The following is a 228,447-nucleotide window of genomic DNA, read 5'->3' as shown; positions in this document are numbered from 1 at the left end:
GCAGGTCCTGAACTTCTCCATCGGCAGCGACCTCGGCGACTGGGAGGCCAACACCCCCATCGGCGTCGCCTTCCTCAACGCCACGCTGTCCGGCGTCTTCGTGGCGGCGTCGGCGGGCAACACCGGCATCGTGAGCGGGGCCATCAGCAACGCGGCGCCCTGGGTCACCACGGTGGGCGCGGCGGTGACCAACCCCAACGAGGCGACGGTCAAGCTGGGTGACGGCACGAAGCTGGTCGGCGGCTCGCTGGACGTCCTGCCCGGGGACACCTCGCGGCCGATGGTCTTCGGCGACCAGGCCGGCTCTCTGGAGCAGGGGTCGGCGTACTGCGAGCCGGGCAGCCTGGACCCGGCCAAGATCAAGGGCAAGGTGGTCGCCTGCGCGCTGTCGAGCCCCTTCTACTCCGCGCTGGAGGTGCAGGAGAAGGGCGGATTGGCGATGGTGGTGTTCGACCCGGCCGGCAACTACCGCGTCAACTCCATCTACAACTTCCCGGTGGTCTACCTGAACACCGAGAAGCAGGCCGGCACGCTGTTCAACTACCTGATGCGCCACCCCACCGACGCCAAGGTGTCGCTGCGCACCGGTGGCGACGGCTCCAGCGTCCCGGGAGTCCCGAGCGTGGCGGACTTCTCGTCCACCGGCCCGGACAAGGTGACCTTCGGCGTCTTCAAGCCGGACCTGGTCGCGCCGGGTGCGGACATCATCGCCGCGGTCTCGCCGGCGGGCAACTTCGGGCGGGACTACGACGCGTACTCCGGCACCTCGATGGCGTCGCCCTACGTGGCCGGCGCGGCGGCGATCCTGCGCGCCACGCACCCGACCTGGTCGCCGGGATCGGTCGCCTCGGCCCTGCGGACCACCGCCACCGACACCCGGGGCACCAGCAACCCGCTGGACCAGGGCAGCGGTTTCATCAACCTGGCCGGGGCCAAGGACCCGGGCCTGGTGATCGAACCGACCGCCGCCGACCTGGTGAAGTTCAGCGAGACGGCCGAGCCCGACGGCAAGGAACTCAACCTGCCGGCCATCTCGCTGCGCGAGTACGACGGCACCCGCTCGGTGACCATCAAGCGCACCCTGACGAACGTGGGTACGACGCGGGAGACCTACCGGTCGTCGGTGTCCGGCCTGCCCGGTATGAAGGTCACGGTGTCGCCCGCGTCGGTGACGCTCGCGCCCGGCAAGTCCGCGACGGTGACCATCACGTTGCGCCGGGGCAGCGCCCCCTGGGACCGGTACGTCACCGGGTCGATCACCTGGCGCGGCAAGGTCCACAGCGCCCGCGTCCCGGTCGCCGCCCGCCCGTGGGGAATCACCCCCCGGCCGTACGGTGACGACGGCGAGGAGTTCGGCCGCAAGACCAGCGGCTCGTTCGGCTACGCCCAGCCGGGCTTCACCGGACCGGTCACCGGTCGCAGCACCGGCTACACGCCGATGCGCCGGGAGTCGTACTCGATGCCGGCCGGCGTGTACGGCGGCGTGTTCGACCCGAGCGCGTCCGGCGTGAAGAAGGTCGACTTCACGGTGCCGGCGAACACCGCCGCCATCCTGGTCGAGGCCAACACCGAGGATCCGAACACCAACCTCGACCTGTACCTGTACAAGGGCGACACCCTCGTCTACAGCAGCGACAGGTACTGGACCAGCCTGGAGGAGGCGTACAAGTTCCTGCCCGAACCGGGGCGCTACACCGCGTACGTGTTCGCGCAGGTGCCCGGTGGTCCGGTCGTGGACTTCCAGTTGAGCCACGCCATCGTCGGCCGCAACGCCACGTACGCGCCGGCCACGCTGGCGTTGCCGTCGACGGCCGAGCGCGGTAAGAGCCTCAACTTCACGTTGAAGCCCGACCGGCCGCTGCCCGAGGGCGACTTCTGGGCGTACACCGAGTACCGCACCAACGGCACGGTCGTACCCGGCAACCTCGTCTGGACCCAGCAGAGCGCCTGGGAGGAGTAGCCGTACCGAATTCGTGGGGCGGCGCCGTCGTGCGCCGCCCCACTGTTCTTCCTAGCGCTGCCAGGCGTCGATGGCGCGGACGCCCTCCCGCATGGTCCGGTCCAGGGTGGCCGGGTTGCCGCTGGCGCCCTCCCAGCCCTCGTCGTCGAGGACCGTGACCACACCGTCGACCCGCGCCACGGCGATCTGGCTGGTGGTCTCGCCGCGGGTGCGTTCGCCGTTCAGACTCGCGGCGGGCCACGTCCGGGTCACCAGCAACGCCTCGTCCCCGACTCCGGGCACCGCCTTGCTCTCGACCGTGACCTTGTTACCGCCCTGGTCGTACGACGGGCACGCCTGTACCGCGGCGCGGAGGCGTCGCAGGTAGTCCGAAGCGCCGTCCCCCGCGAAGGTGAAGATGGTCTGGTGGATCATGCCCTGGGGCACGTTGGTGTCGGGCTCGCCGGCCTTCTTGTACGTCACCGTCATGGCCGCGCTCGCGGTGACCTGACGACCCCCGGTGCCGAACTCGTTGCCGCACAGCTTCGGCAGGGCCTCGGCGACGGGCGTCGGACGGCGCGGAGACTTCCGCAGCTCGGACGGTAGCTCCACGAAGGCCGACGTCGGGATGGTCGTCGGCGCGCTGGCGCTCACGGACGGCTGGTCGGACGGACTGGGCGCGGCTGTCGGTGTCGACGTCGTCGACGCGACCGACGGCGTGGGATCGGACCCGCCCGCGCCGGCCGTGCAGGCGGTGCTGAACGCGACGGTGCCCAGCAGCGGCAGGATCAGCGCTCGCGTGGTCGGCGTCAGCGCGTACCGGCTCATGTTCCCCCCTCACCTCGACCGGCACAGTTCCCTGCCATGGTCGACCGGAAACGATCGGCACCGGTGTCGGCGCGCCGGCTACGGCCGGGTCGCGTCAATGACAATCACGGTGACGTTGTCGTGTCCACCCTGGTCGATCGCCAAGGCCACGAGTTGGTCAGCGATGTTTCCTGGGCTGTCGTCGGAGTCGAGCGCAGCTCGAATCTGCTCGTGCGGCACGTACGAACTCAGTCCATCCGAGCACAACAGGACGCGGTCGCCGGGCTGAAGCTGGAGAGGCCTCAGGTCGGCCGACCGGCCATCGGCCCGTCCGTCGAGGAAACGGGCCAGCCTCCCGGGGAGATTGGGCACCTCCTCGGCGTCGGCGAGGAGGTATTCGTAGGTGTGGTCCTCGCTGACCTGAACCAGGGCGTTGTCGCCGGAGCCGTAGCGTCGGATCAGATAGGCCCGGGAGTCCCCAACGTTTGCCACGATCGCATGACTGCCCGAATGCAGCAGAGCGACGAACGTGGTGCCCATCCCCGCCAGTTCCGGATTCTCGCGGATCTTTCTCCGTAACTCGTCGCTCGCTTCGTTGATGGCCCGTCCCAAGAATTCAGCAAGAACCTCCGGATCCACCGGGCGGTCGTACGCCTGAATGGCAGCGACGACTGTGCTGCTCGCGACGTCACCGGCGACGTGACCGCCGAGACCGTCTGCGACCACGTACAGCCACTGTCCTTGGCTGTGGGCGTCCTCGTTTCGTCTGCGGACGAGGCCCTGGTGCGTCCGGCTGGCCGCCACGAGACTGAGGGTCACGGTCATGACCTCCTACTCGGTCCGCCGTCAGGCCACGGCTCCTTCGCGCTCGCGTCGCGGTGCAGGACGTGGACTGTTTCTACTCGGTCGCTCGCCACGACGTACTCGGTTACTTCCACCGGCTTCTGGTCGCCTCCCGAGGTGCCGACCCGCACGATCTCCAGTACGGGCAGGTTGGTGGGGATCTCCAAGAGACTCGCTTCGTCTCTGCTGGGCATCCGGGCGCGGTGAATCTCCATCCACCTGATCGGCCAGTGGCCAGCGTTCTCGATGTGGTGCAGCCATTCGCCTGCCGCCGGGCTCGCGTCCATGTCGGCGACGATGTGAGCGACGCGTGGGTGAATCCACGAGATGTTGATCTGAAACGGAGCCTCGGAAGCTGGCCCGGTAACCCGAAATCGGCGAAGGACTTCGGTGCCCGGGTCTACTCCCAGAAGCTTGGCGACGCGGGGATCGTCCAGTCGGGCCGGCGCGTTGACGGCCTTGCCGTGGCTAACCCACACCTCCTGGCTGCTTGCCGAAGGGAACGAGTATCCAGTTGCCTGCACGTTGCGCTTGACGAGATCACCGCGGGGCCGACGTGGACGTATCGTGCCGTATCGAACGGCGATGCCCCGCCCCTGGACGGCCCACACGTAGCCCTCGGTCTCCAGTAGGGCAATGGCCCGGCCGACGGTGTCGCGGTTGGCGTCGTACTCGGCTGCGAGATCGTTGAGGGTCGGCAGCCGCGCACCCGGCTCCCATTCTCCGGCTTCGATCCGCTCGCGGATCATGGACGCGATGTTCAGGTAGCGCGAGTGCAGCGGCACGTCCACGCCCTTCCCGGTTGTCCATAGACAAGCCTTGACGCTGAGGCAGATTGTCCCCACACTATCTCCGTAGATTGTCCCAAGACAATCTGGTGCCCACGAGGTCCGGGGTCAGTCGACCGTCGAGACCGGCGCGCGGGGAGCCCTCAGGAGGGAGATGCCCATGACGGGAAATTGTGGCGAGCCAGAAGCGTTGCCCGCGAGCAGTCCAGCGAGGCCGGAGAGGCCGACGGTTGTCGTGGCAGAAGTGCCGCAGGTCTTCGTTCTCATCAGGGACGAGAAGACTGTCGGTTACCTCTTCGACCTTCCCTCGGGCGCGGTGGCCATCCTGGATGGTGCGAGGGAGATCTTCCGATCGGACTCCCTGGACGACTTCGCCAGGTTCTTCGGCCCGTTGCTGGATCTTCACATCGCAAAGGTCCGGCAAGACCCCTAGACGAATACTTTCTGACCTCGTGGGGGCGGATGCCGTCGTAAGCGGTATACCTCAGAGTCATATTGATGCCTCTGAGGTATACCGCTTACCAGTACATCGACACGGCGGGCAGCCGAAGCGGATGGCTAGCGCCACCCGCCGTGGGCGGTGGCGGGCGGGGTGCCCCGCCCGCCACCGGGCCATCGATCAGGTGACCGTGACGGTCAGGTTGAGCGAGCGGGTCTCCCCACCGGTGTAGGTGATCGTCACCCGGGCGGTGAAGCTGCCCTTGCGGGGGTAGGCGTGACTCGTCGACCGCAGCGTCGCGCCGTGCGCATCGGCGCTGTTGTCGCCGAAGTCCCACGCGTAGTCGGTGATGCTCTGCCCGGACGGCGCGGTCGCGGTGGCGGTCAACGTGGTGGTCAGCGGCGCGGCACCGCCGGTCGGGTTGGCCACGATGGCGAGGCTTCCGCCCGGTTCCTGTTTGACGCCGGCGCCGTTGAACCGCATCCAGTCCAGCGACATCAGGTCCGGGGTTCCGCCGACCTGGGCGGCGTTGACGAACTTCGCGTACAGGGTGGTGGTGCCGGTCGGTTTGTTGGTCAGCGCGACCGTGGGCGACACCAGGTTGTCCCACCCTCCGGTCGAGCCGATGGTGGCCGTACCGATCAGGGTGCCGGTGGGCGAGCCGGTCCGCAGTTCGATGGTGCCACCGAGGCCGCCGTTGGTCACCCCGAGCGTGACCGAGCCGATGTTGCGCAGGTCCACCGGTCCGTACGCCGCCCAGTCGTTGTGGTCGACGTCGCCGAGCCGCTTGCCGGCGCGGGCGGTGGTCCGGTCGTTGACGATCAGGCCGGACTGGGCGGTGAAGTGCTCGGCCTCCTTGCTCTTGGGTTGCAACTGGACCCGGGTCGAGCCGGTCAGCGCCGGCACGCCCCCGGCCGCACCACCGTCGGTGTACTGGGCGGTGATCAGGGTGTACAGGTTCTGCCCCGGCCCGTGTCCGTCACCGGCGTCCGCCTCGGTGGCCAGCAGCCCGGAGCAGCCGGTGTAGACGTCGAGTGGGTGGGCGTGCGTGTCGTGGCCGAGCTGCGTCTGCACGGTCACCTTGGCGCAGTCGATGGTGGTGTCCTCCGGGTCGGTGACCGTCACCGTGTACGGGATCTTGTCGCCGAAGTCGAAGAACCCGCCGTCGGGCACGGTGATGGTGACCGTCGGCCGGGTGTTGCCGACCACGACGTCGGTGACGGCGGTGGCGGTCAGCCCGTTGCCGCTGTTGCGGACGGTCAGCCGGGCGGTGAACCTCCCGGCCGCCGCGTACGTGAAGCTCGGGTTGGCGGCGGTGGAGTCGGTGGTGCCGTCGTTGGTGAAGTCCCACGCGTAGCTGAGCGCCGTGCCGTCACCGGCCGTCGTGCCGGCCGAGGAGAAGCCGACCGTCAGCGGCGTACGTCCGCTGTCCGGAGTGGCGGTGACCTTCGCGGTGGGTGGTCGGCCGTTGGCCACGTAGTCGATCCGGTAGATGCCGGCGCCGGCGTTGCTGCCGCCCCGACCGCTGCCGGTGCCCTCGCCGAAGTCGATGACGTAGAGCGAGCCGTCCGGGCCGAACTCCGCCTCGAAGGGCTGGATCCAGCTCATGTTCTCGAAGATCCCGTTGATCGACTGGAGGTCACCGACGGCGGTGGGCGCGAAGCGCGAGTTGCTGAACGTCTGCGCCGTCCTGTGGATCGAGAGCGTCTTGAACCACTTGCGGGTGAACTCGTAGGTGATCCACTTGCCCTCGAAGTACTCGGGGAACTTGGTGGTACGGGTGTTCGCCGGGTCGAAGTCGTAGACCGGGCCGCTCATCGGGCCACCACCGCCGGTGCCCACCTCGGGGAACTGGGTGGAGGCGGAGTACGCGTACCAGACCAGCGCCGGCTTCGCCGCCGGCAGGGTGGTCAGGCCGGTGTTGTTGGGGGAGTTGTTCACGGGCGCCGCGCAGTTGAACTTCGCGCCGGAGGTGCTGGTGGCGAAGTTGTAGTCGTTGAAGGGGATGTTGTTGCCCACGCAGTACGGCCAGCCGTAGTTGCCGGCGGTCGTGATGCGGTTGAACTCGACGGTCCCCTCCGGTCCCCGATTCGCATCCGCCGCGCGGGCGTCCGGGCCGTAGTCACCGACGAGCACGGCGTTCGTCCCCGGCTCGATGGTGATCCGGAACGGGTTGCGCATGCCCATGGCGTAGATCTCCGGCCGGGTCCGCGCGGTGCCGGCCGGGAAGAGGTTGCCACTGGGCACGGTGTACGTGCCGTCGGCCTGTGGGGTGATCCGCAGGATCTTGCCGCGCAGGTCGTTGGTGTTGCCGGCGGTGCCCTGGGCGTCCCAGGCGGCCCGGCCGGACTGCTCGTCGATGGGGGTGTAGCCGCTGGACGCGAAGGGGTCGGTGTTGTCGCCGATCGCGGCGTACAGCCGGCCGGCCGCGTCCATGGCCAGTGACCCGCCCATGTGCGAGTTGGCCCGACCCACGCCCCGGTACGTCGGGACGGTCAGCAGCCGCTTCTCCGAGGAGAGCGCCACGCTGTTGTTGGCGACGGTGAACCGGGACAGGTTGAGCTGTTTGAGGGTCTTGTCGGACCAGAGCAGGTAGACCCAGCCGTTGCTGGCGAAGTTGCGGTCCAGGGTCATCCCGAGCAGTCCGTCGGACTGGTCGGTCATCGCCGAGGTGTACGCGAAGTCGAGCAGCGTGGTGACCTGGAGCGTGTCGGAGTCGACCACCTTGAGCGCTCCGGTGCGCTGGATGTAGTAGACCCTGCGGTCGGGCGCGACGGCCAGCTCGAACGGGTCGGCCAGGTTCTCGGTGACCAGTCCCACCCGCTCGAAGGTGCCGGTCTCGGTGGCCGAGCAGTCACCGGCGACCGCGCCGGCGGCCCACTCGATGCCGTAGCGCAGGTGCTCCAGGAAGGCCGGTTCGCTGAACCGTGCGCTGGCGTGCCCACCGGCGGTGAACCAGGACCGGCCGCCGTCGTAGCGCTGACACCAGGAGTACGCGTGGTCGACACCCTCGTCCAGGCCGCTGATCCCGTCGCGCACCTTGATCTGCGCGAGGGTGTGCACGTTGCCGGTGGGGTTGGTGCGCCAGTTGTACCACTCCTCGCTCTGCTCCCACAGCTCCGGCAGGTTGCGGGTGGAGGGGTGGGCGCGGTCGAGGACCTTGACCCGACCCGGGTACGTGCCGCCGGTGGCCGAGAAGTCGGGGTGGTAGTCGAAGATGGTGCCGACCAGGCCCTCGTACCAGGGCCAGTCCCGTTCACTCGCCGAGGCGGCGTGCACGCCGGCCCACCCGCCGCCGTTGCGGATGAACGTCTGCAGCGCCGCGCGCTGGCTGGCGTTGAGCAGGTCACCCGAGGCGGGGGTGGAGTTGGTGTTGTTGAAGACCAGGGCGTCGAAGGTGGCGAGGTTGGCGTCGGTGAAGGCGGCCGCGTCGGTCGTGGCGACGACCTCGAAGTTGTGTGCGGTCCCGAGCTGCTGGATCGCGGCGACGCCGGCCGGGATCGAGTCGTGGTAGAAGTTCGTGATCTTCGAGAAGACCAGCACCCGGAAGCGCGGGGCGGCCTCGGCGGGCAGGGCGGTGGTGGTGCTCAGGACGGTGGCGATGGCGAGCAGGATCAGGCAGAACGCGCGCAGGTGTTTGGGCATGGGGCGCTCCCTGTCGGACGGTGAGGGTCGGAAAGCGCTTTCTCGCTGCCCGCATCACGGTACTGACGCGCAGTTACGATCGTCAATAGAGCCTAGGTAAGCGGTTTCCTGGTGGGTGGCCGATCCGCCGCGGCAGTGTCCTCGCGTAGACCAGAGCCGAGGAGTCGATAGGTGCACATCACGTTGGCGACGAGCGCCGGTAGGGCCGGCAGGCCGAACGAGGACTTCGTGGGGGCGGTCCCCGGCGCCGTCGTACTGCTCGACGGCGCCGGCATTCCGGGGGCCGAGGCGCTCTGCGCGCACGGGGTCGCCTGGTACACCCACCGTCTCGGCGGCACGCTGCTCGGCGGTCTCTCGCGGGCCGACGGGCGGGACCTCGCGGCGATCCTCGCCGACGCCATCGGTGCGACGGCCACCGCCCATCGCGCCACCTGCGACATCGCCGATCCCAGCAGTCCCCAGGCGACGGTCCTGATGGTCCGCGCCCACCGGGGACGGCTGGAGCACCTCCTGCTCGCGGACTCGTACCTCGTGCTCGACCAGGTCGGCGGCGGCGTGCGGATGATCACCGACGGGCGCGAGGTGGTCGCCAGGCGGGAGTGCGCGGCGCCCCTGGCCGGCGTCACACCCGCAACCCCGGAGTACGACCTCGTCCGCGCCTCCTGCGCCGCGGCACTGCGCGCTCGTCGGAACCAGCCGGGCGGTTACTGGATCGCCAAGGACGACCCGCAGGCGGCATGGGAGGCGGCGACCGGCAGCCACCCCCTCGACGAGCTGAACGGCGTCGCGGTGCTCAGCAACGGCGCCAGCCGGATCGTCAGCCCGTACGCCCTGACCGACTGGCCGGGTGTGCGGGATCTGCTCGTCGCCGACGGTCCGTCCGGTGTCATCCGCCGCGTCCGTGAGTTCGAAGACCAGATGCGCGACGGCCCCGACGCGCTCGTCCCGGACGATGCCACGGTGGCCCACTACCGTCTGATGCCGTGATGGAGTACGAGTTCGAAGGTGCCGTCTGGGAGTGGCGCGGGCCGTCGCCGTACCACTTCGTGACGATCCCACCCGAGTGCGTCGACATGGTGCGGCAGGTGGCCTCGGCGGTCACCTACGGCTGGGGCATGATCCCGGTGGAGGTCCGGCTCGGGCGAAGCCGCTGGCGCACCTCCCTGTTCCCGAAGGACGAGGGCTATGTCCTTCCGCTGCGGGACTCGGTGCGCAACAAGGAGAACATCGCCCTCGACGACGTGGTGCACATCCGCCTTGCCGTCCGGCCGCGGTAGCGCGGCTCGCCCGCACGCCCCGGTCGGACGCTGAGCCACGGCGTCCGACCAGGGGCGGCTGCTAGAGGTACGGGCGCGTGATGAGTTCGATCGCGTGTCCGGCCGGGTCCTTGAAGTAGAACCCTCGGCCACCGTGCTCGCTGTTGGTCTCGCCGGGCCTCTTCATCTGCGGGTCCGCCCAGTACGTGATGCCTCGTTCCTCGATGTACGCGAGGCATCGCGCGAACAACTCGTCGTCGACGAGGAACGCGTAGTGCTGCATCTGGATGTCCACCGGCGGCTCGGCGAACTGGAGCAGTACGCCGTCGTCCAGCAGAACGTTGACGAACAGCCCCCACGAGGGCGCCTCCGGGAGTCCGAACAGTTCCCGGTAGAAGGCCGCCGACGCGTGCCTGTCCGTCGCGGCGATGATGGTGTGGTTGAACGTGACTGTCACGCGTACCGTCTTTCGGTCGATCCGAAGACCCGACCGGAAGCACACGGCGTCCAGCAGCCGTACTGATTGACAGACCCCGAAGGCGGGAACGCCCCGGACCCATGCGGACGACGCGTACGCGTCGATCTCGGCATGGCGGCTGAAGTAGCCAGAACCTCCGGGGGTAGGCCCATCTGGGGCGCAGAAGGAGGTTAACACGACGTCCTTTCACGTGCATGACCACCACGTGCCGCCACGCGAACTCCAAGCTCGGCGCTTGGCTATCGTTCTCAGATGGCGTCTGATCTCTCGGACGCCGTCGGCGCGGCCTTCCTCGCGGACGGCCCGGCCGACGGTGTCGACCTCAGCCTCTTCGGCCAGTTCGCGGGCTCCTGGACGCTGGACTGCACCGAGTACGAACCCGACGGTTCCACGACCGTCCGCCGGGGCGAGTGGCACTTCGGCTACGCGCTCGGCGGGCGGGCGACCACCGACGTCTGGATCCTGCCCGGCGTCGAACACGGCGTCAGCGTGCGGTTCCCGGACCCCACGGCGGGGGCGGGGGTCTGGCGCTCGACGTGGGTGGGCCCGGGCCGGCGGCGGACGCACACCTTCCTGGCGTCGCGCGTCGGTGACGAGATCGTGCTCGACGGTGGCGACCTACGGTGGACCTTCTCCGACATCGGCGTCGACGAGTTCCGCTGGCGCAACGAGGCGCGGCAGCCCGACGGGGCATGGCGAATCCAGCAGACGTTCCGGGTGTGGAGGCGGGCCTGAGCGGTCCGGCGGCGCCGAGGTCGACCCCGAACAGGCCGCCCAGAGGAGATGGGTTCCGGGACCGCCCGACCGCCCCGCCCTACGGCCGCGCTGGTGGCAGGAGCAGCGCCTCCGCGCCGACCGGGCGGAACCCGGCCGCCTGGAAGGCGCGCACGCTGCGGGCGTTGCCGGCGGCCTGCTGAGCCCAGACCGGTTGCCCGTCGGGTACGAGGTGCCGGGCGGCCGTGGCCAGCGTCCGCCCCAGGCCGCGGTGGCGGCAGTCCTCGTCGACCTCGATCGCCGTCTCCCAGCGGCCCGCCACGCCTCGACCCAGGACGACCACCCCGCCGTCGGCGGCCCAGACCCGGACGTCGTCACGACGCCGCCGCGCTCGGCCGGCGCGGGCGTGCCCGGCGTCCGGGACCTCGGTCAGCCGCAGCGGGGGCGGGCCGGGAAGAGGACGCGCGACCGTCAGGAGGTCGATGGTGTCGGTGGCTCGCCCGGTGCGGTCGAGCAGCGCGGCGAGGAAGCGCGGGTTCATCGTGGCCGCCAGACCGTCGCAGTCGAGGGTCGCCAGTGTGTGGCGTACCCATTCGGGGTCTTCGTCGGTGAACACCACGGAGTGCGCGGTGAACGCGATGACGCCGGCGTCGCGGTGGCACGGCTGCGGTACGACGGTGGTCCCGCCGTCTGCGGGCGGGAAGTGCCCCTCCGCCGCCGCTCGCAGGATGTCGGCCAACGTGCTGCCGGCGATCGTCGTCTCCTCTGTTCGGTGGAACGCGCTCGGCGGCCGGCGCGTGACGCGCCGACCGCCGAGGTGGTTCGGTGTCAGCTTCCGGTGCAGGTGGCGGTGGCGCCGCTGCCGGTACCGGTGCCCTGGAATCCGAAACTGGTGGTCTGGCCCGCGGCCAGCCGTCCATTGTAGCTCTGGTTGGCGACGGTGACGGTGCCGCTGCTTCCGGTCGCGACGCCGTTCCAGAGCGAGGTGACCGTGGCGCCGCTGGGCAGGGTGAGGGTGACCCGCCAACCGCTGAGGGCGGTGGTTCCGGCGGTGACGGTGACGTTGGCGACGAATCCGCCGTTCCACTGGTCCTGCACGGCGTAGGTCGCGGTGCAGACGGCGCCCGTGGGCGGTGGCGTGGTGGGCGGCGGCGTCGTGGGCGGGGGCGTGGTCGGAGGGGGAGTGGTGGGCGGTGGAGTCGTCGGCGGGGGCGTGGTCGGCGGCGTGCCGTCGTCAAGAGTCAGGTTCTTCTGTTGGACCGTCCACTGCGTACGGCACAGACCGCAGTTGGGTCCGACGAAGTTCGCGCCGGCGGTGGTGTCGCCCTTGAGCCGCCACTTGAGGTAGAGGACGGCGACGCGACCGAACTCGCCGCCGTTGGTCTGGTCGTACGTGCCGCCGTGCCCGACGTTGAGGTTGCCCATGAAGGCGGGCAGCGTGGACGGCAGCTTGCCCCAGTCGTCGATGGCGTTCGGGTAGGCGATGTCGCTGGGCCCGCCGATGAAGTAGGCGATCGGCTTGGTCAGTCTCCTGAGTTGGTAGTCGTCGGCGTCGTTGAGCAGGCCGCTGCTGAAGATGCCGGTCGTGGTGACGCGCGGGTCGTTGGAGACGGCGTACGCCTCCAGCCCGCCGCAGGAGAAGCCCGCGACCGCGACCTTCGTCGTGTCGATCTTGTTGAAGTACTTGCTGCCCTGCCGGGAGTTCTCCGCGATGGCCCAGTCGATGGACTGGGTGAGCATCTGGGAGTTGGTGGAGCCGGAGCCGTTCGGCGCGCCGTTGGCGATGGCGAGGAAGCCGTGCGAGGCGATCTCGCGCAGGAAGTTGCCCTGGGAGAGGCCGTTGGCCGAGCACCCGCCGTTGCCCCAGACGAAGATGGGCAGGCGCTCGGACGGGAGCGTCTGCGGCCGGAAGATGGTGTGGTTGGCCAGGCTGGCCGAGGTCTCGTAGTCGGCGGGATAGGGGCCGGAGCCGCCCACGGCGGCATCGGCCGGTGTCGCGCCGAGCGTAATGATCATCGAGGCGATCGGGACGACGGCGGCCGCCAACCCCGCGTAGATCTTCGATCTTCTTCTCATGCGCGCCTCCAACGGATGTCACGGTGGGGCTCCCGGCGGCGGTGGCGGCTGTACGTTCGCGCGCGACCAGGGTCGGCGCAGGCCACGGGCCAGGTCGATGGATACGCGTCGACCACCCGGCGGGGTCCCCACAGGCGATCCGATGGGAGCGGTGTGCAGTTACTATCACTGTCGCAACGAAATGTGTCAATATCTCGGCTGTTTGGTCGCCGGGCTCAGCCGCCCTGGCTGTTGCCGCCCGGTCCGATCGCCCAGAGGTCGTCCGATGCCTCGAAGTGGGTGATCCACGCCGCGGCGTCCGGCCAGTGCGGTGTCGCCACCTCCACCAGCCGCGCCTGCGCGAGCGCGCCGAGCGCGGAGTGGATCTCCAGGAAGGTGTCCCTGGCCTCCTGTCGGGGCCAGGGCGTCGGCAGCAGGTGCTCGGGCAGGTCCGGGTCGATGTCGGCGAACCTCCGCCAGGAGTCCATGGCCGAGGTCCGGGCCACCAGCGCCTGAGCCGCGCCCACCTCGTTGTCGCGTACGGCCGTCCGCAGCGGCGTGTACCGCTGGATGAAGGTCGAGTACCCGGACGCGAGCGTGGCCAGGTCGTACGCGGCGGCCGGCCCGTGTGGCCCGGACTCCTCGTCGAACCGGACGTGCATGACCGACCACCGGGCGCCCTCGACGTGGCGGAGCAGTTCGTCCAGCACCGTCGTCGCCGGCGCGGCGTCGGTTCCCGGTCGGATCCACACGCTGTCGTAGAGGCTGGCAAAGCGCAGCGCGCCCAGCGCCCGGCGCACCGCGTGCCGCGCCGCCTGCCCTGCGGTCGGGGCCGAGAAGGAGGCCAGCACCCAGTCGCCGGTCCACTGCGGCGGGTGGGCGCCGAAGGTCAGGAAGTGCCGCATCCGGGCGCGATGCCGGGCGATCGCTCCCGGCGTCAGGTGGTAGACCGGGGGCCGCCGGCTCGCCCGCATCGCGATGAGACCACGCTTGACCAGCCGGGACAGCGCGGCACGGGCACTGGACTCGCTGACCCCGAACTCGCCCAGGATCGCGATGACCGCCGCCGAGGGCAGGTCCGCGTCGGTGGAGTCGAGATACTCGCCGAGCACGGTCGCCAACAGATGCTGCGGGCTGGACCCGGCCTGGGCCCGGGGTGCTCGTACGTCGTCACCGTCCACGCCACCAGACTGCCGCACCCGATGGCGTACGCCAGCAGCCCCTCATGTCAGGGCGGCCGCCTTACGCAGCAGCACCGAGCGTTCGCGCTGGTTGCCGCAGAGCCTCGCCGCCATCTCCAGTTCGGCGCGTGCCTCGGCCCGCCGGCCGAGCCGGGACAGCAGTTCGCCGCGGACGGTGGGCAGCAAGTGCGATCCGGCGAGCCGACCCGCGGCGACGATCTCGTCCACCATGGCCAGCGCCCGCGCCGGGCCGGAGGCCATGGCCACGGCGACGGCGCGGTTGAGTTCGACCACCGGCGACGGCGCGAGCCGGCCGAGCGCGTCGTAGAGCGTTACGATCCGATCCCAGTCGGTCGCCTCGACGGACGGTGCTGACGCGTGGGTGGCGGCGATCGCGGCCTGTAGGCCATAGCGACCGAGGCCGCCGCGCGATGCCTCCGCCAGTGCGGTCAGCCCTCGGCGTATCGCGGACACGTCCCACCGTCGCCGGTCCTGGTCGTCGAGCAGGACCGGAGTACCGTCCGGGGCGGTCCGGGCGGGGAACCGCGCGGCCGTCAGCTCGCAGAGCGCGAGCAGGCCGTGCACCTCCGGCTCGTCGGGTTGGAGCGTCGCCAGCGTACGAGTCAGTCGGATCGCCTCGTACGCGACGTCCGGGCGCAGCAGGCGGTCGCCCGAGGTGGCCGTCGACCCCTCGGTGAAGATCAGGTACAGGACGTGCAGCACACCGCCCAGCCGTGTCCGGCGCTCGCCGGCCGGGGGCAGCTCGAACCGCACCCCGGCCGCCGCGATCGTCTTCTTGGCGCGGGTGATGCGGGCCTGCACGGTCGGCACGGGCACGAGGAACGCGCGGGCGATCTCCTCGCTGGACAGCCCGCCGACGACCCGCAGCGTCAGCGCCACGCGCGCCTCGGGGGAGAGCACCGGGTGGCAGCTGATGAACATCAGGGCGAGGATGTCGTCGTCGATGTGGTCGGGGTCGACGGGCTCGTCCAGGTCTTCGCCCGCCGCCGCGTCGACCGCCAGCAGCGCGTACCGCTCCCGCAGGGCGGTCCGGCGGCGGATCGTGTCGATGGCGCGCCGTCGCGCGGTGGCCATGAGCCAGCCGGCCGGATTGGCGGGGGAGGCGCGCGGCCACGACACCAGCGCCTCGGCCACCGCCTCCTGGGTGGCGTCCTCGGCCAGCCCGATGTCGCCGGTCAGCCGGGTCACCGTGGCCACGATCCGCGCCGACTCGACCCGCCAGACGGCCTCGACGTCCGCCGTACCCATTCAGAGCTGACCGCTGGTCGTGCTGCCCGGTGGGACCTCGTCGGCCTCGGCCACCCGCCGCACCTCGATCTTGGAGCCGGGGACCGCCGGGACCCGCCGGGCCCACTCGACGGCCTCCTGCTTCGAGGCGACGTCGAGCAGGAAGTAGCCACCGAACAGCTCCCTGGTCTCGCCGTACGGGCCGTCCGTCACCACGGGCGCGTCGCCGCCGAAGTCCACCACGACGCCCTGGCCCGGATCGTCCAGCCCTTCGGCCGCGAGGAGGACGCCGGCCTTCAGCATCTCCTCGATGAACCGGCCGGTCGCGGCCATCGCCTCGTCGATCGACGCCATCATGGCCGCGTTCGACTCGTCGGTGCCTCGCATGATCAGCATGTACTTCGCCATCGTCTTCTTCTCCTCCTTCGGCGGGGTCGCCGCTCGCCCTCGCGCCTCTTCGTCGAACGAGCGGACCGCGCATCGACACCGTCGCAGAGAATTCTCCGGCGGTGCGATGCTCACGACGCACCGGCTCGCGGCGGCGTCACCAGCGAGCCGCTGGACCGTGGTCTGTACCGCCCGATCGCGCCGGGCGTGGTTGACAGACCTGCCGCACGGGCGGATCGTTGAATCGACAACCATCGCTACGTCAACGATGCTGGTCCGTGGCCCCCGGACGCCGTCGCGAAAGGACAGCCATGCGCACATCCGTTCACCGCGTCGCCGGGATTCTCGCCGCCGTCGCGATCATCCCCCTCACCCTGACCGTACCGGCGTCGCCCGCGTCCGCCGGTGAGCCGTTCCAGAGCCCGGACAGCGGCCTGGTCTTCTACTCGGCGTACCCCACCGAGGTGGTCGGCCGGCAGGCCGCCCCCGACGGCGTCTGCCGCCGCGTTCCGGCCGACGCGCGGTGGCTGCTCACCTGGAGTGGCGGCTTCGGCAGCGTCCCCGGGTACCGGACCGCCGACTGCACCGGCCCGGCGGCCGAATTGAACAACTTCCACAGTTGGTCGAGCGGCTTCTACCTCTCCTACCGAGCGAGCTGACCGTGTCGACACGTCGCGAAGAACAGGGGCCGATGATGAGGTTCCCCCGCGTAGCCCGACGGATCGCCGCGACCGTGCTGGCGGTGACCCTGCTCGCCCTCGTCGGCGGCGTCCCGGCCGCCGCGGCGCCCGCCGGGCCGGCCAGCGCACCGTCGAGCTGGACGCTGGTCGACCTGCCGCAGCGCATCTGCGCCGCGCCCGACGACCCGCGCACCCTGTACTACTTCGTCGTCCTCGACGGGACCTGGTCGACGTCGATCGCCGTCGACTACACCGGCATGCCGGCCGGCGTCGAGGTGTACAGCCCGCTGGCCGCCCTACCCGGCTCCGGGGACGGCCACGTCGTCCAGGTCCTGGCCGCGTTCCGCCTCGGCGGTGTCGCGCCCGGTCGGTACGTCCCGCAGCTTCGGGCCACCGACGGTAGCGTCACGCAGAGCGTCCCGGTCGTCCTCGACATCCGGACTTCCTGCTAGCGCCCTGCCCAGCTCGGACGCCAGGTCGTCGCGGGTGACGACGTCAGGCCCGCGCAGTGGTCGAGCACCGCCCGTAGCCCCGGGTGCGGATTCGTGCGGCGCAGGAGAAGCGCGAGCGGGTACGCGAGCGTCGGGCGCGCGATCGGGATGCGGCGCAGGTCGTGGCCCGTCGGCCAGAGGTACCGGTCGCGCGCGCCGACGAGGGTGGCCACGTCGGCGGACTCCGCGAGGATGTCGAGCAGCACCTCGTCGCCGAAGTGCGGGCCGGCGGCGTCGATCCGCAGGTCGAAGGCAGTGGTGAGCTGGTCGTAGAAGTCCGCCCACTCGCTGCGCGGCGCGATGCCGGGCACCCAGATCCGGTGCCCCCGGAGCTGGGCCGGCGTCAGCGTGCGCGCGGAGGCGAGCGGGTGCCGTGGGCCGACGAGCAGCTCCAGCGCCGAGTCGAAGGCGTGCACCATCCGCACCTCGCGCGGCAGCGTCGCCGGGTCGGTGACCGACCGGAACGAGGCGTCGACGTCACCCGCCCGGACGGCGGCGACCGCCTCGCGCGGGTCGTTGACCCGCAGCGTCACGACGTCGAGGTCGAGCTCCGGATGTGCGCGCCAGTAGTCGTGCAGGACCACGGCCTGCGCGGAGCGCAGGCCGAGAACGTCGATCCGCAGGGCCCGCGAGCCCGGCCTGATCGCGGCGACCGCGCGGTCCACCCCGGTCACGATGCCCCGGGCGTGCGGGAGGAACGCCTGGCCGTCGAGCGTCAGCTCGACCCCTCGGGGGGTACGCGTGAACAACCGGACGTCGAGCGCGCGTTCGAGGGCGGCGATCCGTTTCGACACGGCCTGCTGCGTTACCCCCAGCTCGTCGGCGGCGTGCTGCAACTGCCCGACCTCGGCTGCCCGCACGAACGATCGCACCGCCTCGGTATCCACCGCCTGATTATGCACCCTCACAACCGATGGTTGTGACGAGACCTTGGTCGGTTGTTTGCTTCCAGGCCGGCGGCCACGATCTCCTTCCCCGGACCCGCACATCGGTTGTCACGGGGAGTCGTATGCGCGATCGGTTGGGACCTGACTTCGGATGGCTGTGGTCGGCCTACGCCGTGAGCACGTACGGCACGTGGATCGCCTTCGGCGCATTCGGGCTGATCGCGGTCCGCGTACTGCACTCGTCGGCGTTCGCGGTGTCGCTGCTGGAGGCGGCCGGGCCCGCGGTCGCGGCGGTCGTGGCGTTCGCCCTCGGGCCCTGGGTCGAACACCGGGCGAAACGGCCGGTGCTGGTCGCCATGGACCTGATCCGGTTCGCGGCGATGGCGAGCGTCCCGGTCACGTACGCCCTCGGTCTGCTGTCGTACGGCCAGTTGCTGGTCGTCTCGGTCGTCTGTGGCGCCGCGGGCATCGCGTTCGCCGCGGCGTCCGGCGCGTACCTCAAGCATCTCCTTCGTGGCGATCACCTGCTGGTCGCCAACGGCCGGTTCGAGGGCACGGCCTGGGCGGCGACGGCGGCCGGGCCGCCGCTCGGCGGCGCCCTGGTCGGACTGCTCGGCCCGGTCGTCACCGTCGGGGTCGACGCCGTCAGTTACCTGCTGTCGGCGCTCGCGGTCCTGCGCGTGCGCGGCGGCGACGTCGCGTCACCGCGCGACCGCGCGAGCGGGCTGCGGCCCGCGGACCTCCGGTACGGGTGGCGGATCATCCTCGGTGACGGGGTGCTGCGGAGGTTGTTCCTCAACTCGGTCCTGGTCGGCGGTCTCATCATGGCCACCGCCCCGCTGCTGGCCGTGCTCCTGCTGGGTCGGTACCACCTTCCGGCGTGGCAGTACGGTCTCGCCTTCGGCGTTCCGGCGCTCGGCGGCCTGGTGGGCGCCCGCCTGTCCCCGCGCCTCGTGGCCCGCCACGGCCGGCACCAGGTCATGATCGTGTCCGGGTGGTTGCGCTCGGTCTTTCCCCTCGGTCTCGCGTTCGTGCAGCCGGGCGTTCCCGGGCTCCTCACCGTGATCGTCGTCGAGGGCCTGCTGATCACCTGCATGGGCGTCTTCAACCCGATCTACGCGACCGAGCGGCTCTCCCGCATACCGCTCAGCCACACCGCCCGCGTCCTCACCACGTGGAGTGCGGTCAGCAGAATCGTCCAGGCGGCCCTGGTCGTGATCTGGGGCGGCCTCGCGACCCTCACCGGTCCGCTCGCGGCGATCACGGTCTCCGGCGTTCTCCTGCTCGCCACCCCGCTCCTACTGCCCGGTCGTCGGCTTCATATTCCCAATCGTCGATGTTAACGTTCACGTAACAGCGTCGTCTGCCGGTCGACATCACCGTCGGCAGTGGCCCGGGGATCGGAGAACGCTTATGACCACATCCGGCAGGGCTCGTCCCGTGCGCGCGGTGGCGGTGCTGACGGTGTGCGCTCTCGCCGCCGCAGTCTCGACGGCCTCGGCCGCGTCGGCGTCCGCAACCATCACCGTGGCCGCCGACGGCAGCGGCACCTACACGACCGTGCAGGCGGCGATCGACAGTGTCGCGGCGAACAACGGCGTCCCGGTCACCATCACCATCAAACCCGGCACCTACCGGGGCGTGGTCACCATTCCGGCCAACAAGCCCTACCTCACCCTGGTCGGCGCCGGCAGCTCCGCCGCCCAGGTGGTGATCGTCGAAGGCCATGCCTCCGGCCAGACCAAGCCCGGTGGCGGTACGTACGGCACGTCCGGCAGCGCCTCCGTCTTCGTCAACGCCAACGACACCACGATCAGGAACCTGACCATGTCGAACGACTTCGACGAGGCCGCCAACACCCTCGACGCCGAGCAGGCCGTCGCCGTCAACACCTCCGGCGACCGGGTGCAGTTCGACAACGTCCGCATCCTCGGCAACCAGGACACCCTGCTGGTCAACGCGCCAAGTGTCAGCGCGGTCCGGCGTCTCTACGTCCGGAACTCCTACGTGGAGGGTGACGTCGACTTCATCTTCGGCCGGGGCACCATGGTCTTCCAGAACGGCACCGTGCACTCGCTCACCAGGGGCTCCTCGTCGAACAACGGCTACATCACCGCCGCGGCCACCGACATCAACAACAGGTTCGGCTACCTGTTCTGGGGAACCACCCTGACCAGCAACGCTCCCGCGAGGACCGTCTACCTGGGCCGGCCGTGGCACCCCAGCGGCGACGTCAACGCCCGCGGTCAGGTCCTCTACCGGGGCGTCGCGATGGGCGCACACATCCGCACCGACCCCTGGACCGACATGTCCGGCTTCTCGTGGCGGAACGCCCGGTTCGCCGAGTACGGCAGCACCGGGCCGGGCGCCGCCGTCAACGCCAACCGGCCCCAGATGAGCGCCTCCACCGCCACCCAGTACACGCCCACCGCCTACCTGGCGGGCACCGACGGCTGGAACCCCATCCGATGACGACGATTCGTTCCCTGCGTACCGCGGCCGTCATCGCGGTCGCCGCCGGGGTGCTCGCCGCCGGTCTGCCGATGCTCAGCGCCGAGGCCGCCGCCGGCGACGGCACGCCGGCCGACACGAACATCAGCTTCGTCGGCCGGTGGAACAGGACGAACCCCTCGGCCTACGTGCCCTACTGGGCCGGCGCGTACCTGCGGGTCGGGTTCACCGGCAGAACGGTGAAGCTCCGGCAGCGCAACACCATCCAGTTGTGGGCCAGCATCGACGGAGGGCCGTTCACGTCCTTCACCGGGTCCGGCACGATCAACCTGACGCCGGGCGCGCTCGCCGCCGGCAACCACACGCTGCTCGTCACCTACCGGCAGGTGGCCGGCTCCTACACGGGGGACGCGGTCTTCCAGGGGCTGGTCCTCGACTCGGGCGCGGGCACCTTCAGGCCACCGGCCCGCCCCAAACTGGTCGAGTTCGTCGGTGACTCCATCACCGCGGGTGCCACGAGCAGCCAGCTCGCCGTGACGGACTACGCCTTCAAGGTCGGTGAGAGGCTCGGTTACGACCACACCCAGATCGCGATCGGTGGCATGTGTCTGGCCGAGACGACCGATGGATGCTGGGCGCAGTCCACGCGCTACTGGATGTCCTCCGGTGGCCAGGCCGGCACCGACCCGTGGGACTTCTCCCGCTACACCGCCGACGGCGTGGTGATCAACCTGGGGACCAACGACAAGAGCCACGGCGTGAGCGCCGCGTCCTTCCAGGCGACGTACACCAGCTTCCTGGCGAAGGTCCGGGCCAAATTCCCGAACGCCGCGCTGTTCGCTATGCGGACGTTCATCGGTCGGTACGCGGCGGAGACGGAGGCGGCGGTGCGGGCGCGCAACGCCGCGGGTGACGCCAACGTGTTCTACGTGGACACCACCGGCTGGCTGCCGTCGGGAGGGCTGAGCGACTCGGTGCACCCGAACGACGCGGGCCACCAGGCCATCACCGACCGGCTGGCCCCGGTCCTCAGCGCGCGCCTGACCACGACCCCGCCGCCGACGACCCCCGCGCCGACGACCCCGCCTCCGACGACCCCGGCCCCGACGACCCCGGCCCCGACGACCCCGGCCCCGACGACCCCCGCGCCGACCACTCCCGGGACCGGGGCCTGCACGGTCGCCTACCGCAAGACCGGTGACTGGGGTACGGGCGCCCAGTTCGACGTCACGCTCAGCAACACCTCCACCGTCGCAGTCAACGGTTGGACACTGACCTGGTCCCTGCCGGGCGGTCAGCGGATCACGCAGTCCTGGAATGCCACCGTCACCCAGGCCGGCGCCGCGGCCACAGCGGTGAACGTCGCCTGGAACGCGGTGATCCCGGTCGCCGGTTCGACCAGCTTCGGAATCATCACCGACAGCCCGCTCGGCGGAGCGGCAGGCTTCGCCCTCAACGGCTCCCCGTGCGCCGCCGTCACGTGATGGCCAGCGTCTTTCGATCGAGGCAGGAGTAACCCGATGACGGTTCGCCGATCGCGTCTCGTGGTTCTGGCGGCAACGGTCCTGACCGTCGTGGCCGGCGGGCTCGGCATCGCCACCGCCCAGGCGGCCACCCCGGCGTGCGCTGTCGACTACCGGGTCACCAGCCAGTGGACCGGCGGGTTCGGCGCCGATGTCGTCGTCACCAACCTCGGTGACGCGGTGAGCAGCTGGCGCGTGGCGTGGAGTCTCGCCCCCGGGCAGGGCGTGACGCAGGCATGGAACGCCACCGTCACGGTCACCGGCTCGACGGTGACCGCCACCAACGTGAGCTACAACGGTGCCGTCGGCGCCGGCGCATCCGTCAACTTCGGTTTCACCGGCTCGTGGAGCGGCAGCAACCCGGTGCCGTCGTCGTTCTCGTTCAACGGCGTCACCTGCGCCGGCCCGCCGGCAGCGACCCCCACCGCGCCGACGCCGTCGCCCACCGCACCGACGCCGACATCGACGCCATCGCCGGCGCCGACACCCTGCACCGGCCCGAGCACACCGCCGGCCAGCCCTTCCACGTCACCGACACCCGCGCCGGTCAAGGTGTGGATGGCCGGCGATTCCACGATGATGAACGCCAGTTCCTGTCCGATCGGCTGGGGCAGCCAGTTCGCGTCCTACCTCACGTCGAACGTCACCGTGCAGAACAGTGCCGTCGGTGGTCGCAGCATCCAGACGTGGCTGTACGAGGGCAACGTGACCTCCACCAAGAACTCGGCAGGCGAGTGCACGCTCAGCTCGACCGCCTACAGCGCGCGGTGGTCGGCGATGCTCGACAGCGGCAGTGGCTTCAAGGCCGGCGACTATCTGATCATCCAGTTCGGCATCAACGACGGTGACTCGGCCTGCCCGCGACACGTCGGCACCAATCGCTTCAAGGAACTGCTCGGTGTCATGGCGACGGCTGCCAAGGCCAGAGGTGTGAAGCCGATCTTCGTCACCCCGGTCGCGGCGATCACGTGCAGCGGCAACACCGCCGTCGGCAATCGCGGTTTCGTCACCGAGACGACGGCTGCGGCCGCCGCCAACGGCGTACCGGTCATCGACCTGCACGCCAAGAGCGTGGCGCTCTACAACTCGCTCAGACTGTGCCCGAACAACGGTGACTACTCGACGGGCGCGGTCGGTGCGTTCTTCTGCAACGACCACACCCACTTCGAGACCGCCGGCGCCCGACAGATCGCCGGCCTGATCGCCACCGCCCTCCGGGCGCAGAACATCCCGCTCGCCGCCTACCTCAGGTGACAGCCGCCCCTCGGCGCTGCCGCATCACTCCTTGTCGCGCTCGCCCGCCTCGCGATCGCCGGCGCCACGGTCGTCCGCCTCGCGGCGCTCCTCCTGGAGCTTCACGAGGGCCTTGACGATCTCGGCGATGTCAGCCTCGTCGGCGCCCTCGACCCGCAGCGTCCTGCCGTCCATCGTCACCTCGACGGTGTTCCTGGCCGGCTGGTCACGGCGAGCCCGCAGCACGGCCGAGAGGGTGTTGGCGACCGCGCCGGCAGCGGTCAACCCGCCGATCGCGATCAGCAGCGCCTCGAACACGGTCACCACCTCTCCGAGAGCACGACGTTGGCCACGCTGGTCACGATCGCGAAGATCAGCACCCACACGGAGACCTGGGTGATGCGGTTGCGGCGGTCCTCGGCCGTCTCGGCGGCGGCCGTCAGTTGCGCCTGCGGCGATTCCGGTGGCGTCCCGAACTCCTCCGGCGCGCTGCCAATGGTCGCCGGAGCGCCGCCGATCACGTCGGGTACCTCGGCCGGCTGAGTGCCGACGGACTTCGGCAGGGGCGTGGCGCTCGGTGACGCGGCGACGGCGACGGCTGGACCGGACATCTCGTCCACGGTCTTGGCCGCCCCGTAACCGACCGCCGCCAGCGTGATGATGATGAGCGCCGAGGCGATGGCGAGGCCGTGGGCGATGTCCGCGTGCCCGTGGATCCTGCGGTCGAACACGAGATCGCCCACGGCTGCCGTGGACAGGCCCACGGCCAGGAAGAACAACTCGCCGTCACCGAAGACGTCGATCGCCTCGGACGTGTTCCCCTGTAGCCACAGGACGCCGGTCTGGCACACGATGGGCAGGACGCCGAGGAGCAGACCGAAGAACAGCCACTTGCAGAGCTTGCGGACCATCCGCTGACTCGTGGTCAGTCCTGTGTGGATGGAGACCTGCGTGGACGTCATGAACCCTCCCGGCCGCCGGGTTGTCCCGACACCCTACTGGGTGGCCTGGACGAGTAAGTCCCAACCCAAGACGGGGCTGGGCCCGCGGCGAAGGGCGCTGATCATCCGCTGCGGCTGCCCGCCGTGTCGATGTGCTGGCGATCGCTTCCGCCCCCACGAAGACGACCGAGGATCACCCCTGGCCGCGTCCGTTCAGCACTCGGACCGGTCGTGCCGGTAGAGCTGCCACAGCCGATACAGCAGGAGAAGGTCATCGGGCAGGATCGACCGCACGGTGACGTTCAGCATGCCCTCATTCTTACGGATCGGCGGGTTCGTCAGACCAACGGCGCCTGCGCGGATCGACCGCCCTCACCCGCCGTGCGGGCACTCTCGGGAACGGTGATCGGCGCGCTGATGATCCGGCTCGGCAGGACCGGCGCGTCCCGGCCCGTGCCCCGCCGCGCGCCGCCGTCGGTCGACTGTTCGTGGTAGTCCTGCTCCACATTGACCGACCAGACGTCGTGCGTGCTGCCGGTGACGATGTTCTCCACGGTCAGCATCGCGGTGAGCATCGAGTGGTCCTGGTTGTTGTAGCGGTGCATGCCGTTGCGTCCCACCGGGTGCACGTTCGGGACGGCCTCGGCCAGCCACGCCCGGATCACGTCCACGTTGTGCTGGTAGCGCTCGTCGTACACCGGATAGGCCTTCGGCATGCGCACGACGTAGCCGGCCCCGACCACCCCCGGCCGGACCAGGCCCAACCGCTCCAGCTCCGCGGTGGCCAGGGCCACCAGGTCCTCATCCGGGGTACGCCACATCTCGTCGTCCTCGAAGACGAAGTACTCCAGGCCCAGGCAGGTGCGACCGTCCTTGACGAGGTACGGCGACCAGGAGCCGAAGTTCTGGATCCGGCCCACCCGCACCGCCGGATCGTGCACGTAGATCCAGTTGTCCGGGAACGAGAACTCGGCCGGCACCACCAGGGCGACGGTCAGGAAGTCGCGGTAGCGCAGGTCGGCGGCGCACGCCAGCACCTCCGGGGGCGCGGGCGGGCGAAGCGCGGCGACCAACTCCGAGATCGGCATCGACGAGATCACGTCGTCGGCGGGCTCGGTACGCTGCCCGCCCGCGCCGCTGAGGGTCACGCTGATCGCCCGACGTCGTTTCGGGTCGCGGTGCACGGCGGTCACCCACGTGCCGGTCGACACCTCCCCGCCGCCCCGGCGTACCTGGTCGGCGCAGCGCTCCCACATCATCCCCGGCCCGTACTTGGGGTACTGGAACTCCTCGATCAGGCTGGTCACGTCGGTGCGGCGGCGTCCGGGCAGCACCGCGTTGCGGATCGCCGTGGCCAGCGACAGGTTCTTGATCCGCTGTGCGGCCCAGTCGGCCCGCAGTCGGTCCGCCGGCATACCCCAGACCTTCTCGGTGTACGTCTTGAAGAAGATCGAGTACAGCCGCCATCCGAACCGGGCCGACACCCAGCCCTCGAAGTGCGACTGGTCGCGCGGTGGGCGCAGCCGGGCCCGGGCGTACGAGGCGAGGCAGCGCACCGCCTCCGGCAGGCCCAGGTTGCGCAGCGCGTTCGTGGCGCTCAGCGGATAGTTGAACAGGGCGCCCCGGTAGAAGATCCGGCTCATCCGGGGTCGGGTCAGGAAGTCCTCGTCGGGCAGGATCTCGTGCCAGAACGCCTCCACCCTTGGGACCTTGGTGAAGAACCGGTGCCCGCCGATGTCGAAGCGCCACCCGTCGCGTTCCACGGTCCGGCTGATTCCACCGACCACCTCGTCGGCCTCGAAGACCCGGACCGGCCGCCCGTGGCGGAGCAACTCGTACGCCGCCGTGAGCCCCGCCGGCCCCGCGCCGATGACCACCGTCCCGTGCTGCTCGCTCATGCCGCCGTACTCCCTGTTGCTGGTTGAGACGGTGCGCGTACCCGTTATGCCCGGGATGTCACCTTCGGGTCCTGGCGGGTTTCTCCTCCGGCGGGGCCGGTCGGGGCGTACAACGGGGAGGGCGGCGGGCGGTTCGGCGGACCGGGGGAGCGGGGCGGATGCACCGGTGGCGAGGCGGCCGGCGGCGCGCGGCGGCGCTGGCCGCGGCGGGCGCGCGACTGGTCCACCGGGTGCCGCCGCCCTGGCCGTACCTGATCGGGCTCTTCCTCGGCGCGAAGCTGCTGCTCACGCTGCTCGGCCTGGTGGTCCTGCACGCCTGGGACGGCATCCCCGGCGCGCCGCCGCCGGACGAGACGCTGATGTGGGCGCAGCAGCGCGAGATCTCCGGGCACCGGTGGATCTCCTTCTGGTTCGCCTGGGACGCGCTGCTCTACCTGCGGCTGAGCGAGCTGCCGCTGACCGGGCGACCGTGGGGGGACTTCGGCTTTCCGCTGCTCTACCCCTTCCTCGCCCGGCCGGTCGGCGCACTGCTGGGCGGCGACAACGCGCTGGCCCTGCTGGTGATCAGCAACGTCGCGTTCCTGGGCGCCCTCGTGTACGGCTACCGGCTGGCCGAGCTGCTGCTCGGTGGCGCCGACGCGGCCCGTCGCTTCACCCGTTACCTGGTGCTCCTGCCGACGGCCTTCCTGTTCCAGGCCGCGCTGACCGAGTCGCTGTTCATCTGCCTCGCGCTGGCCGCCTTCTCCTACGCCGAGCGCCGCCGGTGGCTGCTGGTCGGCGTGCTCGGCTACTTCCTGGCGATGAGCCGGTCTCTCGGACTGCTCGTCGCCCTGCCGTTGGCGCTGGTGCTGCTGCGCCAGCACGACTGGCGGCTCGGTCCGCGTGCCCTGCTCGGATACCTGCGCACCGGCTGGCCGTTGCTGCTGCTGCCCGCCGGATGGTTCACCTTCATGGTGTTCTGCCGGTGGCGGGGCGGGGACTGGTTCGCCTACCAGCACGCCCAGAAGGCCGGCTGGGGGATCGAGGCGCAGAACCCGGTTCCGGTGGTGCTGGGCGGGCTCACCAGCGAGCCGCGCGACGCCGTCCGGGTCCTGTTCGCCCTGGTGGTGCTGGCCGTCCTGGCCGCCGGGTTCCGCCGACGGGAGCTGCCCTACCTGGTGTACGGCGTCCTCATGGTGCTGGTGCCCCTGTCGCTGGGCCCCGCCGTCTACAAGAGCCTGCTGCGCTACCTGCTGGCCGCGTTCCCGGTGGCCCTGGTGCTGGCCCGCTGGGCGCGGCGGGCGAGCGTCGACGTGTGGCTGACGGCGGCGCTCGCCCTCGTGCAGGGCGCGCTGTTCGTGCTCTGGCTCACCTACTGGACCCACATGATCATCTGATTGGCCGGACGTCGGTCAGGGCAGGAAGAGGCGATGACCGAGCCACGGGTACGCCTCGACGACCTGGGCGCCTGGCTGATCAAGGGCAACGCGGACACCGTCGACCTCGCCGCCCGCTTCGCCCACGAACCGCTGGTGACGAGCTGGTGCGTACGCCCCGGCTACCGGACCCGCCTGATGCGGGCCGGCCGGTCGTCTTCTGGGCCAGCGGCAGCCGCGCCCGCCTGCCCTACGGCGTGTGGGGCGTCGGGCGGGTCACCGGGCCGGCCGAGCCGGGGCCACCGGGTGCGCCCTGGTCGGTGCCCGTGGACCTGCCCATCCTGCCCGAGCGGGACCGGGTGCCCCGAGGAGCGCTGCGCGCCGACGACCGCCTCGCCGCGTTGGAGGTGTTCCGTCAGCCGCAGGCGGCCAACCCCTCGTACCTGACGGTGGCCCAGTTCGCCGCCCTGCGGACGCATCTGCCAGCCTGAGACCCGGCGCGCCCGCCACCCGTCGTACCCCCCCGAATGGAGGCCCGGTGTTCGCCCTGCCGCTGAGCGAGGACGTTGAGCTGCGCGCGTTGAACCCCTGGCAGGCCGAGGAGTTCCTCGCCCACCTGGACCGGGCCCGCGAGCACATCCGCCCCTGGGTGTCGCCGACCTTCGTCGCCACCGACCTGCCGGCGGCCCGCGCCGTGTTGCAGCGCTACGCCGACCGCTGGGCGGCCGACGCCGGTGGCATCTGGGGCCTGTGGTGGCGCGGCACGCTGGTCGGCGGCGTGATGTTCGTGTCGTTCGACGTCACGCTGGGCCTGTGCGAGGTCGGCTGCTGGCTGGAGCCGTCCGCGCAGGGCCGGGGCGTCGTCGCCCCCGCGATCCGCCGGATCGTCGACTGGGCGGTGCGGGAGCGCGGCATCCAGCGCGTCGAGTGGCGGACGAACGCCGCCAACGTCCGCAGCATCGCCCTGGCCCGGCGACTCGGCCTGCGCCACGACGGCACCCTGCGCCAGGTCTACCCGGGCCCACACGGTCGCATCGACCTGGAGATCTGGTCGGTGCTGGCCGACGAGTGGCGGCCCGCGTCCGCGCCGCCGCCACCCACGGTCCACTGACGACGGCGGATTTCTGTCGTACCCCGGCGGCAGCATGCATCCATGGCCGTCCCCGCGCTCACCCCCCGCCCCGACCCGCCGCGTTCCGTGCCGCTGCGTGAGGCGCGCACCCGGTTCAGCCAGCTCGTCGCGTTGGCCGAGCTGACCGACGCGGTCACCGTCGTCACCCGCGACGGCGACCCCCGTCCGGTCGCCGCGATCGTCCCCGCCGCCGCGGCTCGCAGCGCCGCCCAGGCCCGCGCCGACGCCGACCGACTCGCCGCGGTCACCGCCGGGTGGGCCCGCCGCCTCGACGAGCAGCACCGCCGCAGCAGCCAGCGGCACGCCGCCGAGCTGGGCGCGGTCCGCGCCGCGCTGGCCGAGGTCTGGGCCGAGCTGGACCGCCGCGTCGTCCCGGGCAGCGCCCCGACCCTGGCCCGGCTGCGTGCCGCGCACGCCGACCTGCTCGCTGACTGACCACCGCACACCGGGCCGGCGGCTGCTCGCGCACGCCCCGGCCTACGCGCCGGGTAGCGGTGGCCGCACGCCGTCCGGCGTCGGCCTGGTGTACCGAGGCCGACAGCGACGGATGCGGCCCGCTCGTTCCGCGACGGCCCGCGTCAGGTCGTGGCCGGGTAGGCGTGGGTCTCGGTCGCCTTCACCGCCACCCAGATCCGTTGGCCCGGGATCAGCCGGAGCTGGGCCGCCGCGGCCGGCGTGACGTCGGCGGCCACGCCAATCGGCCCGTCCACCTGCACCCGCACGTTGTCGCCGTGGCGCTGGACGCCGGTCACCGTGCCCGCCCACGTGTTGCGGGGACTGCCGTCGGGCCGCGAGGGGTGCAGGGCCACCGCCGCCGGACGGAACGCCACGAACGCGTCGCCGTCGAGCCGGTCGGCCACGCTCAGGGTCAACTCCGGCGCGACGCGTACGCCCTGGCCCTCGGCCCGACCCCGGTAGAGGTTCAGCCCGACCAGACGCGCCACGTAGTCGGTGCGCGGGCGTGCCGTCACGCTCGGGCCGTCGCCCTCCTGGACGACGTGCCCGCCCTCGACGATGACCAGGCGGTCGGCCAGCGCCAACGCGTCCAGCGGATCGTGGGTGACCAGCACCGTGGCGCCCGGATGCGCGGCCAGGTGGCGGTGCAGCTGCGCGCGGGTCTCCAGGCGGGTACGGGCGTCCAGGGCGGCCAGCGGCTCGTCGAGCAGCAGCAGCGACGGACCGACCGCCAGCGCGCGGGCCAGCGCCACGCGCTGCGCCTGCCCGCCGGAGAGTTGGCGGGGCTTGCGGTGCGCCTGGCCGGCGAGGCCCACCCGGTCGAGCCAGCTCCGCGCGGTGGCCCGTGCGGTCCGCCGGTCGGCGCCGTGCCGGCGCGGCCCGAACGCCACGTTGTCCAACGCGTCGAGGTGCGGGAACAGCAGATAGTCCTGGAAGACCACGCCGATCGACCGGCGCTCGGTGGGCACCCAGCCCCGGGTCGCCGGCCGATCCAGGTCGACACCGTCGAGGGTGACGTGCCCGGCGGTGAGCGGGTGCAGCCCGGCCAGGGCGCGCAGCGCGGTGGTCTTGCCGGCCCCGTTCGGCCCGAGCAGCGCGACGACCTCTCCCGCCGCGACCCGCAGCGGCACGTCCAACCGGAAGGCGCCCCGGTCGACGACCAGCCGGGCGTCCAACAGCGGCGCGCTCGCGGCCCTGTCGTCGGGCGGCGGCGCGCTCCCGGGCCGGTCGTCGGGCGGCGGCCCGGTCACGGGGTCGCCATCCAGCGGTCGCGCAGCGCGGCCAGGATGCCCACCGAGACGATCAGCAGCACCAGGCTGAGCACGATCGCGGATTCCAGATCCGTCTCCAACGCCAGGTAGACGGCCAGCGGCATCGTCTGCGTACGCCCGGGATAGTTGCCGGCGAAGGTGATGGTGGCACCGAACTCGCCGAGCGCTCGCGCCCAGCACAGCACCGCGCCGGCGGCGAGCCCGGGTGCCGCGAGCGGCAACGTGACATGGGTGAAGGTGGTCCACCGGCTGGCGCCCAGTGTCGCGGCGGCCTCCTCGAAGCGGTGGTCGGCGGCGCGGAGCGCACCCTCGACGGCGATGACGAGGAACGGCATGGCGACGAACGCTTCGGCCAGGACCACACCCCCGGTCGTGAACGGCAGGGTGACGCCGAACGTGGCGTCGAGCCAACCGCCGAGTAGCCCGCGTCGGCCGAAGACCAGCAGCAGCGCCACGCCGCCGACCACCGGCGGCAGCACCAGCGGCACGGTGACCAGGGCGCGGACCAGTCGGCGACCGGGGAACTCGACCCGGGCCAGCACCCACGCCAGGGGTACCCCGAGCAGCAGGCAGAGCAGCGTGGCCAGGGTCGCGGTCTGTACCGACAGGCGCAGCGCCGTCAGCGCGCCCGGCGCGGTGAGCCGCTGCGGCAGCGTCGTCCAGGGTGCCCGGACCACCAGCCCGGCCAGCGGCAGGACCAGGAACAGCAGGCCCAGCCCGGCGGGGATCAGCAGTGCCGCCGGCACCCGTGGACGACGTCGGGAAGTGGCGTGCTCGCGGACCAGGTTCACGGAGCCGCCTGGAACCCCGCCTCGGCGAGGACGGCCTGTGCCGGCGTCGAGCGGACGTACGCGACGAAGGCCCGCGCACCGGACGGGTTCGGCGCGTCCCGCAACGCGACGATCGGATAGTCGTTGATCGCCCGCGCCGACTCGGGGAACTCGACACCTGACACGTCGGCGCTCGCGGCGCGGGCGTCGGTGCGGTAGACCAGGGCCGCGTCGACCTCGCCGAGCTTCACCTTGGCCAGCGCGCCCTTGACGTCCTGTTCGAGGGTGACGGGCGTCAGCGTGACGCCGGCCGCGGCCACAGTGGTACGCGCCGCCGCGCCGCAGGGCACCTGGTCGGCGCAGAGCGCCACCTTCACCCCCGGACGGGCCAGGTCGGCCAGACCGGACACGCCCTTCGGGTTGCCGCTGGGCACCGCGATCACCAGCTGGTTGCGGGCGAAGATGAACGGGGTGCCGTCGGCGTCGCCGGCCTCCGTCACGGTCGCCATGTTCCTCGGCGCGGCCGAGGCGAAGACGTCCGCCGGAGCGCCCTGGGTGATCTGGTTGGCCAGGGCCGAACTGCCGGCCAGGTTGAGGGTGACGGTGACGCCCGGGTTGGCGGCCTCGAAGTCCCTGGCGATGCGGGTGAACGACTCGGTCAGCGAGGCGGCGGCGAACACGGTCACCGTGCCGCTGACCCGACCGTCCCGGGTGCCACCCCCCGCCGTCGGGTCGCCGGTGCGGTCGCAGCCGGCCGTCGCCAGCACGGCAACCGCCAGTGCCACCGCGACGGATCGGCCCGGACGCCTCATCCGGTCCCCCTCGCTCCGGCCGGGGCGCTGGGCGCGGCCCGTTCCACCACCACCGTGGTCGACTTGATCACGGCCACGGCGACCGAGCCGACGCGCAGGTCGAGGTCGTCGACCGCCTCCCGGCTCATCAGCGACACCACCCGGAACGGGCCGGCCTGGATGTCGACCTGAGCCATCACCGTGTCCTTGCGGACGTCGACGACGATGCCGCGCAGCCGGTTGCGCGCCGAGGAGAACTCGGCGCCCGCGTCGGGGTCGGCGGCCTGCGCCCGGGCGAACGCCGCGAGGTCGACGCCCTCGATGATCCGGTGGCCGTGCTCGTCGCGCCCGGCGGCCAGCCGCCCGGCGTCCACCCAGCGGCGGATCGTGTCGGCGCTGACGCCGAGCAGGTCGGCCGCCGCGCCGATCCGGAAGGTCGTCACCGCATCAGACTAACCTCCGCATCTGCGAGGGGAAAGAGCGGATCGGGGTGGGATCTGCGTGTTGGGGAGACGATATCGGTCGCGGTTGCGAGGCGCTGTCAGGCCCGACTGTCGTACGCCGCGCGGTTGGTGAACACGTCGTCCATGTGCGTCTCGGCCCAGCTCTTCAGGCTCCGCACCACCTCGTGGAGGGAGAGGCCCAGGTCGGTGAGCGCGTAGGTGACCGTGACGGGCACGGTCGGCTCCACGGTCCGCGTGATCAAGCCGTCCCGCTCCAGCGCGCGCAGCGTCTGCGTGAGCATCTTCTGGCTGACGCCGGCGAGCAGGCGCGACAGCTCCGAGTAGCGCATCGGCCGGGGCTCCCCGGAGCAGTCGGCACCGGCTTGCGGCGAGCCTCCACCGCGCAGCGCTGCCAGCACCAGTGTCACCCACTTGTCCGCGATCCGGTCGAGCAGCTTGCGGCTCGGACACTGCGCCAGGAACGTGTCGTATTCCGACTTGGCCTGCGCCCTCTTCTGGGCCGCCGTCGTCGTCGCCATCGCTCTCCTTCTGCACGGGGGTGAGTTACGCACTTCCAGGTGCCTACTTCCCGAAAGGAAGCTACACGCTGATAGTGGGTCCCGGTAACAGCGATGCACGCACCGGGACCACGCGGTGCGATACGAAAGTCAGAGGTACGACCATGGCTTCCCACTCCCTTCCCGGCGGCACCTGGACGCTGGGAGACCTGAACGTCACCCGGTTCGGCTACGGCGCCATGCAGCTCGCCGGCCCCTGGGTCATGGGGCCGCCGGCCGACCGGGACGGCGCACTCGCCGTCCTGCGCGAGGCCGTCGAACTCGGTGTCACCCACATCGACACCGCCGAGGCGTACGGGCCGCACGTCACCAACGAGCTGATCCGCGAGGCGCTGCATCCGTACCCCGAGTCACTGCACCTCGTGACCAAGGTCGGCGCGATCCGCGACCAGCAGGGCGGGTGGCCCACGGCCCGCGACCCGCAGAGCCTGCGCCGGGCCGTCCACGAGAACCTTCAGACGCTCCGCCTCGATGCGCTCGACGTGGTCAACCTGCGGCTCGGCAATGCCGAGGGGCCCGAACCCGGGTCCGTGGCGGAGGCGCTCGAGGCGCTCGTCGACCTCCAGCGGCAGGGCCTGATCCGGCACCTCGGGGTGAGTAACGCGACGCCGGAGCAGGTCGCCGAGGCGCAGTCGATCGCGCCGATCGTGTGCGTGCAGAACATGTACAACCTCGCGCACCGCCAGGACGACAAGATGATCGACGCGCTCGCCGACCAGGGCGTCGCCTACGTGCCGTTCTTTCCGTTGGGCGGCTTCAGCCCGTTGCAGTCCTCGGTCCTCTCGGCCGTCGCCGCGCGGCTGGGGTCGACACCGATGTCCGTCGCCCTCGCCTGGCTGCTACAGCGGTCGCCGAACATTCTGCTGATCCCCGGCACGTCGTCCGTGGCGCACCTGCGCGAGAACATCGCCGGCGCGGCACTCGATCTCTCCGACGACGACCTCGTCGAGCTGGACACGATCGGACGCTGACCCGGCGTCGAGCAGGGCGGCCCAGAAAGCCGGTCAGGGGCGGCGGGGGTGGCCCTTGAGGTGTCGGCCCAGCTCGCGGGCGATCTCGCGGTTGGCGTCGCGTTCGGCGAGGGTCTGCCGCTTGTCGTACGTGCGCTTGCCCTTGGCCAGGGCCAGCTCGACCTTGGCCCACCCGTTGTCGAAGTACATCGACAGCGGCACCAGTGTCACCCCGCCCTCGCGGACCTCCTGGAGGATCTTGCCGATCTCGGAGCGGTGCAGCAGCAGCTTGCGGTTGCGGCGGGGCGCGTGGTTGGTCCACGTGCCGTAGCTGTACTCGGCGATGTGCAGCCCGTACAGCATGATCTCGCCGTCACGCTCGTGCGCGAACGCGTCCACCAGCGACGCCCGCCCCTCGCGCAGCGACTTCACCTCGGTGCCCATCAGCACGATGCCCGCCTCGTACGTGCGCAGCACGGTGTACTCGTGCCGCGCCTTCTTGTTCGACGCGATCAGTCGGCGTTCGGGCTGTCGGGACGGGCTCACCCGGCGACGATAGCCGGCCGCCGCCTCAGTCGGTCGTCCGGCGCTCCGCGCGCAGCCGGGCGGCCAGGTCCCGTACCGCCTGCCCGAACTCCTCCTGCGACTCGCACGGCCAGTGGCCGAGGATGGGCGGGGGCACGCTGTCGCTCGGTGGAGGCACCACCCCCTGCGGGTCGGTCAGGCGGCGGTCCACCGCCGCCTCCGGCCCGGCCGTCGTCGCGGTGTCGCCGGCTCGGTGCGGTGCGAAGATCCACCCACCGATCGGGTCGGTGTCGCGCCACAGGTTCACCCAGCGCCAACCGACGCGCCCGCCGATGTTGCGCAGCGTCGACCTGTCGACGTAGGCGGGGAACAGCCGCGAGTACAGCCGGCTCAACGGCGACCCGTACGTGAGCAGGGCGACCCGGTCGGTCACCCGCTTCGGCAGTTGCAGCAGCGTGGCCGCGAGCAGCACCGAACCGTGGCTGTGCCCGGCCAGCAGCACCCCCTCGCCCTGGTCCACGAGGTAGGTGATCCGCTTGGCCAGCTCCGGCACCGCCCGCTCGGCGTAGCAGGGCGGCGCGAACGGGTGCGCCCCCCGGGGCCAGAAGGTGCCCAGGTCCCACAGGACGCCCACGTAGCGACGGAACCCGGCGGTCCGGTAGGCGAAGATGCCGCCGATCACGAGCCCGACCAGGATCGCGGCGATCGCGTAGTTGCCCGCCCCGATGAAGAAGTTGACGAAGCTGTCGGGCACGCCGAGGTACTCCTGGAACAGGTCACCGGGGTAGAGCTGCAGCAGGCCGAGCAGGCTGGTGGCCAGCCCGAGAGCGGCGAGTCCGGCGTAGACCACGGCGAGGGGCTCCAGGCGTTCGGTGAAGCGGGCCCGCGCCACGGCCTGCTCGACCCGGCGCAGCCGCGCCCGGGCGTCGGGCGGCGCGTCCGGGAAGTCGGCGGCGACGATCGCCCGAGCGGCCCGCCACCGGCCGGGACGGGTCGCGACCGTGACGAGCACGCCCACCAGCACCGCCGTCAGCACCGCCAGGAAAAACCCCAAGATCGCCCATTTGTACGCCAGCGGCGGGCCGAACGCGAACCGATCCGTGTGCCCACCGTCGCGGTCCAACACGTCCGCCACCCGGTAGACCAGCTCGGCGGAGAACGCGACCGCGAGCCCGGCGGCGACCGTGACGAAGACCGGCGCGCCCAGCGCACGCAGACGGGGGAGCCGCTCGCCGTCCGCACGCCGCCGGCCGCCGCGCGCCCAGAGCACCACCGCCGCGAGCATCACCAGCAGCACGGTCTGGCTGACGAACAACCAGGCCACGGTGGCGCTGTAGCCGGGCAGCATCCTGCTCTGCGGCCACGGCTCACCACTGGTCAGGGTGTACGCGATCACCAGGATCGTCAGGCCGCAGGCGATCGTGCGGAGCCCGCGGGTGACGCCCTCCAGCCCGGGCACGGTGCTGGTCCGGTCCATGCCGCTCACCTGGGTCAGCAGGATCAGGCAGGCGAGCAGCACGACGCCCGTCGCCACCACGAGGGCCAGCCGCACCCACGAGGAGTTGTCGCTGTCCCAGGCGGCCAGCAGGCTGCCGTCCAGCGTGGCGAACGCGGCCGCGACGTGCACCGAGCGCAGCCGTCCCACCACCGGGGTGCCGTCCCACTGGCCGACCGCGCTCAACTGCGACACGGACGTCTCCTGGACCGCGCCGGTGCGGAAGGCGTCGAACGAGTGGCTCGGTCGAGCGGACAGCCACCACACGATCCCGATGGCGGCGACCGGCACGAGGGCCGAGATGCCCAGGCGTACGCCGGGCGGACGCTCGCCGAGCCAGGACAGCCAGTTGCGTCCGGCCACGCAGTTGGGGGAGCCCATGCACCGCCAGGCGATGAGGTCCACCGCCGTTCCGACGATGGAGAGCACGTAGAGCATCGTGAGGCTGAGCGCGAGCACCCGGCCCAACGCGACGACGGCGTGCTTGGCCGACTCGTTCGCCGGGCGCATCCAGAGCGCCACGTTGCAGAGCATGAACGGCAGCAGGAACACCAGCGACAGCGTCCGTACGGCCGTCCCGGACGGCAGGTCGTTCCAGCGGTACGCCTCCAGCGTCACCCCGTCCGTGCCCGTCGAGTCCGGGTAGCCCGGGCGGGGCCGGTAGAACCCGCCGCTGCGGTCGCCGGCCACCTGGTGCACGAACGGCCGGTTGAGCACCCGGTCGGCGCCCGCGCCCGAGACGCCGTGCACCCGCAGCTCGACGACCCGACCCGTCGTCGGTTCGGTCGGCGACGCGTGCGCCATGGGCCCTCCGCGGGGTGTGCGACAGCGGGCGGTCGCCGGCGCCGGCCGCCGACGGCGGTGCCGCTTACCCGTCCCGCACCGTGTCACGCCTCGCGTCGCTGCCCACCGGTGGTGCGATCCGGCCCCGCGAGGTGGTTCTATTGGCGCCATGGCAAATCCGGTGATCCTGACCGTCGACGACGATCCCGCGGTGTCCCGGGCGGTCGCCCGGGACATCCGGCGCCGCTACGGCGACCGCTACCGGGTGCTGCGCGCCGCCTCCGGGCCGGAGGCGCTGGACGCGCTGCGGGAGGTCAAGCTGCGCGGCGAGCAGGTGGCGCTGCTGCTGGCCGACCACCGGATGCCGGAGATGACCGGCGTCGAGTTCCTCGAGGCCGCCATGGACATCTTCCCGGCGGCCCGTCGGGTGCTGCTCACCGCGTACGCGGACACCGACGCGGCCATCGAGGCGATCAACGTGGTGGACCTGGACCACTACCTGCTCAAGCCGTGGCACCCGCCGGAGGAGAAGCTGTACCCGGTCGTCGACGGGCTGCTGGAGGCCTGGTCGGTCACCCCGGACGCCACGAGCACCGAGATCCGGGTGGTCGGGCACCGCTGGTCGGCGCCGTCGTTCAAGGTCCGCGACTTCCTGGCCCGCAACCTCGTGCCGTACCGCTGGTTGCTCTCCGACGACCCGGAGGGTGCCCGGCTGCTCGACGCGGCCGGGGCCACCGAGGCGGACGTACCCCTGGTGGTGACCGCCGAGGGCAAGGCGCTGGTGGCCCCCAGCGAGGCCGAGTTGGCCGCGCTGGCCGGGTTGACCGTGGTGCCGGCGTCCGACTTCTACGACCTCGTGGTGATCGGTGGCGGTCCGGCGGGCCTGGGCTCGGCGGTCTACGGCGCGTCCGAGGGGCTGCGGACCGTGCTCGTCGAGCGGCGGGCGACCGGCGGGCAGGCCGGGCAGAGCAGCCGGATCGAGAACTACCTGGGCTTCCCGGACGGCGTCTCCGGCGCCCAGTTGACCGACCGGGCCCGCCGGCAGGCGGTGAAGTTCGGCGCGGAGCTGCTCAGCGCCCGCGAGGTGGTCGGCCTGAGCGAGGCCGGCGGCGCACGGCTGCTGCGCTTCGGTGACGGCAGCGAGATCGCCGCGCACACGGTGGTGCTGGCGACGGGCGTGTCGTACCGGGTGCTCGACGCCCCCGGGCTGGCCGACTTCACCGGTCGGGGGGTGTTCTACGGCGCGGCCGCCACCGAGGCGCCGAGCTGCGTCGACCAGGACGTCTACATCGTGGGCGGGGCCAACTCGGCCGGCCAGGCGGCCGTGCACTTCTCCCGGTACGCCGCCCGCGTCCATCTGCTGATCCGCGGCGCGGACCTGACGGCGTCGATGTCCCGGTACCTCATCGACCAGCTGGAGCGCATCGACCAGATCACCGTGCACCCGCACACCGCCGTGGTCGGCGCGACCGGCGACGACCACCTGGAACGGCTGACCCTCTGCGACACCCGCACCGGGGAGAGCCGCACGGTCGACACGTCGTGGCTGTTCATCTTCATCGGCGCCGAACCCCGCACCGACTGGCTGGACGGGGTGCTCGTCCGGGACCGGCGCGGCTTCATCGTCACCGGCCCGGACCTGCTGGCCGGTGGACGACGCCCGGCCGGCTGGTCGTTGTCCCGCGACCCGTACCACCTGGAGACCAGCCTGCCGGGGGTGTTCGCCGCCGGTGACGTCCGCGCCGAGTCGGTCAAGCGGGTCGCCTCGGCCGTCGGCGAGGGCGCGATGGCCGTGTCGCTCGTGCACCGTTACCTGGAGGCACAGTGAGCGCGAGGAGTGAGCCGGTTTTGCGAGCCCCACAGTCGCGAACAAAGGAGGATCTGTGACGACCCCGTCCGATCGGCTGACCCCGGCAGAGCTTCGTGACCTGTTCCTCTTCGAGGCGCTCGACGACGCGCAGCTCGACTGGCTGAGCGAGCACGGCCGCGTGGAGCAGCGCGCCGGCGGCACCCTCGTGTACGGCGAGGGGGAGGCCGCCACCTGCTTCTTCGTGCTGCTGCGCGGCGCGGTGGCGCTGAGCCGTCAGGTCCGGGGCGACGACGTCGAGGTCAGCCGCACCGACCAGCGCGGCGTGTACGGCGGGGCCACCCAGGCGTACCTGGGCGATCAGGTCGAGCAGACGTACCGCAACAGCCTGCGCGCGCTCGTCGACGCCGAGTTCTTCGTGCTGCCGGCGGAGGACTTCGCGCACGCCCTGCGGTCCTGGTTCCCCATGCCGATGCACCTGTTGGAGGGGCTGTTCTTCGGCATGCGCGACAGCCAGACCATCGTGGGCGAGCGGGAGCGGCTGCTGGCGCTCGGCTCGCTTTCGGCGGGGCTGACCCACGAGCTGAACAACCCGGCGGCCGCGGCGGTGCGGGCCACGTCGGTGCTACGTGACCGGGTCGCGGGGATGCGGCACAAGCTCGCGATGATCGCCGACGGGCGGCTCGACGGCCGGGCGCTGCACGGGCTGGTCGCTCTCCAGGAGGAGGCGGTCGCCCGGGTGGCGACCGCGCCGAAGCTGACGCCGGTCGCCACCGCCGACGCCGAGGACACCCTCACCGACTGGCTGGAGGACCACGGCGTGGGCGGCGCGTGGGACCTGGCACCCATCCTGGTCGCCGGGGGTCTGGACGCGGCGTGGCTCGGTCAGGTGAAGGCCGCCGTCGGGCCGGCGGACCTGGAGGCCGCGGTGCGGTGGCTGTCGTACACGGTCGACACCGAACTGTTGATGCGCGAGATCGGCGACGCGGTGACCCGGATCTCGGGCCTGGTGGGCGCGGCCAAGCAGTACTCCCAGCTCGACCGCGCGCCGCACCGGGTGGTGGACGTGCACGACCTGCTCGACGCGACGCTCGTCATGTTCAAGGGCAAGATCCCCGCCGAGGTCAAGCTCGTCCGCGAGTACGACCGGAGCCTGCCGCCGATCCCGGCGTACGCGGCGGAGCTGAACCAGGTGTGGACCAACCTCGTCGACAACGCCCTGGGCGCGATGGGGGAGAAGGGGGTGCTGACCGTCCGCACCGGACGCGCCGGCGACCTGCTGGCCGTGGAGATCACCGACACCGGTCCCGGTATCCCGCCGGAGGTGCGCCCGCGCATCTTCGAGCCGTTCTTCACGACCAAGCCGGTCGGGGCGGGCACCGGGCTGGGGCTGGACATCTCGTACCGGATCGTGGTCAACAAGCACCACGGCGACATCCGGGTGGAGACGGAGCCCGGGCACACCACCTTCCGGGTCCTGCTGCCGATCACGGAGGAAGCGGCCGCGTTGCCCTGACACGCCCACTACCTAGAGACATCAGGCGGTTGCGGGCAGTAGTGTCGGGCGGCGTCCGTGCTTCCCGCCCCCCGAGGAGCCTCCGTGGACTCGATGGCCCGCCCGCGTACCGCGACCCACGATGACCAGCCGATCGATCCCGATGACAGCTCGGTACTGCCGGAGCTGGAGGACGCCGCCTGGATGCACCACGCCCACACGTTCGCGCACACCAGCTTCTGGTCGGTGGCCCGCCGGCTGCCGAGACTGGTCCGTGAGGCGGTGGCCCTGGCCTGGGCCACCAACCGTACGGACACGGTCGCCTCCATCGGCCTGAACGTCGCCGCCGGAGTGATGACCACCTTCGGCCTGCTCGCCACGACCGGCGTCCTGCGGGAACTCTTCGCCGCCGGCCCCACCCCGGACCGGGTGCGCTCCGCCCTGCCGGCGCTGATCGTGGCGGCGACGGCGGTCTCGGCGCGCGGCGGCCTGACGATCGCCGCAGGATGGGCCCAGGCCCGGCTCACCCCACAGATCAACTACCAGGTGGAGCTGCGGCTGTTCGAGGCCACCACGGCGGTGGACCTCGCCGCGTTCGACGACGCCGGGTTCGCCGAGGAGATGGACCGCGTCCGCGACCGGGGGATGGGCGAGGCGGCCTGGATCGTCGACCACACCGTCAACCTGGTCACCGGAGTGGTCGGGATGCTCGCCACGGCCGTCGCGGTGACCGTCATCCAGCCGCTGCTGCTGCCGTGCCTGCTGCTCGCGGCGGTGCCCCAGGCGGTCACGGCCGTGCGGATGGCCCGCCGGGAGTACCTGGCGATGCTGGCCCGGATCACCCGTCGGCGGCGCATGTGGATGCTCGCCCACCTGATGGCCAACCGGCACACCGCCGCCGAGGTGCGCGCGTACCAGATGCGCGAGTTCCTGCTCGCCGAGTACCGGGGTGTGATGGCCGTTGAGACCCGCGCCCAACTGCGGCTGGTCCGCTCGCAGACCGGCACCCGCGTGGCCGGCGCGACCGTGGCGGGCCTGGCCACCTTCGGCGTGTACGCGGTGCTCGGCGGCCTGCTGCTCGCCGGCATGGTCGCCCTCGCCGCCGCGGCCACCGCCCTGCTCGCCCTCCAGTCCGCACGGACCAGCCTGGGCGTCGCGGTCGTCGCCACCAACTCGCTGTACGAGGACGCCCTCTACTACCAGGACTACCGGGACTTCCTCACCCGGGCGCAGGGCCGGGTGCCCGTCGGCGGCAGCCGGACCGCCGACGGTGTCGAGGCGATCGACCTGCACGAGGTGAGCCTGCGCTACCCCGACACCGACGCGCCCGCCGTGGACCGGGTCAGCCTGACGATCCGGCGCGGCGAGGTGGTCGCGCTGGTCGGCGAGAACGGCTCCGGAAAGACCACCCTCGCCAAGCTGATCGCCGGGCTCTACCAGCCGACCGGTGGGACGATCCGCTGGGACGGCGTCGACGCCGCCGAACTGGATCCGCGTGCGCTCGGCGCGCAGGTCGCGGTGATGACGCAGGAGTACTGGAAGTTCCCGTTCACCGCGGGGCAGAACATCCGCGTGGGCCGGCACGACCGTACGCCCGACCGGCCCGGCCCCAGCGTGCAGGAGGCGGCCGACGCGGCCGCCGCCCACGACATGATCGTGGGTCTGCCGCACGGCTACGACACCCTGCTCGACCGGGAGTTCAAGAACGGCCACGAGCTGTCCGGCGGGCAGTGGCAGCGGCTGGTCGCCGCTCGCGGCCTCTACCGCGACGCCGCCCTGCTGATCTGCGACGAGCCGTCGGCGGCCCTGGACGCCCGCGCCGAACACGCCCTGTTCCAGCACCTGCGGCGCCGGCCCGACCGTGCGGTCGTCCTGATCACCCACCGGCTGGCCAACGTCCGGCACGCCGACCGGATCTTCGTCATGGACGAGGGGCGCCTCGTGCAGCAGGGCAACCACGACGAACTGATGGCGGCCGGCGGCCTCTACCGCGAGTTGTTCGAGCTACAGGCCAGCGGCTACCGCGCCCACACCAGCGAAGCCCACCGCCCCTGATCCCCGCCCCGGCCCCCCGCGATCTTGCACTTTCGGTTGTCGAATTGGCTAGGGATGCGCCCTGTATCGCCGCTCGGGTTCAGGGAATCCGGGGTGTCTCGCCGCCGAGGACGGCCCGACATCACCGAACCCGAGTGGATCATCGCGCCTGGGTGCGGTGATCCACTTCAGGTCGCCGATGCGGGGGCATCGCGGCGGTGGGATACCCCCACCTCGGCGATCTGGAGTCGATCAGGCGGCGGGGGCCGGGCCTCGGGGGGCCGTGGTCAGGGTTGGTGGGGTGCGGCGAGGACGTCGGCCAGGACGCGGGTGTGGGTGGAGAACGCCAACTGGACCGGCTCGGTGAGGACCAACCACTCGGTCGCCTCCTCGGTGGGCCGCGACGGCGGCAGGTCCTCGACGGCACGCTCCGGCAGCACCCCGAAGATCATCATGGTGCCGCCCTGCGGTGCGCCCCGCACGGCGAGGAGCCGGGCGTCGCGGGCGTCCGCGACCAACCCGGTCTCCTCCCACAGCTCACGCACCAGCGCGTCGGACCACTCCTCGCCGTACTCGATGAAACCGCCGGGCAGCGCGAGCAGCCCGCGGGCCGGTTCGATGGCCCGGCGGACGACCACCACGCCCAGGCCCACGGCCGTGCGGACCGGGAGCACCGCCACCGCGACGGGCAGTGGATTGCGCCAGACGGTCTCGCCGCAGACCGCGCACACCCGCGGCCATCCGGCCGCCGCCGGGTAGGCGGCGCCGCAGTAGGAGCAGTGCGAGTACGGCGTACCGGTCATGCCGCAGCACGTTACCCGCCGGCTGCGCTCAGGCGGCCGGCGTGCCCGTGTAGAAGGCGGTGGTGCGTTCGGCGGCGGCCTTGGCCTCGTCGGGGTCGGTGCCGGCGGCGATGCTCGCCTCGCTCCACAGCTGGCTGCTCAGCTCCATGGCCCGTCGCCCCTCGGCCGAGGCGACCCACTCGGCGCTGTCCTCCGGTCGGACGCCGACGCCGCCGGACAGGTACGTGGCGAGGCCGAGCAGGCCCAGGTCCCAGCCGACACCGACGGCCCCCGGTCCGAACTGGGCCCACCGCTCCTGGTCGACGTGCGCGATGTGGTCCAGGTCGAGGCGGGCCCGATCGTCGCCCACCGGCGTGACCCGCACCTCGATCCAGCTCACCTCGCCGCCCATCTCCCAGGTGGCGGTGAAGCGGTGCGGGGGCTCGCACGTCTCGACGGTGCCGCCGGCGTTGCCCTGGAGCTGGTACGTGCCGCCCAGCCGCAGGTCGCCGCTGATCGGCAGGAACCAGCGGGGGATGCGCTCGGCGTTGGTGCAGGCGTCCCACAGGTCCTCGGCCGTTGCCTGGTAGGTCTGGCTGATCGTGGTCACCCGGGCCTCGCCGGCGGCCAGGGTGCGGCTGCCGACCTGCCGCTGGACGGCGTTGATCTGCTCGGTGGCGTCGAACATCAGGTGTTCCTCTCGTCGGATGGGTCGGCGGGCCCGCGCAGACGACGTTCGCGTCGGCCCCGGGCCAGTTCGGTGGCGAGCGCCGCCAGGGGTGGCGCCCAGAACCGGCGGAAGTGCTCCAGCCAGCCGTCCACCTCCCGTAACGGGCGCGGGTCGACCGCGTAGAGCCGCCGGGCGCCGTCCGGGCGCACGGTGGCGAAGCCGTTGTCCCGCAACACCTTGAGGTGCTGGGACACGGCGGGTTGGGAGATGCCGAACTCGTCGCGGATGACCGCGCTGACCGCGCCGGCGCTCTGCTCGCCGTCGGCGAGCAGTTCCAGGATGCGGCGCCGGACCGGATCGCCCAGCACGTCGAAGGCGTGCACGGCGACAGTTGTATCACTGATGGCTTATTTAAGCCAAATCTGATACGCCGATGAGCTTGTCGAGCTGGATCGGCAGGTCACGAATCCGGACGCCGGTGGCGTGGTACACCGCGTTGGCGACAGCCGCCGCCGCGCCCACGATCCCGATCTCCCCGATGCCCTTCACCCCGGCGAGGTTCAGTTCGTCGTCGCGCTCGTCCACCCAGTACGCCTCGATGGACTCCACGTCCGGGCAGGCCGTGATGTGGTACTGGGCCAGGTCGTGGTTGACCCAGTCGCCGTAGCGCTCGTCGAGCAGGCCCCCCTCGTGCAGCGCCATCGACAGGCCCATCGTCATACCGCCGATGAGCTGGCTGCGCGCCGTCGTCGGGTTGACGATCCGGCCGGCCGCGAACACCCCGAGCATCCGGTTGAGCCGGATCTCCCCGGTGGTGGTGTCCACCCGGACCTCGACGAACTGCGCCCCGTACGCGTACCGGGGGAGCGCGGCCTGGGCGCTCACCTCGTCGGAGGTGTCCGCCTCGGCGCTCACCTCGGCGGCCGGCGGTGTGCCGTCGCGCAGCTTCCCGCGCAGCGCGGCACACGCCCGGATCACCGCCCAGGTCCAACTCGACGTCCCCATCGAGCCACCGGCCACCGGCGCGGTGGGCAGGTCACTGTCACCGATCCTGATCTCGACGCGCTCCGGCGGCACCCCCAGGGCGTCGGCGGCGACCAGCCAGAGCGCCGTACGCGAACCGGTGCCGATGTCGGTGGCGTTGATCTCGACCAGGAAACCGCCGTCCGGGCGGGCGGTGGCCCGCGCCGAGGACGGGCGGGCCCGGGTCGGGTAGGCCGATCCGGCCACGCCGGAGCCGACCAGGAAGCGTCCCTCGCGCCGGGACCGGGGCGTCGGATTCCGGTCGGCCCAGCCGAACCGCCGCGCGCCCTCGCGCAGGCAGGCCACCAGGTTGCGGCTGGTGAACGGCGCTCCCTGATCGGGGTCGACCGCGGGGTCGTTGCGGATGCGCAGCTCCACCGGGTCGATGCCGACGGCCACGGCCAACTCGTCCATCGCCGACTCCAGGGCGTACGCGCCGGGACACTCGCCCGGCGCCCGCATCCAGAACGGAGTGGGCACGTCGAGGCGGGTCACCCGGTGCGTCGTACGGCGGTGCGGCGCGGCGTACATGCTGCGGGTGTAGACGGCGGTCTGCTCGGTGAACTCGTGGATCGTGGAGCTCTGGCTGATCGCGTCGTGGCTGATCGCGGTGAGTCGCCCATCGGTGTCAGCGGCGAGGCGGACCCGCTGGATGGTGGGCGTGCGGTAGCCGATCGGCCCGAAGATCTGCTGGCGGGTCAGCGCCAGTTTCACCGGCCGGTCCACGTGCCGGGCGGCCAGGACCGTCAACACGACGCTGGCCTTGGCGTACCCCTTGCTACCGAAGCCCCCACCGACGTGCTCGGCGATCACCCGGACCGACTCGCGGGGCAGGTCGAACAGCTCGCAGAGGGTGGCCTGCACCGAGGTGGCGCCCTGGTTGGAGTCGTGCACGAGCAGCCGCCCGTCGGTCCACTGCGCCGTCGTGGCGTGCGGCTCCATGGGGTTGTTGTGGTAGGCCGGGGTCCGGTAGGTGGCGTCCACCCGGACCGGCGCGGCCGCGTACCCCGCGTCGAAGTCCCCCTCCGCCGTGTCGGTCGGGTAGTGGGGATTGACGTGGTCCGGCTTGTACAGGCCGGGGTGGTCGTCGGTGAGCACCGTGCTGTGCGGGCCCGCGTCGTAGTCCACGCGTACCAGCCGGGCGCCCTCGCGGGCCGCCTCCAGGCTGGTCGCCACCACCACCGCGACGTACTGCCCCCGGTAGTGCACCGCCGGGTCCTGAAGCAGCCACAGGTCCGCCTCCGCGCTGCTCGCCAGCCGGGGCGCGTTGCCGTGGTGCACGACCGCCAGCACGCCGGGCGACGCCAGCGCCTCGGCCGTGTCGATCCGGGTGATCCGACCGCGCACCACGGCCGCGGGCACCACCCAGCCGTAGGTGACGCCGTCGACCGGGTACTCCACCGCGTACCGTGCCGCGCCGGTGACCTTCTCGCGGCCCTCCAGCCGGGGGTGCGCCTGCCCCACCGCCCCGGCGCTCACGACGCCGCCAGTTCGCTGAGCACCCGTACCGTGATGGACCGCGTCAGGGGCAGCTTGAAGCCGTTGTCGCTCAGCGGGCGTGCCTCCGCCAGCTCCGCGTCGGCGGCCCGCGCCGCCAGCTCGGGGCTGAACGTCTGACCGCGCAGCTCCTGTTCGGCCCGGTACGCGCGCCACGGTCGGTGGGCCACCGCCCCGTAGGCCAGCCGCACGTCGCGGACGACGTCGCCGTCGAGGTCCAGCACCGCGGCGACCGAGCCGACCGCGAAGGCGAACGACGCGCGGTCGCGCGCCTTGAGGTACGTCGAGCGGCGTGCGGCCGGCAGCGCCGGCAACCGTACGGCCGTGATCAGCGCGCCACGGGCCAGAGTGGTCTCCCGTTCCGGATGCGCGCCCGGCGAGCGGTGCAGGTCGACCATGGGGACGTCGCGGACGCCCTCGGTGTCGTGCACCTCCACCACGGCGTCCAGCGCGGCGAGGGCGACGGCCAGGTCCGACGGGTGGGTGGCCACGCACTGCTCGGACCAGTCCAGCACCGCGAGGTCGCGGTTCTCGCCGTGCAGTGCGGCGCACCCGCTGCCCGGGTCGCGCTTGTTGCACGCCTTGCCGATGTCCTGGAAGTACGGGCAACGGGTGCGCTGCAACAGGTTGCCGCCCGTGGTGGCCATGTTGCGGAGTTGCCCGGAGGCGGCGGCCAGCAGGGCGCGGGTCAGCACCGGGTAGTCGCGGCGGACCGTCGGGTGCGCGGCCAGGTCGCTGTTGCGTACCGTCGCGCCGATCCGTAGGCCGCCGTCGGGCAGCTCCTCGACGGCGTCCAGGGGCAGCCGGTTGACGTCCACCAGCACGTCGGGGAGCTGCACGCCGAGCTTCATGAGGTCCACCAGGTTCGTCCCGCCGGCGAGGTACGCCGCGTGCGGCTCGGCGGCCAGCACGGCGACGGCGTCGGCCACGTCGCTCGGCCGGTGGTAGCGGAACGGCCTCATCGCGCCGCCGCCGTCTCGCGGACGGCCGCCACGATGTGTGGGTACGCGGCGCAGCGGCACAGGTTGCCGGCCATCCGCTCGCGGATCTCGGCGTCGGTGAGGTCGGGCGCGGCGGTGATGTCCTGGGTGACCGCGCTGGGCCAGCCGCGCTGGACCTCGTCGAGCATTCCGCGCGCCGAGCAGAGCTGCCCGGGGGTGCAGTAGCCACACTGGAAGGCGTCGTTGGCGATGAAGGCGGCCTGCAACGGCGACAGGTCCTCCCCGTCGGCCAACCCCTCCACGGTGACCACCGAGTGGCCGTCCAGGGTGACGGCGAGGAGCAGGCAGCTCTTCACCCGGCGACCGTCGAGCAGCACCGTGCAGGAGCCGCACTGGCCGTGGTCGCAGCCCTTCTTGGCGCCGGTGAGGCCGAGATGCTCGCGTAGGGTGTCGAGCAGCGTGGTGCGGTTGTCCAGCGTCACCTCGCGTGGGACGCCGTTGACCTCGAACGCCACCCGCGATGCGTGCTGCGCGTCGACGACCGTCTGACTTTCTGCTCCTGCGGACACCGCCCCAGGTTAGCCGCGCGGGGGACAAATCCGGGCGAATAACGCGAAGACCCCTTCGTTGATCCTCGCCATCGGGGCGTCCGCCCCGCGAACGGCGACGGCCGCCCGGGTACGCGCCGCAGCGCCACCCGGACGGCCGTTCGCCCCGCCCCCCGTCTCAGGCCACGTCGGTGGTGGCCCGGGCGAGGTTCCGATGCGTGCGGATCAGGTCCGCGTAACGCAGACCGCTGGCCTTCACCGTCCGCCGCTGGGTGGCGTAGTCGACGTGCACCAGCCCGAAGCGCTTGTCGTAGCCGTACGCCCACTCGAAGTTGTCCAGCAGCGACCACACGAAGTAGCCCTCCAGCGGCACACCCCGTGCCACCGCCGACGCGCACGCCGCCAGGTGCTGCTCCAGGTGGTCGGTGCGCTCCTTGTCCTCCACCGTGCCCTCGGCGGTGACCTCGTCGTGCCACGCCGAGCCGCTCTCGGTGACGATGATCCGAGCCGGCCCGTACTGCTCGTGCACGTCGACGAGCAGGCGCTCCAGGCCCGCCGGGTACATCTCCCAGCCCATCGCCGTCTCCACCGAGCCGGGGACCGGGACCTGCTTCGCGTACGGCGCCGGACCGGTCGGGTCGTCGACCACCAACTGGCGGAAGTAGTAGTTCACCCCGAGGAAGTCGGTGGGCGTGGCGATCACCGCGAGGTCGTCGTCGCGTACCGGCGGCTCGACGCCGTACGTCTCGACCATGTCGGCGGGGTAGCCGCGCCCGTGGATCGGGTCCAGCCACCAGCGGTTGACGTGACCGTCCGCCCGCCGCGCCGCCGCGACGTCCTCGGGCCGGTCGGTCGCCGGCTCGATCGGGCTGAGGTTCACGACCAGGCCCACCGAGGCGGGCCGGGCGGCGTTCGCCCGGATCGCCTGGGTGGCGAGGCCGTGCCCGAGCAGCACGTGGTGCGACGCGCGCACCGCGCGGGTGAGGTCCCGCTCGCCGGGGGCCATGTTCCCGTCCAGGTGCCCGATCCAGCACACGCAGAGCGGCTCGTTGACCGTGCACCAGTCGGCCACCCGGTCGCCGAGGCGGCCGGCGACCACCGCCGCGTACTCGGCGAACGCCTCGGCGGTGGCGCGCTCCGGCCAGCCGCCGGCGTCCTGTAGAGCCTGCGGCAGGTCCCAGTGGTAGAGCGTGACGAACGGTCGGACCCCGTCGGCGAGCAGCGTGTCGACGAGCCGGTCGTAGAAGTCCAGTCCGGCAGGGTTGACCCGGCCCACGCCCTGGGGGATCACCCGGGGCCAGGCCACCGAGAACCGGTACGCGTCCACGCCGAGGCGGCGCAGCAGCGCCACGTCCTCCGGCCACCGGTGGTAGTGGTCGCAGGCCACCGCCCCGGTGTCGCCGTTCTCGACGTTGCCGGGAGCGGCCGAGAAGGTGTCCCAGATGGACGGCGCCCGGCCGTCGACGTCGACGGCCCCCTCGATCTGGTACGCCGCCGTGGCGACGCCCCAGAGGAAGTCGGGTGGCAACTTGGACAGGTCCGGCACGGGAAGGCTCTCCTCTGGGTTGGGGTGACTCACTTGACCGCGCCGGCGGTGAGGCCGGCGACGAAGTACCGCTGCAGGGCCAGGAACCCGGCGACGACCGGGATGCTCACCACCAGCGACGCGGCCATGATCTGGTTCCAGTAGACGTTGAACTGGGTCGAGTAACCCTGCAGGCCGACGGCCAGGGTGCGGCTGCCCTCGTCGGTCATCACCGAGGCGAACAGCACCTCACCCCAGGCGGTCATGAACGCGTACACGGTCACCGCGACGACGCCGGGCACGGCGGCCGGCAGGATGACCTGGAAAAGGGTGCGCAGCGGCCCCGCGCCGTCGACCTGCGCCGCCTCGTCCAGCCCCCGGGGGATCGAGTCGAAGTAGCCGACAAGCATCCAGATCGAGAACGGCAGCGAGAAGGTCAGGTACGTGATGATCAGGCCGGTCCGGCTGGCGTACAGCTCGATGCCGGTGGCGTTGCCCAGGTTGACGTAGATGAGGAACAGCGGCAGCAGGAACAGGATGCCGGGGAACATCTGCGTGGACAGCACCGTCACCGTGAAGACGCCCCGGCCCCGGAACCGGTACCGGCTGACCGCGAACGCGGCGAAGATGGCGATCGCGACGGAGCAGACCGCCGCGACGCTCGACACCACGAGGCTGTTCACCAGGTAGCGCGCCAGCGGCACGGTGCTCCACATGTCGACGAACGGTTGCAGGGTGGGCCGGCTGGGCCACCAGGTGAACCCGTTCTGCACGTCCCGCAACGGCTTCGCCGCGGAGGTGACCATCACGTAGAGCGGGATGACGACGAAGAGGGTGAGCAGGGTCAGCACGATGCGTCGGCCCCAGCGCTCACCGGCGGTCTCACGCATGGTCGTCCCTCCGGCGGTTGGTGATCAGCAGGTACGCGGCCGAGACGACCAGCAGGAACAGCAGCAGCGCCACCGACATCGCCGAGCCCGACCCGAAGTCCCAGGTCTTGAAGGAGCTGCGGTAGATGTGGATGGAGATCAGGTCCGCCTGCGCGGGCGCGGAGCCCCCGAAGAGCACGAACGGGGTGTTGAAGTCGTTGAACGTCCAGAGGAACAGCACCAGCAGCAGCACCAGGTTCACCGGGCGCAGCATGGGCAGGGTGACCGAGCGCAGCCGACGCCAGAACCCGGCGCCGTCGATCGCGGCGGCCTCGTACAGCTCGGTGGGCACGTTCTGCAGGCCGGCCATCAGGCAGAGGAACGCGAACGGCCAGTTGCGCCAGACCGACACCACGAGCAGCGACCAGAAGCTGTTGTCGCCGATCAGCCAGAACGGCCGCTCGTTCAGCAGGCCGAGCTGGTCGACGAGCACGTGGTTGACCAGGCCGGTGTCGCGCTGGAGCAGGAAGCTCCAGGTGATCACGGCGGCGTAGACCGGCAGCGCGTACGGCGTGAGGAACAGCGCCCGCAGGATGGCCCGTCCGCGGAACGGCTTCTGCAACACGACGGCCGCCGCGATGCCGAGCAGCCAGGCGAACCCGACCGAGAGCACGCTGTAGGCGAGCGTGATCCAGAACGAGTGCAGCAGTTCCTTGCCGGCGGCGCTGTTGAAGTCGAGGGTGGCCCGGTAGTTCTCCAGACCGACGAAGGGCGCGGTGGACCAGTCGCGGATGTGGAACTGGGTCAGCTCCAGCAGGCTCATCCAGACCCCGACGATCATCGGGATCACGTGGATGGCGAGTTCCAGCACGATGGCCGGCGCGAGCAGCAGGTACGGCAGGGGGGATCGGCGGGGGCCGCGCGGCCGGCGGGCGGCCCCCCGGGCGGGCGACCCGGCCCGGGGTGCGCGCCGGTCGGCGTCCGGCGCGGTGGTGCTGGTTGCCATCGGGGTCCTCTCGGAGGCGGTGGCCGTGGTCAGGCGACGAGCCCGACCACGGCCACCGGCGCTGCGTGGGTCAGCGCATCTTCTGCTGCGCGTCGGTCAGCTTCGCCTTCACCGATGCCTCGGTGACCGGCTTGCCGCTCGCCGCGTCGGCGAACAACTCCTTCATCGCGGTGCCGACCAGGGTCTCGAAGGTGCTCTCCTCGGGCACCTGCGGCAGCGGGGCCGCGGTGGTGACCAGGGTCTCCTGGATGCTCTTCTGCTCCGGGGCGCTGAACGCCGGGTCGGCGCCGGCGGTCTTGACGGCCGGCAGCGATCCGTACGTCTTGTTGAGGATCGTCTGCTCCTCGTCGCTGGTCATGAACTTGACGAAGCTCAGCGCGCCGTCCTTGTTCTTGGTGTGCTTGAAGACGGCCATGTTGATGCCGGCCACCATGCTGTTGACCTTCTTGCCGCCGGCCGGCGGGTTGGCCAGGAACGGCACCGGGGCCACGCCGTACGCGTCGGCGGCCATGTTCTGCGTCTTCAGGTTCGAGCCGGCGGACTGCCACAGCAGCATGGCGGCCTTGCCGTTGGCGAAGTCCGAGACCGACTGGTTCTGCGCGTACTCGGCGTTGCTCGGGTTGGTGATCTTGTCGGCGGCCATGAAGTCGATGTAGCGCTTGATGGCCGAGACGTTCTGCGGGGTGTCGAAGGTCGGCTTGCCGGCCGAGTCGAACCACTCGCCGCCGTACTGCTGGCTGAAGGTGAACGCGTGGTGGGCGTTCTCCGACGGGTTGGCGCCCTCGATCGCCAAGCCCCACTTGCCACCGGTGCTGAGCTTCTTGCCGTACTCGACGACCTGCTCCCAGGTCGTCGGCGGAGCGGTGATGCCCGCGTCGGCGAACATCTTCTTGTTGTAGTACAGGCTGTACGCCATGGAGTAGAGCGGCACGGCGGCCGGCGGCTTGCCGGGCGCGCCGGCGGCGGCGAGCGCGGCGGGCACGATCCGGTCCTTGCCGCCGACGGCCTGCAGGGTGGCGTCGTCGAACTCGACGAGCGCGCCGGTGGCCTGCAGCGACGCCGACCAGGTGTTGCCGATGTTCACCACGTCCGGGCCCTTGCCCGAGGTCGCGGCGGCGAGCAGCCGGTTGAGCAGGTCCGACCAGGGGACCACCTCGACGTTGACCTTGATGCCGGTCTGCTTCTCGAACTTGTCCAGCTCGGGCTGGAGGGTGGTCTTGTCGGCCTCCAGGCTGGCGCCCTGGTTGCTGGCCCAGTAGGTGAGGGTCTTGGGCGATGAGGCGGAGTCGTCGCCGGAGCCGCCGCAGGCGGTCAGCGATGCGGCAGCCACTACGGCGGCAGCGAATATCCCGAGGTGTCGTCTCGACACGGTCAGCCCTTCCGGTGCGTGGTGGGGGTCCGCCGACCGTCGTCGTCGATAGGGGTCTGGCGACGGCGGTCGGCTGCGGACGGGGTCTCTCCGGACGCGCCGTCGGAGGTCCGTCGGCGTTTCCCGGGAGTTACATCACGGCTTAATGAATGTCGTCATTAAAGTGGTTGGCCGGTGGGTCGTCAAGCACGGTGCGGTTACAGTCGCCACCTACGGCCGACGGGAACGAGGTGACGAGTGGAGCTGGCGCGTGCCACCAACCGGAGCGTCCGGCTGCGCAACCGGTCCGCCCTGCTGACGAAGCTCTTCCTCGATGCCCCGCTCACCCGGCAGGACCTGGTGCGCAGCACCGGGTTGAGCCAGCCGGCGGTGAGCAACGTGGTGACCGACCTGATCGACGAGGGTGTCGTCGTCGAGGCCGGGGCCGCCGAGTCCGACGGCGGCCGACCCAGCATGCTGCTGCGGGTCGCCCCCCGGTACGCCTTCGTGATCGGCGTGGACGTCGGCGAGACCCGGGTCCGGGTCGAGTTGTTCGACTTCGCGATGACGCTGCTCGCCAGCGTCGAGTACCCGCTCGACCCGGCGCGCACCGAGCCGGACGTGGTGGCCGGGCACGTGCTGGCCGGCATCGAGGCGGTCACCGGCTCGGCCGGGGTCGCCACCGCCGACGTGCTGGGCGTCGGCATCGGCGTCTCCGGCGTGGTCGAGCAGGGCGACGAGGCCGTCGTGCACGCCCAGGCGCTCGGTTGGGACCGGGTGCCGCTGGAACGCCTCATCGGGGCCGGCACCGACCTGCCGCTGCACATCGACAACGGCGCGAAGACCCTCGGCCAGGCCGAGATGTGGTTCGGCGCCGGGCGTGGAGCCCGGCACGCGGTCTTCGCGCTGGTCGGCTCGGGTGTCGGCGCGGCCGTGGTAACCAACGGCGCCACGTACCGGGGCGCGTCCAGCAGCGCGGGGGAGTGGGGCCACACCACCCTCGTGTACGGCGGCCGGACCTGCCGCTGCGGCGCGCGCGGCTGTCTTGAGGCGTACGTGGGCGCGGAGGCGATCATCGACCGTTACCGGGAGGCACGCCGGGGTCGCGCCGTTCCCGGCGAGGACGAGGAGTCCCAGCTCGCCGCCCTGGTCGCGGCCGGAGACAGCTCGACCACCGCCCGACAGGTGCTGGACGACACGGCCGGCTACCTGGGCGCGGGAGTGGCCAACCTGATCAACCTGTTCAACCCGGAGCGGGTGGTCCTCGGCGGGTGGGCGGCGATGGCGCTGGGTGACCTGCTGCCGGCGGTGCGCGAGGCCGCCGGCCGGCAGGCGCTGCGCCAGCCGTACGAGCAGGCGTCGATCGAGCTGTGCCGCCTCGGCGTCGACGCGGTGGCCCTCGGCGCGGCCACCCTCCCGATAGCCCGCTTCCTCACCGCCGGCGGCGTCCGCCCCACCTGACCCTGACCCTCACCCCCTTCGTGCGGTGATCAAGAGGTTCGCGTCATCCCGAGCGCGATTTCTGACGCCAACCTCTTGATCACCGGGGGCGGTGGGGGCCGGTGGGGGCGCGCGGGGACCGTGGGGGAGGGGGCGGAATTACACAAAATCTCATCCTCGGGATAAATAACGAAGTTATAGATCGATGTCTTGACGCCGCCGCAATCTCGCCGCAACACTCCTACGAGAGCGCTCTCCTCCCCGCGGCGTCGCATCGGCGGCACCACCCACGGCACCACGGGCGAAAACCGACCCCCACCCGCACGGCGTCCGTAACGCCCTATCGACAGGCGATGTCATGACATCTCGTGCTACATCCGTACGCCCGCGTCCCCGGCGGCGGACCGTTCGGCACCTCCTCACCGGAGTCGCGGTGGCCCTGGTGGCGGCCCTGACCCCGGCGGTGGCCACGGCGCCGGCGCAGGCCGCGCCCACCCTGCTCTCGCAGGGCCGCCCGGCGACGGCCTCGTCGACCGAGAACGCCGGCACCCCCGCGTCGGCCGCGGTCGACGGCAACACCGGCACCCGCTGGGCCAGCGCCTTCAGCGATCCCCAGTGGCTCCAGGTCGACCTCGGCGCGCGGGCCACCATCAGCCAGGTCAACCTGCTCTGGGAGGGCGCCTACGGCCGCGCCTTCCAGATCCAGACGTCCGACGACGCCGCCACCTGGACGACGATCTACTCGACCACCACCGGCGCCGGCGGCACGCAGAACCTCACCGTCACGGGCGCCGGCCGGTACGTGCGGATGTACGGCACCGCCCGGGGCACCGCCTACGGCTACTCCCTGTGGGAGTTCCAGGTCTACGGCGAGACCGGCGGCGACACGTCCACCTGCGGCAGCGCCAACGTCGCGCAGGGCAGCCCGGTGACCGCCTCGTCCACCGAGAACGCCGGCACCCCCGCGTCTGCGGCCGTCGACGGCAACACCGGTACCCGCTGGGCCAGCGCCGCCAGCGACCCGCAGTGGCTGCGCGTCGACCTCGGCAGCAGCCGCACGATCTGCCGGGTCACGTTGACCTGGGAGGCCGCGTACGCCCGGGCCTTCCAGCTCCAGACCTCGGCCGACGGCTCCACCTGGACCACGATCTACTCCACCACCACGGCCACCGGTGGCACGCAGAGCCTCACCGTCACCGGCACCGGACGCTACCTGCGCGTGTACGGCACCGCCCGGGGCACCGCCTACGGCTACTCGCTCTGGGAGGTGGCGGTCAACACGACCGGCGGCGGCACCAGCGAACCTCCGGTCGGCACGACCGACCCGTACAACCCCAACCTCGGCGCGAACACGTACGTCTTCGACCCGAGCACCCCGACGTCGACGATCCAGAGTCGACTCAACACCATCTTCACCCAGCAGGAGACCAACCAGTTCGGCGCGCAGCGCTACGCCGTGCTGTTCAAGCCGGGCACCTACACCGCCGACGTCAACCTCGGCTTCTTCACCCAGGTCGCCGGCCTCGGCATGAGCCCCGACGACGTCAACCTGAACGGCCACGTCCGGGCCGAGGCGACCTGGTTCGGCGGCAACGCCACCCAGAACTTCTGGCGGTCCGCGGAGAACCTCTCGGTGACCCTGCCCGCCGGCGTCAGTGTGGAGCGCTGGGCGGTGTCGCAGGCCGCGCCGTACCGGCGGATGCACCTGCGCGGCGCGCAGAACCAGATCCAGCTCTGGAACGGCGGCGACGGCTGGTCCAGCGGCGGTCTGCTGGCCGACACCCGCATCGACGGCCTGGTCGTCTCCGGCTCGCAGCAGCAGTGGTACTCGCGCAACAGCGAGTTCGGCAACGGCTGGACCGGCTCGGTGTGGAACATGGTCTTCCAGGGGGTCAACGGCGCTCCGCCGCCGAGCTTCCCCAACCCGTCGCACACCGTCATCGCGCAGACCCCGCAGGTCCGCGAGAAGCCGTTCCTCTACGTGACGAGCAGCGGTGAGTACCGGGTCTTCGTGCCCGCCGTGCGCACCAACTCCACCGGCACGAGCTGGTACAACAAGACTCCGGCCGGCTCGTCGATCTCGCTGTCGCAGTTCTTCGTCGTCCAGCCCGGCACCAGCGCGGCCACCATCAACGCCGCCCTCGCCCAGGGCAAGCACCTGCTCTTCACCCCGGGCGTGCACCACGTCACCGAGCCGATCCAGGTCAACCGGGCCGACACGGTCGTCCTCGGCCTCGGCCTGGCCACCATCCAGGCCGACAACGGCAGCGTCGGCATGCGGGTCGCCGACGTGGACGGCGTCAAGGTCGCCGGCATCATGTTCGAGGCCGGCACCACCAACTCGCCGGTGCTGATGGAGGTCGGACCGTCCGGCTCGTCCGCGAGCCACGCCAGCAACCCGACCTCGCTGCACGACGTGTTCTTTCGCATCGGCGGCCCGCTCGTCGGCAAGGCCACCAACACGCTGACCGTCAACAGCGACAACGTCATCGGTGACCACATGTGGCTGTGGCGGGCCGACCACGCCGCCCAGGGCGTGCCCACCGGGTGGACGCTGAACACCGCCGACACCGGGCTCACCGTCAACGGCGACGACGTCACCATGTACGGCCTCTTCGTCGAGCACTACCAGAAGTACCAGACCATCTGGAACGGCAACGGTGGGCGGACGTACTTCTACCAGAACGAGCTGCCGTACGACGTGCCGAACCAGGCGGCCTGGATGAACGGGTCGACCCGGGGCTACGCCGCCTACAAGGTGGCCGACTCGGTGACCAGCCACGGGGCGTGGGGGCTGGGTAGCTACAGCTACTTCAACGTCAACCCCGCGGTGGTCGAGGAGCACTCCTTCGAGGTGCCGGTCAACCCGAACGTGCGCTTCACCAACATGGTCACCGTCTCGCTCGGTGGTGTCGGCACCATCAACCGGGTGATCAACAACGCCGGTGGCACCGCGAACGCGGCCAACCAGACGGTGTACCTGACGAACTACCCCTGACCGGGGCGCCCGCGCCGATCCGGTCGACTCATCTGACCGGGCCGGCGCGGGTCGTACCCAGGGCCGAGGCCGGCCCGGTCCCGCCGAAGACCGGGCCGGCCACGGTCATGTCCGGAGTTCCGCCAGCACCTCGGCCGCCGCGCGCTCACCGGCGCGCACCGCGCCCTCCAGGTAGCCGGCCCAGCGGGTCGCCGTCTCGGTGCCCGCCCAGTACACCCGTCCGACCGGCGTCCGCAGCCGCGACCCGTACGCGCGCCACGCACCGGGCGTGAGCACACCGCCGAAGCAACCCCGCGTCCACTCGTCGGCCGACCAGTCGTACTCGACGAGCGCGATCGGATCGGACGCCCGCGGCCCGACCACGGCGGCGAACCCGTCCAGTACGCACCGGCGTCGCCCGTCGGGTGGCAACTCCCGCATCGCGGCGGCGTCCGCGCCGTAGCTGAACCCGGTGAGCACGCCGCGCGGCGAGGTCGGCGTGGAGTTGTCCACGGTCTCGGTGAGCGGGCCGACGCTGCTGGTGGACACCCCGGAGAGACCGTCGGCGCGCCAGAACGGCTCGGGGTAGACGGCGTGCACCTTCCACGCCGACCCCATCGGCATCCGCTGCGTCAGGCCGTCGCGCAACGGCGGCAGCGGTGGGTCGTACCGGATCCGGCCGGCCAGCGCCGGCGCCAGCGCGACCACCACGGCGTCGCCCTCGACGCGCCCGGCGTCGGTGCACACCGTCACGCCGTGTACGTCCTGCGCGATGGTGTGCACGGCGGTGCCCAGCCGGAGCGTCCCCGGCGGTAGTCCGGCCGCCATCCGCTCGGCCAGCGCCGGCGGGCCGCCCACGATCCGGTCCTGCTGCGCGCCTCCGGCCATGCCCAGCAGGGGCCCGGTGCCGCCCGCGCCTCGCAGGTAGAACAGCAGGTGCAGCAGGGACACCTCGTCCGCTCCGGTGGCCAGCAGCCCACCGGCGAGCAGCCGCCCCAGGTAGTCGGCGGTGTCGGTGCCGCCGGCCGTGGCGCGCAGCCAGCCGCCGAGCGTCGTCGCGTCCCACCGCGCCGCCTCCGGCGCCTCCCACGGCGCGACCGGGTCCACTGTGGCGGCGTACTCGTCGAGCAGGCCGAGCACCCGCGCGACCCGCGCCGGCGGGTCGGGCCGCCGCGTGCCGGCCCAGAGCAGGGTGGACGTCCCGACGGCCGCCGAGGCGAAGGTGACCAGGCCGTGCTCGGCGACCAGCGCGTACATCCGGTCCTGGGTCGGGCCGATCCACTGCGCGCCCAGGTCGAGCTGGGTGCCGTCGGGCAGCCACCGGGTCAGCGCCCGCCCGCCGACGCGGTCACGGGCCTCTAACACCTGTACCCGCGCGCCGGCTCGGCACAGCGCCACGGCGGCGGCGAGACCGGACATGCCGGCACCGACCACGACCACCCGGATTCCGTCGGACACGGCCCCGACTACCCGAAAGCGTCGGGCATATGACTCTCCGCGCGCCCGCGCCGATGATCGCGGCTCGGGTGGGCTGGCATCGACGGTCCTATACTGTGCCTACCGGTCGTGGAACCCGTGAGCGGAGGCGGGCGTGCCACTCTTCTTCCTGAGCTACGCCCAAGAGGACAACCGCAACGGTCAGATTCAGAAGTTCTTCGGCGATCTCAGTGACGCGGTGGCCGGGCTGGCCGCTGTCCGCTGGGACGAGGCGGGATTCATCGACGGGCAGATCCTGCTCGGCAGCACCTGGACGGACACGCTGTCCGACGCGTTGACCACCAGCGCCTGCCTGATCGCGCTCACCTCGCCCCGGTACGTCGTCAGCGACTACTGCGGTCGGGAGTTCCGGGTCTTCGCCGACCGCATTGACGAGCACGAGCGTCTGTTCAACGTCCGTCCACCCGCGATCGTGCCGGTGCAGTGGATCCCGTGCGACCGGCTGCCCAAGGCGGTCGCCGGCTTCCAGTACCGCAACTTCCCGACCGGCACCGCGTACGCCCAGGACGGCCTGCTCACCCTCAAGCAGCGCAAGCGGCACGAGGACGACTACGAGGACTTCGTCGACGCGCTCGCCAAGCACATCGTGCAGACCGCCCGAGACCACACGCTCTACCGGCCCGCGCAGCGTCCGGTGCTGTCCAAGGTGACGAGTGCCTTCGACCTGCCGCCGCGTCCGCAGGCGCACTACGGCGCCGCCGTGGCGACGGCGGTGCAGCGGGCCACCAGCGCCCGGCACGTGCACATCGTCCTGGTCGCCGGCAGCTCCGCCGAACTCGCCGCCAGTCGCCCCGGCGCGGAGGACCGCTACGGCGCGGTCTCCCGGGACTGGCGTCCGTACCAGCCCGAGCTGGAGGTGCCGATCGGCAGTTGGGCCGGTGCCATCGCCACCACCAAGAGCTACGGCTGGACCGTGGAGGACGCCGAGGAGTTGGCGGCCGTACGGGAGTGGGCACGGGCGCACAACCAGATCGTCGTGCTGGTGGTCGACGTCTGGTCCGCCGACCTGCCGCGCTACCAGCAGAGCCTGATGCGTCACGACCGCGACGTGACCGCGCCGCGGGCGCCGGTGCTGGTGCCGTGGACGGCCGCCGACGACGCGGCCGCGGGCGGCAACCGCAAGATGTGGGACACCCTGGCCCGGGTGCTCCCGTACCACGTGCTGCACAGCACCCGCGACGTGTGGCGCACCGAGATCGCGACCTCCGCACGCTTTCAGGAGGAGCTGGAGGACGTGCTGGTCGTCGAACAGGGCCGGATCTACCGCACGGGCACGGTCTACCAGGAGCCGCCCACCGACGGCCCGGGAATCCGCCCGATCCTCGAAGGTCCCTAGGGGAGACACGTCATGGCGCTGAACGAGACGGCACGCGGCCAGATCGTGACCTTCTACTCGTACAAGGGTGGCACCGGCCGCACGATGGCGCTGGCCAACGTGGCCTGGATCCTGGCGAGTCAGGGCCTCCAGGTGCTGGTCGTCGACTGGGATCTGGAGTCTCCGGGTCTGCACCGCTACTTCCACCCGTTCCTGCGGGACAAGGAACTGCGGGCCACCCCGGGCGTCATCGAGATGATCTGGGATTACTCGATCGCCACGATGCAGCGCAACCGGGACGAGGACTCGCAGGAGCTGCTCACCGGCCACGCCAAGATCCAACGTCGTGCGGTCTCGCTGAACTGGGACTTCGACCACGGTGGCGTGATCGACTTCGTGGCCGCCGGGCAGCAGGACTCCGCGTACTCCCGGTTGGTGAGCACCTTCGACTGGGCCAACTTCTACGAGCGCCAGGGCGGCGCGTCGTTCATCGACGCGGTCCGGGCGCAGATGCGCGCCGAGTACGACGTGGTGCTGATCGACAGTCGCACCGGCCTCAGCGACGTGGCCGGCATCTGCACCGTGCAACTGCCCGACCTGGTGGTCAACTGCTTCACCATGTCCACCCAGAGCATCCTGGGCGCGGCGGCGGTGGCCCGCTCGATCCGCAGCCAGCGCCCCGACGATCCGCCGCTGCTGCTGCCGGTGCCGATGCGCGTGGAGGACGCCGAGCTGCGCAAGCTGGAGACCGGCCGCGATCTGGTACGGGCCGAGTTCGCGCCGTTCCTCGAGCACCTCTCGGACGCGGCGGCCGCCCGCTACTGGAACACCATCGAGGTGCCCTACCGCACCTTCTACGCCTACGAGGAGATCCTCGCCGCGTTCGGTGACCGACCCGAGCAGGTCGGTACCCTGCTCGCCGCGTACGAGCAACTCGCCTCGGTGATCACCGACGGCCGCGTCACCCGGTTGCACCCGATCGGCGAGACGGAGCGACGCCGCTCGCTTGTCGAGTTCGAACGCAGCCGCCTCACCGCCGAGCAGGCGGTGCTGCTCAGCTACGCCTCCGCCGACCGGCTCTGGGCCGAGTGGATCACCGACCAGTTGGAGGATGCCGGGCTGCGGGTGGATCGTCGCGCGCTGGACGTGCCGGTGCTCGCCGGCGGGCGGGCCGAGTTCGACCGGGCCGTCAGTGGCGCGAGCCGGGTGCTGGCCGTCCTCACCCGGCACTACGCCGGCACACCGCTCGCGGGCGAGGTGTGGAAGAACGCCACCGGCCGGGACCAGCTCGGCGGCGCGGGCGTGCTGGTCCCGCTGCGCGTCGACGAGTCGCGGCTGACCATGCCGTACAGCGACCACAGCCCGGTGGACCTCACCGACGTCGACCCGTCCACCGCCCGGAGCCGCGTGCTGGAGGCCGCCGGAGCGACGGTCACGGCCGGCGGTCGTGCGGTCGGCCGGTTCCCCGGACCGTTCCCGACGATCTCCAACGTCCGCCAGCACGGCACCCCGTTCGTCGGGCGTGCCGCCCAACTCGAAGCCCTGCGCGATCGGCTCACCACCTCGCCGGACTCGGCCCTGCAGGTCGTGCACGGCCTCGGCGGTGTCGGCAAGACCCAGCTCGCGGCCGAGTACGCGCTGCGCTTCGGCCGCGACTACGACCTCATCTGGTGGATCCCGGCGGACAGCGAGGACCGCATCCGCGGCGGCCTCGGCGACCTCGGGCAGGCGATGGGCCTCGGCACCGGCGGCGGCGCCGAGGCGGCCCGCCGGGTGCTCGACGCGCTGCGCCGCGCCGGGCCCGACCAGCGCTGGCTGATCGTCCTGGACAACGTCGACAAGCCCACCCACGCCACCCGCGCGCTGCTGCCGCAGGGGCCCGGCCACGTCCTGCTCACGACCCGCGACCAGAGCTGGAGTGAGTACGCCACCGCGACCGAGCTGACCGTCTTCGACCGGACCGAGAGCGTCCAACTGCTGCGTGACCGGGTCCGCGGGCTCAGCGAGGCCGAGGCGGCCCAGGTGGCCGAGAAACTCGGCGACCTGCCGCTCGCGGTCGAGCAGGGCGCGGCGTACCTGCGGGCCAGCGCCATGCAGGTCGAGAAGTACCTGAACTCGCTGGACACGCCCGGTCTGCTGCGCATCCTCGACGGCCGGCAGTCCGCCGGCTACTCCAAGGCGCTCGCCGCCACCTGGCTGTTCACCCTCGGCCAGTTGCGCGAGGAGAAGCCGGCGGCGGCCCGGCTGCTGGAGCTGTGCTCGTTCTACGCGCCGGAGCCGATCCCGGTCGCCATGCTCACCGGTGACCGCTTCGCCAGCTTCATGGCGCCGATCGACCCGACGCTCACCGACCCGATCCTGCAGGGCCTGGTCACCGCCGAGCTGGGCCGCTACGGCCTGGCCCAGGTCGACGCCGAGAACAACACGGTACGGATCCACCGGCTGGTCCAGTTGGTCATCCAGGACCAGCTCGGCGATCCGGACGAGGCCCGCCGGCAAGCCCAACTGCTGCTCGCCGCCGCCAACCCCCGCGATCCCGACAAGCCGGTCAACTGGCCCGAGTACGCCGAGCTGTGGCCGCACGTACGCCCCAGCGGGCTGCACCTGTCCGCCATGGACGAGGCGCGTCAGCTCGTCGTGGACATCGTGCGCTACCTCTACCGGCGGGGCGACTACGACACCAGCCGCACCCTCGCCGAGGAGGCGCTGACCGGCTGGCGCGACACCGACGAGGACGACCCCACCCGACTGCGCATGCGCTTCCACCTGGCGAACGTGTTGCGCGCGCAGAGCCACTTCGACCGGGCGTACGAGATCGACCGGGACGTCTACGACCGGCAGCGGCGGATCTTCGGCGAGGAGCACCTCTACACGCTGATGACGGCCCGCAGCCTCGGCGCGGACCTGCGCGCCCAGGGCCTCTACCACGAGGCCGAGGCGCAGGACCGGCGCACGCTGGAGTTGAGCGTCCGCAGCTTCGGCGACGACAGCGGCCGGACGTTGACCGCCGAGAACAACCTCGCCGTGTCACTGCGCCTGGTCGGTGACTTCCGTGGCGCGGCCGCGCTCGACCAGCACATCCACGAGCGGCGGCGGGACCGTTTCGGCGAGGACGATCCGTCCACCCTGGCGTCGGCCAGCAACTACGGGCGCGGCCTGCGCGACACCGGCGAGCTGTGGCGCTCGCACAGCGTCCTGCAACGCACGTACACCACCCAGCAGAAGGTGAACGGCCCGGACCATCCGGAGACCCTGCGGACGGCCAAGGAGTTGGCGCTGACGCTGCGTCAGCTCGGGCGTTTCACCGACGCGCACCGGCTGATCGAGCGGACCGTGGTCCGGTACCAGCGCACCCTCGGCGCCGAGCACGCCGACACGCTCTCGGCCGAGATGGCCCTGGCCACCACCTGGTCGGCCGTGGGTGACAACCAGACCGCCCTGCGGGTGGCGCGCCGCCTGCGCGACGGCTACAACGACGTGCTCGGTGAGTCGCACGCCATCACCCTGGCCTGCCTGAACAACCTCGGCGTGCTGCTGCGCAAGCAGGGCGACCATGCCCAGGCCCGGGAGCTGTCCCAGCGGGTCCGCGACCAGTTGCTGGCCAACCTCGGCGAGCGGCACCCGCACACCCTGCTGGCCACCCTCAACCTGGCCAACGACCTGTTCGCCCTCGGTGACCGGGAGAACGCGTTGCTGCTGGACACCACCGCGTACGTGGAGCTGACCCGGGCGTTGGGCGCCGAGCACCCGGACACCCTCTCGGCGTCGGTCAACCTCGCGTTGAGCCGCCAGGCCACCGAGAGCGAGGCGGACGCCGGTCGGGCGCTCTACGACGAGGCGTTCGGTCAACTCGTGCAGCTCTTCGGCGGCGACAATCCCCGGGTGGTGCAGGCCCGCCAGCGGGAACGCTCCAACGCCTACATCGAGCCGGCGCTGCTCTAGGGTCGGTCAGCTGGCCGCCGCCAGCCAGGCCGCGAGGGCGAGCGGGTCCGCGTCCGCGAGGGCCTGGCTGAGCGCGCGCACCAGCTCGGGCCGGCGGGTCAGCACCCGCGCCGCCGCCGGTTGCCCGGTGCGGTGGGCGGCCAGGGCGAGTCCCACCCAGGCGTCGACGTCTCCGGAGTCGGCCACGAGACGTCGCCGGTACCCGGCCAACGCGTCCTCGGAGTTGCCCGCCGCGTACGCCTGGTCGCTCGGGCTCGACCCGCACGGCCCGCCGCCGCCCAGGAGCCGGTGGCGGACGGCGGCCTCGGGGCCGCTGGCCACGGTGAGAGCGGGACGGGCCGGGGCCGGGACGACCGTCGACGGCGCGTGGCCGAGAGCCGGTGGCACGCCGTGCCGCCACGCGTGCGCCAGGCGGGCCACCCCGTCCGGGTCGGGCCGCAGGTTGGCCAGGCCCCAGCGCACCGCGCCGGCGTCCGCCACGTCCCGCACGGCGGCCTCGACCCGGCCGTCGACCGGTTCACGCCAGCCGTGCAACGTGCCCGCCATGCCGGTCACGAACGACCGGCCCGCCTCGGTCAGCTCGGACGCCCCGGCGAGCTGCCGGACCGCGCGGATGGTCTGCTCCCGCCAGTACGCGTACTCGAACGCGGCCGCGACGCCCTCGTGCCGGCGCTGCCGCCACACCTCGGCCACCCCCAGGTGGGCGTACGCGCCCTGGAGCAGCGCGCCGACCGGGCGCGGGTCCAGCCGCCACGGCGCCCGGTAGCGCGCCGGCCCACCGTCGCGGTGCAACGGGACGAGGTCGAGGAGCGCACCGAGTTTGGTGTGCTGCACCTCGTGCACGAGCAGCAGCGCGAGGGTCTGCGCGTCGGCCGGCACGGAAAGCGCGATGGCCCCCAGCGCGTCCCTGCTGGTGGCGCTCACCGGGTTGCCCGAGGGCGGCGGTCGCAGCGGCACGAGCGAGCGCAGCAGACCGGTCAGCGCGTCGACGTGCGCCGGCAGCTGGTCACGCAGCCACTGCCCGGCCCCGGCGGCGAGACGGTCCAGCCGGGCCGCCCCCGCGTCGTCCAGTCGTGGCGCGGACGGCCGGTGGTAGCAGTGACGCCACGGGTCCTGGTCGTCCACGAGCACCCCGGTCGCGTCGAACGGCACGGTCCTGCGCGCCGGCTGCCAGTCGACGTCGCCGTCGCCCGCGTCGCGCAGCCGACCGTCGCGGGCGTCGACGCGTACCCCGTCGCCGTCCGCGCCGCCGTCGATCCGCAGCGTACGGGCGGTGCCGTGCAGCCGGATCGCGCCGTCGCCGTGCAGGCCGGCCGCCGCGCCGACGGTGGGCAGCGACAGCACCCCGTCGGCCGGGCGGGGCAGCGTCAGCGTGAACGTCAGGCCGGCGCGGACCGCGGCCGCCGCCGCGAGCGTCGCCAGGTAGGCGGGACCGGCCGCGCCGTCGAGCGCGGCGCGGGCCCAACCGGTCACCGGCGGATGGGCCAGCACCGCGGCGACCGTCGCCGGCTCGGCGTGCTCGGCCCCCGTGAGCAGCTCCAGGCTCTGCCGCACCAGCGGCTCGTCACGGCAGGCGCGGGCCGCGGCCACGGTCAGCAGCCGGCGGCGACCGAGCTGCCCGCCCCGCAACACGGCGATGGTGTCGGCGTCGCCGTGACCGGCGGCCAGCCCGGCGAGCTGCGCCGCCGTCAGCGGGCCTGTCACGGGCGAGCCGCCGGTACGCTCCGACCGCGCAGCGCCTCCAGGTCGGCGGTCACCCTCTCCTGCACGTGCCGGACCAGCCGGAACAGGTCGGCACAGTAGACCGACGGGTGGGCGAAGCCGACACCCTCGCGGAAGCGGTGCGCGTACAGGCCGCCGCCGCAGACGGCCACGACCGGGCAAGCCCGGCAGGCCGGAGCGAGCGCCGCGATGCCCGTCGGACGCCCCGCCAGCGACGGGTGCCGCAGCGCGTCGTCGAAGCTGTGCCGGAACACGTCGAAGCCGGTCCGCATCGCCGCCACGCTTGTGGTCTTGAGCGTGTCGGTGCCCTCGATGGTGCCGTCGGTCTCGATCGTCATGACGTCCGGCTCGGTGACGCCCAGCGCCTGCGTGCCGCTGCGACCGCCCAGCAGCAGCGCGATCAGCGACTCGAACAGCCGGATGCCGGTGCGCCGGGGCGTCTCGGCGTACCAGCGGTCGAAGACGGCGATCAGCCAGTCCGCGTACGGGGTGGCCGGGTCGTCGGGACGACGCCCGGGTGGGGGAGCGCTCCAGTTGCCGTGCGGCAGCAGCAGATCCAGCCGGGGCGGGTCGAACTCCCGCAGACCCTCGTAGACGGCGACCGGATCGTTGGCCAGGTCGACGGTGCAGAGCAGCCCGGCGTAGCGGGCCCGGTGCTCGGGTCGCGCCAGGAGGCGCAGCGCCGTGGCGACCTCGGCGTAACTGCCGCGCCCGTCGGCGTGCCGGCGGTGGCGGTCGTTGGCCGTACGGTCGCCGTCCAGGCTGACGCCGACGTCGATGCCGTGCGTGTGGCACAGGTCGAGCGCCGCCTCGTCGAGCAGCAGCCCGTTGGTCTGCATCGCCACGTCGAGCGTGACGGTGGACGGCAGCGCGGCGCGCAGCGTGCGGACCGTCCGGTCGAGCGCGGCGAGGCCGGCGAGCAGTGGTTCACCGCCGTGCAGCACCACCCGGGCGCGGTCGACGCCGTGCCGGGCCAGGTGAGCGGCGAGGCGGTCGGCGACCCGGCGCACGGTGCCGGGGGCCATGATCCGGGGCCGGGACCGCCAGTCCTGGTCGGCGTGGCGGTAGACGTAGCAGTAGTCGCACGCCAGGTTGCACCGCGAGTGGACCTTCAGCACCACCTGACGGATGTGGGGCGCGACCACGGCAGGGCGGTGTCGGGTGGCCGACGGCGGGGCGTCGGCCGGCACGGTCAGAAGCTCGACTCGAAGGCCGACACGTCGCCGGGGCGACCTGGCTCATCCTCGGCGGTCAGCGTCCCGAGCACGTGCGCCAGGACGCCGTCACCGGCACCGGCCAACAGGTCCGCCAGGGGTACGTCGCCGAGCTGCACCAGAGCGGTGCCGACAGTGCGTCCGATGGGCGGCTGGTCGGGTTCAGCCACCGTGGACCGTCCTTCGATCGAAGACCGGCACCTGAGTCACCGCTGCGCTCACTCCGCCTTTCTACACCATCGCACCCGACCCGCGACGGCGCGACACCGTACCCCGTACGCGCTGGCCACCGTGCCGTTACCTGGCGTACGACCGGGCTCGGCGAACCGGAGCAGGTCCGGTCGGCCTGTCGATGTGGGCGCTCGTCGTTCGTATGGAGGATGAGAGGTCGGCGTCGTGTCGACCGCCACCGCGAGGAGGAACGATGACTCTCTACCTGCTCAGCATGCACCAGCCCGACGGCGGGACGCCCGAGCCGGAGTTCCTGGCCCAGGTCATGCGCGAGGTCGGTGAGCTGCGGGACGAACTCGTCGCGGACGGGTCGTGGGTGTTCGGTCAGGGCCTGCACGGGCCGGAGACCGCCACCGTGCTGCGCCCCCGCGACGGCGACGTCCTGGTCACCGACGGTCCGTTCGTGGAGGGCAAGGAGCACCTGGGCGGCGTCACCATCATCGACGTGCCGGACCTGGACGCCGCCCTGCGCTGGGGTCGCCGTTACGCCCTGGCCACCACCCTGCCGATCGAGGTCCGCCCCTTCCAGCCCGGCGGCGGGGGCTGACCGTGCCCGACGTGGAGGCGGTGTTCCGCGCCGAGTACGGTCGCGCGGTCGCCGTCCTGGTGCGCCTCCTCGGCGACATCGACCTCGCCGAGGAGGCCGTGCAGGACGCCTTCGCGATCGCGCTGCGGCGGTGGCCGACCAGCGGCCCACCACCCAGCCCGGCCGGTTGGATCATCACCACCGCCCGCAACCAGGCCATCGACCGGCTGCGTCGGGAGGCGACCCGTGCCGACCGGCACGCCGAGGCCGCCCTGCTGTACGCACCCGACCCAGCCGCCGAGGAGGGGCCCGTGCGTGACGAGCGGCTCCGTCTGATCTTCACCTGCTGTCACCCGGCGCTCGCGCCGGCCACCCGGGTCGCGCTCACCCTGCGCCTGCTCGGTGGCCTGCGGACCGCCGAGATCGCCCGCGCGTTCCTGGTGCCCGAGGCGACGATGGCGCAGCGCCTGGTCCGGGCCAAGTCGAAGATCCGCCATGCCCGCATCCCGTACCGGGTGCCGAGCGACGCCGACCTGCCGGACCGGTTGCACGACGTCCTCGCGGTGCTGTACCTGATCTTCAACGAGGGATATACCGCCAGCGTCGGCCCGCACCTGGTCCGCGCCGACCTGTGCGTCGAGGCGGTCCGGCTGGCCCGGCTACTCGTCGAGCTGATGCCGGACGAGCCGGAGGCGCTGGGCCTGCTCGCGCTGATGCTGCTCACCGAATCCCGCCGGAATGCCCGTACCACCGCCGACGGGGACCTCGTGCCGCTGCCCGAGCAGGACCGGAGCCGATGGGACACCGTCCTGATCGCCGAGGGGCAGGCGCTGGTCCGCCGGTGCCTGCGGCGCGACCGGCCCGGGCCGTACCAGATCCAGGCCGCGATCGCCGCCGTGCACAGCGCCGCGAGGCGCGCCGCCGACACCGACTGGGGTCAGATTCTCACGCTGTACGACCATCTGATGGTCGTCGCCCCGGGTCCGGTGGTGGCGCTGAACCGGGCGGTCGCGCTCGCCGAGGTCGCCGGCGCGGCCGTGGCGCTGGCCGAGGTGGACCGCCTCGACCTGCCCGGATACCACGTGCGGCACGTGGTCCGCGCCGACCTGCTGGCCCGGCTCGGCCGCGACGCCGAGGCCGTCGAGGCGTACCGGACGGCGGTGGCGTTGACGGACAACGCGGCCGAACGGGCCTTCCTCACCGCACGGACGACGGCGCTGGCCCCGGGCTGACCGCGCGTTTGCCGGTGGCCCGCCGGGGAAACCGAGCCGCCCGTCGGCCCGGGTGTCCGCCCGTGGCCGCAGGAGCGGATGGAGGCGGAAATGGCGTACCGACCGGCGACCGTCGACGCCGTTGCCGACCTCGGCACGCTCACCCTCGGGGTCGAGGAGGAGTTCCTGCTGCTCGACCCGGCCAGCGGTGGCAACCTGCCGGTGGCCGACGAGGTGCGGGCGGCCCTGCGCGGCCCGGCCCGCGACCAGAGCCGCCAGGAGTTCCGGCACAGCATGGTCGAGATGGTCACCCCGGTCTGCGCCGACCTCGGCGAACTGCGCACCCACCTGGTGGAGCTGCGGCGATCGGCCGTCGAGGCCGCCGTCGCGGCCGGGGCCCGGCTCGTCGCGGTCGGCGCGACGCCGCTGGCCGAGCCGCGCCGGACGGTGCCCGACGAGCCGCGCTACCACGCCATGTCCCGCCGGTACGGGCCGGTGGCGCACGATCCGGCGGTGTGCGGCTGTCACGTGCACGTCGGGCTGCCGGACCGGGAACTGGCCGTGCAGGTCTGCAACCACCTGCGGGTGTGGCTGCCGGTGGTGCAGGCCCTCACCACCAACTCGCCGCTGCACGACGGGTACGACACCGGCCACGCCAGTTGGCGGTCGATGCAGTTGGAACGCTGGCCCAGCATCGGCCCCACCCCGTACTTCGACTCGGTCACCGACTACGACCGCACGGTCGGCGAGCTGATCGCCGCCGGCATCATGCTGGACGCCGCGATGGTGTACTGGTACGCCCGGCCGTCGTCGGCCTACCCGACGGTCGAGGTGCGGGTCGGCGACGTCTGCCCGACCGTGGACGACGCGGTGCTGGTCGCCGCCCTGGTCCGTAGCCTGGTCGCGACACTCGCCGACGACGTACGCGCCGGTGTGCCCGCGCCGGCAGTACGCGACTGCCTCGTCGCCGCCGCGCACTGGCGGGCGGCCCACGACGGCCTCGACGGCGAGCTGATCGACCTGCGGGCCGGCGGCGCCCGCCCGGCCTGGGACCTGGTCGACGACCTGATGGCGACCATCGCCCCGGCGCTGCTACGACACGGCGACCTCGGCTACGTCCTGGCCCAACTGGCCCGACTGCGCCGCGACGGCACCGGCGCGACACGACAACGCCGGGTGCTCGACGACACCGGCGACCTGCGGGCCGTCATCGACGACCTCGCCGCCCAGACCGCCGCCGCCTGACAGGGCCGGCCGTTCTCGTCCTGCTGCCGGCGGAGTCGGCGGCGGCTCAGGTGATGTCGTGGGTCTGTAGCCACAGCTCCAGCAGGCCGAGCTGCCACAGCTTGTTGCTGCCGGCGGCCGCCTCGGCCCGGTCCGGCTCGGCGAGCAGACGGGAGACGTACTCGGGGCGGAACAGGCCCCGCTCACGCGCCACCGGCGCCTGCAACGACTCGGCGACCAGCTCACGCACCGGCCCGTCCACGTTGCGCAGCGCCGGCACCGGAAAGTAACCCTTCGGCCGGTCGATCACCTCGGCCGGCAGGACCTCCCGGGCCACCTCCTTCAGCACGCCCTTGCCGCCCTGGGCCACCTTGTGCTCCGGCGGGCAGTGCGCGGCGAGGGCCACCAGGTCCTGGTCGAGGAACGGCGTGCGCACCTCCAGGCCCCACGCCATGCTCATGCTGTCCACCCGCTTGACCGGGTCGTCGGGCAGCATCAGGTGGGTGTCCAGGCGTAACACCGCGTCCAGCGCGGTCTGCGCCCCGGGCGCGTCGAGGTGCCCGGCGAGCAGGTCCCGGCTGGCGTCGTGGTCCAGCGTGTACGCCGGGCCGACGATGGCGCGCAGCCCGTCGTGGTCCCGGTCGAAGAACGCCGCGGCGAACGTCTCGGCGGCGCCGTGCCGGGGCGCGTCGACAAGCGGCTGGTGGTAGCCGTAGCCGGCGAACACCTCGTCCGCGCCCTGCCCGGACTGGGCCACCTTCACGTGCTTCGCCACCTGTTCCGACAGCAGGTGGAAGGCGACGACGTCGTGGCTGCCCATCGGCTCGGTCATGGCCCGCACGGCATTGCGGACGGCCGGCGCCAGGTCGTCGTCGGCGAGCCGGATCCGCTGGTGGTCGGTGTCGTACGCGCGGGCGACCAGGTCGGAGTAGTGGAACTCGTCGCCGGCCTCGCCGCCCCGACTGTCGAAGCCGATGCTGAACGTGCGCAGGTGCTCCTGACCGGCCTCGGCGAGCAGCGCCACGATGAGGCTGGAGTCCAGACCACCGGAGAGCAGCACACCGACCGGGACGTCGGCCACGAGCCGGCGGCGGACGGCCGTGCGCAGCGCGTCCCCGACGGCGGCCCGCCAGTCAGCGGCGTCCATGCCGGCGTCGGCGGGCTCCCGGACGTAGTCGGGCTGCCAGTACACCTGCTCCCGGCTGCGCCCGTCGGCCTCGACGACCCGCAGGGTGGCCGGCGGCAGCTTGCGGACGCCGCGCAGCACGGTCCTCGGCGCGGGCACGATCGAGTGCCAGGACAGGTAGTGGTGCAGCGCCACCGGATCGATGCCGGTGTCGACGTCCCCGGCGCGCAGCAGCGCGGGCAGGGTGGAGGCGAACCGGAGCCGCCCGGGGGTCTCGGCGAGGTAGAGCGGTTTGATGCCGAGCCGGTCGCGGGCCAGGACGAGCCGTCGCCGGACCCGGTCGACGAGGCCGATCGCGAACATGCCGACCAGGTGGTCGACGAAGCGTTCACCCCAGTGCGCGTACGCCACCAGGATCACCTCGGTGTCGCTGGTGGATCGGAAGGCGTACCCGGCGTTCTGTAGCTCCTCGCGCAGCTCTGGATAGTTGTAGACGCAGCCGTTGAAGACCAGCGCCAGGCCGAGGTCGTCGCGCGCCATCGGCTGGGCGCCCGCGTCGGACAGGTCGATGATGGTCAACCGGCGGTGTCCGAGGGTCACCCAGTCGTCGGTCAGCAGGCCCTCGGCGTCCGGGCCGCGGGAGCGCATCGCCTCGCTCATCCGGGTGACCGCCGCCGCGTCGGGCGGTCGACCGTCGAAGCGTGCCTCCCCGCTGATCCCGCACATCAGGCGGGGCGGTGCTGGTTCAGGGCGGACATGGCCCTCCTGTCAGGTCTCCCCGACTGGTGGTGGCGGGGCCCTCGGTGAAAACGGGGGCGCTGGCTACCCGCGTAGCGGCCGGGCAAACCCGCAGGCGCTGCGGCGTCCGGCTCAGCCGCGCAGGGTGCGCAGGATGCGGGCCAGCTCGGCCCGGTCGGCGTCGGGGAGGTGGCCGAAGAAGCGGTCCGCCTCGGCGCGGCGGGCGGCCCGGATGGCGGCGCTGACCCGGGTGCCCTCGGCGGTCAGCGCGACCAGGGTGGCCCGCCGGTCGGCCGGGTCCCCTCGCCGTTCGACGAGCCCCCGGGCCTGGAGGTCGTCGACGACCTCGGTGGCCGAGCGGGGGGCGATGCGCAGGTGCTCGGCGAGCGTGCCGGGGCGTACCTCACCGTGGCGGCCGAGCACGCCGAGCGCGCGGGCCTGGCTGGGGGTGACATCCCACGGGGCCAGCGACTCACGGGTCTGCCGGCGCAGACGGGACGCGACCGCCCAGAACGTCTCGGCCAGGCTCTCGTCGCCGCCGTCGGCGGTGTCCTCGGTCACCGGAATACGGTAGCAGCCGATGCTGTTGTTCCCTCATGTTGAGGTAACCTCAGCATATCCTCCCGGAAGGAGTTCCCCTTGGAACCCACCCCGACGGGCCGCGACCGCGGCCACCGCACCGTCAGCGCCGAGGAGAAGGAGCAGGCACGCCAGGTGTCCCTGCGCCGCATCGGCCGCCTCTTCACCCCCCACCGGCCTGCCCTGGTCATCGTCACCGCGATCATCGTCCTCTCCTCGATCGTCTCGATGGCCAGTCCGTTCCTGCTGCGTACCGTGATCGACCGGGCCCTTCCGCAGGGCGACGTGACCCTGCTGGTCTGGCTGGTCCTCGGCATGGTCGCCGTCGCCGCCGTGACCGCCGCGCTCGGCGTCGTCCAGACCTGGATCTCCACCCAGGTCGGGCAGCGGGTCATGCACCGGCTGCGCACCGACGTGTTCCGCCACCTCCAGCGGCAGTCGCTCGGCTTCTTCACCCGCACCCGCACCGGCGAGGTGCAGTCGCGCATCACCAACGACATCGGCGGCATGCAGTCGGTGGTCACCTCCACCGCCACCGCCGTCGCGGCCAACCTCACCACCGTGGTCGCCACCGCCGTCGCGATGGTCGCGCTCTCCTGGCAGCTCTCCCTGGTCTCGCTCGTGGTGCTGCCACCGGCCGTCTGGCTGACCCGCCGGGTCGCCCGGATGCGCCGCGAGATCACCGCCCAGCGCCAAGGGGAACTCGCCGACCTCAACGTCACCGTGGAGGAAGGGCTGTCGGTCAGCGGCGTCCAACTCGCCAAGACCCTGGGCACCGGGCCCGCCCTCATCGAGCGGTTCACCGCCTCGTCGGCCCGACTCGTCGACCTGGAGCTGCGCAGCGAGCTGGCCGGACGCTGGCGGATGGCCTCGATGAGCATCATCTTCGCCGCCGTACCGGCCGTCATCTACCTCGCCGCCGGCCTGCCCGGCGCCGCCGGCACGCTGAGCATCGGCACCCTGGTCGCCTTCACCGCCCTCCAGGGCGGACTGTTCCGGCCCCTGATGGGCCTGCTCAACGTCGGCGTCTCGCTGACCGCGTCGCTGGCCCTGTTCGCCCGGATCTTCGAATACCTCGACCTGCCGGTCGACGTGGCCGATCCGGCCCAACCGGTCCGCCTCGACCCGCCTCGGGTACGCGGGCACCTGCGCCTCGAGGACGTCACCTTCGGCTACCCGGGCAGCGACACCGCCGCCCTCGCCGGCATCACCCTCGACGTGCCCGCCGGCACCAGCCTCGCCCTCGTCGGCGAGACCGGCTCCGGCAAGAGCACCCTCGCGGGCCTGGTCAGCCGCCTGCACGACCCGACCGCCGGCCGCGTCACCATCGACGGCGTCGACCTGCGCGACCTGCGCCTGGCCGACCTGGCCGCGATCGTCGGCGTGGTCAGCCAGGAGACGTACCTGCTGCACACCACCGTCCGGGAGAACCTGCGCTGCGCCCGACCGGACGCCACCGACACCGAGATCGAGGCCGCCGCCCGCGCCGCCCAGATCCACGACCAGATCGCCGCGCTCCCCGACGGGTACGACACCATGGTCGGCTCGCGCGGGCACCGGTTCTCCGGCGGCGAGAAACAACGCCTCGCCATCGCCCGTACGCTGCTGCGTGACCCGCGCATCCTGGTCCTCGACGAGGCGACCAGCGCGCTGGACACCGAGACCGAACGCGCGGTACAGAGGGCGTTCGACGTGCTCGCCCAGGGGCGTACCACCATCACCATCGCCCACCGCCTGTCCACGGTCCGCGACGCCGACCAGATCGCGGTGCTCGACCACGGCCGCATCGTCGAAACCGGCGACCACGACACCCTGCTGCACCGCAACGGCCGCTACGCCACTCTGGCCGCGTGAGCCGTCCGTGTCGCCCCCTTGATCGTTGGCTGTTGGGCCACATGACACGCCGAGCGAATTGCTGCTGAGCAGCCACCGATCACCGCCCAGGCCCGATCCTGTCGATCATGGCCGAGGTGATCGGGTGACTGCCTCGACCCTAGGATCGGGACGATGCAGGAGACACGGCTGACGCCAGCTCCTGCGTCCTGAACCTCGGCCCAGCGCCGTGGTGGCCGTCAGTCGAGCCAACATCCACCACACGGTCGGCAGGACGCGCCTTAGCAGAAACTGAGCACGAGTGGGGGTTGTCCACAGTGGGTGCGCCGTCCACAGCCGCTGGGATGGCTCCTTGCGGATCTTGCCAGCGGGCCGCACGGTTCGTGGTGTGAATTCGGTGTTGCGGGACCTGGTGGAGCGCTCCGGTGGGCTGTTCACCCGTGCGGCGGTGACGCAGGTGGTGCCTGAGTGGGCGCTAGAGCACGCCTGTCGCGGCGGCGAACTAGTACGGGTGCTGCCCGAGGTCTTCGTGGCGGCACACCTGGTCAACGGCCGGGCGGGCGCACCCGTCCTGAAGCGGCTCGACCCGGTCGTCGCCCCCCTTGCGGCTCTCGCCTGGGCGCGGGGACGCGCAACACTCAGTCATCTCAGCGCGCTCGCCGCGTGGGGCCTGCGCCCGCAGACCCTGGGAGAGCCACTGCACCTCACCGCGCCGATCAACGCGGGCCTACGAACGCGCCCGGGTGTGGTGGTTCACCGCCGGAGGGACCTCGTCATCGCGCCGCCGCACGTGGTCGTCCGCCGAGGACTGACGGTGACCCGCCTGGAGCAGAGCGTCGTCGACTCGTGGCCGATCCTGCCGCCCGGCGAGCGGCGGGCACCGGTGATCCGCGCGGTCAACGACCGGCTCACCACTTCTGAGCGGCTGACCCTCGCCGTGGAGAACGTGCCGAAGCTGACCGACCGGGCGGCGCTGCGGACCCTGCTGACCCGGCTCGCCGACGGCTGCCGTAGCCCGCTGGAGATCTGGGGCCACGACCACGTCTTCACCGGCCCGACCATGCCGATGTTCCGTCGGCAGATGCCGATACGTCTCGGGCGGCGCACCGTCTACCTCGACATGTTCGCCGAGCGGGAACGGGTCGACATCGAACTCGACGGCGCCACCACCCACGGCGACCCCCGACAGCGGGAGATCGACCTGCGGCGGGACGCCCTGCTGGCGACCGTCGGCATCCTGGTGGTCCGCTTCGCCCATCGCCGCCTGGTCAACGAGGCCGACGACGTACGCCGGGAGACCCTGGCGATCCTCGCGAGCCGGACGACGGTCTGACCGCCTCAGCGGATAAGATCCTGGGTCGATGGACGGGCTTCCCGAGCAGGACGTGGCGCTGGTGCGACGCTGGTGCGACGAACGCGTACCACAGAGTGTGCGAAACCAGGTGCGGATCGAGTGCCACGAAGCACCCCGGCACCTCACGGTCGTCGAACGACGACCCCCGTGGCGTGGAGAGACCGGCCAGGAGTGGACGACCGCTCCTGTCGCCCGGCTGCGGTACACGAAGAAGACCGGCACCTGGACCCTGTACTACCGGGACCAGAACCTCCACTTCCGTCGCTACGACCTGACCCCGTCGTCCGACAGGGTCAGCGCGCTGCTCGACGAGATCGGCCGCGACCCGACCGGCATCTTCTGGGGCTGACGTCCCGGACCGTCAATCGCCCACCACCATGGATGGCGAGCGCCACGACGGCGTCAGTCGATCAGTTCACGTTTCCGGACCGACAGCAGGACGGAAGGTGCCGACTCACCATCCGCGGCCAGGTCCGAGACGAGGTGCTGGCCAACCTCGCCCCTCCCGATCGCCCCGCTTCGGATAGCATCCGTCGGCCGTCAGATCGACGGCACGGGACAGGGGGACGTTGCCAAGATGACTCGACGGGTTGCCGCGGTTGCCGCACTCACGCTCACCGTGATGGCTGGTTGCGCCGAGGGCGGAGGCGGAACCTCAGCGGACCCCTCGTCGTCGGCAGGCCCGACCGCCTCACCAATCGCGGCCGGCCCACCCTGGTACGACGAGGTCGCCCCGGCCGAGGCTGGCAGCACGGTGGGCGCGAAGGGCAGTGACTGCGAACTTCCGATCACGTTCTCGGTCCCGGCCGGGTGGAAGGTGACGAAGGTTTCCGGGCAGGCGCAGCTCACGGTGGGCCGATCGAGCCTACGCTGCGAGATCGACGCCAAGCCGGCCGGCCTGGTCGGGTTCCTGCGGGTGTGGAGCATCAACGAGAGCCTGCCCAGTGGGGGAAAGAACGACGCCGAGAGCTTCGTCGCCGAGTACGCCAAGGACCCGAGCGCGGTGTACCGACGGATCAAGGCTGGGCCGCTCGACTCGATCGAGGCGTCCTACGTGGAGGCCGACCTCGACGGGAAACCGAACCCACACCGGGCGGTCGTCGTTTCGGCGGTCGAAGGGGACACTTTGTTGACCATCGGTGGCATGGACGCCGACGAGTTCCAGTCGCTCCTGCCCGGTTACCAGTTGGCGAAGGGGAGCATCAAGCCCGCGTGAATCCCGGACGGTCGTCGACTCGTGGCGCGGGTGGTTGCGCTTGCCCGGTGCTGAGAGCCTGGGCGCTGTGAGCACGCTGCTGACGCAACTTCCGGCGCTCCTCGGTGTGCTGGTCGGCACCCTGGGCACTATCCTCGCCACCTCGCTCGCCGATCGCGCCCGGTGGCGGCGCAGCCAGAGCGTGCGCTGGGACGAGCGGCGCCTCGACGCGTACGTCGAGTTCGCGCACGCCCTCAAGGAGAGCCACGCGGTGGCGTTGCGGATGACGGCCCACCTGCGGCCCGGCTCACACAGCCACCCGATCGACCGGGGGGAGGGGCTGGCCCGGCTCGCCGAGTCGGACGCGCGGCGCACCATCGTCTGGGAGAACCTGCTGCTTCTCGGCGACGAGCCCACGGTGGTGGCCGCCGCCACCTGGCGAGACGCGATCTGGCGGCTGGAGCGGCTGGCCCGGGGGATCGTCGACGTTCCGGAGGACATCTCGGCGCAACTGGACGCCGTCAACGAGGCCCGGGACGGCTACTACCGGGCGGCCCGCCGCAGCCTCGGCGTCCGGGGCGGCTCGGTGGAGCAGTCGGCCGCGCTCCGTCAGGCGCTCGCCGGCCGGACGACCGTCCCGGCCGACCTCACCCCGGGCACCGAGACCCTCTGACGAACCATGGAGGGGATCGCACCGCCGTGGTCTGGCGAACGCAGGCCGGCGAGCTGGACGAAGACCTCCCGTTTGGCGGTCGCGTCGCCACGACGGTCGAGGACGTAGCCCGTCAACCAGACCCAGCCGTCGTAGGTCGGCTGGTCCGACACGGAGACGACGCGGAAGGTCAAGGCGCGCTCGCCAGCGAACTGCACCGAGGCTCGGCCGTCGACGACGAGCAGATCGCCGGGGGAGAGGCGCGCGGTCACCAGTGGCCGGAGTTGGGTTGGTCATCCGGCGGTCGGCACTCTCGAGCATGCATGGTCTGCCAGTCCCGCAGCGCCCGTCCGAGTCGGCCGTTCTCCTGGCTGAGCAGCCGTACCGTCTCGTTGAGCGTGGTCAGCTCGTCGGCCACGCGGGCCTGGAACTCGCGTACCTCATCGGGGTCGACGCCGCGCCGACGGGCGGCGAACGCGCGGGTCCGCACCTCGTAGGGCGTCAGCCGGGCGGGGTAGCCGGCCGGCTGGGGTTGGTTTCCTCGATACACCGGAACCACGACGATCCTCTCTGCGGGCAGGTGGGGTCGGGGCGGGCGCACGCACCCGCCCCGACCGAGGGGATGAGCCGCACTCGTTGCCACGCGAGGAGCGGCTCGCGCTTAAACATATATGCCTAAGTGTTGTTGCCGCAACGCTTAGTTGTCTGGCCAGTGCGTGTCGTGATCAAATTGGCGTGCCACGCGAGGAGTGCCATGCCACAGACACCGGACTACATCCGGATCTCGGAAGAGATCATCGGAGACCTGCGCAGCGGGAAGGTCAAGCCAGGGGACAAGTTGCCCTCGATCGCTGACATGTCCGACCGCTTCGACGTCAGCTCGTCCACCATTCAAATGGTCTACGTCCGTCTGGAAGCGCTGCGGGTGATCCGGCGACATCAGGGCAAGGGCATCTTCGTGACCGACCCGAAGACCTGGATGCGCGAGCCGTCACCTTGATCGTTGGCGGTCGGACGGCATGACTCGGTCAAGGAGATCAACGTCGGTGCTCGCCGCGCCGAGCCGGTGGACGGCTGATTCGCCGGGGGCGATGCGGGCGAAGGGGCGGCTGACCGGCACGAGATCCGTCCGCGGATTCCGGGTGCTGACGGTACGAGGCGACAACGAGTGGGCCGCCCCGCCGGACGCCTGGGTGGTCGCGCCTACCGCAGCGTTCTGGCCTGAGTAACCGCTTCGGCCTGGTCCGCCCGGCCGGCAGGTGAAGTGGCCGGCCGACCGGTCAGTTCCTGATGGCCGTCTCCCGTCTGTCTCGTCCGGTCCGGTCCCGTGCACGGGACCAGACCGTCCAAATTCGACGGTACCCATCCCAAGTCCTTGATGTCGCCCCGTGGGGCTTCGTACGGTGAGCCTTCACCCGCCGCAAAGTGAGCGTGGCTTCACCATCAGTGCCGGTGGGGCACGGATCGACAGCGGATTCAGTCTCAGCCTCTCGGCCACCACGGATGGCCGGTGTGCGATGGGAGGGAGCACGCCAATGGAATGTGTCATGCCGCTGGTCTATTTCGTCGGCTTCTTCATCGGCATGATCGCGGTGCGAGCCAGAGCCGGTCTCGGGCAGGGCCCGATCAAAATCCTCGGTGACGGGGGCGTTGGTCTGGAATGGTTCGTCGGATCCCTGCTGACGCTGATGTTCTGGCCGGTCAGCCTGGTTCTCTGGCTTGCCCGAGGCCGTCCGGAGCCACGGATCGTCTTCAACGACAAGGCAAGGGAGCGGCGTCGTCGCGCCGCCGGGATCTGAGAGGCCCTGGGTATGTCGGATCACCGCGGCCATCCGGACAGACTGCCGCCTGGCACTGCCGCCATGCTGGCGGATTTCGCCCGCTACGAGTGGTACGGCGAGAGCAGTGGCATCGGGCCCGAACAGGCGTGGGGGATGCTGGTGACGCTGCTGCCGCTGAGCCAGTCCGACCCGGCCGGCCTGACGGCCGCGCTCGCGTGGGAGGTGACCCCGCTGGGCGGCTGGTCGGCGTACGGGGCGAGCCGGGCAGTGGCCGAGTTGCTCGGCCTCGGCTTCGAGGGCGACGACGCAAAGGCCGTGCTGGACGGTGGAATCCGTTTCCTGCGCCAGAACGGCGTCCCGCCGCTGCGGGTCCGTCATTACGAGTGGAACCGGTGGGTCGACACCGGAGGCGACGTCAACAGCTGGCTCCCGACGACGTCGCCGCCGCCGCCGGAGCGGTCCGGGCTGCGTGAGCTGGCGCCGGGCGAGGTGCGCCACATCGCCACGCTGACCGCCGACCACGATTCGAACACCATCCACCTGTGCCGGGGCGACTCAGGCGCCTACCTCGCTCTGATCGACGCCCCGCACAGCGACGATGACCCGACCCGCTCCCGCCGGCAGTGGAAGCAGGCCGCGTCGCTCTACGAGGTCTTCGTCCAGGTCGGTTTGGCGCTGCAGTCACCGCCTCACTGGGTGAGCGCAGAACTCGAGCCCTATATCCCGCTTCCCCGACCGAGCATCTGACGACGGAGGACCCATGCCTGGCTATGACCCGAACTGCGACAACTGCATGAAGTGCGGAACCTGCCGGGGCACCGGTGTCGTTCGGCGTACGCGCATGGACCGCGGCAACGCCTACTACGTCGACGAAACCTGTCCGACCTGTCGCGGAGTCGGTGGCAAGCCCGCAGCCGGCAACCACAACCACCGCTGACGGTACAGGACTGTGGATCAGCAGGCAGAGGTACAGATCGCCGGATCGCTCCCGCTTGCGGCGGTGATGGACGCGCTGCGGGCCGAGCGGACCGTGTTCCACTCGGAGGCGGATTTCCAGCACGCCTTTGCCTGGGCCGTGCACTGCCTGGACAACGAGGTGCAGGTGCGGCTCGAAGTCCGGCGGCAGGAGAGGGCGTACCTGGACCTGCTCTGCTCTGGCCCGAATGGCCGGACGGCGATCGAGTTCAAGTACTTCACCGCCCTCTGGGACGGTGTTGATCCTCGCACCGGCGAAGAGTTCCGGCTGCGCCACCACGGCGCCCCGGACCTGGCCCGGCTCGGATTCGTGGCCGACGTCGCCCGGCTGGAACAGTTCTGCCGTCCCGGCCCCACCCCGATGAACGGTCTGGCCGTCCTGCTCACCAACGACCCCGGGATGTGGAGACCGCCAGCCGGCTCTCGGCCGACCCGGGACGGCGAGTTCCGCCTGCACGAGGGGCGCAGGCTTCGCGGCAGGCTTCGCTGGGGGACGGAGGGCAGCTACTTCGCGGCAAATCAGCGGGACCTGCTCGGTGACTACCCGCTGAACTGGCGGGACTTCGCCCGCCTGGACGGCCGCAACGGCGAGTTCCGCTGGCTGGCGGTGCGCGTCGACCAGGTGCAGCCCACGACGGTGAACCTGGTGGTCGGGTGATGCCTGTCGAACACCCTCCTGGCTCAGAAGCGCTCGGTGCGCTGCGTCGCCGCCTTCCCGCCGCACCGATAGGCCGTCCGAGGCCGCAGGGCCACGAAGTGACAAAGCGCAGGCCGTCGCTGTCCACCCCTTCCGGTACGTCAGGAGCCGACAATGGTTAACGACATTCAGCTGATCAGTGACGGCGACGGAGTGGCGGTAATCGGCGATCCGACGGCCGTCGAGCGTTTCCTCCTCTCCGAAGGGCTGCCGTCGACGGACCTCGGCCTGCCACGGCTCGGGTCCGTCCTCAACGCCGGGGCGGCAGCGGCACAGGCAGGCTCCTCGATCGCCGCCCACTCAGGGCGCTGGGTGCAGCTGACCAAGGAGTCCGCGCAGATCGTCGACAGGTACGGTCTGATGCCGACCAAGACCCCGGGCATCAGCCACGCCATGGTGGGGAACCCGGGCTCGATCCAGAGATGGCTCCAGATCAAGGGGACCGGGGCGGTCGCTGGCAACCCTGCGCTGCTGGCCGGCGCTGCGGGGATCATGGCGCAGGTTGCGATGCAACAGAGCATGAAGGAGATCACCGACTATCTCGCCGCGATAGACGAGAAGGTCGACGATGTGCTCCGCGCCCAGAAGGACGCCGTGTTGGCCCGCATGATCGGAGTGGGCTTCGTTCTCGAGGAGGCCATGACCATCCGGGAGGCGAGGGGCCGGGTCGACGAGATCACGTGGTCGAAGGTGCAGGGTGCGCCGGCGACGATCGCCGAAACCCAGGCGTACGGGCTGCGTCAACTCGACGCGCTCGCGGAGAAGCTGGAGCGCAGGACCACGATCGGCGATCTCGCCAAGGCGGCCAGGGAAGCAGAGTCCACGGGACAGGAATGGCTCTCCGTCCTGGCACGCTGCTTCCAGCTCCAGGACGCGGTCGCCGTGCTCGAACTCGACCGGGTGCTGGACGCGTCGCCCGACGAGCTGGACGGGCATCGCCTCGGGCTGAGGACTGCGCGGCAGAACCGGCTGGAACTCATCTCCCGGTGCACCGAGCGCCTGATGGCCCGCATGGACGCCGCCGCAGGCAGAGCCAACGCCAAGGTGCTGCTGAATCCGATGGACTCCCCGGCCGTGGTGAAGTCGAGCAACCATGTCTCGATGGCCATCGTCGAATTCCAGGGCCGGCTCGGGATCGACGGCACGCGGCAGTCATCGGAGGCGAAACGATGGACGGATGCCGCCAGGGAGGCGAGGGACAAGGCGCTCGAGACGGGAGCGGAGGGCGTTGGTGCCGCCAGGCGCCTCGGCGACGAGACCCTCGGCCGGGCCAGATGGGCGACGGGCAAGCTCTCCAGCCGGGTCGCTGAGCGAGCGCTCCGTCGGCGCGGGAACGACGAGGAACGCGACGAGAAGGACTGAGTGGGCAAGGCGTCGAGAGCCCCTGGCCTGGCCAGTTCGGACAGACCAGGGGCCTCCGTGGCTCCGCAGGTGGTCAGGAACACGTTCCCCATTGACAGTTGTGGCCCGAGGGCTTCCGCCTGAGCCCTTCAGCCTCCGTGCACCACCTGCACTTCGGTTTTCCTGCCTTGACGCATGCACAGCCCATGTTTGCCTCCTGTTTCGTTCCGCGGCGCGTCAGCCGCGCCAGTTCCTCTCGAACACCAGCCGCCACGCCTGCTTCGTGTCGGCGGTCGAATCGCCCCAGGCTGGTATCTCGCCGCCGGCGGACGCGGTCAAAAAGCTGCCTCGCTGCAGCAACCCGTCATGCCATTTGGCCACCTGCCTCGTCAAGCCGTGGTGGCACAGGGGATGCCAGGCCCACAGCCAGTCGATCATGTCGTCAGCCTGCTGCAATCGTCTGTCTGGCGAGGCGACGCCGAAGCGGCTCACGAATTCCTCGAACGCCTCCGGATCCCTGAGTTGAGCCGTGAAAGCACCGGCCTGCGAGCCGACGGTGAACGCCGTGCGCTCTGCCAGCCTGGCACGGTTCACCGGGGTGTCCGGAACGCCAGCGCTCGACAGCGAATCGAGGCAGTAGTCCGGATACAGCGGCGGGATCGTGCGTGGGCGATGCTTGAGCACCTGGCTGTTGACCAAGGTGGTCAGCGCATCGGCGGCAGTCGCATCAGCCACGTGGATCCGCAGGCCCATCCGGTCCAGCTCGAACGTCCCGCCACCCGGAGTCACCTCGGTGTACGCGCCGGGAACCTCCGCGATATCGGTCGCCCGCACGACGGTGCGGCCGCCTCTGCGCATCACCAGCACCCGTCGATCGGTCAGCACGACGGTGTCGTCGTGTGAGCGCTCGTCCACGGCGATTCCCAGCACCTGCTCATTCGGCAGGAGAGCACCTCGAATCCCGTGCTGTCCTTTTGCTACCGCCTGCCGCGAGCGGGTCCCCCGAGTGAACAGGACGTTCGAGAAGCGCGTGTCGAGTGGCTCGTCAGGCTGGAAAAACCGCATGTCTCTCCTCGACTGTCGCTTCAGTACCGGTCGGCCCCGGTGAGAAGTTGCTCAAGCCGGTCGGCCGTCGAGGTCACGAGCGCCAGCGGACTTTCGAACTCGTTGATGTTCAGGTTGAGCAACGGCACGGCGTGGCGGAACGTCACCATGTCACCCACGGCGGACATCCCACCGCAGACCGTGTCTCCGATCTCGCGCAGCGCCTGCGCCACGTTGACCGAACGCAGCTCACCGAAGGGCGACTCGATCTGCACCCACTCCTCGGACCCGTCCGCCAGGGTGACATGCCAGAGCAGCACCACCTGCGAACGGAGGTTCCCGGTCTCGAAGACCAGCTTGATCAGGTCTTGCTGCTCATCGGAGATCTTGTAGTTCGACCGTACGTAGGATTTGAGGTCGGCCCACGTCGCCATGTTGATCCTCCTATGCCGTTTCTTGACGGAGAAGGCGCTCGTGCGTCAGACGTGATTGCTGGGTAGCACCGGCCTTCTGCCCGTCGTCCGGGGCAAAAGCGAGTGCACTCTCCTCGCCGGGAAACCGCAACCCCTGATTCGCGGGCTATACAGGATCCGTCAATTCGACGAAGACTTTCGGACGAAATTGCGGTGGAGTTCTGGGCGGGCTCAATCAGCCGCTCGGTTACCGTCGTTCGGAAATTGTGGCCGCTCATCCACATTGTGGCTGGAGTCGCCGCGGTCCTGGGGCCGACCAGAGTTCAGCCGTTCGTAGAACGCGCGGCAGCGGGTTTTCCAGTCCATTTCCGACTCGCTCGTCAGGCAACGTGTGAGGAGGGAACACACGCCGTCGATCACCTCGGGGTCGGTGATGCGCTGCTCGTACGTCTCAAGGGTTTCGGCCAGCCGGCGGCGGGCGCCGGACTCGACGAGCTCAAGCGTGGCCATCGCGCGAACCGCGGCGGGCAGATCGATGTCGACCAGCGCCGGGATGAGGCGTCGGGCGACGCCGACGTCAGCGGCCCGGTTCGCCACCGAGATACAGTGCGCGAAGAATTCCGGATCGACGGGCCGGGGCGCGTAGAGCTGCGGTAGCAGCTCGATCGCGAGCCGCTGCACGCCCTGCTCCATGCTGGACATCAGCGCCAGGATGGTCTCCTCGTCCGCGGCACGCTGCGCGGCGAGCACGCGGATCGCCCGCTTTCGGGCGATCTTGTTCTCGAGCTCGTCGGCCGCGATTTCGGCGGCGACCAGTAGTTCGGAGCGGCTGAGCCGATCGGGCTCATTGAACAGTTGGGCCACCGCAGCCCGCTTGTTGCGTTCCTCCATCTGGCGTAGGGCCAGTTCCGTCAGTCTGGACAGCTGACTCTTGAAGCGCTCCTTGAAGCCTCCGTACGAGAACGGGATGATGGTCAGCCGGCGCTCTGACTCCACCTCCCTGAGGATGTCGACGAGCTTCTGCTTGTCGGGGTCGACGATTCCGGCGGCCTCTCTGGTGAGGGTCTTGTACACCTGGTAGGTCCGATCGAGGCAGAAGACCAGGGTCGGCTTCCCGATGGCCAGCGCCTCCCGCAGTTCCGTCCGCCAAGTGATCTCCCCGTACGCCTCGACGATGACGAACACGCACACATGTGCGTGCTGCACGGTGTCGCGCGAGTTGGTCTCCCAGCTTGCCTGCGCATGGTTGACGTGCAGGATGTCCCCGGACAGGTAGTGCCAGACCTCCGCGTCGAAGCCGTTGGCGACGTGGATGAAGTCCTCGCGGTAGCGCTCTGTGTCGTGGGCGCCGCACAACATGATCCGTAACATCAGCCCACCGCCCGGTACCAGAGCGACTGGATGTCGACGTGTGGTTCCTCGTCCGGCGCGCCGACGAGGAACAGCGCGTGTACGGGTGGGTCGCAGTCGAGTTCGATCGGTATCGACACCTCGTCGTGGCTCTTGCCGGTCATCAGCCGCAGGCCGGGCCGGGGGAGGGCCAGTGTCAACCGGGCACTCCACGGACCCCAGCCCAGTCGTATCTGGTGTGCCCGGCCGACGGCTGCCGGCGTCGGCCGCAGGTGTATCGCCACCGGACCGCTGTACGCGGACGGCCAGGTGTGCACATGGAGCCCGCTGACCTCGTCGGTGCGCCACGGATCCCAGTGGCCCCGACTGCCCGACAGGACAGCGGCTTCGATCCAGCCCCGGGCCGAGTAGACACGGTCGAGCACCGAAGCCAGATGGAGTGGGATCGGTGTGCCGTTCTCGTAACGGCTGAGGCTGGACTTGCTCACGTGGGCCGCCTCCGCCATATCCCGGAGGCTTCGCCGTCCCCGGAACCGCTTCAACGCGGCGCCGATTTCGTGGTCGGAAGCGAGGAGTCGATCGTCCATGAAATCGCTGTCCCATCTTTGTCCCATGCCGGTGACGTGGATGTCGCTGTCGGGCGAGGCTGACCACGTCGGTTCCGGGTGGTGCGAGCGCGCCCACCGTGGGCCGGTAGACCGATGTCAACTAGTCACGAGATGGAGGAGCAGATGCCCCGTTCGCCGGAGAACAAGGAAAAGCCCAACGCGAGTGAGACCAAGCCTCGCAAGGAGGTGTCGGACCGCACCAAGTCGGCTCTGGGCAGCGCGGCCATCAAGGGCGCGCAGGGCTCGAAGTAACCGGCACCCGACCGGCCGCACCATTTCCCGGACAGAAAGGCGCTGATCTTGGGGCTGTTCTCATCGACGACACCGCTCAGTTCGAAGTACGCGGACGCCCTGAGCCCGTACTTCGAACCGGACGAGGTCGGCAAGCGGGTGTACCGGACCGGATGTGAGAAGCTCGCGGCGGCACAGGACGCCATCGATGCGAGCTTGCGCGGCGGGGAGGAACTGCTGACCATCGTGCCGGGCTTCCTCAACGGCGGGTTCCAGCGGTTGGCGGTGCTCACGTCGCAACGGGTTCTGGAATTCAAGCGGAAGCTCGAACGCGAGATCGCCATCTCGGAGGTCGCCGAGGTGGAGCGAATGGTTCACGTGAGCGGGACGTTCATGGTGCTCATTATCAGCAAGAGGGCGCTTCCCTACGCGTCGATGCGTAACTCGAACAGCGCCGCGGGGATGAAGTTCCACGAGAACTCCCTTCTGCTCTACATGTCCACGCCGGAGTTGGCGCAGCACTTCGCATCGCTTCTGGACGGAGCTCGAGGGCGCTGAGATGGCTGGCCGATGGCCTGCCCATCGGCCAGCACCAGCGGCGGTGGTGGCGGCATGAGTCGCCTGGCATGACCGATCACGAGGCGCGACCGTCGGCTTGTGGCTGATCGGCGCGTGGGAATGCAAAGTCTTGTCAGCTTCGTGACGCCCTGTCAATGACATGTACCGGACAGGATCGTGCCGATCGGACGACCGTGTCGACGTGGCCGAGGAGCAGCACGCGCTGATCGGCGGCCGGCCACAGCAGGCCGATGGGCCTCACCGGTCGTGCCCATCGACCATCGCAGGGGATCGAGACGCGGTCACCCGTGTCCGTGCTCAGCCCGCCGCGGGGACCGCCGATCCGTAGCCGACCTCGACGATCCGGTGCGCCATCGCGGCGTACACCTCCTGGCCCTCGGGCGCCAAGGTGCCGAGCCCGTCGACGTACCTGTTGAACATGCAGAACGCGGCGGCGATCAGGACGGTGTCGTGGATCTCCAGGTCGGTGGCGCCCTCCGCGCGGGCGTCGGCGATCAGCTCCGGGGTGACGTTGCGCCCGCTGACCTGCACCGCGCCGGCGATGCGCAGCAACGCCCGCAGCTTGGCCGAGATCGGGGCGCTGTCGAGGTCCGCGCGTACCCGCTCGACGAGGCTCATGCCCGCGTCGAGCTGCGCGGCGGCGAACGCCGAGTGCGACGCGCAGCAGAACGTGCAGTCGTTGCGCCCGGAGACGTACGCGGCAATCAACTCCCGCTCGCCGGCCGGAAGCGAGTGCGGGCCCCGCAGCAGCACCTCGGCCAACTCGTTGAGGGGCTTCGCGGTCTCCGGGCGGTACCGCATCGGCCCGGTGACGCCGGGAAACTGCTTCTCGTCCACCCCGAGATCGATGTACGCCATGGTGTTCTGCCCTCCAGTTGTGGACCGTGGCCCGACCGGGACGGCCGCGTCTGCCGGCGGTGGCTGCCCGAGCGGGGCGGCGCGCGAGACGCCGTGCAGCCACGATCTCACCCTCCCCGGCGAACACCTCTCTTCGTTCATGCTGCATCCCGCCGCGTCAGGGGGTGGCGCGGTGGTGCAGGAGTTCGCCGATCCAGCGCGCCGCCTCCCGCTGGGCGGCGAGCAGGTGCTCACGGGCGTCCGCCATCTCCTGGTCCGGGTCCGTGTCGAGGTGGTCGCCCAGGATCGTCGCCCACCGCCGGCTCAACTCCTCGGCGTACGTCGCCCGGCGCATCTGCTCGTCGAACTGGTACTCCATGCGCACCATCGCGTCGACGTGCGGTCGCAGCGCCGGCATGATCCGCTCGTCGAGGCGTACGGCGGCGTCGGGTCGGCAGGTCACGAGGACGTCCCCGCGCCGGTAGGACCACTCCGGGTCCTCGGCGAGCGCGCGCTGCAACGCGACCTCCAGGTCGGCGGCCCGGTGCGGCGGCAGTTCCCGGGCGGCGTCGGCGGCCAGTCGGGTCAGCCGCTGGATGGCGTTCGGCTGGAAGTACCCCACGTACCAGTTCAGCACCTCGGCCCGCAGGCTCGCCGGTGACGACCAGGCGAAGGTGGCGCGGACGTAGAACGAGTAGACGTACCCCTGCGCGGGCACCGCGATCAGCCGGGGCGCGTCGCGTTGCTCGACGAGGGGGCCGGGCGGGGACGGGCCGGCCCCGGCGCCGACGGGAGCCTCGTCCTGGAGCGCGGCCACCAGCCGATCCCACGTGCGCGCCCACCACCGCCAGCCGCGCACGCTGCCGTCCCGGGTGATCCTCACGACGCGGACGCCCCGCTGCCGCCACAGATCCGCGGGCCCTGGTCTCTGCTCGGGAGCGTCCGTCATGGCACCCCTTCACGGTCACGGGCAGCGCGCCCGCAGCTCACGCTAACAACGGATGACCGAAATGCCCGCCGCCGCGCCGGTGTGCGGCACAATGTCGGTTGCCCGGGGTTCACCGGGCATTGTGGAGCAGTTGGGCTGGTGGGGCTGTCGCCGACCGCGGGCAGCGGCCAGACTGGGCCCGACCCGCCAATCACGTGGGTCGATGGATCGGATGGTCTGGAGGCAGCCTGTGTCCACCCTCGTGTCCCCGCTGGCCACGCTCGGCGCGATCCGCCGGCGTACCACCACCCTCGCTCTGCTCCTCGCCATGGTCGCCGCCGCGTTGGTCGGCCCGTCCGTGGTCACCCCGCGCCTGACGGACTCCGCGTCGGCGGCGGTCTACAGCTCCTGCACCATCAGCCGCTGCGCGGACGCGCGTACCGCACGATCCGGCTGGTCCGCCAAGGGCTTCCCGACCAGCCGCGGCTGGTACTCCTGGAGTGGCGGGCTGTCCAACTTCGCCGGTGGCCGGTTCTACAACTACGAGGGTCAACTGCCCACGAACGCCACCTACTACGAGTACGACGTGTATCCGCGCACCCAGGGCGCCGCCCGCGACGCGTACCGGATCGTGGTGAACCGCAGCACGGGCGTCACCTGGTTCTCGCCCAACCACTACACCGACTTCTACCGGCTCTGACCGACCCGAGGATCGGCCGGTCGCCTCTTCGCGGCCGGCCGGCCCTGCGGATTCGGCGCCCGCCCAGACCAGGAGGCACGTGATGGCCGACGAGGACGACGGACGATGGCCGGACTGGTTGACGGTGTCCCGCGCCGACGCGCACGAGGTGCCGGACGCCGTGGTGCTGGTCGGGGCGGCCACCCGGGACCGGCCCGCGCTCTTCGCCGCGCTGGCCGACGCCCTGGCCCTGCCACGCCACCTCGGACACACCTGGGACGCACTCGCCGACGCGCTCCGGGACCGGCTGGACGCCGGACCGCTCACCCTGGTGGTCAGCGACGCCGCCCAGTTGCTCGTCGACGAGCCAGCCGATCAGTACGCCCTGCTGCTCACCGTGCTCGGCGACCTCGCCACCACCGCACCCCACCCGCTGCACGTCGTCCTTCGCGAAGCCCCGCCCTCCTGACTGCCCTTCCCGACCACCGCTCCCGCCGACTCTTCCGCCTCGCGGTGAGCCGGCTGCCAGCCGCGGAGGCGACGACGCGCGACGGTGGGTGACGGCGTTGGGAGATGCATGGTCGGATGAGCGATATGACTCAGAGGTATAAATATGACTCTGAGGTATATCGCTCGTCAGCGACACCGCCCGCCCCCGCCCCGCTCGGCCGCGCCGGCCGCTCGGCTGCACCGCCCGCGCCGGCCGCTGGGCCGCGCCGGCCGCTGGGCCGCGCCGGCCGCACGGTCGCGCCGCCGTGCCGCCGCACGTTCGAACCGTTGTGGGTGCTCGCTTCCCGACAGTCGGGGCAGCACGGGGACGCGGTGACGGTGGCGGTGACGCTCGGGTGACGGCCCCTTCGCGATCCTCGTGCCGAGCCGGGCGGCGTGCCCGGGTGTGGGCAGCGGGGAGGCCGCAGCGTGGACTTCGTCGACGGTGTGCTGGTGCGGTTGGCCGATCCGGGCACCCGCGCCGCGCTCTTCGACGACGCCTCGCTGGGAAACCTGGTCGAAGCCGCGTACGACACCGAGGCGATGCCCGTCGCGCCCCCGTACGCGGCCGTCTTCGACGAGCTGACCCTCGGCTTCGCCGCCGCGCCGGTGACCCTCGCCGAGGGGGAGTGGCTGGGCGCTGGCGGCACGGCCCGCACCGAGCTGCGCGTGCGCCTGCACGGCCTCGGCGGGTCGGCCCTGCGGATCGACGCGCTCTGGCGGGGGAGCCTCGTGGTGCGTACGAGCACCGCCCGGGACCGGGTCGAGGACCTCGACGTGGCGATGCCGACGTTCGACGTCGACCCGCAGATCATCGCCGACCTGGGGGCGTTGCCGGCCGATCCGGCGCTGCTGGAGACCGAGCGCCGTACCCGACTGGTGGCCCGGCTGCGGGCGGGCCTGCACCAGCCGGCCGCCTTCACCGACGCGCACCTGGACCGGCTGCTCGCCGGTGTCGGCGCCGCGAACGCCGGTGACCTGGTGGACCGGATGCGCGGGCAGGCCGCCGCCGCGACCGTTCGGCTGCGCTACGCCGCGCCACCGGCCGCGCCACCCACGCCCCGCCCGCTGCCGTTCGCCGCCGCCGTGCTGGTCCGCGACAAGGGCTTCTCCCTGGCCGACCTGCTCGTCGAGACGCGGCTGGTCCGCGCCCGGGCCGAGGAGCTGGGGCTGGACGTGCCCGCGCCGGACGACGTCCGGCGGCGACACCGGGTGGTCGCCGTGTGGGTCGTACCCGTCGAGACGTTCGACGACGACGGATGGCCCGGCGGCGACACCGGCACCGCCGCGCAGAAGCGGGCCGCCCGGTTCGCCCGCGCCGGCCAGTGGCTCGCCCGCAGCGGCATCGGGCTCGCCGCCGTCCCGACCTGAGATCAGACCAGCAGCAACTTCGTCCGGGAGGACCCGTGGCACCGACAGCAGCATTCCCGTTCATCGAGGTCCGGATCGTGCCGCCACCGGCGCCGCTGGCCCAGCGCTCGCCGGGCGTCATCGCCGTGGTGGGCAAGGCGCCGTCCACGGCCGACGGTGGCTCCGCCCCGGCGAACACGCCGGTCCGGATCGAGACCCTGGACGACGCGGTCACGAACTTCGCCCGCCGGCAGGCCGGCAACGTCGTCCGCAACGCCCTCTACAACTCGCTGGAACTGGCGTTCCTTCAGGATCCGCGCCCGGCCAAGGTGTACGGGGTCAAGGTCGCCGGCGACGACTACGCCGCCGCGCTCGGCGGTCTGGAGGCCGCCGACGACGTGACGATGGTGTCGCTGGCCAACGAGTCGACGGTCGGCAACCCGGCCGGCGCCGGAGCGCCCACCGGGCTGCACGCGCTCAAGGCGCACGTCGAAACGATGTCGGCCGCCGGCCAACGGCGGATCGGCTTCGCCATGGTCAACCCGGCCACCGACAAGAGCCCCAGCTACGTCGCCGACATCACCACAGCGGCGAACCCGCTCAAGAGCAGCACCAGCCGGATGGTGATGATCGCCGCCCGGGGCGCGGACGGCGACGCGGCCACCGCCGCGATGGCCGCTGTGGCCGGGCTTCCGGTGCACCACAGCATCGTGCTGAAGAAGATCCGCGGCGTGACCATCCCGGTCGCCAAGCAGTACAGCCCGGCCGAGATCAAGGGCCTCTCCGAGGCCAACCTCACGCCGGTCATCGACCCGACGCTGATCACCGGCGAGAGCCTGCACTTCGCCGACGGGCGGCTGTTCACCTCCGACGCGAGCCTGCTGCACGTCGACCTGGTCCGCACCCTCGATGCGATCGAGTTCATGCTCCGCGCCGGACTCATCGGCCTGGTCGGCGACGCCCGCATCACCAAGCCGGGCATGACCCTGCTCAAGACCCAGGTGGACGGCATCCTCGGCCCGCTCAAGCGACAGGCCGTGATCGACGACTACCGCATCGAGATCCCGGTGCTGGACATCCTCACCATCCCCGAGGCCGCCCGTACCGCCACCGACACGTCGATCGTCACCGCCGCCCGGGCCGACCGCACCGTCGACCTCGTCGTCACCGTCACGTACGGCCCGGCCGTGAGCCGCCTGCTGGTCACGCTCGTGGCCAAGTTCTGACCGGAGGAACCAGACCATGGAGTGGAAGACCCGCCTCGCGGTGCAGTACACCAAGGGCACCGAGACGGTGTTGATCAGCCCGATCGACTCGTTCAGCCCGTCCTTCTCGCTCAACGTGGAGGCGTTGCACTCGTGCGAGGTGACCCACATGGGCGCCATCCACGCGCCCGTGTCGATGAACTTCACGATGACCGTCAAGGCGATCGGGGACGTCGCCGGCCGGCTCACCAAGCTGGCCCTGGACGGCGAGCTGTTCGACATCGCGCTGCTGGAGCACACCGGCGACGACTGGGCGTTCTCGTCCTTCGTGTTGCAGGACTGCCTCATCACCAGCGCCACACCGACCACCGCCACCATCTCCGGCGCTCCGGCGGCGACGTTCAGCGGCTTCAGCCTGGCGGCCTCGGTCGACCCGAAGACCGGCGACCCGTCGGTTCTGCCGTAACCCCACCAGGATCAACCGGAGGTAGCAGATGGCGACCGGAGCTGGCCGCGCCGCCCGGGTCACCCGTACCGGGCTGGCCCTGGTGCACGCGGGTGAGCTGGTGTTGCCGGCAGCCGGCAGCGAGGCCGAGGCCGAGCAGGTGGCCGAGGACGATCGCGCCGTCATCGCGTACCACTTCCCGGTGGAGATCGAGGTGGTCGCCGCCGGTGGCGCGTTCGACGCGGACGCGGTCGCGGACCTCGCGTTGGCCCGGCTCGCCGAGCACCTGGACGGGCGGTTCTGACGGTGGCCATCTCGGTGCACGTGCCGGTGCGGATCCGGCTGGACGCCCGGTCGGTGACCGAGCGGCCGGAGGCCGTGACCGACGCGCTCGCCGCCGCCCTGGCCCGCGCGCTGGAACGCTCCCGCCAGGAGGTGGTCGCGCCGCACGGCGGCTACCTGGAGGTACGCGCCGACGCGCCGGAGTTCCGCTGGACCGGCGCGGCCCGGGAGCGGGTGTCCCCGGACGAGCGGCGTGCCTTCGAGGCCCGGCTGCGCCAGCGCGTCGGGGAGGTGGTCGACGCCGCGCGGCTCGACCCGGGCCTGCCGCCCGGGGTGCCCCTGCCGCTGAGCGAACCGGCCACCGAGCTGTTCGACCCGCAGCGGATGCGCCACCTGCTCGCCGTGTACCGGGTGCCGTCCTACGACGCCGGTGGGGACGCCGCCGAGGTGCCGGTGGACGGCCCCGAGCCGCCGCAGGTGAGCTACCAGTGGCTGCTGCGCCCGGCCGCCTACCTGGCCGGTCACTTCGCCGAGCTGGCCCGCGAGGCGGTACGCCAGCACGGCGGCCTCCCGTCGGGCACCCCGCAGGGGATCATCGCCCGGGTCATCGGCGTGGACGGCCGCCCGGTCTGGGCGATCATGGTGACCACCACTCCACTGTCGGTGCTCACCTTCGAGCAGTTCGGCGAGACGGTGTTCCGGGCCACCCCGCAGCCCCACTTCGAGGTCGAGGCGCGGGTGCCCAGCCCGCAGCCGGGGACGGTGCAACGCCGGCCGGTCGCCGACCGCAACGCCCTCGTCGCCATGGTGGACGAGGAGCTGAGCGGCGACATCCGGCGGCGGCTGCGGATCGCCTCGCCGCGCGGCGAGACCACGAGCGTCGAGGAGTACCAGGCGCAGATCGAGCGGGCCGTCGCCGCCGAGGTGGCCCGGCGGGTCGACGCGATCCTCGGCTCGACGGGCGGGGCCACGCCGACAAGCCTGGTGGTGGTCGACATCGGCGGCGTCTCCCTGCTGCTGGTCGGCACCGAGGAGACCGACGCCACGCTGCACTTCACCGGCACGGCCAACCTGTTGCCGATCAGCGTCGAGCAGCATCCGGCGACCCCACCGGATCCGAACGCGCCGCCCGGCGGCGGCATCGGCGACGGCAGCGGCGCGGGCGCGGGTAACGGGTCCGGCAGCGGAGCGGGCGGCACCGGACCGGGTGGCGGCGGTCCCGGCGGCACCGGAGCGGGCGGCCTCGGCACGGGTGCCGGTCCCGGCGGCGGGGCCGGCGGCGCCGGTGACGGCGGAACGGCGGCCCGGCGGGGCGGTTTCGTCTTCGACCCGAGCAGCCCCAGCGCGCCGCCCGGCACCGAGGGACGGCGGTTCCCCTCCGTCGGCGCCGGGCACTCCACGATGCCCGCCTGCGCGTCCTTCAACGGGGAACCGGAGCTGGCGGCGCTCGGCCCGGACGGCGACGAGCTGCGCCGGCTCATGGACGACATCGCGTTCCGGTTGCAGATGGGCGAGCCGTGTCGTTATCCGGCGAACTTCTGCCTCCAGGCCGCCGCCGTGCTGCGCGGCCGGGCCGCCGCGATCAGCCTGCTCGTCGGCTCGGCCGAGCGCGAGGCGTTCACCCGGCCCGTGCCCGAGGGCAGCGGGCGACTCGGCCCGCTGGACTTCCGTCCGGTCGCCTCGCCGGCCGTGCAGTTCCTGCGCCACCTGGCCGGCGTCGTGCCCCGGCTCGACCACCTCGCCCAACTCGTCATGCGCCGCTACCGCCAGCCCGAGCACTTCGCGCGGATCCAGGGCGGCTGGATCGACACGTCCGCCTCCTGGAACCTGCACTTCGCGCAGGCGCTCAGCCCGGCCGTGCAGGCGGCGGTGGGTGAGCTGTTCGTCGTCGGCAGCCAGGCCATGCTGGTGCAGCTCCTGCTCAGCTCCCGGACCGGTATCGAGGCGCGGATCGCCCGCTTCGACCAGTACGCGCCGATCTTCGAGCGGTTGATCGTCTCCCAGCTCACCGACTACGCCGAGTTGCAGGGGCTGCGCGAGCGGCTGCGCCGCCACGAGGCCGCCCGGTGGACGCAGGCGCACACCGACCTCGGCGGCGGCACCGTCGCCACGCTGAGCACGCTGAACCCGTCCACCGCCTGGTACGGGGCCGCCCGCGCCATCTCCAGCGCGTTCCTCGCCACCGAGGCGGCGCTGACCAGCCCGGGCGCGGCCGGCGAGATCGTCGAACGCGACGGCGTCACCCGCATCCGCGACTCGCACGCGGTGCTCTGGACCCTCGCCGAGATCGAACAGGCGCTGGTTCTCCAGCGCGGCGAGGCCGAGGGCGTCGACCCGCTGGTCAAGCAGATCAGCGACCTGCCCGACGTGCTGGCCCGCTTCGCCGGCAACCGGTCGGCGATCCGCGACGAGCTGTGGCGGGTGTTGCAGGACATGCGACGCCACAACACCGAGATGCTCGGCCGCGCCCGCACCGACGCGCGCTTCGCTTTCCGGTCCAGCCGGATCAGCGAACACATCCCGTCGGCCACCATCCCCGGCGGACGCTTCGCGTTGCAGGGCATCCACCTCGTCACCCACCAGCAGCTCGGCGAGTTCTTCGGGGGCAACCTCTACTACGCCACCGGCGTCGACAGTCTGTTCAGCACCGAGCTGGGCCGGGAGGCGTTGAGCGCGTTCGCCGTCATGGTCGGCATCATCGCGCTGTCACTGCTCTGCCCGCCGCTGGGCTTCGTGGTCGGGGTCGCCGTCGCCGCCGTCGACGTGGTCCACGCCCACCAGCGCGAACGCCTCTACGGCTCCATGCTGGACCCGGAGCTGGTGCTCACCCGCACCGAGGTCGAGGTCGAGCTGTTCGCCGCGTACCTCGGGTTGGCGATGTCGCTCATCCCGGAGGCCGGCACCATCGGCGGCGCGGCCGTGCGCGGCGGCCGGGTCGCGCTGCGCTTCGGCGTCCGCGCGGGCCTGCGTGCCGCCCGGGGGTACGTGGTACGCCGCGTCACCCGGCAGATCGTCGAGGCCGCGTCCCGCGACCTGCTCCAGGGGTTCCTCACCGAGATCCTGCTCAACGAGGTTCTCGAACGCGTCGTGCAGAAGCTGATGGAGCCGATCCTCGCGTACGTGGAGCGCGAGGCGATGCTCAGCGGCGCGGTCGGCGGCCCGGAGGGCGCCCGGTTCATCCTCATGGTGCTCGACACCGAGCACACCGCCGCGTCCGGCCCGCGCGTGCCGGTGGTGCGGCCGTGACCGGGCCCCGCCGGTTCCGCGCCGGCCGCTTCCTCGACGCCGCCGCCGTGCACGCCGCCGCCGACGCGAACCCGAGGCTGCGCCGCTTCATGCGGACCATCGCCGAGCACAGCGAGGCCGGCGAGGTGCGCTCCCGGCGGCTGCTGGAACACCTCATCCGCCGGATCGTCGACGACGTCGGCGACCTGCACCTGGGCAACGCGCTCAACCGGCTGGAGCGCATCGCCGTGCTCCGGGAGAACATCGCCGCGATCCTCGACCACGTGTTGGAGGGCGGCACCCTGCCCGAGGGGGTGCGGGTGGCGACCCTCGGCGAGTACTTCGACCAGCTCAGCACCGAGATGCGCGAGCTGAGCCGACCGCGCGAGGGCATCGTCGGCGACGCGCCGTTGCGGCTGGCCGACGACGCCGGCGCGTACGCCGACTCGCTGCTGCGGGAGTTCGAGGGCGGCGGTGGCGCGGCCGGGCGGCACGCCGAGCCGGCCGCGGTCGTCGGTGACGCGTTCCGGGCCATGCCGGCGGATCGCCAGGCGGCGCTGCGTCGGGCCGCCGAGCTGGAACCGGCCGCGCTGTGGCGCGCGGTCGCCGCCGAGAGCGAGGCCGGCAAGCGGACCGCCGTCGCCGACCTCCAGGCCCGCCTCGGCGGCCGGCTCACCCCCGACGAGCTGGCCCGGCTGCGCACCGCCGTCGACGATCTGGGCCGGGCCCGCTCGCGTGGGCTCCAGATGAGCGACGCCCGGCTCGCCGAGGCCCTCGCCCGCATCGGCGATCCGGACCTGCGCGCGGTGGTGGCCAGCGGCGACGTGTGGCTCACCCAGCAGCTCGCCGTGCACAACCCGGAGGCCCTGGCCACGCTGTGGCAGCGCTTCCGTCAGCGCGAGGGACGCGCCGACGACGGCCCCGGCTTCCGCGCCTACCTCCGACACGACATGGTCACCTACGGCCGGGGCGTCCTCGGCGAGTACAGCGCCGCGTTCTCGCTGAGCAGCATCGAGCTGTTCCTCAAGGGACCGGACGCCAACGTCAAGGTCGCCGGCACCGACCTCGTCGGCATCGGCCACGACGGCTGGGTCTGGTTGATCGACGACAAGTCCCACCGGGCCGCCAGCGTCTCCGGGGTCAGCGCCCTCACCGACAACCTCGTGGTCAACCTGCGGCGCGACGCCGCCGACTTCCGCGACGCCATCGCCCGCCTCCAGCGCGACGACCCCGGGTTCACCCCCGACCCGCGCATCCTCGACGCGATCTCCCGGATGGAGGACGCCGCCGCCGAGATAGACCGGATCAACCGGCGCGGCTCCGCGTCCACCCGGCCCGCGCGGATCAGCGCGGCGTTGCAGGAGCGCCGGTTGCGGCTGCGCGTCACCAGCGCCGCGGGCGAGGTCCGCGAGATCACCCAGGCCCTGCGCGACCTGGGCCTCGCCGTCGAACCGACCGGCACGCCGGTGCCGCTGCCACCCACCGGAGGGCGCTGAGCATGGCCATCACCAGCAGCTTCATGCGGTACGGCACGGTGCCGTCGGCGATCATCAGCGACGGGGTGCTGCCGATCCCACTGTGGGCGGTCACCGCCATCTCCCTGGCGCAGACGTACCACCTGCCGCCGATCGGCTCCACCGCCCACAAGGCCATCGTGGCCACCCACGACGACACCATCACGCTCACCGGCGTTCTGGTCGGCGCGGAACGCTACGCCTGGAAGTTCGCCCTGGAGACGATGGCCGAGGCGAGCAAACGCGGCACCGCCCTCGCGGCGTACTCCGGGGGGAAGTTCGGCGGGCTGATCCTGGTCACCTCCATGACCATCCGCACCGACATGCAGGTGCAGTCGCTGACCTTCAACGCCTCGGCCGCCCGCCGCGACGTCCTGGACACCACCATCACCCTCGTCCACGTGCCGCGTCCCAGCCTGCTCGGCAAGCTGCTCGACGTGGCCAGCATCGGAGTCGGCGCGCTCGCCGACGGGTTGGGCAACTGATGCCACCGTTCCCGATCGACCGCTACCTGCTGCCGGAGACACCGATCGGGGTGCCCGACGGGTTCAGCGAGGTGCGGCAGAGCCTCACCGCCGGCCTCCCGCACCGCGTCGAGCTGGGCGCGGGCGTACACGCGGTGCTGATCCTGCCCACCGGCCTGGCCCGACAGTGGCTGGCCACCGACCCGCTCGCGGTGGTCAGCAGCTCCGCCGACGACCTCGCGCCCCGGCCCGCGCCGCCGGCCACGCCCCGGCCACCGGCGCTCGTCGGTCGGGTGCCGCTGCGTCTCGTCGTCCGCCAGGGCACCCGCATCCTCGGCTCGGTGCCGCTCGCCACCGGCCTGCGCCGCGTCTGCCCCGACGCGGGCACACCGACCGCCGCCGGTGTCACTCCGGTCGCCGTCGAAGTGCTGGTGCTGGCCTGGCTGCTGCACGCCGGAACGGTCCGCGGCTCCGGCGACTACGGCTCCCACCTGACGGTGGCCTGGCGGCGCACCGACCACGCGGTGGACCAGTTCGGGCCGCCACCGATCAACGAGTTCGTCTGGCGTCGCCGGCCACCCGCACAGCGCGTCGAGTCCGACCTCGGCCCCGGCAGGCTGCGCTACCGCTACCTGCTCGACAAGAAGATGCGGAGGGTGCTGCGATGACGCTCACGCCGTTCCAGATCGGACAGGTACGCCAGGGCGCCGTCGGCAACGACGCCGGCTGGACCATCACCTTCCACCGGGAGACCCCGACCGGCATCAGCCCGGACGCCGCGCTCACCCTGTCCAGCGCCGACTACTACGCGGCCATCGACGCCGCGCTGCCCGACGGGCTGGGCCCCGGCGCGTACACGGTCACCGTGCAGGGGCTCATCGACGAGCACTTCGCCGCGCTGCGCACCGCTGAGGGGCAACCGCCGCTGGTGGCGAAGCTGCACCTGTACTGGCGCGACGCCAACACCTCCGTCGGCGCGTTCTTCACCAACCTGGTCGGCGTCAACGCCGGCCCGACCCCGGCTGAGCTGACCCAGGCGCTGGTCGCCGTCCTGCGGGTGACGAAGGTGCGCCGGCTCACCGGCGAGCGGACGTACGACACCGAGCTGACCCTCGTCGAGCAGGCGTACGCCCGGCTCGGGCAGCGGGTCGCCGAACGCTTCGAGGCGGCCACGTTCACCGCGGCGATCCGGGCCATCGGCGAGCGGACCCGGGTCGACGTGACCGGATGGGGCGCCAACCCGGACGGCACGATGACCGCCGGGGCGACCCAGGCGGCCGGCGACGAACGGGTCGCCTTCGGGGCGGGGCTGCTCTACCGGGCCGCCCTGGAACGCCTCGGTGGCGCGTTGCAGCAGTCCCTCAACGCGTACGGGCGGGGGATGCTGCTGATCCGCGACGGCACCGTGCACGTCGGCAAGCGGCCCATCCCGTACCCGGAGGGGGAGCCGAAGCCGCTGACCCTCGCCACCGGCCTGCTGGCCTGCACCGAGAACGGCACCCAGGACACTGACCCGTACGCGGCCACCGAGACCGGCGGCGCCGCCGCGCCACGCCGCCGGGCGTGGACGCTGACGCTCAAGGGCCGCCCCGACCTCAAGCCGGGGGATGTGGTCCGCTTCGACCCGCCCGCCACCGACGAGGCCACCACCTTGGGCAGTGTCGGCGCGGCGCTGCTCGGCTCGTTCGCCGCCCCGTTCGCCCCGTCGACCGGGGAACTGGGCGCGGGCGCGAAGCTGCTCTACCTCAGCGCCGCCCGGCACACCCTGTCGCGTACCGCCGGGTTCGTCACGGTGGTGCAGGGCGTCGAGGTCGCCTCCGGCGCGAGTGCGTGGGACACCTGGAGCGACGCGTCAGGTGTGGGGACCGCCGAGCCGGCCGGTCCCGCGTCGTCGCCGGGGGTGGCGGCCGCCGAGGCGGTGCGTCGGGCCGCCCGGGCGGCCCGGGGTGAGACGCGCGGCCTGGAGATCGGCGAGGTACGCGCGGTCGCCACCAACGCCGGCGGCGCGGTCGAGCCGCCCGCACAGACCGAGACGGTGTGGGAGGGCCTCGTTCGCCCGGACGGCCGCCCCAACGCCGCCCGCCGCCTACCGGTACGCCGGCAGCAGCCCGCGCCCCTGCCCGGGGTGACCTACCTGACCCCGTTCGCCTGGGGCGGCTGCGGGCTGATCCTGCCCCGCTACCCGGGCACCCGGGTGGCCCTGGCGTACCGCAACGGCGCTCCGGACGACCCGGTGGAGGTCGGTGCGCTCTGGCCCAGCGGGCACGCCCCGGTCTCCGAGCCGGGGGACTGGTGGCTGTCCCTGCCGGTCGGGGTGGCCAGCAGCAGCCGCTCGTCCATCGACGACACGGTGACCCCCGCCGACCACGACGGCAAGGTGGCGCACGACCTCACCGACGGCGACGGCAACCGGGTCATCGAGCTGGGCGAGTTGACCGTCCGGGTGGGCCGGGCCCAGCTCAAGGGGCGCGGCCAGCGCCCGGCACGCGCCGACGAGGCCGACAGCATCACCATCGAGCACGCCGCCGGCGGGTCCTCGATCGTCATGAAGCAGGACGGCTCGATCACCATCACCGCCACCCAGATCGACCTGGACGCCGGCAACGGCGCGGTGAACATCAGCGGCGGCACGGTCAGCATCGCCGCCGACGACGTCGACGTCCAGGTCAGCAACGCGATGAACGTCCACTGAGGAGAGCGACATGGCATTCGTGCTCACCACGTCGAGCGACGTGCACTGCCCCAACCAGGGGAAGGTCTCTCCGACCGGGCAGGGCAAGCTGACCGTCGACCACAAGCCGGTGGTCCGCCTCGACGGCATCAACGGCAGGTCGGTGGCCGGCTGCACCATCACCACCAGCAACTCCACCAAGCAGTGCAGCACGGTGACGTCCGCGACCGGGGCGGCCGGCAAGCTCAGGGTCGGCAGCGTCGCCGTGGCGTTGGACTCGCTCAGCGGCGCCACCGACGGCTCCAGCCCCGGCCTCGCCGCAAGCGCCGGCCAGAGCAAGCTGAAGGCGGCCTGAGGTGGATCGCACCGAGCGGGAACGGCAGGCCGCCCAGCGCCGCTACCTCGGCTGGGGCCTCGCCTTCGAAACGACCATGCCCGGCGTCGACCTGGCCCGGGACATCGTCTTCGACGACGGCCCGAACGGCCGCACGCTGGCGCTGGTGGAGGGCACCGGCAACGTGGCGCAGAGCCTCGCGGTGGCGCTGACCACGCTGCGCGGCTCGAACGTCTTCGACGCGACGTTCGGCTTCGACGGGCTCAACGCCCTCGCCGAGCAGATCGAGCCGAACCTCATCCGCGAACAGGTCCGCATCGGCATCATCACCCTGCTCGACCGCGATCCGCGCGTCCGCAAGATCGTCGACGTGAACCTCGACGACGGTCGGCTCGGCGCGGGACGCGCCGACGACGCGTCCGCCGCCGCGCTGCGCGCCTCGCGCACCCTCCAGGTCCAGGTCCAGTTCGAAACCATCACCGACGACCGGCTCTCGGTGCGCCTCGGGGAGCTGCCCAGTGTCTGACCCGACCCTCCCGGCCGAGCTGGCCGACGTGCTCGCCGTCGACGCCGCCGCGCTGCGGGCCACCGGCTCGACGGGTTTCGGCATCGTCGAGACCGGCTTCGTGCCCAAGTCCTTCGCCCGGCTGCTCGCCGAGAAGCTGGCCACCGCCCGCCTGCTGTTCGGCGAGGACGTCGACCTGACCAGCGGCGCGGTGCTGCGCAAGGTCCTCGAACTCGCCGCCCTGGAGGACGCCCGGATGTGGGCGGCGCTCGGCGCGGTCTACGACAACTCCTTCGTGGTGTCCGCGACCGCCGACGCGCTGACCCGCCTCGGCGAGGAACTCGGCATCGCCCGGCCGTACCTGCAAGCCCGGGGGACGGTGAAGCTCAAGCTCAAGGCCGCCCTGCCGACCGGCCACACCCAACTCACGCTGCCCCGGGGCGCCCGGCTGTCCACCCCCGGGGGACACGACGTGGCCCTGGACGAGACGGTGGTGCTCTCCGCCGCCGTCGGCGAGCGCGAACCGGCCGTCGCCGCCTTCTATCCCGGCCCGGCGCACAACCTCGACCCCACCCAGCCGCAGCAGAAGATCGACCGCTGGAACCGCGCCGACACCCTGCTGGCCGACCTGGACGACGCCGAGCAGGCCGCCGGCAAGGAGCTGGTCGAGATCACCCACACCGTCGCGCTCACCGGCGGCGAGCAGCAGGTCTCCGACGCCCGCTACCGGCAACTGCTGCTGGCCGCGCCCCGGTCCATCTGGACGGCCGAGGCGATCGGCCTGGCCGTCGCCACCGTGCCCGGCGTACGGCAGGTGCAGGTCTTCGACGGCCGGGGCGGACTGGACCTCAACCAGTCCATCTTCGGCAACTTCAGCTTCATCGAGCGGGTGTTCAGCACCGAACGCGACCTGGGCAACCCGTACTACGTCACGGTGCTCGTCGCGCCGACCGCCGCCGCCATCTGGGACGGGCCGGACGGGCTGCACGCCGCCGTCGAGTCGGTGATCGAGGATCTGCGCCCGGTGGGCATCTTCGCCTCGGTGGACCGCGCCGACGAGGTCGGCATCGGCGTCGAGGCCGACCTCGTGATCCGGGGTCTGCCGCTGCCCACCGGCTCGAAGGAGACGGTGAACGCCTCCACGGCCGCGACCGAGCTGCGCGCCCGACTGCACGCCCGGCTGCGCCGCTACGTCGACGAGTTGCCCTTCGGCGAGCCGGTCCGCGCCGCCGAGGTGATCTGGACGATCATGAACGAGCCGGGCGTAGCCGACGTGCGCAACCTGCGACTGGTCCGCTTCCCGGCCGACTCGGCGGTGGTGGTGACCGGCAGCGCGCCCACCGGCGACGGGGTGCAGCGCCTGCCGGTCGGCGACAACGCGGTGCTCGCCGCGAACCAGGTGCCCGTCTACGTCGACCGGGACGACCCCCGGCCGTTCCGGATCGTGTGAGCGGGGGCGCGATGACCGACATCCGGGTACCCGTGGACGGCGTCGACCCGTCCGTCGAACGCAACCTCGTCGACCAGCTGGAGGGCCCGTACCCGGGGACCGTCCGGCGGGTCGTGGTGCCGCTCGCCGAGTCCGGCGCCGCCGCCGTGGACTGGACGAGTCGGCATCCGCTGCTCACCGTCGTGCTGCGCCGCGACCTGGCCGAGGAGACCGTGCGGGTGACGGTCACCGTCGACCCGGGCGGCGCGGGGCAGCGGGTGCTGCCACCGGCGGTCTTCGCGCCCTGGTCCGCCGAGGGCGCGTCGGTGCCCGCGTACGTGCCGGACACCGCCGACGAGCCGCTGGTCGCGCCGTTCACCGTGGCCGTGTCGGCGGAGCGGGCGGTCGAGGGGGCCGCCGCCGCGGCGGTCACCGGTGCGGCGCTTCCGGCGCTGGTGCAGATGGCCGTGGTCGAGGGCAATCTGGGCCGGTTGCTCTACCTGGTGTCGTACGAGAAGCACCGGCTGCGCCGCGCGGCGCGGGAGGTGCACGCGTACCGGACCCTAGCCCACGCCCGACGCGACGCCCTGGACCGGATCGGCGCGGACGTCGGGGTGGCCCGCTTCGTCGACGAGCTGGTGCACGAGCCGACCAACGGCGAGGTGTACGCCCGACGGCTGGCGCCGCCGGCCCGCGAGCCGGACGCGGCGTACGCCCACCGGCTGGGGCTGTACCGGCGGTTCCTGCTGCCCACCCCGGGCGCGGTACGCCGCCTGCTCAACGGCCCCGGCGCGGACACCGACCCGAACACGGGCCTCTTCGCCGACCTGCCCGGCGGCGCACGCTTCACGCTGCGCGAGGACGACGACCAGTTCGCGGTGGCGGTCCGGCTGGTGGCCGTCGGCGACCCGCAGCACCGCGCCAACTTCCTCGCCCAACTACGCCGCGACCGCCTCGTCCTGCCCGCCAACACCCCGCCGAACAACACCGTCCACGCCGGCCGGGCGCTGCCGGCCAGCCGGCTCGCCCAGGTCACGGCCCTGCGGGCGAGCCTGCGTCAGTCGTACGCCTTCGACAGCGCGCACGGCATCGCGCCCCCGCTGGCCGCCGCCCTGGACCGTGCGGGACGTGTCTGCCGGGCGCTCGGCTCGACGATCGTGTGGCAGGTCAGCAGGGCCCAGGACGACGCCGGTGGCAGCCGCTACGAGCTGGGTCTCGGGGTCGACGTGAGCTGGCCGACCCCGGCGCAGGCCACCGACCTGCGCAACCGGGTGCTGGACACCGGTCGGACGGTGACCGCGGACCGGACCGCCGAAGCGCTGATCGTCGCCGCCCGCGCCGCCGGCGTGCCCACCGTCTCGGCCGACGGCGAGCTGTCCTGGCTGTGGCGGGTGTGCGGGCTGCCGACCACCCACCGGGTCAGCACCACCGTGATGTACCTGTCACACCTGCCCACCCGGGGGCTGGCGGTGACCGCGCCGCTGACCGCCCCGGTGGGCGTCGACGCGCCGGTCGAGGCGCAGTTCCACGCCCCGGGCGATCCGGGTGGCAACGCCCTGCTGCTGGCCGGGTTGAGCGCGGCCCGGACGGCCTGGGTGGCCGCCGGGGAGCCGGCGTGGAACCCGTTGACCGACGCGGTGGCCCGGACCCGGTGGGCGGCCGTGCCGACCCGACCGGCCGGTCAGCCCGTCGACGCGGTCCTCGCCGCCGCCGGCCTGCCCGCCGTGCGCGACCCGGCGCCCGTGGTGGCCGCGCTGAACCGCCTCCCCGACGAGCTGGTGGAGACCATCGAACTGCCGGCGGCGCTGGCGTCCGCGCTGGTCGCCGGGCAGCCGGCCGCCGCCGACCGGCTCGCCCGGCTGGTGGGGCTGCTGCGCGACGAGCACCTCGCCGCCGTGCTGCCGCTCGTCGAGACGGGCAACCGGGTGCTGCTGGTGTGCAGCGTCATCGGCCTGCCGCAGGCCGGGCTGAACCTGAGCGAGCGCCGGGCCACCGGGTTCCGCTGGTACACGGTGGGACTCGGCGGCGGCACGGCGGAGATCAAGGCGGTCGGCGCGCGGACCGCGCTCCGCCCCACCCACGCCGGGCTGGTCGCCGTGGTGGCGCTGTCCTACGTGCGGACCGGCCGGACCGACCCGTACGAGTTCCGGGTCGAGCTGCCCGCCGGGGTGACGTTGACCCTGGAGCAGTACGAGCGGCTGATGAACGCCCTGACGAGGGTCTGCCCGCTCGGCGTGGAGATCAACACGTTCGGCATCCGGCGTGACCACGTCGACCTCGACGACGACGGGACCGCCGAGCCGCTGCGCCCGGCCGTGGCCCGGACCTTCCGCACCTTCCAGCAGCGCCGGCACCGCGGCGTGTACGACCAGCTCTGAGAGGGACACCACGATGGCGAACGAGATCAACTACGACGGGGTGACCGTCACTGAGCTGTACGAGGCGTTCACCCGCAACGGCATTCCGGCGTCGGACGCCAGCGTGCTGGTCTCCTCCTGGATCTACGAGAACGTCGGCACCGCGAAGCGGGTGTTCAGCTACGCCGAGCAGTTCCCGGCCGTCGAGCCGGGCTGCGCCCCACCACCGTTCGCCCGTACGTTCGCGCACACCGACTGGGTGGACGGCGAGGATGTCGTACAGGCCGGCCAGACACCGGGGGAGCAGGGCTTCAACGAGCGGTTCCACCGCATCGAGCACGACCTGGACCACCTCGGCGCCGACCTGGCCAAGGCGTTCACCTGCATGGCGGCGATGCGGGTGAGCCTGCGCCGGCTGCTCGACGAGATCCGCGCCGAGATCAACCGGCTGCACTCGACGGTGCACGAGAACACGATCGTCCCCGGCCCGTACACCTTCGAGCAGATCCCCAACTACATCGGCGCGTTGGACTTCGGCAAGTACATGGGCACCACGATGTTCATGGACAAGAAGGTCAGCATCTGGCAGACCAAGGCCGGCACGATCGTGCTGCCCGCCGTGGAGACCCTCGGCGTGGACGTGGTGGTCGGCCCGAAGGTGCGCGGCGCCGCCCAGGTCGCCCGCTACGCCGTCGAGCACGGTGACGTGCGGCAGCGCTTCCCGCGCGAGGTGAAGGTGGCCGAGTTCGTCCGCTTCTTCGGCGAGGACGAGGTGGCCGACGGCCGGACGATCCGCGACGTGCTCAAGGTGCTGCCGGCCGACAGTAGCTACCCGAGCCTGGACGCCATGATCGCCGAGGTCAGCGAGCGCGAGGCCGTGATCGTCCGGACCACCGTCGGGGCGCAGTCGGCGGTCTCCGCGGCCCTCGGCGTCGACGCGGGGCTGGAGAACGTCGCGGACGCCGACATCGCGATGCTCGCCGGGGTGCCGACCAAGGCACGCGCCGCGCTGGCCCGCGCCGGGATCAGCACGCTGGGCAAGCTCGCCGAGGCGCCGGCCGAGCGGGTGCTCGGCATCATGAAGGAGGCCGGGGTACGCGCCGAGGCCGGCGACGCCGCCGAGTGGACCGGGTACGCCCAGACGCTGAGCAAGCTGCGCTGAACGGCCGGCGACGACTCCGGCGAACGGTTGATCCGCGCCGTTCGCCGGGTCGGTGTGACGACACTGTGCTGGCGTACCGACCCTCCACACCCGAGCGTGGGACTCCCACGGAGCGATCGGGTACGAAGGGCGCACGGATGGCAGTTCACGAGGTGTCACAGGACCTCCGCTCCGGGGCGCAGGAGACTGAGGCGGCGCGACCAACGCGCTACGCGCTGCGGCTGCTCGGGGGGTTCGCGCTGGAACGCGACGGCCGGTCCGTCGCGGTGCCGCAGGGTGCCCGCCGATTGCTCGCCTACCTCGGCGTACGCCAGCGGTGCGCCCGCTGGGAGGCCGCCGGCACCCTCTGGCCCGGCTCCCACGAGGAGCGGGCTCGCGCGAACCTGCGCACCATGCTCTGGCGGTTGCACCGGGCCACCCCCGAGCCCCTGGTCGAGGAGGACGACCGACTGGCCCTGGCCGCCGGCGTGACCAGTGACGTGGCCACCCTCGGCGCGGCCGCCGCGGCCCTGTTGACGGGCGGCGTGCCGGCCGGCGTGGGTGTCGGGGTGCCCGCGCTGGCGACCGGGGAGCTGCTGCCCGGCTGGTACGACGACTGGGTGCTGATCGAGCGGGAGCGACTGCGTCAGACCCAGCTGCACGCGCTGGAGGCCCTCGCCGAACGGCTCACCGCCCAGGGACGCCTCAGCGAGGCGGTGCAGGTGGCGTTGACGGCCGTGCACCTGGAGCCGCTGCGGGAGAGCGCCACCCGCGTGCTGATCGGTGTGCACCTGGCCGAGCGCAACCTCAACGAGGCCGTACGGCGGTTCGAGCTGTTCCGCGCCGACCTGGGCCGGGAGCTGGGCATCGCCCCGACACGCTGGCTGGAGCAGCTCGTCCGCGCCGGCCTGACCGGCGGAGGTGTCAGTTCGGGGCCGGTTGGTCGAGGATGGCGCTGAAGCGCTCCTCGGCGAGGTCGAGCTGACCGAAGATGTGCCGCTTCACCGCGGGCGACAGCGGTGTGTCCGGCCGGCTGATCAGGTCGCGGAAGAGCGGCACCAGCGGCCGGTACTTGCGGGCCGACGAGACGACCTTCGGCCCGATCGTGTGGATGACCCCCACGCCGTTGTCGGTGAAGTCCGACACCTTGATCACCCGTGCCCACGGCTCGCGTTCCAGGCTGACCGCGAGGTGCTCGCGGTACTGCTCGTTGCGGTCCCGGTGCGGGTCGTACACCGGGTTGGTGACGGCCGCGACGAGCGTGGCGACGCGCGGCCCGAACCGCGCGGACAGCGTCCGCAACGCGGCCGGGGTCGGATCGGGCCCGCAGTCGCCACCGGCCAGCTCCGACGGGTGGTCCTCGACCGCGTCGTGCAGCAGGCCGGCGACGATCACGTCCACGTCCCGCACCTGGTAGTGGTGCATCAACCGGATCGCCACGCGCAACAGGTGGTTCAGGTACGGCTCACGAACGCGCCGGTCGTCGCGGTGCAGCTCGGCGGCGAGATCGAGCGCGGCGGTCAACCGCGCCCGGTCGGTGTCGTCGAACTGCTGGACCTCCAGGCGGAAGCGCTCCAGCAGGCCCGGTTCGCCGTGGATCTCGGTGATCGCGTGCATCGGCATGCTGCCCAGGTGCGGCGGGAAGTCCATGCGTCACTTATAGCCGATCTTCTCCACATCGATGGGCCCCTGCGTCGCTGACACGACTGGGCCGGTCTCTATCCCGTCACGTCGGCGCGGTACGCGGGCACCGCCCACGGCACGCCCAGCTCGCTCGGCAGCGCCCCCCGTGCGGCGCAGCGGCGCAGCACCTCGACCACGCCGCGCAGGTGGCCCACCCGTTCGTCGCCGTCGCCCACCACGTCGACGAGGTCGCCGTCGAGCAGTCGGGGCTCGGGTGCGGACCGCAGCGCGTCCAGCAGCGCGGTGAACGGCGCGGTACGGGCCAGCGGCGCGATCAGCGGAACCCCGGGCGGGTCGATCCGGTGGGCGAGCAGGTTCTCCAGCAGGCCCTGTCGACCGGGGACGTGCCGGGGTGCCGCGTCACCGGGCAGGCGCAGCCGGTCGGTCGGGTATTCCAGTACGGCCTGCCCGGTCGTACCGGTCACCGTCACCTCGCCGGCCACGAACTGCGCGGCGGCCAACGTGACCGCCGCCAGCACGGGTGGACCGGCACGGAACCGGACGCGCAGCACCGCCGTGTCCTCCACCTCGATCGGTCGTACCCGGTAGCGCTCCACCTCGATCGCGACCGGCGACGGTGGCGCCCCGCCCAGCGCCTCGGCGACGGCCAGGCACTCCATCACCGCGTGCGCGAACGGGTTGGCCAACGCGCCGTCCAACACGGGCCGACCGTCGACCGTGCGGCGGCCGGCCCACGGGGTGCGCGCGTAGTAGGCGTCCGGACGCTGCCAGGCCGCGACGGTCGCGATGGCGCTGACCGTCCCGAGGCGGCCGGCGGCCAGGGCGTCGGTCAGCGCGGTCAGCGCCGCCGAGCCGAGCGCCTGGAAACCGACCTGGGCCACCCGACCGGCCGCCGCGAGCGCGTCGGTCAGCTCGTGGTGCTCGGCCAGCGACAGCACCGGCGGCTTCTCCAGCAGCAGGTCCGCGCCGGCCGCCACGGCGTCGCGGGCGATCGGCAGGTGGGTGTGCGGCGGAGTGCAGATGACCACCACCTCCGGCCGGGTGGCGGCGAGCATCGCCCGGTGGTCGGTGAACACCCCGACGCCGGGTGGGACCGGCGCCTCCCGCTCGTCGCGTACCGGTCCGACGTCGACCAGGGCGACGAGCCGCAGCCGGCCGTCGGCGTGCAGCGGAGCGATCACCCGCCGGTGCCAGTGTCCGTGCCCGTTCGCCCCGATCAGCGCCACCGTCGCCGGCGGCAGCCACCCGTTCACGGCAGGCCCGCCAACGCCGCCACCGAGACCGTCGACGTGCCGCCGGCCGGGCTCACCGGACGCCGGCCAGCGTCGCCTCGACGCCGTGCCGCCCGAGCGCGGTGAGCCAGGCGATCACCTGGGCGCGTACCTCGTCGTCGTCGGCGACCTCGGCCGGGATGACCTCGCGCAGCGCGAAGACGGCGTCCACCGCGCCGGCCGGGCTCTGCGCGCCGGCGTCCAGGGCGGCCCGGATCGGCCCGGCGAGGGGATCCTGCATCGGCAACGGGCGGCCGTCGTCGGCGTACCCCAGCGCGAAGCGCAACCAGGACGCCACGACCAGCGCGCCCCAGCGCGCGGACCGTCCGGACGCGCGCAGGTCGGCGATGGTGTGCAGGATGCGCTGCGGCAGCTTCTGCGAGCCGTCGATCGCGACCTGGAGGGTGCGGTGCCGGATCGCCGGGTTGGCGAACCGGGCGAGGACCTGCTCGCCGTAGTCGACGACCCGCACCCCGTCCGGCGGTCTGAAGCTGGCCGCAACGTCCTCGGCGATCAGCCGGCGCAGCACGTCGGTCAGGTGCGGGATCTCCAGGGCGTCGGCGATGGTCTCCCGCCCGGCCAGCGCGCCGAGGTACGCCACGGCCGAGTGCACGCCGTTGAGGGCGCGCAGCTTCAACCGCTCCCACGGCCCGGCGTCGTCGGTCAGCACCGCCCCGGCGTGCTCCCAGCCCGGCCGACCACCGGGGAAGTCGTCCTCGATGACCCACTGCGCGTACGGCTCGGCGGCCACCGCGGCCAGGTCGGTGACGCCGAGCGCCCGGCGGGCCGCGTCGATGGTCTCCGGGGTGCTGGCCGGCACGATCCGGTCCACCATGGTCCCCGGGCACGTCACGTTGGCGGCCACCCAGTCGACCAGCCCGGCCGGAACTCCGGCGGCCCGCTCGATGCCCTGGTCGACCAGCCCCCGCAGCCGTCGGCCGTTGGCCGGCAGGTTGTCGCAGCTGACGAGGGCGACCGGTCCGGCGTCGGCGGCGGCGCGGGCGGCCAGTCCGTGCAGCAGCAGACCCGGCACGGTCGTCGGGGGTCGACCGCCGGCGAGGTCCGCGGCGAGCGCGGAGTCCGGCGACAACCGGCCGGTCACCGGGTCGAGTTGGTACGCCTTCTCGGTGACGGTGAGCGTCACGACGCGGACCGCCGGGTCGGCGAGCAACGCCACCACGGCGTCCGGGTCGCTCGGCGCGTGCCGTACGCCACTGAGCGCGCCCACCACCCGGGTGGTGGCGTCGGCGGCCGAGAGGGCGCTCACGCTGAACAGGTTGTCCTGGGCGGCGAGCGCGTCGACCACGGCGGCGCTGCGCGGCGCGACGGCCACGATGCCCCAGTCGCCGCCGGCCGCGCCGACCGCCGCCTCGGTGTAGACCGCCTGGTGCGCGCGGTGGAAGGCCCCCAACCCGAGGTGTACGACGCCCGTCGGCACGGTGCCCGGACGCACGAGGGGACGGGAGTCGACGGGCAGGTGGCGCAGGACGCCCAGGCCGAGGCGGGACGCGCCGACGGTCACCGCCATGCCGGACCGTCCGGGAACCGGAACTCGGCGGTCGACGCCGGTCTCATGGTGGCGCTGTAACCGGGTCGGTCCGGTAGCAGGTAGCGGCCACCGCGGGTGCGTACCGGGTCGACGAAGTGTTCGTGCAGGTGGTCGACGTACTCGATCATCCGGCCGTCGAGGCTCGCGCCCACCCGCAGGTAGTCGAAGATCGCCAGGTGTTGGACGTACTCGCAGAGGCCGACGCCCCCGGCGTGCGGGCAGACCGGCACCCCGAACTTCGCCGCGAGCAGCAGCTCGGCCAGGACCTCGTCGACGCCGCCGACCCGGCACGCGTCGACCTGCATCACGCCGATCGCCTCGGCCTGGAGCAACTGCTTGAAGATCACCCGGTTGGCGGCGACCTCGCCGGTGGCCACCCGGCACCGGCCGCCGGTCAGCTCGGTCACCGCCCGCGCGATCCGGGCGTGGCCGAGGATGTCGTCGGCATGTGTCGGCTCCTCGATCCAGTACGGGTCCACCTCGGCGAGGGCGGTCATCGCGGTTATCGCCTCGTCGACGTCCCAGACCTGGTTGGCGTCCATCATCAGCAGCGCGTCCGGGCCGATCTCGGCGCGGATGATCCGGGCCCGGCGCAGGTCGTCGGCGAGCGGGCCACCGACCTTCATCTTCATGGCCCGCCAGCCGTCGTCGTACGCCTGCCGGGTCAGCGCCCGTACCTTCTCGTCCGGGTAGCCGAGCCATCCGACCGAGGTGGTGTACGAGGGAAAACCGTCCCGTTCCAGCGTCGCCAGGCGGTCGGCCAGGCCGTCGCGTCCCTTGTCGAGGATCGCGGCCGCCTCGTCGGGCGTCAGCGCGTCGGTGATGTGGTGGAAGTCGACGCTGGCGACGAGGTCGTCGGTGGGCAGCTCCGCGAGGAACCGCCACATCGGCTTGCCGGCGAGGGTGGCCCGCAGGTCCCACACCGCGTTGACCAGCGCGCCGGTCGCCATGTGGATGACGCCCTTCTCCGGGCCCAGCCAGCGCAACTGCGCGTCGGCGCTGAGCGAGCGCCAGAACGCCACCGGCTCGGCGGCGATCTCCTCGACCGTACGACCCTCGACGTGGTGGGCCAGCGCTCGCACCGCCGCGCAGGTGATCTCGTTGCCCCGCCCGTTGGTGAAGGTGAACCCCGCGCCCACCGGTCCGGCGTCGGTGCCCAGCTCGACGTATGTCGCCGAGTAGTCGCCCCGGTTGATCGCGTCGGAGCCGTCGCCCCGGGCGGCGGTCGGGAACCGCACGTCGTGCACCTCGACAGAGGTGATGGTGGTGGTCACTGGGCCCGCCTCTCGAATCTGAAGACCCGCTTGGGCAGCCGGTACGCCAGGTCGACGATCGTCTCGGCGGCCTCGTCCATCGCCAGCCGGTCCTCGGCGACCAGCCGGGCCAGGAAGCCGGCGTCGACCCGGCGGGCCACGTCGTGGCGTACCGGGATGGAGCAGAACGCCCGGGTGTCGTCGACGAACCCGGTGGTGTTGTAGAAGCCGGCGCTCTCGGTGACCGTCTCCCGGAACCGCCGCAGCGCCTCGGGGGAGTCCAGGAACCACCAGGGCGCCCCGAGCAGCAGCGCGGCGTACCCGCCGGCCAGGGGCGCCAGCTCGCGGGTGAAGGTGTCCTCGTCGAGGGTGTAGAGCACCACCGTCAGCCGGGGGTCGTTGCCGTAGCGGGACAGCAGCGGGGCGAGCGCGTGCACGTACTCGGTGGCCTGCGGCACGTCGCCGCCGACATCCCGGCCGTGCCGCTCGTACAGCCAGCGGTTGTGGTTGCGGACCGCGCCGGGATGCAGCTGCATCACCAGGCCGTCGTCGAGGGACATGCGGGCGAACTCCATGAGCATGTGCGCCCGGAACGCCTCGGCGTCGGCGGCGTCCGCCGCGCCGCCCAGCCCACGGTCGTACAGCCGCGCGGCCTCCGCCGGCGTCAGGTCCAGGGTGCGCGCGGTGGGATGCCCGTGGTCCGACGAGGTCGCCCCGGCGGCGACGAACGCCGCCCGGCGGGCCCGCAGCGCGGCCAGATAACCGGGGTACGTGCCGGTGTCCTCCCCGGTCAGCGCGCCGAGCCGCGCCACGTTCGCCGACCAGCCGTCGAACTCCATGTCCACCACGTCGTCGGGCCGGAACGTGGTGACCACCCGGCCGCCCGGCCCACCCCACCCGTCGGCGGCGAGCTTGGCGTGCGACGCGAGGTCGTCGAGCGGCGACTCGGTGGTGGCGAGGACCTCGATCCCGAAGCGCTCGAACAGCGCCCGGGGCCGGAACTCCGGCTCGGCGAGCCGCGCGGCGATCTCGTCGTAGAGGGCGTCGGCGGTGTCGGGACGCAGCGGGGTGTGCGCTCCGAAGACCGTGCGGAAGGTCTGTTCCAGCCACAGCCGCGACGGGGTGCCCCGGAACAGGTGCCAGTGCGCGGCGAAGCGCCGCCAGATCACCCGCCCGTCGGCCTCCACCGGTCCGCCGTCGCGGGTGGGCACCCCCAGGTCCGCCGGGGGTACGCCCTGACTGAGCAGCATCCTCGTCAGGTAGTGGTCGGGCACGATGAGCAGCCGTGCCGGGTCGGGGAAGGGTCGGTCCTCGGCGAGCAGGGCCGGGTCGACGTGCCCGTGCGGCGAGATGATCGGTTGCCGCGCCGCGAGGGCGTACAGCTCCCGGGCCAGCGCGCGCTGACCCGGCTCGGCCGGCAGGAGCAGGTCGGTGTGGTCGGACGTCGGCACGGGGCTCCTCGTTCTGCTTCTCAGCGGGTGGTGAGCAGGTCGGCGACGCGCACGGGCCGTCCGGTCTCCAGGGACCGGTTGGCGGCCAGGCCGGTGAGCAGGGCCGCCGCGCCGTCCTCGGCCGTCGCGGCGCGGTCCAGCGGATCGGGCTGGCCGCCCAGGAGCACCGCCGTCATCCGGGCGTCCGCGCCGCCGTGCCCGTGTCGGGTACGACCCTCGACAGGGATCCGCCGGGGCGGTGCCCAGAACGGGCGCACGGTGAGCGTCGCGCCGCCCCCCTCGGCGGGCGCCTCGACGCCGTGCAGGGCCGCGCCCTTGACCGCGCCGGCGGTGCCCCGGTCCACGTAGTCGTTCTCGGTCACCTCCAGTTCGAGGCGTCCCCGGCTGCCGTTGACCATCACCCGGTAGCCCTCCCAGGGGGCGTACGCGGTGAGGTGGTAGGTCATCGTCGCGCCGGTGGAGTAGCGGACGAGCACCGCCATGTCGTCCTCGATGCTGACGCCGGGGGCGAAGACGTTGCGGTCGCGTTGGTAGCCGTCCTCGGCCTCGGCGTCGAGGTACAGCTCACGCAGCCGGGGATGCGCGTCGAGCCGCAGCGCGAACGGGTCGTCGACGGCGGCCGGGTCGCCGTACGCCCGGTCGTAGTCGCGGGCGTAGCCGTGCCGGCGGCCGTCCTCGCCGTAGAAGAAGAGCCGGCCGGCCGCGTACACCTCGACCGGTGTGGCGGCCAGCCACCAGTTGACCAGGTCGAAGTGGTGGCTGGCCTTGTGTACCAGGAGTCCGCCGGAGGTGGCCTTGTCGCGGTGCCAGCGGCGAAAGTAGTCGGCGCCGTGGCGCACGTCGAGCAGCCACTCGAAGTGCACCGAGCCGATCTCGCCGACCGCGCCCTCGGCGAGCAGCCGGCGGACCTGCTCGTGCAGCGGGTTGTAGCGGTAGTTGAAGGCGACGGTGACGCCGCCGCCGGTCTCGGTCACCGCGTCCAGGATGCGCCGGCAGCGGGGGACGTCCACGGTCATCGGCTTCTCGGTGACGACGTCCCGGCCGGCGCGCAGCGCGGCCACCACGTACTCGTCGTGGGTGACGTCCACGCTGGTCACGAGGACGACGTCGACCCGTTCCGCCTCCAGCATGGAGGCGAACCCGCCGGCGGGGTACGTGGGCACCGGCCGGTGTCCCAGCTCGCCCAGCCAACGGTTGTGCGCGTCCATCCGGGTCTGGTTGACGTCGGCGAAGGCCACCAGCTCGGTGGAGTCGGCGTGGTCGAGCACCAGGGCCCGGACGAACATCTCCGCCCGCGCGCCGGTGCCCACGACGGCGTAACGGACGCGCCCGCCGGATCTCGGTGACATGCCATCGCCCTCCGGATGACCCCTGCAAAGGTTTGCAGTGAAGTAACCACGATCGATCTGACGACGTCAACGACGACGGCACAATCGGCGGCAATTATGGGGTTTTGCGAATGTGCAGGTCACCGCTGGGCGTGTCGACGCAACAGAGCTGCAAACATTGACCGTTGACAGTGGAGCAACCGTTTGCATTAATTGGCGGCACCCGCGTGACCACCGCCGTACTCGGACGAAGGGGCCGCCGTGCCAGTCACCATCCGGGACGTCGCCCGCGCCTCCGGGGTGCACATCTCGACCGTGTCCCGCACCTTCTCCGCCCCGCACCTCGTCAATCCCGAGACCCGGGTCCGGGTGCTGGCCTGCGCGGAGGACCTGGGCTACCGGCCGAACCGCGCCGCCCGCGCCCTGATCACCGGGCGTACGCACAACATCGGGCTGATCATCGCGGACATCGCGAACCCGTTCTTCCCACCGCTGATCAAGGCGGCGGAGAGCCAGGCGCGGCACCGCGACTACCACGTGTTCGTGGCCGACACCAACGAGGACCCGACCGCCGAGGAGGAGCTGGTCCACGCCCTCGCGAAGCAGGTCGACGGGGTGCTGCTGTGCAGTCCCCGGATGAGCAACAGTCTGATCGAGCAGCTCAGCCGCGAGGTGCCGCTGGTCGTGGTGAACCGTCAGGTGACCGGCCTGCCGTGCGTGCTGATGGATGTCGGGCAGGGTGCCCGGGCGGCCGTCGAGCATCTGATCGGTCTCGGTCACCGCGACATCGCGCTGCTCGGCGGGCCGCGCAGCTCGTGGACCAACCGGGAGATGCGACGCGCCGCCACCGCGGCCGTGCGGGCCGGTGGCGGGGAGCTGACCGTCCTCGGCCCCAACGCCCCCACCGAGACCGGCGGCTCCGCCGTGGCCGAGCAGGTACGACGCAGCGGCGTCTCCGCCGTGCTCGCCTACAACGACCTGATGGCGATCGGCCTCATCGAAGGGCTGGACGCGCTCGGGGTGCGGGTGCCGCAGGAGGTGAGCGTCGTCGGGGTCGACGACATCGCCCTGAGCCGGCTCACCCGACCCAAACTGACGACGGTGGCCACACCCACCGGGGCCGCCGGCCGGACGGCCGTCGACATGCTGCTGCAACAGGACATCGAGTCACCGCGCGGCGCGCGGGGATCCGGTGCCGGCACGGCCGTCGGCGTCCGTCGTACCACCGCACAGGTAATGCTCCAGACCGACCTGGTCATCCGCGACTCGACCGGTCCGGGCCCGCACGCCCGACCGGCCCGTCCCCTGGCCGCTTCCCCTGGCCCGGACCCGCACTGCCCTGCGGGCCCGGGCATCCCGACCGCGGCCACCGGTGATGCCGTCGCCTCCTAAAGCCGAGGAGTGAGCGCACATGCACCCCGCAACGTCCCCCACCACTGGCACGCCCGTCGGGCGTCCTCACGGTACCCCGCTGCCCCGGCGACGATTGCTGCGCGGCCTGCTCGCCGCGACGGTCGCCGCGCCTCTGCTGTTCGGCGCCGCCGCGTGCGGCGACGACGGCGGCACCGCCGACCCGAACGCCCCGGTCAAGCTCTCGATCTTCTGGTGGGGCGGCGACGCCCGGGCCAAGCTGACCGAGGACGCCCTCGCCCTCTACACCAGGAAGCATCCGAACGTGACCTTCGAGAAGACCTGGCAGGCCAACCAGGGCTACTTCGACAAGCTCGCCACGCTCACCGCCGGTGGCAACCCGCCGGACCTGTTCCAGATCGACGACAACTACCTCGCCGAGTACGCCGGCCGCAACACCACGCTCGACCTGAAGACCTACCAGGAGTCCGGCAAGCTCGACACCTCCACGTTCCCCAAGAGCCTGCTGGAGTACGGGGTGGTCGACGGCAAGCTCGCCGGGGTGGCCGCCGGGGAGAACACCCAGGGCCTCGTCTACAACAAGACGCTGCTGACCAAGCACAACCTGCCCGAGCCGACCACCGGGATGAGCTGGGAGCAGCACATCGCCTGGGCCGAGGAGGTGTCCCGCAAGACCGGCGTGCCCGGCACGCAGGACCCGAGCGCCGACTACAAGGCGTTCTGGGTGTGGCTGCGCCAGCGGGGCAAGGACCTCTACAAGGGCAAGGAGCTGGGCTTCACCGCCGAGGACGTGACCGCGTGGTTCGACCTGTGGAAGGGCGCCCGGGACCGCAAGGCCACCCCGACCGCCGACGTCATCCACGAGGGCAACTCCAGCGACGTCACCAAGCAGTTGGTGGTCACCGGCAAGTCGGCGACGTCCTGGGTCTGGGCCAACCAGATGCCGGACCTGAAGAAGAACACCAAGGACGAGTTGGGTGTCGTCGCGTACCCCGGTGACCCCGGCGCGCAGTGGGCCCGGGCCTCGATGTACTGGTCCGTCTTCAAGGGCAGCAAGAAGAAGGACATCGCGGTCGACGTGATCAACTTCCTGGCCAACGACCGGGAGGCCGTCACGCTGCTCGGCACCGACCGTGGACTGCCGTCCAACCTGGACCTGCGTCAGGTGGTCAGCGACGGCACGACCGACCCCGCGATGAAGCAGTCGATCGCCGTCGAGGCGGAGCTGACCCAGAAGTTCGGCGCGTCGCCACAGGTGCCGATCAAGGGACACAGCACGGTCAAGTCCGAGCTGGTCAAGGCCGCCGAGAGCGCCCAGTACGGCCGGGCCACCCCCGCGCAGGCCGCCGCCCAGTTCGTCGAGGCGTGCAAGACCGCCATCGCCTGACCCGCCCACGAGGCGGGGAGAGGAGCCGTTCGTGGCGTTGACCACGGCGCCCGACCCGACCCGACGCGGCCCCGGATCCGGCCGGACCCACACCACACGGCGTGGGTCCGGCGGCGTCCGGCACCGCGAGGGTCTGGCGGGGTACGTCTTCCTGTCGCCGTGGCTCATCGGCCTGATGGGTGTCACGGCGGTTCCCATGCTGCTGTCGCTCTACCTGAGCTTCACCAACTACGACATCCTCACCCCGTTCTCCGAGGTGCGGTGGGTCGGGCTGGCCAACTACGAGCGGATGTTCACCGCCGACCCGTCGTACTGGCACGCGGTGCGGGTCACCCTGACCTTCGCGCTGGTCGCCGTACCCCTCAAGCTGGCCGCGGCCCTCGGCGTGGCGCTGCTGCTCAACCGCGCGTGGCGCGGCGTCGGCCTGTTCCGCGGCCTGTTCTACCTGCCCTCGCTGCTCGGCGGCAGCGTGGCGCTGGCCATCGTCTGGGTCAACATGTTCAACCGCGACGGGGCGTTCAACTCGCTGCTCAGCCTCGTCGGCATCGAGGGCAGACCCTGGGTCAACGACCCGGACTGGGCCCTTCAGACCCTCATGGTGCTGGCCATCTGGCAGTTCGGCGCCCCGATGGTGATCTTCCTGGCCGGGCTCAAACAGGTGCCCGTCGAGCTGTACGAGGCCGCCTCGGTCGACGGCGCCGGCCGGTTCCGCCAGTTCCGCAACGTCACCCTGCCGATGCTCTCCCCGGTCATCTTCTTCAACCTGGTGCTGGAGACGATCAACGGTTTCCAGGGCTTCACCGCCGCGTTCGTGCTCAGCAACGGCACCGGCGGCCCGGTCGACGCCACCCTCATGTACACGCTCAACCTCTACATCACCGGCTTCACCGACCTGGAGATGGGCTACGCCTCGGCGATGGCCTGGGTGTTCCTCCTCGCCATCGCCGCCATCACCGCGATCTTCTTCGGCACCGGGCGGTTCTGGGTGCACTACACGGACGGGGAGGACCGGTGACGCGCGGGCGCGGGCCGGTCCTGCGGCTGGTGATCCTGGTGGCGATCGTGGCCGTGGTGCTCTACCCGCTGATCTGGATGGTCGGCACCTCCCTGAAGTCGCAGGAGGAGATCGTCAACAACGTCGGGCTGCTGCCCGAGCGGTTCACCCCGGGCAACTACACCGCCGGCTGGTCCAACTTCGACGTCGGCTTCGGCCGGTTCTTCCTCAACAGCGCGCTGGTCAGCCTGCTCACCGTCGTCGGCAACGGGCTCTCCTGCCTGCTGGCCGCGTACGCCTTCGCCCGCCTGAGGTTCCGGCTGCGTGGCCTCTGGTTCGCCGTCATGATCGGTACGCTGCTGCTGCCCCAGCACGTGCTGATCGTCCCGCAGTACATCCTGTTCCGCACCCTCGGTCTGGTCGGCGGCGAGTGGCCCTACCTGCCGCTGCTCATCCCGCAGTTCCTGGCCACCGAGGCGTTCTTCGTCTTCCTCATGGTGCAGTTCATGCGGGGCGTCCCGCGCGAGCTGGACGAGGCGGCGCGGATCGACGGCGCCGGCCCGTACGGCATCTTCCGGCACATCATCCTGCCGCTGAGCCGCCCCGCCCTGGTCACCACGGCGATCTTCTCGTTCATCTGGACCTGGAACGACTTCTTCCGCCAGCTCGTCTTCCTGTCCCAACTCGAGGACTACACGGTGCCGGTGGCGCTGACCCTGTTCATCGACTCGACCAGTCAGAGCGCGGTCGGGCCGATGTTCGCCATGTCGGTGCTGTCGCTGCTGCCGGTCTTCCTGTTCTTCGTCGCGTTCCAACGGATGCTCGTCGAGGGGATCAACACCGGTGGCATCAAGGGCTGAACCCGACGACGCCGCCGTACGGCGGGACTGGCGCGACGTCGCGCGCGACGCCGCCGACCTGGCGCTGCTCGGCATCCTGGTGACCCTCGCGGCGGCGCCGCTGCTCACCGCCGCCGGGGCGGCCGGTACGGCCAGCGCGGCGGTGCACGACTGGGCGCGTACCGGCGGTTGGCCGTCGGCGCGGACGACCCTGCGCCGGTTCGGCCGCTCGGTGCTGCCCGGCGTGCCGGTCAGCCTGCTCGCGCTCTCCGTTCTCGGACTGCTCGCCGTGGATCTGGCGGCGCTGGCCGCCGGACGGGTGCCCGGTGGCCCACCGGTGCTGGTGGTGACCGGCCTGGTCACGGCCGCTCTGGCCGGGTACGCCGGGCTGGTCATCGTCGAGGCGGGCCGTAACGGGGGCGGGCGGTGGCGGGTCGCGGCCCGGTGCAGCGCCCGCGCCTGCCTCGACGCGCCGGCCCGGTGGGCTGCCCTCACGGGCGTGACGGCACTGGCCGGGCTGCTCGCCGTCCTGGTGACGCCGGTGGCCGTGCCGATCCTCGCCGGCTACACCCTGGCGGCCCTGCACGCCGTCGCCAACCGCCTGCCGGTCTTCGAGCGGGTGGAGGCGCGGTGAACGTCGAGGAGCCCGCGCGGCTGCTGGTCGGTGCGACCGAGGTCGCCCGGTACGTCGTCGACCCCGAGTTGGACGCGCGGCACGGACCCCGGCCGTACCTGCACCCCGTCCGCACCCTGGGCGGCACGGTGGTCACCGACGCGTTCCCCGCCGACCACGTCTGGCACCTGGGGGCCTCACTCGCCGTGCAGGACGTCGACGGCGTCAACCTGTGGGGCGGGCGCACCTACGTGCGCGACGTCGGCTACACGTGGCGCGACGACCACGGACGGATCGTCCACACCGGTTGGTCGCGGCGCTCGGCCAACCTGCTGGCCCACGAACTTCAGTGGCGCGACCCGCGTCAACAGGTGCTGCTGACCGAGCGGCGTCAGCTCGCCGCGTCGGCGGTGACGCCGGACGTCTGGCGGCTCGATCTGGACTCCGCGCTCACCGCGCCGCCCGACAGGTCCGTGCGCCTGGGTAGCCCGGCCACCAACGGTCGCCCCGGCGGGGCCGGCTACGGCGGGTTCTTCTGGCGGGTTGCGGCCGGCGGCGAGGCGACGGTGTTCACCGCCACGGCGGCCGGGGAGGAGGCGGTGAACGGCAGCGCGGCCCCGTGGCTGGCGCTGACCGGCGCCGGGCCGGGCGGTGGGGCGTACACGCTGGTCTTCGCGGGGCTCGGCCCCGGCGACCGGTGGTTCGTGCGGACCGCGATGTATCCTGGCGTCTGCGTGGCCTTCGCCTTCGACACCCCGGCCGAAGTCCCCGCCGGCAATACCCGCGACGGTCGCTACCAGGTGTGGATCGCCGACGGCGCCCTCTCCCCGGATCGCTGCGCGACCCTCGCCAGCAGCCGTCGATCATGAAGTTGTTGCCACGACACGCCGAGCGCGGTGACAACAACTTCATGATCGACGAGGCAGGGCGGCGGGGACGGCGGCGGCGGTGACCCGGATGGCCTTGACTATCGCCGGGATCGAGCCGATCAGCAGCACCAGGCCCCAGATGATGGCCACGATGGCGAAGACCAGCGCGCCGATGTCGTCGAGGATGCTCACCACGATGACCGGCACCAACCGGTGCAGGAACTCCAGTACGACGGTGCACAGCAGGGTGGTGATGATTATCAGGACGAGGCCTTTGTTCTGCAGAAACCGGGGCTGGGCCAGCACCAGCAACCCCGCCCACACGAGCTTGAGCAGCAGCGCCAGGCCGAGCAGCACCGCCGCGTCGCCCACCGGGAAGAAGCCCCACAGCGCCAGGTACGCCAGGGTGCCGAACGGCACGGCGAGGAACAGCGACACCATGATCATCAGCTCCACGAACGCGATGATCAGCAGGACCAGCGAGCCCAGGATGAGCAGGATCGAGAAGATCAGCGTCGCGACGCCCTGGATCCGGCCCTGCACCCGCTCGGGCACCACCAGGCTCAGGCAGAACAGGCCGGTGGTCCACAGCGCCACCGCGTCGATCAGCGCCAGGTAGCTCGTACCCCGGCCGGACGGTTCGCTGACCCCGGCCGCGTCCACCTCCACGCCGAGGTCCGCCGCGCCGGCCAGCAGCGCGCCGGTGGCGTCGCCTCCGCCGGTGAGCAGCGACGATCCCACCTCGACGAGGACCACAAGCGTGATCGCGACCAGCGCGAGCAGCAGGAACGGCTTGCGCAGCTCACCCATGGCGGGCCTCCGTACGGTTGAGGAGCGCGCCAGCGGGCCGACCGGTCACTCGGCGGCGACGGTGACCGTGCATCCCACACCTCCCGGGCAGCCCAGCAGCACCGTTGTCGCGCTGTCGACGGCGATCCGGGCGACCGCCTCGCCGTCGTCGTCCGGCTCGACCTCCGAGCGCACGGTGAGGTCGGCGTCGCCCGGCGCCGGCGCGGTCACCACGAACGGGCGGCCACTGCGCAGCACCACCGTCCGCAGGTCGCCGGGGTCGGCGATCCGTACCGCGCAGCCGCCGACGAAGGTGAGCACGTCGCCGGTACGGTCACAGTCGGCCTGCACGGTCGCCGGGTCGATCGTGCCGCTCCCGCCGGTGAGGCGTCCCAACCGCTGCACGATCCCCGGCCGATCGCTCGCGCGGCCCTGCTCACCGCCGCCGACGCCGACGGCGAGCCCGAAGAACGCCACCAGCAGCACGGCCAGCGTTCCCAGCACGATCTTTTGCCGACCGCTCATCGCCGCGCGACCGCCCCGGTCACCTCGGTGAAGCGGATCTGGTCCACGCCCGCGAAGTACCTGTCGAAGCCCTGCGTCTTGCCGACGGCGACCAGGGTGAGCGTGTGCCGGCCCGCCCCCAGCCGGACGGTCCCGACGTCGGTGAAGTCCTGTAGGACGACCGTCGGGGTGAAGCCGAAGAAGGTGCTCCCGAGCTGCACGCCGTCGACCTGCCAGATGGTGTTGGCGTAGTCGAAGCTCGTGGTGCGCGTGGTGGAGAACCGCCAGACGGCGTCGGCCGGCAGTTCGACGGTGACGCTGACCCGGTCACCGGGCGCCAGGCCGGTGAAGAACAGTTGCGCGTCGCCCGACCAGGTCACGTCGCAGCAGTTCGGCTGCGCGTCGATGCCCGCGGCGGTCTTCGCCGGGGACTCGACCCGTGCGCCGTCGACCAGGCTCTCCGCCTCCAGCGTCACGACCCGTGGCGTGCCCGGCGTCGGTGGTCCGTCGGAGCGGGTCAGCAGGTAGCCGACCACCCCGGCGACCACGAGCACCAGCGCCGCCGCGGCGGCGATCCACGGCCACGGCGTGCGCTTCGGCGCGGCGACCGCCCGGACCTCGTACGTCACCCGGCCGCTGGAGCGCGAGCTCTCCTCCGGCGCGGTGTTCGCCGAGTACGCGAACCCGGTCATGTCGTAGCGGCGGGGCGCGGTGCCGGCCGGCACGGCGAGGCGGACCAGGAAGGAGACCGAACCCTGCCCGGGCACCACCCGCTGCGGCTCGGTGACGGTGAACCAGGCCCGCTGGCTGCCCTCGCCCGGCGCCACGTCGAAGACGACGGTGTCCGGCGCGAGGCCCGGGTTGGAGACGGTGAAGGTCAGTTCGCCGTTGTTGGCGGCGTCCAGGGTGAACTGCGACGCGGCGGCGACGACGGCCCATTCGGTGGTCATGACGGCTCCTTAAGCGGACGGTGCCGCGGTCGGCTGATCCGATGGTGGCGAGGCGGCGAGGACGACCTCTGCGGTGACCGCCGCGGGCTTCTCCGCCTCGACGATGCGGGTGATCACGGCGAGGTGCTCGGCGGCGGCCGCCGGCACCCGCACCACGATGTGAAAGGGCATCTCCTCGGGCTCGTCGATGGCGAAGCCGCTCACCCCGGTGGCCACCTCCAGAGCCCGTCGCATCCCGTACGGGGTGCCGCGCCACCGCGCCAGCAGCGCGCCGTGCGCCACCAGGTCACGCAGCCGCCCGACCGGCAGGGGCAGCGGGGCGTCCGGTCGGTGCGACGCCACCACGTGGTCCATCGCCACCCAGCGGGTCAGGCGTACGACCATGTGATCGGGCGCCCGGTACGGGTCGAACAGGGCGTCGACCTCGGCGAGGATCGCCTCGTCCGGGGCGTGCAGCCCCTCCATCACGTCCAGCAGCGCCCAGAGCACGCTGCCCGGCACGCACGCCCGCTGGTACGCGGCGGGCAGCAGCCGCTCAATCGCCGAGCGTCGCATCCTGGCGCACCACCTCGATGTCGTGCTCGCCGGAGCAGAGCAGCCACGTGTCCGGGACGGTCACCACGTCGGCGGTGGCCTGGTTGGCGCTGGCGGTCCAGGTGACCGCGTCGGCGCTGCGGTACACACCGCGCTCGCCGCCGGCCAGCACCAGCCGGTCGGCAGCCGGGCCGCCCGCGCCGGAGGCCGCCGGACCGCCCGCGCCGACGGCTGCCGCCGGAGGGCCGCTCACGGCGACGGCGTCGACCGGTACGAACCGGGTGCGGTCGCGCAGCGGCAGCCCGCAGTTCACCGACACCGGTTGCCACTGCGGCTGGGCGGCCAGCGTGTCCAGCCGCAGCACCCCGCCGCTCTGGGTGGCGGCCACCGCCTGCTGCCCGGCGAACGCCAGATCCCGGCAGGTGCCGCCGATCCAGCCGGCCTGCACCGCCTGCCACTTGACGTCGGACTCGAACAGCCGGGTCCGGTGGCAGCCCTGGCCGGGTTTCTTCGGGTCGGGCTCGCCCGCGCCGCTCCACAGCAGCGTCGCCGGACCGTCGTACTGCACCGCGAGAACCCGGTTGTCCACGTTGGAGAGACCGACGTGCGCGAAGCTGCCGGGGCGGCCGCCGGCCGTCGACAGGTACACCCCGAAACTGGCCTGCGCGGCCACCGCCACGCCCGGCGAGCCGCGCTCGGAGACGAAGGCGCGGACGGCGTAGAAGCCCCGGTCGGCGTCGGAGGGGTCGACGAGGATCTGCAACGGCACCGCGCCGGGCAGCAGCGACACCTCGTACAGCCCGGTGTCCGTCGCCACCAGCAGCGCTCCCGCGCCGTCACGGTCCAGCCAGGCCACGTCGGAGATCCGCGAGTCCAGGTCCGCCAGCAGCGACCACGTCTCACCGAGGTCGGTGCTCAGTCGTACCCGGGAGCCGCCCGATTCGCGCACCGTCACCACGGCCACCGAGCCGGGACGCGCCACGATGCCGGGCCGCACCGGGGCCGGCGCGGGCGCCACCCGCAGGACCGTCTCGTCGTCGTCGAACCGACCGGCCGGCTCCCAGCCCGCGCCCGCGTTGCTGGAGCGGAACAGCACCGGGCCACGTCCGGCGTACCAGGTGCGTGCCTGGTACGCGTCGACGGCGAGGGCACGGACGTTGGCGTCGGGCGCCTCGTCGACCACGAACCGCACCGACTCGACGTACCGCACGCCCGGCTCGGCCTGCTCCAACAACCGGTACACGTTGGACGCCCGCAGCGGCTCGCCGAACGGCCACCCGCTGGGGTTGAGCGCGGTGGGCAGCGGACTGAGCGTCTGGTGCAGCCGGTCGTGGATGCGCCGCCGGACCGCGTCCACGTCCTCCTCCCGCCGCACCACCACACGGGCCCGCACCGACACCGCCTTGAACCGGGCCCAGCTCGCCCGCGAGCGGATGCCGACCATCCGGCGCTGCTCCAGGTCCGCCTCGACGCGGTGGCGGGCCTCGGGCACCTCGTGCTCGCGCAGCACCGCCACCGGCAGCCGCCCACCCGGGCGGGCCGCCGGCGGCACGTACGGCACCAGCACCACCTCGACCTCACCCGGTCGGGCGAAGCTGTAGACGGCCGACCGGGTGAACGCGCGGGCCCGCGCCACCGCGCCGGAGCTGGTGGCGAGCACCTCGAAGTCGCGGGCGGTGACCGCCCGCTGCTGGGCGAAGAACTCGTACGGGCCGCGGAGCAGCACCGATTCCAACGCCTCCATCTCCCGGCCGCCGGCCGCCGGGGCGGGGTTGTCGACGCGTACCCCGGGCAGTGGATCGCGCAGGGTGGTCAGCGTGCCGGCGGCGACGTTGCCGGCCGGACCGCCGCCGGCCCGGTACCAGAGGCGGACCTGCCGCCCGGCCGGCGGCACGGCCGCCACCGGGGTCGGCCCGGCGGCGCCACCGGTGGGCGGACGCAGGTCCAGGGCCGGCGCGAAGGTGACGGTGCCCGAGCAGCGGTCCACCAGGTACGCCTTGGCCTGCGGGCCGAGCCCGGCGAAGCTGTCCACCGGTTGCCAGATCTCGAACGTGCGGCCCTCGTGCTCGCGGGCCGCCGCCCCCAGCTCCACCGAGCCGGTCGGCACCTCCACCCCGAGCAGCAGGTCCAGCGGCTCGCCGGTGTGGGCCAGGGGAGCGCGGGAAGCGCGCAGCACCTGACCCGGCTGGCCGGTGCCCACACCCAGCAACTCCGCGTCGACGGGCTCGCAGTGGTGCATGCGGACCGTCACCGAGGACTGACCGGCCGGCAGCACCGCCGGCTCGGTCGTGACGAACACGACGGGCCGGGGATCACCGCCCCGCGCCGCCGCGACCCGCAGACCGGCCGGGATCCGCACCGCCGCGGTGTCGGCGCCGGCGCGGGTGAACACCACGTCCGCCCAGGCCGCGGTGGGCGCGTGCCGTGCCACGCCGAGCAGGTTCAGGAACTGCACGTACGCCTTCTCCGGCAACTGGTTCAGCCGGTAGATCATCACCTCGGTCAGGTGCGCGAACGCCTCCACGAGCGCCATGCCCGGGTCGTGCGCCGACAGGTCGGTCCAGGCGGGGCAGGACTGGCGGATGCGCTCGCGGGCCTCGGTGACCAGGTCGAGGAATCCGCGATCGTCCAGGTGCGGCACGGGCAGCGTCATGACGATTCTCCCGGTTCGTCGTCGGCGGGGAGCAGATCCACGGAGAACACCAACTGGCCGGGCGTCAGGCTGGCCCGCACCCGGTAGTCGAGCCGGATCACCAGCTGCCACTCCTCGTCCGGGTCCGGTCCGGCGTCGACGTCGATGACCTCGACCCGGGGCTCCCAGCGGGCGATGGCCTGCCGGACGTAGTGGATCGCCAACCCGGCCGTGGTGTCGTCGTTGGGCGCGAAGACCAGTCGGTGCAGCCGGGAGCCGTACCCGGGTCGCATCAGCCGCTCGCCCGGCGTCGTCGACAACAGCAGGAACAGCGCCTGGCGTACGCTCTCGTCGCCCTCGGTCATCGCCAGGCCACCGGCGGCGGTGAGCGCCAACCCGCCGCCACGGCCGGCGTCGAAGCCGGCCCCGACGAAACGGAACGCCCTCACCGGTCCGCCCCCAGGAAGCGCTGCCGGGGGTCGCGGACGGTGTGGTGGACCGCGTCCGGCGGTGTGCCGTCGGTGAAGCCCTTCAGGTGCGACAGCACGACCCGGTGCCCGTCGACGCGCAGCCAGTCGCTGTAGCCGACGTGGACGGTCCGCGTCTTCGCGCACGGCTTGATGGTCGGGCCGTAGTTCGGGCAGGCGACGATCTTCCGCCCCTCCGGGTCGTCGTCCACCAGCACCGGCACGGCGGTGACGGTCACCCACCGCTGCGACGGTTGGTTCTCGACCCGGCCGTCGTGGTCACAGGCGATCACCGAGTCGCGGTGGATCCAACGCATCAGCCGCCTCCTTCGTGGTGGGCGCGGGCCAGCGAACGGGCCTGCTGCGCCGCGGTGGTCGGGTCCTCGGTCGCCTCGGCGTGCAGGAAGTCCACGCTGCGGGCGCGGACCACCATGGCCCGGCCCGGCGCGGAGATCACCAGGTCGGTCGCGGCGTGCAGGGTGGCCAGGTCGGGGGTGAGCTCCAGCCAACTGCCGCCCTCGGTGCCGAGCCGCAGGCTGCGCTGGACGTCGTCCACCACGATCGACTGGCCACCGGCCGTGCGCAGCGTCCAGCGCCGGGCCCGGCCGTCGTCGATGCCCGCGTCGTACGGCTCGACGGCCCCGAACAGCGAACCCAGCACGATGCCCGAGGCGGGCTCGCCGCCGGGCAGCACCACCAGCACGGTGTCGTCCGGGTCGGGGAGCGCCACCAGACCCTTGCCGCGCCCCGCGCCGGGACAGAGCACGCCGAGCCAACCGGCGTCCAGGTCCCCGTACGCGGGCAGGGTCAGCCGTACGCGGCCCAACCCGTCCGGGTCGGCCACGTCGGTCACGGTGCCGAGGGTGACGACCGCGCCGCCGCCCGCCGTGGGCGCAGTGGCCGGCGGCGCGGTCGAGAACCGGGTGAGGTGCCCGTCGCCGTCCACGGTGTGCACCACCTCGGTCAGCACGTACGCCCCGGCGAGCGGGTCGGGCACCCCCGCCAGGTCGATCCGTCGGCCCGGCCGCAGCGCCGGATCACCCTCGGCGACCCCCTCGGCGGTGGACAGCGCGGCAGCGCGCAGGTCCAGTCGTGCCTGGGCCAGCGCGGCCAGCTCGTCGTCGCTGCGTCCCGGCTGGTCGACGGCGGTGCGTACCCCGTCGGCCCCCACGTCGGCGGGGTCCGGGCGGTCACCGGACGGTCGACCGCAGCGTGCCTCGTCGGCCCGCTGGCTGATCGGCTCGGCCCGCTGCGGGTGCCACCCCAACGCGGCGCTCGCGCCGCTGGCCTGGTCCGCGTTCGTGGAGAGCCGCAGGGTGTGCACACCCGCGCCGAGGGTCAGCGGGACCGGCTCGCCGTAGCCGGCGAGGGTGACCAGTCGTACGCCGTCGCCGTCGGCGGCCAGGTGCAGCCCGGCCCGCCCGGCGACCTCGCAGAGCAACTCCAGATCGCTGTGCCGGTGCTGCACCAACCTCTCCAGGCGGGGGCCGTCGTCCTCGGCCGTCACGCCCAGCCCCACCTCGCCGCACAGATCCCGGGCCAGCTCGGCGGCCGTCACCGAGGTGAAGACCCGCAGATCCTGCCGCTTGCGCAGCCGGTGCACCGCGTCGTACGCCCGCAGCCGCAGCACGGCCGCACCGTCGGCCGCGTACTCGACCTCCACACAGGTCACCTCCCCGACGAACAGCGCGTCGGCGTGATCGGCGAGCCGCACGTCGAGGGCCGTGCCGGGGCGCACGGCGGGGTCGAGGGCCGCCGTGCCGGACACGGTGGCGAGCACCAGTTCGGCCTGTGTGGGCTGGTCGAGCCGGGCAGCCACCCGCAGCGAGCGGATCCGCTGGCGGGCCACGGGGTTCAGCTCGACGCCGTCAAGCAGGACGGTCAGCGCGCGGGGCGCGATGCTGGTCACGGCGTACCCCCCGAACCCGGGGTCGTGCCTGTCGACGCGGTCCCGCTCGCGGCGGCCGTTGCGGGCGGGCCGGCCCAGGTCGCGGCGGCCGCTGCGGGTGGGCCGGCCCAGGTCGCGGCGGCGATCGAGGCTGCCCAGCTCGCGGCGGTGGCGATCGAGGCGTCCACGAACGACCCGCCGGCCCGCGCCGTCGTGCCGAGCGTCGACTCCGACGTCGGGCCGCCCGAGCCGACCGGGGGAACCGCGAGGGTCGTACCGGCCGGCACCGCGAGCGGGTCGGTGATCCGGTTGTGCTCGGCCAGCAGCCGCCACCGCAGCGGCGACCCGAGCGCGTCGTTGGCCAGCAGATCGAAACGCACCCCGGCGTGGCCCGGTTCGGTGGCGCCGTCACCGGCGGCGACCACGGCGCTGCCCGGCGCGGCCGCCGGGGTACTCGCCGCGGCCAGCTCCTCGGCGAACCCGGCCTGCGCCTGGTCGGCGGTCTCGGCGGCCCGCACCAGCTTCAGCCGCAGCCAGGAGCGCCGCGGCGAGCCGGTGCCGGTGAACGCGTCGAACCGCTCGGCCACCGCGACGATCACGCCCGGCACGTTCCACGTCTTGCCCCAGACGAGCCGGACCAGCGGCGGGCGCAGCCAGCCGTGCTCGGCGGCGGAGTTCTCCGCCAGCATCCACAACGGCCGGGTCAGCATCCGCACGTCGGTGGGACGGACCTGCGCCTGGACGAAGTCGACGTCGAAGAGCAGATCCAGCACCAACTCCGTACGGCCGCCGCCGGTGAAGACCAGCGGGTCGTCGGCCAGTCCGGAGCCGGTGAGCTGCGCGCCGCCCGCACCCCGGTGGCGTACGCCGGCGAGCCGCGTCACCTGGACGGTCTCCGGGTTGAGCAGGCAGTCGACCCGCTCTCCGGTGGAGTCGATGAGGAAGGCGACGCGTTCCATCAGCCGCCCGCCTGCTCCCGGTCGAGTCGGCGTTCGTGGCCCGCGTCCAGCGCCGCGCCGGGCACCGTCCACAGCGGTCCGTCATCCGGTAGCGCCGGCCACGGGTCCACGTCGGGCCCGACGGCGGTCGACGGGAACACCGCGCTCGCCGGCCATCGCCCGCCGCCGTCGACCTCGGCGACGCCCGTCCCGTACCCGGGTGGACCGTCCCACTGCCCGGCCGCGCCGCCGCGCCGCGGAACGACGTGCGGGGTGTCGACAGGCTGGTCGCGCTCTGGCCGGGCGTGCTGGCCGTGGCGGAGTGCGGCGTACTGGTCAGACTGCGGCGCGGCCCCCTCCGGCGGCCGAGGCCGGCCAGTCTGCCTCCGACCAGGCAGCCAGCTGGCGTGGTGCTCAGGAAAACGGCCGGGGAATTGGCCGCTGTGGCGTTCGGATTGCTGGCCGGCATCCGGCTGGGGTTGTCCGTCGGCGGGATGCTCCCCGAGCCGGCCCCGCCTATCCGGTTCGTCCGGCAGGTCGGGCCGGGACAGTCCGCCCATTCTCCCGCCGGCGCGGCCGTGCCGCGTCACCGCCAGGTCGACGGTAGATCTGGGAGGGAGAGCGCCCGTGGAGGGGTCGAAACCGTCCAAGATCTCGCGAGCCCGGCTGGGTGCGGGGGTCGGTTCACCTCGGTCCCGGGTAGCGGGGGTGGCGACCGTCCCCTCGAGGTGGGCGGCAGCGGGCTCGGCGAACGGTGTGCCACCGCTCGCCGAGGCGTCCCGCCCGCCCGGCCACTCCGAGCCGTGGGAGTGGGCCGTCCCGCTCGACGACTCCGCGCCGATCGGGGCCGCGGGTCGAATGACCGGGAGCCGTCGGTCGGACCTGCCGTCCGGGTCACCGGGACCGCTGCTCGCCGGACCATGGAGTGCGTGAGCGTCAGCGCCGTCCGGCTGGGCGCGCGGGTACGGGTCGTCGACCCGGTCCGGACCGGCGGCCGTCGGCCGGTCGGTCCGACCGGTGAGCGGCCGGGCCGCGTGGCCGACCGGGCCGGGAAAGGAGTCGCGCCGCCGCAATGGCGTCGCGACCGGCGGAGTCCGGTCCGGGATCGGCGGGACCGGATCGAGGTCGAGGTCGGGGTCCAGTTCGCGGAGCAGGCCGGGGGCGTGCGCGGCGACCAGGTCCACCCAGTGCTGCGGCGGCTCGCCGAGACGACGCGGGACGTCCGCCGGACGTTCCGGCTCGGCGGCCGTGTTGTCGACGCGTCCGGCGAGGCGCTGCACCGCGCCGGCCGCCGAGCGGAGGCGACCGGCCAGCCAGCTACGCGGGCGTCGGCGCGGCGGCACCGCCGGCCTCCAGTTCGAGGCCCTCGTAGCGCAGGGTCAGCGACGCGATGGCGATCTCGTGGCCGACCGTGTTGAGGTGCGCTCCGCGCCACCGGGTGGGCCACGCGTCGATCAGGTTCCAGCGCAGCACCTCGGCGGTGCCCGCCGCGTCGAGCAGCACCACCGACACGTTCCGCCGGTTGAGGGTGCCCTTGGCGGTGGCGTTCACCCAGTCCCACAGCTCGCGGGACGCGGTGAGGCCGAAGTGCAGGGTCACCGGCTCGTACTCGGCCTGGCCGGGGACCATCCGCGTCGGCCCGGGGCCGTGCTCCCGGTACGGCTGTCCGGGGATGTTCACCTCCAGCCCGCTCATCTCGGTGAAGTGGCCGTTGGTGACGCCGTTGATGAGCAGGCGGAAGTTGTACGCCCGGTACGGGTCGACGGGCGCGCCGGGCTGCGGTGTGGCGGGGGTGGCCATGTCAGCCTCCGATCGTCTCGGTCTCGGTGCCGCCGGCCCACTGGCTGAGCTTGAACACCACGAATTCGGCGGGCTTGACGACGGCGATGCCGATGTGGGCGATCACCATGCCGGCGTCACGGACGTCCGGCGGGTTGGTCTCCTCGTCGCACTTGACGAAGAACGCCTCCTCGGGGCTGCGCCCGAGCAGCGCGCCGTCGCGCCACACACGGGTGAGGAACGCCCCGATGTCGCGCCGGATCGAGCGCCACAGGGTGAAGTCGTTCGGCTCGAAGACCATCCAGCGGGTCCCGTTGGCGATGGCCTGTTCGATGGCGATGCTGAGTCGCCGGACGTTGAGGTAGCGCCACTCGCTGGCCTCGGCGGCGAGCGTACGGGCGCCCCAGACGCGGATGCCCTCGCCGGCGAAGTAGCGGATCACGTTGACGCCCTTGGGGTTGAGCACGTCGTGCTCGGGGCGGGTGACCCGGTAGCCGAGGTCGACGGCGCCACGGACCGGTTCGTTGGCCGGCGCCTTGTGCACGCCGCGCAGGGCGTCGGTGCGGGCCCAGATGCCGGCCAGGTGCCCGCTCGGCGGTGTCAGTTCCAGCTCGCCGGTGATCGGGTCACGGACCTGTACGTACGGGTAGTAGAAAGCGGCGAACTCGGACTGCCGGGGTCGGTACGCCGGCGGTCCCTCTCCGCCGCCCGGACCGGCGGCGGGGCCCGCACCCTCGGCGGGTTTCGGGGGCTTGCCGGAGGACGGGGTGGCGACGCGGGTCAGCGCGGAGATGTCGTCGATGTCCGGGGCCGGGTCGCAGATCGCCACCATGGTGCGGGTCCGCTCGGCCATGCTGATCAGCGCTTCGTGGGACACCGGGTCGGAGAACCCCGGGGCGGCGATGATGGAGATCTCGTCGACGGCCTCCAGCAGTTGCAGGCCGCCGCGTTGCTTGCCGGCGCCGGTGATCGCGCCGCCCTCGCCGACGTTGACGACCCAGCAGCGTGCGCCCCCGTTGTCCAGGAAACCGAAGACGGCCCGCGCGAGGGGGGTGCTCTCGACCTGGTCGCCGTCGGCGAAGAGCCGCAGGAACTCGGTCCAGTTGTTGACCGGTACGGCCTTGCCCAGGTGGGCGTCGCGGTTCGGGGCGACGCCGACGAACGCGGCGATGCTGGTGCTCACCGGTCCGATCGGTCGGGCGCCGCTGGGGACCTCCTCGACGTAGATGCCGGGGGAGAAGTAGCTGGGCATCGGTCCTCCTGTGCGGGTGGGCGTCAGTGGGTCGGTGGCGCGCAGACGATGACGATGTCGTCGTCGTCCGCGTCGACGTCTGCGGTGAGCACGAGCCCGCGACCGCTCAGCCGCAGCCGTACCGGATGGGGGTGTTCGGGGTCGTGCGGGACCCCGGCGAGCAGGAACCGACCGTCGGGGCCGGTGCGGGTTGCGGAGGCCATGCCGGGCACCTCGACGCGCATGGCGGCGAGGGGCTGGTCCTGGGGGCCGACGACCCGGCCGGCGAGCGCCCGCACCGCGACCTGACGCAGCCGCAGCGGTTGCAGGACCGGGGGCGCGGCCGGTGTCGGGTGGTCCACCTGAGCGGGGACGTCGATCAGCAGCGCCGGGCGGGGCGCGGCGTCCAGCGCGTGCCACAGCGCCGCCGCGCCGGCTTCCAGCACCACCGGGTAGCGGCCGTCCCGGGTCGCGGCGGCGAGCACCCGGTCCAGCACGGCGAGCCCGGCCGGACCGGCCACGCACAGCAGGTAGCGGACCGTGAACCGGTACGGCTCGCGGACCGCGCCGCTGGAGCGGGTCTGCTGGGCCGGGCGCAGTTCGAGGGGCCACAGGGTCAGCCCTTCGGCGTCGCCGCCCGCGCGGGGCGGACCGATCGGGACGGGTTCCTCCGCCGCGCCGGTCAGCCATTCGACCAGCTCCGCGGTGGCCCTCTCGATCGGTCCGCGCCCGTCGGTGGTCATCGCGGCGGCGTCCCCTGGATGCGGTACGCGATGGCCTCGTTCCAGACGTGCGGGTAGACGCCGATCTCGAAGTAGCGGGTGAAGCGGTTGATCGGCGCGTTGGTGTGGTCGTGGTAGAGCAGCCAGATCGGCGCGATCGTGAACAGCGCGTAGTTCGCCAGCACCAGCGGGATGTAGAGCGGTCCGAGCAGTCGCGCCTGGAAGATGTGCACGTCCTCGTGGCGTTGGATGCTGGAGTTGGAGCCGGCGCAGACGGTGCCGATGGTGGTGGCGTAGCGCGGGGAGACCCCCTCCACCACGCAGACCCGGCCGCTGGCGGCCGACGTGGGCCGGTCCAGCGAGTGGCCGAAGACGAGGTGCACGACCAGGTAGACGGCCCCGACCACCGTGTTGAGCAGGCTCCACGTGTGGTCGACGACGAACAGGACGATGCCGCGGGCGTCCGGGCCGTACACCCCGGCGGAGGTGACCGCCCAGCCGAACACCGCCCCGACCAGCAGGCCCACGACGGCACCGACGAGCAGGCCGATCGGGCCGCCGACCAGAAGGCCGAGGACCGCGCCGCCGGCCATCTGGATCACCGCGCTGAGGATTCCGAAGATCATGACATCACCCCCTTCAGACCCAGGAGCGGAAGACTCGGGGCTCGCGACCGCTCGCGAGCTGGGTGGGTGTGGCCTGCCGGTTGCCGGGCGGGAACTGGTTGACGCCGAGCGCGGCGGAGAAGATCACCAGCGCGTTGAAGAACGCGATGATCCACTTCTCGGCGCCGACGTCGTCGGCGAACGCCGCCGACACGTAGGACAGCAGCAGGGCGATGGCGATGGCGATCCACTTGCGGAGCTTGTCGCCGCTCGGGCCGATCAACCCGCCGATGACGTTGGTGGCCAGCAGGGTGGCGGCGCTCGCGCCGGCGAGGCTGCCCAGGGCTGCCCAGGTGAAGAGATCGTTCACGGCGATCCCCCCTCTTCTGCGATGGTGCGACCGGGATGTGGTGGTGGTGAGGCCGGCGCTTCCCGTGCGGGGAGCGCCGACGCCGGTCGCCGTCGTCGCGGGGCGGCCGGGGCCGGGAGGTGGCCGGCGCGGGCCGGCCACCGGAATGGATCAGCCGGGCCCGGGCGCGCCGGCGGGCGGCCCCGGCGGGGTCGCGCCGGGCGCGGTCGGGTCGGGCGCGGCCGCACCGGCCGCCGCCGGCGCCGTCGAGCGACGGCGACGCAGCAGGAGTACGACCACCGCGGCGAGGACCAGCAGCAGGAGTACGCCGCCAACGACCAGCAGCCACGGGAAACCACCCGAGTCGCTGTCGGCGGCTGCCGGTGAGGTCGAGGGACGGGGCGGCGCCTCGGCAACGGCGCGCAGCTCCGTCGGCTTGTCCTGGTTGGAGTCGACCTTCCAGGTGACCGATCGACCGTTGACGGTGCCATTGGTGTCGATCACCCGTCCGGGAAATGTCACCGAGATCTCGAACGACATCAGCTTGAGGAACGCCTGCTGCTGTTGAGGATTCTGCTGGGCGATTTTCCCGCCGTATTTCTTCGGGTCCAGTGGCAACGTGAAACGGTAGAAGTCGCCGTCCCGGACCAGTTTGACGCTCTCGCTGTCGAAGCCCGCGAGCGGCGCCCTGCGGTAATTGATCTGGCTGCCGAAGAGTTTGCTGTCCTCGTAGGTGGTCTCCTCGCCGGGAGGCAGCGCCGGAATGTTCTGCCGCAGCTCGGCGAAGGCGGCCGGGATGTTCTTGTTGCGGGCGCTCAGCAGGGACTTCTGGGCGGTCAGCAGCAACTGCCCGTCGACCGTGTCGTCGGCGTTCACGGTGAGGCCGATGTTGAGTTGCATGCAGCCGCTCAGCGCGACGAGGAGAAGGAGACACACCGCGACGCGGAGTGCCCTACCGCGGTTGACGCTCCTGTTCATGCGCTCAGTGTGTGTGATCGCTTTCACCATCAGCAGTCAGCGATCGGTCACAAGGCAGTCGCCGATTGTACCGGCGCACTGTCGTATTCGGCCGAGGCCGGAAGCGGTCCCGAAGAATAGACTGGAATTTTGCGCCCACGCCTGCCGGAGCGCCGCCATTCTTCAGCCCTGCGGCGGTCGCCAGTCGGTGCACCACGTCATGCTCCGCAGCGCGGCGCTGCCCGGCGTGAGGCGCAGCACGGCCGTGCGCGCCGCGAGGGCGAGGGGGTTGCGCAGTTGCTGGCCGTACCGGCCGGCGCGCAGGGAGGCGCGGGCGACGGCCTGGGTGCGCCCGCGGCGCTGCTCGTCGTACGCGGCGAGGGCGGCGGGCAGTCCGGCCGCGCCGTCGGCGCAGACCACCCCGAGCACCACCGCGTCCTCGATGGCCTGGCAGGCGCCCTGCCCGAGGTTCGGCGTCATCGCGTGGGCGGCGTCGCCGAGCAGCGCCACCCGTCCCCGCACGTACGAGGGCAGCGGCGTGGCCAGGTGGTGGATGTCGTTGCGCAGCACCACCCCGGGCGGGGTCGCCGCCAGCAGGGCGGGAATGGGGTCGTGCCAACCGCCGAAGTGCTCCCGTACGGCCGCCAACTCGTCCGGAGCGTGGCCGCCGGGTGGCGCGGTGAGGGCCGCGTACCAGTAGACGTGGTCCGCGCCGATCGGCACCATGCCGAACTCGGCGCCGGGCCCCCAGGTGATCGCCGTGGGGAGCGGGTCGGGGAACGCGACGGCGGCCCGCCAGGTGGTCGAGCCGGCGTACACCGGTGCGGGGATGTCCGGCCAGAGCTGGGCACGCAGTCGACTGCGCAGGCCGTCGGCGCCGACCACCAGGTCGGCGTCGAGGCTCTGTGGGCCGTCGGCGCCGTGGTAGCGGACCGTGGCGTGATCGGTGTCGGACTCGACGTGCTCGACCTTCGCCCCCGTCCGGAGCGACGACGCGGGCAACGCCTCGCGCAGGACGCGGTGCAGGGTGGCCCGGTGCACGCCGAGCGCGGTGGTGCCGAGCTGCCGGACCATCTCGGCGGGGTCCACCCGGGACAGCCACCGGCCGCGCGGGTTCCGGATTCCGCCGGGGGCCTCGCCGTGGGCGCCGGACCGCAGCGTCGACCCCAGGCCGAGGGCGTCCAGGGCGCGCATCGCGTTGGTCATCAGGGTCAGGCCGGCGCCCACCTCGCGCAGTTGCGGGGCGCGTTCCAGCACGGTGACCCGCCAGCCGCGCCGGTGCAGGGCGAGCGCCGCGCTCAGTCCACCGATGCCGCCGCCGACCACCACCGCGTGCGAGTCGCTCATGTCGTCCACCCTTCTACACCTGTAGAAGAGCGATACTACATCCGCACCTCGCCAAGAAGGAGATCCCTGTGACGGCCCGCGCCCACCGGATCGCGCGCTTGACCGACGCGGCCATCGAGCTGATCGCCGACGGCGGAATGCGGGCGCTGACCCACCGGGCCGTGGACGCCCGCGCCGAGCTGCCGCCCGGCACCACCTCGGCGTACCTGCGCACCCGCCAGGCGCTGATCGAGGCGGTGGTGCAACGCCTCGTCGAGCGGGACCGGGTCGACCTGGCCGCGTACGACCTGCCGACCGAACCGCCCGCCCCGCAGCCCGGTCCGCGCCTCGGCAGCGACGACCTCGACCAGCTCGCCGCCGGGGTGGCCGAGGTGCTCGACCGCTGGCTGAGCGTCGGCCGCAGCCGCTCGCTGGCCCGCTACGCGTGCCTGCTGGAGGCGGTCCACCGCCCCGAACTGCGCGGCATCCTGCAACACGGCACCGGCATCCGGGCGCAGTCCCGCGACCTGCTGACCCGCGCCGGCGCCACCGATCCCGACCGGCAGGGCGACCAGTTCGTCGCGTACGTCGACGGGTTGCTCTTCGACCGTCTGGTCGGCGCGGGCGCGCTCACCGCCCCGCCCCCCGGCACCCCGGCCAGCCGCGCCGATCTCGCGGACGCCGTCCGTACGCTGCTGCGCGCCCTGACCGGGAGCTGAGCGGGGGCCGGGATCGTGCGACGGGCGGCCCGGCCGGCGGGTCCGCCGCGCGATGGTGGACGATCGCGGGAAGGGCGAGCCGGCGGACGCCGGTTGTCGCCGACGGCCCGTACCGGGGTCGGTCGACCGCTGGGAGGTGGCGATGGCGTGGTTCGCGGGCCTGCGGGTCGCCGGTCGCCGGCTGCGGCAGGGGTGGCGGCCGGTGCTGGAGGCGACCGTCGCGGCGACCGTGGCCTGGCTGCTCGCCACCCGCCTGCTCGGGCATCCGCAGCCGTTCTTCGCGCCGGCCGCCGCGCTGATCGTCCTCGGTCAGGCCCGTGGGCAGCGCATCCGGCGGGCGGTCGAGGTCGTGCTCGGGGTGGCCGCGGGGGTGCTCGTCGCGGACCTGGTCGTGCAGGCGCTCGGCCCCGGCAGCACGTGGACGGTCTGCACGGTCATCCTGCTCACCGTCCTGCTCGCGGTCGCCTTCGGCGCCACCGGCGTCACCCTCGTACAGGCCGCCGTCTCCGCGCTCTACCTGGTGGTGGTCGCGCCGCCGGACGGATCGCTGGTGCCGTTCCGCTTCGTCGACGCGCTGATCGGCGGCGCGGTGGCGCTCGCCGTCAGCCTCCTCGTCGACGCCCGGCACCCGCTCGCGCCGCTCGCCGCCGAGGTGCGGCACACCTTCGACGAGTTGGCCGGTCTGCTGGGCGAGATCGCCGACGCGCTGGACGGGCGCGATGAGACGGCGGCGGTGGCCGCCCTGACCCGCGCCCGGGGCATGGACGCCCGGGTCGACGGACTGCGCGACGGCGTGCTCGCCGCCGGTGAGGCGCTACGGCTCAACGTGCGCCGACGTCGGCACATCGGCCGGTTGCGGTCGGTGGACGAGTCGGTCCGGCAGATCGACTACGTGGTCCGCAACGTGCGGGTGCTGGCCCGCGCGGGCGTGACCCTCAGTCGACTCGGTGCCCCCACCCCGCCCGAGCTGGGCGACGCGCTGCGCTGCCTGGTGGAGGCGGTCCGGGAGGCCGGCGCCGCGCTCGCCGCCGACCTGGACGGGCAGGAGGAGGTCGCCGACCGGCACGCCGTACGGGCGGACGAGGCGGCGCTGGCTGCCGTCCGCACCGCCGGACAGCTCTTCGGGTCGACTCAGACCCTCCCTCTCGCCATGATCATCGGTCAGGTCCGGGCGACGGCCATCGACCTGCTGCGGGGCGTGCACCCCGACGACGACGTCGCCGTCCTGGCCCGCGTGGACGCGGCCCTCGGCCTGCCCGCCGTCTGATCGACGCACCGGTCACCCGGTGAGCCACCCGGTGGCCCTCGCGCGGATCCCGGCGGGCAGCTCGTGGCCGCCGGGAAACTCCTCGTAGGTGACGTCGTAGCCGATTCCGCGCAGGTGCGGCACGAAGCGGCGGCTGCACACGTCGGCGGGCAGCACGGGGTCGTCCACCCCGTGCGAGACGAAGATCCGTGGCCGCCCGCGGACGACCGGCGGCGCGGCGAAGCCGGGGGAGAAGGCCAGCACCGCGTCGACCAGGTCGCCGTTGGCCAGGCCCAGCGAGAGCGCGTACGAGGCGCCGTCGGAGAAACCGCCGAGCGTCACACCGCGTACGGGGTAGCCGTCGAACGCGCTGGCCACCAACGCGTCGATGTGCCCGACGTCCACCCCGAAGCCACCGGCGATCAGGTCCCAACTGGTCGCCGACGACTGCGGGGCGATCAGCAGCAGGCGGTGCGCGTCCGCGACCGGCAGCAGCAGGTCCAGTCCGTGCCGGGCGGACGCGCCGGCCCCGTGCAGCAGCACCACCAGCCGGTACGGGGCGCCGTCGGCGGCCGGCTCCGGCACGTACGCCATCGCGGGCCGGCCCCCGTCGCCGCCCGGCAGCGGCACGATGCCGGTCGGCCCGGTCACCACCGGCGGGTGCGGGCGTGCGGTCAACCGGCCGTGCCGGTGACCCTGCGCGGGCTCCCGGCTCGGCGGCGCGGGGTCGGACACGGGCCACCAGCTCCTCGCGGTCGACGAGAGGTGCGACGCGGTTACCCGGCCGGCCGCCCGGTTAACGGGCGGCCGCTCAGGCGCTGTCGCGGGCCACCAGGTCGGACGGGAAGAGCGTCACGGGCGCTCCCGGGCGACCGGCCAGCACGGCGGTGGCCGCCGCGGCGGCGATCCGACCCACGGGGTGACTCGCGGTGGTGAGCGCCGGCGCGGTCATCCCGGCCAGCGGGATGTCGTCGAAGCCGGCCACCGCCACGTCACTGGGCACCCGCACCCCGTCCTCGCGCAGCGCCGCGATCACCCCGAGGGCCGTCTCGTCGCTGATCGCGTAGATCGCGTCGACGTCCGGCCACCGGCGGAGCGCCTCGCCGGCCGCCTCCCGGCCCCGCGCCGCCGTGAAGTCCCCGCGCACGACCCGCTCGGGCAGGCCGACCTCGCGCATCAGGTCGCGGTACGCCCACACCGGCCGCTGCGCGCACGGCAGCCACCGCGGGCCGGTCACCATGGCGATCCGGCGGCGGCCCGTTGAGTACAGGTGGCGCAACACCGCGCCCGCCCCGGTGGTGTTGTCGACATCGAACGACGGCACCCTGGCCGAGCCGATGCCGATCGAGGCGATCCGGCCGTGCAACGCCCGGGGTACCGCCTCCAACAGGTCCTCGGTGGTGTTGACCAGCACGACCCCGCACACGCTGCGGTCGGCGGCGAGCTGGTCGAGGCCGTGCGGGTCGCCCAGCGGCAGCCAGTGCAGGGCCACCCCGATGCCGGCCGGCGCGCACACCCGGGCGGCCGAGCCGACCACGCGGTCCACGTACGGGTCGTCCAGGACGGCGGCGCTGGTTCCCAGGGCGGCCACCACCAGCCGCACGCCGCCGCCGCGGACCAGCGCGCGAGCGGCCGGGTTGGGCACGTAGCCGAGTTGGTCGGCGGCCGTCACCACCCGTGCCCGGGCGGCCGGCGAGGCGAACCCCGTGCCGGCGATCACCCGTGAGGCGGTGGACCGGGACACTCCGGCGGCCCGGGCGACGTCCTCCAGAGTCGCCGGGCGGTGCGCCGCTGCCGTCATCGTGTCCTCCCCGACGGCGCCCGCCCCCGCGGGCGTGCGCCTGCCAGGAATCATCCCCCGACCTGCGGGGTCTCGGTAAGGGGTGGTGACCCGCTTGTGGTGGTAGCGCTCTCAGGTGTGCGATCGTGCCAGGAGATCACCCCAAGGAAGAGGACCACCCCGTGAGTGCCCCCACCAGTCCCGCCGTCGCACCGGACACCACCGTGCCGACGCGGGCCGTCCGGCTCGCCCGTAACGGCGTCGCCTTCACCTTCACCCTGAACGGCCTTGCCGTCGGCAGCTGGTTCTCCCGGGTGCCGGCCGTCCGGGAGGCGCTGGACCTGTCCGCCGGCCGCCTCGGACTGCTGTTGCTGGCGCTGAGCGTCGGCGCGCTGCTCGCCATGCCGACGTCCGGGCTGCTCGCCCAGCGCCTCGGCTCGGCCCGCACGGTGACCCTCTCCACCGTGCTGGTCGCGGTGGGCCTGATCGTGGCCGGGTTGGGCGCGACGGTCGCCGGGTCGACCGTCGTCGTCGCGCTGGGGATGGTCGCCTTCGGCTACGGCTCCGGCGCCTGTGACGTGGCGATGAACGTCGAGGGCGCCGCCGTGGAGCGTCGGTTGGGGCGTACCGTCATGCCTCGCTTCCACGCGGCCTGGAGCCTCGGCTCGGTGGCCGGCGCGGGCGTCGGCGCGGCGGCGGCCCGCCTGGACGTGCCGGTCGGCGCGCACCTCGCGGTGATGGCCGTGGTGGTCCTGGTCGGCACCGTCTTCGCCTCCCGGGCGTACCTGCCGCAGCCGGTCCCGGACGCGGCCGACGGGCCGACGGACACCAGTCCGGCCGGCCGTCGGCGGGCCCAGCTCGCGGCCTGGCGCGAGCCCCGCACCCTGCTGATCGGGCTGTTCGTGCTGGTGGCGGCCTTCACCGAGGGCAGCGCCAACGACTGGCTGGCCGTCGCGTTCGTGGACGGCCGGGACCTGAGCGAGGCGGCCGGGGCGGCGGTCTTCGGCGTGTTCGTCGTCGGCATGACCCTCGGTCGTACCGCCGGAACGATCGCGCTGGACCGCTGGGGCCGGGTGCCGGTCCTCAGCGGCACCGTCCTGCTCGCCGCCGCCGGCGCGACGCTGGCCGTGCTGGCCGGCTCGGGACCGGTGGCCATCGTCGGCGTCGCGCTGTGGGGGATCGGCGCGTCACTCGGCTTCCCCGTCGGCATGAGCGCGGCGGCCGACGAGGAGGCGCACGCGGCGGTACGGGTCAGCGTCGTCGCGGTGATCGGCTACACGGCCTTCCTGGGTGGCCCGCCGCTGCTGGGGCTGCTCGGCGACCACGTCGGCGTCCTGCGGGCGCTGCTGGTGGTGCCGCTGCTGCTCCTGCCGACGTTGGCGCTGGTGCCGGCGCTGCGCCCGCCGCGCGCCGAGTCGCGGGAGCCGGAAGAGGCCGCCGCCGGGCAGGCGTTGGCAGCACACCAAAACTAGCCCGGATCGGGGCCCACCGGTATCGGGCGCGCGGCCGAGTGCGCCGCGCGCCCGTGCTGGCTACGGTCGCCCGATGCCAACCGACGAGATCACCGCCGCCGCGGCGGGCACCTGGACCCTGGGCGACCGCACGGTGCGCCGGATGGGCTTCGGCTCGATGCGGATCACCGCGAATCCCGACCGCGAGCGCGCGGTAGCGCTGCTGCGCCGCGCGGTGGAGCTGGGCGTCAACCACATCGACACGGCCGCGTTCTACGTCTCGCCCGGCGGAACCCTGCGGGTGGGCACCGGTCCCGCCCGGTACGCCACCGAGCTGATCCGGGCCGCCCTCGCTCCGTACCCCGAGGACCTGGTGATCGCCACCAAGGTCGGCTTCGGCTACGACCCGGTGGCGGGGTTCAGCGAGGCGGTCACACCTGGGCAGCTCCGCGCGCAGGTCGAGGAGAACCTGCGCCGTCTCGGCCGCGACCAGCTCGACGTGGTGAACCTGCGGCTCGGCCGGGGGCCGGGCGCGGTGCCGCTGGTCGAACGGTTCGGCGCGCTGGCCGAGCTGCGCGACGCCGGGCTGATCCGGCACCTCGGGTTGTCGAACGTCCGGCCCGAGCAGCTGGACGAGGTGGCCGGCATCGCGCCCGTGGTCTGCGTGCAGAACAACTACGGCGTGGACGCCTACCGTGAGCAGGACGCCTTCGTCCGGGAGTGCGGTGTGCGGGGGATCGCCTACGTGCCGTTCTTCGCGCTGGCCGGAACGTCCCGGGAGGCGGGCGCGACCGCCGCGCAGGGCGCGGCCGTCGAGGCGGTCGCCCGCGACCACGGCGTCACCACCTCGCAGGTACGGCTGGCCTGGACCCTGCACCAGGGCCGTCACGTCCTCGCCATCCCCGGCACCGGCGACCCGGCACACCTCGAGGAGAACGTCGCCGCCGCCGCCCTCCACCTGACCCCGCAGGACCTGACCCGCCTGGGCTGACCGTCGTTCCCGGTGATCATGAAGTTGGCGTCGTCGACGCCGGCGCGTCACGTCGATAACTTCATGATCACCGGAACCAGACGCGGAGAGGGCCCGCGGGGACGAAGCCGGCTCTGCGGGCCCGGGGCAGGTCCGGCGCGGACTCGTAGCCGACCAGGGTCACGCCGGGCCGGGCGGCGACGACCGCACGCCAGATCTCGTCCGGGTCGGCGGTGTGCGTGAACACGTTGGAGACGCCGCACGGATCGTCGCCGCTGAGCACCGCACCGCCGACGACAGCGCCGTCCTCGTCGTGGCGGGCCAGCACCGTGATGCGCGGGTCGGTCAGCAGCGCCGGTCGGAACAGGCTCCCACCGCCGTGCGCGCTCGCCCAGGCCGCCAGCTCGTACCCGGTGGTGACGCGGGTGAGCGGCGGGCCGGGCGGCGGATCGGCCGGCGGACGGTGGATCCACTGCGCGTCGAGGAGCACCCGGAACCCGTACGCCGCCAGCTCGAGGTCGGCGAAGCTGTCCTTCACCGACGCGCCCGCCCCGGCGTCGATCCGCGCGAGCAGCGCTTCGGCGTCGACGCCGGGGCGCAGGGTGACGGCGTCCGGATACCAGGGTGGGGAGCGGTGCGGCACCGACCACGCGTCGGCGTCGATCCGGCCGGTGAACCCGTGGCTGGCGCACACGGCGTCGCACCAGCGCGCGTTGTCGAGCGCCGCCGCCTCCCGCACATCCCGGAGCACGCCCGGCAGCCTACGGGCTGTCGGTGAGGACGACGAGTTGCCGGGTCGCGCGGGTCATCGCCACGTACCTGTCGACGGCACCCTGGACGCCCTCGCCGAACAGGTGCGGGTTGACCAGAACGACCAGGTCGAACTCGAGTCCCTTGGACAGCTCCGGGGGCAACGACCGGACCCGATCCGTCGGCGTGCAGGTGGGGTCGCCGATGACGCAGGCGATTCCCTCGGCGTGCTCCGCCAGCCAGCCGTCGACGATCGCGTCCCGGTCGGCCACCGAGCCGTGGGTGACGGGGATCCCGTTGCCGCGGATCGAAGTCGGCACGTTCGCGTCCGGCAGTACGGCCCGGATGACCGGTTCGGCCTGCGCCATGACCTCCCGAGGCGTCCGGTAGTTGATGGTCAACGAGGTCATGGTCACCCCGTCGAGTCCGACGCGCGCGAGTCGTCGCTCCCACGACCCGGTGAACCCGTGCCGGGCCTGGGCCCGGTCCCCGACAATGGTGAAGCTGCGCGAGGGGCACCGCGACAGCAGCATCTGCCACTGCGCGTCGGTCAGCTCCTGCGCCTCGTCCACGACGATGTGTGCGAACGGGCCGGCCAACAGGTCCGCGGTGACGCCGGGCAGGACGGCCTCGTCGACGAGCGCGTCCTGCAGGTCCAGTTGGCGCAGGCTCGACAGCACGCCCTCGCCGTCGTCGTAGGTGTGCGCCTCGATCAGCTCGTCGACGACAGTCGCCATGCGCGCCCGCTCGGCGGCGATCGTGGCCTCCCGGCGGCGGGTACGCCCGGACGCCTCCGGATCGCCGAGCCGCTGCCGTGCCGCGTCCAGCAGCGGCAGGTCGGACACCGTCCACGCGCGGGCGTCGGCCCGCTGGAGCCGGCGGACGTCCTCGGCCGCGAGCCAGGGAGCGCACCTGCGCAGATAGGCGGGTACCGACCACAGGTCCGCGACGATGTCGGCCGCGTCGAGCATCGGCCAGGCGCGGTTGACGGTCGTACGGAGTTCCGCGTCACGCCGCAGCGCCGCACGTACGAGGTCCTCCGGCTCGTCGCCGTCGTACCTGCCGAGCAGGATGCTCAACAGCTCGTCCCAGATCTCGTCGCGGGCCTCGTTGTGTGGGGTGCCCGGACCGGGCGCCTCGAACGCCTGAGCCCAGTCGTCGGCGCTCAGCCGGATGTCGGCGTCGCCGGCCGTGACCGTCATTGCCGTCGTCGGCGGCTCCTCGTAGAAGCGGACGGCCGCGTCGATCGCCCGCACCAGATCGACCGAGGACTTGAGGCGGTCCACCTCCGGGTCGGTCTCGACGGCCGCCGCGGCGCCCTGCGGCACGAGGTCCCGCAGGGTGCAGGTCTGGACGTCCTCCTCGCCGAGGCTGGGCAGGACGTCCGCGACGTACGACAGGTAGGGCTGGTGCGGTCCGACGAAGAGCACCCCGCCGCGACCCTGCCGCAGGCGCGGGTCGGAGTAGAGCAGGTACGCGGTGCGGTGCAGGGCGACGACGGTCTTGCCCGTGCCCGGACCACCGTCGACGACGAGCGCGCCGCGTGATCCGGCCCGGATGATGGCGTCCTGGTCGGCCTGGATGGTGCCGAGCACGTCGCGCATCCGGGCCGACCGGTTGCCGCCGAGGCTGGCGATGAACGCCGACTGGTCGTCCAGCGCCGCGTGTCCCTCGAACCCGTCCGGGGTGAACACCTCGTCCCAGTAGTCGCTGATCCGGCCGAGGGTCCAGCGGTACCGGCGTCGGCTCGCGAGGCCCATCGGGTTGGCGTGGGTTGCTCCGAAGAACGGCGCGGCCGCGGGGGAGCGCCAGTCGAGCAGTAGTCGGCGGCCGTCGCCGTCGCTGAGACCGAACCGTCCGATGTAGACCGGCTCGGGGTCGTCCGCGTGAACGATGCGGCCGAGACACAGGTCCAGACCGAAACGACGCAGCGCGCGCAGTCGGGCGGTCAGCCGCCGCACCTCCTCGTCCCGGACGACCGCCTGCCGTCCCTTGCCGGCGGGCGCCCGGCGCTCGGCGTCGAGGCGGTCGGACAGGTCGGCGATCGACAGTTGAAGGCTCGTCGCGATCATGGCGAAGTGCTGCTCGTCCCGGGCGACGAGCGCCGGGTCGGCCTTGGCGGCGAGGTTTTCGGGGAGGTCGAACACGCTGGCCGCCGCCGACGACACGCTCATACTCATGGCTCCCGTTTCCGCAGGTCATGGCCTTGGACGGGCCATTCTGCGGTACGCCGGGGGCCTTGCCGCAAGTCCCCCCATGCGGTATATGTTGGATATGGCGGGAGGGTTGTCCCCGTCCTCACGGCTTCCGGTCGGCATAGACAAGATCCATCGTGTCGGTCCGCCCGGCCCAGCGCAGGTCCAGATGCCAGCACCCCGCCCGGGGCATGTCGATGATCGACGGCCCCGGCCCTCCGGCGACCTCGTGGGTCACTCTCGTGTCGGTGCCGTCCAACCTCGCGGTGATCTTCAGGGTGGTCGACGCGTCCGGGGCCGGCGACGTCGTGGCGGGCCGGGCCACCCAAAGGATCTTGTTGCTCGATGCGTCCGGCCGGACCTGCGCCAGCGGGTGGCCGAACAGCACCGCCACGATCTCGCCCCGCGCGCCGAAGACGTGGGGCATCCGGGCGTCCCCGTGGAAACCCTCGTCCGCCCAGTCGGGCAGCGACCCCGTCTCGACGCGCCCCGCGCAGCCCGTCGCCGCCCGCATCGACGGCGAAGCCGGCTCGCCGGCAGTCGTCGCCGGCTGGCCGCCTGCCGTGCAGCCCACCAGCAGCAGTACCGACCCCAGCAGCACCCTGCCCCAAGTGATCATTGCGTTCCCTCTCGACGACGTGTGTCCGGCACCAGGAAGACACCGCTTCGACCCGACAGGTTCCCCTCGGCCTCCCCGCCCAGCGCAACGGCCGCGTTGTCCGCGCCGCTCCCGGCCCCGTTCCGCCCTCCCCTTCCGGAAGCGACCGACCGGGGTTGCGCACGAATTCGCCGACCCGGAACATGAAGAGAATGGTTGGCGGGGGGCCGGACGGAGCCCGCGACGTGGCGGAGTTCGTGGGCCTGCTGCGCCGGTTGAAGGAAGACTCGGGCTGCACCTACCGTCAGTTGGAGCAGCGGGCGGCCCGGCGCGGGGTGGTGCTGGCCCGCAGCACCATCGCGGACACACTGCGCCGCGACGCACTTCCCCGGCCGGACACGTTGATCGCCTTCGTCCGTGCCTGCGCGCCGGGTCAGGACGTCCGTGCCTGGCTGGCGGCCCGCAACCGCCTGGCCACGGCCACCAGCTCGACCTCCGATCTCGGCAGCACGCAGACGCCGGTGCCGCGACAGTTGCCCGCCCCACCCGCGCTCTTCACCGGCCGCACCGACGAGTTGCGCTTCCTCGACGCCACCCTCGGTCAACCGCATCCGTCCACCAGGACGGTCCTGATCTCCGCGGTCGGCGGTGCGGGCGGGATCGGCAAGACCTCACTGGTGTTGCAGTGGGCCCACACGAACGCCGACCGGTTCCCGGACGGGCAGCTGTACGCCGACCTTCGCGGTTTCGGGCCCGACCCCACACCGGTACCGGCGACCGTGACGCTGCGTGGCTTCCTCCAGGCCCTTGGTGTGCCGCCCGCCTCCGTACCGCACACCGTGGACGCGCAGGCAGCGTTGTTCCGCAGCCTGGTCGCGAAGCGCCGCATGCTCATCCTGCTCGACAACGTCCGCGACACCGATCACGTCGTACCGTTGCTGCCCGGCAGTCCCACCTGCACGGTCCTCATCACCAGCCGCCACCAGCTACGTGGTCTGGCCGTCACCCACGGAGCCCGGACTCTCACGCTGGACAAGCTCACCGAGGCCGAGGCGCGGGCACTGCTCGGCGCCCACCTCGGCCAGACACGCGCCGATCAGCACCGCCTCGCACTCGACGCGTTGGTGCGCCACTGCGGTGGCCTGCCATTGGCGCTGGCCATCGTGGCGTCCCGGGCCGCGACGTATCCCGACCACCCTCTCGACGGCCTGGTCCGCGACCTACGCGACAGCACCGTCCGACTCGACGCCCTCACCACCGGAGAACTGCGGGCCGACCTCCGCGCGGTCTTCTCCTGGTCGTACCGTGCGCTGAGCCCGCCGGCTGGCACGTTGTTCGACCTCCTCGGGCTGGTTCCGGCGGTCGACATCAGCCTGCCCGCCGTAGCGAGCCTGGCCGCCGCCTCGCCGCAGCGGGCCCAGGAGCTGACGCGGGAGTTGGAGGACACCGCACTGCTCCGCCAGCACGCGCCCGGCCGCTTCCGGATGCACGACCTGGTCCACCTCTACAGCACGCAGCGCGGTCAGGCCCGACCCGTCGGCGAGAACCAGGAGGCGGTACGCCGGCTGGTCGACTTCTACCTGCACACCGCCTGCGCGGCCGACAGGCTTCTCGATCCGCGTCGTCATCCACTCGTCCTCGGCGCACCGTCGCCCGGCTGCACGCCGGTGGCGCTGACGGACGCGAGCACAGCGATGTCCTGGTTCGACGCCGAACACGAACGGATGCGGGAGAGTCAACGCCTGGCCATGGAACGGATGTGGTTCGCGCAGGTGTGGCAGGTGGCCCGGACGTTGGTCACGTTCCATGCCCGACGTCGGCAGGTCACCGATCAGCTCGCGGTGTGGCGCATGGGCCTGGCCGCGGCGGAGCAGGGCGACGACATCTCGGCGCAGGCCATGGCGCACCGCTACCTGGGCCAGGCCCACAGTCAGAACGGCGAGCACGACGAGGGCACGCGTCACCTGCGCCTGGCCGTCGACCGCGCCCGCGAGGCCGGCGACGCCGCCGAACTGGCACGAGGTCACTACGCGCTGAGCGTCAGCGCGGATCGCGCCGGAGACCCTCGCCGGGCGCTGGTCCACGCCCGTGAGGCGTTGACCCAGTTCCAGGATCTCGCCGACATGGTCGAGGTGGCGCGGGTCCTCAACGCGATCGGCTGGGAGTGCGCCCGGTTGGCGCGCTACGAGGAGGCGCAGGTCAACTGTTCGCGGGCACTGACGTTGTTCCAGGAGCACGGGCACCCTGACGGCGAAGCGGACACCCTGCACAGCCTCGGTCTGATCGCCTGCAACACCGGCCAGGAGGAGTCGGCGTTGGCCTACTACCGACAGGCGCTCACCGTCTACCACGACGTCGGCAACACCCGGGGCGAGGCGGACTGCCTGGAGAGCTTGGGGGGACTGCACGAGAGCCTCGGGCAGCACGGTGACGCCCACGACGCCTGGCAGCGGCTGGTCGTCCTGTTGCGCGCACAGGGCCGCGAGGCGGAAGCCCTCCAGGTCGAGCACCGGATCGGCCCGCCGTCGCGCTGAGATCCCGCAGGCACCCGCCGTCGTCAGAGGAGCGACCCGGCGATCTCGAGCGCCTCGGCCTGGGTACGGACACCCTCCAGCCGGTAGGTCACGCCGGCCTGCTCCCAGATCAGGGTCGACGCGGCGAGTCGGGCGGTCTCCCGACGGATCTGGCCCGACCGGTCGACGTAGGACAGCACGTGCGGACCGTCGACCCAGACGGCGAAGTCGCCGCCGACCTGCGTCCACTCCGTTCCCGGCCGGCTGGTCCGCTTGTGGAAGGTCAGGTCGAGACGACCGTCGAACGCGTCGAGGCGCACCGCGCCGCCCTCGTAGAGCAGCGTCGCGACCCGATACGCGCCGCCCCCGTCCGGGTCGGCGACCGACACCCGCTCCGGCGGACCGAGCGCGGCCGGCACACGGATCGGGAAGCGTACCGCCCGCCGTGCCTCGTCGAGCCCCACCGTCCGCAGCGACGGCAGGGGTGACGGCTCGTGCTCCGGCGGCGACGACGTGGACGACGTGACGATGCCGACGCCGGCGAAACGCAGCACCTCGCCCACCGCGTCGGCGACGGCGGCACGCGTCGGCGGCAGCGCCGCGACCAGCAGGGCCACGACCGCCGCCGCGGCGACCGAGCGCCACCGACGCCACCCGCGTACGCCCCCGACGATCCGGTCGTGCACCCGTGCGGTCACGTCCGGCGCGGCGGGCGTGTCCAGCCAGGCGCCCAGGTCACGCAGTTGGGCTTCGAGGTCGTCCCGGCCGAGGTCATCCATGGTGCACCTCCTCGTCGGCGAGCAGGGCACGCAGCTTCGCCAGGGCCCGTGAGGTACGCGACTTCACCGTTCCCCGGGGCCAGCCCAGCATGACGCCCGTCTCCTGCTCGCCGAGATCGAGGAAGAACCGGCAGACGATCACCTCGCGGTCGCGTACCGGCAGTTGCCGCAGAGCCGTCACCAACGCGGCCCGACGCTCGCCGGCCAGGACCGCGTCGACGGCGTCATCCTCGGCGATCTCGGGCGGAGGGTTCGCCGCTGCCCGCAGGACCAGTCCGTCCCGGCGCGTGCGGGACCGGTGCAGGTTGCGGGTCTCGTTGGCGACGATCGCGAGCAGCCAGGAGCGGAAGGACGACTCCCCCCGGTAGCGGGCCAGCTTGCGGTAGCCCTTCACGAACGCCTCCTGGACGACGTCCTCCGAGTCCGATCCCGCGCCGAGCAGCACCGCCGTCCGGTACGCGGACGCGGTGTGCCGGGCGACCAGGAGGTCGTACGCCTCCAGGTCGCCGGATCGGGCGCGGGTGACGAGCACGTCGTCGTTCAGGGAAACCTCCGCTTCGGCTCGTACTGTTGACACCGCCCCCGTGCGTCGGGTTCCACCCCGGGTCAGGTTTCTCCCATCCGCTATCTGGGGCGAATTAGCGGCGGGCCGTGACGAACGTCCTGCATGCCGGCCTCACGGCCATCCGGTAACGCTCAGCCACCGCTTCGCGGTCGACCATGAGACGTCATAGCGCTCAGCCACTCGCGCTCCAGGCAAGCCTTCGTCCACAGCGAGCTTGGCCAGACGCCGCCGGGCGCGAGGAGTCAATGCTGCGTTAGCGTGCGACACGAGACCTTCTGGTCCGTGGTGTGGTCGCTTTCAGCAGCTCCACTCCACAACGGAGGGTCGTCGCCATCAAGATCCGTCAGGTCGTGTCGTCACAGGACCTCAACCAACCTCCGTGGGCAGTGCAGCTACCTCAGCCAGAACGAGTACGAGACCGCCTGGCACAGCCGCCAGACGTAACAGCTGAGTCACCTATCGCCATCCCCGCACGGGCCGGGAGCAGGTAACCATCAAAGCGGGGAACTCATGGAGCAGAGGGGCCGATCACCTGCGTCAGCCGACGGATCGCCTCGTCCCAACCAAGGGTCGCGATGTCCAGGCATTGCAGTGCGTTCAGCGTCCGCCCGGCGCCGATCTCGAAACTCGGCACGCTGATCGGCTGCAGCAGTACCGGCAGGAACCAGATCATGTCTGGTCGGCGGAGCCTCAGCTGTTCGATAGCAACGACGATCTCCTCGTTCATGAACGTCTTGACCCGGGCGAAGTACGCGGCGGAGAAACACGCTACGAAGAAGTCGCCGTCGTTGATCTCCTTGCGGATCACCGATGCCCACCGCTGGCCGGGCAGCAAGTGTGTGCGATCCAGCCATACCTCGGCCCCAGCGGCGCGCAGCGCCGCCGCAAGGCGGTCGACGTCCGTGGAGTCCTCACGGACATAGGAGATGAAGACACGTTTCGGCCCCATGACCTGATGATCTTCCTGCCGTTGGGAGGTAACGCGCGGATCAAGCACAACGGGAAGCTCGCCGGTGCGTGCGGTCGGCCGCCGCGTGTTGGTGAGGAACTCGCTGAGTGGAAGCTCGGCGAGCAGTTCCTGGCACATGCTGCGAACGGCCTCCGCGTCGAAGCTGGCCTCGCCGTCCTCGCCGACGATTTGACGCTGTTGGAGGTGCGTAGCCGCCTCGAAGCCGTCGACGAGCAACGGCAGCAGCTCCGGCCGAGTGGCCGAAGGTAGGCCCAGGTTGCCCAGCCTGGAATCTCGGGGGACGAAAAAGGTGTGCCAGAGACAGGTGGCAAGTGCGACCCGGGCGACGAGCAGATACTCGCCGTGGGCTAGGGCTGCAGCTGTCAGCTTCGCCAGCCATCGCCACGTGTCCGGCGGCAAGTGCCGTGCTCGTTGCCCGACGGCAAGCAGCGAGCGGACCGCGTCGGCAGCCTCGGCGAAGCGACGGGCGGCCACCAGGTCGAGCACCGCCCGCTCGACCGCCGCCGCAGAGTACCGGTCCGGTGCCGAGGCGGGCGCAAACTCCGGCGTTGGAACACCTACCGACGACAGGCTGGCCCACCCTCGCGACCCGGTCATAACCCGCTGAACGACCTCGCGGGCGGCTGGGTCGCGGTGGGTACGCTGCCGTACGGCTGCCAGCACCTCCTCCGCCCGAGCCCGGTCGATCGACATGCAGCCGAGGGCGTACTGGACGAACTCCTGCGCGAACCGGTGGGTGGGGATGGCACCCGACCGCCACGCTGTCTCGATGCCGTTCATCACCTCCAGCCACCGGTCGGTGACGTCGTTGGAGACCTGCGGCGAGTCCTCTGAGCAGCGACTCGGCGTGGCCCGCTCCAGCAGGTGGTCCGCGATCTTCAGCCGTGACGCGTCGACCAGACCACGATCGTCACACCAGCGGGGACTCGTGTGCCGCCGCTGAGCACCCGGGGTCCGAAACGACACGCCGAGCACCGGCTCTATCTCACCCGCGTCAATGTCGACATACGCCGCGATGTGAACACCACCCCGCTGAAGCTGGTCAAGCCCGACGACGCCGATGGGTGCGGTGACCGCAGCCTCGCCCCGTGCTGAGATTGCCAACTCCCGGACACGCATCGGCAACCCGGTTGGCGAAGCCAGCCTGCTCCGCCGCGTCAGCCTGTCTGCCGACAGCTCATAGTCGTGGATGATCAAGTCGCCCGTCGGACCGTCCACCGTCATCACGGTCATGTCACCCGCGTCGTAGCGAGGATTGAACGCGACCGCGCCGGAGCGCATCGGCAGCGGCACGACCACACCGTCAGCGACGCTCACCAGCAGGTTGCGGCCCTGGCCCCAGTCGCACAGGTGGATCCAACGGCCGTCCGGAGCGTAGGTGAGCTCGATGAAATCCAGCTTTTCCGTGGCGGGAAAGCCCGCGACCAGTCGACGGTCGCCAACAGCGAGCCCGTACTCCCAGAGCAGGTACTTCGCCATGCCCGAGCCGTCCGTGAGATGACCAAGACGCTCCTCCAGCACGCAGACTCGTGCGCCGTCGTTGCTCCAGGCCAACGGATGGGCGGAGCACACCGGTGCCAACATCTGCGTCTCGGCGCTGCCGAATCGCTGCAGGTACAACTGAGTGTGCAGCTGCGGCCTGTTCCGATACGGCGAACCAGCCTGGAACACCAGATGCAGAGCCTGCTGCCGGACCCAATCCGTGCCGGACGGCAATCCGAACGCCTCGGCAGACTGAGCACGGCAAAACGCCCACGCACCCGCCCGCTGATGCGCGACACCCATCCGGTCGGCATAGTCGGGATGTGAGAGCACCGCGCCGCGTTCGTCAACCACGACCGACAACCCACGGTGGCCGCGCTCTTCGGCGACGCGGAAGAAGACCTGCAAAGCCTCGTAGTCGCTGATGTCCTCGCTGGTCAGTACCGACTCGCCGATGGCCAACCTACCCACGGTCCGCCTCGTCATCGCCGCGGAGAACCTCGTCTAGCGTCGGGTTGCGCCAGAACGTGCGGCTCACATCGACATCCGCCGCGAGTTGGCCGAGGCGATTCAGCGCGCCGAGATACCGGGACGGATCAAGTCCGGCGTCCTGGCACGCTGTCGAAATGGTCCGCAGCCGGTGGGTGACCTCCTGAACTGATGCCGCGACCGGTGCGGTTGGCCGCTCGGCTCGTATCGCGGCCAGCGTGTCAAGGTACGCACCGATGATCGGTGAGTCCCGATCGGAGGGCCGCCGTTGACGCATCTCGCTGAAAAGGTAATTGGTGTGTAGCAGATCAATGGCCTTCTGGAAGAAGAACAGCGCGGCGGCGCGATCATTCGCCTGCAGGCGCTGCACGCCGCCTGCGGCGATTGTCTCCGGCGAGCCGTAGTGCCGGCCAACCAGCCGCTCGTAACGCTCCACGCCTTCCCGCACCCATCTGCCGTCGTCGACGCCGGGGCGCAGGTCGTCATACCGGGCCGATCCCCTGGCCCGAGTCCACGCGACGTACCCCACGACACCGCCGATGATGAGCACCATGACGACACAACATGCAGTCGAGTCCATGCCGATGCTTCACATCCTGTGATCAACTCTTCGACAATCGGTAGCCTCATCTCAGCCCCTGCCCGCAACGGCCGCTACCCCCAAATGGGCACCGATCGACATCCGTACCGGTCCCGTAGTCGTCCGGAGAGGTCGCCCAACCCATCCCTCCTGAGACTGATCTGTCGTCTCCGGGCCGCACCTCGGGCCGGAAAACGGTCGGGGGCGCCCTCTGGGTCTACCTCGACACAGCTATGAGACGACTACACAGTTGAGGACAAACTTCGTCACGTGCCTGGCCCGACTCTCCGGCGGTGATCAGGCAAAAAGGTGAATAACCCTAGATAACCCTGGCCGTCCAGCGTATTGCCAGGAATCGGTGCTGAACTGGGGGTGGGCGTTGAAGGAGAGGGGCTGGACATGGGCTGGTTCAACCGGCGGTCACGGGGCGCCGAGGCGACCCCTACCAAGCTGGACCGCGAGGCGACCCGGGACGACCTCGCCGCGCTGGAGGCGTTCGTCGCCAGTCGGCGGGGCGTGGAGTTCTACCTGGAACCGGAGACGACCGCCACCGACACCACGGTGGTCGCGATCGCCCACGACGGGGAGTGGATCCGCCGCCGCACCGGCACACCCCGTGCCGCGGGCGACATCGCCCGCCGGCACGCGGTGCCGCTGTACGAGGCGGCCCGCACCGGCTACCCGGAACGGATGCGGGTGTGGAATCGGGCACACCCGGAGCGCCGCGCCCGCTGAGCCGTCCACGGCTGCGACGGGTCGGGTTCTGGATGAATCGTCTACGACATCAGCTCCAAAGGGGCCGCGCACACACTGCCCAACCATGAGGTCTTCCGCCGTCGACGAACCACCTTGGCAGCCCGCGACGCGTTGACCGGCGGCGCCGGGGTGTGGCAGCATTCGCGGCCTGACGGCAGTGAAGGAAGTCGGTGCGAATCCGACGCGGTCCCGCCACTGTCACCGGGGAGTGATCCCCCCTCGCGAGTCACGGCCGTGTGTCTGCGGTTGGAAGGCCGGGGGAGAGCGTCGATCCGGAAGCCAGGATACTTCGGCCGTCGGGACGTACCCCAGGGCGTGGACACCCGAGGAGGACCCGATGACGCTTCGCGTCTCCATCATCGACGGCCGCTGCCGTCCTGCGTACCGCGGCCGTGCTGTCGCCGCGACCGGCATCGACTCCGTTCCCCGCTGAGGTTCGCGCCACGCCACCCGTCGCCACCGGCCCCGCGCCGGTGAGCGGTCCGGGTCGCGGTGCCCGCTGAACCCCGCGCCCACCCGCACGTCGTCGCCGAGTCGCTTCCGCGAGCGCGCCGACGTTACCGTCCGGAGCCTGCCGTGCGCATTCTGCTGCTCTCCACCGCCGACACCGACCTGCTGGCCGCCCGTGCCAGCGCCGCCGACTACCGACTCGCCAACCCCGCCCGCGTGGCGGCCGACGAGGTGCCCGCCCTGCTCGACGGGGTCGACCTCGCCGTCGTACGCCTGCTCGGCGGTCGGCAGGCGTGGCCGGACGGCCTCGCCGCGGTGCTCGCCAGCGGCGTGCCCACGGTCGTCCTCGGCGGTGAGGCGGTGCCCGACGCGGAGCTGATGGCGGTCTCCACGGTGCCGGCCGGGGTCGTCGCCCAGGCCCTCGCGTACCTGGTCGAGGGTGGGCCGGACAACCTGGGGGAGCTGGCCCGGTTCCTCTCCGACACGGTCCTGCTCACCGGCGAGGGGTTCGCCCCGCCCATGCCGACCCCGGCGTACGGCGTGCACGGCGTGCATTCCGCCGAACCGGACCGGCCCACCATCGGGATCGTCTTCTACCGGGCACACGCCCTGGCCGGTAACACGGCGTTCGTCGACGTGCTGGCCGAGGCGGTCCGCGCGGCGGGCGGCAACCCACTGCCGATCTTCTGCGGCTCGCTGCGCGGGTTGACCACCGGCGCCGGCCCGCTCGGCCTCTTCGCCCGCTGCGACGCGTTGCTGGTCACCGTCCTCGCGGCCGGCGGCGCGGTCGCGGCGGACGCCTCCTCCGGCGGCGACGAGGACGCTTGGGACGTCGGCGCGCTCGCCGCCCTGGACGTGCCGGTCATCCAGGCGCTCTGCCTCACCAGCACGCGCGAGCAGTGGGCCGGCAGCGACGCCGGACTGTCCCCGTTGGACGCCGCGATGCAGGTGGCCATCCCCGAATTCGACGGCCGGATCGTCACCGTGCCGTTCTCGTTCAAGCAGGTCGACGCCGACGGTCTCTCGGTGTACGCGGCCGACCCCGAGCGGGCCGCCCGGGTCGCCGGGATCGCGGTGCGCCACGCCCGCCTGCGGTACGTGCCGAACGCCGACAAGCGTCTCGCCGTGGTGCTCAGCTCGTACCCCACCAAGCACTCCCGGGTCGGCAACGCCGTCGGGCTGGACACCCCGGCCTCGGCGGTCCGGCTCTTCGCCGCGCTCGCCGAGGCCGGCTACGACCTGGGCGACGCCCCGCCGCCCACCGACGGTGACGCGCTGATCCACGCGTTGATCGCCGCCGGTGGTCACGACGTGGAGTGGCTGACGCCGGAGCAGTTGGCCGCCGCCGAGGCGCGGGTGCCCGGGCAGACGTACCGGCGGTGGTTCGAGCAGATTCCGGTCGAGCTGCGCGAGCGGATGCGGGAGCACTGGGGAGAGCCGCCCGGCGAGCTGTACACCGAGGGCGGCGACATCGTGCTGGCCGGGCTGCGCTTCGGCAACGTGGTGCTGCTCATCCAGCCGCCGCGTGGTTTCGGGGAGAACCCGATCGCCATCTACCACGACCCGGATCTGCCGCCGAGCCACCACTACCTGGCCGCGTACCGCTGGCTCGCCGCGCCCGTCGCGGACGGCGGCTTCGGCGCGGACGCCGTGGTGCACCTGGGCAAGCACGGCACCCTGGAGTGGCTACCCGGCAAGGGCCTCGGCCTGGCCGCCGACTGCGCGCCCGACGCCGTCCTGGAGGACCTGCCGCTGGTCTACCCGTTCATCGTCAACGACCCCGGTGAGGGCACCCAGGCCAAGCGGCGGGCGCACGCCGTGGTCGTCGACCACCTGGTGCCGCCGATGGCCCGCGCCGAGACGTACGGCGACCTGGCCAAACTGGAGCAACTGCTGGACGAGTACGCCACCGTGCAGGCGCTCGACCCGGCCAAGGCGCCGACCGTCCGGGCGCAGATCTGGGACCTGGTACGCGCCGCCGAGCTGCACCACGACCTGCACACCGAGGCGATGCCCGACGCGGACGACTTCGACGACTTCGTCCTGCACCTCGACGGCTACCTGTGCGAGGTCAAGGACGTGCAGATCCGCGACGGCCTGCACATCCTCGCCGACGCGCCCACCGGCGAGCCCCGCGTCAACCTGGTCCTGGCCGTGCTGCGCGCCCCGCAGATCTGGGGTGGCGCGCACGCCCTGCCCGGCCTGCGGCAGGCCCTCGCCGCCGCGTACGCCCTCGACGAGCAGGCGCTGCTCGCGACGCCCGGTCAGCGGATCGCCCTGCCGGCCGCGCTGACCGACGCGGTGGACGGGCCCGCCCGCACCGCCGCCGACGCGATCGACCTCGTCGAAGCGCTCGCCCGGCGGCTCGTCGTCGGCATGGAGACCCTCGGTTGGGTCGCCGACACGGCCGAGGCGGTCGTCGCCGAGGTGACCGGTCAGGCGATCCCGGACGCCGCCGCGGTGCTGCGCTTCGCCGCCACCGAGCTGGTGCCGCGCCTGGACCGCACCACCGACGAGATGCGCAACACCCTCGGCGCGCTCGACGGCCGGTTCGTGCCGCCCGGCCCGTCCGGGTCACCCACCCGGGGCCTGGTCAACGTGCTGCCCACCGGCCGGAACTTCTACTCCGTCGACCCGAAGGCCATCCCCAGCCGCAACGCGTGGGACGTCGGCGTGGCCCTGGCCGACTCGCTGCTGGCCCGGCACCTCGCCGACACCGGCGCGTACCCCCGCTCGGTCGGGTTGACCGTGTGGGGCACCAGCGCGATGCGCACCCAGGGCGACGACATCGCCGAGGTGCTCGCGCTGCTGGGCTGCCGACCCGTCTGGGACGAGCGGTCCCGGCGGGTCACCGGCGTCGAGGTCGTGCCGACCACCGAGCTGGGGCGGCCCCGCGTCGACGTCACGGTGCGGATCTCCGGCTTCTTCCGGGACGCGTTCCCGCACGTGGTGGCCCTGCTCGACGACGCCGTGCGGCGGGTCGCCGCCCTGAACGAGCCGGACGAGGAGAACTACCTGCGCGCGCACGTCGCCGTCGACGTGGCCGAGCACGGCGACGAGCGGCGCGCCACCGCCCGCATCTTCGGCTCCAAGCCCGGGGCGTACGGCGCCGGGCTGCTGCCCCTGATCGACGCCCGGACCTGGCGCGACGACGCCGACCTGGCCGAGGTGTACGCGGTCTGGGGCGGCTACGCGTACGGCCGGGGCCTGGACGGGCGGGAGGCGCGCGCCGACATGGAACGCTCGTTCGCGCGGATCGCGGTGGCCGTGAAGAACCAGGACACCCGCGAGCACGACATCGTCGACTCCGACGACTACTTCCAGTACCACGGCGGGATGGTGGCGATGGTCCGCCACCTCACCGGCGCGGCTCCGACGGCGTACGTGGGTGACTCGGCCATGCCCCACGACGTGCGGACCCGCACGCTGGGCGAGGAGACCCGGCGGGTGTTCCGCGCCCGGGTGGTCAACCCGAAGTGGATCGCCGCGATGCGCCGGCACGGCTACAAGGGCGCGTTCGAGCTGGCGGCCACCGTGGACTACCTGTTCGGCTACGACGCCACCGCCGGCGTCGTGGACGACTGGATGTACGAGCACCTGGCCGCCGCCTACCTGTTCGACGACACCACCCGGGAGTTCCTGGAGCAGTCGAACCCGTGGGCGCTGCGCGGAATCACCGAGCGGCTGTTGGAGGCCGCCGACCGGGGGCTGTGGGCCAAGCCCGAGCCGGCCACCCTCGACCGCCTCCGCGACACGTACCTGGCCAGTGAGGGCGACCTGGAGGACCGGGTGTGAGCGCGAGCAGTGAGCCGGTTTTGCGAGCCCCGCAGTCGCGAACGAAAGAAGGCCCAGTGCGTACGTACCCGTTCAGCGCCGTGCTCGGCATGGCCGACATGCGGCTCGCGCTGCTGCTCAACGCGGTGTCCCCGGCGATCGGCGGGGTCCTCGTCCGGGGCGAGAAGGGCACCGCCAAGTCGACCGCCGTCCGCGCCCTCGCCGCGCTGCTACCGCCGGTGCGCCGGGTCGCCGGCTGCCGCTTCGGCTGTGACCCGGCCGATCCCGATCCGGCCTGCCCGGACGGCCCCCATCCCGCCGGCGCCGCCGCCGAGACCCACCCGGCGCGCCTCGTCGAGCTGCCGGTCGGCGCCGCCGAGGACCGGGTGGTCGGGGCACTGGACCTGGAGAAGGCCCTCGGCGAGGGCGTGCGTGCCTTCGAGCCGGGCCTGCTCGCCGCCGCGCACCGGGGCGTGCTCTACGTGGACGAGGTCAACCTGCTGCACGACCACCTGGTCGACCTGCTGCTCGACGCCGCCGCGATGGGCCGCAGCCACGTCGAGCGCGAGGGCGTCTCGGTCAGCCACGCCGCCCGGTTCCTGCTGGTCGGCACCATGAACCCGGAGGAGGGGGAGTTGCGCCCGCAGCTCCTCGACCGGTTCGGGCTGACCGTGGAGGTGAACGCCAGCCGGGACCCGAAGATCCGGGTGGAGGTGGTCCGCCGCCGGCTGGCCGCCGACGCCGACCCGGTCGGTTTCGCCGCCCGCTGGGCCGACGCCGACGCCGAGATCGCCGCCCAGGTGGCCGCCGCCCGCCGCAGGCTTCCCGGGGTACGGCTGCCGGACGCCGCGCTGCGGCAGATCGCCGAGGTGTGCGCCGCGTTCGACGTGGACGGGATGCGCGCCGACATCGTCACCGCGCGAACCGCCCTCGCCCACGCCGCCTGGCACGGCCGGGACCGGGTCACCGGCGACGACGTCCGGGTCGCCGCCCGGCTCGCCCTGCCGCACCGCCGCCGACGCGACCCGTTCGACACGCCGGGGTTGGACGAGACGCGCCTCGACGAGGCCCTGCAACGGGCGCAGGACGCCCACCCCGACGACCCGGACGACGACGGTAGCCCGGACGACGGCGGCCCCGCCGGTCCGCGTCCCGACGGCCCCGGCGGTGGCGGCTCGGGCGGCCCCGGCGGCGGCGGCTCGGGCGGCAGTGCCGGTGGCGCGGACGGCCCCGGCGCCGCCGGTGGGCCCGGCTCGGACGGTCGTCGCCCCGACGCCGACGTCGACACGGACGTGCCCGGGGACCGGGCAGGGGTGGACGGCCAACCGGCCAAGGGTGGGCCGAACGGCACCGGGAACGCCCGGGAGCGGGACGGCGGAGCGGTGGCCGTACCCCGGGGTGGTCTGCGGGCCCGGCTGCTCACCGCGCCGGGTGTCGGTGACGGGGTGCCCGGCCGGCGGTCGCGCGCCCGGACCGGGCGCGGGCGGACGACCGGCGCGCGCGTGCCGGCGGGCCGGGTCGGCGCGCTGCACCTGCCGGCCACCATCCGTGCCGCCGCGCCGCACCAGGCGGGCCGGGGTCGGCTGACCGGGCCGCTGCGACTGCGCCCGGACGACGTACGCGAGGCGGTCCGGGAGGGCCGCGAGGGCAACCTGGTGCTGTTCGTGGTGGACGCCAGCGGGTCGATGGGCGCCCGGCAGCGGATGGTCACCGTGAAGGACGCGGTGCTCGCTTTGCTCACCGACGCGTACCAGCGGCGGGACAAGGTCGCCGTGGTCGCCTTCCGGGGCACCGGCGCGCGGACGTTGCTGCCGGCCACCTCCTCGGTGCTGGCCGCGTCGACCCGGTTGGCCGAACTGCCCACCGGCGGGCGGACGCCACTGGCCGAGGGCCTGCTCGCCGCCGCCGACCTGCTGCGGGTGGAGCGCCTGCGCGATCCGAAGCGCCGCCCCCTGGTCCTCATCGTCACCGACGGCAGAGCCACCGCCGGCCCGCGCCCCCTCGACCGCACAGCAGCAGCGGCAAGCATGCTGGCGGCAACAGGTGCCCCCTGCGTGGTCGTGGACTGCGAGACCGGCCCGATCCGCCTCGACCTCGCGCGTCGCCTGGCAACCCAGCTCAACGCCCCCCTGCACCCCCTGGCCACCCTCACCCACCCCCGCGATCTTGCAGTTCCTGTCGCGGCATAAAGGACTGAAGAACACAAATGGTCAACATAAACTGCAAGATCGCGGGAATGACGGACGCGGGACGGGGGACGGTCTGATGCCGCAGGGACAGCCGAGCCACGTGCCCGCTGACGGGTTGACGACCCGGCAGCGGCGGCACCGGCCACTGGTCATCGTCCACACAGGACAGATGAAGGGGAAGTCGACGGCCGCCTTCGGGCTGGCGCTGCGGGCCTGGACCGCCGGGCTGCCGGTCGGGGTGTTCCAGTTCGTCAAGAGCGCCAAGTGGCGGGTGGGGGAGGAGAACGCCTTCCGCGCGCTCGGCGAGGTGCACGAGCGTACCGGGCAGGGCGCGCCGGTGGCCTGGCACAAGATGGGCGAGGGCTGGTCCTGGATCCAGCGCGGCGGCGAGGCCGACCACGCCGCCGACGCCCTGGAGGGGTGGCGGCAGATCCAGCGTGACCTGGCTGCCGAGCGGTACGGGCTGTACGTGCTGGACGAGTTCACCTACCCCATGAAGTGGGGCTGGGTGGACGTGGACGAGGTGGTCGCCACCCTGGCCGACCGGCCCGGTTTCCAGCACGTGGTGATCACCGGTCGGGACGCCGACCCACGTCTGGTCGCCGCCGCCGACCTGGTGGCCGAGCTGACCAAGGTCAAGCACCCCATGGACGCCGGCCAGAAGGGCCAGAAGGGCATCGAGTGGTGAGCGCCGCGCCCTGGGCGCTGCCCCGGGTGGTGGTGGCCGCGCCGGCCAGCGGCCACGGCAAGACGACGGTCGCCACCGGGCTGCTGGCCGCCCTGCGCCGGCGCGGCCTGACGGTCAGCCCGCACAAGGTCGGCCCGGACTACATCGACCCCGGCTACCACGCCCTCGCCGCCGGGCGACCCGGCCGCAACCTGGACCCGTTCCTGGTCGGGGCCGAACGGGTCGCCGGGCTGTTGCGACACGGCGCGAGCCTCCCCACGCCCGCCGACATCGCCGTGGTCGAGGGCGTCATGGGCCTGCACGACGGCGCGGTGGGTCGCCGCGACTTCGCCTCCACGGCACACGTCGCCCGGCTCGTCGACGCGCCCGTGCTGCTGGTCCTCGACACCACGGCGCAGGGCCGCTCGGCCGCCGCGCTGACCCTCGGCATGGCCGCGTTCGACCCGGCCGTGCGGATCGGCGGCGTGATCCTCAACCGGGTCGGCTCGCCCCGGCACGAGACGCTGCTGCGCGATGCCCTCGCCGAGGTGGGCGTACCCGTGCTCGGGGCGGTCACCCGCGCCGCCGAGGTCGCCGCGCCGGCCCGGCACCTCGGGCTGGTGCCGGTCGCCGAACGGGCTCCCGAATCCCTCGCCATCGTCAGCGCCCTGGCCGAACTGGTCGAGGCCACCGTGGACCTCGACGCCGTTCTCGACCTGGCCCGCACCGCCGGTCCGCTGACCGTCCCGGCGTGGGACCCGGTCCGGGCCGTCGGCGGGCCGGCGGGCGTCGGGCGGCCACGGGTCGCGCTCGCCGGGGGTCCGGCCTTCACCTTCTCGTACGCCGAGACCGCCGAACTGCTCACCGCGGCCGGCGCGGACGTCGTCACCGTCGACCCGCTGCGCGACCGGTCGCTGCCCGCCGGCACCCGCGCCGTCGTCATCGGCGGTGGCTTCCCCGAGGCGTACGCGGAGGCACTGGCCGGCAACGCCACGCTCCGCGCCGAGCTGGCCGACTTCGACGGGCCGATCGTGGCCGAGTGCGCCGGGCTGCTCTACCTCGGGCGGTCCCTGGACGGCGTACCCATGTGCGGCCGGCTGGACCTGACCGCCCGGATGACCGGCCGGCTCACCCTCGGCTACCGCGAGGCGGTGGCCGTCACCGACTCCCCGGTGGCCCGGGCCGGCGCGCCGGTACGCGGACACGAGTTCCACCGCACCGCCACCGACCCCGGGCACGGCGAGACGTCGGCGTGGCGCTGGAACGACACCGAGCACGGCTTCGTCAGCGGTCGGGTGCACGCGTCCTACCTGCACACCCACTGGGCCGGCCACCCCGCGGCGGCCCGCCGGCTGGTCGAGGCGGCCCGATGACCGCCACCCTGACCGGCGTCGGCGTCGGCCCCGGCGACCCGGAACTGCTCACCGTCAAGGCGGTGCGGGTCCTGCGCGCGGCCGACGTGGTCCTCGTACCCGTGATGGCGGACCGACCCGGCGCGGACGCCGGACGGGCCGAGACGACCGTGCGGGAACACGTCCCGGCGGACCGGCTGCGTCGGCTGCCGTTCGCCCTGGACGACCGGGGTGGGGTGACCGCCCGTCGCACGGCGGCCTGGGACGACGCCGCCCGGACGGTCGTCGAGGCGATCGACGCGGGCGCGCTGTCCCTCGCCTTCGCGACCATCGGAGACCCCAACGTCTACTCCACCTTCGGCTACCTCGCGCAGAGCGTGCGGGCCCTGCGCCCGGCCGTGCGGGTGGCCACCGTGCCCGGCGTGACCGCCATGCAGGAACTGGCCGCGCGCAGCGGCGTCCCGCTGGTCGAGGGACGCGAACCGCTCACGCTGCTGCCGGCCACGGCCGACCCGGCGCTGTTCGCCGACGCCCTCGCCGGTCCGGGCACCGTTGTCGTCTACAAGGGCTGGCGGCGGCACCCCGAGTTGCTGGCCGAGCTGCGCCGGCAGGACCGCCTTCCCGACGCGGTGCTCGGGCGCGCCCTGGGCCTGCCCGGCGAGCGGATCGGCCCGGTCGACGACGCCGGACCCGACCTGCCGTACCTGTCCACGCTGCTGGTCCCCGCCCGGCGTGCCTACCGAGGAGGAAAGCTGTGACCAGCGACGGCAAGGTGTGGTTCGTCGGCGCCGGCCCGGGCGCGGCGGATCTGTTGACCCTGCGGGCCGCCCGCGTGATCGCCGCGGCGGACATCGTGATCTGGGCGGCCAGCCTGGTGCACGCCGACGTGCTCGACCACGCACGCTCCGACGCGGAGGTCGTCGACTCGTCGCAACTGCCCATCGAGGGGGTGCTGCCGCTCTACGAGCGGGCCGCCGAACGCGGGCTGACCGTGGCCCGCATCCACTCCGGCGACCCGGCTCTCTGGGGCGCGGTGCAGGAGCAGCTGGACCTGTGCCGGGCGCTCGGCCTGGCCGTCGAGATCGTCCCCGGGGTGTCGTCGTTCACCGCCGTCGCGGCGATCATCGGGCGGGAGCTTACCGTGCCCGAGGTGGCCCAGTCGGTGATCCTCACCCGCCTCGAAGGCGGCAAGACCCCCATGCCGCCCGGCGAGCGGGTCCGTGACTTCGCCCGACACGGCACCACCATGGCGCTGTTCCTGTCCGCCGCCCGCTCCGGGCAGGTGCAGGCCGAACTGCTGGCCGGCGGCTACCCGGCGGACACCCCGACCGTCGTGGCGTACCAGGCCACCTGGCCCGACGAGCTGGTCGTCCGCTGTACGGTCGGCACGCTGGAGGCCACGGTCAAGCGGCACAAGCTGTGGAAACACACGCTGTTCCTGGTCGGTCCGGCCCTCGCCGCGACCGGCACCCGCTCACACCTCTACCACCCGGGGCACTTCCACACCTTCCGCCGTGCCGAACCGGCCGCCCGCGCCGAACTGCGCCGCGCCCGCGCCGGAGAAACAGAAACCCCATGACGTACGCCGAGCCGCCGCTGCGCGAACCGGACCTGCCGCGCACGGCGAAGGTCCGGCCCACCGCGCTCCGCACCGGCTGGACCACCGGCGCGTGCGCGACCGCGGCGGCCAAGGCAGCGGTCACCGCCCTGGTCACCGGCGAGATCCAACCGGAGGTGGAGATCGGCCTGCCCGCCGGGCGACGGGTGCGCTTCCCGATCGAACGCTGCGAGGTGACCGGCACCCCACCGGCACGCGCCGAGGCGGTGGTCGTGAAGGACGCCGGCGACGACCCGGACGTCACCCACGGCGCCGAGCTGACCGCCACCGTGGACTTCACCGACGCCCCGGGGCTGCGGTTGGCCGGCGGCGCCGGCGTCGGCACCGTCACCAAACCCGGCCTCGGACTCGCCGTCGGCGGCCCGGCCATCAACGACACGCCCCGCCGGATGATCGGCGAGGCGGTGGCCGAGGTCGTCGACCTCACCGAGGTCGGCGTGCGCGTGGTCATCAGCGTGCCCCGGGGCGAGATCATGGCCCGCAAGACCACCAACCGGCGGCTCGGCATCCTCGGCGGCATCTCGATCCTCGGCACCACCGGGATCGTCCGGCCCTTCTCCACCGCCTCCTGGCGGGCCAGCGTCGTGCAGGCCGTGCACGTCATGGCCGCCCAGGGTGAGCGGACCGTGGTGCTGTGCACCGGTGGGCGTACCGAGCGGGCCGCCCGCACGCTGCTGCCCGACCTGCCCGAGGTGTGCTTCGTCGAGGTGGGCGACTTCACCGGCGCGGCCGTCACCGCCGCCGTCGAGGACGCGATGACCGGGGTGGTGTTCGTCGGCATGGCCGGCAAGCTCGCCAAACTCGCCGCCGGGATCCTCATGACCCACTACACCCGCTCCAAGGTGGACCTGTCCCTGCTCGGCGCGGTGACCGCCGACGCCGGCGGTGACCCGGCGCTCGTCGCCGCCGTGACCGAGGCGAACACCGGGCGGCACGCGTACGAGCTGTGGGAGGCCGCCGGTCTGCTCGGCGTGGCCGGAGACCTGCTCTGCCAGCGGGTCCAGGCGGTGTTGCGCCGCTTCGCCGGGCCGACGGTCACCGTGGACGTGGCGATGGTCGACTTCGCCGGAGCGCGGGTCGTCGCGTCCTCGGGCCGGTGGCCGCGATGAGCCGACCGTTCGGGGCAGGCCCCGACGCGCTGGCGTCGGACACGCCCGCGACGGCCCCGGGCGCGCTGGTGACAGTGGTCGGGCTCGACGCCGCCGGTGCCCCGCCGCACCCCGCCCTCACCCCCGCGTTGGCCGGCGCGGGACTGGTCGTCGGGGCGGCCCGGCACCTGGCCGCGGTGCCCCTACCGCCCGGCGTCGACACCATCGTCCTCGGACCGCTCGCCCCGGCCCTGCGCCGGCTGGCCGACGCCGTCGCCGCCGGGGTGCCGGCCGTCGTGCTGGCCAGCGGCGATCCCGGCCTGTTCGGGATCGTCCGGCGGCTAGGCGTCGCCGGGCTGCCGCTGCGGGTGGTGCCGGCGGTGTCCAGTGTGGCCGCCGCCTTCGCCCGGGCCGGACTGTCCTGGGACGGCGCCGCCGTGGTCACCGCGCACGGGCGCGACCTCCGGCCGGCGCTGAACGCCTGCCGGGCCCTGCCGCTGGTCGCGGTCCTCACCGCGCCGGGAGCCGGGGCCGCCGAACTGGGCGCCGGCCTGGTCGGCTGGTCCCGTCGCCTGCTGGTCGCCGAACACCTCGGCACCGATGCCGAACGGGTCCAGGAGATGACTCCCGCGCAGGCCGCCGCCGGCACCTGGCCCGACCCGCACGTCCTGCTCAGCGTCGCCGTGCCCGAGCCCGCCGTGCCCGTGCCTGCTGGGCCCGACCTTGTCGCGGTCGGTGGGATGCGCGTCGACAACCAGCCGGCCGCCGCGCCGGTCGGCGGTTGGGCGCTTGCGGAGAGCCGGTACGCCCACCGCGACTCCATGATCACCAAGTCGGAGGTGCGTGCCCTGGTCGTCGCGCGGCTGCGTCCCCGGCTGGGCCGGCTGGTCTGGGACGTCGGCGCGGGCAGCGGCTCGGTCGGCATCGAGTGCGCGCTGCTCGGCGCGGCCGTGCTCGCCGTCGAGCAGGACACGGGGTCCGCCGCGACGATCCGGGACAACGCCGCCACGCACGCCGTCGACGTCCGGCTCGTCGTCGGGCACGCCCCGGCGGCGCTGGCCGGGCTGCCCGAACCGGACGCGGTCTTCGTGGGCGGCGGCGGCGTCGACGTCCTCGCCGCCGTGGTGGCCCGCCGCCCCGAGCGGATCGTGCTCACCCTGGCCGCCCTGGACCGCGTCGCGCCGGCGGTGGACCTGCTGCGCGCCGCCGGCTACACGGTCGAGGGCAGCCAACTCGCCGCCGCCCGCCTCGCCGACCTGCCCGGCGGCTCGATCCGACTCGCGGCCACCAACCCGGTGGTCGTCCTCACCGGGGAGCGCCCGTGAACGACAACACCCCTGCCCGGATCGGTCTGGTGGCGGCCACCGCCGCCGGTCGCCGGCACGCCGACACCCTGGCCGCCGCCTGGCCGCACGCCCGGCTGGTCGAGGGGGACGGCGTCGCCGACGCGCTCCGCGCCGCCTGGGCGGACTGTGACGCGGTGGTCGCGTTCCTGGCCGCCGGAGCGGCGGTACGCATCCTCGCGCCGCTGCTCGGCGACAAGCGCACCGATCCGGCCGTGGTCATCGTCGACGAGGCGGCCCGGCACGCGGTGGCGCTGCTCGGCGGTCACGCCGGCGGCGGCAACGACCTCGCCGAGCGGGTGGCCGCGCTGCTGGACGCCCGACCGGTGGTCACCACCGCCACCGACGCGGTCGGGTTGCCCGGGCTGGACACCCTCGGCTGGCCCGTGCAGGGCGCGGTCGCCGCGGTCTCCCGCGCCATCCTGGACGGCGAGCCGGTCGAGCTGGTCGCCGACGCCGCCTGGCCGCTCCCCGCCCTCCCACCGAACGTGCGTGTCGTCCAGCCCGACCCCGCCGGCCACCCCGAGGCCCCGGCCGTCGAAGGCACGGCCGTCGAGAGCGCGGCCGTCGAGAGCGCGGCCGTCGAGAGCGCGGCCGTCGAGAGCGCGGCCGTCGAGAGCGCGGCCGTCGAGAGCGCGGCCGTCGAGAGCGCGGCCGTCGAAGGTCCCGCCGGCGAGGAGGCGACCGAGGGTCACTACCGGCTGCTGGTCACCGATCGGGTGGTGCCGACCGACGCGCGGACCGCCGTGCTGCGACCGCCGTCGCTGGTCGCCGGTGTCGGGGCGAGTCGGGGCGTACCGGCCGCCGAGGTGGCCGAGCTGCTGCACCGGGTGCTGGCCGACGCCGGCCTCGACCCGGCGAGCCTGCGCTGCCTGGCCAGCGCCGACATCAAGGCCGACGAGGCGGGCATCCGCAGCACCGCCGACACGCTCGGCGTACCCCTGGTGACCTGGCCGGCGACGCGCCTCGCGGCGGTCGACGTGCCGCATCCCAGCGAGGTGGTCCGGGCCGCGGTCGGCACGCCGAGCGTCGCGGAGGCCGCGGCCCTGCTCGGGGCGGACGGCCGGGACGCGGACGCGACGCTGCTGGTGAGCAAGACCGCGACGGCGATGGCGACCGTGGCGGTGGCGCGGCACGCGCCGCGCGGCCGGCTCGCCGTCGTCGGCCTCGGGCCGGGCGCGGCCGACCTGCGCACCCCCCGCGCGGTGGCCGAGCTGCGCCGCGCGGCGGTCGTGGTGGGCCTGGACCAGTACCTCGACCAGGTCCGCGACGTGCTGCGGCCGGGCACCCGGGTGCTCGCCAGCGCGCTCGGCGCGGAGGAGGCGCGGGCCCGCGCCGCCGTGGCCGAGGCCGTCGCCGGCCGCGCGGTCGCGCTCATCGGATCCGGCGACGCCGGGGTGTACGCGATGGCGAGCCCCGCCCTGGAGTACGCCGACGAGCGCATCGACGTGGTGGGTGTGCCCGGGGTGACCGCCGCCCTCGCCGCCGGTGCGCTGCTCGGCGCGCCGCTCGGCCACGACCATGCCTATGTCAGCCTGTCCGATCTGCACACCCCGTGGGAGGTCATCGAGCGACGGGTGACCGCCGCGGCCGAGGGTGACTTCGTCACGCTGTTCTACAACCCGCGCAGCCGGGCCCGCGACTGGCAACTCGGCAAGGCGCTCGGCATCCTCGCCGCGCACCGGCCGCCGGACACCCCGGTCGGTGTGGTGCGCAACGCCACCCGCCCCGGCGAGCGGGTGCACCTGGCGACGCTGGCCACGCTCGATCCGGCCATCGTCGACATGTACAGCGTGGTCGTGGTCGGCAACAGCGACACCCGGCTGGTCGCCGGGCGGATGGTCACACCCCGGGGGTACCGGTGGCGCTCGTGACGATCGACGCCTGCCAGGGCTGCGGCGCGTGCCTGCGCACCTGCCCCACCCACGCGATCAGGCCGGTCGCCGGCGGCCTCACGGTACGCGCCGACCTCTGCACCGGCTGCCTGGAGTGCCTGGAGATCTGCCCGGTCGACGCGATCCGCGTGACCGAGCCCTGGGAAGGAGCCCGATGAGCCGGATGGTGCATCCCATCGAGGTCGAGTCGTACCGCATCCTGCGTGAGCGCGTCGACCTGTCGCACCTGCCGCCGCTGAGCCGGGCGGTCACCGAGCGGGTCGTGCACGCCAGCGCCGACCTCACGTACGTCGACGACCTGGTCTGCGACGAGGCGGCCCTCGAATCGGGGCTGGCCGCGCTGCGCGCGGGCGTACCCGTGGTGACGGACGTCGCGATGGTCGCCGCCGGCATCACCCGGGCGGGCCTGGAGCTGGTCTGCCCGGTCGCCGAGCCGGCCGCCGCCGAGCTGGGCCGCGCGGCCGGCATCACGCGCTCGGCGGCGGCCGTGCGGATCGCCCTGGACCGGGTCGGCCGCGGCGCGGTCTGGGTGGTCGGCTGCGCGCCGACCGCCCTCGTCGAACTACTCACCCTGGACGCCGCACCGGCACTTGTCGTCGGCCTGCCGGTCGGCTTCGTGGGCGCCGCCGAGTCGAAGGCGGCGCTGCGGGCCAGCGGCCTGCCCGGGGTGTCCAACGTGGGCGAGAAGGGCGGTTCGGCGGTCGCTGCCGCCGCCCTCAACGCCCTGCTCTACACCGAGGAGAAGTCATGACCGGGTTGGTCATCGTCGGGCACGGCACGCGCAGCGCGGCCGGGGTCGACCAGTTCGCCGCGCTCGTCGAGCGGGTCCGCCGTCGGGGTGACATCGGCGACGTGGAGGGCGGCTTCATCGAGCTGTCCCGTCCGCCGCTGACCGACGCGGTCGGCGCGCTCGTCGGGCGCGGGCACCGGAAGCTCGTCGCGTTGCCGCTGGTGCTCACCGGCGCCGGGCACGGCAAGGGCGACATCCCCGCCGCGATGGCCCGTGAGCAGCAGCGGCACCCCGGGCTGACGTACCGCTACGGGCGTCCCCTCGGTCCGCACCCGTTGCTGCACACCGCCATCGAGGAGCGCATCGACGCCGCGCTGGCGAACACCGCGCCGGCGTCCGCCGGCGGGGCTGGCGTCGTGTCGGCGTCCGCCGGCGGGGCTGGCGTCGTGTCGGCGTCCGCCGACCGGGCCGGTACGTGGGTGGCGCTCATCGGGCGGGGGTCCACCGACCCGGACGCCAACGCCGAGGTCGCCAAGGTCGCCCGGCTGCTCTGGGAGGGGCGCGGGTACGCGGGCGTCGAGCCGGGGTTCATCTCCCTCGCCGAACCGTCCGTGCCGGCGGTGCTGGAACGGCTGCGCCGGCTCGGCGCGCGGCGGATCGTCGTCGCGCCGTACTTCCTGTTCGCCGGGGTGCTGCCCGACCGGATCGTCACCCAGTCGGCCGAGTTCGCCGCCGCCCACCCGGACCTGGACGTCCGCGTCGCCGACGTGATCGGCGACTGCGACGCCCTCGCCGACCTGGTGCGCGAACGCTACGACGAGGCGCTGGGCGGGGACATCCGGATGAATTGCGACACCTGCGCCTACCGGGTGCTGATGCCCGGCTTCGCGGACAAGGTGGGTCGCCCGCAGCAACCGCACGACCACCCCGACGACCCGGTCGGCCACCACCATCACCACCACCATGGGCATGGGGCGATCGCGGTGGCCACCGGGCCCTGAGGTTCACTCGCTGCGGGCCGTCTCCGGTCCGGTGACGCGCTCCAACAGCGGCATGGTCGAGGCGATGACGCCGAGGCAGGCGGCCAGACCGATGACGACGATCACGGCGAAGCGCGGCGGTGGCGCGACGAGGGTGTAACCCATCTGTGCCCGCAGGAAGAGATGCGCGGCGAGCAGGCCCATCCCGATGGCGACGGCGGTGACGGCGAGCATCGGTACGGCGCTCTCCAGCGCGACGACCCGGCGCAGCACCCGTACCGGAGCGCCGCTGAGGCGCAGCAGGCTGAACGGCCGCCGCCGTTCGGTCAGGCCGCCGATCACGCTGACCGCGAGGCTGCACCCGCCGAGCGCGAGGCTGGCGATGATGACGACGTTCGCCAACTGTTCCCAGCCGCGCAGGGTGTTGGCGAAGTCCGACTCGAAGTCGCCGGGCACGTTCGGCCCCACCCAGAAGGTCGGGAAGGCGACCTCCAGGACGGTGCGGACCCGCTCGACGGCGGCGGCGGAGCCGTCCGTGCCGACGACCATCGCCCCCACCGGTAGCCGTGGGAGGTCGTCGAGGGTGAGCGACGCGGCGGGCCAGACCGTCTTGGACGACGCCGACTCCTCCCAGCGGCTCAGGCCGTACGGCACCTCGATGACGGTGGCGCCGTCGGCGCACCGGCCGTACGCGCTGGGCAGGTCGGCGCAGGCGATCACGCCGACCTCCCCGGAGGCCGTCACCTGCGGGTTCTCCCGGATCGCGGTCGCTGACCGCACCCCGCTGATCGCCCGCAGATCGGCGAAGAGGGTGTCCGGCACCGTGGCCGTCTTCTCGTCGAAGACGGTGGTCACCGTGCTGGCGTCGATCGAGCCGACCGGGGCCGGGCCGCGTTCGTCGACGATCGTGGTGATCACCCCGACGGCGACGCTGGTGACGAACAGCGCGAGCATGATGCCGCTGATCGCCCGGAAGCCGGCCTTCGGGTTGTCCGCGAGCCGCCGGGCGGCGATGAGCGTGGCCGGGCGGTCGGCGTACCGGGCCATGGCCCGTGCGCCGACCATCGTCAACCACGGGCCGGCGACGACCAGGCCGGCCATGATGAGCAGCAGACCGGGCAGGAACACCGCCGTCTGCCCGTCCGACGTCGCGGGCCGGTAGCCGAGGGCGGCCACCAGCACGGCCACCCCGGCCAGGGCCGGGATCAGGCGGTACGCGCGCGGCGCCCGTGGGGTGACCCGCCGGGTGACGCCCAGCGGCGAGATCCTCACGCGGCGCAGCGAGACCCGGGCCGCCACCGCCGCGCCGGCCGGGACGCCCAGCGCCACCGCCAGGATGTCCCACACCCCGAGCGTCATGTCGTCGGGGAAGAACGGCATGCCGGTGAACGGGATGCCGGCGAGTGGGCCCCGGAAGGCGAGGAACAGGCTGAAGCCGACGGCGGTGCCGGCGACGGCCGCGACGGCCGACTCCACGGCCGCGACCGTGGCGATCTGCCGGGGTGTCGCGCCGACCAGGCGCATGGCGGCGAAGCGCTGCTCCCGGCGGGCGGCGCTGAGCCGGGTGGCGGTGCCGATGAAGATCAGCACCGGGAAGAGCAGCCCGCCGGCGGCCACCCCGAGGATGAGGTTGACCGTGGTCTCGGGGAGCGCGGGCGTGTCGCCGAGGCTGCGGACCTGCCTCGCGTTGGGCAGCGCGGAGACCTTCTCGGGCGTGCCGCCGACGATGGCCAGGAGGGTGTCCGGTGAGGTCAGCCCGGCCGGGCCGACCACTCCGAGGTCACGCCCCGGGTACCGCTCCGCCAGTTCGGCGGCCGGGTGGGCGGCCAGCAGGTCACGTAGCGCGGGGGAGGCGTAGAACTCGCCCGGTCCGGGAGTGCCCGGAACGCCGACCGGCGCGGGCGCGCTCGGCCCGCTGGCGGCCACGTCGATCCGGATGATCTGCCGGCCCTGGAAGTAGTCGCTCCGGGTCGACCACCAGAGCGGGTCGGCGTCGCCGCCGCCGGCGTCGCTCGGGTAGATCGACGCGTACCGGGTGAGCTGGGAGTTGGTGGCGTTGACCCCGGCCAGGGTGGCCAGCAGCAGACCGCTTCCGACCGCGACGGCGGCGGCGATGACGAGCAGGCGGATGAGCGCCTCCCGGCCGCCCGCCACGGCGAGGCGCAGCGCGAAGCCGATCACGACGCGATCCGTTCCGGCGCGTTCACGCGCCCGTCGCGGACCATGACCTCGTGGTCGGCGTACGCGGCGATCCGGGGTTCGTGGGTCACCAGGACGACCGTGGTGCCCTGCTCCCGGGCCGCGTCGACGAGCAGGTCCATGACGTGCTCGCCGGTGAGGGAGTCGAGCGCGCCGGTCGGCTCGTCGGCGAAGAGCACCCGCGGCTCGGCGACCAGGCCACGGGCCAGGGCGACGCGCTGCGCCTGCCCTCCGGACAGCTCACCCGAGCGCCGCTGCTGGAGCCCGTCCAGGCCGAGGCGTGCGAACCAGGCACTCGCCCTGGTCAGCGCGGGTGTCCGGCGAACACCGCTGAGCAGCAGCGGCAGCGCCACGTTCTCGACCGCGGTCAGCTCGGGGACGAGCTGGCCGAACTGGAAGACGAAGCCGAAGCGGTCGCGGCGCAGGCTGCTGCGGGCGGTCTCGGCCAGGGTGTCGATCCGTACGCCGTCGAAGAGGATCTCGCCGGCGTCGGGCACCAGGATGCCGGCCAGACAGTGCAGCAGGGTGGACTTGCCCGAGCCGCTGGGACCCATGACGGCGACGATCTCGCCGGCGTCCACGGCGATGCTGGCGCCGCGCAGGGCGGGTGTCTGTCCGAAGGCGAACGTCACGTCGCGGGCTTCGATGACGGCGCTCATGGCCGTACCTCCTTGCGCAGGGCGTCCAGTCGGGCGCCGGTCATCTCGATCCACCGGAGGTCGGCCTCCAGGTGGTACAGGCCGTGGTCGGCGAGCAGCGCGTCGACCAGGTTGCCGGAGCGCTTGATCTCGGTCAGCTCGCGCATCCGGCGCAGGTGCGCGCGGCGTTGGGTGTCGAGGTACTCGTCGGCGGGACGGTCGGTCATCAGCGCGAGCACGACCTTGGCGAAGAGCACGGTCTGCAGGTGCGGTTCCGGGTCGACGGGCTGGGTCAGCCACTGCTCGACCTCGGTCGCGCCCCGGTCGGTGATGACGTAGCGCTTGCGGTCCGGGCCGGCGCCGGGCGCGACGTCGCTGATCACGACCTTTCCGTCCCGGGCCAGGCGGCTGAGGGTGGAGTAGACCTGGCCGAACGGCAGTGGCTTGCCCCGGCCGAAGAAGGCGTCGTAGTCGCGCTTGAGGTCATAGCCGTGGCTGGGCTCTCGTTCGAGGAGGCCGAGCAGGGTCAGTGGCACGCTCATGCGGAGGAGACTACACCGAGGGTATACCTCGCGTATATACCTTCAGGGTGTTCGCCGTCGCCCCCCTGGTCCGGGGCCTTTGCTGCGGAGAAGGGTCAGCCGGTCAGGGCGTGGGTCAGGGTGTAGCCGACGCTGGCCGCGGTGAGCCCCGCGGCGACGCTGCCCACCACGTTGGCCAGCGCGAGCAGCCGATGACCGCCCCTGGTCAGTCGCAGCGTCTCGTAGCTGAACGTGGAGTAGGTGGTCAGCGCCCCACAGAACCCGGTGCCGAGGAGCGCGCTGACCGCCGGACCCACCGGTATGCCGACGAGCGCACCGAGCAGCAGCGAGCCGACCACGTTGACGGTCAGGGTCCCCCAGGGGAACGCCGAGGTGTGCCGCGACTGCACGGCCCGGTCGGTGAGGTAGCGCAGGGGAGCGCCGACGGCCGCGCCCACGGCGATGAGCAGGACGGTCATCGGGCCACCTCGCCCCCCAGCAGCCGGGCGGTGACGGCCTCGCCCAGCGCGACCGCGACGAGCGCCCCGAGCAGCGTCGCGGCCAGGTAGGCCAGCGCGGTGCCCGGGGCGCCCGCGACGAGCGCCTGCTGGATGTCGACCGCGTAGGTCGAGAACGTCGTGAAGCCGCCCAGGATCCCGACCCCGAGGAACGGGCGCGCGAGGGGGTGCCCGCCACCGAGGTGCCCGAGCACCGCCATCAGCACACCGATCAGCAGGCAGCCGGTGATGTTGACACCGAAGGTCGCCCAGGCAAAGCCGGTCGGCGCGTGCGGAGCGAGGTGTTGCAGGCCGGCCCGGCCCAGCGCGCCGAGCACGCCCCCCGCCGCGATGGTGGCGAGGACCGTCGCGGGGCGCGCGGTCAGCTCACCCCGGTCGGCGGGCACCCGGAGGTCGACGTCGGGGTCGGTGCGCGGGTCCAGCGGCTCTGCCACGGGTTCTCAGCGTACTGTCGCCGCCGGCGGCACCCGCGCCCGACCGCTGTCGGCGGCCCCGGCGGCGTCAGCGTACGGCCGCGACGGCCGCGTCCGCGCCGCCTCGCCAGAGGGTGCCGACCTCGGCGAAGCCGGCCGCCCTGAGGGCGGACAGGTGCCAGGAGACCGGGGGGTTCCACTCGGGGCTGTGCCCGCTCGGATAGATCGTCTGCCGCTGGGCGACCAGCGGCGCGAGGGTGGGGTCGACGCCGGCCCGGGCCCACCAGTCCGACCAGGACAGCACCGAGCCGGCGGCGTAGCGGGCGTCGCGCCGGTCGCGTGCCCGGTCCAGGAGTCGCTTGGTCAGCTCCGGCAGCGCGTCGTCGGGCATGTGGTCCGCGTTGACGAGGACGGCGCCCGGGCGCAGCGCGTCGCGCAGTTCGGCGTAGAGCTGACCGAGCCGGTCGGCCGGCAGCCAGTGCAGGGCGGTCGCGGTGAGGACGGCGTCGTACTCCCGATGGGGGAGCGCGGTCCGCCAGTCGGGGGCGCCGAGGTCGGCGGTGACGATGGTGGCGCGATCGCCCAGCGTGGCACGGGCGATGGCGAGCAGCACCGGGTCGAGGTCCACCAGGGTCACCTCGGCGTCGGGAAAGCGGGCCAGCGTGCGCAGCGAGATGGTCCCGGTGCCGCCCGCCAGGTCGAGCACGCGCGGCCCGCGGCCGTCGACGACCGCGTCGACGGCGTCCAGCATGGCGATGAACCGGTGTTCCCGGTCCGGCAGGTACGCCTCCTGCTGGCGGTCCCAGCTCTCCTGCCACGCCCACGGATCGGTGATGTAAGGACTCATGTCGATCAGGCTAATTACCACTCCGGAGCGCTGTCCAGACCTTGTTGCACATCTTTTGCAACTGCGAGACGATGGCAGGGCGATGATCGAGGTGACGCCGGGTCGGGCCACTGCCCGACCCGGCGTCGTCGCCTCGCCCCGCGGACCCCGAGCTGGCGCCGCCGGTCGAAGCCCCGCACCGGCTACCGACCGTCCGCTGACCGCCGGGTCAGCCTGACGGCGGAGGGCGTACGGTACCCGCAGCCCGCACCGGGACCGCCGCACGAAGGAGGCACGCGATGCAGGACCGCACCCCGTCAGCGGAGGAGCTGGAGCCGATCGAGCGCGCCGACGTCGACGAGCTGCGCGCCCTGCAACTGGAGCGACTGCGCTGGTCGTTGCGGCACGCGTACGACAACGTGCCGCACTACCGCCGGGCCTTCGACGCCGTCGGCGCCCACCCCGACGACTGCCGTGACCTCACCGACCTGGCCCGCTTCCCGTTCACCGGCAAGGCCGAGCTGCGCGACAACTACCCGTTCGGCATGTTCGCCGTACCCCGGGAACAGGTGGCCCGGCTGCACGCCTCCTCCGGCACCACCGGCCGACCCACCGTGGTCGGCTACACCCGCGACGACCTGCGCACCTGGGCACGGCTGATGGCCCGGTCCATCCGCGCCTCCGGCGGCCGTCCCGGCGACCGCGTGCACGTCGCGTACGGCTACGGGCTCTTCACCGGTGGCCTCGGCGCCCACTACGGCGCCGAGGAGTTGGGGTGCACGGTCATCCCGGTCTCCGGTGGCATGACCGAGCGGCAGGTCATGCTGATCCGCGACTTCGAGCCCGAGATCATCATGGTGACGCCCAGCTACATGCTCGCCATCGTCGACGAGATGCGGCGTCAGGGCGTCGACCCCCGCGCCACCTCACTGCGGGTCGGGATCTTCGGCGCGGAGCCGTGGACCGAGGACATGCGCCGCGAGATGGAGCAGCACCTCGACATCCACGCGCTGGACATCTACGGCCTCTCCGAGGTGATGGGCCCCGGCGTGGCCACCGAGTGCGTCGAAACCAAGGACGGGCTGCACCTCTGGGAGGACCACTTCTATCCGGAGATCATCGATCCGGTCACCGGCGCGGTGCTCCCCGACGGCGAGAAGGGCGAGCTGGTGCTCACCTCGCTGACCAAGCAGGCGATGCCGGTCGTGCGCTACCGCACCCGCGACCTCACCCGGCTGCTGCCCGGCACCGCGCGCCCCATGCGCCGGATCGAGAAGATCACCGGCCGGACGGACGACATGATGATCGTGCGGGGCGTGAACGTCTTCCCCACCCAGATCGAGGAACTGATCCTGCGGACGCCCCACCTGTCGCCGCACTTCCAGTGTGTCCTCGACCGGCAGGGCCGGCTGGACACCCTCACGGTACGGGTCGAACGGCGCGCCGACGTGGCCGTCGACGCCGCCGAGCGGGCGGGCGTCGCGCTGGTGGAGCTGGTGAAGAACACGATCGGGGTGAGCGTGGCCGTGGACGTGCTCGCCCCGGACGCGGTGGAGCGGTCGATGGGCAAGATGCGCCGCATCGTCGACCAGCGCCGGGCCCGCTGACCGACCCGGTCAGCGGGACATCGGGACCGCCCCTGTCGACATAGGATCGCCGGCATGCGTGTGCTGGTGGTCTCCGCCCCGCTTGTCGGTCACGCCTTCCCGCTGGTGCCGCTGGCGGTCGCGCTGCGCGACGCCGGCCACGACGTGCTGCTGGCCACCGGCGGCGGCGCGCTGGCAGCCGCCGGCGCCGGACTGCTCGTACACGACGTCGCGCCGGGCTTCGACTTCGGTCGGATCGCGCTGCGGGTCTTCCCCCGCCACCCGCTGATCGCCCGCGCCGAGCTGGCCGGCACGGCGGACACCCGGGGCGCGGGTCTGCTCTTCGGCGCGCTCAACGACCGGCTCACCGATCCGGTCGTCGCCCTGGCCACGCGATGGCGACCGGACCTGGTGCTGCACGAGCCGTTCGCGGTCGCCGGGGCGGTGGCCGCCGCACGGCTGGGCGTGCCGGCCGTACTCCAGGAGAACAGCCTCTTCGACGGCCGCGAACTAGTCGCCGCCACCGTCGCCCGGCTCGACGCGGCGCTGCGCCGACACGGTCTGACCGCGCTGCCCGCTCCGGCCGCCGCCCTCGCCGTCGCGCCCCCCAGCGTCGCGGCCCAGGACGGCTGGCCGATGCGCCACACCTCCTACGTGGGCGGCGGTGAACTGCCGGCCTGGCTGCGCGAACCGGGCGAGCGACCCCGCCTCCTGGTCACCCGCAGCACCCTCACCGGTCCCGGTGACCGGGGCCCGATGCCCGCCGTGGTCGCGGCCGCGCCCGACGTGGACGCCGAGATCGTGCTGGTCCGACCCGACCGGCGTACGGCGGCCCGTCCGTTGCCGGCCAACGTCCGGGTGGTCGACTGGATCCCGCTCGACGAGGCGTTGCCGGCGAGCGCGGCGCTGGTCCACCACGGCGGCGCGGGCAGCGCGCTGGGCGCCCTCGCCGCCGGCCTGCCGCAACTGGCCACGACAGGGCCGGGAGACCGGCGGCACAACGCCGAGCTGGTGGCCCGCCGGGGCGCCGGTCTCGCGTCACGCCCCGCCGACATCACCGCGCGCACGCTGACCCGGCTGCTCGCCGACGAGACCCTGCGGACCGCCGCCGTGCAGGTCAGCCAGGAGATCGCCGCGATGCCACCGCCGTCGGCCCTGGTCGCCCGGCTGGCGGCCCTGGTCTGAGCCCACCCTCCCGCGTGTCCCCGCCGGCCGGCGGCCCGGCGGCGGCAGGATGACCGGATGCGACACGTCGTGCTGTTCCACTCCGTGTACGGGCTGCGACCCGCGGTCCGCTCCGCCGCCGACCGGATGCGCGCCGCCGGGCACCAGGTCACGACCCCCGACCTGTACGGCGTCCCCGCCGCCGACACCGTCGAGGAGGGCTTCGCCCTGCTCGACAAGATCGGCCACGAGGTGGTGCTCGACCGGGCCCGCGCGGCGCTGGACGGCCTGCCGCCGCAGACGGTCCTCGCCGGGTTCTCGATGGGCGCGGGCGTCGCCGGGGCGCTGCTCGCCGAACGCCCCGACGCCGCCGGCCTGCTCCTGCTGCACGGCACCGGCGGCGCGCCGGACGTGGTCCGGTCCGGGTTGCGGGTGCAGTTGCACGTCGCCGACCCGGACCCGTACGACGCGCCGGACGAGGTCGACGAGTGGCAGCGGACGATGACCGCCGCCGGCGCCGACCTGACGGTGTTCCGCTACCCCGGCGTGGGCCACCTGTTCACCGACCCGGCCCTGGCCGAGTACGCCCCGGAGGCCGCCACGGCGGCCTGGCCCCGGGTGCTGGCCTTCCTGGACGACGCCTGACCGCGCCACCCCCTCGTCGGCGCTGTCGATGGCGCCAGCCGACCCTTCAGCTCGCGTTCGCGCCGATGCGCGGGGGCGTGGCCGTGCCGTGGACGCGCTTGGCGTACGTGCGGTAGAGGCGGGGCGCGACGATCGGCATGAGCAGTCGCGCCGGCAGCGGGGCGTGCGAGAGCACCGCCTTGATCACCGCGGGGTCGCCCTCGTACATCCCCATCCCGAAGATCAGCGGCAGGTCCTTCTTCGGGGTGTCGTTCAGCCCGTGCTCACCGAGCTTCGCCCATTCGGCCGCGGTGACGTACCGCTGCGCCAAGGGCAGGATCTCGGCCTCCTCCAGGGCCATGTGCTCGACGGCCGCCGCACGCAGCTGCTCCACGGCGTCGGCCACCGCCGCGCCGTTCTGTCCGGTCTGACGCCACGCGGGCAGCAGGGCGACGACCGCCTCGTAGGCCTGCTCGATGGCGTGGTGCTGGGCCTGCATCGCGGGGACGATGGCCGCCGCCTCCGCGCCACCGCGCTCGGCGAGCAGCGGCCAGAGGAACAGGTCCTCACCCTCGTGGTGCAGGTGCAACTGCTGGCACAGGAGCGCGGCGTGGGCGCCGACGACGTCCGCGCGCTTCGCGTCACCCGGCTGTACGCCCCGGACGAGCTGCGGGAGCAGGCCCAGCTCGCGACGGAACATGATGTGCACCATGTACATGTCGCGGACGTCGGCCATCGCTTCCTGGTGAATCTGGTTCACGGTGCCCTTTCGAAGGGTTCGGTGGATCAACACGACGATCATTGGCGCTGCCACTTGACAACGACTTGAAACCCACTTGGAGAGCAGGTGGGAGTCAGTCGGCCAGCGCCGCCGTCGCCCGCGACAGCCAGTGCGGCGACCCCCACCGCCGGGCCAGGCTGGCCGCCAGTTCGAAGTGTCGGACCGCCTCCTCGACGCGACCCGTCAGGCGGAACAGTTCACCGAGAGTCAATGCGACGGGCCGTACGACGGCCGCCGTGGTGGAGAGCCCGGCCAGTTGATCACGGAACGGGAGCAGCGCGTCGATCACCGGCTGCGCCAGGTCCCGCCGACCCAGGGCCACGATGACCATCGCCCGTACGCTCAGCAGGGACGACTGGAAGTAGTCGGGGCGGTAGGTGTGCCCGCCGATCGGCATGGCCCGGGCCTCGTCCAGCCGACCGTTCTCGATCAACGCCAACGCCAGCAGGTCGTCCACGATCGGCCCCAGCAACGGCCGCATCCGGCGGGTCGCCTCCACGTGCTCGCCGAAGCGGCCCTGGCTGATCAGCAGGGTCGCCACGGCGAAGTAGTGGAAGGCCTCGGCGTGCGGCGATCCCTGCCGCCGCATCTGCTCGGCGACCTCGTCGTAGTGCCGCCGCGCGGTCTCGAAGTCGCCGGCGACGTGGGCGAGCACGGCCAGCGAGCACAGGTGGAGCACCTGTGCCTCCTTGAGCTGGTACGTCTCGGCCAACTGCCCCTGCCGGGCCACGCTGGCGTTCAACTGCTCCGGATCGTTGAGCGCGGCGGCGCAGTGACCGACCACCTGCTCGGCGACCCAGCGCCAGGTCACCAGGGCGTGCTCGTCGGCGAGGTCCCGCAGCTCCCACGCCAAGGCCAGGCGCTGCGGAGCCTCCAACTCGTAGTTCATCGTGCGGGCGCGGGCGGCCAGCCCGAGGGCGCGCAGCTCGGGATCGTCCAACCGCCGGGCGATCGCCAGGGCCTCCCGGCCGGCCGCCACGCCCCGCGGGTCCGACTCACCGTCCAGCTCGGTGGCGAGCGCGTCGAGCAGCCGGCACCGGGTGACCGGGTCCAGGTGGTCGGTGCGCAACAGGCGCGTGAGCAGCTCGACGGCCGTATGGTCCACGGCGCCGTACTCGTGTCGCAGCCAGGGGCTCGGCACGGTCCACGCGGTGAAGGCCGCGACGAGCAGCTCGTCACGGCCGGCCGCGATGGCGATGTCGACGGCCCGCTTCCGCGTCTGCTGGGCGGCGGCCACCGCGCCGGCCCGGGCCTGGGCGCGCAGCAGCCGCCCGAGCAGGTCGACCCGGAGGGCGTCCCGGTCCCCGGGCATCGAGGCGGCGGCGTCGACGGCGTTGCCGAGCAGCTCGATGGCGGTGTCGTACGCGTACCGCCGTTCGGCCAGCTCGGCGGCGCGGACGGCGTACTCGACGGCGAGCGGCGCGGTGTCGGTCGACGCGGCGCGCGAGTAGTGGTACGCCAGGGCCGGGTAGTCGTGCGGGTCCAGCCGGCGGGTGACGGCGGCGATCCGGGCGTGCAGGCGGGTGCGCCGTAGCTGCGGCAGGTCGCGGTAGATGGTGTCGCAGACGAGGCCGTGGACGAAGCGGACCCGTCCCGGCGCCGGCTCGGTGAGCAGACCGGCGCTGAGCCCGGCTTCCAGCCCGCCCAGGACGGTGCCCTCGTCGGTGCCGGATGCGTCGACGAGGGTGCGTACATCCGCCTCCCGTCCGACGGTCGCGGTGAGGCGCAGCACCGACACCGCCGCGGACGGCAGGTGGGCGAGTCGCCGACGCAGCACGTCCCGTACGCCCTCGGGTACGTCGGAGGTGGCGACGAGGGTGCCCTCCGCGGCGAGCAACCGGGCCGATTCGCGGACGTAGAAGGGGTTGCCGCCGGTGCGTTCGGCCAGCGCGGCGACGGTGCCCGGGTCGACGGTGGTCCGGGCCAGCGCGCCGAGCAGCCGTTCGACCTCGGGCGTCGTCAGACCGCCCAGCGCGATCCGATGGGGCGACCGGCGGGCCAGGACGGCCATGGTGTCGGCGAGCCGTTCGGCGTTGTCGGCGGGCCGTAACGCCGCGACGAACAGCACGGCGCCCGTGGTCGTCTCGGCCACGCTGGTCAACAACAGCAGCGTCTCGGCGTCCGCAGCGTGCAGGTCGTCGAGCACGACGGCGACCGGCCGGCCGGCGGCCGCCGTGTCCAACCAGGCGGCGACGGCGCGGTGCAGCCGGAACCGGCCGGCGGTGACGTCCCCGCCGACCTCCCCGTCGCCCTCGTCCAGCAGCGGTGCGAGCGCCGGCGCGAGAGCACCGGGCGGCGCCTGGAGCGCGAGGTGCCGTAGCGCCTCGACCCACGCCCAGGCCGGCGGGGCGCCCTCGACCTCGGGGCACCGGCCGAGGGCGACCAGCCAGCCGGCAGCGGTCAGGTCGTCCACGAACCGGCCGAGCAGACGCGTCTTGCCCGCGCCGGCCTCCCCGCTGACCAGCGCGACACGCGGGCCACGGGCCCGCGCCTCGGCGGCTGCCTGTGCCAGAGCCGCCAGCTCGGCCTCCCGGCCGACGAACATCTCCTCCGGCCGCTCGGCGTCGACGGGCGTCATCGCGGCCACCGGCGGGAGCAGGTCCAGTCGTTGGCCGAGGATCGCGGCCTCGACCTCGGCCAGCGCCGGGCCGGGGTCCAGGCCGAGCTGGTCCACCAGGGCCGCCCGGGCCCGCCGCAGCGCGGCGAGGGCGTCCCCCTGCCGGCCGGTACGCCACAACGCGAGCGCCAGCAGCCGCCACGCCTCCTCCCGCAGCGGCGCCTGGCGGGTCAGCAGCTCCGCCTCCGGCACCGCCTCGGCGGGGTCGCCGCCGCGCATGGTCACGTCGACCAGCAGCTCCCGGGCGACGAGTCGCAGCTCCTCCAGCCGCAGCACCTCCGGCTGCGCCCACGGCTCACCCACGAATTCGGCGTACGCGGGCCCGCGCCACAGGTCGAGCCCGGTGCGCAGCAGCCGACGTGCGCGCTCCGGGTCGGCCGAGCCGACCGCGCGGGCCTGGGACAGCAGCGACTCGAACCGGCCGGCGTCGACGGCGTCGGCGGGCACCCGCAGCGCGTACCCGGGTGGCACGGTGACCAGGACCTGCGCCGGCGCACGGCGCTCGCGGGTCGGCTCCACCACGCGGCGCAGGTGCGAGACGTACGCCTGGAGGGAGGCGATCGCCCGTGGCGGCGGTTCCCCCCGCCACAGCAACTCGATCATCCGGCCGACGGAGACGACCTCGCCGCGGGCGGCCAGCAGCAGCGCGAGCACGGCGCGTTGACGGGGGCCGCCGAGGTCGGTCGGTCCGCCGGTGTCGACCTCGACCTCGAGCGGTCCGAGCACCCGTAGCAGCATGACTGCCCCAATTCTAGTCAACGGCGTCGGACGATCCGTCGTACCCACCGAACCGTCGACCGTCCGCTACGGTGGCGGCACCGTCACGATCCCTGGGGGTACGGCTGTGGCGACCACCGCCTTCGACGAGCACGAGCGGCGACGTTGGGCCGGACGGGCGGCGGCGTTCGACGGCAGTTTCGCGTTGCTGTGCGCGCATCCCGCCGCGTCGCTGTTGGACGCCGCGACCGTGGGCGTCGGCACCCGGCTGCTCGACGTCGGCACCGGTCCGGGCACCGTCGCCGGGTTGGCGTGCGCGCGCGGCGCGCGCGTGATGGCCGTCGACGCGGAGCCCAGCATGGTGGACCTGGCGCGCCGTCGGCTCCCGTACGTCGAGCAGGTGCGCCTCGCGGCGCTGCCGCGCCTTCCGTTCGACGCCGGCCGGTTCGACGCGGCGGTGGCGAACTTCGTGATCAACCACGTGGGCGACCCGGCCGCCGCGATCACCGAACTGCGGCGGGTCGTGCGCTCGGCGGGTCGGATCGCCGTGACGACGTGGCCGCATCCACCGCCGCGGGCACAGCGGCTGTGGAGTGAGGTTTTCGCCGCCGCCGGGGTGGAGCCGGCCGCGCCCCCGCCGACCGTGGAACCGGACCGGAACTTCCCCCGTACCGTGCAGGGGTTGGCGGACCTGCTCGACGCGGCCGGCCTCGACGACGTGCGGTGCGAGACGGTCACCTGGGTGCACCGCACCGACCCCGAGGCCTGGTGGAGCGGCCCGGCGAACGGCATCAGCGGCCCCGGACTGTTGATGGAGGCCCAGCCGCCGGCCGTGATCGCCCGGATCCGGGCCGCCTACGACGAGCTGACCGCTGCCTATCGGGGTGCCGACGGTCTGCTCGCCCTGCCCACCGCCGCGCTGTTGGCGTCGGCCTCCGTGCCGTAGCACGTCAGCCGCCACCGCCCGGGTCCGTTCGGAGGAACTGGCCGGCCTGCGGCGGCCCCGACGACGGCCAGCGGAGCGCCGCCCGGACTCCGCCTCGGCTCGACCGCCCTCGTGAAACACCCCCTAGGCGGCCAGGTCGCCCGGCGGAGGCGTCACCGGTAATCGGAATCCGGCCCGTGCGCCGCTCGCGCGGATCGCCGTCCGGGTGTGGCCGCCGGGCGTGCGCGCGCTCATCCGGGCCGGGGGCACGTCGTCCGCCGCGACCGCCCGCGGTCGGCGGCGGGCCGGCGCGCGGTCGGCCGGACGCGTCGGCGCGGCGGGCGCGGGCGCCCCCGGGGCGGCGCGGAGCAGCCGGAGGGCTGGCGTGCGACCGGCAATAGGCCCCGCCAGCGCGGGCACGGGCCGCCGCTCACCGGGCGAGGGCAGCGCCCCGAGCCCACCGACGGTGTCGGATGCCGGTGCTGCGGCGGCCCGCCGGGTGAGCACGGCGCGCATCGCGTGGGGAAGGCGCTCGGCGGCGACCTGACGCAGCGCCGGCGCGACGAAGGCGTAGCCGTGGGAGCGGTCGTCGCGCAGCAGGCCGGCCAGGACGAGGGCGCGCAGCAGGGGAGCGGACCGCCCCGGCGCCCAACCGAGTGCCCGGTCGAGGACCCGGCCGGAGAGCATGCCCGTGAGGGTGCCGGCGGCCATCAGCACCGCGCGACCGTCACCGCCGAGCCGGTCCAGTTCGGCTCCGCCGCTGCGACGTACCGGCTCGGGCAGCGTCGCCGGGTCCGCTCCCGCCGCGGTCGCTGCGACGTACGCGGCGGCGTGCCCGGGCCGGCCACCGACCAGCGGCAGCAGCCGGTCGACCAGGGCCACCGGCTGCCCGGCGCGGGCCAGCAGGTGGCGCAGCAGGCGACCGGACTGGACGGCGGCCAACGGTCGGATCGGCACCCGCCGGGCCGGGCCCGGCCGGGTGTCGGCCCACTGCGGCTGGTGCACGGTGAGCACGGCCAGCGGCACGCCACGGGCCGTGGCCGCGGTGAACAGCTCGTGCAGGAAGCGACTCACGGCCGGCGCGGCACGGTCCACATCGTCCACGGCCACGACCAGCGGCCGGTGGGCGGCCAGCCGCAGCAGGGCGTCACGACAGATCGCCGCGGCGGCCGACGCCTCGGCCGAGGCGTCCGGGGAGGTCAGCAGTCGGTGCAGCGCCGGCACCGCCTCAGCGACGCGGTCGGGCGGGTACAGCGGCGTCAGAGCGTCGGTGAGGCGTTCGCGGACCGCCGCCGGGCCGTCGCCGGGGCGGACGCCGGCCAGGACGCGGACCAGGTCGGCGACCGGCGCGAGCACCTGATCGGGGTACGGCGGGCAGCCCACCACGCACCAGCGCACCGGCACCCCGTCCACCGTCCGCAGCGTTCGGCTCAGCTCGTGCAGTAACCGGCTACGGCCGCTGCCGCTCGGGCCGACGAGGGAGATCCAGCGTGGTTCGCGCGCCCGCAGTGCCGCGCTCACCTGTTCGCCGATGCCGGCCAGTTCACGGCGACGCCCGATGAGCGGGCCGTCGTGCCGGTCGGCGCCGGGCCGGGCGGGACCGCTGGCGTGCCACACGGGCATCGGCGCCAACCGGCCGGCCACCGGCATCGGCGCGAGTTGACGCTGGACGATGAGGCCGGCGGTGGCCCGGGCGGTGACCGCGCACAACGCGACGCCGCCCGGTGCCGCGTACCCCTGTAGGCGGGCCGCGGTAGTGATCACCGCGCCGCTGGCCACACCGTGGCCGCCGCTGACCGCCTCGCCCAGGTCGACCACCACCTCGCCGGTGGCGATGCCGACGCGCACCCGAAGGGTGATGTCCCCGAGGATCGGCCGGCTGTCCAGCGCCGCCTGGATCTCCAGCCCCGCCCGCACCGCCCGGTACGCGTCGAAGCCGTCGGAGTGCCGAGCCCCGAACAGCGCCATCACCGCGTCGCCGACGTACTTCTCGACCACGCCGTGCCAGCGGCGCAGCACACCCGCGACCCGCTCGAAGTAGGCCCGTTGCAGCGCACGGACGTCCTCCGGGTCGAGCTGGTCGACGAGCGCGGTGGAGCCGACGATGTCGGCGAAGAGGACGCTGACCGTCCGTCGTTCCTCGGGCACGGGCCACTGTGGGCGGTCGGTCCGCTGTGTGTCGGCGACGATAGTGATCATGGGTGGTGCACCCGACCTTCCCAGGTGATGGGGTGACGACCCTCGGAGATTGGCATTCCTGGGCTGACGGGGGATCGGCAGAACGACGTATGTCGGCCACCCGCAACCTTTAGTCGCAATGTCGACGCGAGGAGTACCACAAGCGGCAGATGGCCGTAGAACGGTCGGGGGGCGGGTGATTAGGCTGCGTGCCATGGCCAGCGATGTGGACACCGCACCGCTCGTGGGCCGGGCCGAGCTGGTGCAGACGGTTCGGTCGGCGCTGCTCGGTGACGTGGCGCAGGGACAGACGGCCGCCGTCTTCCTGACCGGCGAGAGCGGTGTGGGCAAGACCCGGATCCTCGGCGAGGTCGGCGTCCGACTGCGCGAGGCGGGCGCGCTGGTGTTGACCGGCAGTTGCCTGGACATCGGCGACGCCTCGCCGCTGCACCCGTTGCTCCAGGCGCTGCGGCGCTTCGACGCCGACCTGACCGCCGCGCAGGCGCGCACCTCCTCGGCCGTACGTGGGCTGTTGCAGGTGTTCGCCGACGAGACCGGCGGCCCGGACGGCGCGGGCACCCTGCTGGAACGCGTCTCCCGGGGTCTGCACCTGATCGCCGAGGGACGACCGCTGGTGCTGATCCTCGACGACCTGCAATGGGTCGACCGCAGCACCCGGCAGCTCCTGCTGTACCTGCTGGCCGGTCTGGGTGACCTGCAACTGTCGGTGCTGGCCGCGGTACGCGCCGAGTCGTTGCAGGGCGCGCACCCGCTGCGCCGCGTGCTCACCGAGCTACGCCGGCTACGGACGGTCCGGGTGCTCGACCTGTCCCCGCTGGACCGGGCCGGCACCGAGCAGCTCGCCGCCGCGGTGGTCGGCCGTCCGCTGCCGGTCGAGGCGGCCGAGCAGGTCTGGCAGCGCAGCGGCGGCAACCCGTTCGTCATCGAGGAGCTGGCACGCGACCTGCGTGACGGGCGGGACGGGCTGTCCGAGACGCTGCGCGAGATCTTCCTCGACCGGGTCGACGCGCTACCGCAGCACGCGCACTCCGTGGTGCACGCCGTGGCCGCCGGCGTGGAGCCCGTGCAGCACTGGCTGCTGGCCGAGGTGCTGCGACTGCCGGACGGCGAGTTGATCGAGGCAGCACGGGCCGCGGTCGCACACCGGTTGCTGGTCAGCGCCGACGACGGCTACCGGCTACGGCACCGGCTCGTCGCCGAGGTGCTGGCGCACGAGCTGCTGCCCGCCGAACGCTCCGGGCTGCACCGCCGCTACGCCGAGGCGCTGACCGCGGCGCCGGGTGAGCTGCACCAGGCCCGGCTGGCGCATCACTGGCGGCTGGCCGGCGAGCCGGCCCGGGCGTTGCCCGCCGCGGTGGGCGCCGCGCAGGAGGCCGAGCGGCTGCACGGTTACGCCGAGGCGCACCGCCACTGGACGGCCGCGTTGCAGCTCGCCGCCGACTCCGGCTCGCCGAAGGTGGACCGGGTGGAGCTGCTCGGCAACGCGGCCGAGGCGGCCCACCACTGCGGGGAGCACGCCCGCGCGTTGGCGTTGCTGGAGGAGTTGGCCGAGGTACGGGGTGGCGCGCCGAGCTGCGCGCTGCACATCCGACGGGCGCGATACCTGGCCGCCGCGGGCCGCTCCGCCCTCGCCGAAGAGGAGTACGAGCGCGCGCTGAAGGCAGCCGACTGCTCGCCACGGGACCGGGCCACCGCCGCCGCGCGGCTCGCCGAGCTGCTGCTGCACCTGGGCCGGTACGCCGACGCGGGCCGGCGTGCCCGGGAGGCGCTGGCGTTGGCCGCCGAGGTGGAGGGGTCCACTACGGAGGTGGTGCTCGCCAGCTCGGCGCTCGGTTTCAGCGACGCGTACCTGGAGGACCCGGACGCCGGGCTGGCCGTCGTGCGGCAGGCCCTCGAGACCGCCGAGTCCTCCGGCCAGCCGGAGGACGTGGCGTGCGCGTATCTGCACCTGGCGGAGCTGTTGACCGGGCCGCTGAACATCCTCGAAGAGGGTGTGGTGGTGGCCCGTCGGGGCGCCGAGCGGGTGGCCGAGCTGGGCCTGGGGCGTACCTATGAGACCCGGCTGTTGGCCATCGCCACCAACGGGTTGTTCCGGGTGGGGCAGTGGGCCGAGGCGGAGAAGGTGGTGGCGGCCGCGCTGCGGCACCGACCGTCCGGGGCGGACGCCGTCGAGCTGCTGCTCGCCCGCTGCCGGCTGTCGGTCGGCTACGGCGACATCGCCGCCGCCGACCGGGATCTCGACGCGGTGGCGACCGTGCTGGCCGGTGGCGGCGCCCGACACGTCATCCCGCTGCTCACGCTGCGCGCCGGCCTGTCCATGTGGGAGGGCCGCCACGACGTGGCGCGTCAGGCCGTGCAGCGTGGCCTCACCGAGAGCCGCTCGGACGACGTGACGATCCTGTCCGCGCTGGTCTGGCACGGGTTGCGCGCCGAGGCGGAGGCGCACGCCAGCCGTACCGTCGAGGTGGACCCGACGGCGGTACGCCGGTTGCGGGACGTGGCCGAGCGGGTGGCGCGCAAGAGCGCGTCCGCGGCCCGACCGGTGCGGTCGGTGGTGGACGGTTTCCTGGCGTTGTGCGCCGCCGAGGTGAGCCGCCTCGACGGCAGTGACCCGGAGCTGTGGGCCGCCTCGGTCGCGGAGTGGGACCGGCGTAACCATCCCTACCCGGCGGCGTACTCCCGACTGCGCCAGGCCGAGGCCCTGCTGGCCCGCCGGAGCCGGGTGGCCACCGCGGGCAAGTTGCTCCGGGAGGCGTACCGGGTCGCGCAGGGGTTGGGCGCGGTGCCGCTGACCTCGGAGATCCGGGAGTTGGCCGGGCGTGCCCGGGTGTCTCTCGCGGAGCGGGACGGCGCCGACGGTACGCGCGCCGCCGGGTCGGTCGAGCCGGTCGACGACGAGTTGGCGAGTCTCACCGCGCGGGAGCGGGAGGTGCTCGCGCTCGTCGCGGAGGGGTTGACCAACCGGGAGATCGGGCAGCGACTGTTCATCAGCGAGCGGACCATCGGCGTGCACGTGTCGCACATCTTCGACAAACTCCAGGTCCGCACCCGCGTGCAGGCGAGCGCGATCCACCTGCGCAACGCGCGCGGCTGACCACACCACTACGTATCCCCGGCGCGCGTGTGCGCCGGGGATACGTCGTTCTACTGATCCCGGCGGCGGTTGCCGGCTGAGAGGCTGTGCCCCGTCGACGGCGTCGCGGAGGCGCACCGACCATGATGGAGGAGAGATGACCGAACCGGTCTGGGGGCCCGTGCACCGGGACATCGTCGACCTGCTCGCCGATCACCCGGCGGACGTGCCGGCGGTGGTCGACCATCTCACGAAGCTCCAGGACCTGCTGGTGCGGTTGCCTCCGCTGGAGGCGAGCTGCCCGCTCGCCGACTTCAACAGGCTGTACCTGACGATCACCAGCAGCGTGCTGGACGGCCTGTACGACGACCGTTTCGTCGATCCGGTCTTCCTGTCCCGGCTGGATGTCGAGTTCGCGGCCCGCTACTTCGACGCCCTGCGGCTCTGGACCGACTCCAGCCCGGGCACGCCGAAGGCGTGGTCGTGTCTGTTCTCGCGGATGCGGGGGCCCGACGCCCGCCCGCTGCCGTCGGCGGCGGCCGGTGTGAACGCGCACATCAACTTCGACCTGCCGTTCGCGTTGGTGACGACGTTCGACCACCTGGAGTCGGAGCCGGTCGACGGCACCGACCAGCACCACGACTATCTCGAGATCAACAACATCTTCGCCGACAAGATCCCCGGTCTGCGACGGGGCTACCTGGAGCGGTGGCAGCTGCTCATCGACATGCTCAACGGCGACATCGACGACTGGTACCAGGGGGAACTGGTCGAGTACACCCGCGATGTCGCCTGGCGCAACGCGCAGAAGATCTGGCGGTGCCGGCACGATCCGGACGCCCGAGAGTGTGAGCGTATGCGGTTGGACGACAACGCCGCTGCGCTCGGACGGTTGCTGCTCTCGCCCCTCGGGGCGTTCCTGCAGTAGCCGGGACGGGGGGTCCCCGCGCTCCGCCCGTGGGGGCGGCGGAGCGCGGGGGCGCAACCGCCCCGCCCGCTCCACCTACCCGCGCAGCCGGCCGGTGCCGCCGGCGGCGGGGAGTCAGCCGGTCGGCTCCGGGGGGTGTCGACCGTCTGCCGTCGTCGGCCGGCCCGGGGGGTGCCGGCCGGCGACGGGGGAGCGGCGGGCGCGGCGAATCCGGGGGTGTCGGCCGGCCCGTTCCGGGTACGCCCGCGCCATGACCGTCCTGGCCCGGCGTCGTCCCGCTGCCCGACCTCGTCCCGCGCGGCCCGGCCCGCTGCGCCCGGGCGGCCCGGTCTCGCGGCCCTCGGCCCGACCGGGTGCCCGATGACCGACGCTCCGACCCGGTTTCCGTTCCGCTTCGACGTGGCGTTCCGTCCCGCACTGGCGCTGGTGGGGGTCCGGCCGGCGACGGCCTGGGTGGCCGTCGACGATCGGGACCTGACGATCCGGTACGGGCCGTGGCGGCTGCGCACCGGCCGGGACAACGTGCTCGGCGCCGAGGTCGGCGGGCCGTACCGGTGGTGGCGGGTTATCGGTCCGCACCTGTCGCTGGTCGACGGCGGCGTGAGTTTCGGCAGCAGCACGGCCGGCGGGGTCTGCGTGCGGTTCGGCGTGCCGGTGCCGGCTCTGGCGCCCGGGGGCTGGCCCCGGCACCCGGCGGCCACGGTCACGGTGGCGGACCCGGCGGCCCTGGCTCGGCTGCTCGCCGGACCGGACCTGCCCTGAGCAGCGCATATACCTACCCGGTTCGGCTGCTCGGGCCGTGCGCCGGCACCTACGGTCGGATCAGGACCTGCGAGGGTGGGACGGGCGATGGCTGACGAGCACCGGGCGAGACCGCGACGCTGGGGCGGTCGACGCCATGCGCCGACCGGGCCGGACCCGGCCCTGCGCGCGGCCCGCGACCCGGCCCGGCCGCACCCGGGCGGCCGGCAGGGTGTCGTGGTGCCGGAGCGGGTGAACAGTCCGGCCCGTTCGACGCCGCCGGCCAGCCCGCTGCGGCGGTGGCTCTTCGAACACCAGGTGCAGCCGCCGGGCCCGGAGACGAGCGAGGGGCAGAACCGCAGGCACGCCTGGTGGCAGGTGATGTGTCTGACCGGCGTGGACTACTTCTCCACCCTGTCGTACCTGCCGGGAATCGCGGCGGTGGCCGCCGGCGCGCTGTCTCCGCTGGCGACCCTGCTGATCGTCGCGCTGACCCTGTTCGGCATGTTGCCCATGTACCGGCGGGTGGCCCAGGAGAGCCCGCACGGGCAGGGCTCGGTGGCGATGCTGGAACGACTGTTGCCGTTCTGGCGGGGCAAGATCTTCGTGCTCGTGCTGCTCGGGTTCGTGGCCACCTCCTGGATCATCACGATCACCCTGTCCTCGGCCGACGCCACCGTGCACCTGCTGGAGAACCCGTACCTGCCGGACGCCCTGCACGGCCCGGCGGTGCCGGTGCTGGTCACCGTGGCGCTGCTGCTCGTCCTCGGCGGGGTGTTCCTGCTCGGTTTCCGTGAGGCCGTGGTGGTCGCCATCCCGTTGGTGGCCGTGTTCCTCGTGCTCAACGCGGTGATCGTGGTGGTCGCGGTGGTCCGGATCGTCGGCGACCCCGCCATCGTGTCCAACTGGACGGCAGCGTTGACGGCGAGCGGCGGCGGACCCGCCGACGTGCTGCTCACCGCCGTGTTGGCGTTCCCGCTGCTGGTGCTGGGGTTGTCCGGCTTCGAGACCGGAGTCAGCATGATGCCCCTGGTGGCGGCCGACGGACCGGACCGGCCGGCCCGGCTCGCCGCCCGCATCCGTAACACCCGGCGGCTCCTCACCACCGCCGCCCTGATCATGTCGGTGTACCTCATCTCGACGACGTTTGTGACCACCGCGCTCGTCCCGGCCGCCGAGTTCCGGCCGGGTGGGGCGGCGAACGGGCGGGCGCTGGCCTACCTGGCCCACACGTATCTCGGTGAGGCGTTCGGCACCGTGTACGACCTGAGCAGCGTGCTCATCCTCTGGTTCGCCGGCGCGTCGGCGATGGCCGGGCTGATCAACATCGTGCCCCGCTACCTGCCCTCGTACGGCATGGCCCCGGAGTGGGCCCGCGCCGTACGACCGGTGGTGATCGTCTACACCGTCGTCAGCGTCGCCATCACGGTCGCCTTCCGCGCCGACGTCAACGCCCAGGCCGGCGCGTACGCCACCGGCATCCTGGCGATGATGGTGTCCGGCGCGGTGGCGGTGGCCATCTCGGCGGTCCGGAGCCGCCAGCGCGGCGGCGCCATCGGCTTCACGGTGCTGACGCTCGTGCTGGTGTACGCCCTGGTCGAGAACGTCATCGAGAAGCCGGACGGCATCACCATCTCGGCGCTGTTCATCCTCGGCATCATCGCGGTGTCCCTGGTCTCCCGGGTCACCCGCACCACCGAGCTGCGCGCCGAACGGATCGAGTTCGACGAGCAGGCCCGACGGTTCATCACCGAGTCGCTGGCCCACGACGGGCAGTTGCACCTGATCGCGAACAAGCGCCAGGGCGGGTCACTGAAGGAGTACACGCTCAAGGAGCGGGCGCAGCGGGGCATGAACCCGGTGCCCGGCGCGTCCGACGTGCTGTTCCTGGAGATCGACGTGGTGGACCCGTCGGGGTTCAGCCAGGTGCTGCGGGTGCACGGGGTCGAGGTGGGAGGTTTCCGGGTGCTGCGGGCCAGCAGCGCGGCCGCGCCGAACGCGATCGCCGCGATCCTGCTGGCGCTGCGTGACGCGACCGGGGTACGTCCGCACGCGCACTTCGAGTGGTCCGAGGGCAGCCCGATCGCGCACCTGCTGCGCTACCTGATCCTCGGCCGGGGGGACACCCCGCCGGTCGTACGGGAGATCATCCGACGTACCGAGCCGGACCCGCTGCGCCGTCCCGGCATCCACGTCGGCGGGTGACGACACGCGCTGTCTGATGCCGAAAAAGATGAATGGCAGCACTATTCACGTTCACACCTTCCTGTCCGTATTGCGGTCATATCGTGACTTCTGGTGGTCGGCGGCACGTCCGGCCCCCCGCGCCCGAATGGGACGCGGTCACGGCACGTACGCAGGAAGGCAGGCACCGGATGTCCACGTACCGACCAGGAGACCGCCCAGCTCGACCTCGACGGCGGTCCCGATGGTTCTTAGCCGGCGGGCTCCTGGCGGGGAGCCTGGTGGTGGGCGCGGCCGGGGTGGCCGGCGTAGCGGCCGCCGCCGACCGTGACCTCTCCCTCGGAGTCCTGGGCAGGTTGACCGCCGCCGACGGCGACGACCGGCGCTCCGGCGACCGGTCCAGCCCCGAGCGCGGCGGGGACGACGCCGAGCGGGCCCGGCCGCAGACGCCGGGCACCGGCAAGCGCGGCGTGGTCGAGGTGCCGTGCGACGCGGCGAAGCTGGTGGCCGCATTGGTGGCGGCCAACGCCGAGGGCGGCGGCGAGCTGCGGCTCGCGCCCCGGTGCCGGTACACGCTGACCGAGGCGTTCCACGAGACGGACCAGTACGACGGCGGCATCCGCGACGCCCGGGAGCAGGCCGACGCCGCGGAGACCCCCGGCGACGCCGACGCTCCGCCGCACAACCCGGCCGACGACACCGCCGGCCTGCCGGTGATCTACCAGCCCATCACCATCGACGGCGCCGGCGCGACCATCGCCCGCGACGCCCAGGCCGAGGCGTTCCGCTTCTTCACCGTCCGTGACGGCGGCGAGCTGACCCTGCGCGACGTCGAGCTGCACAACGGCCGCTCGGCCATCGAGGGCGGCAGCGTGCACGTCGTGCACGGCGCGACGGCCGTGGTGGAACGGGTCACCGTCACCCAGAGCACGTCGCTGTCCCCCGAGGGCGGCGGCGGTGGGATCTTCAACGACGGCAACATGGTGGTCACCGACTCCACGTTCATCGGCAACAGCGCCTCCGGCGCCGCGGGCAAGGGCGGGGGCCTGCTCAACGGCGGTGTGCTGACGCTCAAGCGCTCGGAGTTCCACCACAACAGCGCCAACGGCTACGGTGGCGGACTCGGCAACTATCGGGGCGCGGCCGACGTCGAGAGCACCAGCTTCGCGCAGAACAGCGCCGGGCAGGGCGGCGGCCTGGCCAGCTTCTCGGCCCGGACGAAGGTGTTCGACACCGAACTGCTGAACAACACCGCGCAGGTCGGCGGCGGCGCCGCCAACTCCGACGCGGTGCTGGTGATGCGCAAAATGACCATCCGCGGCAACACCTCCACCGTCAACGGCGGCGGTATCTCGACCGTCAAGGGCCTGCTGCCCCTTGACGACAGCGTGGTCGCCGGCAACACCACCCACGGCATCGGGGGCGGCATCTACACCGAGAAGTCCAACCTGCTCGTACGCGGCAGCGACGTCACCGGCAACGAGGCGGTCGGCGCGACCTCCAAGGGCGGCGGCATCTTCGCCACCGCGGGCGCGGTGGCGCTCTACACGAGCAAGGTCACCCACAACGCGGCCACGGTGAAGCCGGGCGGCATCTTCGCCCAGCACGCCCAGGTCAAGATCGACGACGAGAGCGTGGTCGTCGAGAACGAGCCGACCAACTGCGAGGGCAGCGCCGTACCGATCGCGCACTGCTTCCGCTGAGTCCCGACCTCGTCATCCATCCTGAGCGCAACCGCCCGCCCGGACCGGCTGTCCGGGCGGGCGTGCTCGTGCGTGGGCGGGGTGCGCCGCTCACCCCGGCGCGCGCAGCCGGCCGGACAGTTCCGTGGCGAAGAAGCTGAGGAAACCGTCGGGGTCCGGACCGGCGTTCTGTAGCACGATGTGGTCGAATCCGGCGTCGACGTAGGACCGCACCTTCGCCAGGTGCGCCTCGGGGTCGGGGCCGACGGCGAACAGCGCACGGATGTGCTTCTCCTCGACGTGCGCGCTCGCCGCGTCGAAGTTCACCGGGTTCGGCAACTCGCTCATCACCTTCCAGCCGGTGACCAGCCACCGGCTGGTCTGCAACACCGCCTGCACGGCCTGCTGCTCGTCGGTGGCCCAGGCCAGCGGCACCTCGGCGTAGCGGGGGCCCGATCCGCCGGCGCGCCGGTAGTGCTCGATGATCGAGGCGTCCGGGTCGGTGGCGAACAGTCCGTCGCCCAGTTCGGCGGCGAGCCGGGCCGACGCCTCTCCGCTGGCCGCGACGGCGATCACGGGTGGGGTGTCCGGCAGGTCGAAGACCCGGGCGTCCTCCAGGCACAGGTGCCGACCCTCGTACGACTGGTAGCCGCCCTGCCAGAGCAGGCGGATGATCTCCAACGCCTCGCGCAGCCGCTCGTGCCGTCCCCGTACGCTGGGGAAACCCTGCCCCACGACGTGTTCGTTGAGCCGCTCACCGGCCCCGACGCCGAGGGTGAACCGTCCGTCGGAGATCAGCCCCATGGTCGCCGCCGCCTGCGCGATGATCGCCGGGTGGTAGCGCACCGTCGGGCAGGTGACGCCGGTGGCGAGGCGCAGCGTGGTGGTGCGCGCCGCGATCGCGCCCAGCACGCTCCAGGTGAAGGATGAGTGGCCCTGCGCCTCCAGCCAGGGGTGGTAGTGGTCGCTCATCTCGACGAAGTCGAAACCGGCCTGCTCGGCCTGGACTGCCTGCCGGATGATCTCCTGCGGCCCGAAACCCTCCGAGGCCAGCTTGTAGCCGATCTGCATTGGCACGCCCCCGATTCCTCCCGGCCCTGACGCCAGTCGGTTCCCGACCGCAAGACCGACAAACCAGCCCCATGGACCCGCCCGTAGTTTCCAGACCGAAGAACAACGGTGAACAGTTGATTTAGCGCTTCACCTGGGGCCGCTTGCTCAAACCGGGGTTCCCGGGGCACGCAGCTCCGGCCGTCTTCCTCTCGCCGGCGCTGCGGGCCTTGGCAGCCACCTGGGTCGGCCCGAAGTGGTGCGGATCCGGCCCCGGTGCCCACGTCGGTGAGTGGGTGGAAGGTCGAGACCGGTCACGTCTTTGTTTCCGGCCGGGGTCATGTGTGGAACTTTGGCCCATCCGTAGATCTGCATTCATCGATGCAATCGATCACTGGCTGTTAGTAGCCTGCTGCGGACCGTCCGGTCGGATGTCTCTCGTGTTCAGCAATCGATGGGAGAACCAGGCGTGCAGAAGAAGAAGTTGTTCATCAGCAGCGCAGTGGCACTATCGGTCAGCGGTCTTCTGCTGGTCGTTCCTCTGAGTGGGGCGAACGCGGCTGACACCAGTCCCGCCGCGGGTAAGAAGCCGTCCGGGATGACTGCGCTGTCTCAGACGACAGGGACTCCCGTAACAGTGGCGGCGGGTGCGAACAATATTTCCTTCGCCACCTGCCCCGCCGGCACGATCATCACCGGGGGAGGCGGACAGACATCCGCGTTCGACATCTTCCTCACTGACTCGTTCGCGTCGGGCAACGGCTGGGCGGTACGCGGCTCCAACCGGGGGACCACGGCTCAAACCCTTACGGCCGTCGCCGTCTGTCTCGGGTAGACCAGCTAGCAGATGGGGCCCGTTACCTCCCCGGCACCGGGGGGTAACGGGCCCCGCGGCCATCCTGGGCGTTGACAAGCTTCCCGGCCGCCCACGCCGGCCCCCCGTCGATCATGAAGTTGTGGTCAGCCCGGCCGGTGTGTCGGGTCACCAACTTCATGATCGACGACGCCGGCCGGGACGGGAGGGTGGTGTCCTAGGACGGTTTAGGGGGTGTGGGTTCGGGCACGGCGGCGGCCTCGGGTCGAGACGAAGTGATAACTCATGACCGCGAACGCCGGATCGCGGACGAGCCGACGGAAGGCGGTGAGCTGCTGCGGCGACAGCCCCGCCGCCAGCAGGTCCGGCTCCAACTGGCGGGAGTTCGTCTCGTAGAGCGACGTGCCGGTCGACCCGCCGGCCCAGCTCTGCGAGTGGGTGACGGTGTCGACGTCGGTCAGGCCGGCGAGGGTCATCTCGGTGTGCACGTCCTGCGCCCACCCCAGATCGGCGCCGTGGTCCTGGAGCACCCCCATCATGGTGTCCATCACCTGCGCGAACAGCTTCGCCGCGTCGTCGCTGGGCGCGGTCAGCACCCGCACCGGCGTGGTGCAGTCGAACTCCTCGACGACCAGCCAGCCGCCGGGGGCCAGCGCGCCGGTGAGAGTACGCAGGACCCGCCGGCGCTCGGGCAGGTGCAGCAGCACCAGGCGGGCATGGATCAGGTCGAACGCGTCCCCGGGCGGGAGGTCCGCCCGCACGTCGTGCCGGCGCACGCTCAGGTTGCCCTCTGCCACCAGGTGCGTGGGGTCGATGTCGGTGGCCAGCACGCGGCCGTCCCCGCCGACCGCGCGGGCGATCCGCCGGGCCATCGAGCCGCCACCGGCCCCGACCTCCCAGCAGCTCGACCCGAGGCGCAGGACCGGGCGGGCCAGGCGGCGCATCGTGATCGGGTCCAGGAAGGACTCCAGCGCCCGCATCTGCGGTACCGCGTCCGGTGCGCCGTTGTCGAAGGTGTACGTGCTGTCGCTGGTCGGGGTCGCCATTCGTCTTCCGCCTCTCCGAGTGGGTGACTGCGGGTCGTCGGTCCGGGGCAGGCGGACCGGGTGTCTACGGGGTGTCGGCCCAGAGCCGTGGGGTCGCTCCGGTGCCCGGGGGTGTGCGGGTGGCGGTGATGCCGACCATCGCCTCCAGGCGGCCCGGGTCCCGGCGTGCCTCGGCGGTCGGCCGGTCGTAGACCACCCGGCCGTACTCCAGCACCGCCACCCGGTCGGCGATCTCGATCGCGTGGCGGAGTTGCTGCTCGACGAGCAGCACGGTCAACCCGTTCGCGGCGAGGTGACCGACGAGGTCGCGGACCCGCGCCGCCAGGTCGGGCGCGAGCCCTTCACAGGGTTCGTCGAGCAGCAGCACACGTGGTTGGCCGAGCAGCGCGCGGGCGATGGCCAGCATCTGCTGCTCGCCGCCGGAGAGTTCGCAGCCGCGGTGTCGCAGCCGTACCGCCAGGCGCGGCAGCAGCTCGAGAATCCGGGCCACCGTCCAGCCCTCGCCGCCGGGTGTGGCCGCCCGCCACGGCCCCGCCGCCAGGACGAGGTGCTCGGCCACCGTCAACCGGGAGAAGACCCGACGACCCTGCGGTACGAGGCCGACGCCGGACTGGGCGACCCGGTGGGGTTGCCGTCCGGCCACGTGGACACCGCCGATCTCGACGCGCCCGCTGGAGGCGCGTACCAGTCCGGCGATGGTGTGTACGAGGGTGGTCTTGCCGGCGCCGTTGCGGCCCACCACGGCCTGGATGGTGCCCGGCGGCACCCGTAGGTCGACGTCGTGCAGCACGGTCCCCCCGGCGTAGCCGGCGCAGAGCCGCTCCACGTACAGCATCAGGACACCCCGTCGGCGTAGGCCCGCCGCACCAGCGGCGAGGTGCGGATCTCGTCCGGTGTGCCGGCGGCCACCTTCCGGCCGTCGCGCAGCACGGTGACGGTGTCGCAGAGGGCGTACACCAGGTCCAGGTGGTGCTCGACCAGCAGCACGGCGACCTGCCGGGGGAGCGCCGCCAGCAGCTCGGCGAGCCGGCCGACCTCGGTGGCGGACAGTCCGGCCGCCGGTTCGTCGAGCAGCAGCAGGCGGGGACGGCCGGCGAGGGCCATCGCGATCTCCACCTGCCGGCGCTGCCCGTGTGCGAGCTGACCGGCGGGTACCGTCGCGAGGTCGGACAGTCCGAGCTGGTCGAGCAGTGCGGTGGCGCGCCGCCGGGCGGCGGCCCGGGTTCCACCGGGCCACCAGCGGTGTGGCCGGATCGTCCGGGGCAGGGCGGCGACCTCGATGTTCGCGCTGACGGTGAGGGTCGCGAAGACGGCGGGCCGCTGGTGTGTCCGGTCGATGCCGCGGCGGGCCCGTGCGGCCGGTCCGAGCCGGCTGACGTCGCTCCCCGCGAAGCGCACCGTGCCGTGCTGCGGGCGGGTCGTGGCGCCGAGCACGTTGAGCAGGGTCGTCTTGCCGGCCCCGTTGGGCCCGATCAGGGCGTGGCGCTGCCCGTCGTGCACGCACAGGTCGACGTCGGTCAGCGCGGCGAGTGAGCCGTACCGCACGGTGACCTTCTCGGCGCTGAGCAGGCAGGTCATACCCGCAGCTCCGGTGTGCGGGCGGCCGCCGGGGCCGGGCGGTCCAGCGCGGGGACGGGTTGCCGCGACCCCGGTCGGCGAACCCGTGTGACGCCGGTGGGCAGCAGGTAGACCGTCGCCACGAACAGCACGCCCAGCACCAGCGGCGCGTGACCGGGCAGCACCCCGAACAACCAGTCGCGTACGGCGATGACGAGGACCGCGCCCACCAGCGCGCCGCCGACCGACGCGGTGCCGCCGATGACGACGCCGAGCAGCAGGATCGCGGACGTGTCGAAGCCGAAGTCGGCGGGGGAGATGTACTGCTGGGCGACGACGAGCAGGGAGCCGGCCGCGCCGGCGATCGCACCGGCGGCGACGTGCGCGCCGGACAGGTGCAGCGGCACCCGGTGCCCGCTGGCCCGCAGTCGTGCCTCGTCGTCGCGGCCGGCGCGCAGCACCAGCCCGAACCGGGTCCGCATCAGCAGCAGGACCGCGCCGACCAGCGCCACCACGACGATGAGCGTGTAGACGTAGCGGGCCCGGTCGGAGGCCAGCACCGGCAGGCCCCACAGCGGACGGACCGGCGTGATCCCGGCCAGGCCGTCGGTGCCGCCGGTCACCGACCGCCAGCGTCCGAGGACGGTGACCACGAGTTCGCCGATCGCCAGGGTGATCATCAGGACGATGACGCCCCGGGCCGGCACGACCAGCGGCAGCGTCACCGCGGCGAGGGTCGCCCCGGCCAGCGCCGCCACGGCGACCTGCACCACGCCGACGTCGGAGACCTGGCTACCGAGCACCGCGCTGGCGTACGCGCCGGCGGCGTACGGGGCGGTCTGGCCCAGTGTGGGCATGCCGGCGACGCCGGTGAGCAGCGCCACGCTCACCCCGACCAGGCCCAGCGCGAGGGTCCGGGCGAGGATCGCCGCGGTGTAGTCGTCGACCACCCACGGGGCCACGACCAGGCCGGCGAGCACGAGCGCCGCGACGGCGGCACGTGCCCGGCGGAGCAGCCCGTCCCTCACGCCGCCGCCCACCGCAGGGCCAGGCCCCGCGCCCGCACGGCGAGCACGGCGGCCATGGCGGCGAACAGCAGGAACGGTGCGGCGGACGGCAGCAGCGCCACGCCCAGGGTCTGGATCTCGCCGACCGCGAGCGCCGCGAGCAGGGTGCCCACCATGGACCCGAGGCCGCCGAGGACGACGACGACAAGTGACAGCAGCAGCACCGTGTCGGCGGTGTCCGCGCCGGGGCCGATGATGGGCGCGCCGAGGACCCCGGCCGCGCCGGCCAGCGCGCCACCGGCGGCGAGCACCCCGACGCGGATGCGTGTCGGGCTGACGCCCAGGCAGGCGACCATCTCCGGGTCGTCCACGGCCGCGCGGACCAGCATCCCGGCCCGGGTCCGCCGCACGACCAGGTGGAGACCGGCGGCCAGCGCCGCCGCCACCACGATGAAGACCAGCCGGTACGCGGCGTAGCGGTGCCCGGCGACCGCCACCGACCCGTCCAGGGCGGCCGGGATCCGTACCTGCGGATCGTCGGGGCCGAAGCCGGCGACGAGGAGGCTGCCGCCGGCCAGCGCCACCCCGAAGGTCAGTAGCGCCTGGGTGAGGTGGTTGCCGGTGGCGACCGGCGTGAGTAGGCCGGCGAGTACCACACCGGCGGTGGCGGCGGCCAGCACACCGACCCCGAGCGCCAGCGCGAGACTCGCCCAGCCACCGTCGAGCACCGCCGCGGCGGTGTAGCCGCCGATCGCGTAGAGCATGCCGTGTGCCAGGTTGAGGATGTTGGCGACGCCGAAGCAGAAGACCAGGCCCGCCGCGGCGACGAACACGAGCAGCCCGTAGGCGACACCGTCGAGCGCCGGGATGAGGTACGGGTCGATCCGGTTCGTGCCGGCCGCCACCGTGATCACCGGCCGACGGTCGCGAGGTCACCCACGACGGTGTTGGACAGCGCCCGGCCGTCCTGGCGGACCTGACGCAGGTACCACTTCTGCACCGGCGAGTGTGTCACCGAGGAGAACTGCCACGCGCCGCGCGGGCTGGCGATCTGCCCGAGCTTGCCGATCTGCGCGTTGATGGCCTCGGGTGTCGGGTCGTCGCCGGCGGCCCCGATGGCGCGGTCGAGCACCGCCGCCGCGTCGTACGACGCCAGGGCGTACGTCGTCGGCGACCCGTCGTGCTTGGCCTTCCACGCCGCGACGAAGTTCCGGTTCTCGGCGTTGTCGAGGTCGGGCGAGTAGTTGAGCACGGAGTAGATGTCCCGGGCCGCCTCGCCCTGGGCGTTGAGCACGCCGCCCTCGGTGAGGAACCCGGCCGCGTACAGGGGGATGTCCTTGATCTCGGACTGCGCGTACTGCTTGACGAAGTCGACGGCGGCGCTGCCGGCGTAGAAGGTGTAGACCGCCTGCGCGCCGGAGGCCTTGATCCGGGCGAAGTACGGCGTGAAGTTGGTGGTGGCCGGGAACGGCGTGAAGGTGGTCTTGCCGTCGGGGTTGGCGAGCGTTCCGCCGGCCTTGGCGAACGCCTCGGTGAAGCCGCGCAGCTCGTCCCAGCCGCCCTGGTAGTCCGGGCCGATGGCGTACACCGCGCCCTTGACGTTGTCCTTGACGTGCTGGGCGATCGCGGCGCCCGGCTCGTCGGAGAGGTACGAGGTGTGCCACACCCGGGAGACGTCCTTGATCTCCGGCCGGCCGTTGGAGCCGACGAGCGGGACCTTCGTCTCCTGGAGCAGCGGGTAGACGCCGGCGACCGAGCCGCCGCCGACGATGCCGGTGAGCGCGGCGACGCGGTCCTGCTTGAGCAGCTTGGTCGCCGCCGGCACGGCGGTCGCGGCGCCGTTGCCCTCGTCGGCGACGACGAGGTCGACCTGCCGGCCACCGAGCTTGCCGTCGTGGGTGTCCAGGTACAGCTCGAAGCCGTCGCGGATCTCCTTGCCGACGGACTGGTACGTGCCGGACAGCGACGCGAGGAGGCCGATCTTGATGGACCCGCCGCCGGTCGTGCCCGGTTCGTCGTCGGCGCAGGCCGTGCTCACGGTGAGCACGAGTGCGAGCAGCGTGGCGCCGACGGCACGACTGCGCGCAGGGGTGGTGAGGGACATGTCGTCTCCAGGGGAAGAAAGGAGGGGGTCGGTCGGTGGGTCAGCGGGTGCGGGCGAGCGCCGCTCGGGCGGCCGGGGTCAGCGCGTCGCCGATCCGGTTCGCCAGCTCCGTCATCTCGTAGGAGACCTTGCCCACGTCGCACTCCGGCGCGGCGAGCACGAGCAGCGACGCGCCGTCGTTGAAGGCCATCGAGAACATGAAGCCGCCCTCGAGCTGGGTGACGTTGGAGATCACCGCCCCGGCGTCGAAGAAGGCCGCCGCGCCCCGCAGCAGGCTGACCAGGCCGCTGCCCGTCGCGGCGAGCTGGTCCGCCCGGTCCGGTGGCAGGTCGCGGGTGGCGGCCACCATCAGGCCGTCACTGGAGATGGCGATCGCATGGCTGACCTCGGTCGCGCGCTCGGCGAAGCTGTCCAGCAGCCAGCCGAGGTCCTGGTGGTCGGTCACGTGCTCTCCCTGTCGGTCACGAGTTGCCGAGGTTGATCGGGGTACGCCGGCGGGCCGCCACTCCGCGCGCGTACGCGGCCATCGCGGTGGCGACCTGGGCCGGGTCGCGGTACTCGGAGCGTTGCTGCGGGGCGGACGGGGTGACGCCGCCGGGCACCAGATGCCGCTGGGGTTGTCGCTTGGGCAGGCCGGCGGTGGTGGTCGTGGCCACCTCGGGCGTCTGCGCCTGGGCGGCGGTACGCCACGCGTCGTCGGCGGGGCTGGACCACTGGCGGCCGTTCGGGGCGTCCACGACGTCGGTGTGGAACCAGTGGTTGACCTGTTCGAAGATGAGCAGCTCCTCGGTCGGCGCGTCGGCGGCGTCCACCCGGGACGTCGGATGGAACACGGGCGCCGCCGGCAGTGTGCGCGGGGCGGGGGCGTGCCCGGCGGTCGGTTGCGGGCCCGGTCGGTACGGGGGCGGGGCGGTGGACGTGCGGGCGGCTCGGCGGGACAGCCGGCCGGGCGCGAGCAGGTACTCCTCCGGCGGCAGCGACCGGATCATGGCCGCGGGCAGCGTCGCCTCGGCGAGGGTGCCGCGTCGGGGGCCACGGCGGAGTTGGACGCTCGCGCCGAGGCGGGCGGCGAGCTGGCCCACGACGACCAGGCCCATGGCCCGGACGGCGGCGACGTCGATGGCGGGTGGCTGCGCCAGCAGCTCGTTGAGTTGCTGCAACCGCTGCGGCGGCAGGCCCACGCCCTCGTCGCTGATCTGGACGATGACCCGGTCGCCGAGGCTGCGTCCGCTCACCCAGGTCTCGCTGCCCGGCGGCGAGTACGCCGTCGCGTTGTCCATGAGTTCGGCGAGCAGGTGCACGACCTCGTCGACGGACTTGGCGGCCACCGCGACGTCGCCGTCGACCATGCCGAGCCGGATCCGCGCGTAGTGCTCGATCTGGGACTGGGCGGCCTGGAGCACCTGTTGCAGGGGGACGTCGTGCTGGCGTACCCGGCCGACGCCGACGCCGCCCAGCACGAGCAGGCTGGCGTTGATCCGGCCCATCCGGGTGGCCAGGTTGTCCAGGGCGTAGAGCTGGTGCAGGCGGTCGGGGTCGGTCTCGTCCCGCTCGACCCGGTCGACCTGTGCCAGCACGGCGTCGACGAGCCGCTGTTCGCGTCGACTGAGGTGGATGAAGATGTCGGCGGTGTTGGCGCGCATGACGGCCTGCTCGGCGGCGGTCCGTACGGCGGCCTGGTGCACGGCGCTGAACGCCTGACCGAGTTCGCCGATCTCGTCGTCGCTGGACGCCTCCAGGGCCGCCGTGGACTGTTGGCGGGCCAGCTCGTCGGGGTCGACGCTGGAGCTGTCGGGACGTTGCAGGCGGGCCACCACGGCGGGGAGCTGTTCGAACGCGACGGCGTTGGCCGCGTCGCGCAGGCGTCGCAGCCGGCGGGTGATCTGCCGGGCGACGGCCCAGGTGACAAGGGCGGTCAGCACCAGCGCCAGCAGTACGCCGACGGCCTCGGCCACGGCCCGGCGGCGCTGGTCGGCGTACGCGGCGCGCACGTCGTCGAGCACCGCCACGTCGACGCGTCCCCGCAGGTCGGCCAGGCGGGCGGCGCGCTGCTGGGTCGTGGTGATCCAGTCGGCGGTGGACAGACGCAGCGGTGACCCCGGTTGGGCGCGGTTCACCTCGTCCTGCATGCGTTGCAGGGCGAGCGCCTCCTTGCCGGTGCCGGCCTGCTCCCACCAGAGGCTCCATTCGGCGGGGGCGAGGGCCAGGAACGACAGGCTGGACTCCGTGTAGCTGGTGCGGGCGGCGGTGATGTCCTGCTGGGTGGCGGGGGTCAGCTCGCCGGCCGCCACGGCCCGCAGGACGGCGACCTGCTGCTGGCCGATCGCCTCGGCGGTCTTCGACAGCGCGGCCGAGGCGCGGATGCCGTCGGCGAGTCGCGCGTTGACGACGCCGTGCGAGACGTTGTCCCGGAAGGTGATCAGGTCGGCGATCGCGATGCGGTAGCTGAACGTCATCGCGGACACCGAGGCGTGCTCGGCCGTGCGGACCTGGGTGCGAAGCGGGGCCAGGCCGTCGAGCGCGGTGTCGACGCGGCGCAGGAGCGCGGCGTTGGCGTCGGGCGGCACCCGGTCGCGCTGGCGGCGGTAGCGGGCGACGGCGGCGTCGGTGGCGGCCATCTCGGTGCCGAAGGTGTCCTGCTGCTCTCCGGCGGCGTTGGTGAGCAGGTCGGCGGCTGCGGCTCGTTCGCGTTGCAGCCGGTACGCCAGGTCACCGGCCTCGGCGCCGAGCCGTGCCAGCACTTCCAGGTCGCTGGCGCGGGTCGTCTGGCGGGCGCTCTCGGTCAGCGCGAGGCCGGCGAATCCGATGACGGCGACAAGTGGCGCCGCCACGATGAGGCGCATCCGCCCGGCGATCTTCCAGCCGCGCTGGCGGGTCGGGTAGGGTCGGGCCGCGTGGGACCTCGTGCTCGACGCCAAGATTGACTCCCGCGACTCGTCGATGACGGTCTATACGCACCTTGCCGAATGCAAGTCCCATTCGGCCGGAACCCGCGCTCGGAGGCCAGACCTCGCGGTGGTACAAACTGGCCGTACCAGCATCTGTACCCAGAGTCAGCGGCCGGTGGCGCGACGCGTCCGGTCGCGGGTGGGCGCGCTCAGCGCTGGTCGTCGAGGCGCTCGGACCCGCGCCGTGGCCCGGCGTCGTCCGCCCCGGGCTGGCTGCTGAGCACCTGGCCGATCAACTCGCGCAGCTCGTCGATGGCGTCCACCACGGCGCCCGGGTCGCGCGCGTCGCGTCGACCGCGCTGGCGTGGCACCGGTGGGTCGAGGAGCGCCCGGTCCGACGATCGTGGGCCTCGTCGTCCGTCGGCCGCCAACTGTTCGGCCGCGACCTGCGGCCACAGCGACGCCAGCCGACCGCCGGTGTCGAGCACGTCGTCGCAGCGGACCGCGAACTCCTGGCTGCCGAAGCGGCGGCCCGACTCCACCGCCGCGACCGTCTCCCGGCTGAACCGCACCAGGTCCGCCAGGGCCCGCTGGGTCAGGCCCCGGCGGACCCGGCAGGTACGTAGCTCCCATCGGAACTGTTGGCTGGCCGCGGAGTGCGCGGCGCTCGGCGGTGGCGTGTGCTCCATGCGCTCACCTTCGTGGCACCCGCGAATCAGCGGCGGGTATCAGATCGATTCTGACCGATGGGCTGGACATTCTTAGGGGGCAATTCTTAACCCTTGACGCGATGGGTGTGAAGACGTGCGCCGCGATGAATTGTCGCGCAATGCGCGAGAGATCCACGCGGCCCGCTCGTCCGCGCCCGACGGCAGCGTCGCACCGATAGGACGCGGGAGGCGTCCGGTCGGTGCCGGTGTGGCCCGCCTCGTCAGGCGGCCTGCACCCTGGCGCGGGCGGCCGCAGTCGCCTCCGGGGCGTCGGCGGGCGTACGGATGTCGATTGTCGCGAGAAGAGCGTGGTGCGCTCGGAACGACACATTCGGTTTGAACGAACGGCGCTGGTCGGGGGACAGGCTCAGGCCGGGAATGGTCGCGGCGAGGTGGGTGAGAGCGACGCCGGCCTCCAGTCGCGCCAGTGCCGCGCCGATACAGAAATGCGGCCCGTGGCCGAACGACAAATGATCGCCGGCATCGGTGCGGTGCGGATCGAACCGGTCCGGCCGGTCGAACACCGAGGGATCCCGGTTGGCCGCCCCGATCATCAGCAGGCAGCGTGCGCCCGCCGGGATGGTGACCTCGCCCAGGGTGACGTCCCGACGGGTCACCCGCAGCCAGCCGTCGATCGCGGGCGCGAAGCGGAGGGTCTCGGTCACGAAGTCGGATACGGATCGCGGCTCGTCGACGAGCGTCCGCCACCGGTGCGGGCTGGACAGCGCGGCGTCGAGCGCGTGGGCGAGCAGGCCGGCGGTCGTCTCGTGCCCGGCCACCAGGAGATTGAAGGCGAGGCTCGCCACCTCCGTCACGGTCAGCACGTCGTCGTCATCGTCGCGGTAGGCCAGGGCCCGGCTGATGAAGTCGTCGCCGGCCGCGCCACTGTCGAGCCGTCGGCGCACCAGATCCTGGCAGTAGCGCCAGAAGTCCAGCAGGCCCCGGGCCAGGCGTACCTGCTCGGCCGGGTCCGGTTGCCCCCAGATCAGGGCTACCTGGCCGTCCGCCCACCGCCGGATCCGGTCGACGTCGGCGTCGGGAACCCCGAGGATGTCCAGGATCACCAGCAGCGGAAGCTCGGTGGTGAACGCGCTGACGAGATCCACCTGCCGGCCCTGCTGGGCGACGAGCCGGGACACCAGCTCCTCGACGCGGCGGCGGACGATCCGGCCGTACTCGGCCTCGGCCCTCTCCGTGGTGTTCGCGAAGGTCGCCCGTAGGGCGCGGCGGGTGCGGGGGTGCACCGGTGGGTCGGCGGCGGCCGTGGTGGGCGGCGCGTCGATCTGCGTGACGACGCTCATCGCCTGCGGGCAGACCTGGTAGACCGGGACGAGGGTCAGGGCGTTGCCGAACGTCGTGGCGTCGGCCAGGGCGCGCCGGACGTCCGCGTGCCGACTGATCAACCACAGGCCCAGATCCTCGGCGTAGAGCACCCGGCCGGGATCGTCGAGAATGCGTCGCCAGGCGAGGCCCGGATCGCTGAGATAGGCGCCTGAGTACGGATTCAACTGCATCGAATGCCTCCTGACACACCGCACGAAATCAGCGGCGCTCGCATTCCGTCCGTCGCGCGAGGCGGGCCGACAATGGTGGCATCCGCCGCCTGCTCCTCACGGTGCGCTGCTCCGATGCGCAAGTCAAGATTGGTTCCTATCTATTTATAGGCGATGGCAATTGTCGAATGCAGAACCGTGTCGGCCCTGGCCGGCTGCACCTTGCAGCCGGACGCTTGCCCATCCGTCGTGCCCGCGCAAACGGCACCCGTCGTCCACCGGAGAGCGCGGACGCGTTCCCCGTTTCCGGCAACGACCGCCCGGGGCCGCGGGTGACGCCACCGCGCCCGCCGTCGGCCGGGGCACGGCCGGCGGCGGGCGCCGATGGACGGATCAGGAGTACGGAAGGCGGAGCACCGACTGGTTGCCGATGCCCAGGGTGGTGGGGTTGTTGCCGATGGCGGACCAGACCTCCACCCGGACCGTGCCGTTGCTCAACGTGCCCAACGTGCCGGTGGCCGAGGCCAGGCCGGCGCTCTGGGTGTAGTGCTCGTAGCCGGGGACCGGGTCGGTGGCGAAGTAGCGCCAGGTCTCCGTCCGGTCCCAACTGCCGTTGCCCGTCAGGTCGTAGGAGACCCGCACCTGCGTGCCGTTGCCGACCGCCGTACCGGCGTCCAGGAACAGGTCGAACGCGGTCTGCCCCCCGGAATAGGCGAGGTTGAGGCCGGTCGCCGTGAAGACCTGGGCGTTCGTCGGCGTACCGTCGTGGTTGCCGTTGGCGGCCGCGACCGTGGTGGTGGTCGCGCTGCCGGCGTTGCCCAGCCCGCCACCGGCGAGCAGGTACCGCGTCGGCGAGCCCGAGCTGGGCGGCGGCGTGGTGGGCGGCGCCGTGGTGGGCGGTGCGGTCGTCGGCGGCGCGGTCGTCGGTGGGGCGGTGGTGGGCGGGGCGCTGGTCGGCGGTACGCCACCCGAGGCGTTGCCGCCGCTCCAGGTGTACGCGCCGGTGGTGGCCGTCCGTCCGGCCCCCACGGTGAGTCTCGTGCCGTTGGAGAACGTGACCGTGATGGGGTTCGCGGTCGGGTTCGACGCCACGTAGGTGCGCGTGCCGTTACGGGAGAAGACCGCGCTGAGCGGGTGGTTGGCGCTGACCGTCGTGTCGACGGTGCCCAGCGCCGCGAGGTTACGGATCCAGTGGAAGGTGTGCGCCCGACTCTCGCCCTCCTCCGGGGTGTAGCCCGGGTTGGCGCGCAGGTTGGCCAGTGCCGCGTCGGGGTCGCCGAGGGCCTGGAACTGCCACAGGATGTCCTGCCACACCGTCGGTGGTCCGCCGTTGTTGCGCACCAGCTCGGCGTAGTTGGTGCGCACGTACGCCGGGTTGCTGCCCAGGTAGAGGTGCCCGCCGGTGACCGGCAGGAGGTTGATGCCCTGGATCATCTCCGGCTCGCCGCTGAACCAGGTGGCGTACGCCCCACCGTCGCCCCAGACCATGCCGACGGTGGAGTGCCCGAAGGCGGTGGGGAAGTTCTGGTCGCTGACGTCGAACCAGTACTCCTGGATCGCGGCGGCCTGCGTCGTGTACAGGAAGATGCCGGCGTCCCGGACGGCGGTGTCGCCGGTGACCTGACCCCACTGGATGAGGGCGTTGGCGAAGTTCATCCCCTCCGAGGAGGACTCCTGGTTGTTGCCGGAGCCGAACGAGCCGTGCCCGGAGGCCCAGTCGTGCCCCGCGTAGATGTCGAAGTCACGCAGGTACGGGAAGCGGGTGTCGTCGCGGCGGTAGTTGTTGGCGTCGCGGATCAGCAGGTCCACCATGCCGCCGTACCGGCTGCTGGCGGCCCACGAGGGGTCGAACTTGGCCAGCGTCGCGGCGGCGGCGATGAAGTAGCCGTAGTGGAAGTGGTGGTCGTTGAGTTCCTGATCGGAGCCGTACGACGCCGGGTAGCCGATCAGAGTCCCCCAGTTGGCGTCGTAGTAGAAGAGCTTGCTGGTCTTGCCCGTGGAGGCGGTGAACCAGTCGGTGAGTGTGGAGCGGATCGCGTTCAGCGCGCTGTCGCGGGTCGTGGTGTCGTTGACCAGGTCGGCGATCTCGGCGATCCGGGCGGCCCGGCCGAGCCCCTTGCCGGTCCAGTACGTGTCGGTGCCACGCTGGTCCATCGGGTTGCCCCGGGCGGCGGCCAGGTGACCCGTCAGCGTGGACAGGTCCGATCCGCTCCCGTCACCGACGGCCGGCAACTCCGGCAGGACGCCCTGGAACGTCATGGCGGTACGGAACTGGCTGATCCCGGTGAGGACCTTCATCCTGCCCCGCGCCGACGGGTAGGTCGGCGTGATCGGGGTCGAGCCGGACAGCGACTTCCACTGGTGCGGGTAGAGGCTGACCACGGTCTGGGTGGCGCTGCCCTCGCGGGCGGTGGTGGTGAAGGCGTACGTCGTGCTGAGGCCGTTTGTCGACGGGTCGTAGGAGTAGGAGACCCGGGTGCCGGTGACGTGGGCGTGCGCGTACCGGCCGTAGGTGGTGGCCAGGTCGGCGCGCTCGCTGGCGCTGCTCGTCGGGGGGAGCAGGGCCACCGAGAAGTAGCCGCGACCGGCCAGGGTGGACGAGACGCGCCCACCGCTGACGGTCCAGCTCGCGCCGCTCGGGGCGTACGCCGCGTAGTCGTGGCCGTTGACCCGGAAGCCGATGGTGGTTCCGCTGTTGGACCACACCTCGGGGGTGCCGGACGTGCCGATCACCGCGTCGCCGCCGCTGGCCTGGAAGTAGGCGAACGGCAGGCCGTGGCCGATGGTCGCGCGCAGGGTGCGGGTTCCGTCGCTCCAGTACGGGCTGACCGTCCAGTCGGTCCAGCCGTCCACCTTGACCTGCGGCGCGGCGAGCCCGGCCACGCCGACGCGGATGTCCTGCACGTACGGGTAGTGGTATTCGCCGACACCGGTCGCGGTGCCGCTGATGGCCGGCGTGGAGTTGGCCGAGAAGCCGAGACCGTCGGTGAACGTGTCGTACGAGGTGGGGTGGGCGTGCAGCGGCTCGCTGAAGGCGCAGTCGGTGCGCTTCCACAGCAGCGAGGACCACCAGTCGTTGGTGGGCACCGCGCCCGAGGGCGCGTTGGCGGTGGCGAACTGCCGGGGGTTGCTGGACATCTGCCCGCAGCCGGTGGGGAGCGCGCCGACCGGGGTGGTGGTGTAGCTGCCGGCGCCGACGGGAGCCGCCTCGGCGGCGCGGGTGACGGGGATCGTGAGGCCACCCACGACCAGGGCCAGGGCGGTGGCGGCGGCCAGCGCCCATCGGCGGAGGGGGACGGGAGGTTTCATGGTGCCTCCATCGCGTGTCCGGGCGCGGACGGTGCCGCCCCGGCGCCTTGCGTCTGAATTGTGGAAAACGTCGATCGAGAGAGCGCTCTCTCAGACGGCACGGTAATCGACTGTCGAGATCCCCGTCAATGTGTCGCTCCGGTTGCGTGCTGATGTCGCGAACTGATCGCGGGGTGACTAGCCGACCTCGTCCAGCTCGGCGTGCAGCGCTTCCGGCGCGCGCATGCGCCACGCGTCGGTCACCAGCTCGGTGAGCCGGTCGACGTCGACCGCCGCCAGGCGCAGCAGCACCAGCGGCAGGCCGTCGTAGCCGGGCGTGGTGAAGAAGATGCCGGGTTCGCCGAGCAGCAGGGCCTGCTTCTCGGCCTCGTCCCCGACGAACAGCACCGCGATGTCGCGGCGGATCACCCGTGGCCGGCCCGGGGTGCGCTCCGGATAGGACCACACGAAACCCTTGTCGGCCACCCGGAAGTCGAAGCCCTCGCTGTCGATCTCGACCGTGTGGGGCAGGGCCAGGGCCAGGCGGCGGACGTCCTCGGCGTCAGCCACCGGGACCCCGCATGTCGCGCGCCATCCGCATCAGCCGAGAGTACGCACCGGGACCGACAGGGCTCAGCCGGACAGGTCGACGGCCGACGCGCCCACGACCACCCGGTCGGTCTCGCGCTGGACGTAACCGATCACCGTGGCCCGGCCCGGGTCGAGGTCCGGCGGCACGGCCAGCTCCACCCGGCCCCGCTCGCCGTGCAGCGGTGCCGACGCGAAGGCGCGTACGACGTTGTCCTGTCGCAACGTCCGACCGGCGTTCTCGCCACGGGCGATCGCGCTGTCCAGGCCGCGCTGCACGATCGCCACGTTCACCACCGCGCGCTGCGGCGGCCGTTCGACCCGGTAGTCCAGGACCAGCGGCGTGCCGCCTCCACCGACCTGTGTGACCGACAGCGTGAGGGGCGCGGCGGCGGCCGACGCCAGGGCGGACGCGATGGCGCTCGCCGCCCGGCCACGGTCGGACCCGACGAACTCCACGGTCCCGTTGACGATCATCTGCGGGGTGTAGAGACGTCCGGAGCCGAAGGCGCGGGCGTACGCCTCCTGCCGCGCGGTGTGTGCCGCGTCCGCGAACTGGTCGGGCCACCCCAGGTCGTCCCAGTAGTCGACGTGGAAGCCGAGGGCGAAGACGGGCTCCCCGCGCGTACGGGCGTCGCGCTCGATCTCGGTCAGCAACTCCTCGGCCGGCGGGCAGCTGTTGCAGCCCTGGGAGGTGAACAACTCGACGACGGCGACACCGCCGTCGGTCGCCGTCGACGGGTGATCCGGTGCGGGTTTCGTCATCACCTCTCCTCCCCGAGACCTGCTGGCCGCTCTGCGATTCCCGTTACCGCGCCGACAACGCCTGGCCAGCGAGGCGGTCACGGCCCCTGGTAGCACAAATCCGCCGTTAGGCACGGCGATGCCACTTACGGGTAACCAGCCGCTAAGCGGGATCTTCCTCCGATAGCTTGCCAATGAGAGAAAAACTCTCATTCGTCATGAGTTGCGGCTAAGGAGATCAGTGATGAAGCGCAGCGTAGCGCTAGCGGCGGCCCTCCTGGTGGGTCTGACCAGCGCCGGAACACTTCCCGGTGCCGCCTTCGCGGACGGCGGGCCGGCGGGTGGCCACGACGACCGCGGCGGACGCGGACACCATCGGGGCAGCGAGGGCGCGGTCTTCGTCCAGACCAACAAGGCCGAGGGCAACACCATCAAGGTGTACGACCGGGACGAGGACGGCCAGCTCAGCAAGGCGGGGGAGTACGAGACCGGCGGCCTCGGCGGCTTCACGATCGGCGCGCCGGTCGACGCGCTGGCGTCGCAGGGTTCGCTGATCTACCACCGGGGGCTGCTCTTCGCCGTGAACGCCGGCAGCAACACCGTCACCGTCTTCGACGTCGACGGCACCCGGCTGCACAAGCGGCAGGTGATCTGGTCCGGAGGTCTGCTCCCGGTCAGCGTCACGGTCCGCGACAACCTCGTCTACGTGCTCAACGCCGGTGGCGAAGGCTCGGTACAGGGCTTCGAGCTGCACAAGGGGCGTCTGTCGCCGATCCACGGCGCCAACCGGTCGCTCGGCCTGCACAACGGCAACCCGCCCGCGTTCATGACCGCACCGGCGCAGATCAAGATCGATCCGGAGCGCGAGTTCGTCCTGGTGTCGACCAAGGCGGCGAACGTCATGTTCAGCTACGAGATCGGTCGCCACGGCGAACTGTCCCGCCACCCGGTCATCAGTGACGCCGGGTCCGCGCCGTTCGGCTTCACCTTCGACACCGAGGACTCGGTGCTGGTGACCGAGTCGGGCAGCAACGAGGTCGGCCGGTTCGACCTCGACGAGGACGGCGCCCTCGACCAGGTCGGGCCCTCGGTGCCGAACGGCCAGCAGGCGCCCTGCTGGATCCAGCGGGTCGGCGACTACTTCTACGTCGCGAACGCCGGCAGCTCGACGATCAGCGCCTACCGGGTCGACGACGACGGCAAGCTCGAACTCGTCCACGCCGTTGCCGCCGACACCGGCGGCGGGGCGATCGACATGACCACCAGCGACGGTTTCCTGTACGTCCAGAACGCCGCCGCCGGCAACGTGCAGGGCTACGAGGTGAACGACGACGGTTCCCTTCGTCTCGTCACCACCGTCGAGGGCCTGCCGAAGTTCACCGACGGCATCGGCATGGAGGGCATCGCCGCCTCCTGACGATCGACGCGCCGCTGGTCCCGGTCGCTTCCGGCCGGGACCAGCGCGTGTCCGCCTCCGGTCCGGATATGACAACTGTGTGACAAATCAGCCGGTGGGCCGATTACCGGTTTCGGCGGGGCCGGGCCTGGGGCAACCAGACGTCGCTGACGACAACACATTCGGAAGGGACGGCCCCCGTGGAAATCCAGGGCTTCTTCACCGCGATCATCATCGGCCTGGTCATTGGCGCCCTCGGTCGCCTCGTGGTTCCCGGCAAGCAGAACATCTCGATCGTGCTCACCCTCGCGATCGGCGTGCTCGCCGCGATCCTCGGCACGCTCGTCGCCGGCGCCCTCGGCGTCGACGACACCGCCGGCATCGACTGGATCGAGCTGCTCCTGCAGGTCGTGTTCGCCGCGATCGGTGTGGCCGGCGCCGCCGCCGTGCTGGGCCGGCGACGCCCCTGACGTCCCCTTCTTCCGGGGCCCATCTGCCCCCACGCGCCCGTGGCGACGACCGGTCGCCACGGGCGCTGTGCTTGGATGATCCGGTGCAGTTCACCGTGACAGACGTGCCCGCGCGGGAGCGGTTCGAGGCGCGCGACGAGACGGGCGCAGTCGCCGGCATCGTCACCTACCAGCTGACCGGCGCCATCATCGCCTACACCCACACCGAGGTCGATCCGGCGTACGAGGGCCGGGGCGTCGGCTCGACCCTGGCGCGCGCCGTCATGGACGACGCGCGCGCCAAGGGCCGCAGCGTGGTGCCGATCTGCCCGTTCCTCGCGGAATGGTTGGTCAAGCACCCCGAGTACGAGGACATCGTCGTACGGTCCACCCGCAAGGTGAAGTGACGCCGCGCTCAGTGCCAGTCGCTGATCGGCACGTCGTCCGGCGCGGGCCTGCCGCGTCCGGTCTCCACCAGCTCCTTCAGACTCATCAGGAACGTCGCCCACTTGGTGCTGCAGTGGTGCATGAACTCGCCCGGCTCACGCCAGCCCTCGTGGGCGAACAGCACGATCGTGTGGTCGCCGCGCTGGTCGAGGTGCCAGTCGACCTCGGTGCCGACCCATTCCTCGGGCCCCTCGGTGACCCGCCAGCGGACGTGGCCGCGGGGGTCCAGCTCAAGAACCCGCATGTCGAAGCCACCGACGTCGCCGAACCGGAAGGCCAGCTGCCCGCCGACCTCGCTCGTGCCGACCGTGTCGGTCGTCCACCAGCCGGCGAGTCCCTCCGGGGTGGCCACCGCGCGGTAGACGTCGTCGAGCGGGGCGACCACGCCGACGCGGTGCAAGATGTCGACCATCTCATTCTCCCTGGTTGTCGGTGCGGTGACGTTCGATCGTCTCGGCGATCCGCCTGATCCGGCGGAGTCGGGCGTCCCAGGTCGCGCCGACAGCGGTCAGTTGGGCGACCGCTCGGGCCAGTTGCGCCTCGTCGACCTGGTAGTGCCGCTCCCGGCCGGCGGGAGCGGAGTGGATCAGGCCCACCCGGTCCAGGACGGCCAGGTGCTTCGAGACGGCCTGGCGGGTGACGGGAAGTCGCTCGCTCAGTGACGTGGCGGTGCCGGGCCCGCCCGTGAGCAGCAGGTCGATCATGCTGCGCCGGATGGGATCGCCGATCGCCGACCAGAGGGCGTCGTCGACTGCCGTGCTCATGAGGTGGCGACCAGCCGGGCGACGTACGCGCCGAGGTTCGGGACGTAGTGGTTCCACCCGCTGACGTGGTCCTGGTACTGCTTCTCCAGCAGGGCCACCTCCCAGCCCATCTCGCGGAACCCGGTCTCCGTCATGCGGACACGGGTCCCCGTGGCGGTCGGAACGAGGTCGAAGGTGACCAGGAGCGACTGGCCGCCACGGTCCGGCTCGGTGAAGCACCACCGGAAGGAGAACCGCTTCGGCGGGTCCACGTCGACGACGGCCAGGTCGACGGTCGTCGTCGCGCCGGTCTCGGCGTCGCGCCACACCAGCTCGCCGGGCGCGCCCGGGACTGGTTCGAACCGGGCGTCGTCGGGCCACCACTCCCGTACGTGCTCCGGCTGGCTGATCACCTCGAAGACGACCTCGGGTGAGGCGTCGACGTCGATGTCGCGTTCGATGACTCCGTACTCCATGCGTACCACCCTTTCGCAACCTTTGGTTGCGTCACGGTACAACGGCGCGACGGCAAGGCGCAACCTTTTGTTGCGTGTCGGCTCGGCGCATGCGGGGCGGGCCCGGCCCGTGCGATGGCGGTACGGTCAGGACGGGTCGCCTGTCCGGCCCGCACCGTCGTCCCCTGACGTCCGTCCCCCGGGAGACCTGAACGATGACCGCCTCCGCTCTCCGCGCCCTGCACCACGACCGCCCGGCCGGCGACCCGCTCGTCCTGCCGAACGCCTGGGACGCGGGCAGCGCCCGGGTCTTCGCCGACGCCGGCTTCGCCGCGCTCGCCACGCCCAGCGCCGGAGTCGCGGCCTCCCTCGGCTACGAGGACGGCTCGACCCCGCCCGCCGAGATGTTCGCCGCGGTGGCGCGGATCGTGCGGGCCGTGTCCGTGCCGGTGTCCGCCGATGTCGAGGACGGCTACGGGCTGGCCCCCGCCGAGCTGGTCGAGCGGCTGCTGGAGGCCGGCGCCGTCGGCTGCAACCTGGAGGACTCCGAGGGACACGCCACGCTCAAGGACCCACAGCGGCACGCGGACTGGCTGGCCGAGGTGCGCGCGGCGGCCGGCGACGCGCTCGTCATCAACGCGCGCGTCGACACGTTCCTGTTCGGTACGGGCGACCCGGCCGACGCGATCGCCCGCGCGACGCTCTACGTGGCGGCCGGGGCCGACTGCGTGTACCCGTTGCGGGCGCCCCTCGAGGTGCTTCCGGCGCTGCGCGAGGGCATCACCGGCCCCATCAACATGGCCGCCGCGCCGAGTCGGGAGTCGGTGGCCGAGCTGGCCCGCAACGGCGCCACCCGCATCACGTTCGGCCCGGGCCTGCAGCGGTACGCGATGGGCGCGATCGGCGACCTGGCGGCGAACCTGCGCGCCTAGTGACCGTGACCACGAACGTTCACGGTCGGTGGTCAGGGCGCGGCGCGAACCGCCGAGACGAGCCCGCCCGCGCCCTCGTCCTGCTGCGGCGGGGTGCGCACAGGACGCCCGTAGGCCTCGGCGCGCTCACGCAGGGTGAAGGTCTCCGCCTCCCAGCCGAGGCCGTCCAGCCAGCCGACCGGGTCCTCCGGCATCTCCCAAACCCACATCGACGCTGCCGATCCCGAAACGGCATCCCCGCGGAAGCGTTCGACCACACCGCGCGAGCCCAGTGTGAGGCCCATCCTGCTGCCTGCGGCGGACAGCGCGCCGACCCGTTCGAGCAGCGACTCCACCGCGTCCTCGGGTAGATAAATCAGCAGTCCCTCGGCGATCCACACCGTCGGCTGCGCCGGATCGTGCCCGGCCGCGGCCAGGGCGGCGGGCCAGTCCTCGCGGAGGTCGACCGGGACGGTGATCCGCTCGCAGCGCGGAACGGCACGCTCCTGACGCAGCACCGCGGCCTTGAAGCCCAGCGGTTCGGCCGTGTCGACCTCGAACAACCTTGTACCCGCAGGCCAGTCCATCCGGAAGGCCCTGCTGTCCATCCCGGCCCCGAGCAGCACGACCTGCCGGACGCCGGACGCGACCGCCCGATCCAGCAGGTCGTCCAGAAACTTCGTCCGGATGACGATCGAGAAGGCCACACCGAGCCAGCGTCGCCGCGCCGCCTCGTCCGCGCGCGGGGGCGGCGGCGTCCCGGGGCCTCTCCCGCCGGCCGTGGCGAAGGCCAGCGCCAGCGGGTCCCGGAACAGCGGCTGCTCGCGTGCCGTCTCCATTGCCCGCACCCGGGCCACGCCCACGGCTGTGGCCCACACCCCGGACGGTTCGATCGGTCCCGCCGCATGAGTCATGCGTCCAGCCTAGCTAGGCGGCAAGTCACCCAATACCGCGAACGGTCGTGGTCACAGCACCAGGGGCGGTGCCCCGACACCGTCGCGCCGCCACACACGCCGCCGGGGCCCCTGACCGCGTCAGCCGTTGAAGTCCGTCATCAGCCAGATCCGGTCGAAGGCGCGCTCGGCCAGGTCCGCATGCTTGATCATGAAGTTGACGACGATCAGCGTCTCCCCGAACGCGTCACCCACCTGCCCCTCGTCCAGCCAGACGGTGGCCAGCACGGTGTGCTCGGTGGCGTCGACGATGGGGTTGTCCGCGCCGCCGGTGCTGGCGGCGCCGTAACCGCCGAGGGAGAACTGATAGTCGTTGCCCTCGAGGTACCACATCACCTCGCCGATCGTTTCCTCGACCTCGTCGTCCAGGCGAAGGTCGAACGGCGCCTCGCGCTCGTTCTCCGGAAGGCTCCAGCCGGTACGAGCGTGCAGCGGGACCGGATCGAAGACCGGCACCCCGGGGTTGGGGCGCTCGGTCACCGCAGCGCCGGCCGGCACGTGGACGACCCGGCAGGCGGTGGGCGTGAAGCGCGGCTCGACGAAGAACAGCAGCGACCCGTCGGCCGGCAGGTCGAGGTCGTGCCCGTGCGGGGAGATCGCGGCGAGGTCGAGTGTCAACACGAGACACTGCCCGGGCGGCCAATCCTCGCCCTGCGGCAGCGCCGCGAGACCGCCGAACCGACCGGCCAGCGGCAGGCCGTCGCCCTTCGGGACCAGCTCCGTCTGTGGTCGGGCCAGCCGCACCCAGCGCTCGATCTCGTCCGCCGGCATGCCCTTTTCCCGGGCTGCGCCCCGAAACTCCTGTCGTACGTCCATGGCCGGGCATTGTGCCGGAAAGATCCGTCAGGCATCGGGCCACGACCGCCACGCGGGTTCGACGTCGCGTCGGGTCGCGGGTCCTCAGGCGGCGTCGACGCGGGCGGCCAGGGCGTCCACGAGTCGACGGGCGGACCCGGCCAGGTTCCACCGACCGGCCAGGTCGAGCAGCCGCTCCGGGTCCACGGGGGCCGTCGGCAGCGCGGTGGGCAGCTCCGGCAGGGCCACGTCCAGGGCTACCCGGACCACCGTCGGCGCGACGGCCAGGTAGTCGCGGGCACCCGCCAACTTGGCGCGCAGACCCGGCGCGAAGGACGAGTCGGAGTCGTCCAGGGCGGCGAGGATGCCGTCGATGCTGCCGTACCGCTCGATCAGCCGCGCGGCGGTCTTCTCGCCGACACCCGGCACCCCGGGCAGCCCGTCGCTCGGGTCGCCACGCAGGGCGGCGAAGTCGGCGTACCGGTCCGCCGGCACGCCGTAGCGGGCGCGCACCGCCGCGTCGTCGCAGTCGTCGAGCTTGGCCACGCCGCGCCCGACGTAGAGCAGGCGTACGTCCCGGGAGTCGTCGATGAGCTGGAACAGGTCCCGGTCGCCGGAGACCACCTCGACCGGGCCGGGCTGGGTCACCGACAGCGTGCCGAGCACGTCGTCGGCCTCGTAGCCCTTCGCGCCGACGGCGGTGATGCCGACCGCGTCGAGGACCTCGAGGATCATCGGCACCTGGGGGGAGAGCGTGTCGGGGACGACCTCGCCGCCCTGCGGGGCCACCCGGTGCGCCTTGTACGACGGCAGCAGCTCGACCCGCCACGCCGGCCGCCAGTCGTAGTCGAGGGCGCACACCATCCGGTCGGCGCCGCGACCACGGATGAGCGTGGCGAGCATGTCGAGGAAGCCGCGTACCGCGTTGACGGGCGTGCCGTCCTCGGCGCGCGCGGCGGACTCCGGAATGCCGAAGTAGGCCCGGAAGTAGAGGCTGGGTGCGTCGATCAGCAGGATCGGGGATCGGTGTGCCACGCCCGACAGCCTGGCACAGCCCTGCGACGATCAGCGGTACGCCCGGCCGCCCGGCGGCGTCAGCGCCGATAGACGGTGTCGCGTCGGGCGAGGTGCTGCACGATGTAGCTGGTCACCAGCAGCAGGATTGCGACCACCACCTCGACCCAGGCGGCGACGCCGTCGGCCACGGTCAGGCCGATCACGAGCAGGACCAGGCCGACGAGGGCGAGGACTCCGGCCCACAGTTGCCGACGACGGCGGGTCGCCGCCCGGTTCGCGTCGTTCGATGTCACGTCGGCCCTCCCGGTCGGGGCCGCCCCTGCGGGCGTCCCCATCCCAGGCTATGGCCCCCGCCCCGGTCCTACCTGGAAAACCACCGTGCGCGCCGGCCGGGGGAGGGCGCAGACCGCCGGTGTGGCGTTCCTTCCCGGCCTGGTGCTGGCCCGCCGGTACCACGACGGCCGCTGGTGGGTGCCGTCGACCAGTACGTGCACAGCGTCGATGTGCTCGGCGACGCGACCCGGGCCCGCCGGGTGGCCGACGGCCTGTGGTCGGACGCGCTCACCGAGCAGTGGTGACGACCGGACGCCGGCTCTCGTCGTGGTCGGTGAGGTCGTGCAGGTGCCGGACGGGGGAGAGCAGCAGCACCAGGGGCGCGCCGATCAGGGTTGCCGCGAAGACGAACAGGGTGGCGCGCGCGCCGAGCGGGCCGGCCAGCGCGCCGGCGACCAGCCCACCGACCGGGATGGCGCCCCAGGAGACGAACCGCACGGTCGCCATCACCCGGGACAGCAGCTCGGGTGGGCTGGCGATCTGCCGGTACGTCCGGGTGGTCACGCTGAGCACGACCGTGCCGAGGGAGAAGACGATGCTGCCGGCGGCGAACGCGACGTACGCGGGCCAACCGGTGCCCCCGGGAATCAGGAACGCTCCGAGGACCGTCGTGAAGCCGGCGGCGACCAGCGCGCGGGCGCTGCCGAGCCGCAGGGTGATCCTGGTGGTGAGGGCCGCGCCGACCAGCGCGCCGACACCCTCGACGGCGAGCAGGACGCCGACCAGGCCCGCCGGCGCGTGCAGGTCGCGGACCAGGTAGAGCGGGTGCAGCGCGAACTGCGCGCCGCAGACGAAGTTCATGGCCGTCGCGGCCCACATGCTCGGGCCGATGACCGGATGGTGCGCGGCGTAGCGCCAGCCCTCGCGGATCAGCTCGCCGACCGGCGGCCAGTGCTCCGGCGCGTCGACGCGGCGCGCGGGCAGGGTTCGCAGCAACGCCGCCGAGACGAGGTAGCTGGCCGAGTCGACGAGCAGGGTGGGCACCGCGCCGAACGCCTGGACGGCGAGCCCACCGAGGGACGGGCCGCTGAGCAGGGTCGCGGCGTGGGTGGCCGAGGTGAGGCTGTTGCGCGACTGCAACCGCTCGCGCTCGACGATGCCGGGCAGGAAGGTCGAGTTGGCCACGTCGAACAGCACGTTGGCGAAGCTGACGACGAGCGCGGTGACCACCAGGTGGGTCACGGTGAGCTGCCCCCACCACCAGGCCAGTGGGATCGACGCGACGGCGAGGGCCCGGGCCACGTCCGCACCGACCTGGGCGCCGCGCAGCGGAAGGCGCTGCACGATCACACCGGCGGGTAGGCCGATCACGATCCAGGCGACGTAGCTGGCCGCGGCGATGAGGCCCATCTGCCAGGCGGAGGCGTCCAGGACGGTGAGCGCGGTCAGCGGCAGGGCCACCGCGCCGACCGCCGACCCGACCATGCTGGTCGTGCCGGCGGTCCACCAGCGCCAGAACACCCCGGCCCGTTCGTCGACGTGCATGTCGTCGGCCCCCGTTCGTCGCGCCGGATGTGTTCGGTCCGGAAGTGCGTTCCAAACTGGAACTGACTATAGTCAGGTCTGGACGGAGGGAGGAAGCGGTGCGACGGGAAGATCTCGCCGACGCGGACTGCGGCATCGCGCAGGCGCTCGGTGTGCTGGGGGACTGGTGGACGTTCCTCATCGTGCGCGACGTCGCCGGCGGCACGACCCGCTTCGACGCGCTCCAGCGCGAGCTGGGCGTCAGTCGACGGGCGTTGACCGAACGCCTGGCCGCGCTGGTGGAGCACGGCGTGCTGGAACGTCGCCCGTACTCCGCGCACCCGCCACGGCACGACTACCTGCTCACCGCGAGGGGCGAGGGACTGCTGCCGGTGCTGATCGCCCTACAGGACTGGGGAACGAGGCACCTGATGGGTGACGGGGAACTGACCGCGACCGCCGACGACGCCTCCGCCGAGGTGCGACGGGTGCAGCAGCTCGTCGGGCGGCGACTGCCCGATGTCGTCCTGCCCGGGCCGGACGGACGGCCGGTCCCGGTGGCCACACCGGACGCCTGGAGTGTCCTCTACCTCTTCCCCGGCGCGTACGCCCCGGGCCTGAACGCCTATCCGCCGGGGTGGTCCGACATTCCCGGCGCGCGGGGCTGCACCCTGGAGTCGACCACCTACGCCGACCGGCATCCGCGGTTCCGGGACCTGGGGGTGCGCGTGTACGGCGTCAGCACCCAACGGCCGGACCAGCTCGCCGACTTCACCGCGTACGCCGGGTTGCCGTTTCCGCTGCTGTCCGACCAGGACGGCCGGCTCGCCGCCGGTCTGCTGCTGCCCACCTTCCGGGCCGGCGGGGTGACCCGGTTCAAGCGACTGACGATGTTGGTGGATCCGACGTCGGTGGTGCGGGCGGTGCAGTTCCCGGTCACCGATCCGGCCGGTTCGGTCGACGAGATGCTGGCCCTGGCCCGCCACCACGCGACGATCCCCGGCTGACGCGCGGCGTCAACCGGGGATCGGGGCGTACGGGTCGGGTCAGGCCGGGAGCGTCCAGCGCTGGTTGGCGCCGGCGAAGCACTCCCAGATCTGCAGGCGGGTGCCGTCGGCCGAGGTGTTGTCGGTGACGTCGAGGCACTTGTTGGACTGCGGGTTGCGCAGCGTGCCGTTGGACTGCGCCTGCCACACCTGCGCGCCGCTGCCGTTGCAGTCGTACATCTGCACCTTCGCGCCGTTGGCCGTGGAGCCGCTGGTGATGTCGGCGCACTTGCCGAGGGCGCGCAGCGTGCCGTCGGTGGCCACGGTCCAGGTCTGCGCGGCGGTGCCGTTGCAGGTGTAGAGCTGGACGGCGGCGCCGTTGGCGGTGCTCGCGGCCGCCACGTCGACGCACTTGCCGCCGAGCCCGGTGATCCGGCCGGTACGGCCCGACGGCGGCGGGGTGGTGCCGCCCATGATGGTGTCGTACATGGCGCTGACCAGGGAGGTGGAGCCGGTGGTGTCCTGCGACAGCTCCCAGTTCATCACGCCGCCGGCGTTGGCCAGGGCCCACTGCGTCTTGCGCTTGACGGTCGGGATGCCGTTGTAGCACTGCTGCGCACCGCCTGCGGTGGTGCAGTCCCGGTTGGCGTTGGCCGGGTCCAGGGCGACGAGCGCCGAGTACGTGTAGTAGCCGGGGCGGCTGTAGAAGGGAATGCCGAGGACGGCCTTGCTGGCCGGCAGTCCGCGGTTCTTCCACAGGTTGATGCTGTTGATCGACCAGTCGTAGTTGGCGTGCGGGCTGCCGCCGTCGTACGCCATGATGTTGAGCCAGTCGACCTGGTTGAACACGGCGGTCGGCACGCCGTCGAGGTAGTACCCCTCGGAGACGACGGCTGCGGTGAGCAGCTTGCCCCGGCTGTGCATGGCGCTGCCGAGCTGGGTCATGACCTGGGTGTAGTTGTTCGCCGAGGCGCCCGGGTCGGGGTACTCCCAGTCCATGTCGACACCGTCGAGGTTGTACTGGTTGACGAGGTTGACCAGGTTGTTGACGAACGCGGTGCGGCTGCTGGAGTTGGCCGCGAGGGCCTCGAACGCCGAGTCGTTGCCGTCGTTCCAACCGCCGACGGCGATGGACACCTTGACGTTGTTGGCGTGCGCCTGGGAGACCAGCGAGGAGAGTTTGCTCGGGTTGTCCAGGGCGCGCAGGCTGCCGTCGTTGTTGGGCAGCACGAAGGCGTAGTTGATGTGGGTGAGCTTGTTGTACTGGATCGTGTTGACGTTGCCGGCCCACGAGGGCATGTAGCCCACGCTCTTGAAACCGTTGGGCAGCACCACGGCCTGCGCGGCGGTGGGTACGAGGGTGACGGTGGCGGCGGCGGTGGCCAGGGCGAGCAGACCGGCGCTGAGGGCGCGGCGCAGTGGTGAGGACATGGGGGCCTTCCCGTGGGCGGGGGACGACACCCGCCCACGCAGGGTTTCGTGGGCGGGAGGTGCGGGGGACGCAGGAACGGGTGGGCCTCGAGGCAGCCAAATCTTAAAGAGTGTTAACTGTCAGAGTCAATCAACGCCGGTGGATTTCCGTCGTGAGCCCCACGCGGCTTCTGGTGGTCCCCAAACGACCGTTAAGCTGACGGGGTGGGAACCGACGAGCTGTACCCGCCGGACCGGGTGGTCGCCGCGCAGCGCGCCACCGCCGCCGCCGGCCTGGACGCGCTGCTGCTCACCCCCGGCTCCGACCTGCGCTACCTGACCGGCTACGACGCCCACGCGGGGGAGCGGCTGACCTGCCTGGTGCTGCCCGCCGAGGGCGAGCCCACGCTCGTGGTGCCCCGACTGGAACGTCCCGCCGCCGAGGCGGCGGTCACCGCCGGTCTGCGCGTCGTCGACCACGCCGACGGCTCCGATCCGTACCCCCTGGTCGTCGCCGCCCTCGACGGCCCGGCGGCGGCGGTCGGACTGGCCGACCGGATGTGGGCCGAGCAGGTCCTCGCCCTGCGCGCGGCGCTGCCCCACGCCGCGCAGCGGCTCGCCGGGGAGGTGCTGCGCGAGCTGCGGATCCGCAAGTCCCCGGCGGAGGTGGCGGCGCTCGCCCAGGCCGGCGCGGCGATCGACGAGGTGCACCTGCGCATGGGCGAGTGGCTGCGGCCCGGGCGCACCGAGGTCGAGGTGGCCACCGACATCGCGGCGGCGATCCGCGCCGCCGGGCACGTCAGCGTCGACTTCGTCATCGTGGCCGCCGGCCCGAACGGGGCGAGCCCGCACCACGGCACCTCGGACCGGCCGATCGGCGTCGGCGAGCCGGTGGTGGTCGACATCGGCGGCACGATGCCGTCGGGCTACCGCTCGGACTGCACCCGCACCTACGTGGCGGGCGGGCCCGCGCCGGCCGAGTTCGGGGACTACTACGCGGTGCTGCACGCCGCCCAGCGCGCGGCGGTGGCGGCGGTCCGGCCCGGCATCACCGCGGCGGCGGCCGACGCGGCGGCCCGGGCGCCCATCACGGCCGCCGGATACGGTGACGCGTTCCTGCACCGCACCGGACACGGCATCGGCCTGGACGGTCACGAGGAGCCCTACCTGGTGGCCGGGAACGACCGGCCCCTGGAGGCCGGCATGGCGTTCTCCATCGAACCGGGCATCTACCTGGCGGGCCGGCACGGCGCCCGCATCGAGGACATCGTCGTCTGCACGACGGACGGCGTGCAGCGGCTCAACACCACCCCCACGGAGCTCATCGCGCTATGACTGTCGACCGGATCCTCCCCACCGACGAGGCCCACGACCTGCTGGACCTCGCCACCGAGCTGGCCGACCGCGAGCTGGCGCCCAAGGCCGCCGGCTTCGAGGAACGCGCCGAGTTCCCCCGCGAGGTGCTGCGGACGATCGGCCGCGCCGGCCTGCTCGGTCTGCCGTACGCCGAGGAGCACGGCGGCGCGGCGCAGCCGTACGAGGTGTACCTCCAGGTGTTGGAGATCCTGGCCAGCCGCTGGCTCGCGGTCGCCGAGGCGGTCAGCGTGCACACCCTGAGCTGCTACCCGGTTGCCGCGTTCGGCACCGACGAGCAGCGCAAGATGCTGCCGGACATGCTCGGCGGCGAACTGCTCGGCGCGTACTGCCTCTCCGAGCCGCAGGGTGGCTCGGACGCGGCGTCGCTGAGCACCCGGGCGGTCCGCGACGGCGACGTGTACGTCCTCTCCGGCACCAAGGCGTGGATCACCCACGCGCACAGCGCCGACTTCTACAACGTCTTCTGCCGCACCGGCGGTCCCGGCCCGAAGGGCATCTCCTGCCTGGTGGCCGACGCGGGCACCGCCGGCATCGCGCCGCAGGCGGCGGAGCGGACCATGGGGCTGCGCTCCTCACCGGTGGCGCAGATCGTCTTCGACGAGGCGCGGGTGCCCGCCGACCGGCTGGTGGGCGGCGAGGGGGCGGGTTTCACCATCGCGATGTCCGCGCTGGACTCGGGCCGGCTCGGCATCGCGGCCTGCGCGGTCGGGCTCGCCCAGGGGGCGCTGGACTACGCCGTCGGCTACGCGCGGGAGCGGCAGCAGTTCGGCCGGTCCATCATCGACTTCCAGGGCCTGGGCTTCCTGCTCGCCGACGCGGCCACCCAGATCTCCGCCGCCCGCGCGTTGACGCTCGCGGCGGCGCGGCTGCGCGACGCCGGACGGCCGTACTCGATCGAGGCGGCGAAGGCGAAGCTGTTCGCCACCGACGTGGCGATGCGGGTGACCACCGACGCCGTGCAGGTGCTCGGCGGGGCCGGCTACGTGGCCGACCACCCGGTGGAGCGGTACATGCGCGAGGCGAAGGTGCTGCAGATCGTGGAGGGCACCAACCAGATCCAGCGGTTGGTGATCTCCCGGGCGCTCGCGAACAGCTGAGAGGCGCAAGCGCAGGCTTCCTCGTCGCCGTCGCGCCGATTTCCCGGTAGGTTGCTCGCCGTGGAGGAGATCGACCGCGCCATCGTCGCCGCACTCACCGCCGACGGCCGTCTGTCGTACACCGACCTGGCCGAGAGGGTGGGGCTGTCGGTGTCCGCCGTGCACCAGCGGGTGCGCCGGCTGGAGCAACGCGGTGTCGTCAAGGGGTACGCGGCGCGGGTCTCCTTCGAGGCGCTGGACCTGCCGTTGACCGCGTTCGTGGCGATCCGGCCGTTCGACCCGTCGCAGCCGGACGACGCGCCGGAGCGGCTGGCTCACCTGCCCGAGATCGACTCGTGCTACTCGGTGGCGGGGGAGGACTTCTACCTGCTGTTGGTGCGGGTGGCCAGCCCGACGGACCTGGAGCGGGTGTTGCAGGAGATCCGTACCTCGGCGAACGTGACGACCCGGACGACGGTGGTGTTGTCCACGCCGTACGAGAACCGCCCGCCGAAGATCAGTGCCGGGGCGCCTGGTCGGTCGCGGTCCCGGGCGCCGGAGGAGCCGGCTGGTTCCACCGCAGGATGACCTGCCGGCCGTGCTCGTGACCGAGCGCGCTGACGGTGGCGGTGTCCAGGCGTAGTCGTCCTCCGGCCGACGGGGGCAGCCCGATCCAACGCGCGCCGAGCACCCGCAGGCTGTGCGCGTGGCCGACCAGGGCGACGGTGCCGCGGTCGAGCAGCGGGGTGACGCGGGCCAGCACGCGGTCGAGACGCTCGCCCACCTGGGCGGGTGACTCCCCGCCGGGGCAGCCGTCGGTCCAGATGTTCCAGTGCGGGTCGTCCTCGTGGATGTCGACGGTGGTACGCCCCTCGTACTCGCCGTAGTTCCACTCGCTGAGGTTCTCGTCGACGGCGTCGACGCTGAGCCCGGCGAGCTGCGCGGTGCGCAGCGCCCGGGAGCGGGGGCTGGCCAGCACGGTGGCGAAGCGCCGGCCGGCGAGGAACGCCGCGAGGGTGCGGGCCTGTCGCTCGCCGTCGGGGGTCAGCTCCAGGTCGGTGTACGAGGTGTGCCGCAGGCTGGCGCTCCAGGTGGTCTCGCCGTGCCGGATCAGCAGGAGCTCTCCCATGCGGCCAGTTAACCACCGTCGAGGTGTGGCCCGGGCCGCCCTCCCTCAACCTATCTTCCTAGGATGCCTTACCGGGTGTGCCGACCGGCACCGCCGGTTTCGGCACCCGGAGACCGGGCAAGCGAGCAACGACAACGGCCAGACCGAGGAGGCGCGATGAGCTTCACCGAAAAGGCGAAGAACAAGGTCGAGCAGATGGCCGGCGCCGCGAAGGAGCGGGTCGGCGACATGACCGACAACGAGTCGATGCGTGGCGACGGCGCGAGCCAGAAGGGCGACGCGCGCGCCAAGCAGGCCGGTCAGAACATGAAGGAAGCCGGCAGCAAGATCAAGGACGCTTTCAACAAGTGACCTGAGCGGTCGTGGGGTCCCCGGGGCAGATGCTCCTCGGGGACCCCACGCGCGCGGACCGTTAGGGTCGGCGGCGTGACCGTGCTTCGTTCCCTGGTGTTGTTCGCGCTGGCCGCCCTGGCCGAGATCGGGGGCGCCTGGCTCGTCTGGCAGGGCTGGCGTGAGCAGCGCGGCCTGTGGTGGATCGCCGCCGGGGTGGTCGCCCTGGGCTGTTACGGCTTCGTGGCCACGTTCCAGCCGGACGCGAACTTCGGTCGCATCCTTGCCGCGTACGGCGGGGTCTTCGTGGCGGGCTCGCTGGGCTGGGCGATGCTTGTCGACGGCTTCCGCCCGGACCGCTGGGACCTGATCGGCGCAGCACTGTGCCTACTAGGCGTGGCAGTCATCATGTACGCCCCCCGCACCCCCACGCCGTAGCCCCTCGCGCCCCTCCACGCCGTCGATCATGGAGTCGTGGTGGGGACAAAGCACCCGCGAGACCCCGAATAAGGCACCACAAGTCCATGATCGACGGCTGGAGGGCTCCTGGCGCGTCGATCTTGCACTTTCTGTTGTGGCATAAGGGGTATTCCGCCTGTTCCGGCGACCGGAAGTGCAAGATCGGCGCACGTTGGGCGGGGCGGTGAGACGTGCTCGCTTCTGCGATGATGCGGCGCGTGATGGGAGCTCGGCTTCGCTTCTTCTGGTGTGGCTTGCTGGTTCTGGTGGCCGCGCTTGGCGGTGGCGGGTGTGCGGCGTCGCGGGTTCCGCCACCGGAGCGGCCGGTGTTCGTCGGCTCCTCCGCCGCGCCGTCGGTGTCGCCGGCCGCGCCCGTGACCAGCGCCGCCACACCGACAGGTGTCCCGACGGCCGCGGTTCCCCGGCCCACGGGTCCGACGGCGGCCGCGCCGACGACGGGGACTCCGACACCGGGGGTGCCGAGCGTTCCCGGGGCGTCGACGGTGGGGGTCCGAGCGCCGGTGGTCAACCACGGGCCGCGGGCCGGAAACCGGGTCGCGCTGACGTTCGACGCGGACATGACCGACGGGATGCTGGCCAACCTGCGCAGTGGCAGGGTGCGGTCGTACGCGAACCTGCGGATCCTCGACCTGCTGGAGCGGGAGCAGGTGCCGGCGACGTTCTTCCTGACCGGCAAGTGGGTGCAGCGGTACCCGGAGGTGACCCGGCGGATCGCCGGTAATCCGCGCTTCGAGTTGGCGAACCACACCTACGGGCACGCGGCGTTCACGGCGAACTGTTACGACCTGCCCCGGCTGCCGGTCGACGAGCTGGCCGCCGATGTGGCGAAGACATTCGAGGTGATCGCGCCGTACGGGGGTCGGCAGACCCGGTACTTCCGCTTTCCGGGGTTGTGCCACGACGCGGCGACGTTGGACGCCCTCGCGCCGTTGGGTGTGACGGTGGTGGACGGGGACGTGGTCAGCGGTGATCCGTTCGCGAAGGCGTGGAAGCCGCTGGTGCGGGCGGTGCTGGACCACGTCCGTCCGGGCTCGGTGGTGATCATGCATGTGACGGAGGCGAACGCGGCGATGACCGACGAGGCGTTGCCGCACATCCTGGCCGGGTTACGCGAGCGTGGGTTGACGCCGGCGCCGTTGTCGGAGGTGTTGGCCGCCGGTTGAGTGGGCGGCCAACACCTCGGGTGGGTCAGTCGTCGCGGTGGTCGGTCCACCACTGCTGGCCGTCGGCGGGCAGGGTGTCGATCGGGTCGTAGTAGGCGTAGCGCTTGTTGA

Annotated in this window: 208 protein-coding genes, 4 pseudogenes and 1 riboswitch (2 of these 213 cut by a window edge); of the genes and pseudogenes, 101 read left to right on the top strand and 111 right to left on the bottom strand. The window is 72.6% G+C overall.

Annotation, left to right across the window (positions count from 1 at the left end; translation table 11 throughout):
• Positions 1-1,960 carry the 3' portion of a S8 family serine peptidase gene (locus ACTFTM_RS17915; RefSeq protein ID WP_449561612.1) on the top strand. The gene continues 1,106 nt to the left of window position 1, outside the view, so only the last 1,960 of its 3,066 coding nucleotides appear in the window; the start codon falls outside the window, past its left edge; it ends in the stop codon at positions 1,958-1,960.
• Between the two features lie 51 nt (positions 1,961-2,011).
• On the opposite strand, the gene ACTFTM_RS17910 is transcribed toward ACTFTM_RS17915, so the two are convergent.
• The 3 genes from ACTFTM_RS17910 to ACTFTM_RS17900 form a co-directional block, all read right to left on the bottom strand.
• Complete coding sequence (locus ACTFTM_RS17910) at positions 2,012-2,767, bottom strand: hypothetical protein (protein ID WP_449561611.1); 756 nt, start codon at positions 2,765-2,767, stop codon at positions 2,012-2,014.
• 78 nt (positions 2,768-2,845) lie between these two features.
• Positions 2,846-3,565 carry a PP2C family protein-serine/threonine phosphatase gene (locus ACTFTM_RS17905; protein ID WP_449566667.1) on the bottom strand — a complete coding sequence of 240 codons (720 nt, stop codon included), beginning with the start codon at positions 3,563-3,565 and terminating at the stop codon, positions 2,846-2,848.
• Between the two features lie 2 nt (positions 3,566-3,567).
• The gene (locus tag ACTFTM_RS17900; RefSeq protein ID WP_449566666.1) at positions 3,568-4,374 is read right to left on the bottom strand and encodes a GntR family transcriptional regulator; all 807 of its coding nucleotides are present in this window, start codon (positions 4,372-4,374) and stop codon (positions 3,568-3,570) included.
• A 163-nt stretch (positions 4,375-4,537) separates the two neighbouring features.
• Here ACTFTM_RS17900 and ACTFTM_RS17895 point away from each other — a divergent pair, with 163 nt between their 5' ends.
• Positions 4,538-4,810 (top strand): hypothetical protein, encoded by a 273-nt coding sequence (locus ACTFTM_RS17895; protein WP_449561610.1) that lies wholly within the window; start codon positions 4,538-4,540, stop codon positions 4,808-4,810.
• Positions 4,811-4,996: 186 nt separating this feature from the next.
• Here the strand turns inward: ACTFTM_RS17895 and ACTFTM_RS17890 are convergent, their stop codons facing one another.
• Entirely contained in the window at positions 4,997-8,461 is a 3,465-nt protein-coding gene (locus ACTFTM_RS17890) for a ThuA domain-containing protein (protein WP_449561609.1), read from the bottom strand.
• Between the two features lie 171 nt (positions 8,462-8,632).
• Here ACTFTM_RS17890 and ACTFTM_RS17885 point away from each other — a divergent pair, with 171 nt between their 5' ends.
• Both ACTFTM_RS17885 and ACTFTM_RS17880 read left to right on the top strand, forming a co-directional pair.
• The gene (locus ACTFTM_RS17885) at positions 8,633-9,448 is read left to right on the top strand and encodes a hypothetical protein (RefSeq protein ID WP_449561608.1); all 816 of its coding nucleotides are present in this window, start codon (positions 8,633-8,635) and stop codon (positions 9,446-9,448) included.
• Positions 9,448-9,738: a DUF1905 domain-containing protein gene (locus ACTFTM_RS17880; RefSeq protein WP_449561607.1), complete on the top strand. Its 291-nt coding sequence runs from the start codon at positions 9,448-9,450 to the stop codon at positions 9,736-9,738. Before ACTFTM_RS17885 ends, ACTFTM_RS17880 begins: the two co-directional genes overlap by 1 nt.
• Before the next feature lie 61 nt (positions 9,739-9,799).
• Here ACTFTM_RS17880 and ACTFTM_RS17875 read toward each other — a convergent pair whose 3' ends face one another.
• Complete coding sequence (locus ACTFTM_RS17875; RefSeq protein WP_449561606.1) at positions 9,800-10,174, bottom strand: VOC family protein; 375 nt, start codon at positions 10,172-10,174, stop codon at positions 9,800-9,802.
• 273 nt (positions 10,175-10,447) lie between these two features.
• Here ACTFTM_RS17875 and ACTFTM_RS17870 point away from each other — a divergent pair, with 273 nt between their 5' ends.
• Positions 10,448-10,930 (top strand): hypothetical protein, encoded by a 483-nt coding sequence (locus tag ACTFTM_RS17870; protein ID WP_449561605.1) that lies wholly within the window; start codon positions 10,448-10,450, stop codon positions 10,928-10,930.
• A gap of 79 nt (positions 10,931-11,009) precedes the next feature.
• On the opposite strand, the gene ACTFTM_RS17865 is transcribed toward ACTFTM_RS17870, so the two are convergent.
• From ACTFTM_RS17865 to ACTFTM_RS17845, 5 genes are all read right to left on the bottom strand, one after another.
• Positions 11,010-11,663, bottom strand: a complete 654-nt coding sequence (locus ACTFTM_RS17865) for a GNAT family N-acetyltransferase (protein WP_449566665.1) — start codon at positions 11,661-11,663, stop codon at positions 11,010-11,012.
• 74 nt (positions 11,664-11,737) lie between these two features.
• Positions 11,738-12,985: a cellulose binding domain-containing protein gene (locus ACTFTM_RS17860; RefSeq protein WP_449561604.1), complete on the bottom strand. Its 1,248-nt coding sequence runs from the start codon at positions 12,983-12,985 to the stop codon at positions 11,738-11,740.
• Between the two features lie 215 nt (positions 12,986-13,200).
• On the bottom strand, positions 13,201-14,145 hold the full coding sequence (locus ACTFTM_RS17855) for a PaaX family transcriptional regulator (protein WP_449561603.1): 945 nt from the start codon (positions 14,143-14,145) through the stop codon (positions 13,201-13,203).
• A gap of 42 nt (positions 14,146-14,187) precedes the next feature.
• Positions 14,188-15,414 (bottom strand): RNA polymerase sigma factor, encoded by a 1,227-nt coding sequence (locus ACTFTM_RS17850; RefSeq protein ID WP_449561602.1) that lies wholly within the window; start codon positions 15,412-15,414, stop codon positions 14,188-14,190.
• Positions 15,415-15,801: a YciI family protein gene (locus ACTFTM_RS17845; protein ID WP_449561601.1), complete on the bottom strand. Its 387-nt coding sequence runs from the start codon at positions 15,799-15,801 to the stop codon at positions 15,415-15,417.
• A 290-nt stretch (positions 15,802-16,091) separates the two neighbouring features.
• Here ACTFTM_RS17845 and ACTFTM_RS17840 point away from each other — a divergent pair, with 290 nt between their 5' ends.
• Both ACTFTM_RS17840 and ACTFTM_RS17835 read left to right on the top strand, forming a co-directional pair.
• The gene (locus tag ACTFTM_RS17840; protein WP_449561600.1) at positions 16,092-16,439 is read left to right on the top strand and encodes a hypothetical protein; all 348 of its coding nucleotides are present in this window, start codon (positions 16,092-16,094) and stop codon (positions 16,437-16,439) included.
• Between the two features lie 32 nt (positions 16,440-16,471).
• Positions 16,472-16,912: a DUF5980 family protein gene (locus tag ACTFTM_RS17835; RefSeq protein WP_449561599.1), complete on the top strand. Its 441-nt coding sequence runs from the start codon at positions 16,472-16,474 to the stop codon at positions 16,910-16,912.
• On the opposite strand, the gene ACTFTM_RS17830 is transcribed toward ACTFTM_RS17835, so the two are convergent.
• Positions 16,909-17,838, bottom strand: coding sequence for a LysR family transcriptional regulator (locus ACTFTM_RS17830; protein WP_449561598.1), 930 nt, complete (start codon positions 17,836-17,838; stop codon positions 16,909-16,911). The two genes, ACTFTM_RS17835 and ACTFTM_RS17830, sit on opposite strands and share 4 nt — an antisense overlap.
• A gap of 122 nt (positions 17,839-17,960) precedes the next feature.
• Here ACTFTM_RS17830 and ACTFTM_RS17825 point away from each other — a divergent pair, with 122 nt between their 5' ends.
• From ACTFTM_RS17825 to ACTFTM_RS17810, 4 genes are all read left to right on the top strand, one after another.
• The gene (locus tag ACTFTM_RS17825) at positions 17,961-19,181 is read left to right on the top strand and encodes an MFS transporter (RefSeq protein ID WP_449561597.1); all 1,221 of its coding nucleotides are present in this window, start codon (positions 17,961-17,963) and stop codon (positions 19,179-19,181) included.
• Positions 19,182-19,287: 106 nt separating this feature from the next.
• Positions 19,288-20,310: a pectinesterase family protein gene (locus ACTFTM_RS17820; protein WP_449561596.1), complete on the top strand. Its 1,023-nt coding sequence runs from the start codon at positions 19,288-19,290 to the stop codon at positions 20,308-20,310.
• Positions 20,307-21,773, top strand: coding sequence for a cellulose binding domain-containing protein (locus ACTFTM_RS17815; RefSeq protein ID WP_449561595.1), 1,467 nt, complete (start codon positions 20,307-20,309; stop codon positions 21,771-21,773). Before ACTFTM_RS17820 ends, ACTFTM_RS17815 begins: the two co-directional genes overlap by 4 nt.
• A 36-nt stretch (positions 21,774-21,809) precedes the next feature.
• Entirely contained in the window at positions 21,810-23,066 is a 1,257-nt protein-coding gene (locus ACTFTM_RS17810) for a cellulose binding domain-containing protein (protein ID WP_449561594.1), read from the top strand.
• Between the two features lie 24 nt (positions 23,067-23,090).
• Here the strand turns inward: ACTFTM_RS17810 and ACTFTM_RS17805 are convergent, their stop codons facing one another.
• The 3 genes from ACTFTM_RS17805 to ACTFTM_RS17795 all read right to left on the bottom strand — a co-directional run bounded on the left by ACTFTM_RS17805 (position 23,091) and on the right by ACTFTM_RS17795 (position 25,884).
• Positions 23,091-23,429 (bottom strand): effector-associated constant component EACC1, encoded by a 339-nt coding sequence (locus ACTFTM_RS17805; RefSeq protein ID WP_449561593.1) that lies wholly within the window; start codon positions 23,427-23,429, stop codon positions 23,091-23,093.
• A complete protein-coding gene (locus ACTFTM_RS17800; protein ID WP_449561592.1) occupies positions 23,366-24,007 on the bottom strand; it encodes a hypothetical protein in 642 nt (213 codons plus the stop codon). The genes ACTFTM_RS17805 and ACTFTM_RS17800 overlap by 64 nt, the downstream gene beginning before the upstream one ends.
• A gap of 317 nt (positions 24,008-24,324) precedes the next feature.
• Positions 24,325-25,884 carry an NAD(P)/FAD-dependent oxidoreductase gene (locus ACTFTM_RS17795; RefSeq protein WP_449561591.1) on the bottom strand — a complete coding sequence of 520 codons (1,560 nt, stop codon included), beginning with the start codon at positions 25,882-25,884 and terminating at the stop codon, positions 24,325-24,327.
• 158 nt (positions 25,885-26,042) lie between these two features.
• On the opposite strand from ACTFTM_RS17795, the gene ACTFTM_RS17790 reads away from it, so the two are divergent.
• The 4 genes from ACTFTM_RS17790 (at position 26,043) to ACTFTM_RS17775 (ending at position 28,806) form a co-directional block, all read left to right on the top strand.
• The gene (locus ACTFTM_RS17790; protein WP_449561590.1) at positions 26,043-27,260 is read left to right on the top strand and encodes a hypothetical protein; all 1,218 of its coding nucleotides are present in this window, start codon (positions 26,043-26,045) and stop codon (positions 27,258-27,260) included.
• 146 nt (positions 27,261-27,406) lie between these two features.
• Positions 27,407-27,730 (top strand): hypothetical protein, encoded by a 324-nt coding sequence (locus ACTFTM_RS17785; RefSeq protein ID WP_449561589.1) that lies wholly within the window; start codon positions 27,407-27,409, stop codon positions 27,728-27,730.
• A 47-nt stretch (positions 27,731-27,777) separates the two neighbouring features.
• Positions 27,778-28,350 (top strand): GNAT family N-acetyltransferase, encoded by a 573-nt coding sequence (locus ACTFTM_RS17780; RefSeq protein ID WP_449561588.1) that lies wholly within the window; start codon positions 27,778-27,780, stop codon positions 28,348-28,350.
• Positions 28,351-28,392: 42 nt separating this feature from the next.
• Positions 28,393-28,806 carry a type II toxin-antitoxin system prevent-host-death family antitoxin gene (locus ACTFTM_RS17775; RefSeq protein ID WP_449561587.1) on the top strand — a complete coding sequence of 138 codons (414 nt, stop codon included), beginning with the start codon at positions 28,393-28,395 and terminating at the stop codon, positions 28,804-28,806.
• 143 nt (positions 28,807-28,949) lie between these two features.
• Here ACTFTM_RS17775 and ACTFTM_RS17770 read toward each other — a convergent pair whose 3' ends face one another.
• The 5 genes from ACTFTM_RS17770 to ACTFTM_RS17750 all read right to left on the bottom strand — a co-directional run bounded on the left by ACTFTM_RS17770 (position 28,950) and on the right by ACTFTM_RS17750 (position 32,641).
• On the bottom strand, positions 28,950-30,005 hold the full coding sequence (locus ACTFTM_RS17770; RefSeq protein ID WP_449566664.1) for an ABC transporter ATP-binding protein: 1,056 nt from the start codon (positions 30,003-30,005) through the stop codon (positions 28,950-28,952).
• Positions 30,006-30,073: 68 nt separating this feature from the next.
• Positions 30,074-30,889: a molybdate ABC transporter permease subunit gene (modB, locus tag ACTFTM_RS17765; RefSeq protein WP_449561586.1), complete on the bottom strand. Its 816-nt coding sequence runs from the start codon at positions 30,887-30,889 to the stop codon at positions 30,074-30,076.
• Positions 30,886-31,680, bottom strand: coding sequence for a molybdate ABC transporter substrate-binding protein (gene modA, locus ACTFTM_RS17760; protein ID WP_449561585.1), 795 nt, complete (start codon positions 31,678-31,680; stop codon positions 30,886-30,888). The genes modB and modA overlap by 4 nt, the downstream gene beginning before the upstream one ends.
• Positions 31,677-32,102 (bottom strand): TOBE domain-containing protein, encoded by a 426-nt coding sequence (locus ACTFTM_RS17755; RefSeq protein WP_449561584.1) that lies wholly within the window; start codon positions 32,100-32,102, stop codon positions 31,677-31,679. Before ACTFTM_RS17755 ends, modA begins: the two co-directional genes overlap by 4 nt.
• 98 nt (positions 32,103-32,200) lie before the next feature.
• On the bottom strand, positions 32,201-32,641 hold the full coding sequence (locus ACTFTM_RS17750; RefSeq protein WP_449561583.1) for a winged helix-turn-helix transcriptional regulator: 441 nt from the start codon (positions 32,639-32,641) through the stop codon (positions 32,201-32,203).
• A 143-nt stretch (positions 32,642-32,784) separates the two neighbouring features.
• Here ACTFTM_RS17750 and ACTFTM_RS17745 point away from each other — a divergent pair, with 143 nt between their 5' ends.
• Complete coding sequence (locus tag ACTFTM_RS17745; RefSeq protein WP_449561582.1) at positions 32,785-33,651, top strand: aldo/keto reductase family oxidoreductase; 867 nt, start codon at positions 32,785-32,787, stop codon at positions 33,649-33,651.
• A gap of 33 nt (positions 33,652-33,684) precedes the next feature.
• On the opposite strand, the gene smpB is transcribed toward ACTFTM_RS17745, so the two are convergent.
• Together smpB and ACTFTM_RS17735 are read right to left on the bottom strand one after the other, a co-directional pair.
• Entirely contained in the window at positions 33,685-34,176 is a 492-nt protein-coding gene (gene smpB / locus ACTFTM_RS17740) for an SsrA-binding protein SmpB (RefSeq protein ID WP_449561581.1), read from the bottom strand.
• A gap of 25 nt (positions 34,177-34,201) precedes the next feature.
• Positions 34,202-36,454, bottom strand: a complete 2,253-nt coding sequence (locus ACTFTM_RS17735; protein ID WP_449561580.1) for a hypothetical protein — start codon at positions 36,452-36,454, stop codon at positions 34,202-34,204.
• Between the two features lie 148 nt (positions 36,455-36,602).
• Between ACTFTM_RS17735 and ACTFTM_RS17730 the strand changes: the two genes are divergently transcribed.
• The 3 genes from ACTFTM_RS17730 (at position 36,603) to ACTFTM_RS17720 (ending at position 41,790) form a co-directional block, all read left to right on the top strand.
• Entirely contained in the window at positions 36,603-38,261 is a 1,659-nt protein-coding gene (locus ACTFTM_RS17730; protein WP_449561579.1) for an FAD-dependent oxidoreductase, read from the top strand.
• A gap of 55 nt (positions 38,262-38,316) precedes the next feature.
• Positions 38,317-39,756: an ATP-binding protein gene (locus ACTFTM_RS17725; RefSeq protein WP_449561578.1), complete on the top strand. Its 1,440-nt coding sequence runs from the start codon at positions 38,317-38,319 to the stop codon at positions 39,754-39,756.
• Between the two features lie 93 nt (positions 39,757-39,849).
• The gene (locus tag ACTFTM_RS17720) at positions 39,850-41,790 is read left to right on the top strand and encodes an ABC transporter ATP-binding protein (protein WP_449566663.1); all 1,941 of its coding nucleotides are present in this window, start codon (positions 39,850-39,852) and stop codon (positions 41,788-41,790) included.
• 266 nt (positions 41,791-42,056) lie between these two features.
• Here the strand turns inward: ACTFTM_RS17720 and ACTFTM_RS17715 are convergent, their stop codons facing one another.
• The 10 genes from ACTFTM_RS17715 to ACTFTM_RS17670 all read right to left on the bottom strand — a co-directional run bounded on the left by ACTFTM_RS17715 (position 42,057) and on the right by ACTFTM_RS17670 (position 51,960).
• A complete protein-coding gene (locus tag ACTFTM_RS17715) occupies positions 42,057-42,572 on the bottom strand; it encodes an NUDIX domain-containing protein (protein WP_449561577.1) in 516 nt (171 codons plus the stop codon).
• A gap of 28 nt (positions 42,573-42,600) precedes the next feature.
• On the bottom strand, positions 42,601-43,239 hold the full coding sequence (locus tag ACTFTM_RS17710; RefSeq protein WP_449561576.1) for an SRPBCC family protein: 639 nt from the start codon (positions 43,237-43,239) through the stop codon (positions 42,601-42,603).
• A complete protein-coding gene (locus tag ACTFTM_RS17705) occupies positions 43,239-43,604 on the bottom strand; it encodes an ArsR/SmtB family transcription factor (protein WP_449561575.1) in 366 nt (121 codons plus the stop codon). The genes ACTFTM_RS17710 and ACTFTM_RS17705 overlap by 1 nt, the downstream gene beginning before the upstream one ends.
• 28 nt (positions 43,605-43,632) lie before the next feature.
• On the bottom strand, positions 43,633-45,723 hold the full coding sequence (locus tag ACTFTM_RS17700) for a xanthine dehydrogenase family protein molybdopterin-binding subunit (RefSeq protein WP_449561574.1): 2,091 nt from the start codon (positions 45,721-45,723) through the stop codon (positions 43,633-43,635).
• The gene (locus ACTFTM_RS17695) at positions 45,720-46,703 is read right to left on the bottom strand and encodes an FAD binding domain-containing protein (protein ID WP_449561573.1); all 984 of its coding nucleotides are present in this window, start codon (positions 46,701-46,703) and stop codon (positions 45,720-45,722) included. Before ACTFTM_RS17695 ends, ACTFTM_RS17700 begins: the two co-directional genes overlap by 4 nt.
• Complete coding sequence (locus ACTFTM_RS17690) at positions 46,700-47,197, bottom strand: 2Fe-2S iron-sulfur cluster-binding protein (protein ID WP_449566662.1); 498 nt, start codon at positions 47,195-47,197, stop codon at positions 46,700-46,702. The genes ACTFTM_RS17695 and ACTFTM_RS17690 overlap by 4 nt, the downstream gene beginning before the upstream one ends.
• A gap of 211 nt (positions 47,198-47,408) precedes the next feature.
• Entirely contained in the window at positions 47,409-48,776 is a 1,368-nt protein-coding gene (locus ACTFTM_RS17685) for a GH1 family beta-glucosidase (RefSeq protein WP_449561572.1), read from the bottom strand.
• 29 nt (positions 48,777-48,805) lie between these two features.
• On the bottom strand, positions 48,806-49,645 hold the full coding sequence (locus ACTFTM_RS17680; protein WP_449561571.1) for a carbohydrate ABC transporter permease: 840 nt from the start codon (positions 49,643-49,645) through the stop codon (positions 48,806-48,808).
• The gene (locus tag ACTFTM_RS17675) at positions 49,638-50,630 is read right to left on the bottom strand and encodes a carbohydrate ABC transporter permease (protein ID WP_449561570.1); all 993 of its coding nucleotides are present in this window, start codon (positions 50,628-50,630) and stop codon (positions 49,638-49,640) included. Before ACTFTM_RS17675 ends, ACTFTM_RS17680 begins: the two co-directional genes overlap by 8 nt.
• Positions 50,631-50,700: 70 nt before the next feature.
• On the bottom strand, positions 50,701-51,960 hold the full coding sequence (locus ACTFTM_RS17670) for an ABC transporter substrate-binding protein (protein ID WP_449561569.1): 1,260 nt from the start codon (positions 51,958-51,960) through the stop codon (positions 50,701-50,703).
• Between the two features lie 276 nt (positions 51,961-52,236).
• On the opposite strand from ACTFTM_RS17670, the gene ACTFTM_RS17665 reads away from it, so the two are divergent.
• Both ACTFTM_RS17665 and ACTFTM_RS17660 read left to right on the top strand, forming a co-directional pair.
• Positions 52,237-53,439 (top strand): ROK family protein, encoded by a 1,203-nt coding sequence (locus tag ACTFTM_RS17665; RefSeq protein WP_449561568.1) that lies wholly within the window; start codon positions 52,237-52,239, stop codon positions 53,437-53,439.
• 337 nt (positions 53,440-53,776) lie between these two features.
• Positions 53,777-56,416, top strand: coding sequence for a discoidin domain-containing protein (locus ACTFTM_RS17660; RefSeq protein WP_449561567.1), 2,640 nt, complete (start codon positions 53,777-53,779; stop codon positions 56,414-56,416).
• Positions 56,417-56,521: 105 nt separating this feature from the next.
• On the opposite strand, the gene ACTFTM_RS17655 is transcribed toward ACTFTM_RS17660, so the two are convergent.
• Positions 56,522-57,853, bottom strand: coding sequence for a flavin monoamine oxidase family protein (locus ACTFTM_RS17655; protein ID WP_449561566.1), 1,332 nt, complete (start codon positions 57,851-57,853; stop codon positions 56,522-56,524).
• Between the two features lie 133 nt (positions 57,854-57,986).
• On the opposite strand from ACTFTM_RS17655, the gene ACTFTM_RS17650 reads away from it, so the two are divergent.
• Positions 57,987-59,228 carry a TIR-like protein FxsC gene (locus ACTFTM_RS17650; RefSeq protein ID WP_449561565.1) on the top strand — a complete coding sequence of 414 codons (1,242 nt, stop codon included), beginning with the start codon at positions 57,987-57,989 and terminating at the stop codon, positions 59,226-59,228.
• 12 nt (positions 59,229-59,240) lie between these two features.
• Positions 59,241-63,149: an FxSxx-COOH system tetratricopeptide repeat protein gene (fxsT, locus tag ACTFTM_RS17645; protein WP_449561564.1), complete on the top strand. Its 3,909-nt coding sequence runs from the start codon at positions 59,241-59,243 to the stop codon at positions 63,147-63,149.
• Positions 63,150-63,155: 6 nt separating this feature from the next.
• On the opposite strand, the gene ACTFTM_RS17640 is transcribed toward fxsT, so the two are convergent.
• From ACTFTM_RS17640 to fxsA, 3 genes are read right to left on the bottom strand one after another with little or no spacing between them, the layout of a single operon-like run.
• Positions 63,156-64,853: an aKG-HExxH-type peptide beta-hydroxylase gene (locus ACTFTM_RS17640; protein WP_449561563.1), complete on the bottom strand. Its 1,698-nt coding sequence runs from the start codon at positions 64,851-64,853 to the stop codon at positions 63,156-63,158.
• A complete protein-coding gene (locus tag ACTFTM_RS17635; RefSeq protein ID WP_449561562.1) occupies positions 64,850-66,061 on the bottom strand; it encodes an FxsB family cyclophane-forming radical SAM/SPASM peptide maturase in 1,212 nt (403 codons plus the stop codon). The genes ACTFTM_RS17640 and ACTFTM_RS17635 overlap by 4 nt, the downstream gene beginning before the upstream one ends.
• A gap of 2 nt (positions 66,062-66,063) precedes the next feature.
• Positions 66,064-66,255 (bottom strand): FxSxx-COOH cyclophane-containing RiPP peptide, encoded by a 192-nt coding sequence (gene fxsA, locus ACTFTM_RS17630; protein ID WP_449561561.1) that lies wholly within the window; start codon positions 66,253-66,255, stop codon positions 66,064-66,066.
• 254 nt (positions 66,256-66,509) lie between these two features.
• On the opposite strand from fxsA, the gene ACTFTM_RS17625 reads away from it, so the two are divergent.
• From ACTFTM_RS17625 to ACTFTM_RS17615, 3 genes are all read left to right on the top strand, one after another.
• Positions 66,510-66,863 (top strand): YciI family protein, encoded by a 354-nt coding sequence (locus ACTFTM_RS17625; RefSeq protein ID WP_449561560.1) that lies wholly within the window; start codon positions 66,510-66,512, stop codon positions 66,861-66,863.
• A 2-nt stretch (positions 66,864-66,865) separates the two neighbouring features.
• Entirely contained in the window at positions 66,866-68,074 is a 1,209-nt protein-coding gene (locus ACTFTM_RS17620; protein WP_449561559.1) for an RNA polymerase sigma factor, read from the top strand.
• A 90-nt stretch (positions 68,075-68,164) separates the two neighbouring features.
• Positions 68,165-69,298 (top strand): carboxylate-amine ligase, encoded by a 1,134-nt coding sequence (locus tag ACTFTM_RS17615; RefSeq protein ID WP_449561558.1) that lies wholly within the window; start codon positions 68,165-68,167, stop codon positions 69,296-69,298.
• 46 nt (positions 69,299-69,344) lie between these two features.
• On the opposite strand, the gene ACTFTM_RS17610 is transcribed toward ACTFTM_RS17615, so the two are convergent.
• Both ACTFTM_RS17610 and ACTFTM_RS17605 read right to left on the bottom strand, forming a co-directional pair.
• On the bottom strand, positions 69,345-71,129 hold the full coding sequence (locus ACTFTM_RS17610; RefSeq protein WP_449561557.1) for an N-acetylglutaminylglutamine amidotransferase: 1,785 nt from the start codon (positions 71,127-71,129) through the stop codon (positions 69,345-69,347).
• 144 nt (positions 71,130-71,273) lie between these two features.
• Positions 71,274-71,702 (bottom strand): MarR family winged helix-turn-helix transcriptional regulator, encoded by a 429-nt coding sequence (locus tag ACTFTM_RS17605; protein WP_449561556.1) that lies wholly within the window; start codon positions 71,700-71,702, stop codon positions 71,274-71,276.
• A gap of 78 nt (positions 71,703-71,780) precedes the next feature.
• Between ACTFTM_RS17605 and ACTFTM_RS17600 the strand changes: the two genes are divergently transcribed.
• The 5 genes from ACTFTM_RS17600 to ACTFTM_RS17580 all read left to right on the top strand — a co-directional run bounded on the left by ACTFTM_RS17600 (position 71,781) and on the right by ACTFTM_RS17580 (position 76,775).
• Positions 71,781-73,574 carry an ABC transporter ATP-binding protein gene (locus ACTFTM_RS17600; RefSeq protein WP_449561555.1) on the top strand — a complete coding sequence of 598 codons (1,794 nt, stop codon included), beginning with the start codon at positions 71,781-71,783 and terminating at the stop codon, positions 73,572-73,574.
• A 367-nt stretch (positions 73,575-73,941) separates the two neighbouring features.
• Entirely contained in the window at positions 73,942-74,886 is a 945-nt protein-coding gene (locus ACTFTM_RS17595; RefSeq protein ID WP_449561554.1) for an endonuclease domain-containing protein, read from the top strand.
• Positions 74,887-74,914: 28 nt separating this feature from the next.
• On the top strand, positions 74,915-75,256 hold the full coding sequence (locus ACTFTM_RS17590) for a DUF3024 domain-containing protein (RefSeq protein ID WP_449561553.1): 342 nt from the start codon (positions 74,915-74,917) through the stop codon (positions 75,254-75,256).
• Positions 75,257-75,484: 228 nt separating this feature from the next.
• Positions 75,485-76,123 (top strand): lipoprotein, encoded by a 639-nt coding sequence (locus ACTFTM_RS17585; RefSeq protein WP_449561552.1) that lies wholly within the window; start codon positions 75,485-75,487, stop codon positions 76,121-76,123.
• Between the two features lie 67 nt (positions 76,124-76,190).
• A complete protein-coding gene (locus ACTFTM_RS17580; RefSeq protein WP_449561551.1) occupies positions 76,191-76,775 on the top strand; it encodes a hypothetical protein in 585 nt (194 codons plus the stop codon).
• A 247-nt stretch (positions 76,776-77,022) separates the two neighbouring features.
• Here the strand turns inward: ACTFTM_RS17580 and ACTFTM_RS17575 are convergent, their stop codons facing one another.
• Entirely contained in the window at positions 77,023-77,304 is a 282-nt protein-coding gene (locus ACTFTM_RS17575; protein ID WP_449561550.1) for a DivIVA domain-containing protein, read from the bottom strand.
• Between the two features lie 204 nt (positions 77,305-77,508).
• Between ACTFTM_RS17575 and ACTFTM_RS17570 the strand changes: the two genes are divergently transcribed.
• From ACTFTM_RS17570 to ACTFTM_RS17550, 5 genes are all read left to right on the top strand, one after another.
• Complete coding sequence (locus tag ACTFTM_RS17570) at positions 77,509-77,754, top strand: winged helix-turn-helix domain-containing protein (RefSeq protein ID WP_422740504.1); 246 nt, start codon at positions 77,509-77,511, stop codon at positions 77,752-77,754.
• Between the two features lie 547 nt (positions 77,755-78,301).
• The gene (locus ACTFTM_RS17565; RefSeq protein WP_449561549.1) at positions 78,302-78,553 is read left to right on the top strand and encodes a hypothetical protein; all 252 of its coding nucleotides are present in this window, start codon (positions 78,302-78,304) and stop codon (positions 78,551-78,553) included.
• A 63-nt stretch (positions 78,554-78,616) separates the two neighbouring features.
• Positions 78,617-79,282 carry a hypothetical protein gene (locus tag ACTFTM_RS17560; protein ID WP_449561548.1) on the top strand — a complete coding sequence of 222 codons (666 nt, stop codon included), beginning with the start codon at positions 78,617-78,619 and terminating at the stop codon, positions 79,280-79,282.
• A 202-nt stretch (positions 79,283-79,484) separates the two neighbouring features.
• Positions 79,485-80,168, top strand: coding sequence for a hypothetical protein (locus ACTFTM_RS17555; RefSeq protein ID WP_449561547.1), 684 nt, complete (start codon positions 79,485-79,487; stop codon positions 80,166-80,168).
• Positions 80,169-80,321: 153 nt separating this feature from the next.
• Positions 80,322-81,569, top strand: a complete 1,248-nt coding sequence (locus ACTFTM_RS17550) for a hypothetical protein (RefSeq protein ID WP_449561546.1) — start codon at positions 80,322-80,324, stop codon at positions 81,567-81,569.
• 216 nt (positions 81,570-81,785) lie between these two features.
• On the opposite strand, the gene ACTFTM_RS17545 is transcribed toward ACTFTM_RS17550, so the two are convergent.
• The 4 genes from ACTFTM_RS17545 to ACTFTM_RS17530 all read right to left on the bottom strand — a co-directional run bounded on the left by ACTFTM_RS17545 (position 81,786) and on the right by ACTFTM_RS17530 (position 84,942).
• Positions 81,786-82,613, bottom strand: coding sequence for a hypothetical protein (locus tag ACTFTM_RS17545; protein WP_449561545.1), 828 nt, complete (start codon positions 82,611-82,613; stop codon positions 81,786-81,788).
• Positions 82,614-82,633: 20 nt separating this feature from the next.
• Positions 82,634-83,026: a hypothetical protein gene (locus ACTFTM_RS17540; RefSeq protein ID WP_449561544.1), complete on the bottom strand. Its 393-nt coding sequence runs from the start codon at positions 83,024-83,026 to the stop codon at positions 82,634-82,636.
• 210 nt (positions 83,027-83,236) lie between these two features.
• Positions 83,237-84,376, bottom strand: coding sequence for a hypothetical protein (locus ACTFTM_RS17535; protein WP_449561543.1), 1,140 nt, complete (start codon positions 84,374-84,376; stop codon positions 83,237-83,239).
• Positions 84,376-84,942: a helix-turn-helix domain-containing protein gene (locus ACTFTM_RS17530; RefSeq protein ID WP_449561542.1), complete on the bottom strand. Its 567-nt coding sequence runs from the start codon at positions 84,940-84,942 to the stop codon at positions 84,376-84,378. Before ACTFTM_RS17530 ends, ACTFTM_RS17535 begins: the two co-directional genes overlap by 1 nt.
• Before the next feature lie 114 nt (positions 84,943-85,056).
• Between ACTFTM_RS17530 and ACTFTM_RS17525 the strand changes: the two genes are divergently transcribed.
• Positions 85,057-85,215: a hypothetical protein gene (locus ACTFTM_RS17525; protein ID WP_449561541.1), complete on the top strand. Its 159-nt coding sequence runs from the start codon at positions 85,057-85,059 to the stop codon at positions 85,213-85,215.
• Between the two features lie 48 nt (positions 85,216-85,263).
• On the top strand, positions 85,264-85,752 hold the full coding sequence (locus tag ACTFTM_RS17520; RefSeq protein WP_449561540.1) for a hypothetical protein: 489 nt from the start codon (positions 85,264-85,266) through the stop codon (positions 85,750-85,752).
• Between the two features lie 318 nt (positions 85,753-86,070).
• Here the strand turns inward: ACTFTM_RS17520 and ACTFTM_RS17515 are convergent, their stop codons facing one another.
• Complete coding sequence (locus ACTFTM_RS17515) at positions 86,071-86,631, bottom strand: carboxymuconolactone decarboxylase family protein (RefSeq protein ID WP_449561539.1); 561 nt, start codon at positions 86,629-86,631, stop codon at positions 86,071-86,073.
• Between the two features lie 157 nt (positions 86,632-86,788).
• On the bottom strand, positions 86,789-87,493 hold the full coding sequence (locus ACTFTM_RS17510) for a hypothetical protein (RefSeq protein ID WP_449561538.1): 705 nt from the start codon (positions 87,491-87,493) through the stop codon (positions 86,789-86,791).
• Between the two features lie 295 nt (positions 87,494-87,788).
• Between ACTFTM_RS17510 and ACTFTM_RS17505 the strand changes: the two genes are divergently transcribed.
• The 17 genes from ACTFTM_RS17505 to ACTFTM_RS17425 all read left to right on the top strand — a co-directional run bounded on the left by ACTFTM_RS17505 (position 87,789) and on the right by ACTFTM_RS17425 (position 106,587).
• Positions 87,789-88,238, top strand: coding sequence for a ribonuclease domain-containing protein (locus tag ACTFTM_RS17505; protein ID WP_449561537.1), 450 nt, complete (start codon positions 87,789-87,791; stop codon positions 88,236-88,238).
• A gap of 82 nt (positions 88,239-88,320) precedes the next feature.
• Positions 88,321-88,686 carry a barstar family protein gene (locus ACTFTM_RS17500; RefSeq protein ID WP_449561536.1) on the top strand — a complete coding sequence of 122 codons (366 nt, stop codon included), beginning with the start codon at positions 88,321-88,323 and terminating at the stop codon, positions 88,684-88,686.
• 449 nt (positions 88,687-89,135) lie between these two features.
• Positions 89,136-90,077, top strand: coding sequence for a hypothetical protein (locus ACTFTM_RS17495; RefSeq protein ID WP_449561535.1), 942 nt, complete (start codon positions 89,136-89,138; stop codon positions 90,075-90,077).
• A gap of 35 nt (positions 90,078-90,112) precedes the next feature.
• Positions 90,113-91,282 carry a hypothetical protein gene (locus ACTFTM_RS17490; protein WP_449561534.1) on the top strand — a complete coding sequence of 390 codons (1,170 nt, stop codon included), beginning with the start codon at positions 90,113-90,115 and terminating at the stop codon, positions 91,280-91,282.
• Positions 91,283-91,298: 16 nt separating this feature from the next.
• On the top strand, positions 91,299-91,727 hold the full coding sequence (locus ACTFTM_RS17485) for a hypothetical protein (RefSeq protein ID WP_355051244.1): 429 nt from the start codon (positions 91,299-91,301) through the stop codon (positions 91,725-91,727).
• Positions 91,728-91,755: 28 nt separating this feature from the next.
• A complete protein-coding gene (locus ACTFTM_RS17480; RefSeq protein WP_422740494.1) occupies positions 91,756-92,010 on the top strand; it encodes a hypothetical protein in 255 nt (84 codons plus the stop codon).
• A gap of 2 nt (positions 92,011-92,012) precedes the next feature.
• On the top strand, positions 92,013-95,234 hold the full coding sequence (locus ACTFTM_RS17475) for a hypothetical protein (RefSeq protein ID WP_449561533.1): 3,222 nt from the start codon (positions 92,013-92,015) through the stop codon (positions 95,232-95,234).
• Entirely contained in the window at positions 95,231-96,709 is a 1,479-nt protein-coding gene (locus ACTFTM_RS17470; protein WP_449561532.1) for a hypothetical protein, read from the top strand. Before ACTFTM_RS17475 ends, ACTFTM_RS17470 begins: the two co-directional genes overlap by 4 nt.
• Positions 96,710-96,711: 2 nt before the next feature.
• A complete protein-coding gene (locus ACTFTM_RS17465; protein WP_053659787.1) occupies positions 96,712-97,212 on the top strand; it encodes a hypothetical protein in 501 nt (166 codons plus the stop codon).
• Positions 97,212-97,859 (top strand): hypothetical protein, encoded by a 648-nt coding sequence (locus tag ACTFTM_RS17460; RefSeq protein WP_449561531.1) that lies wholly within the window; start codon positions 97,212-97,214, stop codon positions 97,857-97,859. Before ACTFTM_RS17465 ends, ACTFTM_RS17460 begins: the two co-directional genes overlap by 1 nt.
• Positions 97,856-99,883, top strand: coding sequence for a hypothetical protein (locus tag ACTFTM_RS17455; protein ID WP_449561530.1), 2,028 nt, complete (start codon positions 97,856-97,858; stop codon positions 99,881-99,883). The genes ACTFTM_RS17460 and ACTFTM_RS17455 overlap by 4 nt, the downstream gene beginning before the upstream one ends.
• Before the next feature lie 10 nt (positions 99,884-99,893).
• Positions 99,894-100,217 (top strand): hypothetical protein, encoded by a 324-nt coding sequence (locus ACTFTM_RS17450; protein ID WP_449561529.1) that lies wholly within the window; start codon positions 99,894-99,896, stop codon positions 100,215-100,217.
• Between the two features lies 1 nt (position 100,218).
• Complete coding sequence (locus tag ACTFTM_RS17445; protein WP_449561528.1) at positions 100,219-100,722, top strand: hypothetical protein; 504 nt, start codon at positions 100,219-100,221, stop codon at positions 100,720-100,722.
• Positions 100,715-102,151: a baseplate J/gp47 family protein gene (locus ACTFTM_RS17440; protein ID WP_449561527.1), complete on the top strand. Its 1,437-nt coding sequence runs from the start codon at positions 100,715-100,717 to the stop codon at positions 102,149-102,151. Before ACTFTM_RS17445 ends, ACTFTM_RS17440 begins: the two co-directional genes overlap by 8 nt.
• An 11-nt stretch (positions 102,152-102,162) precedes the next feature.
• Positions 102,163-104,508, top strand: coding sequence for a hypothetical protein (locus tag ACTFTM_RS17435; protein WP_449561526.1), 2,346 nt, complete (start codon positions 102,163-102,165; stop codon positions 104,506-104,508).
• 13 nt (positions 104,509-104,521) lie between these two features.
• Positions 104,522-105,649 (top strand): hypothetical protein, encoded by a 1,128-nt coding sequence (locus ACTFTM_RS17430; protein WP_449561525.1) that lies wholly within the window; start codon positions 104,522-104,524, stop codon positions 105,647-105,649.
• Between the two features lie 137 nt (positions 105,650-105,786).
• Positions 105,787-106,587 carry an AfsR/SARP family transcriptional regulator gene (locus tag ACTFTM_RS17425; protein WP_449561524.1) on the top strand — a complete coding sequence of 267 codons (801 nt, stop codon included), beginning with the start codon at positions 105,787-105,789 and terminating at the stop codon, positions 106,585-106,587.
• Here ACTFTM_RS17425 and ACTFTM_RS17420 read toward each other — a convergent pair.
• From ACTFTM_RS17420 to ACTFTM_RS17395, 6 genes are all read right to left on the bottom strand, one after another.
• The gene (locus tag ACTFTM_RS17420; protein WP_449561523.1) at positions 106,553-107,278 is read right to left on the bottom strand and encodes an HD domain-containing protein; all 726 of its coding nucleotides are present in this window, start codon (positions 107,276-107,278) and stop codon (positions 106,553-106,555) included. The genes ACTFTM_RS17425 and ACTFTM_RS17420 overlap by 35 nt on opposite strands.
• A gap of 68 nt (positions 107,279-107,346) precedes the next feature.
• On the bottom strand, positions 107,347-108,525 hold the full coding sequence (locus ACTFTM_RS17415; RefSeq protein ID WP_449561522.1) for a Gfo/Idh/MocA family protein: 1,179 nt from the start codon (positions 108,523-108,525) through the stop codon (positions 107,347-107,349).
• Positions 108,526-108,577: 52 nt separating this feature from the next.
• Positions 108,578-110,071: a mannitol dehydrogenase family protein gene (locus tag ACTFTM_RS17410; protein ID WP_449561521.1), complete on the bottom strand. Its 1,494-nt coding sequence runs from the start codon at positions 110,069-110,071 to the stop codon at positions 108,578-108,580.
• The gene (locus ACTFTM_RS17405) at positions 110,062-111,366 is read right to left on the bottom strand and encodes an enolase C-terminal domain-like protein (protein ID WP_449561520.1); all 1,305 of its coding nucleotides are present in this window, start codon (positions 111,364-111,366) and stop codon (positions 110,062-110,064) included. The genes ACTFTM_RS17410 and ACTFTM_RS17405 overlap by 10 nt, the downstream gene beginning before the upstream one ends.
• Positions 111,363-112,796: a glucuronate isomerase gene (uxaC, locus tag ACTFTM_RS17400; RefSeq protein ID WP_449561519.1), complete on the bottom strand. Its 1,434-nt coding sequence runs from the start codon at positions 112,794-112,796 to the stop codon at positions 111,363-111,365. Before uxaC ends, ACTFTM_RS17405 begins: the two co-directional genes overlap by 4 nt.
• Before the next feature lie 20 nt (positions 112,797-112,816).
• Positions 112,817-114,145, bottom strand: coding sequence for a Gfo/Idh/MocA family protein (locus ACTFTM_RS17395; RefSeq protein ID WP_449561518.1), 1,329 nt, complete (start codon positions 114,143-114,145; stop codon positions 112,817-112,819).
• A 240-nt stretch (positions 114,146-114,385) separates the two neighbouring features.
• Here ACTFTM_RS17395 and ACTFTM_RS17390 point away from each other — a divergent pair, with 240 nt between their 5' ends.
• The 6 genes from ACTFTM_RS17390 to ACTFTM_RS17365 all read left to right on the top strand — a co-directional run bounded on the left by ACTFTM_RS17390 (position 114,386) and on the right by ACTFTM_RS17365 (position 120,197).
• Positions 114,386-115,516 (top strand): LacI family DNA-binding transcriptional regulator, encoded by a 1,131-nt coding sequence (locus tag ACTFTM_RS17390; RefSeq protein WP_449561517.1) that lies wholly within the window; start codon positions 114,386-114,388, stop codon positions 115,514-115,516.
• Positions 115,517-115,535: 19 nt separating this feature from the next.
• Complete coding sequence (locus tag ACTFTM_RS17385) at positions 115,536-116,882, top strand: ABC transporter substrate-binding protein (RefSeq protein WP_449561516.1); 1,347 nt, start codon at positions 115,536-115,538, stop codon at positions 116,880-116,882.
• Positions 116,883-116,913: 31 nt separating this feature from the next.
• Positions 116,914-117,897, top strand: a complete 984-nt coding sequence (locus tag ACTFTM_RS17380; RefSeq protein WP_449561515.1) for a carbohydrate ABC transporter permease — start codon at positions 116,914-116,916, stop codon at positions 117,895-117,897.
• Between the two features lie 77 nt (positions 117,898-117,974).
• A complete protein-coding gene (locus ACTFTM_RS17375) occupies positions 117,975-118,736 on the top strand; it encodes a carbohydrate ABC transporter permease (RefSeq protein ID WP_449566661.1) in 762 nt (253 codons plus the stop codon).
• Entirely contained in the window at positions 118,720-119,349 is a 630-nt protein-coding gene (locus tag ACTFTM_RS17370; RefSeq protein ID WP_449561514.1) for a hypothetical protein, read from the top strand. The genes ACTFTM_RS17375 and ACTFTM_RS17370 overlap by 17 nt, the downstream gene beginning before the upstream one ends.
• Positions 119,346-120,197 (top strand): DUF6807 domain-containing protein, encoded by an 852-nt coding sequence (locus ACTFTM_RS17365; RefSeq protein WP_449561513.1) that lies wholly within the window; start codon positions 119,346-119,348, stop codon positions 120,195-120,197. The genes ACTFTM_RS17370 and ACTFTM_RS17365 overlap by 4 nt, the downstream gene beginning before the upstream one ends.
• 39 nt (positions 120,198-120,236) lie before the next feature.
• Here ACTFTM_RS17365 and ACTFTM_RS17360 read toward each other — a convergent pair whose 3' ends face one another.
• The 17 genes from ACTFTM_RS17360 to ACTFTM_RS17280 all read right to left on the bottom strand — a co-directional run bounded on the left by ACTFTM_RS17360 (position 120,237) and on the right by ACTFTM_RS17280 (position 135,889).
• Positions 120,237-121,007 (bottom strand): hypothetical protein, encoded by a 771-nt coding sequence (locus ACTFTM_RS17360; RefSeq protein ID WP_449561512.1) that lies wholly within the window; start codon positions 121,005-121,007, stop codon positions 120,237-120,239.
• Positions 121,008-121,052: 45 nt separating this feature from the next.
• The gene (locus tag ACTFTM_RS17355) at positions 121,053-121,511 is read right to left on the bottom strand and encodes a hypothetical protein (protein WP_449561511.1); all 459 of its coding nucleotides are present in this window, start codon (positions 121,509-121,511) and stop codon (positions 121,053-121,055) included.
• A complete protein-coding gene (locus ACTFTM_RS17350; protein WP_449561510.1) occupies positions 121,508-122,440 on the bottom strand; it encodes a hypothetical protein in 933 nt (310 codons plus the stop codon). The genes ACTFTM_RS17355 and ACTFTM_RS17350 overlap by 4 nt, the downstream gene beginning before the upstream one ends.
• Before the next feature lie 9 nt (positions 122,441-122,449).
• A complete protein-coding gene (locus ACTFTM_RS17345; RefSeq protein ID WP_449561509.1) occupies positions 122,450-122,995 on the bottom strand; it encodes a phage tail protein in 546 nt (181 codons plus the stop codon).
• Positions 122,976-125,627 (bottom strand): putative baseplate assembly protein, encoded by a 2,652-nt coding sequence (locus tag ACTFTM_RS17340; protein WP_449561508.1) that lies wholly within the window; start codon positions 125,625-125,627, stop codon positions 122,976-122,978. Before ACTFTM_RS17340 ends, ACTFTM_RS17345 begins: the two co-directional genes overlap by 20 nt.
• Positions 125,624-126,055 carry a GPW/gp25 family protein gene (locus tag ACTFTM_RS17335; RefSeq protein WP_449561507.1) on the bottom strand — a complete coding sequence of 144 codons (432 nt, stop codon included), beginning with the start codon at positions 126,053-126,055 and terminating at the stop codon, positions 125,624-125,626. The genes ACTFTM_RS17340 and ACTFTM_RS17335 overlap by 4 nt, the downstream gene beginning before the upstream one ends.
• Complete coding sequence (locus ACTFTM_RS17330; protein WP_449561506.1) at positions 126,052-126,390, bottom strand: hypothetical protein; 339 nt, start codon at positions 126,388-126,390, stop codon at positions 126,052-126,054. The genes ACTFTM_RS17335 and ACTFTM_RS17330 overlap by 4 nt, the downstream gene beginning before the upstream one ends.
• Positions 126,390-127,982 (bottom strand): contractile injection system protein, VgrG/Pvc8 family, encoded by a 1,593-nt coding sequence (locus ACTFTM_RS17325; protein WP_449561505.1) that lies wholly within the window; start codon positions 127,980-127,982, stop codon positions 126,390-126,392. The genes ACTFTM_RS17330 and ACTFTM_RS17325 overlap by 1 nt, the downstream gene beginning before the upstream one ends.
• The gene (locus ACTFTM_RS17320) at positions 127,979-128,920 is read right to left on the bottom strand and encodes a CIS tube protein (RefSeq protein ID WP_449561504.1); all 942 of its coding nucleotides are present in this window, start codon (positions 128,918-128,920) and stop codon (positions 127,979-127,981) included. Before ACTFTM_RS17320 ends, ACTFTM_RS17325 begins: the two co-directional genes overlap by 4 nt.
• Positions 128,920-130,242, bottom strand: a complete 1,323-nt coding sequence (locus tag ACTFTM_RS17315; protein ID WP_449561503.1) for a hypothetical protein — start codon at positions 130,240-130,242, stop codon at positions 128,920-128,922. Before ACTFTM_RS17315 ends, ACTFTM_RS17320 begins: the two co-directional genes overlap by 1 nt.
• Entirely contained in the window at positions 130,217-130,699 is a 483-nt protein-coding gene (locus ACTFTM_RS17310) for a phage tail protein (RefSeq protein WP_449561502.1), read from the bottom strand. The genes ACTFTM_RS17315 and ACTFTM_RS17310 overlap by 26 nt, the downstream gene beginning before the upstream one ends.
• 1 nt (position 130,700) lies before the next feature.
• On the bottom strand, positions 130,701-131,930 hold the full coding sequence (locus ACTFTM_RS17305; RefSeq protein ID WP_449561501.1) for a phage tail sheath family protein: 1,230 nt from the start codon (positions 131,928-131,930) through the stop codon (positions 130,701-130,703).
• A 23-nt stretch (positions 131,931-131,953) separates the two neighbouring features.
• Complete coding sequence (locus ACTFTM_RS17300) at positions 131,954-132,652, bottom strand: carboxypeptidase-like regulatory domain-containing protein (protein WP_449561500.1); 699 nt, start codon at positions 132,650-132,652, stop codon at positions 131,954-131,956.
• A complete protein-coding gene (locus ACTFTM_RS17295) occupies positions 132,649-133,257 on the bottom strand; it encodes a glycine zipper family protein (protein WP_449561499.1) in 609 nt (202 codons plus the stop codon). Before ACTFTM_RS17295 ends, ACTFTM_RS17300 begins: the two co-directional genes overlap by 4 nt.
• Positions 133,258-133,270: 13 nt before the next feature.
• Complete coding sequence (locus tag ACTFTM_RS17290; RefSeq protein ID WP_422740453.1) at positions 133,271-133,606, bottom strand: hypothetical protein; 336 nt, start codon at positions 133,604-133,606, stop codon at positions 133,271-133,273.
• A 150-nt stretch (positions 133,607-133,756) separates the two neighbouring features.
• Positions 133,757-134,563: an LppM family (lipo)protein gene (locus ACTFTM_RS17285; RefSeq protein ID WP_449561498.1), complete on the bottom strand. Its 807-nt coding sequence runs from the start codon at positions 134,561-134,563 to the stop codon at positions 133,757-133,759.
• Positions 134,564-134,725: 162 nt separating this feature from the next.
• The gene (locus ACTFTM_RS17280) at positions 134,726-135,889 is read right to left on the bottom strand and encodes an FAD-dependent oxidoreductase (RefSeq protein WP_449561497.1); all 1,164 of its coding nucleotides are present in this window, start codon (positions 135,887-135,889) and stop codon (positions 134,726-134,728) included.
• Positions 135,890-135,957: 68 nt separating this feature from the next.
• Here ACTFTM_RS17280 and ACTFTM_RS17275 point away from each other — a divergent pair, with 68 nt between their 5' ends.
• Both ACTFTM_RS17275 and ACTFTM_RS17270 read left to right on the top strand, forming a co-directional pair.
• On the top strand, positions 135,958-136,587 hold the full coding sequence (locus ACTFTM_RS17275) for a TetR/AcrR family transcriptional regulator (RefSeq protein WP_449561496.1): 630 nt from the start codon (positions 135,958-135,960) through the stop codon (positions 136,585-136,587).
• Between the two features lie 142 nt (positions 136,588-136,729).
• Positions 136,730-137,854: an FUSC family protein gene (locus ACTFTM_RS17270; protein WP_449561495.1), complete on the top strand. Its 1,125-nt coding sequence runs from the start codon at positions 136,730-136,732 to the stop codon at positions 137,852-137,854.
• Positions 137,855-137,866: 12 nt separating this feature from the next.
• Here the strand turns inward: ACTFTM_RS17270 and ACTFTM_RS17265 are convergent, their stop codons facing one another.
• The gene (locus tag ACTFTM_RS17265; RefSeq protein ID WP_449561494.1) at positions 137,867-138,568 is read right to left on the bottom strand and encodes an alpha/beta hydrolase; all 702 of its coding nucleotides are present in this window, start codon (positions 138,566-138,568) and stop codon (positions 137,867-137,869) included.
• Positions 138,569-138,644: 76 nt separating this feature from the next.
• Complete coding sequence (locus ACTFTM_RS17260) at positions 138,645-139,634, bottom strand: LacI family DNA-binding transcriptional regulator (protein ID WP_449561493.1); 990 nt, start codon at positions 139,632-139,634, stop codon at positions 138,645-138,647.
• 161 nt (positions 139,635-139,795) lie between these two features.
• Between ACTFTM_RS17260 and ACTFTM_RS17255 the strand changes: the two genes are divergently transcribed.
• Positions 139,796-141,085, top strand: a complete 1,290-nt coding sequence (locus ACTFTM_RS17255; RefSeq protein WP_449561492.1) for an MFS transporter — start codon at positions 139,796-139,798, stop codon at positions 141,083-141,085.
• A 73-nt stretch (positions 141,086-141,158) separates the two neighbouring features.
• Positions 141,159-142,055 carry an aldo/keto reductase gene (locus tag ACTFTM_RS17250; protein WP_449561491.1) on the top strand — a complete coding sequence of 299 codons (897 nt, stop codon included), beginning with the start codon at positions 141,159-141,161 and terminating at the stop codon, positions 142,053-142,055.
• 67 nt (positions 142,056-142,122) lie between these two features.
• Here the strand turns inward: ACTFTM_RS17250 and ACTFTM_RS17245 are convergent, their stop codons facing one another.
• The 3 genes from ACTFTM_RS17245 to ACTFTM_RS17235 all read right to left on the bottom strand — a co-directional run bounded on the left by ACTFTM_RS17245 (position 142,123) and on the right by ACTFTM_RS17235 (position 145,598).
• Positions 142,123-142,785, bottom strand: coding sequence for a hypothetical protein (locus ACTFTM_RS17245; RefSeq protein WP_449561490.1), 663 nt, complete (start codon positions 142,783-142,785; stop codon positions 142,123-142,125).
• Between the two features lie 10 nt (positions 142,786-142,795).
• Entirely contained in the window at positions 142,796-144,958 is a 2,163-nt protein-coding gene (helR, locus tag ACTFTM_RS17240) for an RNA polymerase recycling motor ATPase HelR (RefSeq protein WP_449566660.1), read from the bottom strand.
• Between the two features lie 124 nt (positions 144,959-145,082).
• On the bottom strand, positions 145,083-145,598 hold the full coding sequence (locus ACTFTM_RS17235) for a hypothetical protein (RefSeq protein ID WP_449561489.1): 516 nt from the start codon (positions 145,596-145,598) through the stop codon (positions 145,083-145,085).
• Positions 145,599-145,822: 224 nt separating this feature from the next.
• Here ACTFTM_RS17235 and ACTFTM_RS17230 point away from each other — a divergent pair, with 224 nt between their 5' ends.
• The gene (locus tag ACTFTM_RS17230) at positions 145,823-148,111 is read left to right on the top strand and encodes an ATP-binding protein (protein ID WP_449561488.1); all 2,289 of its coding nucleotides are present in this window, start codon (positions 145,823-145,825) and stop codon (positions 148,109-148,111) included.
• Positions 148,112-148,134: 23 nt separating this feature from the next.
• Here the strand turns inward: ACTFTM_RS17230 and ACTFTM_RS17225 are convergent, their stop codons facing one another.
• From ACTFTM_RS17225 to ACTFTM_RS17205, 5 genes and pseudogenes are all read right to left on the bottom strand, one after another.
• Positions 148,135-148,869 (bottom strand): hypothetical protein, encoded by a 735-nt coding sequence (locus ACTFTM_RS17225; protein ID WP_449561487.1) that lies wholly within the window; start codon positions 148,867-148,869, stop codon positions 148,135-148,137.
• The gene (locus tag ACTFTM_RS17220) at positions 148,862-149,446 is read right to left on the bottom strand and encodes an RNA polymerase sigma factor (protein WP_449561486.1); all 585 of its coding nucleotides are present in this window, start codon (positions 149,444-149,446) and stop codon (positions 148,862-148,864) included. Before ACTFTM_RS17220 ends, ACTFTM_RS17225 begins: the two co-directional genes overlap by 8 nt.
• A gap of 120 nt (positions 149,447-149,566) precedes the next feature.
• Positions 149,567-149,701 (bottom strand): annotated as a pseudogene (locus ACTFTM_RS17215) (helix-turn-helix domain-containing protein); the annotation flags it as partial.
• A gap of 241 nt (positions 149,702-149,942) precedes the next feature.
• Positions 149,943-152,348 (bottom strand): toll/interleukin-1 receptor domain-containing protein, encoded by a 2,406-nt coding sequence (locus ACTFTM_RS17210; RefSeq protein WP_449561485.1) that lies wholly within the window; start codon positions 152,346-152,348, stop codon positions 149,943-149,945.
• A 1-nt stretch (position 152,349) separates the two neighbouring features.
• Positions 152,350-152,928, bottom strand: coding sequence for a hypothetical protein (locus ACTFTM_RS17205; RefSeq protein WP_449561484.1), 579 nt, complete (start codon positions 152,926-152,928; stop codon positions 152,350-152,352).
• 426 nt (positions 152,929-153,354) lie between these two features.
• Here ACTFTM_RS17205 and ACTFTM_RS17200 point away from each other — a divergent pair, with 426 nt between their 5' ends.
• From ACTFTM_RS17200 to ACTFTM_RS17135, 14 genes and pseudogenes are all read left to right on the top strand, one after another.
• Positions 153,355-153,690 carry a hypothetical protein gene (locus ACTFTM_RS17200; protein WP_449561483.1) on the top strand — a complete coding sequence of 112 codons (336 nt, stop codon included), beginning with the start codon at positions 153,355-153,357 and terminating at the stop codon, positions 153,688-153,690.
• 156 nt (positions 153,691-153,846) lie between these two features.
• Positions 153,847-154,023, top strand: a riboswitch (cobalamin riboswitch).
• 264 nt (positions 154,024-154,287) lie between these two features.
• Positions 154,288-157,956 (top strand): cobaltochelatase subunit CobN, encoded by a 3,669-nt coding sequence (gene cobN, locus ACTFTM_RS17195; protein WP_449561482.1) that lies wholly within the window; start codon positions 154,288-154,290, stop codon positions 157,954-157,956.
• Positions 157,953-160,124 carry a magnesium chelatase subunit D family protein gene (locus ACTFTM_RS17190; RefSeq protein ID WP_449561481.1) on the top strand — a complete coding sequence of 724 codons (2,172 nt, stop codon included), beginning with the start codon at positions 157,953-157,955 and terminating at the stop codon, positions 160,122-160,124. The genes cobN and ACTFTM_RS17190 overlap by 4 nt, the downstream gene beginning before the upstream one ends.
• A 76-nt stretch (positions 160,125-160,200) precedes the next feature.
• Positions 160,201-160,812, top strand: coding sequence for a cob(I)yrinic acid a,c-diamide adenosyltransferase (cobO, locus tag ACTFTM_RS17185; protein ID WP_449561480.1), 612 nt, complete (start codon positions 160,201-160,203; stop codon positions 160,810-160,812).
• On the top strand, positions 160,809-162,164 hold the full coding sequence (locus ACTFTM_RS17180; RefSeq protein ID WP_449561479.1) for a cobyrinate a,c-diamide synthase: 1,356 nt from the start codon (positions 160,809-160,811) through the stop codon (positions 162,162-162,164). Before cobO ends, ACTFTM_RS17180 begins: the two co-directional genes overlap by 4 nt.
• Entirely contained in the window at positions 162,161-162,901 is a 741-nt protein-coding gene (cobI, locus tag ACTFTM_RS17175; protein WP_449561478.1) for a precorrin-2 C(20)-methyltransferase, read from the top strand. The genes ACTFTM_RS17180 and cobI overlap by 4 nt, the downstream gene beginning before the upstream one ends.
• Positions 162,898-163,722, top strand: coding sequence for a precorrin-4 C(11)-methyltransferase (cobM, locus tag ACTFTM_RS17170; RefSeq protein WP_449561477.1), 825 nt, complete (start codon positions 162,898-162,900; stop codon positions 163,720-163,722). The genes cobI and cobM overlap by 4 nt, the downstream gene beginning before the upstream one ends.
• On the top strand, positions 163,719-164,870 hold the full coding sequence (locus ACTFTM_RS17165; protein ID WP_449561476.1) for a cobalt-precorrin-5B (C(1))-methyltransferase: 1,152 nt from the start codon (positions 163,719-163,721) through the stop codon (positions 164,868-164,870). Before cobM ends, ACTFTM_RS17165 begins: the two co-directional genes overlap by 4 nt.
• Positions 164,867-166,174: a precorrin-6y C5,15-methyltransferase (decarboxylating) subunit CbiE gene (gene cbiE, locus ACTFTM_RS17160; protein ID WP_449561475.1), complete on the top strand. Its 1,308-nt coding sequence runs from the start codon at positions 164,867-164,869 to the stop codon at positions 166,172-166,174. The genes ACTFTM_RS17165 and cbiE overlap by 4 nt, the downstream gene beginning before the upstream one ends.
• Positions 166,171-166,728: pseudogene (locus tag ACTFTM_RS17155) on the top strand (precorrin-3B C(17)-methyltransferase); the annotation flags it as partial. The gene cbiE and the pseudogene ACTFTM_RS17155, both read left to right, overlap by 4 nt.
• A 153-nt stretch (positions 166,729-166,881) precedes the next feature.
• Positions 166,882-168,066: pseudogene (cobJ, locus tag ACTFTM_RS17150) on the top strand (precorrin-3B C(17)-methyltransferase); the annotation flags it as partial.
• Positions 168,054-168,245 (top strand): DUF362 domain-containing protein, encoded by a 192-nt coding sequence (locus tag ACTFTM_RS17145; protein ID WP_449561474.1) that lies wholly within the window; start codon positions 168,054-168,056, stop codon positions 168,243-168,245. The pseudogene cobJ and the gene ACTFTM_RS17145, both read left to right, overlap by 13 nt.
• Positions 168,242-168,838: a precorrin-8X methylmutase gene (locus tag ACTFTM_RS17140; RefSeq protein ID WP_449561473.1), complete on the top strand. Its 597-nt coding sequence runs from the start codon at positions 168,242-168,244 to the stop codon at positions 168,836-168,838. The genes ACTFTM_RS17145 and ACTFTM_RS17140 overlap by 4 nt, the downstream gene beginning before the upstream one ends.
• A pseudogene (locus ACTFTM_RS17135) lies at positions 168,835-169,812 on the top strand (sirohydrochlorin chelatase); the annotation flags it as partial. The gene ACTFTM_RS17140 and the pseudogene ACTFTM_RS17135, both read left to right, overlap by 4 nt.
• Positions 169,813-169,821: 9 nt before the next feature.
• Here the strand turns inward: ACTFTM_RS17135 and ACTFTM_RS17130 are convergent.
• From ACTFTM_RS17130 to ACTFTM_RS17105, 6 genes are all read right to left on the bottom strand, one after another.
• Positions 169,822-171,978, bottom strand: a complete 2,157-nt coding sequence (locus tag ACTFTM_RS17130) for an FtsX-like permease family protein (protein ID WP_449561472.1) — start codon at positions 171,976-171,978, stop codon at positions 169,822-169,824.
• Positions 171,975-172,655, bottom strand: a complete 681-nt coding sequence (locus ACTFTM_RS17125; RefSeq protein ID WP_449561471.1) for an ABC transporter ATP-binding protein — start codon at positions 172,653-172,655, stop codon at positions 171,975-171,977. Before ACTFTM_RS17125 ends, ACTFTM_RS17130 begins: the two co-directional genes overlap by 4 nt.
• A complete protein-coding gene (locus ACTFTM_RS17120; protein WP_433539046.1) occupies positions 172,652-173,176 on the bottom strand; it encodes a PadR family transcriptional regulator in 525 nt (174 codons plus the stop codon). Before ACTFTM_RS17120 ends, ACTFTM_RS17125 begins: the two co-directional genes overlap by 4 nt.
• 95 nt (positions 173,177-173,271) lie before the next feature.
• Positions 173,272-173,634 carry a fluoride efflux transporter CrcB gene (gene crcB, locus ACTFTM_RS17115; protein WP_449561470.1) on the bottom strand — a complete coding sequence of 121 codons (363 nt, stop codon included), beginning with the start codon at positions 173,632-173,634 and terminating at the stop codon, positions 173,272-173,274.
• Positions 173,631-174,107: a fluoride efflux transporter FluC gene (locus ACTFTM_RS17110; RefSeq protein ID WP_449561469.1), complete on the bottom strand. Its 477-nt coding sequence runs from the start codon at positions 174,105-174,107 to the stop codon at positions 173,631-173,633. Before ACTFTM_RS17110 ends, crcB begins: the two co-directional genes overlap by 4 nt.
• Before the next feature lie 67 nt (positions 174,108-174,174).
• Complete coding sequence (locus tag ACTFTM_RS17105) at positions 174,175-174,933, bottom strand: class I SAM-dependent methyltransferase (RefSeq protein ID WP_449561468.1); 759 nt, start codon at positions 174,931-174,933, stop codon at positions 174,175-174,177.
• Positions 174,934-175,211: 278 nt separating this feature from the next.
• On the opposite strand from ACTFTM_RS17105, the gene paaK reads away from it, so the two are divergent.
• Genes paaK through ACTFTM_RS17090 form a run of 3 tightly spaced genes read left to right on the top strand, consistent with a single transcriptional unit; the run spans position 175,212 to position 178,307 of the window.
• Positions 175,212-176,519 (top strand): phenylacetate--CoA ligase PaaK, encoded by a 1,308-nt coding sequence (paaK, locus tag ACTFTM_RS17100; RefSeq protein ID WP_449561467.1) that lies wholly within the window; start codon positions 175,212-175,214, stop codon positions 176,517-176,519.
• Positions 176,520-176,573: 54 nt separating this feature from the next.
• Positions 176,574-177,683, top strand: coding sequence for a nucleotide disphospho-sugar-binding domain-containing protein (locus ACTFTM_RS17095; protein WP_449561466.1), 1,110 nt, complete (start codon positions 176,574-176,576; stop codon positions 177,681-177,683).
• A 57-nt stretch (positions 177,684-177,740) separates the two neighbouring features.
• A complete protein-coding gene (locus ACTFTM_RS17090; protein ID WP_449561465.1) occupies positions 177,741-178,307 on the top strand; it encodes a dienelactone hydrolase family protein in 567 nt (188 codons plus the stop codon).
• Between the two features lie 46 nt (positions 178,308-178,353).
• Here the strand turns inward: ACTFTM_RS17090 and ACTFTM_RS17085 are convergent, their stop codons facing one another.
• On the bottom strand, positions 178,354-179,046 hold the full coding sequence (locus ACTFTM_RS17085; protein WP_449561464.1) for a hemerythrin domain-containing protein: 693 nt from the start codon (positions 179,044-179,046) through the stop codon (positions 178,354-178,356).
• A gap of 94 nt (positions 179,047-179,140) precedes the next feature.
• Complete coding sequence (locus tag ACTFTM_RS17080; RefSeq protein ID WP_449561463.1) at positions 179,141-182,410, bottom strand: BTAD domain-containing putative transcriptional regulator; 3,270 nt, start codon at positions 182,408-182,410, stop codon at positions 179,141-179,143.
• Positions 182,411-182,528: 118 nt separating this feature from the next.
• On the opposite strand from ACTFTM_RS17080, the gene ACTFTM_RS17075 reads away from it, so the two are divergent.
• Positions 182,529-183,347, top strand: coding sequence for a class I SAM-dependent methyltransferase (locus ACTFTM_RS17075; RefSeq protein ID WP_449561462.1), 819 nt, complete (start codon positions 182,529-182,531; stop codon positions 183,345-183,347).
• A 123-nt stretch (positions 183,348-183,470) separates the two neighbouring features.
• Here ACTFTM_RS17075 and ACTFTM_RS17070 read toward each other — a convergent pair whose 3' ends face one another.
• A complete protein-coding gene (locus tag ACTFTM_RS17070; RefSeq protein WP_449561461.1) occupies positions 183,471-185,525 on the bottom strand; it encodes an AAA family ATPase in 2,055 nt (684 codons plus the stop codon).
• A gap of 193 nt (positions 185,526-185,718) precedes the next feature.
• Between ACTFTM_RS17070 and ACTFTM_RS17065 the strand changes: the two genes are divergently transcribed.
• The 5 genes from ACTFTM_RS17065 to ACTFTM_RS17045 all read left to right on the top strand — a co-directional run bounded on the left by ACTFTM_RS17065 (position 185,719) and on the right by ACTFTM_RS17045 (position 194,154).
• Positions 185,719-188,619 (top strand): helix-turn-helix transcriptional regulator, encoded by a 2,901-nt coding sequence (locus tag ACTFTM_RS17065; protein WP_449561460.1) that lies wholly within the window; start codon positions 185,719-185,721, stop codon positions 188,617-188,619.
• Between the two features lie 136 nt (positions 188,620-188,755).
• Entirely contained in the window at positions 188,756-189,526 is a 771-nt protein-coding gene (locus ACTFTM_RS17060; RefSeq protein ID WP_449561459.1) for a DUF5995 family protein, read from the top strand.
• 360 nt (positions 189,527-189,886) lie between these two features.
• Positions 189,887-190,288 (top strand): hypothetical protein, encoded by a 402-nt coding sequence (locus tag ACTFTM_RS17055; RefSeq protein ID WP_449561458.1) that lies wholly within the window; start codon positions 189,887-189,889, stop codon positions 190,286-190,288.
• Positions 190,289-190,375: 87 nt separating this feature from the next.
• Positions 190,376-192,472 (top strand): amino acid transporter, encoded by a 2,097-nt coding sequence (locus ACTFTM_RS17050; RefSeq protein ID WP_449561457.1) that lies wholly within the window; start codon positions 190,376-190,378, stop codon positions 192,470-192,472.
• Positions 192,473-192,642: 170 nt separating this feature from the next.
• Complete coding sequence (locus ACTFTM_RS17045; protein ID WP_449561456.1) at positions 192,643-194,154, top strand: hypothetical protein; 1,512 nt, start codon at positions 192,643-192,645, stop codon at positions 194,152-194,154.
• A 90-nt stretch (positions 194,155-194,244) separates the two neighbouring features.
• Here ACTFTM_RS17045 and ACTFTM_RS17040 read toward each other — a convergent pair whose 3' ends face one another.
• Positions 194,245-195,204, bottom strand: coding sequence for a TIGR03557 family F420-dependent LLM class oxidoreductase (locus tag ACTFTM_RS17040; protein ID WP_449566659.1), 960 nt, complete (start codon positions 195,202-195,204; stop codon positions 194,245-194,247).
• 448 nt (positions 195,205-195,652) lie between these two features.
• On the opposite strand from ACTFTM_RS17040, the gene ACTFTM_RS17035 reads away from it, so the two are divergent.
• Complete coding sequence (locus ACTFTM_RS17035; RefSeq protein WP_449561455.1) at positions 195,653-196,018, top strand: hypothetical protein; 366 nt, start codon at positions 195,653-195,655, stop codon at positions 196,016-196,018.
• A 206-nt stretch (positions 196,019-196,224) separates the two neighbouring features.
• On the opposite strand, the gene ACTFTM_RS17030 is transcribed toward ACTFTM_RS17035, so the two are convergent.
• From ACTFTM_RS17030 to ACTFTM_RS16970, 13 genes are all read right to left on the bottom strand, one after another.
• Positions 196,225-197,043 carry a class I SAM-dependent methyltransferase gene (locus ACTFTM_RS17030; RefSeq protein WP_449561454.1) on the bottom strand — a complete coding sequence of 273 codons (819 nt, stop codon included), beginning with the start codon at positions 197,041-197,043 and terminating at the stop codon, positions 196,225-196,227.
• 64 nt (positions 197,044-197,107) lie between these two features.
• Entirely contained in the window at positions 197,108-197,878 is a 771-nt protein-coding gene (locus ACTFTM_RS17025) for an ABC transporter ATP-binding protein (RefSeq protein ID WP_449561453.1), read from the bottom strand.
• Positions 197,878-198,621 carry an ABC transporter ATP-binding protein gene (locus ACTFTM_RS17020; protein WP_449561452.1) on the bottom strand — a complete coding sequence of 248 codons (744 nt, stop codon included), beginning with the start codon at positions 198,619-198,621 and terminating at the stop codon, positions 197,878-197,880. The genes ACTFTM_RS17025 and ACTFTM_RS17020 overlap by 1 nt, the downstream gene beginning before the upstream one ends.
• Positions 198,618-199,628: a branched-chain amino acid ABC transporter permease gene (locus ACTFTM_RS17015; RefSeq protein WP_449561451.1), complete on the bottom strand. Its 1,011-nt coding sequence runs from the start codon at positions 199,626-199,628 to the stop codon at positions 198,618-198,620. Before ACTFTM_RS17015 ends, ACTFTM_RS17020 begins: the two co-directional genes overlap by 4 nt.
• Positions 199,625-200,521: a branched-chain amino acid ABC transporter permease gene (locus ACTFTM_RS17010; RefSeq protein WP_449561450.1), complete on the bottom strand. Its 897-nt coding sequence runs from the start codon at positions 200,519-200,521 to the stop codon at positions 199,625-199,627. Before ACTFTM_RS17010 ends, ACTFTM_RS17015 begins: the two co-directional genes overlap by 4 nt.
• Positions 200,518-201,711 carry an ABC transporter substrate-binding protein gene (locus ACTFTM_RS17005; RefSeq protein ID WP_449561449.1) on the bottom strand — a complete coding sequence of 398 codons (1,194 nt, stop codon included), beginning with the start codon at positions 201,709-201,711 and terminating at the stop codon, positions 200,518-200,520. Before ACTFTM_RS17005 ends, ACTFTM_RS17010 begins: the two co-directional genes overlap by 4 nt.
• Before the next feature lie 40 nt (positions 201,712-201,751).
• The gene (locus tag ACTFTM_RS17000; RefSeq protein WP_393051501.1) at positions 201,752-202,156 is read right to left on the bottom strand and encodes a roadblock/LC7 domain-containing protein; all 405 of its coding nucleotides are present in this window, start codon (positions 202,154-202,156) and stop codon (positions 201,752-201,754) included.
• Between the two features lie 16 nt (positions 202,157-202,172).
• Complete coding sequence (locus ACTFTM_RS16995; protein WP_449561448.1) at positions 202,173-204,629, bottom strand: sensor histidine kinase; 2,457 nt, start codon at positions 204,627-204,629, stop codon at positions 202,173-202,175.
• A gap of 179 nt (positions 204,630-204,808) precedes the next feature.
• Positions 204,809-205,288, bottom strand: a complete 480-nt coding sequence (locus ACTFTM_RS16990) for a helix-turn-helix transcriptional regulator (RefSeq protein WP_449561447.1) — start codon at positions 205,286-205,288, stop codon at positions 204,809-204,811.
• Between the two features lie 242 nt (positions 205,289-205,530).
• Complete coding sequence (locus tag ACTFTM_RS16985) at positions 205,531-206,823, bottom strand: cytochrome P450 (RefSeq protein ID WP_449561446.1); 1,293 nt, start codon at positions 206,821-206,823, stop codon at positions 205,531-205,533.
• 372 nt (positions 206,824-207,195) lie between these two features.
• On the bottom strand, positions 207,196-210,111 hold the full coding sequence (locus ACTFTM_RS16980) for a glycosyl hydrolase (RefSeq protein ID WP_449561445.1): 2,916 nt from the start codon (positions 210,109-210,111) through the stop codon (positions 207,196-207,198).
• Positions 210,112-210,288: 177 nt separating this feature from the next.
• Positions 210,289-210,660 (bottom strand): MmcQ/YjbR family DNA-binding protein, encoded by a 372-nt coding sequence (locus tag ACTFTM_RS16975; protein WP_449561444.1) that lies wholly within the window; start codon positions 210,658-210,660, stop codon positions 210,289-210,291.
• Between the two features lie 63 nt (positions 210,661-210,723).
• Positions 210,724-211,443 carry a DUF1223 domain-containing protein gene (locus ACTFTM_RS16970; protein ID WP_449561443.1) on the bottom strand — a complete coding sequence of 240 codons (720 nt, stop codon included), beginning with the start codon at positions 211,441-211,443 and terminating at the stop codon, positions 210,724-210,726.
• Positions 211,444-211,666: 223 nt separating this feature from the next.
• Between ACTFTM_RS16970 and ACTFTM_RS16965 the strand changes: the two genes are divergently transcribed.
• From ACTFTM_RS16965 to ACTFTM_RS16955, 3 genes are all read left to right on the top strand, one after another.
• On the top strand, positions 211,667-212,839 hold the full coding sequence (locus tag ACTFTM_RS16965; RefSeq protein ID WP_449561442.1) for a lactonase family protein: 1,173 nt from the start codon (positions 211,667-211,669) through the stop codon (positions 212,837-212,839).
• Between the two features lie 179 nt (positions 212,840-213,018).
• Positions 213,019-213,288 (top strand): GlsB/YeaQ/YmgE family stress response membrane protein, encoded by a 270-nt coding sequence (locus ACTFTM_RS16960; protein WP_355051144.1) that lies wholly within the window; start codon positions 213,019-213,021, stop codon positions 213,286-213,288.
• 83 nt (positions 213,289-213,371) lie between these two features.
• Positions 213,372-213,674: a GNAT family N-acetyltransferase gene (locus ACTFTM_RS16955; protein WP_396798224.1), complete on the top strand. Its 303-nt coding sequence runs from the start codon at positions 213,372-213,374 to the stop codon at positions 213,672-213,674.
• A gap of 8 nt (positions 213,675-213,682) precedes the next feature.
• Here the strand turns inward: ACTFTM_RS16955 and ACTFTM_RS16950 are convergent, their stop codons facing one another.
• The 3 genes from ACTFTM_RS16950 to ACTFTM_RS16940 are packed head-to-tail and all read right to left on the bottom strand — an operon-like array spanning position 213,683 to position 214,933.
• Positions 213,683-214,126, bottom strand: a complete 444-nt coding sequence (locus ACTFTM_RS16950) for an SRPBCC family protein (RefSeq protein ID WP_449561441.1) — start codon at positions 214,124-214,126, stop codon at positions 213,683-213,685.
• Position 214,127: 1 nt separating this feature from the next.
• Positions 214,128-214,478: an ArsR/SmtB family transcription factor gene (locus ACTFTM_RS16945; RefSeq protein WP_449561440.1), complete on the bottom strand. Its 351-nt coding sequence runs from the start codon at positions 214,476-214,478 to the stop codon at positions 214,128-214,130.
• Positions 214,475-214,933: an SRPBCC domain-containing protein gene (locus tag ACTFTM_RS16940; RefSeq protein WP_449561439.1), complete on the bottom strand. Its 459-nt coding sequence runs from the start codon at positions 214,931-214,933 to the stop codon at positions 214,475-214,477. Before ACTFTM_RS16940 ends, ACTFTM_RS16945 begins: the two co-directional genes overlap by 4 nt.
• A 194-nt stretch (positions 214,934-215,127) precedes the next feature.
• Here ACTFTM_RS16940 and ACTFTM_RS16935 point away from each other — a divergent pair, with 194 nt between their 5' ends.
• The gene (locus tag ACTFTM_RS16935) at positions 215,128-215,844 is read left to right on the top strand and encodes an isocitrate lyase/PEP mutase family protein (protein ID WP_449561438.1); all 717 of its coding nucleotides are present in this window, start codon (positions 215,128-215,130) and stop codon (positions 215,842-215,844) included.
• 32 nt (positions 215,845-215,876) lie between these two features.
• On the opposite strand, the gene ACTFTM_RS16930 is transcribed toward ACTFTM_RS16935, so the two are convergent.
• From ACTFTM_RS16930 to ACTFTM_RS16910, 5 genes are all read right to left on the bottom strand, one after another.
• Positions 215,877-216,737 (bottom strand): class I SAM-dependent methyltransferase, encoded by an 861-nt coding sequence (locus ACTFTM_RS16930; protein ID WP_449561437.1) that lies wholly within the window; start codon positions 216,735-216,737, stop codon positions 215,877-215,879.
• Between the two features lie 120 nt (positions 216,738-216,857).
• On the bottom strand, positions 216,858-217,592 hold the full coding sequence (locus ACTFTM_RS16925; RefSeq protein WP_449561436.1) for a DUF1963 domain-containing protein: 735 nt from the start codon (positions 217,590-217,592) through the stop codon (positions 216,858-216,860).
• 84 nt (positions 217,593-217,676) lie between these two features.
• A complete protein-coding gene (locus ACTFTM_RS16920) occupies positions 217,677-218,606 on the bottom strand; it encodes a 5'-3' exonuclease (RefSeq protein WP_449561435.1) in 930 nt (309 codons plus the stop codon).
• A gap of 59 nt (positions 218,607-218,665) precedes the next feature.
• Positions 218,666-218,881 (bottom strand): hypothetical protein, encoded by a 216-nt coding sequence (locus ACTFTM_RS16915; RefSeq protein WP_449561434.1) that lies wholly within the window; start codon positions 218,879-218,881, stop codon positions 218,666-218,668.
• 268 nt (positions 218,882-219,149) lie between these two features.
• On the bottom strand, positions 219,150-220,406 hold the full coding sequence (locus ACTFTM_RS16910) for an MFS transporter (protein WP_449561433.1): 1,257 nt from the start codon (positions 220,404-220,406) through the stop codon (positions 219,150-219,152).
• 98 nt (positions 220,407-220,504) lie between these two features.
• Here ACTFTM_RS16910 and ACTFTM_RS16905 point away from each other — a divergent pair, with 98 nt between their 5' ends.
• On the top strand, positions 220,505-221,392 hold the full coding sequence (locus ACTFTM_RS16905; RefSeq protein ID WP_449561432.1) for a winged helix-turn-helix transcriptional regulator: 888 nt from the start codon (positions 220,505-220,507) through the stop codon (positions 221,390-221,392).
• 39 nt (positions 221,393-221,431) lie between these two features.
• Here ACTFTM_RS16905 and ACTFTM_RS16900 read toward each other — a convergent pair whose 3' ends face one another.
• Positions 221,432-222,802 carry a glycosyl hydrolase family 18 protein gene (locus ACTFTM_RS16900; protein ID WP_449561431.1) on the bottom strand — a complete coding sequence of 457 codons (1,371 nt, stop codon included), beginning with the start codon at positions 222,800-222,802 and terminating at the stop codon, positions 221,432-221,434.
• A 204-nt stretch (positions 222,803-223,006) separates the two neighbouring features.
• On the opposite strand from ACTFTM_RS16900, the gene ACTFTM_RS16895 reads away from it, so the two are divergent.
• Genes ACTFTM_RS16895 through ACTFTM_RS16885 form a run of 3 tightly spaced genes read left to right on the top strand, consistent with a single transcriptional unit; the run spans position 223,007 to position 225,822 of the window.
• Positions 223,007-224,116 (top strand): M24 family metallopeptidase, encoded by a 1,110-nt coding sequence (locus tag ACTFTM_RS16895; RefSeq protein WP_449561430.1) that lies wholly within the window; start codon positions 223,007-223,009, stop codon positions 224,114-224,116.
• On the top strand, positions 224,113-225,255 hold the full coding sequence (locus tag ACTFTM_RS16890; protein ID WP_449561429.1) for an acyl-CoA dehydrogenase family protein: 1,143 nt from the start codon (positions 224,113-224,115) through the stop codon (positions 225,253-225,255). The genes ACTFTM_RS16895 and ACTFTM_RS16890 overlap by 4 nt, the downstream gene beginning before the upstream one ends.
• A 60-nt stretch (positions 225,256-225,315) precedes the next feature.
• Complete coding sequence (locus tag ACTFTM_RS16885; RefSeq protein ID WP_355051132.1) at positions 225,316-225,822, top strand: Lrp/AsnC family transcriptional regulator; 507 nt, start codon at positions 225,316-225,318, stop codon at positions 225,820-225,822.
• Here ACTFTM_RS16885 and ACTFTM_RS16880 read toward each other — a convergent pair.
• Entirely contained in the window at positions 225,752-226,363 is a 612-nt protein-coding gene (locus tag ACTFTM_RS16880; RefSeq protein ID WP_449561428.1) for a histidine phosphatase family protein, read from the bottom strand. The genes ACTFTM_RS16885 and ACTFTM_RS16880 overlap by 71 nt on opposite strands.
• A gap of 156 nt (positions 226,364-226,519) precedes the next feature.
• Here ACTFTM_RS16880 and ACTFTM_RS16875 point away from each other — a divergent pair, with 156 nt between their 5' ends.
• From ACTFTM_RS16875 to ACTFTM_RS16865, 3 genes are all read left to right on the top strand, one after another.
• Positions 226,520-226,714 carry a CsbD family protein gene (locus ACTFTM_RS16875; RefSeq protein ID WP_425729601.1) on the top strand — a complete coding sequence of 65 codons (195 nt, stop codon included), beginning with the start codon at positions 226,520-226,522 and terminating at the stop codon, positions 226,712-226,714.
• 75 nt (positions 226,715-226,789) lie between these two features.
• Positions 226,790-227,131 (top strand): YnfA family protein, encoded by a 342-nt coding sequence (locus ACTFTM_RS16870; RefSeq protein WP_449561427.1) that lies wholly within the window; start codon positions 226,790-226,792, stop codon positions 227,129-227,131.
• A 275-nt stretch (positions 227,132-227,406) separates the two neighbouring features.
• Positions 227,407-228,336 (top strand): polysaccharide deacetylase family protein, encoded by a 930-nt coding sequence (locus tag ACTFTM_RS16865; protein ID WP_449561426.1) that lies wholly within the window; start codon positions 227,407-227,409, stop codon positions 228,334-228,336.
• Positions 228,337-228,361: 25 nt separating this feature from the next.
• Here the strand turns inward: ACTFTM_RS16865 and ACTFTM_RS16860 are convergent, their stop codons facing one another.
• Positions 228,362-228,447, bottom strand: the 3' portion of a protein-coding gene (locus ACTFTM_RS16860; protein WP_449561425.1) for a KamA family radical SAM protein. Its footprint extends 1,306 nt past the window's final position; only the last 86 of its 1,392 coding nucleotides appear in the window; its start codon lies beyond the right edge, outside the window — the gene reads right to left on this strand; the stop codon is at positions 228,362-228,364.

Source organism: Micromonospora sp. RB23 (assembly GCF_053585025.1).
This window is presented reverse-complemented; position numbering and strand designations above follow the sequence as displayed.

Excerpts from the sequence above, each read along its gene's own strand:
- ACTFTM_RS17385 (WP_449561516.1), top strand. The coding sequence starts at position 115,536 with ATGCACCCCGCAACGTCCCCCACCACTGGCACGCCCGTCGGGCGTCCT.
- ACTFTM_RS17310 (WP_449561502.1), bottom strand. The coding sequence starts at position 130,699 with ATGGCCACCCCCGCCACACCGCAGCCCGGCGCGCCCGTCGACCCGTAC.
- ACTFTM_RS17030 (WP_449561454.1), bottom strand. The coding sequence starts at position 197,043 with ATGGCGACCCCGACCAGCGACAGCACGTACACCTTCGACAACGGCGCA.
- crcB (WP_449561470.1), bottom strand. The coding sequence starts at position 173,634 with ATGACCGTCCTGCTCATCGCCGTGGGCGCGGCCGTCGGCGCTCCCCTG.
- ACTFTM_RS17050 (WP_449561457.1), top strand. The coding sequence starts at position 190,376 with ATGGCTGACGAGCACCGGGCGAGACCGCGACGCTGGGGCGGTCGACGC.
- ACTFTM_RS17465 (WP_053659787.1), top strand. The coding sequence starts at position 96,712 with ATGGCCATCACCAGCAGCTTCATGCGGTACGGCACGGTGCCGTCGGCG.
- ACTFTM_RS17090 (WP_449561465.1), top strand. The coding sequence starts at position 177,741 with ATGCGACACGTCGTGCTGTTCCACTCCGTGTACGGGCTGCGACCCGCG.
- ACTFTM_RS16970 (WP_449561443.1), bottom strand. The coding sequence starts at position 211,443 with ATGACGAAACCCGCACCGGATCACCCGTCGACGGCGACCGACGGCGGT.
- ACTFTM_RS17345 (WP_449561509.1), bottom strand. The coding sequence starts at position 122,995 with ATGCGACGCTCGGCGATTGAGCGGCTGCTGCCCGCCGCGTACCAGCGG.
- ACTFTM_RS17810 (WP_449561594.1), top strand. The coding sequence starts at position 21,810 with ATGACGGTTCGCCGATCGCGTCTCGTGGTTCTGGCGGCAACGGTCCTG.
- ACTFTM_RS17430 (WP_449561525.1), top strand. The coding sequence starts at position 104,522 with ATGGCGAACGAGATCAACTACGACGGGGTGACCGTCACTGAGCTGTAC.
- ACTFTM_RS17205 (WP_449561484.1), bottom strand. The coding sequence starts at position 152,928 with ATGGTGCTCATCATCGGCGGTGTCGTGGGGTACGTCGCGTGGACTCGG.
- ACTFTM_RS17260 (WP_449561493.1), bottom strand. The coding sequence starts at position 139,634 with ATGACGGCAGCGGCGCACCGCCCGGCGACTCTGGAGGACGTCGCCCGG.
- ACTFTM_RS16880 (WP_449561428.1), bottom strand. The coding sequence starts at position 226,363 with ATGGGAGAGCTCCTGCTGATCCGGCACGGCGAGACCACCTGGAGCGCC.
- fxsT (WP_449561564.1), top strand. The coding sequence starts at position 59,241 with ATGGCGCTGAACGAGACGGCACGCGGCCAGATCGTGACCTTCTACTCG.
- ACTFTM_RS17710 (WP_449561576.1), bottom strand. The coding sequence starts at position 43,239 with ATGTTCGACGCCACCGAGCAGATCAACGCCGTCCAGCGGCAGGTCGGC.
- ACTFTM_RS17450 (WP_449561529.1), top strand. The coding sequence starts at position 99,894 with ATGGCATTCGTGCTCACCACGTCGAGCGACGTGCACTGCCCCAACCAG.
- ACTFTM_RS17530 (WP_449561542.1), bottom strand. The coding sequence starts at position 84,942 with ATGGACGATCGACTCCTCGCTTCCGACCACGAAATCGGCGCCGCGTTG.
- ACTFTM_RS17165 (WP_449561476.1), top strand. The coding sequence starts at position 163,719 with ATGACGTACGCCGAGCCGCCGCTGCGCGAACCGGACCTGCCGCGCACG.
- ACTFTM_RS17280 (WP_449561497.1), bottom strand. The coding sequence starts at position 135,889 with ATGAGCGACTCGCACGCGGTGGTGGTCGGCGGCGGCATCGGTGGACTG.
- helR (WP_449566660.1), bottom strand. The coding sequence starts at position 144,958 with ATGAGCGTGTCGTCGGCGGCGGCCAGCGTGTTCGACCTCCCCGAAAAC.
- ACTFTM_RS17005 (WP_449561449.1), bottom strand. The coding sequence starts at position 201,711 with ATGTCCCTCACCACCCCTGCGCGCAGTCGTGCCGTCGGCGCCACGCTG.
- ACTFTM_RS16875 (WP_425729601.1), top strand. The coding sequence starts at position 226,520 with ATGAGCTTCACCGAAAAGGCGAAGAACAAGGTCGAGCAGATGGCCGGC.
- ACTFTM_RS17235 (WP_449561489.1), bottom strand. The coding sequence starts at position 145,598 with ATGATCACTTGGGGCAGGGTGCTGCTGGGGTCGGTACTGCTGCTGGTG.
- ACTFTM_RS17560 (WP_449561548.1), top strand. The coding sequence starts at position 78,617 with ATGCTGGCGGATTTCGCCCGCTACGAGTGGTACGGCGAGAGCAGTGGC.
- ACTFTM_RS17675 (WP_449561570.1), bottom strand. The coding sequence starts at position 50,630 with ATGGCAACCAGCACCACCGCGCCGGACGCCGACCGGCGCGCACCCCGG.
- ACTFTM_RS17225 (WP_449561487.1), bottom strand. The coding sequence starts at position 148,869 with ATGGATGACCTCGGCCGGGACGACCTCGAAGCCCAACTGCGTGACCTG.
- ACTFTM_RS17435 (WP_449561526.1), top strand. The coding sequence starts at position 102,163 with ATGACCGACATCCGGGTACCCGTGGACGGCGTCGACCCGTCCGTCGAA.
- ACTFTM_RS17300 (WP_449561500.1), bottom strand. The coding sequence starts at position 132,652 with ATGACCACCGACGGGCGCGGACCGATCGAGAGGGCCACCGCGGAGCTG.
- ACTFTM_RS17750 (WP_449561583.1), bottom strand. The coding sequence starts at position 32,641 with ATGGCGACGACGACGGCGGCCCAGAAGAGGGCGCAGGCCAAGTCGGAA.
- ACTFTM_RS17535 (WP_449561543.1), bottom strand. The coding sequence starts at position 84,376 with ATGTTACGGATCATGTTGTGCGGCGCCCACGACACAGAGCGCTACCGC.
- ACTFTM_RS17320 (WP_449561504.1), bottom strand. The coding sequence starts at position 128,920 with ATGGAACGCGTCGCCTTCCTCATCGACTCCACCGGAGAGCGGGTCGAC.
- ACTFTM_RS17070 (WP_449561461.1), bottom strand. The coding sequence starts at position 185,525 with ATGATCACTATCGTCGCCGACACACAGCGGACCGACCGCCCACAGTGG.
- ACTFTM_RS17625 (WP_449561560.1), top strand. The coding sequence starts at position 66,510 with ATGACTCTCTACCTGCTCAGCATGCACCAGCCCGACGGCGGGACGCCC.
- ACTFTM_RS17585 (WP_449561552.1), top strand. The coding sequence starts at position 75,485 with ATGACTCGACGGGTTGCCGCGGTTGCCGCACTCACGCTCACCGTGATG.
- ACTFTM_RS17610 (WP_449561557.1), bottom strand. The coding sequence starts at position 71,129 with ATGTGCGGGATCAGCGGGGAGGCACGCTTCGACGGTCGACCGCCCGAC.
- ACTFTM_RS16940 (WP_449561439.1), bottom strand. The coding sequence starts at position 214,933 with ATGGAGTACGGAGTCATCGAACGCGACATCGACGTCGACGCCTCACCC.
- ACTFTM_RS17910 (WP_449561611.1), bottom strand. The coding sequence starts at position 2,767 with ATGAGCCGGTACGCGCTGACGCCGACCACGCGAGCGCTGATCCTGCCG.
- ACTFTM_RS17060 (WP_449561459.1), top strand. The coding sequence starts at position 188,756 with ATGACCGAACCGGTCTGGGGGCCCGTGCACCGGGACATCGTCGACCTG.
- ACTFTM_RS16925 (WP_449561436.1), bottom strand. The coding sequence starts at position 217,592 with ATGGACGTACGACAGGAGTTTCGGGGCGCAGCCCGGGAAAAGGGCATG.
- ACTFTM_RS17570 (WP_422740504.1), top strand. The coding sequence starts at position 77,509 with ATGCCACAGACACCGGACTACATCCGGATCTCGGAAGAGATCATCGGA.
- ACTFTM_RS17270 (WP_449561495.1), top strand. The coding sequence starts at position 136,730 with ATGGCGTGGTTCGCGGGCCTGCGGGTCGCCGGTCGCCGGCTGCGGCAG.
- ACTFTM_RS17025 (WP_449561453.1), bottom strand. The coding sequence starts at position 197,878 with ATGCTGTACGTGGAGCGGCTCTGCGCCGGCTACGCCGGGGGGACCGTG.
- ACTFTM_RS17525 (WP_449561541.1), top strand. The coding sequence starts at position 85,057 with ATGTCAACTAGTCACGAGATGGAGGAGCAGATGCCCCGTTCGCCGGAG.
- ACTFTM_RS17120 (WP_433539046.1), bottom strand. The coding sequence starts at position 173,176 with ATGAGCGTGCCACTGACCCTGCTCGGCCTCCTCGAACGAGAGCCCAGC.
- ACTFTM_RS16890 (WP_449561429.1), top strand. The coding sequence starts at position 224,113 with ATGACTGTCGACCGGATCCTCCCCACCGACGAGGCCCACGACCTGCTG.
- ACTFTM_RS17140 (WP_449561473.1), top strand. The coding sequence starts at position 168,242 with ATGAGCCGGATGGTGCATCCCATCGAGGTCGAGTCGTACCGCATCCTG.
- ACTFTM_RS17045 (WP_449561456.1), top strand. The coding sequence starts at position 192,643 with ATGTCCACGTACCGACCAGGAGACCGCCCAGCTCGACCTCGACGGCGG.
- ACTFTM_RS17800 (WP_449561592.1), bottom strand. The coding sequence starts at position 24,007 with ATGACGTCCACGCAGGTCTCCATCCACACAGGACTGACCACGAGTCAG.
- paaK (WP_449561467.1), top strand. The coding sequence starts at position 175,212 with ATGCAGGACCGCACCCCGTCAGCGGAGGAGCTGGAGCCGATCGAGCGC.
- ACTFTM_RS17455 (WP_449561530.1), top strand. The coding sequence starts at position 97,856 with ATGACGCTCACGCCGTTCCAGATCGGACAGGTACGCCAGGGCGCCGTC.
- ACTFTM_RS17055 (WP_449561458.1), top strand. The coding sequence starts at position 189,887 with ATGACCGACGCTCCGACCCGGTTTCCGTTCCGCTTCGACGTGGCGTTC.
- ACTFTM_RS17360 (WP_449561512.1), bottom strand. The coding sequence starts at position 121,007 with ATGGGTGAGCTGCGCAAGCCGTTCCTGCTGCTCGCGCTGGTCGCGATC.
- ACTFTM_RS17500 (WP_449561536.1), top strand. The coding sequence starts at position 88,321 with ATGGCCGACGAGGACGACGGACGATGGCCGGACTGGTTGACGGTGTCC.
- ACTFTM_RS17020 (WP_449561452.1), bottom strand. The coding sequence starts at position 198,621 with ATGACCTGCCTGCTCAGCGCCGAGAAGGTCACCGTGCGGTACGGCTCA.
- ACTFTM_RS17330 (WP_449561506.1), bottom strand. The coding sequence starts at position 126,390 with ATGCGTTGGATCCACCGCGACTCGGTGATCGCCTGTGACCACGACGGC.
- ACTFTM_RS17515 (WP_449561539.1), bottom strand. The coding sequence starts at position 86,631 with ATGGCGTACATCGATCTCGGGGTGGACGAGAAGCAGTTTCCCGGCGTC.
- ACTFTM_RS16950 (WP_449561441.1), bottom strand. The coding sequence starts at position 214,126 with ATGGTCGACATCTTGCACCGCGTCGGCGTGGTCGCCCCGCTCGACGAC.
- ACTFTM_RS17295 (WP_449561499.1), bottom strand. The coding sequence starts at position 133,257 with ATGATCTTCGGAATCCTCAGCGCGGTGATCCAGATGGCCGGCGGCGCG.
- ACTFTM_RS17485 (WP_355051244.1), top strand. The coding sequence starts at position 91,299 with ATGGAGTGGAAGACCCGCCTCGCGGTGCAGTACACCAAGGGCACCGAG.
- ACTFTM_RS17730 (WP_449561579.1), top strand. The coding sequence starts at position 36,603 with ATGGCAAATCCGGTGATCCTGACCGTCGACGACGATCCCGCGGTGTCC.
- ACTFTM_RS17420 (WP_449561523.1), bottom strand. The coding sequence starts at position 107,278 with ATGGACTTCCCGCCGCACCTGGGCAGCATGCCGATGCACGCGATCACC.
- ACTFTM_RS17815 (WP_449561595.1), top strand. The coding sequence starts at position 20,307 with ATGACGACGATTCGTTCCCTGCGTACCGCGGCCGTCATCGCGGTCGCC.
- ACTFTM_RS17550 (WP_449561546.1), top strand. The coding sequence starts at position 80,322 with ATGGTTAACGACATTCAGCTGATCAGTGACGGCGACGGAGTGGCGGTA.
- ACTFTM_RS16985 (WP_449561446.1), bottom strand. The coding sequence starts at position 206,823 with ATGCAGTTGAATCCGTACTCAGGCGCCTATCTCAGCGATCCGGGCCTC.
- ACTFTM_RS17715 (WP_449561577.1), bottom strand. The coding sequence starts at position 42,572 with ATGACCGGTACGCCGTACTCGCACTGCTCCTACTGCGGCGCCGCCTAC.
- ACTFTM_RS17790 (WP_449561590.1), top strand. The coding sequence starts at position 26,043 with ATGCACCGGTGGCGAGGCGGCCGGCGGCGCGCGGCGGCGCTGGCCGCG.
- ACTFTM_RS17355 (WP_449561511.1), bottom strand. The coding sequence starts at position 121,511 with ATGAGCGGTCGGCAAAAGATCGTGCTGGGAACGCTGGCCGTGCTGCTG.
- ACTFTM_RS17720 (WP_449566663.1), top strand. The coding sequence starts at position 39,850 with ATGGCCCGCCCGCGTACCGCGACCCACGATGACCAGCCGATCGATCCC.
- ACTFTM_RS17285 (WP_449561498.1), bottom strand. The coding sequence starts at position 134,563 with ATGAACAGGAGCGTCAACCGCGGTAGGGCACTCCGCGTCGCGGTGTGT.
- ACTFTM_RS17660 (WP_449561567.1), top strand. The coding sequence starts at position 53,777 with ATGACATCTCGTGCTACATCCGTACGCCCGCGTCCCCGGCGGCGGACC.
- ACTFTM_RS17860 (WP_449561604.1), bottom strand. The coding sequence starts at position 12,985 with ATGAGAAGAAGATCGAAGATCTACGCGGGGTTGGCGGCCGCCGTCGTC.
- ACTFTM_RS17340 (WP_449561508.1), bottom strand. The coding sequence starts at position 125,627 with ATGACGCTGCCCGTGCCGCACCTGGACGATCGCGGATTCCTCGACCTG.
- ACTFTM_RS16945 (WP_449561440.1), bottom strand. The coding sequence starts at position 214,478 with ATGAGCACGGCAGTCGACGACGCCCTCTGGTCGGCGATCGGCGATCCC.
- ACTFTM_RS16965 (WP_449561442.1), top strand. The coding sequence starts at position 211,667 with ATGAAGCGCAGCGTAGCGCTAGCGGCGGCCCTCCTGGTGGGTCTGACC.
- ACTFTM_RS17200 (WP_449561483.1), top strand. The coding sequence starts at position 153,355 with ATGGGCTGGTTCAACCGGCGGTCACGGGGCGCCGAGGCGACCCCTACC.
- ACTFTM_RS16930 (WP_449561437.1), bottom strand. The coding sequence starts at position 216,737 with ATGACTCATGCGGCGGGACCGATCGAACCGTCCGGGGTGTGGGCCACA.
- ACTFTM_RS17795 (WP_449561591.1), bottom strand. The coding sequence starts at position 25,884 with ATGAGCGAGCAGCACGGGACGGTGGTCATCGGCGCGGGGCCGGCGGGG.
- ACTFTM_RS17880 (WP_449561607.1), top strand. The coding sequence starts at position 9,448 with ATGGAGTACGAGTTCGAAGGTGCCGTCTGGGAGTGGCGCGGGCCGTCG.
- ACTFTM_RS17540 (WP_449561544.1), bottom strand. The coding sequence starts at position 83,026 with ATGGCGACGTGGGCCGACCTCAAATCCTACGTACGGTCGAACTACAAG.
- ACTFTM_RS17615 (WP_449561558.1), top strand. The coding sequence starts at position 68,165 with ATGGCGTACCGACCGGCGACCGTCGACGCCGTTGCCGACCTCGGCACG.
- cobO (WP_449561480.1), top strand. The coding sequence starts at position 160,201 with ATGCCGCAGGGACAGCCGAGCCACGTGCCCGCTGACGGGTTGACGACC.
- ACTFTM_RS16910 (WP_449561433.1), bottom strand. The coding sequence starts at position 220,406 with ATGCACGTCGACGAACGGGCCGGGGTGTTCTGGCGCTGGTGGACCGCC.
- ACTFTM_RS17305 (WP_449561501.1), bottom strand. The coding sequence starts at position 131,930 with ATGCCCAGCTACTTCTCCCCCGGCATCTACGTCGAGGAGGTCCCCAGC.
- ACTFTM_RS17480 (WP_422740494.1), top strand. The coding sequence starts at position 91,756 with ATGGCGACCGGAGCTGGCCGCGCCGCCCGGGTCACCCGTACCGGGCTG.
- ACTFTM_RS17395 (WP_449561518.1), bottom strand. The coding sequence starts at position 114,145 with ATGTCACCGAGATCCGGCGGGCGCGTCCGTTACGCCGTCGTGGGCACC.
- ACTFTM_RS17460 (WP_449561531.1), top strand. The coding sequence starts at position 97,212 with ATGCCACCGTTCCCGATCGACCGCTACCTGCTGCCGGAGACACCGATC.
- cbiE (WP_449561475.1), top strand. The coding sequence starts at position 164,867 with ATGAGCCGACCGTTCGGGGCAGGCCCCGACGCGCTGGCGTCGGACACG.
- ACTFTM_RS17835 (WP_449561599.1), top strand. The coding sequence starts at position 16,472 with ATGATGAGGTTCCCCCGCGTAGCCCGACGGATCGCCGCGACCGTGCTG.
- ACTFTM_RS17065 (WP_449561460.1), top strand. The coding sequence starts at position 185,719 with ATGGCCAGCGATGTGGACACCGCACCGCTCGTGGGCCGGGCCGAGCTG.
- ACTFTM_RS17350 (WP_449561510.1), bottom strand. The coding sequence starts at position 122,440 with ATGACCACCGAATGGGCCGTCGTCGCCGCCGCGTCGCAGTTCACCCTG.
- ACTFTM_RS17565 (WP_449561549.1), top strand. The coding sequence starts at position 78,302 with ATGCCGCTGGTCTATTTCGTCGGCTTCTTCATCGGCATGATCGCGGTG.
- ACTFTM_RS16990 (WP_449561447.1), bottom strand. The coding sequence starts at position 205,288 with ATGGAGCACACGCCACCGCCGAGCGCCGCGCACTCCGCGGCCAGCCAA.
- ACTFTM_RS17870 (WP_449561605.1), top strand. The coding sequence starts at position 10,448 with ATGGCGTCTGATCTCTCGGACGCCGTCGGCGCGGCCTTCCTCGCGGAC.
- ACTFTM_RS16980 (WP_449561445.1), bottom strand. The coding sequence starts at position 210,111 with ATGAAACCTCCCGTCCCCCTCCGCCGATGGGCGCTGGCCGCCGCCACC.
- ACTFTM_RS17105 (WP_449561468.1), bottom strand. The coding sequence starts at position 174,933 with ATGAGTCCTTACATCACCGATCCGTGGGCGTGGCAGGAGAGCTGGGAC.
- ACTFTM_RS17095 (WP_449561466.1), top strand. The coding sequence starts at position 176,574 with ATGCGTGTGCTGGTGGTCTCCGCCCCGCTTGTCGGTCACGCCTTCCCG.
- ACTFTM_RS17410 (WP_449561521.1), bottom strand. The coding sequence starts at position 110,071 with ATGGCGGTGACCGTCGGCGCGTCCCGCCTCGGCCTGGGCGTCCTGCGC.
- ACTFTM_RS17250 (WP_449561491.1), top strand. The coding sequence starts at position 141,159 with ATGCCAACCGACGAGATCACCGCCGCCGCGGCGGGCACCTGGACCCTG.
- ACTFTM_RS16900 (WP_449561431.1), bottom strand. The coding sequence starts at position 222,802 with ATGTCCTCACCACTGCGCCGCGCCCTCAGCGCCGGTCTGCTCGCCCTG.
- ACTFTM_RS17125 (WP_449561471.1), bottom strand. The coding sequence starts at position 172,655 with ATGAGCGCCGTCATCGAAGCCCGCGACGTGACGTTCGCCTTCGGACAG.
- ACTFTM_RS17845 (WP_449561601.1), bottom strand. The coding sequence starts at position 15,801 with ATGGCGAAGTACATGCTGATCATGCGAGGCACCGACGAGTCGAACGCG.
- ACTFTM_RS17425 (WP_449561524.1), top strand. The coding sequence starts at position 105,787 with ATGGCAGTTCACGAGGTGTCACAGGACCTCCGCTCCGGGGCGCAGGAG.
- ACTFTM_RS17775 (WP_449561587.1), top strand. The coding sequence starts at position 28,393 with ATGGCCGTCCCCGCGCTCACCCCCCGCCCCGACCCGCCGCGTTCCGTG.
- ACTFTM_RS17545 (WP_449561545.1), bottom strand. The coding sequence starts at position 82,613 with ATGCGGTTTTTCCAGCCTGACGAGCCACTCGACACGCGCTTCTCGAAC.
- ACTFTM_RS17695 (WP_449561573.1), bottom strand. The coding sequence starts at position 46,703 with ATGAGGCCGTTCCGCTACCACCGGCCGAGCGACGTGGCCGACGCCGTC.
- ACTFTM_RS17840 (WP_449561600.1), top strand. The coding sequence starts at position 16,092 with ATGCGCACATCCGTTCACCGCGTCGCCGGGATTCTCGCCGCCGTCGCG.
- ACTFTM_RS17850 (WP_449561602.1), bottom strand. The coding sequence starts at position 15,414 with ATGGGTACGGCGGACGTCGAGGCCGTCTGGCGGGTCGAGTCGGCGCGG.
- ACTFTM_RS17680 (WP_449561571.1), bottom strand. The coding sequence starts at position 49,645 with ATGCGTGAGACCGCCGGTGAGCGCTGGGGCCGACGCATCGTGCTGACC.
- ACTFTM_RS17895 (WP_449561610.1), top strand. The coding sequence starts at position 4,538 with ATGACGGGAAATTGTGGCGAGCCAGAAGCGTTGCCCGCGAGCAGTCCA.
- ACTFTM_RS17040 (WP_449566659.1), bottom strand. The coding sequence starts at position 195,204 with ATGCAGATCGGCTACAAGCTGGCCTCGGAGGGTTTCGGGCCGCAGGAG.
- ACTFTM_RS16935 (WP_449561438.1), top strand. The coding sequence starts at position 215,128 with ATGACCGCCTCCGCTCTCCGCGCCCTGCACCACGACCGCCCGGCCGGC.
- ACTFTM_RS17825 (WP_449561597.1), top strand. The coding sequence starts at position 17,961 with ATGCGCGATCGGTTGGGACCTGACTTCGGATGGCTGTGGTCGGCCTAC.
- ACTFTM_RS17745 (WP_449561582.1), top strand. The coding sequence starts at position 32,785 with ATGGCTTCCCACTCCCTTCCCGGCGGCACCTGGACGCTGGGAGACCTG.
- ACTFTM_RS17375 (WP_449566661.1), top strand. The coding sequence starts at position 117,975 with ATGGTCGGCACCTCCCTGAAGTCGCAGGAGGAGATCGTCAACAACGTC.
- ACTFTM_RS17735 (WP_449561580.1), bottom strand. The coding sequence starts at position 36,454 with ATGGCGCACGCGTCGCCGACCGAACCGACGACGGGTCGGGTCGTCGAG.
- cobI (WP_449561478.1), top strand. The coding sequence starts at position 162,161 with ATGACCGCCACCCTGACCGGCGTCGGCGTCGGCCCCGGCGACCCGGAA.
- ACTFTM_RS17590 (WP_449561553.1), top strand. The coding sequence starts at position 74,915 with ATGGACGGGCTTCCCGAGCAGGACGTGGCGCTGGTGCGACGCTGGTGC.
- modA (WP_449561585.1), bottom strand. The coding sequence starts at position 31,680 with ATGAGGCGTCCGGGCCGATCCGTCGCGGTGGCACTGGCGGTTGCCGTG.
- ACTFTM_RS17890 (WP_449561609.1), bottom strand. The coding sequence starts at position 8,461 with ATGCCCAAACACCTGCGCGCGTTCTGCCTGATCCTGCTCGCCATCGCC.